At 35.3% G+C, this 230,686-nt stretch carries 210 protein-coding genes and 1 tRNA gene (2 of these 211 running past the window's edge); 89 read left to right on the forward strand and 122 right to left on the reverse strand.

Translation table 11 applies throughout. From position 1 onward, the window contains the following. The 17 genes from GQ45_RS00375 to xerA all read right to left on the reverse strand — a co-directional run. Window positions 1-73, reverse strand: partial view of a hypothetical protein gene (locus GQ45_RS00375; protein WP_047414200.1) — the start only. The gene continues 452 nt to the left of window position 1, outside the view; only the first 73 of its 525 coding nucleotides appear in the window; the start codon lies at window positions 71-73; its stop codon lies beyond the left edge, outside the window. 319 nt (window positions 74-392) lie between these two features. Further along, entirely contained in the window at window positions 393-857 is a 465-nt protein-coding gene (locus GQ45_RS00380; protein WP_047414174.1) for a hypothetical protein, read from the reverse strand. A 153-nt stretch (window positions 858-1,010) separates the two neighbouring features. Further along, on the reverse strand, window positions 1,011-1,532 hold the full coding sequence (locus GQ45_RS00385) for a hypothetical protein (RefSeq protein ID WP_047414202.1): 522 nt from the start codon (window positions 1,530-1,532) through the stop codon (window positions 1,011-1,013). Between the two features lie 1,391 nt (window positions 1,533-2,923). Continuing rightward, window positions 2,924-3,082, reverse strand: a complete 159-nt coding sequence (locus GQ45_RS17935) for a hypothetical protein (RefSeq protein WP_156125310.1) — start codon at window positions 3,080-3,082, stop codon at window positions 2,924-2,926. A 25-nt stretch (window positions 3,083-3,107) separates the two neighbouring features. Further along, window positions 3,108-4,418: an MvaI/BcnI family restriction endonuclease gene (locus GQ45_RS00390; RefSeq protein ID WP_047414204.1), complete on the reverse strand. Its 1,311-nt coding sequence runs from the start codon at window positions 4,416-4,418 to the stop codon at window positions 3,108-3,110. Beyond that, a complete protein-coding gene (dcm, locus tag GQ45_RS00395; protein ID WP_052188080.1) occupies window positions 4,381-5,616 on the reverse strand; it encodes a DNA (cytosine-5-)-methyltransferase in 1,236 nt (411 codons plus the stop codon). The genes GQ45_RS00390 and dcm overlap by 38 nt, the downstream gene beginning before the upstream one ends. Before the next feature lie 433 nt (window positions 5,617-6,049). Further along, window positions 6,050-6,403, reverse strand: a complete 354-nt coding sequence (locus tag GQ45_RS00400) for a hypothetical protein (RefSeq protein ID WP_047414206.1) — start codon at window positions 6,401-6,403, stop codon at window positions 6,050-6,052. After that, window positions 6,396-6,830, reverse strand: a complete 435-nt coding sequence (locus tag GQ45_RS00405; protein WP_047414208.1) for a hypothetical protein — start codon at window positions 6,828-6,830, stop codon at window positions 6,396-6,398. Before GQ45_RS00405 ends, GQ45_RS00400 begins: the two co-directional genes overlap by 8 nt. 188 nt (window positions 6,831-7,018) lie before the next feature. Beyond that, window positions 7,019-7,762, reverse strand: coding sequence for a hypothetical protein (locus GQ45_RS00410; protein ID WP_156125312.1), 744 nt, complete (start codon window positions 7,760-7,762; stop codon window positions 7,019-7,021). A 146-nt stretch (window positions 7,763-7,908) separates the two neighbouring features. After that, the gene (locus GQ45_RS00415; RefSeq protein ID WP_047414212.1) at window positions 7,909-8,421 is read right to left on the reverse strand and encodes an SMI1/KNR4 family protein; all 513 of its coding nucleotides are present in this window, start codon (window positions 8,419-8,421) and stop codon (window positions 7,909-7,911) included. A gap of 219 nt (window positions 8,422-8,640) precedes the next feature. Continuing rightward, window positions 8,641-10,173: a prolyl oligopeptidase family serine peptidase gene (locus tag GQ45_RS00420; protein WP_047414214.1), complete on the reverse strand. Its 1,533-nt coding sequence runs from the start codon at window positions 10,171-10,173 to the stop codon at window positions 8,641-8,643. A 269-nt stretch (window positions 10,174-10,442) separates the two neighbouring features. Continuing rightward, window positions 10,443-10,934, reverse strand: coding sequence for a hypothetical protein (locus GQ45_RS00425; protein WP_047414216.1), 492 nt, complete (start codon window positions 10,932-10,934; stop codon window positions 10,443-10,445). Window positions 10,935-11,139: 205 nt separating this feature from the next. Further along, window positions 11,140-11,742: a hypothetical protein gene (locus GQ45_RS00430; protein ID WP_156125298.1), complete on the reverse strand. Its 603-nt coding sequence runs from the start codon at window positions 11,740-11,742 to the stop codon at window positions 11,140-11,142. Between the two features lie 220 nt (window positions 11,743-11,962). Next, window positions 11,963-12,880, reverse strand: coding sequence for a DUF6624 domain-containing protein (locus tag GQ45_RS00435; RefSeq protein ID WP_047414115.1), 918 nt, complete (start codon window positions 12,878-12,880; stop codon window positions 11,963-11,965). Between the two features lie 54 nt (window positions 12,881-12,934). Beyond that, window positions 12,935-13,786, reverse strand: a complete 852-nt coding sequence (locus tag GQ45_RS00440; protein WP_052188076.1) for an IS3 family transposase — start codon at window positions 13,784-13,786, stop codon at window positions 12,935-12,937. Further along, window positions 13,786-14,157, reverse strand: a complete 372-nt coding sequence (locus GQ45_RS00445) for a transposase (RefSeq protein ID WP_047414120.1) — start codon at window positions 14,155-14,157, stop codon at window positions 13,786-13,788. The genes GQ45_RS00440 and GQ45_RS00445 overlap by 1 nt, the downstream gene beginning before the upstream one ends. Window positions 14,158-14,249: 92 nt before the next feature. Then, window positions 14,250-15,377, reverse strand: a complete 1,128-nt coding sequence (gene xerA / locus GQ45_RS00450) for a site-specific tyrosine recombinase/integron integrase (RefSeq protein WP_047414217.1) — start codon at window positions 15,375-15,377, stop codon at window positions 14,250-14,252. A 91-nt stretch (window positions 15,378-15,468) separates the two neighbouring features. Here xerA and GQ45_RS00455 point away from each other — a divergent pair, with 91 nt between their 5' ends. The 14 genes from GQ45_RS00455 (at window position 15,469) to GQ45_RS00520 (ending at window position 29,649) form a co-directional block, all read left to right on the forward strand. Then, on the forward strand, window positions 15,469-15,858 hold the full coding sequence (locus tag GQ45_RS00455; RefSeq protein ID WP_047414219.1) for a hypothetical protein: 390 nt from the start codon (window positions 15,469-15,471) through the stop codon (window positions 15,856-15,858). 477 nt (window positions 15,859-16,335) lie between these two features. Further along, window positions 16,336-16,935, forward strand: coding sequence for a Crp/Fnr family transcriptional regulator (locus tag GQ45_RS00460; protein WP_052188081.1), 600 nt, complete (start codon window positions 16,336-16,338; stop codon window positions 16,933-16,935). A gap of 163 nt (window positions 16,936-17,098) precedes the next feature. Further along, window positions 17,099-18,910 (forward strand): acyl-CoA dehydrogenase, encoded by a 1,812-nt coding sequence (locus GQ45_RS00465; protein ID WP_047414221.1) that lies wholly within the window; start codon window positions 17,099-17,101, stop codon window positions 18,908-18,910. A gap of 214 nt (window positions 18,911-19,124) precedes the next feature. Further along, complete coding sequence (locus GQ45_RS00470; RefSeq protein ID WP_047414223.1) at window positions 19,125-19,898, forward strand: glucose 1-dehydrogenase; 774 nt, start codon at window positions 19,125-19,127, stop codon at window positions 19,896-19,898. Between the two features lie 12 nt (window positions 19,899-19,910). Continuing rightward, window positions 19,911-21,137, forward strand: coding sequence for an acyl-CoA dehydrogenase family protein (locus GQ45_RS00475; protein ID WP_047414225.1), 1,227 nt, complete (start codon window positions 19,911-19,913; stop codon window positions 21,135-21,137). Next, window positions 21,130-22,209, forward strand: a complete 1,080-nt coding sequence (locus tag GQ45_RS00480; RefSeq protein ID WP_047419876.1) for a phosphotransferase family protein — start codon at window positions 21,130-21,132, stop codon at window positions 22,207-22,209. The genes GQ45_RS00475 and GQ45_RS00480 overlap by 8 nt, the downstream gene beginning before the upstream one ends. Before the next feature lie 2 nt (window positions 22,210-22,211). Continuing rightward, window positions 22,212-22,622, forward strand: coding sequence for a hypothetical protein (locus GQ45_RS00485; RefSeq protein WP_052188082.1), 411 nt, complete (start codon window positions 22,212-22,214; stop codon window positions 22,620-22,622). A 3-nt stretch (window positions 22,623-22,625) separates the two neighbouring features. Further along, complete coding sequence (locus GQ45_RS00490; protein WP_047414226.1) at window positions 22,626-23,381, forward strand: SDR family NAD(P)-dependent oxidoreductase; 756 nt, start codon at window positions 22,626-22,628, stop codon at window positions 23,379-23,381. Window positions 23,382-23,390: 9 nt separating this feature from the next. Beyond that, entirely contained in the window at window positions 23,391-24,164 is a 774-nt protein-coding gene (locus GQ45_RS00495) for an enoyl-CoA hydratase/isomerase family protein (protein WP_047414228.1), read from the forward strand. Window positions 24,165-24,178: 14 nt separating this feature from the next. Continuing rightward, window positions 24,179-25,183 (forward strand): NADP-dependent oxidoreductase, encoded by a 1,005-nt coding sequence (locus tag GQ45_RS00500; protein WP_047414230.1) that lies wholly within the window; start codon window positions 24,179-24,181, stop codon window positions 25,181-25,183. Between the two features lie 152 nt (window positions 25,184-25,335). Continuing rightward, window positions 25,336-26,310 carry an NADPH:quinone oxidoreductase family protein gene (locus GQ45_RS00505; protein ID WP_047414231.1) on the forward strand — a complete coding sequence of 325 codons (975 nt, stop codon included), beginning with the start codon at window positions 25,336-25,338 and terminating at the stop codon, window positions 26,308-26,310. 219 nt (window positions 26,311-26,529) lie between these two features. After that, the gene (locus tag GQ45_RS00510) at window positions 26,530-27,267 is read left to right on the forward strand and encodes an SDR family NAD(P)-dependent oxidoreductase (RefSeq protein WP_047414233.1); all 738 of its coding nucleotides are present in this window, start codon (window positions 26,530-26,532) and stop codon (window positions 27,265-27,267) included. Between the two features lie 11 nt (window positions 27,268-27,278). Continuing rightward, window positions 27,279-27,743: a MaoC family dehydratase gene (locus tag GQ45_RS00515; RefSeq protein WP_047414235.1), complete on the forward strand. Its 465-nt coding sequence runs from the start codon at window positions 27,279-27,281 to the stop codon at window positions 27,741-27,743. An 82-nt stretch (window positions 27,744-27,825) separates the two neighbouring features. Continuing rightward, a complete protein-coding gene (locus GQ45_RS00520; RefSeq protein ID WP_047414237.1) occupies window positions 27,826-29,649 on the forward strand; it encodes a long-chain fatty acid--CoA ligase in 1,824 nt (607 codons plus the stop codon). Between the two features lie 443 nt (window positions 29,650-30,092). Here the strand turns inward: GQ45_RS00520 and GQ45_RS00525 are convergent, their stop codons facing one another. The 14 genes from GQ45_RS00525 to GQ45_RS00590 form a co-directional block, all read right to left on the reverse strand. Further along, window positions 30,093-30,821 (reverse strand): hypothetical protein, encoded by a 729-nt coding sequence (locus GQ45_RS00525; RefSeq protein WP_047414239.1) that lies wholly within the window; start codon window positions 30,819-30,821, stop codon window positions 30,093-30,095. Between the two features lie 19 nt (window positions 30,822-30,840). Next, window positions 30,841-31,326: a DUF3592 domain-containing protein gene (locus GQ45_RS00530; protein ID WP_047414240.1), complete on the reverse strand. Its 486-nt coding sequence runs from the start codon at window positions 31,324-31,326 to the stop codon at window positions 30,841-30,843. A gap of 11 nt (window positions 31,327-31,337) precedes the next feature. Beyond that, window positions 31,338-31,958, reverse strand: coding sequence for a hypothetical protein (locus tag GQ45_RS00535; protein ID WP_047414241.1), 621 nt, complete (start codon window positions 31,956-31,958; stop codon window positions 31,338-31,340). Window positions 31,959-31,978: 20 nt separating this feature from the next. Next, window positions 31,979-32,731, reverse strand: a complete 753-nt coding sequence (locus tag GQ45_RS00540; RefSeq protein ID WP_047414243.1) for a hypothetical protein — start codon at window positions 32,729-32,731, stop codon at window positions 31,979-31,981. Between the two features lie 27 nt (window positions 32,732-32,758). Next, a complete protein-coding gene (locus GQ45_RS00545) occupies window positions 32,759-35,815 on the reverse strand; it encodes a hypothetical protein (RefSeq protein WP_047414244.1) in 3,057 nt (1,018 codons plus the stop codon). Between the two features lie 8 nt (window positions 35,816-35,823). Beyond that, a complete protein-coding gene (locus tag GQ45_RS00550; RefSeq protein WP_047414245.1) occupies window positions 35,824-36,402 on the reverse strand; it encodes a hypothetical protein in 579 nt (192 codons plus the stop codon). Next, a complete protein-coding gene (locus tag GQ45_RS00555) occupies window positions 36,399-37,010 on the reverse strand; it encodes a hypothetical protein (RefSeq protein ID WP_047414246.1) in 612 nt (203 codons plus the stop codon). The genes GQ45_RS00550 and GQ45_RS00555 overlap by 4 nt, the downstream gene beginning before the upstream one ends. Window positions 37,011-37,022: 12 nt before the next feature. After that, window positions 37,023-37,718 (reverse strand): YkgJ family cysteine cluster protein, encoded by a 696-nt coding sequence (locus GQ45_RS00560; protein WP_052188083.1) that lies wholly within the window; start codon window positions 37,716-37,718, stop codon window positions 37,023-37,025. Window positions 37,719-37,721: 3 nt separating this feature from the next. Then, window positions 37,722-38,081 carry a twin-arginine translocation signal domain-containing protein gene (locus GQ45_RS00565; protein WP_156125315.1) on the reverse strand — a complete coding sequence of 120 codons (360 nt, stop codon included), beginning with the start codon at window positions 38,079-38,081 and terminating at the stop codon, window positions 37,722-37,724. Window positions 38,082-38,091: 10 nt separating this feature from the next. After that, the gene (locus tag GQ45_RS17455; RefSeq protein WP_052188084.1) at window positions 38,092-38,631 is read right to left on the reverse strand and encodes a hypothetical protein; all 540 of its coding nucleotides are present in this window, start codon (window positions 38,629-38,631) and stop codon (window positions 38,092-38,094) included. A 106-nt stretch (window positions 38,632-38,737) separates the two neighbouring features. Next, a complete protein-coding gene (locus tag GQ45_RS00575) occupies window positions 38,738-40,609 on the reverse strand; it encodes a thiol-activated cytolysin family protein (protein WP_047414250.1) in 1,872 nt (623 codons plus the stop codon). 23 nt (window positions 40,610-40,632) lie between these two features. Continuing rightward, window positions 40,633-41,661, reverse strand: a complete 1,029-nt coding sequence (locus GQ45_RS00580; RefSeq protein ID WP_047414252.1) for a hypothetical protein — start codon at window positions 41,659-41,661, stop codon at window positions 40,633-40,635. A gap of 20 nt (window positions 41,662-41,681) precedes the next feature. Further along, entirely contained in the window at window positions 41,682-42,026 is a 345-nt protein-coding gene (locus tag GQ45_RS00585) for a DUF4870 domain-containing protein (RefSeq protein WP_047414254.1), read from the reverse strand. Window position 42,027: 1 nt separating this feature from the next. Further along, window positions 42,028-42,852 (reverse strand): DUF4412 domain-containing protein, encoded by an 825-nt coding sequence (locus tag GQ45_RS00590; RefSeq protein ID WP_047414255.1) that lies wholly within the window; start codon window positions 42,850-42,852, stop codon window positions 42,028-42,030. Window positions 42,853-42,963: 111 nt separating this feature from the next. On the opposite strand from GQ45_RS00590, the gene GQ45_RS00595 reads away from it, so the two are divergent. Both GQ45_RS00595 and GQ45_RS00600 read left to right on the forward strand, forming a co-directional pair. Next, window positions 42,964-43,509 (forward strand): RNA polymerase sigma factor, encoded by a 546-nt coding sequence (locus GQ45_RS00595; RefSeq protein WP_047414257.1) that lies wholly within the window; start codon window positions 42,964-42,966, stop codon window positions 43,507-43,509. 4 nt (window positions 43,510-43,513) lie between these two features. Further along, entirely contained in the window at window positions 43,514-44,242 is a 729-nt protein-coding gene (locus GQ45_RS00600) for a tol-pal system YbgF family protein (RefSeq protein WP_047414259.1), read from the forward strand. Here GQ45_RS00600 and GQ45_RS00605 read toward each other — a convergent pair. Beyond that, entirely contained in the window at window positions 44,225-47,077 is a 2,853-nt protein-coding gene (locus tag GQ45_RS00605) for a CHAT domain-containing protein (RefSeq protein WP_047414260.1), read from the reverse strand. The two genes, GQ45_RS00600 and GQ45_RS00605, sit on opposite strands and share 18 nt — an antisense overlap. Before the next feature lie 51 nt (window positions 47,078-47,128). After that, the gene (locus GQ45_RS00610) at window positions 47,129-47,758 is read right to left on the reverse strand and encodes a hypothetical protein (protein WP_047414262.1); all 630 of its coding nucleotides are present in this window, start codon (window positions 47,756-47,758) and stop codon (window positions 47,129-47,131) included. 338 nt (window positions 47,759-48,096) lie between these two features. Between GQ45_RS00610 and upp the strand changes: the two genes are divergently transcribed. The 4 genes from upp (at window position 48,097) to GQ45_RS00630 (ending at window position 50,465) form a co-directional block, all read left to right on the forward strand. After that, complete coding sequence (upp, locus tag GQ45_RS00615) at window positions 48,097-48,750, forward strand: uracil phosphoribosyltransferase (protein WP_047414263.1); 654 nt, start codon at window positions 48,097-48,099, stop codon at window positions 48,748-48,750. Between the two features lie 210 nt (window positions 48,751-48,960). Next, window positions 48,961-49,392, forward strand: coding sequence for a response regulator (locus GQ45_RS00620; RefSeq protein WP_047414264.1), 432 nt, complete (start codon window positions 48,961-48,963; stop codon window positions 49,390-49,392). 7 nt (window positions 49,393-49,399) lie between these two features. Continuing rightward, the gene (locus tag GQ45_RS17940; protein ID WP_047414266.1) at window positions 49,400-49,558 is read left to right on the forward strand and encodes a lmo0937 family membrane protein; all 159 of its coding nucleotides are present in this window, start codon (window positions 49,400-49,402) and stop codon (window positions 49,556-49,558) included. Window positions 49,559-49,592: 34 nt separating this feature from the next. Next, window positions 49,593-50,465, forward strand: a complete 873-nt coding sequence (locus GQ45_RS00630; RefSeq protein WP_047414268.1) for a DUF808 domain-containing protein — start codon at window positions 49,593-49,595, stop codon at window positions 50,463-50,465. 116 nt (window positions 50,466-50,581) lie between these two features. On the opposite strand, the gene GQ45_RS00635 is transcribed toward GQ45_RS00630, so the two are convergent. The 6 genes from GQ45_RS00635 to GQ45_RS00660 all read right to left on the reverse strand — a co-directional run bounded on the left by GQ45_RS00635 (window position 50,582) and on the right by GQ45_RS00660 (window position 56,886). Further along, window positions 50,582-51,913 (reverse strand): DUF58 domain-containing protein, encoded by a 1,332-nt coding sequence (locus GQ45_RS00635; protein WP_047414270.1) that lies wholly within the window; start codon window positions 51,911-51,913, stop codon window positions 50,582-50,584. Window positions 51,914-52,037: 124 nt separating this feature from the next. Next, window positions 52,038-53,051, reverse strand: a complete 1,014-nt coding sequence (locus GQ45_RS00640; RefSeq protein ID WP_047414271.1) for a MoxR family ATPase — start codon at window positions 53,049-53,051, stop codon at window positions 52,038-52,040. Beyond that, complete coding sequence (locus GQ45_RS00645) at window positions 53,041-54,255, reverse strand: DUF4350 domain-containing protein (RefSeq protein ID WP_047414274.1); 1,215 nt, start codon at window positions 54,253-54,255, stop codon at window positions 53,041-53,043. The genes GQ45_RS00640 and GQ45_RS00645 overlap by 11 nt, the downstream gene beginning before the upstream one ends. Further along, entirely contained in the window at window positions 54,248-54,985 is a 738-nt protein-coding gene (locus tag GQ45_RS00650) for a DUF4129 domain-containing protein (protein ID WP_047414276.1), read from the reverse strand. The genes GQ45_RS00645 and GQ45_RS00650 overlap by 8 nt, the downstream gene beginning before the upstream one ends. 3 nt (window positions 54,986-54,988) lie before the next feature. Then, entirely contained in the window at window positions 54,989-55,924 is a 936-nt protein-coding gene (locus tag GQ45_RS00655; protein ID WP_052188085.1) for a hypothetical protein, read from the reverse strand. Beyond that, complete coding sequence (locus GQ45_RS00660) at window positions 55,921-56,886, reverse strand: stage II sporulation protein M (RefSeq protein WP_047414278.1); 966 nt, start codon at window positions 56,884-56,886, stop codon at window positions 55,921-55,923. The genes GQ45_RS00655 and GQ45_RS00660 overlap by 4 nt, the downstream gene beginning before the upstream one ends. Window positions 56,887-56,920: 34 nt before the next feature. Between GQ45_RS00660 and GQ45_RS00665 the strand changes: the two genes are divergently transcribed. From GQ45_RS00665 to GQ45_RS00680, 4 genes are all read left to right on the forward strand, one after another. Then, entirely contained in the window at window positions 56,921-57,634 is a 714-nt protein-coding gene (locus tag GQ45_RS00665) for an RDD family protein (RefSeq protein WP_047414280.1), read from the forward strand. A gap of 7 nt (window positions 57,635-57,641) precedes the next feature. After that, window positions 57,642-58,244, forward strand: coding sequence for a trimeric intracellular cation channel family protein (locus tag GQ45_RS00670; RefSeq protein WP_047414283.1), 603 nt, complete (start codon window positions 57,642-57,644; stop codon window positions 58,242-58,244). Window positions 58,245-58,528: 284 nt separating this feature from the next. After that, window positions 58,529-59,920 carry a dihydrolipoyl dehydrogenase gene (gene lpdA / locus GQ45_RS00675; RefSeq protein ID WP_047414285.1) on the forward strand — a complete coding sequence of 464 codons (1,392 nt, stop codon included), beginning with the start codon at window positions 58,529-58,531 and terminating at the stop codon, window positions 59,918-59,920. A gap of 170 nt (window positions 59,921-60,090) precedes the next feature. After that, a complete protein-coding gene (locus tag GQ45_RS00680; RefSeq protein WP_047414287.1) occupies window positions 60,091-60,384 on the forward strand; it encodes a DUF3817 domain-containing protein in 294 nt (97 codons plus the stop codon). A 126-nt stretch (window positions 60,385-60,510) separates the two neighbouring features. On the opposite strand, the gene aroQ is transcribed toward GQ45_RS00680, so the two are convergent. Both aroQ and GQ45_RS00690 read right to left on the reverse strand, forming a co-directional pair. Beyond that, on the reverse strand, window positions 60,511-60,939 hold the full coding sequence (aroQ, locus tag GQ45_RS00685) for a type II 3-dehydroquinate dehydratase (protein WP_047414288.1): 429 nt from the start codon (window positions 60,937-60,939) through the stop codon (window positions 60,511-60,513). Window positions 60,940-60,994: 55 nt separating this feature from the next. After that, on the reverse strand, window positions 60,995-61,870 hold the full coding sequence (locus tag GQ45_RS00690) for a hypothetical protein (RefSeq protein ID WP_052188086.1): 876 nt from the start codon (window positions 61,868-61,870) through the stop codon (window positions 60,995-60,997). A 42-nt stretch (window positions 61,871-61,912) separates the two neighbouring features. Between GQ45_RS00690 and GQ45_RS00695 the strand changes: the two genes are divergently transcribed. Then, a complete protein-coding gene (locus GQ45_RS00695) occupies window positions 61,913-62,248 on the forward strand; it encodes a TM2 domain-containing protein (RefSeq protein ID WP_047414289.1) in 336 nt (111 codons plus the stop codon). 106 nt (window positions 62,249-62,354) lie between these two features. On the opposite strand, the gene GQ45_RS00700 is transcribed toward GQ45_RS00695, so the two are convergent. Both GQ45_RS00700 and GQ45_RS00705 read right to left on the reverse strand, forming a co-directional pair. Further along, entirely contained in the window at window positions 62,355-62,816 is a 462-nt protein-coding gene (locus tag GQ45_RS00700) for a hypothetical protein (RefSeq protein ID WP_047414291.1), read from the reverse strand. A 249-nt stretch (window positions 62,817-63,065) separates the two neighbouring features. Next, window positions 63,066-63,578, reverse strand: coding sequence for a hypothetical protein (locus GQ45_RS00705; protein ID WP_047414292.1), 513 nt, complete (start codon window positions 63,576-63,578; stop codon window positions 63,066-63,068). A gap of 179 nt (window positions 63,579-63,757) precedes the next feature. Here GQ45_RS00705 and xerD point away from each other — a divergent pair, with 179 nt between their 5' ends. Continuing rightward, entirely contained in the window at window positions 63,758-64,654 is an 897-nt protein-coding gene (gene xerD, locus GQ45_RS00710) for a site-specific tyrosine recombinase XerD (RefSeq protein ID WP_047414293.1), read from the forward strand. 104 nt (window positions 64,655-64,758) lie between these two features. Here the strand turns inward: xerD and GQ45_RS00715 are convergent, their stop codons facing one another. After that, window positions 64,759-66,048, reverse strand: coding sequence for an NAD(P)/FAD-dependent oxidoreductase (locus tag GQ45_RS00715; protein WP_047419882.1), 1,290 nt, complete (start codon window positions 66,046-66,048; stop codon window positions 64,759-64,761). Between the two features lie 152 nt (window positions 66,049-66,200). Between GQ45_RS00715 and GQ45_RS00720 the strand changes: the two genes are divergently transcribed. Then, entirely contained in the window at window positions 66,201-66,695 is a 495-nt protein-coding gene (locus tag GQ45_RS00720; RefSeq protein WP_047414294.1) for an RNA polymerase sigma factor, read from the forward strand. A gap of 5 nt (window positions 66,696-66,700) precedes the next feature. Beyond that, a complete protein-coding gene (locus GQ45_RS00725; protein ID WP_052188087.1) occupies window positions 66,701-67,366 on the forward strand; it encodes a hypothetical protein in 666 nt (221 codons plus the stop codon). A gap of 275 nt (window positions 67,367-67,641) precedes the next feature. On the opposite strand, the gene GQ45_RS00730 is transcribed toward GQ45_RS00725, so the two are convergent. Beyond that, window positions 67,642-68,445, reverse strand: a complete 804-nt coding sequence (locus GQ45_RS00730) for a 1-acyl-sn-glycerol-3-phosphate acyltransferase (RefSeq protein WP_047414296.1) — start codon at window positions 68,443-68,445, stop codon at window positions 67,642-67,644. Between the two features lie 40 nt (window positions 68,446-68,485). Further along, window positions 68,486-69,127, reverse strand: coding sequence for a CoA pyrophosphatase (locus tag GQ45_RS00735; protein WP_047414298.1), 642 nt, complete (start codon window positions 69,125-69,127; stop codon window positions 68,486-68,488). Here GQ45_RS00735 and GQ45_RS00740 point away from each other — a divergent pair. Further along, window positions 69,126-69,839, forward strand: a complete 714-nt coding sequence (locus GQ45_RS00740) for a peptidylprolyl isomerase (protein ID WP_047414300.1) — start codon at window positions 69,126-69,128, stop codon at window positions 69,837-69,839. The genes GQ45_RS00735 and GQ45_RS00740 overlap by 2 nt on opposite strands. Window positions 69,840-70,122: 283 nt before the next feature. On the opposite strand, the gene msrB is transcribed toward GQ45_RS00740, so the two are convergent. Both msrB and GQ45_RS00750 read right to left on the reverse strand, forming a co-directional pair. Beyond that, a complete protein-coding gene (msrB, locus tag GQ45_RS00745) occupies window positions 70,123-70,626 on the reverse strand; it encodes a peptide-methionine (R)-S-oxide reductase MsrB (protein ID WP_047414302.1) in 504 nt (167 codons plus the stop codon). 260 nt (window positions 70,627-70,886) lie between these two features. Next, window positions 70,887-71,411: a hypothetical protein gene (locus GQ45_RS00750; protein ID WP_156125317.1), complete on the reverse strand. Its 525-nt coding sequence runs from the start codon at window positions 71,409-71,411 to the stop codon at window positions 70,887-70,889. A gap of 176 nt (window positions 71,412-71,587) precedes the next feature. On the opposite strand from GQ45_RS00750, the gene glgB reads away from it, so the two are divergent. From glgB to GQ45_RS00770, 4 genes are all read left to right on the forward strand, one after another. Further along, window positions 71,588-73,483, forward strand: coding sequence for a 1,4-alpha-glucan branching protein GlgB (gene glgB, locus GQ45_RS00755; RefSeq protein WP_047414303.1), 1,896 nt, complete (start codon window positions 71,588-71,590; stop codon window positions 73,481-73,483). 103 nt (window positions 73,484-73,586) lie between these two features. Then, window positions 73,587-75,986 (forward strand): glycoside hydrolase family 31 protein, encoded by a 2,400-nt coding sequence (locus GQ45_RS00760; protein WP_047414305.1) that lies wholly within the window; start codon window positions 73,587-73,589, stop codon window positions 75,984-75,986. A 105-nt stretch (window positions 75,987-76,091) separates the two neighbouring features. Further along, window positions 76,092-76,901 (forward strand): M48 family metallopeptidase, encoded by an 810-nt coding sequence (locus tag GQ45_RS00765; protein WP_047414307.1) that lies wholly within the window; start codon window positions 76,092-76,094, stop codon window positions 76,899-76,901. 180 nt (window positions 76,902-77,081) lie between these two features. Further along, on the forward strand, window positions 77,082-78,422 hold the full coding sequence (locus tag GQ45_RS00770) for an MFS transporter (RefSeq protein WP_047414309.1): 1,341 nt from the start codon (window positions 77,082-77,084) through the stop codon (window positions 78,420-78,422). A gap of 199 nt (window positions 78,423-78,621) precedes the next feature. Here GQ45_RS00770 and GQ45_RS00775 read toward each other — a convergent pair whose 3' ends face one another. The 4 genes from GQ45_RS00775 to GQ45_RS00790 all read right to left on the reverse strand — a co-directional run bounded on the left by GQ45_RS00775 (window position 78,622) and on the right by GQ45_RS00790 (window position 81,609). Continuing rightward, window positions 78,622-79,344: a head GIN domain-containing protein gene (locus tag GQ45_RS00775; protein WP_047414310.1), complete on the reverse strand. Its 723-nt coding sequence runs from the start codon at window positions 79,342-79,344 to the stop codon at window positions 78,622-78,624. Window positions 79,345-79,366: 22 nt separating this feature from the next. Next, window positions 79,367-80,458, reverse strand: coding sequence for a hypothetical protein (locus tag GQ45_RS00780; RefSeq protein WP_047419884.1), 1,092 nt, complete (start codon window positions 80,456-80,458; stop codon window positions 79,367-79,369). Beyond that, window positions 80,439-80,984, reverse strand: a complete 546-nt coding sequence (locus GQ45_RS00785; RefSeq protein ID WP_047419885.1) for a hypothetical protein — start codon at window positions 80,982-80,984, stop codon at window positions 80,439-80,441. Before GQ45_RS00785 ends, GQ45_RS00780 begins: the two co-directional genes overlap by 20 nt. Before the next feature lie 64 nt (window positions 80,985-81,048). Continuing rightward, a complete protein-coding gene (locus GQ45_RS00790) occupies window positions 81,049-81,609 on the reverse strand; it encodes an RNA polymerase sigma factor (RefSeq protein ID WP_047414312.1) in 561 nt (186 codons plus the stop codon). Window positions 81,610-81,828: 219 nt separating this feature from the next. On the opposite strand from GQ45_RS00790, the gene lon reads away from it, so the two are divergent. After that, window positions 81,829-84,279 carry an endopeptidase La gene (lon, locus tag GQ45_RS00795; RefSeq protein ID WP_047414314.1) on the forward strand — a complete coding sequence of 817 codons (2,451 nt, stop codon included), beginning with the start codon at window positions 81,829-81,831 and terminating at the stop codon, window positions 84,277-84,279. Between the two features lie 56 nt (window positions 84,280-84,335). Then, the gene (gene cmk, locus GQ45_RS00800; protein ID WP_047414315.1) at window positions 84,336-85,025 is read left to right on the forward strand and encodes a (d)CMP kinase; all 690 of its coding nucleotides are present in this window, start codon (window positions 84,336-84,338) and stop codon (window positions 85,023-85,025) included. A 120-nt stretch (window positions 85,026-85,145) separates the two neighbouring features. On the opposite strand, the gene rfbD is transcribed toward cmk, so the two are convergent. The 9 genes from rfbD to GQ45_RS00845 form a co-directional block, all read right to left on the reverse strand. Beyond that, a complete protein-coding gene (gene rfbD / locus GQ45_RS00805) occupies window positions 85,146-86,003 on the reverse strand; it encodes a dTDP-4-dehydrorhamnose reductase (protein ID WP_047414316.1) in 858 nt (285 codons plus the stop codon). Between the two features lie 18 nt (window positions 86,004-86,021). Continuing rightward, entirely contained in the window at window positions 86,022-86,573 is a 552-nt protein-coding gene (gene rfbC, locus GQ45_RS00810) for a dTDP-4-dehydrorhamnose 3,5-epimerase (RefSeq protein ID WP_047414317.1), read from the reverse strand. A 57-nt stretch (window positions 86,574-86,630) separates the two neighbouring features. Then, the gene (locus GQ45_RS00815) at window positions 86,631-87,350 is read right to left on the reverse strand and encodes a LytTR family DNA-binding domain-containing protein (RefSeq protein WP_047414318.1); all 720 of its coding nucleotides are present in this window, start codon (window positions 87,348-87,350) and stop codon (window positions 86,631-86,633) included. A 9-nt stretch (window positions 87,351-87,359) separates the two neighbouring features. Next, on the reverse strand, window positions 87,360-87,677 hold the full coding sequence (locus GQ45_RS00820) for a hypothetical protein (RefSeq protein ID WP_047414319.1): 318 nt from the start codon (window positions 87,675-87,677) through the stop codon (window positions 87,360-87,362). Between the two features lie 4 nt (window positions 87,678-87,681). Further along, window positions 87,682-88,791: an ATP-binding protein gene (locus GQ45_RS00825; protein ID WP_231555131.1), complete on the reverse strand. Its 1,110-nt coding sequence runs from the start codon at window positions 88,789-88,791 to the stop codon at window positions 87,682-87,684. After that, the gene (locus GQ45_RS00830; RefSeq protein WP_047414321.1) at window positions 88,743-89,876 is read right to left on the reverse strand and encodes an FIST signal transduction protein; all 1,134 of its coding nucleotides are present in this window, start codon (window positions 89,874-89,876) and stop codon (window positions 88,743-88,745) included. The genes GQ45_RS00825 and GQ45_RS00830 overlap by 49 nt, the downstream gene beginning before the upstream one ends. Continuing rightward, on the reverse strand, window positions 89,873-92,269 hold the full coding sequence (locus tag GQ45_RS00835; RefSeq protein WP_231555132.1) for a PAS domain-containing sensor histidine kinase: 2,397 nt from the start codon (window positions 92,267-92,269) through the stop codon (window positions 89,873-89,875). Before GQ45_RS00835 ends, GQ45_RS00830 begins: the two co-directional genes overlap by 4 nt. Further along, complete coding sequence (locus GQ45_RS00840; protein ID WP_047414323.1) at window positions 92,256-92,801, reverse strand: heme NO-binding domain-containing protein; 546 nt, start codon at window positions 92,799-92,801, stop codon at window positions 92,256-92,258. The genes GQ45_RS00835 and GQ45_RS00840 overlap by 14 nt, the downstream gene beginning before the upstream one ends. Before the next feature lie 75 nt (window positions 92,802-92,876). Then, window positions 92,877-93,278, reverse strand: a complete 402-nt coding sequence (locus GQ45_RS00845; protein WP_047414324.1) for a response regulator — start codon at window positions 93,276-93,278, stop codon at window positions 92,877-92,879. Between the two features lie 240 nt (window positions 93,279-93,518). Here GQ45_RS00845 and GQ45_RS00850 point away from each other — a divergent pair, with 240 nt between their 5' ends. The 6 genes from GQ45_RS00850 (at window position 93,519) to GQ45_RS00875 (ending at window position 99,091) form a co-directional block, all read left to right on the forward strand. Beyond that, on the forward strand, window positions 93,519-94,988 hold the full coding sequence (locus GQ45_RS00850) for a sodium:solute symporter (RefSeq protein WP_047414325.1): 1,470 nt from the start codon (window positions 93,519-93,521) through the stop codon (window positions 94,986-94,988). Between the two features lie 158 nt (window positions 94,989-95,146). Then, window positions 95,147-95,220: transfer RNA gene (locus tag GQ45_RS00855), tRNA-Arg, on the forward strand. 407 nt (window positions 95,221-95,627) lie between these two features. Further along, on the forward strand, window positions 95,628-95,993 hold the full coding sequence (locus GQ45_RS00860; RefSeq protein WP_047414326.1) for a hypothetical protein: 366 nt from the start codon (window positions 95,628-95,630) through the stop codon (window positions 95,991-95,993). Between the two features lie 159 nt (window positions 95,994-96,152). Continuing rightward, complete coding sequence (locus GQ45_RS00865; RefSeq protein ID WP_047414327.1) at window positions 96,153-96,338, forward strand: CsbD family protein; 186 nt, start codon at window positions 96,153-96,155, stop codon at window positions 96,336-96,338. 105 nt (window positions 96,339-96,443) lie between these two features. After that, on the forward strand, window positions 96,444-97,157 hold the full coding sequence (locus tag GQ45_RS00870) for a PHB depolymerase family esterase (protein WP_231555133.1): 714 nt from the start codon (window positions 96,444-96,446) through the stop codon (window positions 97,155-97,157). Between the two features lie 59 nt (window positions 97,158-97,216). Beyond that, on the forward strand, window positions 97,217-99,091 hold the full coding sequence (locus GQ45_RS00875; protein ID WP_047414328.1) for a S41 family peptidase: 1,875 nt from the start codon (window positions 97,217-97,219) through the stop codon (window positions 99,089-99,091). A 22-nt stretch (window positions 99,092-99,113) separates the two neighbouring features. On the opposite strand, the gene GQ45_RS00880 is transcribed toward GQ45_RS00875, so the two are convergent. Then, window positions 99,114-100,214, reverse strand: a complete 1,101-nt coding sequence (locus tag GQ45_RS00880) for a glycoside hydrolase family 130 protein (RefSeq protein ID WP_052188089.1) — start codon at window positions 100,212-100,214, stop codon at window positions 99,114-99,116. A gap of 92 nt (window positions 100,215-100,306) precedes the next feature. Between GQ45_RS00880 and GQ45_RS00885 the strand changes: the two genes are divergently transcribed. Next, window positions 100,307-101,032, forward strand: coding sequence for a M15 family metallopeptidase (locus GQ45_RS00885; RefSeq protein WP_047414329.1), 726 nt, complete (start codon window positions 100,307-100,309; stop codon window positions 101,030-101,032). A gap of 5 nt (window positions 101,033-101,037) precedes the next feature. On the opposite strand, the gene GQ45_RS00890 is transcribed toward GQ45_RS00885, so the two are convergent. The 5 genes from GQ45_RS00890 to tsaD form a co-directional block, all read right to left on the reverse strand. Further along, complete coding sequence (locus GQ45_RS00890) at window positions 101,038-102,216, reverse strand: class I SAM-dependent methyltransferase (protein ID WP_047414330.1); 1,179 nt, start codon at window positions 102,214-102,216, stop codon at window positions 101,038-101,040. A gap of 7 nt (window positions 102,217-102,223) precedes the next feature. Further along, entirely contained in the window at window positions 102,224-103,324 is a 1,101-nt protein-coding gene (locus GQ45_RS00895) for an AI-2E family transporter (protein ID WP_047414331.1), read from the reverse strand. 4 nt (window positions 103,325-103,328) lie between these two features. Beyond that, the gene (locus tag GQ45_RS00900; RefSeq protein WP_047414332.1) at window positions 103,329-103,976 is read right to left on the reverse strand and encodes a DUF4159 domain-containing protein; all 648 of its coding nucleotides are present in this window, start codon (window positions 103,974-103,976) and stop codon (window positions 103,329-103,331) included. Window positions 103,977-104,053: 77 nt separating this feature from the next. Continuing rightward, window positions 104,054-104,758 (reverse strand): 16S rRNA (uracil(1498)-N(3))-methyltransferase, encoded by a 705-nt coding sequence (locus GQ45_RS00905; protein WP_047414333.1) that lies wholly within the window; start codon window positions 104,756-104,758, stop codon window positions 104,054-104,056. Window positions 104,759-105,029: 271 nt separating this feature from the next. After that, window positions 105,030-106,052 carry a tRNA (adenosine(37)-N6)-threonylcarbamoyltransferase complex transferase subunit TsaD gene (tsaD, locus tag GQ45_RS00910; protein ID WP_047414334.1) on the reverse strand — a complete coding sequence of 341 codons (1,023 nt, stop codon included), beginning with the start codon at window positions 106,050-106,052 and terminating at the stop codon, window positions 105,030-105,032. Window positions 106,053-106,124: 72 nt separating this feature from the next. On the opposite strand from tsaD, the gene GQ45_RS00915 reads away from it, so the two are divergent. The 4 genes from GQ45_RS00915 (at window position 106,125) to GQ45_RS00930 (ending at window position 113,855) form a co-directional block, all read left to right on the forward strand. After that, window positions 106,125-110,576: a translocation/assembly module TamB domain-containing protein gene (locus GQ45_RS00915; protein ID WP_231555134.1), complete on the forward strand. Its 4,452-nt coding sequence runs from the start codon at window positions 106,125-106,127 to the stop codon at window positions 110,574-110,576. A gap of 335 nt (window positions 110,577-110,911) precedes the next feature. Next, complete coding sequence (gene pfkA, locus GQ45_RS00920; protein ID WP_047414335.1) at window positions 110,912-111,898, forward strand: 6-phosphofructokinase; 987 nt, start codon at window positions 110,912-110,914, stop codon at window positions 111,896-111,898. Between the two features lie 25 nt (window positions 111,899-111,923). Next, window positions 111,924-112,925, forward strand: coding sequence for a type I glyceraldehyde-3-phosphate dehydrogenase (gene gap, locus GQ45_RS00925; RefSeq protein WP_047414336.1), 1,002 nt, complete (start codon window positions 111,924-111,926; stop codon window positions 112,923-112,925). A gap of 78 nt (window positions 112,926-113,003) precedes the next feature. Further along, the gene (locus GQ45_RS00930; protein ID WP_047414337.1) at window positions 113,004-113,855 is read left to right on the forward strand and encodes an N-acetylglucosamine kinase; all 852 of its coding nucleotides are present in this window, start codon (window positions 113,004-113,006) and stop codon (window positions 113,853-113,855) included. Window positions 113,856-114,211: 356 nt separating this feature from the next. Here GQ45_RS00930 and GQ45_RS00935 read toward each other — a convergent pair whose 3' ends face one another. Beyond that, window positions 114,212-114,592, reverse strand: coding sequence for a RidA family protein (locus GQ45_RS00935; protein ID WP_047414338.1), 381 nt, complete (start codon window positions 114,590-114,592; stop codon window positions 114,212-114,214). A 193-nt stretch (window positions 114,593-114,785) separates the two neighbouring features. Next, window positions 114,786-117,530 (reverse strand): putative LPS assembly protein LptD, encoded by a 2,745-nt coding sequence (locus GQ45_RS00940; RefSeq protein WP_047414340.1) that lies wholly within the window; start codon window positions 117,528-117,530, stop codon window positions 114,786-114,788. 135 nt (window positions 117,531-117,665) lie between these two features. Between GQ45_RS00940 and GQ45_RS00945 the strand changes: the two genes are divergently transcribed. The 12 genes from GQ45_RS00945 to GQ45_RS01000 all read left to right on the forward strand — a co-directional run bounded on the left by GQ45_RS00945 (window position 117,666) and on the right by GQ45_RS01000 (window position 133,465). Next, window positions 117,666-118,850, forward strand: coding sequence for an N-acetylmuramoyl-L-alanine amidase (locus tag GQ45_RS00945; protein WP_047414342.1), 1,185 nt, complete (start codon window positions 117,666-117,668; stop codon window positions 118,848-118,850). Between the two features lie 181 nt (window positions 118,851-119,031). Beyond that, the gene (locus tag GQ45_RS00950) at window positions 119,032-119,997 is read left to right on the forward strand and encodes an MlaD family protein (protein ID WP_047419889.1); all 966 of its coding nucleotides are present in this window, start codon (window positions 119,032-119,034) and stop codon (window positions 119,995-119,997) included. A 5-nt stretch (window positions 119,998-120,002) separates the two neighbouring features. Then, a complete protein-coding gene (locus GQ45_RS00955; RefSeq protein WP_047419890.1) occupies window positions 120,003-121,319 on the forward strand; it encodes a (Fe-S)-binding protein in 1,317 nt (438 codons plus the stop codon). A gap of 12 nt (window positions 121,320-121,331) precedes the next feature. Then, window positions 121,332-122,123 (forward strand): (Fe-S)-binding protein, encoded by a 792-nt coding sequence (locus GQ45_RS00960; protein WP_047414344.1) that lies wholly within the window; start codon window positions 121,332-121,334, stop codon window positions 122,121-122,123. Between the two features lie 206 nt (window positions 122,124-122,329). After that, window positions 122,330-122,647, forward strand: a complete 318-nt coding sequence (locus GQ45_RS18095) for a PH domain-containing protein (RefSeq protein ID WP_197056892.1) — start codon at window positions 122,330-122,332, stop codon at window positions 122,645-122,647. Continuing rightward, window positions 122,634-124,121, forward strand: coding sequence for a PH domain-containing protein (locus GQ45_RS00970; RefSeq protein ID WP_047414347.1), 1,488 nt, complete (start codon window positions 122,634-122,636; stop codon window positions 124,119-124,121). The genes GQ45_RS18095 and GQ45_RS00970 overlap by 14 nt, the downstream gene beginning before the upstream one ends. 12 nt (window positions 124,122-124,133) lie before the next feature. After that, window positions 124,134-124,616, forward strand: coding sequence for a hypothetical protein (locus GQ45_RS00975; RefSeq protein WP_047414349.1), 483 nt, complete (start codon window positions 124,134-124,136; stop codon window positions 124,614-124,616). A 363-nt stretch (window positions 124,617-124,979) separates the two neighbouring features. Next, window positions 124,980-127,892, forward strand: coding sequence for a glycoside hydrolase family 3 N-terminal domain-containing protein (locus GQ45_RS00980; RefSeq protein WP_047414351.1), 2,913 nt, complete (start codon window positions 124,980-124,982; stop codon window positions 127,890-127,892). Between the two features lie 143 nt (window positions 127,893-128,035). Then, window positions 128,036-129,178, forward strand: coding sequence for an N-acetyl-alpha-D-glucosaminyl L-malate synthase BshA (bshA, locus tag GQ45_RS00985; RefSeq protein ID WP_047414352.1), 1,143 nt, complete (start codon window positions 128,036-128,038; stop codon window positions 129,176-129,178). 526 nt (window positions 129,179-129,704) lie between these two features. Continuing rightward, window positions 129,705-130,895: an OmpA family protein gene (locus GQ45_RS00990; RefSeq protein WP_231555135.1), complete on the forward strand. Its 1,191-nt coding sequence runs from the start codon at window positions 129,705-129,707 to the stop codon at window positions 130,893-130,895. A gap of 101 nt (window positions 130,896-130,996) precedes the next feature. Then, on the forward strand, window positions 130,997-132,451 hold the full coding sequence (locus GQ45_RS00995; protein ID WP_047414354.1) for an MBOAT family protein: 1,455 nt from the start codon (window positions 130,997-130,999) through the stop codon (window positions 132,449-132,451). A 45-nt stretch (window positions 132,452-132,496) separates the two neighbouring features. After that, window positions 132,497-133,465: a hypothetical protein gene (locus tag GQ45_RS01000; protein ID WP_047414356.1), complete on the forward strand. Its 969-nt coding sequence runs from the start codon at window positions 132,497-132,499 to the stop codon at window positions 133,463-133,465. A gap of 109 nt (window positions 133,466-133,574) precedes the next feature. Here the strand turns inward: GQ45_RS01000 and GQ45_RS01005 are convergent, their stop codons facing one another. The 15 genes from GQ45_RS01005 to GQ45_RS01075 all read right to left on the reverse strand — a co-directional run bounded on the left by GQ45_RS01005 (window position 133,575) and on the right by GQ45_RS01075 (window position 151,669). Continuing rightward, complete coding sequence (locus GQ45_RS01005; protein WP_047414359.1) at window positions 133,575-134,729, reverse strand: GNAT family N-acetyltransferase; 1,155 nt, start codon at window positions 134,727-134,729, stop codon at window positions 133,575-133,577. A gap of 20 nt (window positions 134,730-134,749) precedes the next feature. Further along, window positions 134,750-135,952, reverse strand: coding sequence for a GNAT family N-acetyltransferase (locus GQ45_RS01010; protein ID WP_047414361.1), 1,203 nt, complete (start codon window positions 135,950-135,952; stop codon window positions 134,750-134,752). A gap of 38 nt (window positions 135,953-135,990) precedes the next feature. After that, window positions 135,991-137,163: a GNAT family N-acetyltransferase gene (locus tag GQ45_RS01015; RefSeq protein WP_047414364.1), complete on the reverse strand. Its 1,173-nt coding sequence runs from the start codon at window positions 137,161-137,163 to the stop codon at window positions 135,991-135,993. Between the two features lie 5 nt (window positions 137,164-137,168). Further along, window positions 137,169-138,356, reverse strand: a complete 1,188-nt coding sequence (locus GQ45_RS01020; protein WP_047414365.1) for a GNAT family N-acetyltransferase — start codon at window positions 138,354-138,356, stop codon at window positions 137,169-137,171. Window positions 138,357-138,391: 35 nt separating this feature from the next. Further along, complete coding sequence (locus tag GQ45_RS01025; RefSeq protein ID WP_081980842.1) at window positions 138,392-139,333, reverse strand: GNAT family N-acetyltransferase; 942 nt, start codon at window positions 139,331-139,333, stop codon at window positions 138,392-138,394. Beyond that, entirely contained in the window at window positions 139,330-140,583 is a 1,254-nt protein-coding gene (locus tag GQ45_RS01030; RefSeq protein WP_047414367.1) for a GNAT family N-acetyltransferase, read from the reverse strand. The genes GQ45_RS01025 and GQ45_RS01030 overlap by 4 nt, the downstream gene beginning before the upstream one ends. A 43-nt stretch (window positions 140,584-140,626) precedes the next feature. Beyond that, the gene (locus GQ45_RS01035; RefSeq protein ID WP_156125319.1) at window positions 140,627-141,580 is read right to left on the reverse strand and encodes a hypothetical protein; all 954 of its coding nucleotides are present in this window, start codon (window positions 141,578-141,580) and stop codon (window positions 140,627-140,629) included. Between the two features lie 5 nt (window positions 141,581-141,585). After that, window positions 141,586-143,031 carry an MBOAT family protein gene (locus tag GQ45_RS01040; protein WP_047414369.1) on the reverse strand — a complete coding sequence of 482 codons (1,446 nt, stop codon included), beginning with the start codon at window positions 143,029-143,031 and terminating at the stop codon, window positions 141,586-141,588. Window positions 143,032-143,383: 352 nt separating this feature from the next. Next, complete coding sequence (locus GQ45_RS01045; protein WP_047414371.1) at window positions 143,384-144,013, reverse strand: acetyltransferase; 630 nt, start codon at window positions 144,011-144,013, stop codon at window positions 143,384-143,386. A 281-nt stretch (window positions 144,014-144,294) separates the two neighbouring features. Beyond that, window positions 144,295-145,239, reverse strand: coding sequence for an SGNH/GDSL hydrolase family protein (locus GQ45_RS01050; protein ID WP_047414374.1), 945 nt, complete (start codon window positions 145,237-145,239; stop codon window positions 144,295-144,297). Between the two features lie 5 nt (window positions 145,240-145,244). Beyond that, window positions 145,245-146,657: an MBOAT family protein gene (locus tag GQ45_RS01055; protein ID WP_047414376.1), complete on the reverse strand. Its 1,413-nt coding sequence runs from the start codon at window positions 146,655-146,657 to the stop codon at window positions 145,245-145,247. A gap of 11 nt (window positions 146,658-146,668) precedes the next feature. Next, a complete protein-coding gene (locus GQ45_RS01060) occupies window positions 146,669-147,712 on the reverse strand; it encodes a hypothetical protein (RefSeq protein WP_047414378.1) in 1,044 nt (347 codons plus the stop codon). Between the two features lies 1 nt (window position 147,713). After that, on the reverse strand, window positions 147,714-150,311 hold the full coding sequence (locus GQ45_RS17715) for a GNAT family N-acetyltransferase (protein WP_081980844.1): 2,598 nt from the start codon (window positions 150,309-150,311) through the stop codon (window positions 147,714-147,716). Continuing rightward, entirely contained in the window at window positions 150,304-150,960 is a 657-nt protein-coding gene (locus GQ45_RS01070) for an acetyltransferase (protein ID WP_231555136.1), read from the reverse strand. Before GQ45_RS01070 ends, GQ45_RS17715 begins: the two co-directional genes overlap by 8 nt. A gap of 76 nt (window positions 150,961-151,036) precedes the next feature. Then, entirely contained in the window at window positions 151,037-151,669 is a 633-nt protein-coding gene (locus GQ45_RS01075; protein WP_047414379.1) for a sugar transferase, read from the reverse strand. A gap of 355 nt (window positions 151,670-152,024) precedes the next feature. Between GQ45_RS01075 and GQ45_RS01080 the strand changes: the two genes are divergently transcribed. Beyond that, window positions 152,025-153,242: a GNAT family N-acetyltransferase gene (locus GQ45_RS01080; RefSeq protein WP_047414381.1), complete on the forward strand. Its 1,218-nt coding sequence runs from the start codon at window positions 152,025-152,027 to the stop codon at window positions 153,240-153,242. Window positions 153,243-153,405: 163 nt separating this feature from the next. Here GQ45_RS01080 and GQ45_RS01085 read toward each other — a convergent pair whose 3' ends face one another. From GQ45_RS01085 to GQ45_RS01100, 4 genes are read right to left on the reverse strand one after another with little or no spacing between them, the layout of a single operon-like run. Further along, window positions 153,406-153,648 carry an acyl carrier protein gene (locus tag GQ45_RS01085; protein WP_047414383.1) on the reverse strand — a complete coding sequence of 81 codons (243 nt, stop codon included), beginning with the start codon at window positions 153,646-153,648 and terminating at the stop codon, window positions 153,406-153,408. A gap of 1 nt (window position 153,649) precedes the next feature. Then, window positions 153,650-155,140, reverse strand: a complete 1,491-nt coding sequence (locus GQ45_RS01090; protein WP_047414384.1) for an AMP-binding protein — start codon at window positions 155,138-155,140, stop codon at window positions 153,650-153,652. Window positions 155,141-155,159: 19 nt separating this feature from the next. Beyond that, window positions 155,160-156,248, reverse strand: a complete 1,089-nt coding sequence (locus GQ45_RS01095; RefSeq protein ID WP_047414386.1) for a GNAT family N-acetyltransferase — start codon at window positions 156,246-156,248, stop codon at window positions 155,160-155,162. A 57-nt stretch (window positions 156,249-156,305) separates the two neighbouring features. Beyond that, entirely contained in the window at window positions 156,306-157,454 is a 1,149-nt protein-coding gene (locus GQ45_RS01100) for a glycosyltransferase family 4 protein (protein ID WP_047414388.1), read from the reverse strand. 319 nt (window positions 157,455-157,773) lie between these two features. Between GQ45_RS01100 and GQ45_RS01105 the strand changes: the two genes are divergently transcribed. Then, window positions 157,774-159,792: a right-handed parallel beta-helix repeat-containing protein gene (locus tag GQ45_RS01105; protein WP_047414389.1), complete on the forward strand. Its 2,019-nt coding sequence runs from the start codon at window positions 157,774-157,776 to the stop codon at window positions 159,790-159,792. 81 nt (window positions 159,793-159,873) lie between these two features. On the opposite strand, the gene GQ45_RS01110 is transcribed toward GQ45_RS01105, so the two are convergent. From GQ45_RS01110 to GQ45_RS01205, 20 genes are all read right to left on the reverse strand, one after another. Next, window positions 159,874-160,842: a hypothetical protein gene (locus GQ45_RS01110; protein ID WP_047414391.1), complete on the reverse strand. Its 969-nt coding sequence runs from the start codon at window positions 160,840-160,842 to the stop codon at window positions 159,874-159,876. A 2-nt stretch (window positions 160,843-160,844) separates the two neighbouring features. After that, complete coding sequence (locus GQ45_RS01115; RefSeq protein ID WP_047414393.1) at window positions 160,845-162,257, reverse strand: MBOAT family protein; 1,413 nt, start codon at window positions 162,255-162,257, stop codon at window positions 160,845-160,847. A 3-nt stretch (window positions 162,258-162,260) separates the two neighbouring features. Further along, window positions 162,261-162,497 (reverse strand): acyl carrier protein, encoded by a 237-nt coding sequence (locus GQ45_RS01120; protein ID WP_047414395.1) that lies wholly within the window; start codon window positions 162,495-162,497, stop codon window positions 162,261-162,263. Further along, window positions 162,494-164,227 carry an HAD family hydrolase gene (locus tag GQ45_RS01125; RefSeq protein WP_052188091.1) on the reverse strand — a complete coding sequence of 578 codons (1,734 nt, stop codon included), beginning with the start codon at window positions 164,225-164,227 and terminating at the stop codon, window positions 162,494-162,496. The genes GQ45_RS01120 and GQ45_RS01125 overlap by 4 nt, the downstream gene beginning before the upstream one ends. Window positions 164,228-164,268: 41 nt before the next feature. Continuing rightward, entirely contained in the window at window positions 164,269-165,195 is a 927-nt protein-coding gene (locus tag GQ45_RS01130; protein WP_047414396.1) for a hypothetical protein, read from the reverse strand. Between the two features lie 6 nt (window positions 165,196-165,201). Then, window positions 165,202-166,653, reverse strand: coding sequence for an MBOAT family protein (locus tag GQ45_RS01135; protein WP_047414398.1), 1,452 nt, complete (start codon window positions 166,651-166,653; stop codon window positions 165,202-165,204). Between the two features lie 3 nt (window positions 166,654-166,656). Beyond that, entirely contained in the window at window positions 166,657-168,039 is a 1,383-nt protein-coding gene (locus GQ45_RS01140) for a phenylacetate--CoA ligase family protein (RefSeq protein WP_047414400.1), read from the reverse strand. A 2-nt stretch (window positions 168,040-168,041) separates the two neighbouring features. Continuing rightward, window positions 168,042-169,184 carry a glycosyltransferase family 1 protein gene (locus GQ45_RS01145; RefSeq protein ID WP_047414401.1) on the reverse strand — a complete coding sequence of 381 codons (1,143 nt, stop codon included), beginning with the start codon at window positions 169,182-169,184 and terminating at the stop codon, window positions 168,042-168,044. Window positions 169,185-169,186: 2 nt separating this feature from the next. Then, complete coding sequence (locus tag GQ45_RS01150; RefSeq protein WP_047414403.1) at window positions 169,187-170,077, reverse strand: glycosyltransferase family A protein; 891 nt, start codon at window positions 170,075-170,077, stop codon at window positions 169,187-169,189. A 6-nt stretch (window positions 170,078-170,083) separates the two neighbouring features. Then, window positions 170,084-171,181, reverse strand: coding sequence for an EpsG family protein (locus GQ45_RS01155; RefSeq protein ID WP_047414405.1), 1,098 nt, complete (start codon window positions 171,179-171,181; stop codon window positions 170,084-170,086). A 56-nt stretch (window positions 171,182-171,237) separates the two neighbouring features. Beyond that, complete coding sequence (locus tag GQ45_RS01160) at window positions 171,238-171,813, reverse strand: serine acetyltransferase (protein ID WP_047414407.1); 576 nt, start codon at window positions 171,811-171,813, stop codon at window positions 171,238-171,240. After that, window positions 171,810-172,943: a glycosyltransferase family 4 protein gene (locus tag GQ45_RS01165; protein ID WP_047414409.1), complete on the reverse strand. Its 1,134-nt coding sequence runs from the start codon at window positions 172,941-172,943 to the stop codon at window positions 171,810-171,812. Before GQ45_RS01165 ends, GQ45_RS01160 begins: the two co-directional genes overlap by 4 nt. 4 nt (window positions 172,944-172,947) lie before the next feature. Next, window positions 172,948-174,048: a glycosyltransferase family 4 protein gene (locus tag GQ45_RS01170; RefSeq protein ID WP_047414411.1), complete on the reverse strand. Its 1,101-nt coding sequence runs from the start codon at window positions 174,046-174,048 to the stop codon at window positions 172,948-172,950. Between the two features lie 6 nt (window positions 174,049-174,054). Continuing rightward, the gene (locus GQ45_RS01175; protein WP_047414413.1) at window positions 174,055-175,023 is read right to left on the reverse strand and encodes a polysaccharide pyruvyl transferase family protein; all 969 of its coding nucleotides are present in this window, start codon (window positions 175,021-175,023) and stop codon (window positions 174,055-174,057) included. Between the two features lie 28 nt (window positions 175,024-175,051). Beyond that, on the reverse strand, window positions 175,052-176,326 hold the full coding sequence (locus GQ45_RS01180; protein WP_047414415.1) for a hypothetical protein: 1,275 nt from the start codon (window positions 176,324-176,326) through the stop codon (window positions 175,052-175,054). Next, entirely contained in the window at window positions 176,323-177,858 is a 1,536-nt protein-coding gene (locus GQ45_RS01185) for a lipopolysaccharide biosynthesis protein (RefSeq protein ID WP_052188092.1), read from the reverse strand. Before GQ45_RS01185 ends, GQ45_RS01180 begins: the two co-directional genes overlap by 4 nt. A gap of 37 nt (window positions 177,859-177,895) precedes the next feature. Then, complete coding sequence (locus GQ45_RS01190; protein ID WP_047414417.1) at window positions 177,896-179,179, reverse strand: nucleotide sugar dehydrogenase; 1,284 nt, start codon at window positions 179,177-179,179, stop codon at window positions 177,896-177,898. Between the two features lie 329 nt (window positions 179,180-179,508). Further along, the gene (locus GQ45_RS01195; protein WP_047414419.1) at window positions 179,509-180,507 is read right to left on the reverse strand and encodes an SDR family oxidoreductase; all 999 of its coding nucleotides are present in this window, start codon (window positions 180,505-180,507) and stop codon (window positions 179,509-179,511) included. Between the two features lie 708 nt (window positions 180,508-181,215). Next, complete coding sequence (locus GQ45_RS01200) at window positions 181,216-182,253, reverse strand: NAD-dependent epimerase (RefSeq protein ID WP_047414420.1); 1,038 nt, start codon at window positions 182,251-182,253, stop codon at window positions 181,216-181,218. 419 nt (window positions 182,254-182,672) lie between these two features. Then, window positions 182,673-184,070 carry a nucleotide sugar dehydrogenase gene (locus GQ45_RS01205; RefSeq protein ID WP_047414422.1) on the reverse strand — a complete coding sequence of 466 codons (1,398 nt, stop codon included), beginning with the start codon at window positions 184,068-184,070 and terminating at the stop codon, window positions 182,673-182,675. Window positions 184,071-184,539: 469 nt separating this feature from the next. Between GQ45_RS01205 and GQ45_RS01210 the strand changes: the two genes are divergently transcribed. Genes GQ45_RS01210 through GQ45_RS01225 form a run of 4 tightly spaced genes read left to right on the forward strand, consistent with a single transcriptional unit; the run spans window position 184,540 to window position 190,823 of the window. Beyond that, window positions 184,540-185,631, forward strand: a complete 1,092-nt coding sequence (locus GQ45_RS01210; RefSeq protein ID WP_052188093.1) for a DegT/DnrJ/EryC1/StrS aminotransferase family protein — start codon at window positions 184,540-184,542, stop codon at window positions 185,629-185,631. Continuing rightward, on the forward strand, window positions 185,624-187,582 hold the full coding sequence (locus GQ45_RS01215; RefSeq protein ID WP_052188094.1) for a nucleoside-diphosphate sugar epimerase/dehydratase: 1,959 nt from the start codon (window positions 185,624-185,626) through the stop codon (window positions 187,580-187,582). Before GQ45_RS01210 ends, GQ45_RS01215 begins: the two co-directional genes overlap by 8 nt. Before the next feature lie 43 nt (window positions 187,583-187,625). After that, window positions 187,626-188,387 carry a polysaccharide biosynthesis/export family protein gene (locus GQ45_RS01220; protein ID WP_047414426.1) on the forward strand — a complete coding sequence of 254 codons (762 nt, stop codon included), beginning with the start codon at window positions 187,626-187,628 and terminating at the stop codon, window positions 188,385-188,387. A gap of 27 nt (window positions 188,388-188,414) precedes the next feature. Then, window positions 188,415-190,823 carry a tyrosine-protein kinase family protein gene (locus GQ45_RS01225; RefSeq protein ID WP_047414427.1) on the forward strand — a complete coding sequence of 803 codons (2,409 nt, stop codon included), beginning with the start codon at window positions 188,415-188,417 and terminating at the stop codon, window positions 190,821-190,823. Window positions 190,824-191,104: 281 nt separating this feature from the next. Here GQ45_RS01225 and GQ45_RS01230 read toward each other — a convergent pair whose 3' ends face one another. After that, window positions 191,105-191,839, reverse strand: coding sequence for a tyrosine-protein phosphatase (locus tag GQ45_RS01230; RefSeq protein ID WP_047414429.1), 735 nt, complete (start codon window positions 191,837-191,839; stop codon window positions 191,105-191,107). Window positions 191,840-191,995: 156 nt separating this feature from the next. On the opposite strand from GQ45_RS01230, the gene GQ45_RS01235 reads away from it, so the two are divergent. Beyond that, window positions 191,996-192,433: a COG2426 family protein gene (locus GQ45_RS01235; protein WP_369798317.1), complete on the forward strand. Its 438-nt coding sequence runs from the start codon at window positions 191,996-191,998 to the stop codon at window positions 192,431-192,433. A 78-nt stretch (window positions 192,434-192,511) separates the two neighbouring features. On the opposite strand, the gene GQ45_RS01240 is transcribed toward GQ45_RS01235, so the two are convergent. Next, window positions 192,512-192,943, reverse strand: coding sequence for an Rrf2 family transcriptional regulator (locus GQ45_RS01240; protein WP_047414433.1), 432 nt, complete (start codon window positions 192,941-192,943; stop codon window positions 192,512-192,514). A gap of 157 nt (window positions 192,944-193,100) precedes the next feature. Between GQ45_RS01240 and GQ45_RS01245 the strand changes: the two genes are divergently transcribed. The 10 genes from GQ45_RS01245 (at window position 193,101) to GQ45_RS01290 (ending at window position 201,298) form a co-directional block, all read left to right on the forward strand. Continuing rightward, window positions 193,101-193,604, forward strand: a complete 504-nt coding sequence (locus GQ45_RS01245; RefSeq protein WP_047414435.1) for a cytochrome c — start codon at window positions 193,101-193,103, stop codon at window positions 193,602-193,604. A 245-nt stretch (window positions 193,605-193,849) separates the two neighbouring features. After that, window positions 193,850-194,437 carry a fasciclin domain-containing protein gene (locus tag GQ45_RS01250; RefSeq protein ID WP_047414437.1) on the forward strand — a complete coding sequence of 196 codons (588 nt, stop codon included), beginning with the start codon at window positions 193,850-193,852 and terminating at the stop codon, window positions 194,435-194,437. Between the two features lie 37 nt (window positions 194,438-194,474). Then, on the forward strand, window positions 194,475-196,433 hold the full coding sequence (gene nosZ, locus GQ45_RS01255) for a Sec-dependent nitrous-oxide reductase (protein ID WP_047414439.1): 1,959 nt from the start codon (window positions 194,475-194,477) through the stop codon (window positions 196,431-196,433). Between the two features lie 126 nt (window positions 196,434-196,559). Beyond that, window positions 196,560-197,177: a hypothetical protein gene (locus GQ45_RS01260; RefSeq protein ID WP_047414441.1), complete on the forward strand. Its 618-nt coding sequence runs from the start codon at window positions 196,560-196,562 to the stop codon at window positions 197,175-197,177. A gap of 37 nt (window positions 197,178-197,214) precedes the next feature. Further along, the gene (locus tag GQ45_RS01265) at window positions 197,215-197,661 is read left to right on the forward strand and encodes a nitrous oxide reductase accessory protein NosL (RefSeq protein WP_047414442.1); all 447 of its coding nucleotides are present in this window, start codon (window positions 197,215-197,217) and stop codon (window positions 197,659-197,661) included. 12 nt (window positions 197,662-197,673) lie between these two features. After that, on the forward strand, window positions 197,674-198,138 hold the full coding sequence (locus tag GQ45_RS01270; RefSeq protein WP_047414444.1) for a pyridoxamine 5'-phosphate oxidase family protein: 465 nt from the start codon (window positions 197,674-197,676) through the stop codon (window positions 198,136-198,138). A 146-nt stretch (window positions 198,139-198,284) separates the two neighbouring features. Beyond that, window positions 198,285-198,578, forward strand: a complete 294-nt coding sequence (locus GQ45_RS01275) for a cupin domain-containing protein (protein WP_047414446.1) — start codon at window positions 198,285-198,287, stop codon at window positions 198,576-198,578. Further along, window positions 198,578-199,816 (forward strand): nitrous oxide reductase family maturation protein NosD, encoded by a 1,239-nt coding sequence (locus GQ45_RS01280; protein ID WP_047414448.1) that lies wholly within the window; start codon window positions 198,578-198,580, stop codon window positions 199,814-199,816. The genes GQ45_RS01275 and GQ45_RS01280 overlap by 1 nt, the downstream gene beginning before the upstream one ends. Then, a complete protein-coding gene (locus GQ45_RS01285) occupies window positions 199,813-200,523 on the forward strand; it encodes an ABC transporter ATP-binding protein (RefSeq protein ID WP_047414450.1) in 711 nt (236 codons plus the stop codon). Before GQ45_RS01280 ends, GQ45_RS01285 begins: the two co-directional genes overlap by 4 nt. After that, window positions 200,516-201,298: a nitrous oxide metabolic protein gene (locus GQ45_RS01290; protein ID WP_047414451.1), complete on the forward strand. Its 783-nt coding sequence runs from the start codon at window positions 200,516-200,518 to the stop codon at window positions 201,296-201,298. Before GQ45_RS01285 ends, GQ45_RS01290 begins: the two co-directional genes overlap by 8 nt. Window positions 201,299-201,659: 361 nt before the next feature. On the opposite strand, the gene GQ45_RS01295 is transcribed toward GQ45_RS01290, so the two are convergent. Continuing rightward, window positions 201,660-203,465: a hypothetical protein gene (locus GQ45_RS01295; protein WP_047414453.1), complete on the reverse strand. Its 1,806-nt coding sequence runs from the start codon at window positions 203,463-203,465 to the stop codon at window positions 201,660-201,662. 339 nt (window positions 203,466-203,804) lie between these two features. Between GQ45_RS01295 and GQ45_RS01300 the strand changes: the two genes are divergently transcribed. Next, a complete protein-coding gene (locus GQ45_RS01300; protein ID WP_047414455.1) occupies window positions 203,805-205,001 on the forward strand; it encodes a hypothetical protein in 1,197 nt (398 codons plus the stop codon). Between the two features lies 1 nt (window position 205,002). On the opposite strand, the gene GQ45_RS01305 is transcribed toward GQ45_RS01300, so the two are convergent. The 4 genes from GQ45_RS01305 to GQ45_RS01320 all read right to left on the reverse strand — a co-directional run bounded on the left by GQ45_RS01305 (window position 205,003) and on the right by GQ45_RS01320 (window position 207,215). Then, complete coding sequence (locus tag GQ45_RS01305) at window positions 205,003-205,287, reverse strand: hypothetical protein (RefSeq protein WP_047414457.1); 285 nt, start codon at window positions 205,285-205,287, stop codon at window positions 205,003-205,005. Window positions 205,288-205,418: 131 nt separating this feature from the next. After that, window positions 205,419-206,147, reverse strand: coding sequence for an iron-sulfur cluster repair di-iron protein (gene ric / locus GQ45_RS01310; RefSeq protein WP_047414459.1), 729 nt, complete (start codon window positions 206,145-206,147; stop codon window positions 205,419-205,421). 67 nt (window positions 206,148-206,214) lie between these two features. Continuing rightward, entirely contained in the window at window positions 206,215-206,649 is a 435-nt protein-coding gene (locus GQ45_RS01315) for an Rrf2 family transcriptional regulator (protein WP_047414461.1), read from the reverse strand. A gap of 200 nt (window positions 206,650-206,849) precedes the next feature. After that, window positions 206,850-207,215: a DUF2237 family protein gene (locus GQ45_RS01320; RefSeq protein WP_047419897.1), complete on the reverse strand. Its 366-nt coding sequence runs from the start codon at window positions 207,213-207,215 to the stop codon at window positions 206,850-206,852. Window positions 207,216-207,610: 395 nt separating this feature from the next. On the opposite strand from GQ45_RS01320, the gene GQ45_RS01325 reads away from it, so the two are divergent. The 8 genes from GQ45_RS01325 to GQ45_RS01360 all read left to right on the forward strand — a co-directional run bounded on the left by GQ45_RS01325 (window position 207,611) and on the right by GQ45_RS01360 (window position 218,505). Continuing rightward, complete coding sequence (locus tag GQ45_RS01325; protein WP_047414462.1) at window positions 207,611-209,251, forward strand: TldD/PmbA family protein; 1,641 nt, start codon at window positions 207,611-207,613, stop codon at window positions 209,249-209,251. 28 nt (window positions 209,252-209,279) lie between these two features. Continuing rightward, entirely contained in the window at window positions 209,280-210,593 is a 1,314-nt protein-coding gene (locus GQ45_RS01330; RefSeq protein ID WP_047414463.1) for a TldD/PmbA family protein, read from the forward strand. Between the two features lie 123 nt (window positions 210,594-210,716). Then, window positions 210,717-211,337 carry a DUF4159 domain-containing protein gene (locus tag GQ45_RS01335; protein ID WP_047419898.1) on the forward strand — a complete coding sequence of 207 codons (621 nt, stop codon included), beginning with the start codon at window positions 210,717-210,719 and terminating at the stop codon, window positions 211,335-211,337. 12 nt (window positions 211,338-211,349) lie between these two features. Next, window positions 211,350-212,357 carry a MoxR family ATPase gene (locus GQ45_RS01340; RefSeq protein WP_047419899.1) on the forward strand — a complete coding sequence of 336 codons (1,008 nt, stop codon included), beginning with the start codon at window positions 211,350-211,352 and terminating at the stop codon, window positions 212,355-212,357. A 6-nt stretch (window positions 212,358-212,363) separates the two neighbouring features. Next, the gene (locus GQ45_RS01345; protein WP_047414465.1) at window positions 212,364-213,260 is read left to right on the forward strand and encodes a DUF58 domain-containing protein; all 897 of its coding nucleotides are present in this window, start codon (window positions 212,364-212,366) and stop codon (window positions 213,258-213,260) included. Window position 213,261: 1 nt separating this feature from the next. Beyond that, window positions 213,262-214,545: a BatA domain-containing protein gene (locus GQ45_RS01350; RefSeq protein ID WP_047414467.1), complete on the forward strand. Its 1,284-nt coding sequence runs from the start codon at window positions 213,262-213,264 to the stop codon at window positions 214,543-214,545. Continuing rightward, on the forward strand, window positions 214,542-216,749 hold the full coding sequence (locus tag GQ45_RS01355; RefSeq protein WP_047414468.1) for a hypothetical protein: 2,208 nt from the start codon (window positions 214,542-214,544) through the stop codon (window positions 216,747-216,749). The genes GQ45_RS01350 and GQ45_RS01355 overlap by 4 nt, the downstream gene beginning before the upstream one ends. A 1-nt stretch (window position 216,750) precedes the next feature. Continuing rightward, a complete protein-coding gene (locus GQ45_RS01360; protein ID WP_047414470.1) occupies window positions 216,751-218,505 on the forward strand; it encodes a hypothetical protein in 1,755 nt (584 codons plus the stop codon). A 1-nt stretch (window position 218,506) separates the two neighbouring features. On the opposite strand, the gene mnmE is transcribed toward GQ45_RS01360, so the two are convergent. Next, window positions 218,507-219,919 carry a tRNA uridine-5-carboxymethylaminomethyl(34) synthesis GTPase MnmE gene (gene mnmE, locus GQ45_RS01365; protein ID WP_047414472.1) on the reverse strand — a complete coding sequence of 471 codons (1,413 nt, stop codon included), beginning with the start codon at window positions 219,917-219,919 and terminating at the stop codon, window positions 218,507-218,509. 333 nt (window positions 219,920-220,252) lie between these two features. Here mnmE and GQ45_RS01370 point away from each other — a divergent pair, with 333 nt between their 5' ends. After that, window positions 220,253-220,717, forward strand: coding sequence for a hypothetical protein (locus GQ45_RS01370; protein WP_047414474.1), 465 nt, complete (start codon window positions 220,253-220,255; stop codon window positions 220,715-220,717). Between the two features lie 81 nt (window positions 220,718-220,798). Continuing rightward, window positions 220,799-221,137 carry a DUF4870 domain-containing protein gene (locus GQ45_RS01375; protein WP_047414476.1) on the forward strand — a complete coding sequence of 113 codons (339 nt, stop codon included), beginning with the start codon at window positions 220,799-220,801 and terminating at the stop codon, window positions 221,135-221,137. Between the two features lie 84 nt (window positions 221,138-221,221). Here GQ45_RS01375 and dnaN read toward each other — a convergent pair whose 3' ends face one another. Together dnaN and GQ45_RS01385 are read right to left on the reverse strand one after the other, a co-directional pair. Then, entirely contained in the window at window positions 221,222-222,340 is a 1,119-nt protein-coding gene (dnaN, locus tag GQ45_RS01380; RefSeq protein ID WP_047414477.1) for a DNA polymerase III subunit beta, read from the reverse strand. Between the two features lie 548 nt (window positions 222,341-222,888). Beyond that, window positions 222,889-223,728 carry an S-adenosyl-l-methionine hydroxide adenosyltransferase family protein gene (locus tag GQ45_RS01385; RefSeq protein WP_047414480.1) on the reverse strand — a complete coding sequence of 280 codons (840 nt, stop codon included), beginning with the start codon at window positions 223,726-223,728 and terminating at the stop codon, window positions 222,889-222,891. Window positions 223,729-223,876: 148 nt separating this feature from the next. On the opposite strand from GQ45_RS01385, the gene GQ45_RS01390 reads away from it, so the two are divergent. Together GQ45_RS01390 and GQ45_RS01395 are read left to right on the forward strand one after the other, a co-directional pair. After that, window positions 223,877-224,830, forward strand: coding sequence for a PhoH family protein (locus GQ45_RS01390; RefSeq protein WP_047414481.1), 954 nt, complete (start codon window positions 223,877-223,879; stop codon window positions 224,828-224,830). Between the two features lie 256 nt (window positions 224,831-225,086). After that, window positions 225,087-226,046 carry a phosphoribosylaminoimidazolesuccinocarboxamide synthase gene (locus GQ45_RS01395; RefSeq protein WP_047414483.1) on the forward strand — a complete coding sequence of 320 codons (960 nt, stop codon included), beginning with the start codon at window positions 225,087-225,089 and terminating at the stop codon, window positions 226,044-226,046. A gap of 4 nt (window positions 226,047-226,050) precedes the next feature. Here GQ45_RS01395 and GQ45_RS01400 read toward each other — a convergent pair whose 3' ends face one another. The 3 genes from GQ45_RS01400 to GQ45_RS01410 all read right to left on the reverse strand — a co-directional run bounded on the left by GQ45_RS01400 (window position 226,051) and on the right by GQ45_RS01410 (window position 228,966). Beyond that, entirely contained in the window at window positions 226,051-226,233 is a 183-nt protein-coding gene (locus GQ45_RS01400) for a hypothetical protein (protein ID WP_156125321.1), read from the reverse strand. Window positions 226,234-226,387: 154 nt separating this feature from the next. Next, window positions 226,388-227,047: a PolC-type DNA polymerase III gene (locus GQ45_RS01405; RefSeq protein WP_047414487.1), complete on the reverse strand. Its 660-nt coding sequence runs from the start codon at window positions 227,045-227,047 to the stop codon at window positions 226,388-226,390. Then, window positions 227,047-228,966 (reverse strand): DUF294 nucleotidyltransferase-like domain-containing protein, encoded by a 1,920-nt coding sequence (locus GQ45_RS01410; RefSeq protein ID WP_047414489.1) that lies wholly within the window; start codon window positions 228,964-228,966, stop codon window positions 227,047-227,049. The genes GQ45_RS01405 and GQ45_RS01410 overlap by 1 nt, the downstream gene beginning before the upstream one ends. A 379-nt stretch (window positions 228,967-229,345) precedes the next feature. Between GQ45_RS01410 and GQ45_RS01415 the strand changes: the two genes are divergently transcribed. Continuing rightward, window positions 229,346-230,173, forward strand: coding sequence for a hypothetical protein (locus GQ45_RS01415; RefSeq protein WP_156125323.1), 828 nt, complete (start codon window positions 229,346-229,348; stop codon window positions 230,171-230,173). A 52-nt stretch (window positions 230,174-230,225) separates the two neighbouring features. Here the strand turns inward: GQ45_RS01415 and GQ45_RS01420 are convergent, their stop codons facing one another. Further along, window positions 230,226-230,686, reverse strand: partial view of an alpha/beta hydrolase gene (locus GQ45_RS01420; protein WP_047419901.1) — the 3' portion only. The gene runs 184 nt beyond the window's last position; 461 of the gene's 645 nt are visible here — the last part of the coding sequence; the start codon falls outside the window, past its right edge; it ends in the stop codon at window positions 230,226-230,228.

Here is a 230,686-nt window from a genome sequence, read left to right on the forward strand (position 1 = left end):
CGCCAATAAGCAATCCACTTAAAATATAGAACCAAGTATCCGAGTGATGTTTGTATTTATATGTTTCGGTCATTATTAATTACTGCCAACGGTTCGGCTAAGCGTAGTGCGGAGGCAAGGAAACCTTTCGTTTCCGTCTGAGCACGAAGCTAAAGCTTATTGTTTTGATTTATTTTTTCTTGTCTAAAGCTAAATCCATAAGATTTAGCGACACCATAAATATACACAGACCTTTTGATTTAGCCCTAAAGTCCGCATTACGTTTAGGCATTGTTGTAATCAGTAGCGACACGCATGAGTAAGAACGAACGATTGTGTTTCCTTATTTTTTCCGCCCGAGTGAAGTCCATCTGCGCAACAGTTGCGTCTGATTGAAGTCCGTTCGCAATTATTTATTTTTTAATCATTTGTGGAATAAATTCGTCTTCTTGCCCAAATCTATATTCAATATTTTTTTCTCGAAAGAAAGTTAATATTTCTATTAGTTCAGTTTTATTAACTTGACTTTCTAAAGTAACATAAATCCAGTCCATTTCGTCAGCTTTGTTTTCCTGATTTGGGAGACTTGCAATGATTTCGGTTTTACAAGATTCAGAGGAATGGAATTTTAAGTCTTTCATCATTAGTCCGTCTTCTGAAAATAGAATGAAGTTGTTTATCATTCTTTCAGGTTTATAAACTGTTTTAAGAGTATCATTCTTAATTGACTGAATCCAAACATTAAACTTTTTTTGAAAAACTTGAAGTTCCGTGTTAGACGCTGCATCAGCTTGAACTTCGAAATTATTGTCATTTTGTCCAGACATTAGAAGAGGAATTTGAAAAAGAATAATAATAAATAAGAGTTTTCTTTTCATTTGGAGCTATTGATTACAACGGCCCTGGCTATGGCAAGTGCGGGAATTTGAAACCGAATCTTTGTCCGCCAGACCGAATGTTATTAGTTGCAATATCTTTATTTTTAAGCAGTCAGCCCGCATTTGCTATAGCCGATGTTGTAGCCAGTGCTTTTATTTTTCTTTTTTTAATTTATAAAGCGTATTCCAATTCAGTCCGCCATTGTCGTGATTCTCCCAAAATGTTCTTAAATCTTCAACCGTCTTAAAATTCTCTTTTTCTGGTCCGAATTGATAGTCAGTTAGGAAGTAGATTTTATTGTCAGGAGAGTTGTCAATAGCAATCTCCAAAATTCGGTTTATGTCATTTTTGTACTCTTGTCTGAATTGGAATTTGAAGTCTTGATTTGCGTAACTATTGTCTTGGTTACTTTTTAGTCCTTTTCGTTTTTTGTCAAAGTCAGGATCTTCAAATTCCCAGTCAATTATTTGTCCAGCAAAGTATCCACTATCCTTATCGGTTTTAAATTCAGGGTTGCCGATATGAATGATTGTTCCTTTTTGCTTTAGAAGAAAGTCATAGAATAGTCCTCTGTGACTCTCAAGTTTCTTTTCCTCAATAATGGCAACATCAAAGTCATCTTGATTTAGGTCAAATCCAGTCGAGTTAATTGATGCTATTTCTATTGTCGGCATTTTCTTGGTTGTCTTTTTTGCATTGGCTACAACGTTTCAGCTATGCGTAGTGCGGAAGCAAACTTGCGCTTAACTTTCCGTTTAGTACAAAGCCAAAACAGTTTTTTTGGATTTTAATTTTTTTGTTTTAAAGCTAAATCAAACTGATTTGGCGACTTAGTAAATATACACAAAACTTAGAATTTAACACCAAACCACCGCATGACGTATAGGTATTGTTACCACACGTTTTTTTTGGTTTTTGTTGCCAATTGTTATTCCAGTATTACTTTTCCATAAAGTTTTTAAAATCCAACTGCAATACTAGCTTTAGAGTACGTTTAAATCCAACAATACAGGATTGAGTTTTTTGTCCGACTGCGTAAGAGTTGTATTTCGATTAGATGTGATTAAGGACGTCTTTTTTATGCGGCTAATTTTTTTTACAAGCCTTTCAAATTGGCGCTTAAAAATTCCCAAAAGCGCCGTTCAAATTAAGAGGTAAGAAGTAACTTGTTCAATTCGTGATCAAACGCTTCTCGCTTGCACGCCTCTTACAAGTTACTCCTTTCCAAGGTATTATGAAAATATATTTGTTGTAGGACATTGATTTTCAGCTAACTGACCGCTTGTTAATCATGTTTTGAGCATGTTCATTTTTTTCTTGATAAAAAAACGAACCAAAAAAATCAAGGCTTGTCCCTTCGGATATATTTCACATCCTCAACGCTAAATCAAATGAACTCGCTATCGCTCAAACAGCATTTGATTTTTAACGCTTTCTGCGGTGGAAATATTAATCCTGCCAGGGAACTAGGCCATAAAAAGCCAGAATTGAAGATAAGAACACTTAAGATGATTTAGTGCAGAGTAAACCGCTTAGACGCAATGTGTGGTAACGCTCGGGCTATGATTAGTGCGGTGCAGAAATCCGACGGATTTCCAACTAAGCACTAAGCAAAAGCAGTTTTTTTTGTTTTAAATTTTTTATCTCAAAGCAAAATCAAACTGATTTTGCGGTCATTATAAATATACACAAAGCACTGAATTAATCACCAAAGTCCGCATTAATTATAGCCGTTGTTAGCAAAAGTATATTTTTACTGCGCTCAGATTCCCTGCTCAGTTTTTCCGTTCAGTTTTTCAATTCCGACTGCGTAAAGTTTGCGTTTTGATTTTCAATTCAAATTACACAAAGTTTGTAAATTCTGTCTGCGTAATCTTTGCGTTTTGCTTTTTTAATTCCGTCTTTTTTCTCCTAAAAAAACTCTGTTTAGCCAGCTTGATTTAAGTTCAGTTTTTGCTGTCTTCGGATATTTTTGCTAACGTTTAAGTATATGAAAAGTTGCGTGCAAAAAAGCGCAAATTTTTCGGTTTAGTATTGACCATAAAAATACAATAAGACCAATGAATTAAGCACTTACCAGCAATTTTTTATATACATTGTTAGCCACTAGCTTTATTCCGTTCTGTATTTCAGTTCCAATATTTTCTTGTCGGTTCGGATTGAGCGTTGGCAAGACATACTCTTTTGCAATTTTGGGTGGTGTGTTGGCTTGAGCGAATTGCAAATGTGTATGGCTTTAAGCGTTGGCTTTATTTGTTCGTAATATCAATTATTTCGTTTGTCTTATACAAATTCGGCAGAAACTGTGATTTAATTCGGAATTGGCTACGTTTCTTGATTTTCGGTTTTGTAGAGATATTTTCCATTTTAATTCCTGGGTCATAATAAATATTCCCTTTTGCCATTTCTCCTAAAAACAGTTGAAAATCAGTTCCAGTTCCCAAAATTATGTTGTTTCCATATTTATATTTTCTGTCGCCAGTCGTTTCGGAAAGTGATGGAACATAACAAGCTTTATTATGCTTTCTGTTCCAATGTAGTAGCATTGAGGCAAAACTCCACGAAGCAGCTTCGTTGTCATTTTTATCAATTAAAGCAATTCTGCCATTTGTATTCCTAATTTTTCCGCTTTGTTGGTCAAATCCGACCAGTTGCATTTCCAAGTCAGTTAAATGATGTCTCACTCCAGTTTTATGAACTCCACCAAAATTCATTCGGTCTTTTCTGCCCATTTTGTCAGCATAACCATAATTTTTGATAAAATATTCGGTTCCTTGAGTTCTGTAGATTCCGTCTGTTGGTTCTGGTGTCATTAAAGTTATGACAGAAGATTTTATATTTTCAAATTTCTTAACGCCAAATTGTTTAACTTCCCAACCCATAAAATCAGGTTCAGAGTAGCCATTTGGTGTGATTCCCAATTCCGCTTCTAAAGTATAACCACCACAATTTGGTGACCTGCAAGGTAAAATGTTTCCGATAGAATCAAGTCGTTTGGATGTTATCCAACCAAGTTGATAGATACGAAGTAGCTCATTTAATAATACTTCTCGATTGTTTGCGGATTGTGGCAATTCAATAACTGCAAAAACTCCGTGTTCAGAAACGGTTGGCTCACTTTTAAATTCCTTGGCAATTTCCGAGTCTGGTCCGGCAACATATCCTAAAACTGTTCCAGTTTTTGTTACTGCAAAGAACAAAAGTCTGTCAGCAAGTCTTTGTGTCATTAATTCAGATGGTGGTTTTTGACAACCAGAAAGAAAACCTGAAAATCTAACTTCAGGATATTTTGGATAAAGAATTAATTGGGCTTTTGGTGCAGGAATAATATTGCCATCATCGTTTAGCCAACTGAAATTTATTTTTGCTTTAAATCGTTCCTTGTTCCAATCGCCAGCTTCCTCTGTTGTGATTTCGGAAAGCGGTAAAATGTTTAAGATTTCAAAGTTACCACCGAAATAAACTTGATTTTTGGAATTGTCGTTTGGCGCAAGTGTTTTTACGTAGATTTTTTTACAGCCATTATTGGTAAACAGCGACTTTAGATTTTTTAGATTCATTGATTTTCAAAAGTTCTTTTACAATGTTTTCGCTAACCGCTTGAAATAATGGGGTTACAACAGAATTGCCAAATTGTTTATATGCTTGATTATCAGAAACAGGAATTATGAAATTATCTGGAAATCCTTGAAGTCTTGCACATTCTCTCGGTGTTAATCTTCGTGGGTTTTTACCTTTTTGAGGTATTAAAATTTCTGCTCCATCTTTGTAATAACGAGCACTCATCGTTCTTGAAATTCCATTGAGGTCAGTTAAGCCAAATCCAAATCCGTTTCCTTTTGCTTTATGCTTTTTCTTGTATTCTTGAAGGTAGTTCCAAAGTTTATCTGAAAGCGTGTATTTTGGGTCAACTTTTGGTTCAAGAATGTCTTTGATTGCGTAAGTTTTGTTTGTTGGCTCTGGAAATTTAAAGGTTTCTTTGCCTTTGAAAACAGATTTTTTAAAGCCTACAATTACAATTCTTTCGCGATGTTGAGGAACGTAATTTTGACCATCTAAAATTTTATAATGAAGATTGTAACCTAAATCGGTTAGGGTTTCTGTTATGACTTTAAAAGTTTTTTTCTTATCGTGTGAAACAAGATTTTTGACGTTTTCCAACATAAAAACCGAAGGTTTTTTATAATCTAAAATTCTTGCAATGTCAAAAAATAATGTTCCTTGTGTTTTATCCAAAAAACCGTGAGCTCTACCTAAAGCATTTTTTTTGGAAACTCCTGCAATTGAAAAAGGTTGACAAGGAAAACCTCCAAGTAAAATATCGTGGTCAGGTATGTCTTTTTCTGAAATTTCGGTAATGTCGCCAAATGGCACTTCTCCAAAATTAGCTTCGTAAGTTTTTTTTGAATAGGTGTCCCATTCGCTTGTAAAAACACACTTTCCACCGTTATTTTGGTAAGCCATTCTTAATCCGCCAATTCCTGCGAAAAGGTCGATGAACTTAAATTTAGGTTCTGTTTGTGGTGGAAAAGGAATGTCCCATTTTATTGGTAAATAATATTGAAAATCAGGTTCTTCAACTATGTTTAATTTTTCGTGCAGTTCAGTCAAATATTCCTTTGCGGTTGGCTGAAAATATTGGGAAACACCATTTTTGTGATTTTGAAAATAGTGTGTTAAATGAGCTAAATCGTTGTCGGTTTTTTTGTCAACAACAATTTGAAGTTTGTCCTTTATTTTTGAATATCGTTTGTCCATAGTTATCTGTAAAGAACGTAAAAATTAGCCTAAAATTCACGGTTTTGCTTTCAAATTCTTAACAATCTTGTTAACGTGATTTCGAGCGCAAAGGCGAAAACAGCTCTTTTATTTTTTTGAGCGTTGGCTTTAAGCGTTGGGAAAAAAATGAATGTGCTGTTTCTGCGGCTGGCTTTTCCGATGGATTTTTAATTCAAGTCCGGATTTTTTTTTCAGCTTGTGGCTAACGTCTCGTATATGAAAAGTAGCGCTGAAAATAAGCGATAACTTTTTGGATGAACACAAGCCGAATTTTTAAATTTTACTATTTATTTTATTTTTGGAAATTTGTCAAATTTAAAAATTTGGCGACTTTCCAAAAATGCCCAAGCCTTCCTGTTAGCAACGACTTGCGCTATTTTTTATATACATTGTTACCACACGTTTTTCTGCGTTACAATATCAGATTTTCCAATTGATTGCGAATTGAAAATAAAAATAATACAATTAAAAGTGTAATCAGATTAGTTTTGAATTTCACATATTCTTGTTTTCGGTATTCCTTAATTATTAAATAGATTAAAATTCCGCCAACGATTAACATTGGAAGATAATTTATTATTAAATCAACATACCACAATTCCGCTATTCTACTTGAGCCTGCACCTGAACCATATAAAAGAAAAAAAGCAATAATCTCAATCAGAAACAAAAGGATAATCATTGTAAAAAATATTAATGACCTAATTCCAATACCGAAATAATTGGTTTTTACATTAAAAAAATCGGCGATTTTAAATTCAGTCATTTTTAATATTATAATCCAACCAATATTTTGCCATTGTCAACATTTCGTTCGTAAACATATTATTCAGCTCTAACTTTTCGAAATAAGTACAACCTGAACAAACAGAAACTAATTCAGATGATCGTTTAATTCCTGCAATCAAATTTAATTCCGTTTGGTTAAGATTATATTTCCCAATTTCAGTCAGTTTTTCCAGAATGATTACAGACATATATTTTTCCGCCGTATTTTCCGAACTCAACTTTTTCGAAATCCATTTATAGTTTTCGCTTTTAATTTTTTTCGCAAACTTTTCAACCGTTTTAGATTCGCTACCCTCAAAGTAGCAAGCAAACCCAACCATTTCATTTTTATCCACGTTGTCTTGAGCATTTAAAACGCTTAAAATTCCGATTAGAAATACTATAGTCAATATTTTAGTTCGCATTTTTCTCAAATGTGTGGTAACGGTCGAGTATATGAAAAGTAGCGCTGAAAAAGTGCGCTATCCATTCGGTTGTACTCGAGCCGAATTTTTAAATTTTTCTATTTATCTTTCTTTTCTCAAATAGCCAAATTTAAAAATTTGGCGACCTCGAAAAAGTGCCCGAACCTTTGTGTTTGCAACTGCTCGCGCTATTTTTTATATACATTGTTGCCCACAGGTTTTATCCGCGTCATTGTCCAATCTAAATCACGAAAATGAGGACTGCTTTCGTATTCTAATTCATAGAATTTTAACCTTTCGAATGGTACAGGTTTTAATAATTTAAAATTAATATGCTGTAAGCGTTCAAATTTTTCTCTTTTTGGCAATTTAGGAATTATTTCACGAAGATTATTTAATATCTCTGGTGCCATCTGTCCGTTTTCCATTTCGAGTTCATCATCCTTAACACCATTTATTTCGATTAAAATTGGTTTTTGTTCGTAATCCAAATATTGCTCAATTTTGAACAAGTTAAGTTCTTTTGGTAATTCAAAAAATTTATCCTTTTCCTTTATTAGTTTAAATATCCGAATGCAATATTCTAATATCTCACTACCATACTTGTTTTTACACGCATAAATTGCTCCCTTTTCTCTTGTTAATGCAACATAAATTCCATCGTGGCGATAATTGAAATAAAAAGTTTTCCCATTTGGCATAGGAACAGCTAAATCAGTTTGGTTTGCCATTGCCAAAGTTGCATCTCTAACATTCAGATAATTTTGATTTTCCATTAAATCTTTTTCCGCGCGAGAGCTCAAATACTTTAATAAATCTAAATTTTTAAAATCAAAGTTTGGATTTATTCCGCCCAAACCATTTTCAATTATTGAATTAAGAAAAATTGATGATGTTCCGTGATAATAATTAAAGGTCATTATTTTTTTCAAACTTGTGGGCAACGTTTTTGTGTATGGACCGTTGCGTGTTAATGCCCGCACCTTTCCAAGTACAAATCTACGTGAAAATTCCGCAGGAATTTTCCAGATGAGCACAGACCCAGCAATGGTTTATACACGGTGTTGTGGTTAGTTTTTTATTCAGTTTCAAGTTGTTCATTTATAAATTCCAGAGTACTGTTAAAATAACTTTCTAAATTTTCAAATTCGTGTTCTCCAGGATACCAATTTGCAAATTTCCAATATTTCCATTTTTCATTTGTTGAGTTTGGTGGAATTAAAAGAAAGTATTGTTCTTCATTAATTCCGCCAACAACTATGCTTTTTTCCAGTTGATTTCCAATATCAGCTATTGAGTCAAGACTATAAGCTTCTATAATGAAACTGTCAATATTTTTCAGAAAGTCAATTTTGTCAATCGGCTCAAAAGTTGGTTCGATATCGTTTGGTGCAGAAAATCCGTTTGTAATGGATAAAAACAGTTTAAAGTCGGCTGGTAATTCAATTCCGAGTCTTTTTTCGGTCAGTTTTATTTCAGTTTCCGACGCTGGTTTAGTTCCTAACCATTTATTTTCAGTCTGCATTTGAGTAAACTCGAAATCAGCTAATTCAATCGCTTTCTCTGATATTTGTTTTAGTAGACTGTTCATTTTTTAAATTAACCACAACGGTCTAGTATAAGAAAAGTAGGGCAATTTTAAGCGATACTTTTCGGATTAAGCTAAAGCCGAATTTTTAAATTTTATTAATTAACTTTTCTTCTTTTAATTATACCAAATTTAAAAATTTGGCGACTTTGCAAATACACACAGACCTTTCGATTAAGCACTTTTTGCCCTATTTTTTTTATACATTGTTACCTGCTGGCTTTATTTCCGAAGTTGCTTTAATCTATCAATTGCATTTTGATTTTCGGGATTTAATTCCAATGACTTTTTGTAATTGGAAATAGCATTTTCAAAATCATTATTGTAGTAAAAACCTTCGGCTAAACTATCATATAGATTTGCTGATTTTGGATAAATATGTAAAGCTAATAAAAAGACATTAACACCTTGTTCTAATTTTTCAGGATTAAATGACAATCGTAAACCTAGTGTGTTTAGCATACCTTCTTGAAGTTCAAGATTTGGATATTTGGTAAGCGTTCTTTTATACAGCGAGATTAAATCCTGATAACCTTGATTGAATGCTAAATCGTTAAAATCTTTATAATCGAACTCCTTTTTTACGGCTTGTTTCATTTTTTTTGAAATCAAAGATTCAGAAAAGCCATTTTTAACAGGACTATTTTCAATAAACTCCTTTGCATTTTCTTCATTTTTTAAAGTCGCATTTAAAAACTGTAAGGTATGTTCAGACATTAGTTTATAGGAAACCATAATTTTATCATCGCTTTTGTCTTGTCTCTTATCTCTGTTGGCAAATAAAACACCGAAAGAACTAAAATAGGAATGAGTTAGGTCGTGGAATCTATAACTGTAAGCATTACTATATTTCAATGAGTCATTTAATTGAAATTTGTAATTTAATTCGGCCGGAATTTTATCGCTCTTTAGGACTTCTTCTGGAATTTCTTTTTGAGCAAAATGAATATATGGAATAGCAAATTTGTCTAAATTAAAATAGGGTGATTTTTCCAATACAGCGTAATTATATCTTTCAGTTCCATCTAAACTTACAATTGCGTTTATGTTCTTATGTTTCATTACAGTTATAGCATTGGAAAGTCCACCAAAGCTAAATCCCATAAGTGCTATATTATTAAGGTCTGCATTTTTGTATTTACTAATTTCTTTCAAAAGAAATTCTACATCTCTGGATTGTGTTTCCATATCTTTTGTACTTCCGCCTTCTAACCACCTTGTTTCTGTTCCTCTTGAAGGACTTGATATAACTACAAAACCATTGCTGGCTAAATACTCGAATAATGCAAAATTTTCAATTGATGATGCTTGGTAACTGGGTGCATATACAATGACAGGAAATTTTCCATTTAAAGGAATTGAATTGGAAAAAGCAGTTACTTTCTCAGAAAGATGTGCTTTGTTTTGAGGTGTATTCCATAAATAGGGAAACCAATCAAGTAGAAAGTCATTCGGCAAGTTTTTCCATTCCTCTTCTTCTTTTAAGATTTCCAAATAATCTAAAACACTTAATTCTGTAGATATTCCCTCTTGAAATTCAGTAGGATACCATAAACTTATTGAAATAGGTCTGTTTATAAGTTGGTTGTTAAATTCATTATGGATACTATAGGTTCTTGTACTATCAACTGCTGTATAATGCTCAAATCCAACTTTGTATTTTCCGTTATTCAGGTTTATTTCTTCTAACGAAGTCTGTCCTTTTACAGTTGATATTTGAAATAGTACTATGGTAATTATAATTGTTAGTCGCATTATTTTAATTTTAGTGTCCACAGTATAGATGCGATATTTTGATAATTGTTACAGGTGTTTTTTTTGCTTGCAGGTAACGTTTGGGCTATGATTAGTGCGGTGCAGAAATCCGACGGATTTCCAACTACGCACTAAGCAAAAGCAGTTTTTTTTGTTTTTATTTTTTATTTCAAAGCAAAATCAAACTGATTTTGCGGTCTTTATAAATATACACGAACCTAACTCAAAAAACCAAAGTCCGCATTAATTATAGCCGTTGTTGTAAACAGTTATTTTTTTATTTGTTTTAATTCAGTCAATCTTTTTTTATACATCTCAAAAATCACATTAGCATTCCATTCCTCGTCTTCTGTTTTTCCGTGTCCGAGAGATATAAGGGCAATTAACTTTCCATTTTCTGTATAGAATTCGCAATTCCAACTCATTTGCGTGATATGATTTTTCGGAATATAGTTTTCCGTTTCTTTTGCGTAAATCAAGTCGCCATTTTTCTCAAAATAGATTTCTTGATAATATGTGTCGCTTTTATGGGAATCAATTGTAATAATTCGATTTCCGTTTTTCAGTTCACAAACATCCCAAAATTCCGTTTTTCCATTAAAGTCAGACACAGCATCAACACCAGTATAACATTCCGCCATATTTTTTTCAAACTCTGCATTGATTTCCGAGCGTATTTTTTCTTCCTTTTCAGGTTGACTTTGAGCATTACAACTCAAAATTCCAAAAGTCAATATTAAAGTCAGAAGTGCGTTTTTCATAATTGTTTACAACGTTTGGGCTATGATTAGTGCGGTGCAGAAATCCGACGGATTTCCAACTACGCACTAAGCAAAAGCAGTTTGTTATGTTTTATTTTTTTATCTCAAAGCAAAATCAAACTGATTTTGCGGTCTTTATAAATATACACAAACCACTGAATTAAAAACCAAAGTCCGCATTAATTATAGCCGTTGTTGTGTGTAGTTATTTATTAAACCCAACAGGACCTTTACCTTTTCCATTATTTATTAATTCTTTTTTTAAATTTTCGAATTCATCGGTCGTAATGATTTCTCTGTCTTTTAACCATGATAAATTCATTAATTGAGGTTCATATGGCATGTCAAAATCAAGAGTTCCATATTTTGATTTAAGGTATTTACTTATTCTACTTGTTAACTCACTTAAAAACTCATCAAACTGTTTTTGATTTGGTTTGGCTTTTAAAATTTCAATATACCCATTGTTCAGAGTCGGAATTAATACCAAGTTTTTGGATTTCACATAGGTAATCATTGCACTAAACAACGTAACCATAAAAAGGAAAAGTCCAACACCAAACCATCCATCTCCCTTATAGTTCTCTGGATTAAATAGATTTATGATGAAAAATCCGCCAAAAATTAGCGTGATAATCAACATTATATTATCAGTCTTTTTTTGAAAAATAAGCTTATTGGTGTCGATTTCTTCATAAGGAATATTCAATTCTTCTGAGCTGGTTAAGTCAGATGATTTAATATTTAAATCTTTTTTATTCATTGTAAACTCTCTACGCAGGAAGAGTTTTCTTTGTAATAGAGTCATATTCTTTTTTAATTACACACAACGTTTTAGCTATGAACAGTACGGGAGCAAACTAGCGTTTGCTTTCCGCCATGCACATAGCGAAATATTTGTGTTTTGTTTTTTCTTTTCCTGTCCAAAGCAAAATCTCAAAGATTTTGCGGTCTTCATAAAAATACGCAAACCTATCGATTAAGCCCTAAGCCCGTATTGTTTATAGGTTTTGTTGTACCACGTTTTTTTAAAATAAGTCAGGGTAACGTACTTTTAAAATACTGTCTTTTTTTTCTTTCAGTTCCAATGGAGGTAATCCAATCGAAATTCGGTTGCTATCCACCTTTTTAAGGTCATCTATCATACGGGCATATCCACCTCCTTGTGCATGATACGTTCCATAAATTTGAGGCTCGTCATTATACAAATAATATTGGTCAATTATAGTACCTAATGTATTTGGCGAACAACTTCCGCTTTTGATAAATTCAGTTAGTTTTGGGACGAAGTATTTCATTCTGATGGAGTCAGGTGTATGTAATAACATCGTCGAAATATGCACAGATGTTTGGTCTATAGAATAACTTCCGATTACCGTTTCGTTTGGATATCCAAATTCATTGAATATCTCTATAATTCTATTGGTATTATAAGCATCAATTTTTTCTTGTTTCTTTATGTTTTTTTGAAAGTTACCATTTCGATATTTTTGGTCTTCGATTTTCATTTGCTTAATTTCTTCTCGAAGATCTAAATTTATTTTCGACAAAGCCACATTTCGTAAGTAATCATATTCAGAAATCAATTTTTTTCCTTCTTCAGATGCGAATATTTTATCAAAATTTTCATTCTGCTGAAGCCATTTTATTTCATAACCTCGTTCGATTTGTTTTTTGATAAATTCAATTGCTAATACACTCTTTCCTAAAATCGCACAAGTCTCTGCAAAATTTGCGAGTTCATTATACCCTTCTGTGTTTATCGGTTCACAAGAATTAAAAGCTTCTTGATACATTTCAAATGCTTTCTTGTAATTTTCAGTTTCAAATGCGATATCTGCTTGATAAAGATTCTGATAGTAGTTTGTAATGTAATCACATTCAGTTTTTGATTCTTTTTTGCAAGAAACGAGTGTAATAAATAGAATGATTATAAAATATTTCATTAGTTTTTTCTCAAATGTCTTGTCCTGAAATATGGCTACAGGTTAAAATTGATTTTACGCTGTTTTTAAATATACCATATTTGGTGTTTTATAGTCTAAAGATAAATGTAATCTAATTTCATTGTATAAATTAATAGCATTTTTTGTTGCTCTTTTGGCGTGAGCCACGTCTGTAAAGGTTTGGTCTAGATAAAATTCATCTTTTAAGATTCCATTTACACGTTCTGCCATTGCATTTTCATAGCAATGGTTTTGTTCTGTCATACTGATTTGTATTTTGTTTCTTTTGAGTATTTGTGTGTATACATTACTGCAATACTGTATGCCTCTGTCTGAATGATGAGTAAGATCTTTAATACTCTTAGCTTGATAAATAGCCTTATGAAGCGCCCTGACACATCCATTGAGCTCTAGACTATCACTAAGGTCATATCCAACTATTTTACGAGAGTACATGTCTGTAATAAGAGCTAGATAACAAAAGCCTTTTATAGTTCTGATATAGGTAATGTCGGATACCCAAACTTGATTAGATCTAGTAACTTCAACATCTTTTATAATGTTGTTATACTTATAAAAGCGATGGTATGAGTTAGTGGTTCTGCTACTGTATTTCTTTCTAAGTGTTAGCATTTGATGTTTTCTAAGGACATTAAACAGTGTATCTCTGCCGACTTTAAGATTGGCTATAGTAAACTCGTCATCTAAGGATTTAACAAGTTTACGCACGCCTTCTCTAGGAAGGGATCTGCGTCTTTTGTGTACTATTTCAATAATCTGTTGTTCTAGTTTTAAACGTTTGTCAGCTCTATCTTTATACTTATAATAGGCATTACGCTTTAGACCAAAACAATGGGTTATAGCAGCTAAAGAAGCAAATCCCTTAGATTTTCTTTTGGCTTTAATTAAGGCTTTATACTTAGCTTTTTTTTTAGTTCAGCCACAGATTTATAGCCTAGATCTTCAGCAGCTACTTCTAGGTATGAATCTAATACCAAGGCATCCAGATCCTTTTTTAAGAGTAACTTTTTAAGCTGTTCTATCTCTTTTTGCAGTTCTTTAACTCGAGTTATCTCGTCTTTTGTTTCCACTTTTACTCTGGTGTTCATTAGGTCTTTACGGTTATACTTTCTAATCCATTCATTGATGGTGGTAGGCGCAATACCATAGAGTTTACCTAATTGGTTTTTGTTTAGTTTCCCGGTTGTAATTTCGTCTAAAATTTTCAGTTTAAAAGGTTCTGAATACCGTCTGATTACTTTGTCATTTTTGTACATAATGTTTAAAATTATGTAGCCTTTATTCAGGACGGGTCAAAATGTGGTACAACAATTGGATATGCACTATTGCGTATATCCAAACTATGTGCCTAAGATAATAAATCTTTTATTTCCATAAACGACCTGTTTGCAACATGGGTATAAATTTCAGTGGTTTTGGTGGAACTGTGACCTAATAAGAGTTGAATATGCCTTAGGTCAGTGCCGTTTTCTAAGAGGTGTGTTGCAAAACTATGCCGTAACATATGGGGCGAAACTTTTTTGAAAATACCCGCTTTCTTTGCAGCTGCTGAAATAATGTTTAGAACGCTGGTAACACTATATTTAGCTCCTGATTGCCCCTCAAAAAGGTATTTCTTAGGTCGGTATTCTTTATAATAGTGCTGTAGGTCTTTTAACAAACTTGGACTTAATACAGAAATGCGGTCCTTATTTCCTTTTGCATTTTTAATGATTACCACCATTCGTTTACTGTCAATATCAGTCACATGAAGATTCAATAACTCTCCTCTACGAAGTCCTGAAGAGTAAAGTAACCCAACAATACACTTGTGCTTCATATTATTGGTAGCATTAATAATTTTTACAATTTCTTCCTTAGATAATACTTCAGGCAATTGTTTTTCCTTTCTTGGTCTTTCAATAGAATATAACCTATTAGGCATTCCATGCACTATTTCATAAAAGAATTTTATAGCGTTAACGGCCATATTTACATAAGAGTTCGACTTCCCTTCTTGTATTAATTTTTGTAAATATTTTCGAATATCTATCTCATTGAGCATCATAGGATCTTCCGTATAATAATAATTAATGAAGGTCTCAAAGCACGATACATAGTTACGAACCGTGTTGTCAGAATATCTTTTAAGCTCAAGTTTTAGTAAGTATTCTTCGGGACATGGTTTAAAACCTAATTTTGGTTTCCGCTTTCTATACCGTTCCAGATTAAGTTCAGGATTGTCAGCATTTATAATTTTATCTGAAAAGAAAAAGTTACCATTCACCCAAGCAATACCCTGAAAAGTTTTGAAAATTAAATCTAAGTTGCTTTTATTGTTTGGAATATAAAACATACCAAATTCCTGGCTCCAAGCTACATTTGGCAAAGTGTCCACTAGCGCTTGAATAATTTTATTAGTGCTAAATTGAAGTCCAACACACTTTTGTTGATGGATCAATAAATGTTTTAAGGTTATACTTTTTTGTAGTTCCATCCTTTTTTTTGTGCAATCTAATGGATGTAAATGATTTAATCGTATCTTAAGCGAATAATGTTCGCATAGACATTTACTTAAGTTTAGATATATGAGATTACAGCATGAATGTTTGTATTGTCAAAAGCAAATTATTGGGAGAACCGATAAAAAATATTGTAACCTTCACTGTAAAAGTGCGTACCAATATCAAAAAGCTAAGGAGCAACCCGAACGCTTTTACAATAAGGTGGACAACCAACTCAAGTTGAATCGTAAAATATTAAAACAATACAACAAGGGAGGTAAAGTAACGGTAAGAGAAACTGTACTCTTAGAAAAAGGCTTTAACCCCAATTTTTTTACACATTACTGGAAAAACCAAAAAGGCGAAGTTTACCTGTTTGTATATGAATACGGATTCCTAAAACTCAAAGAGGGTCAAAACAACAAATATGTGCTTGTACTATGGCAAGAGTATATGAGTGTTGCCAAGCGATAATAGTACACAATAAACCACGCTATACTCCAAAGAAAATAGGCTTAACATGCGCGAACAACGTGATTTTTTGAGTTTGGCTTACAGCAGCATACCCTGTAGACCATAAAACCCCTCACATAGTTTATATGTCTTATTTTTTATTTGTCTAAGCAAGCCATAAGTGTCTAAATTAAAGTGTATAAATCAATACGGACCAGTAGAATTTTAGTATAAGGTAATGGGTCGTCCAACAGCATCAAAAATAAGGATGTCGAACTTTAAATTTGTCATTTTCAGTTAGTTCAAGTTTCTTTACTAAAATCTTTGCAGATTTTCTAGCTACCCTTCACTAGTTTCTATTTTTATTTGCTAAATTGAGACCTTAACCTATAGCCAAATTTCAAGAAAACAAAGCTGTACTATCCCCATCCAGTCCAAAGTAAGAATGGTCAAAAGGCTGGTATTGAGCTTGGCTTTCTTTTTAATTCATAAGAACTCTTGAAAACAATAGCACACACAAAACTTCTTGAAAACCTAAAGCAAAAGATTTTATCGTATACGCTTGTAGACGATGACCTGTTGCAGGAACAGATGCAATGCTACCACCAAATTGAGCTTAAAAAAGGGGATACTTTGGTAGTACCTGGGCAATTAGTGCATCACTTTTACTATGTGGCGACAGGCTGTATTTATTATTATAGGCTAGAGGAAGGCGAGCAAAAAGTTGTAGAGTTTTATACTGATGATATTTTTTTTACCGATGTACCGGCCTACGTTAAGGGTACGCCTTCTAATTATTACCTTAAAGCTACTGAGGCCACGGTTGTGTATGCCATAACAAAGTCCGATGCAGAGAACTCCTTTAAAAAGTCGCACCAGTTAGAGCGTTTTGGTAGGTTATCCATGCAGGAGGCCTTTATCAAAATTTTCACCAGAGTAGAGCGACTCAATAGTCGCACCAACGAGGAACGCTATCTGCGATTATTGGCAAAACGCCCAGATCTCATGCAGCGTGTACCGCAATATTTAATTGCCTCCTATTTGGGATTAACACCAGTAGGGCTTTCAAAACTACGCAAGCGCTTAGGCAAGGGCTAGCTTGTCGTGTTTTGAGCAGTTGGGGTAGTGTGTGCTAAAACAGTAATTGTTCCATAGTACAGCATGAGTATATCGCATACTTCAAATTTTATTATACTGGTTTAATGAGATTCCTAGGAATAAATCCTAACTTGAACTTTATTAATCTTTAAAAAATATCGTTATGGCCAATGCCTATATAGAAATGGAAACCCTGAAATTTTTGTTGTTCAACGTACACAACCTCAAAGAAGTGCTGCAGCAAGAACGTTTTTCCGAATACGATGAGGATTCTATTGCTATGATGCTCAACTCCGTAAAAGATTTTTCAGATAAGGAACTTTACCCCTATTTTAAAGAGATGGACGAAAATCCTGCTCATTTCAAGGATGGGGAAATTATAGTACATCCTCAAGTCAACAAGTACATGAAAGCAGGGGGTGAAATGGGCTTTTTAGCAGGTCCGTTTTCATATGAAGCTGGTGGTATGCAGATGCCTTCCATGGTTGTACATGCTTCTGCCTTTATTCAGGAAGCGGCCAATAACCACCTGCCGGGCTATATTGGGCTTACCGTGGGCGCAGCAGAATTAATTGTGCATTTTGGGAATCAATTCCTAAAGGATACCTATGTTCCCAAAATGATGGCCGGCCAATGGGGGGGTACCATGTGCCTTACCGAGCCACAGGCAGGAAGCTCGCTTTCAGATATTGTGACAACTGCTGTGCCTGATGGAGATACCTATAAAATAAATGGACAAAAAATATTTATCTCCGGAGGGGATTATAAGGGATCCGAAAATATGGTACATCTGGTATTAGCACGTATTAAAGGGGCTCCGGCAGGAACTAAGGGAATTTCACTCTTTGTGGTACCAAAAAAACGAATTGATAAAGACGGTAATTTAGAAAATAACGATGTCACTACAGTGGGTGATTTTCAAAAAATGGGGCAAAAAGGCTACTGTACCACCCATCTCTTTTTTGGAGATAAAGACAACTGTACCGGTTGGTTGGTGGGTGAAGCCCATAAAGGCCTAAAGTATATGTTCCTCATGATGAACGGTGCACGGATCGCCGTAGGTCGAGGTGCTGCCGCAATTGCTACAGGGGCTTACCATGCCTCGCTGAATTATGCAAAAGAAAGACCCCAAGGCAGAGAACTACAACGTACAGGAAAAAAAGACGCTTCGCAAGAACAAACTCTGATCATCAATCACCCCGATGTACGCAGAATGCTCCTCTTGCAAAAAGTAATTACTGAAGGATCCTTAAGTCTAGTGTTTTTGACCTCTCGTTATCAAGATCTTTCTGAATCACTTCCAGACGCAGAAAGTAGGGCAAAATATAAGTTGTTGTTAGAAATATTGACCCCAGTAGTTAAGACCTACCCTTCTGAAATGGGCATAACTTCGGTGAATAATGGCGTGCAAGTACTCGGGGGGTATGGTTTCTGTTCCGATTATATTTTACAGCAGTACTTACGAGATATCCGAATATCGGCTATATATGAAGGTACCACGGGTATTCAGTCCCAAGATCTTCTGGGAAGAAAGATCACCATGGAAAATGGAAAGGCCTTGCAATTGCTCTCTGAAGAAATTATGACTTCCATCAAAGAAAGTATGATGTATGAGTCGCTAAAACCCCTAGCGGAAAAATTAGGTGGTAAACTAGAACTCACACAAAAAGTGCTACAATCGCTCATGGGCTATGCTATGAAAGGCGATTATCAACGATTCTTGGCGGATGCCACGCCCTTTATGGAATTTTTCAGTACCATTATCATGGCATGGCAATGGTTAGATATTGGCCGTGAAGCACAAAAAGCAATGGTCTCCGGTGACACTAATTTTAGTGCTGAATTCTATGAAAACAAAATCCACGCCATGCAATTTTATTTTAAATACGAACTCCCCAAAACAACAGGGCTCTCCGAAATATTGATGGATAAGCAAGCATTGACACTGAACACAGAGAAGCAGGTGTTTGCTTAAATTAGAGTCAAGAGTTAAGAGTCAGGAGTCAAGATAAAAGTCGAATGTCCAAAGCAACGTAAAAGAAAGTAGTAAAATTTTATGAACTTTAGGCTAGCAAGTATAACATAATGATGAGTCTTGGACAATTGACAAACCTTTAATTTTAAATATTTTATACCAGAACCCAAAACCCAGAACCCAGAACCCAACACCCAAAAACCCAACAATTAAAATGAGCATAAAATCAAAATTCGACCTAGGGGGAAAAGTGGCCATCGTCACTGGTTCAAGTAAGGGGATAGGACTTTCTATAGCCAAAGGTCTTGCCGAGAACGGGGCAAAAGTAGTGATCAGTAGCCGAAAACAAGAGGCTGTAGATGCTGTGGCTAAAGAGTTCAATGAAGCTGGTTTAGAGGCCATAGGGATTGAATGTCATATTGGTGACGCTGCCCAAAGGGAACAACTGATAAGCAAAACAATGGAAGCCTATGGGCGCATAGACATCTTGGTGAATAATGCTGCCATAAATCCGTTTTACGGACCCTTGGAAGCTGCCGATGAGGAAGTGTTCGATAAAATCATGGGCGTGAACGTCAAGGCACCCTGGATACTTTCTAATTTAGCACAAGCCCATATGAAAGCCAACGGTGGCGGCAGCATAATCAATATTGCATCGGTCGAAGGCATGCACCCCGGATTTCGATTGGGGCTTTACAGTATGACGAAATCTGCCCTGATCATGCTTACGAAGAATCAGGCCAAAGAATGGGGCCGATACGGCATCCGTTCTAATGCGGTCTGCCCCGGATTGATTAAAACAAAATTTAGCGAAAGTCTGTGGTCTGATGAAAAACTGGCTGCACAATATACCAGTGTCATTCCCTTAAAAAGAGTGGCAGAACCTGATGAAATGGCCGGAATAGTCATGTTGTTGGCGTCTGATGCAGGTTCCTATATGACCGGGGGCGTCTATGCGGCAGATGGCGGTTATTTAATTTCAGGCTAATAAAACAGAACTATGAATTTTGACTACAGCGATACATCGATAGCACTTCAAGAAAAATTGAAGAATTTTATGGAAACCCATGTGCTCCCCATTGAAAAGGAGGTAGCAGAATTCCATCAAAATCCGAAAAATAATTGGAAACCTTGGCCTGGCATGGAAGCCTTAAAACAAAAGGCTAAAGATGCCGGACTTTGGAATGTTTTTCTACCCGCTTCCTACGGAGCACTGAGCCCGGGACTTACCAATTTAGAATATGCTCCCTTAGCAGAAATTATGGGACGCATGCTTTGGTCCTCGGAAATCTTTAATTGTAGCGCTCCTGATACAGGAAATATGGAGGTGCTCGCCAAATATGGCACGCCTGAGCAACAAGAAAAATGGTTGAAACCTTTAATGAATGGAGAGATACGCTCGGCTTTTTTAATGACAGAACCAGAGGTGGCTTCTTCCGATGCTACAAACATCGAAACGTCAATTATTGCCGATGGAAATGACTATATCATCAATGGCCGCAAATGGTGGTCTTCTGGCGCTATGAATCCCGATTGTAAAATTGCCATTGTGATGGGTAAGACTAATTTTGATGCACCACGGCATGTACAGCAGAGCATGATTTTAGTACCTATGGATACCCCAGGCTTAAAGATTGAAAGAGCACTAAGTGTTTTTGGGTATAGCGATTCTCCGGAAGGGCATGCTGAAATTATTTTGGACCATGTTCGTGTACCCAAATCTAATTTGCTCTTGGGTGAGGGTAGAGGCTTTGAAATAGCACAGGGCCGATTAGGTCCTGGCCGCATTCATCACTGCATGCGCTTGATTGGGATGGCACAACGCTCTTTAGAAATTATGTCCGAGCGCACAGTGCAGCGCAAGCCTTTTGGTAGAACCTTAGATACCTTTAGTAGTGTGCGACAAGATATTGCCCTTTCGGCTTGTGAGATACAACAAACACGTTTGTTGGTATTATCCGCAGCGGATAAAATGGATAAAGTAGGAAACAAGGAGGCGAAAGACCTCATTGCCATGATAAAAATAGTTACGCCCCAAATGGCCCTAAGGGTTATCGATAGAGCGATTCAAATTTTAGGTGGAAAAGGCGTTGGGAGTGATACCCCCCTGGCACACTTCTATGCAGCGGCACGGACGCTGCGCTTGGCCGATGGTCCTGATGAGGTTCATATGAGTCAACTAGGAAAAAACACGATAAAAAAGTATGTAAACGATGCAAATGGCTAGCGAAAAAAATTTAAAAGCGGTGCGAGAAGGAGAGGAGCTGCATGAAGGGAAGCTCAAAGCTTTTATGCTAGAACATGACCTAATAGCGCAAGAGAATGCCGATTTGATAGTGAAACAATTCACCAATGGCTATTCTAACCTCACCTACCTACTTCAAATGGAGAATAAGGAATATGTACTACGCAGGCCGCCATTTGCAGCACCGAAACGGGGGCATGATATGGGGCGTGAATTTAGGGTGCTACAGCAATTAAATCCTGTTTATGACAAGAGTCCTAAAGTATATGTCTTTAACGAGGACCCACAAATTATAGGAGCTCCGTTTTATATTATGGAGAAGGTTAATGGAGAGATCCTAACAGCTACATCAGCCCTTAGTAAAAAAGTTTCCCCAGAGGAATTTAAAAGCATTTCGGAAACTTGGGTAGATGCCTTTGTAGAATTTCACGATATCGATTATAAAGCCGCAGGACTTTCAGAACTAGGACGACCTGAAGGATATGTGGAGCGACAAATACTTAATTGGGGCAAGCAATACCTCGCCGCGGCTACCGATGAGGTGCCAGCAGCACAAAAGGTCATGACATGGATGCGTGAACATCAGCCTAAAAAATATGATCATAGCCTTATCCACAATGACTTTAAATATGACAATGTGGTTTTTGAAGATTATCGTTGGAAGAAGATTTCAGCTGTTTTAGACTGGGAAATGTGCACCCTTGGTGATCCTATGATGGATTTGGGAACCTCCCTGGGCTATTGGACAACGGCAGAGGATCCTGAGTTTATGAAACAAGGGCTGCCTTCTCCAACCCTGATGAAGGGCAATCCCACCCGGACCGAAATAGTACAGCATTATGCCTCAAAAAGTGGAAGAAATATAGATCATCTTACCTTCTACTTTGTCTATGGTCTTTTTAAGATTGCGGTCATTGCCCAACAAATTTTTTATAGATATAAACATGGCCATACCAGTGATCCCAAATTTGCAAATTTAAATAAGGCTTCCGCTTTATGTTGTAATACGGCATGGCAGGCCATTCAGAAAAATCAAATAGATAATTTATATTAAACATGGACAAGCAACACCATTTGAAAATAAACCCTGGGCAAGTATCAGATTTCGCAAATAGCGCATCTGAGAATCCAGTGTTTATGTTAAATATGGTAAAATACAAAGCGCTTGTACCGGAAACAGGAATGACAGGAAAGGAATCTTACACCGAATATATGCGACAAGCGACTCCTTTTTTTCTTAAGGCGAATGCGGAAATAGTATTTTATGGTTCGCCCCAGCATATGTTAATAGGTCCTGAAGATGATATCCTTTGGGATGACGTACTGATCATAAAATACAATTCTGTTTCCGATTTTATGACTATGATAATGGCCAAAGGATATCCATCACAATTACGGGAGCAAGCATTAGAAGATTCACGATTAATTCATTGTACGTCTCATCAAAAAATCAATCAAACAAACTAAAAAATGAACTTGAAAGATAAAGTAGTAGTAATAACAGGAGCTGGCAGTGGTATAGGGGCAGCTACGGCAAAACTTTTTGGTGTACATAAGGCTATTGTCGTGGTCTCTGACATCAATTTGGAACGTGCGGAAAAGGTAGCCAGTGAAATTCGCAATGCCGGTGGTAAGGGTTTGGCTTTGGCAACCGATGTCACCCAGTTTGATCAGGTGGAAGCATTAGTGCAAAATGTGGTTGAAAAACAGGGTCGTTTAGATGTCATGGTGAACAATGCAGGTATCGGAGGAAAAAAACAAGCAAAGACTGCCGATCACTCCTTTGAAGATTGGCACAACGTAATAGCGGTAAACCAAACCGGAGTATTCTATTGTATGAAACTAGCGATACAACAAATGCTCAAACAGGGTCATGGTAATATTGTGAATGTTGCTTCCTTGGCAGGATTAAAGGCGTCCGGAAACAATCTTTCTTATTCTGCAAGTAAATTTGCCGTGGTAGGAATGACCAAATCTGCTGCCTTGGAGTACGGGAGAAAGAAAATTAGAATCAATGCCGTGTGCCCAGGGTTTACACATTCGGCCTTGTTAGAACAATTGCTCACTACAAGTCCGGATATGGGCGATAAATTAAAACGAATGGTACCTATGGGTAGGTTCGGGGAAGCAGAAGAAATTGCGGAAGCTATTTGCTGGCTGGCTTCTGAAAATTCTAAATTCATAACAGGTCAAACCATAACCTTAGACGGGGGAACCTCATTATAAAAACAACCTATGAATACATTAGTAGTAACAGAAAAAGAGAACTATGTGATCGTTCAAATGAACCGAGGAAAGGTTAATGCCATCAACCGGGAGATGGTGAACGAGTTAACCGAGGTTTTTAAGAAGTTAGAAGCTGACCCTTCGGTGATGGGTGTAATTTTAACCGGACAGCCCCACTATTTTTCCGCAGGCTTAGATTTAATTGAACTGTATCAATACGATGAAAAGCAAGTGCAAGAATTTTTTACCGCTTTTGGAGGGCTGTACCTGCAATTGGTGCAGTTTACAAAACCATTTATTTCAGCCATCACTGGGCATGCGCCAGCTGGCGGATGTGTCTTGGCCGTTACCAGCGATAATCGGTATATGGCTGAAGGCGAGCCCTATGTTATTGGCCTCAACGAAGTGGCTGTAAATATTCAAATCAGTCAAAACCTCACAGAAATTTATGCCTTTTGGATGGGTGATGGGCTAGCACATCGCTATATTATGGAAGGGAAATTATTGAGTGGTCAGGAAGCGCTAAAAGCTGGTTTGGTAGATGAACTGCTACCCTTAGATGCTGTTTTGGAACGCTCCGAAAAACAAATGAAACACTATGCAAAGGCAGACCAAGAAATCTTGTTGAATACCAAGAAAAAATTGCGGAAGCACCTATGGGATAATCTCGATTTAAATGCGGAAAACTCCCTAAAAGAAGCAACAATACTCTGGTGGAAACCCGAAATCAGGGCTAAGATGAAAGCCTATGTAGAGAGTTTTACCAATAAAAACAAAAAATAGATAAATCAAATAAGATGAATAAACAACAGATATTTGTAAAGAGGCCCGTAGGCGCAGCAGATGCTTCTACTTGGTCTTTAGAAACGAATCCTATTCCCGAATTAGAGGAAGGTCAGGTCTTAATAAAAAATCACTATATCTCTCTAGATCCAGCCATGCGTGGATGGATGAATGAAGGCAAATCATATATAGCGCCAGTAGAAATTGGTGCGGTTATGCGTGCAGGCTCTGTGGGAGAGGTTATAAAAGCTAAAAATCATCCAAAGTTTAAGGTGGGCGACTTCATTTCAGGGCATGGTGGTGTGCAACAATATGTTGCGACCGATGGAAAAGGCTATTATAAAGTGGACCCAAAATTAGCGCCTTTGCCTACGTATATTGGTACCTTGGGCATGCCAGGAATGACGGCCTATTTCGGAATTTTAGAAGTGGGTAAAATTAAGGAAGGCGATGTAGTAGTGGTCTCTGGAGCAGCGGGTGCTGTAGGCAGCATTGTAGGACAAATAGCCAAGATAAAGGGCTGTACCGTAATTGGAATTGCTGGTGGTGCAGATAAATGTAAATACGTGGTTGATACTTTAGGCTTTGATGCCTGCATCGATTACAAAAATGAAGATGTAGCAGCGCGCTTAAAACAAGAATGTCCCAAGGGATTGGATGTTTATTTTGATAATGTTGGAGGGGAGATTTTAGACGCGGCATTAGCCAGGTTACGAATGCATGCCAGGGTGGTTATTTGCGGAGCAATTTCCCAGTATAACAACAAGCAACATATGAAAGGACCAGCCAATTACCTTTCTTTATTGGTCAATAGGGCCACCATGCAAGGGATGGTCGTTTTTGATTGGGCAGAAAGATATGGAGAAGCAGGTCAACAAATGGGTAAATGGATGGCAGAAGGGAAGTTAAAAACCCGTGAGGATGTTTATGATGGCATAGCGAATTTCCCAGAGACCTATAACCGACTTTTCTCTGGCGACAAATTAGGTAAATTGGTGTTAAAGGTGATAGAGGATTAATTTTTGAAGCGTCAGGACTAAGGATTCAGGAGGCAAGAAGCAAGATCAATAGTCACGCTCCCTACTAGTATTAACAGGGTACCAAGCCGAAGGCAAGTGGAGTCAGGAACTTTGGAAAACGGATAGTAGTAATGGTATAATTAATTGAAGCAATGAAAGCAATACGATGTACAACATACGGTCCACCCTCCAAGTTAACCTTGGAGGAAATAGATGCCTTACAGGCAGGGCCAAAGCAAGTAGTAGTGCAGGTAAAGGCCTGTGGTCTAAATTTTCCCGATACCTTGATCATTCAAGGCTTGTATCAATTTAAACCAGAGTTGCCATTTACCCCGGGAAGCGATATAGCAGGTATTGTAAAGGAAGTGGGGGAGGGCGTCACCCATGTAAAGGTAGGTGATGAAGTTTTTGGCTTTGTAGCCCATGGAGGCTTAGCAGAAGAAGTAATCGTTCCAGCAAATGCTTGTTTCCCCAAACCACCACAAATGGACTATCCCATAGCGGCATCTTTTATGATGGCCTATGGCACTTCGTATCATGCCTTAAAAGATAGGGCGATGTTAAAAGAAGGAGAGACCCTCTTGGTTTTGGGTGCCTCGGGAGGAGTTGGCCTAGCTGCTGTAGAATTGGGGAAATTAATGGGAGCCAAGGTCATTGCGGCAGCGTCTACCCAAGATAAGCTAGACCTTTGTAAAAAATACGGTGCGGATGAACTGATCAATTATACCCAACAAGATTTAAAATCTACGATCAAGGCAGTAACCGATGGACAAGGGGTCGATGTGATCTATGATCCAGTAGGAGGTGATTTTTCCGAACAGGCCTTCAGAGGGATTGCTTGGAACGGCCGCTATTTGGTGGTAGGGTTTGCAGCAGGCGATATCCCTAAGATGCCGTTAAACCTTCCCTTATTAAAAGGTGCCTCGATCGTTGGTGTTTTCTGGGGTGGATTCGCCATGAGCTATCCCAAGGAAAATATGGACAATACCATGACCCTTATGCAATGGTATGCCGAAGGAAAGCTAAAACCCCATATTCATAAAATTGTTCCTTTAGATGAAACAAAGGAGGCCTTAGAAGAAATGATGAACCGAAAAGTGAAAGGTAAAATGGTGGTTAAAATTTAATAAACGAAGCCCATGGGTGTCAATAATCAATGTACACGAAACTTAAAGTTTCGGAAAAAATAGAGCGTAAATGAGATCCTAAATGCTTGTCTGAGCTTGTCGAAGACCAATTAAAAATATAGCTTGAAATTTTAGAAACTTGTAACAGAATAGCTAAGATTAAGAATAAAACTAAGTACGCCCAAGAGGATAAATCAATAATAGTTAATACAAAATAACATGAGATTAAAGGATAAAATAGCCATTGTCACAGGAGGCTCACAAGGCATTGGAAAAGCCATTTCTGAACTGTTTGCAAAAGAAGGTGCTGTGGTCATTATCATGGATGTACTGCCCAAAGGCCAAGAAGTAGCAGAAGCTATCAAAGCATCAGGTGCTAAGGCAGAATTCCATGCGGTATCGGTCACCGATAAGTCAGCCGTTGAAGCGCTTTTTGAAAAAGTGCATGCCACCTACGGTAAAATAGATATTCTGATCAATAATGCCGGAATAACTAGGGACCGTACGCTAGAAAAAATGAGTGAAGACGAATTTGATGCTGTTATAGAGGTGAACTTAAAAGGCGTTTTTATTTGTACTCAGGCCGTTGCGCCGTACATGAAAGCCAACAATTATGGAAGAATTGTAAGTGCAGCATCTAATGTGGGCTTACGAGGTAATTTTGGACAAACCAATTATGCGGCTACCAAAGCTGGTGTTATTGCCATGGCAAAAACTTGGACTATGGAACTCGGTAAATATGGTATCACCGCCAATGCTATTGCTCCTGGCTTTACAATGACGGATATGGTCGATAAAATTCCGAAAGAACATGTGGAAGCAATTAAGGCAAGTATTCCCTTAAAAATAGCTGCGGAACCTATCGACATAGCCTATGGGTATTTATACTTAGCCTCTGATGAAGCACGTTTCGTTTCTGGGATTTGTTTGACTATAGATGGAGGTACTTCACGATAAATAATAGAAAAATGACCAAACTAATTTTTGAAAATTTAAAAGAGTTTAAAACATTCGAAGGTAAAACGCTTCCTGCAGGGGAATGGATTAAGGTCACCCAAGAAATGATCAACGATTTTGCCAAAGCTACCTTAGATTTTCAGTGGATACATGTAGATGTGGAAAAGGCTACCCAGCAGTCCCCCTTTAAAAAGCCAGTGGCACACGGCTTTATGTCGGTCTCCCTATTGTCAAAAATGCTGGGAGATCTTGTGCAGATTAATTCTGTAAAAATGGGGGTGAACTATGGCTTAAATAAAGTTCGTTTTCCAAATGCAGTCTTGGTAGATAGTAAATTGCGACTCAACGGAAAAGTAGCTGCTATTGAGGATTATCTCGAAAATGGAGTTAAAATTACGTGGCACTGTTCTGTGGACATCGAGGGCGAAGATAAACCAGCCTGCGTCGCTGAATTTATCAGTATCATGTTCGAATAATTTTGAAGTGATACCAGAGTTAGGCTGTTGAATTAAAACATTTTATGTTGTATATTCGGGAAAACCAAAATAAGCCAAACCAATGACTAGACTCTTCGATTTACTTGACCACCAATTAAAAAACACTCCTCTAGAAGCTTGTATTAGTGGAAGAAATAAAGAAGGACATTGGGAATCGTATAGCACTCAAAAATTAAAGCACACAGCAGAAAAAGCGGCAGCTGGTTTATTAAAACTGGGACTGGTGCCCGGGGATAAAGTGGCGATTGTGGCCTATAAAAATAGACCAGAATGGATCGTTATGGATTACGCAGTGCAAATGGCAGGTATGATCAGTATTCCTTTATATCCAACGATCAGTGTTTCGGAATACGAGTATATCTTAAATGAGGCTGAGGTAAAAGCGGCCTTCTGTGGCGGATTAGATTTATTTGATAAACTATCCAAAACACAAAAAGCAGTACCTTCCTTAAAACATATTTATACTTTTGATGGCTTGAACGGTAGCCCATTTTGGGAAACTATTTTTGATTCCGAAGGTATTACCAGTTTAGAACCTATTCAAGCCAAAATCACAGGCGATGACTTAGTGACCATTATTTATACCTCTGGCACTACAGGCAATCCTAAAGGCGTGATGCTTAGCCATGCCAATATTATGCATGTGGTTACAGCAACATCGCCCTTATTAGTGGTAAAAAATAATGAGAAGGTATTGAGTTTTCTTCCACTTTGTCATATTTATGAACGCGCCGTTTCCTTTTGTTATTGCTATAAAGGCGTGTCGGTATATTTCTGCGGTACAGACAATCTAAGTGGGCCGGATGGAGATTTGGCAGCGGTTGCTCCTGTCGCTTTTACGACCGTACCAAGACTATTAGAAAAAATTTACGAAGCTATTTACAACAAAGGTTTAGCCTTAGATGGCGTAAAGAGAAAGCTATTTTTTTGGGCCTTAAGCCTAACAGACAATTACAAACTAGACCAGCAGCTATCTTTTGTTGAAGGCTTAAAATGGAACCTCGCAGATAAATTAATTTTTAGTAAATGGAGAGCTGCCTTAGGGGGTAATGTAAAACAAATTGTTACAGGTGCCGCTCCTTGTCCTGATAAAATATTACGAGTGTTTTGTGCCGCAGGGATCCCTATTCGCGAAGCGTATGGCTTAACCGAGACCTCCCCTACCTTAACAGCAAACTCTTTAGAACCAAAGGGCACCATCATTGGAACCGTTGGGTCTGCTATTGCCGGGGTGGAATTGTATATTGATACGACGGCTGGAGACTATAAAGAGGGTGAAGGTGAAATTATGGCTCACGGTCCCAATGTGATGCAAGGATACTATAAAAAACCCGAAATAAATGCCCAAGTATTTAAAACCATTGACGGTAAAAAATGGTTTTGTACTGGGGATATCGGAAAACTAATCAAGGGACCCGATGGGAGAGAATTCCTTAAAATTACGGATAGGAAAAAAGAACTACTAAAAACTTCCGGAGGAAAGTACGTAGCGCCTGCACCTATAGAAAATAGGTTGAAAGAAGATTTTTTGATTGAGCAAATGATGGTCATTGGCGACAAGCAAAAGTTTGTCTCCGCTTTAATATTACCTTCGCCAGAGGCACTTAAAAATTGGTGTCTCCATAAAAAAATGCAGTGGACCACTTTGGAGGATATGATTCAACATGAAAAGGTCATCCGAAAATATCAAAAAGTAATCGACGCCTACAATCCTGAATTTGGTCATATAGAGCAAATCAAGAAATTTAAATTAATAGCAACTCCTTGGCTGCCAATTCATGAAGACGGCTCTTTGGCCGAACTCACCCCTACCTTAAAACTCAAAAGAAGAGTGATACGAGAAAAGTATAGTGAAGAAATAGCCGCTATTTATTCGGAGGACTAACACACCCAAAAGACTGCTCGATTTTCAAATAAATTGACCTTATGTTTTATAATAGCCCCACGGACCTAAAAAAATAGGTGGCATCGTTGGGGACAGAAGGGATTAAAGTATGTTCGTGCTTTTTATAGCGTCACTGGTATTCTTGGTGTCTATAGGGAAATTTATACCTACCGATGGCCTCAGTTTTTACGAAATTTCATCCTGCTATTTAAACATACAGGTAGGGTAGGTATACACCACGTCTATCATTTCTATAGGAAGTTCTATGGCGAATATACTTTTTACTTCTTCTATCCAAATAAGTTGGCAAAGAGAATCGATAGTAGCTGATTTCTCGTTTTTTGCATTTTATTGCCTCCTTTATTTTCTAAGTAGAAGTACAAGCGGCCAAAAGCATAGCACTCAAAATAATTAGGATACTTTTTTTAGTATTTCATACTGTTTTAGTTATAAAAAAACTTACCAATCCACTTGGTATTTTGCGGTGTCGTTTGTGATGAGGTCACCAAAATTGTACTAGGCTTGGCTATGGTATCGAAAGCACCTTCCTCATACATGCTGGGTACCTTATGTTCCCTTACGCTTTCAATAGCATATTCAATAAAATTGAAGCCAGCCTTTAAGTCTAAATCATAGGTATAGAGGGTTTCAATGGTATCATCCTCGGTATTGCTAAGATTTGAATTACAATCTCCCTGATACCTAAAATCCGATTCCAGATACACCAATTCAAAATACGAACCTACCCTAGCGTTGTTCGAATAAGAATCTTCTAGCCAGGGGATTAAATTTTCGTCAGAAACCATAAATAACAATCCCGAATACGGTTGCTCTTTTGTCGCTAATGAAATATACCCACCACTAACCGCTTTTCCATTTTCTTCGTCTGACAGTATATCATAACTGTTGGTACATTTTGAAAATAGGGTAAATGCCGTATCTGACCAGGAATTCTCTTTGGCCGCTTCAGAAATAAAGCTAATATCTTTTGGGAAGTCTAGGGTGAGTTCACCGGAGGCAGACATAGTTCCAATGGTAATGACATCCATCATACCAAAAGTAAACAGCACTACCTCCATTTTTTGTGAGGGGTGATTTTCTACTTTTGGATGATGTTGAGCAAGATTCACTTGCAAGAACAATAATGCTAACACTACTACTAATTTTTTCATAATACCTATGTTTTAAGAGTTAGAGAATGAGTTTTAAAAAATAATCTATGATTTCTGAAATTAAACCAGGGGCGCTAAGAGCCATTAAACCTGCAGAAAAAAGAAATAGCAATAAAAGTAATGCGCCATTGACACCGTCTTTTCTTCCTGGCTCTAAGGTTGATATTTTATGGTTTGACGGATTGTAGTACACCACAACTTGTTTTCCATCAGGATATAATTCTATTAAATGAGATACTTTTTTGACGGTTTTATAGGAATTATAAAAAAAAGGTTTGTCTCCTTTATAACTAACTCCATTGACATCGTAGGTGTATAAAAAATTCAAACTTCTGCTAAGTCGAAATTTAATGCCGTCAATCACTATTCCCTTAGTTTTAGGCCAATGCACCGATTGTTTTGCCCACCACCAACGTCGTATCGCAATGAACAAAAAAGGTGAGACTGCTAAGGGTAAAATAATACCCACTATTTGAGATTCGCTCAGTGATGTAAAGTATTCCATGGGTGAAATGTTTAGTTATTAAACTTTTTAAATTGTTTTAAATCATCAAGTTGTATCGCATCCCAAAGTTCATCTACATTCATCCCCTTGCCTTCAAGCGTTACATAAAACCGATGGTCGTAAAGAAATCGAATTTCAGATTCATAATCAGCTCCAACCGATGCATCACGATCAGTACCAAAGGTTAAGACACCGTTGCGCTCTTTTTTCGAGTATCTAATGGTATTATTATTTTCCGACATAACCTTGTTTAGCTCTAACATTTTTAAAGGAATTATGGCTGACATCACATTCTTAGCAGCAGCATCTAGAATTTCCATGCGTATAGCACCTGCTCCAAAACTTCCTATAACCGTTTCACTTGAGGTAATTCTAGCTTCATTGGTATCAAGACTAAGGCTGCCCATTGTTTTTGGGTACGCTTCTAGTAATTGGTCATCTGATAATAGGGTTTTTGTTTTTAATTCTTTCATTAGTTTGGTATACTTCTCGTCAATGGGTACATGGTTACCGTTGACCTCGTTTATTAAGCTTTCTATAATCTTAGCTTCTTTTGAATCTGTTGCGTTTGATGCATCTTTACAGGAAACCAAGAGCAATAGAATTAATGTTAATTTGAATATATTTTTCATTTTTTTAATATTTAAGAGGTTTAGTTTAATTGTTCTGCTATAATTAGTTTAGCTAAGGCTAAAGTTTTTTCTTTATCGCTAATCGCATCATCAGAAATAGCTACTTTAAGGGTAAATGATATGCCATGATAGTACACTTCTAAATGTTCCTTGGTAGGACTCCAAAAAGCGTTTTCTCCAACACCGTTTACTTTTGTTTTCTCAGGATATTTTTCTAAATCAATGAAATTCAAGAAAGACTCCATATCCGCTTCGCTATCTACCCATTTTATTTCGATAATATCAGTACGTGAAGACACAGTTCTTTTACGGTTGGTTGGCGATTTTTCTTTTATTTCTTCTCTGCCATTCTCCCAATTGTATCTCAAAATTTCACCGGTCATTCCTTGTAATATGTGTGTTTTACGCCCTAGGAAAGGCTCAAAACCTGAGATTCTAGAGGCCAGTTCTAAGGTCAGCAAATCGTTGTAATCTCCACTAAATACAAAATCGCTTTCAGGGATTGCTAATAGGGTTTTCAATTGTTTTTTGTTATTTATGCTGTCCTTAATTTTGACTTTTATGTTGTTGTTTTTAGCCTTTAAGGCTGCCTCAAGGCTCTTTTTCCTTGCATGGGCAAGTTCTAACGCTTCTTCGAGCGAAATACATTGACTAATGCTATCCATTGACTTTTGATTTTTAGTTAGCTTTTTTTGTTGTTCGGATGTTTGTGAAAACCCTTTTCCATACACAACCAACACTAGCATCAAAATAATTTTGATGTTATTTTTCATTTGATTATTGTTTTAAATACATTATTATTAACTAAAAGGATTGGTGGGAACACCCATCATTCCAATCAAGGCATCTAGACCCGACATTATATTTCCTCCACCACCTGAAACTCCAAAAGCGATAGTTTTATAAACATTAAATGCTAACTCAATTAATGCCCCTTTAATTTTGTCATCCATTCCAGAAGCATCCATGATTACAATGGTTTCACAAACAATGGCATATAGCTTTGTTAAAGTGACACCATAAGTGGCCACAATACTAAGAGCCATGCCACCTATAGGATTAAGTACTTTCATTTCAGCAAGTAGTGCAATATAAACAGACAACACTGCCATGATATCTGATAGCTGTTTGATGGTTTCTTCACTTCCTCCGCCAGTACCATCGGCTAACATGCCAAATAATTCTCCAGTTTGTTGATGTATTTGCCAATAGGCCATACTCAAAGCGGCTTCATCGAAAATTTTAAAATTTCCATCACCTCTATACATCTTTTCATTCCAGTAATAGGGCTGTGTAAGCGCCTCTTTGTTTTCTTGAAACCAATTTTTATCAATCGCTTTTTGTCTTTCTATAAGTCGACTATTTTTTAATTCAGAAACTGTACTTGTAGTAAAAAAATAACCTTCTCGAAGAGCTAATTGTGCTGTTTTCTCTAAGGTAATTTTAAATGCAGATGCTCCAAATGGCGCTAAGCTGGTATATTTTGAAGTTGGGAGGTAATCGAATGACTTGGTAGATGCTTTTTCCCCAACACCAATTCTATTTTTTATAATTGCAATTCTAATTCCAGAGGCAAAGGTCATGCTAGTCGAGGTAATCGCATCTTCTAACGGTGCCATTAGGGGTACTATCTCAGGATGATATATGTACCCGCCTTTGCTAAACGCTTCTTTTGCTTTGCTGGTGTCATTCTCCATAAGGGCTTCTCCCCATGGTCTTGTGGTTAATCTATATTTTAAAACATCTGACAAGGCTGCAGAAATTGTTGGGCCTTCACCCTCAAAATAAACCGTAGCACCTCCAAATATGGTATTCCTTACCGCTATAGCATCTGAATAATCTGGTTGTTTGTTTAGTTGTGTGATGGGATCCCATCCTGCTAAAACTCTTTTTGTAGTGGTATTTCCAGTTTTAATAGTACAATAGAGTCCAATTAAAGCTTGACCTATTTCTTTTGTATCGGTATGTATAAATTTAAAGGTATCAGTGGCTACTATTCTTTTGTTGTCAATCCCTACCAAAGTCTTATGCATTGCTGCGGCTCCAACAGCGTAATAGGTAAATGTATAGGGAGGAATTTCCATTTTTGAGATATAATCGGTTATGGCCGCCAGAGTTTTTGTCTGATCTTTAGCAGCTAACACCACGCCGTTCGTGATTTCTGCCATTTTATTGAACGTTGTGTTATGATAGTTAGAATCGTAATCATAGACATTTAATACAATGGCTGGTGGACCATTTTTATAAATCTTTTCATTCAATATATCATACGTGTCATTATTGTCACCATCAGTGGCATAGATAATAAGATCATAATCAGATTGAGATGCTTTTAATAGCCAAGTGAATATTTCTGATGGTGTCTTCCAATTATTTATGACAGCCGCAGGGTATTGTTTTAAAATAGATGTATTAAGATTTTCAATGAAGACCTCCATGTTCTCTTGGTAGTATTCTTTAGGCATACTTAAAGAGGTGTCATAAAGAATCAAAATTCGTGGTGTTGGACGGTTATTTTCCATCAAAGCTTCAACCTGAATGGTATTATCGCTGATTGCGAAATCAGATGAAGACAAATGTTCTACAAAGGCACCATTTTCGTCTGTTGGGGTAACATGTAGTTTTACCAATGGATAATTTGCTGGAAATGCCTTAATCTTTAATGCCGTAACTTTTTTCTGTAGGTCTTTATTTGGTTTTTTAAGTATGGTATTTCCATTTATTTTAGGTTCCTCACCAGAAACATCAATGATTTTTCCATCCAAGGTAAAAGGATTCCCTACAAAAGAATTTTCTTGCATAACTTCAGTTTGCTCATCAAAACTTTGAAATGCCAATGCTGGAGTAAAGGTGCGTAATGTTCCTATTTGCCTAACTGCTTGCTGCTCTAAACTCAATCCGTTTAAAAAGGCTACATTGATTTGATTGCCCACAACTTGAGTGGCTAACCATTCTCCTGCGACCAACTCTTTTTCCGAGTTGGGGTCAATAGCATCTCTATAACTAATAGAAACTTTAATTTTTTCGTCATTTAATTTGGTAGGTTCCGCGTCAGCGATATTGATGCCTTCTCTTTTTAACTGTCCAAAGGGGATAATGGAATCAAAAAGATGGGCATATTTTGTTTCGCCATTCAAGATAAATTCCACCGTTGGTGTTCTATAATTATCCCAACGAAAATCGAACGAATGTTTATCTAAGTTCTCTTTATTCGGTATATGTTGCCACAGTTTTTCAGCTAATGCTTTTGATTCTTTATGCTCATCATCAATAATCGCGATTTCATTCGTTGAATTTTCTTCGACTTGGAGTTCTTTTTTCCATTGCTTCCATTGACTATTAGCTATATCAAGACTAAAATTGCGTTGTATAGGTCTTAAAAAAAAGGCAGAAACTTCCTCTGGTTGAATACTTGTTACTTCAAAAACTACCTTTGAAGGTATCCCAGCTTTGGTATACATATAATTTAAAAGTTCAGCTTTTTCGCGTGGTGTGGCTATACCGTACCTTAAGGCTCCTTTTATGCCCCATTTTAGTTGCGTGCCTATGTATCCTACTGATTTTTCTGCCGCTGGCATCAAATAAATTTCGTCACGAACAAAATCAAACATAGCTTTAGCATCTTTTGAGGCTATTAAAAATTTCATTCTACCCTCTAAATGATCGGGACTTGTTTCTAAGGCCATAAGCATTTCTTCCCAGACCTTGTAGGGTGCTTTGCCAGTTCCCACAAAATTAGGTTTGTCATCTTTGCAGCTTGAAAAAACGAATGGAATTTGTGCAGCAGCATAGATTAGGCCTAATTGCTGAATAAATTCTCGCCTATTAGTTCCGACTTTTGTTGTAGCGTTTTTCATGAATGTACTTATTTATTCATTTCTTGGTAACCTTTAAGCAGATTTATATCAAAAGCTTCCCAGAGTTCATCTGGGTTCATTGCTTTTGCACTAAGAGAAATATGAAATCGATGGTCATAAATGAACTTCATTTCTGTTTCATTATACTTAATCTCGCTAATGGTTTTAATACCATCTCGTTCAACTTTTATTAATTTTTTTTTGTCCGTAGCAGGAGGTACATAAGAATAGAAGCCAAGAAATGTGGTAACTAAAGAATTATTTTTTCCAGCAGCATCTGCTATGGATAGTACAATTTTTCGGTTTCCAAACAGACCCACTACTTGCTGCATGTAGGGGATAGCATTTGCTTTCTCTACTGAAAAACCCATTAGTTCTTTAGGAAATGCACCTAACAATTCTTCATCTGTTAATGGTGTTTTCTGTAAAAGTTCATTTGTTATTTTATCAAAATCGGAAAGCTGATCAGTACTTTGTACTTCAGTTTGTTGAACTGCTTTAAGTACATCATTGGCTACCTTTTTAACTTCTGAATTACAGGAGATACATAGCACTAAAACTAGAATGGAGTGGAGTGTATTTTTCATTGGTATTGATTTAATTTTTTTAAATTTTCAAAGTCAATGTATGACCATAAAGTATCAGCAGCAGCTGACCCTAATAATGAAATTTTAAAGCGATTGTTATAGATAAATGATATTTGATTTTGCTTAATATTAGGCTGTAAAAAGGCAATAGTCTGGTAGCCATCATGTTCGGCAAACACATATTCTGTTCCTTCTGGACCTTGGTTTTTAAACTTTAGGGCATCATAAAAGTTGCGAACTATTGCTTTAGATCCTGAGCCGTCTTCTATCCAAAAAGTATAAGAACGCTGAGCAGATCCATACATTCCAGATGCCTCCTGAAACTGAGCCTGAAGGGCATATTCGCCTATAGGTTGGTTACCATGTATATGCTGAGGTAGTGCGGCTAATAACTGCTCGTTAGTTAAAGGCGTTTTCTTTTTTAAAGCTTTGAATAGCGCTTTTTGACTTTCGCCATCCTGATAGGGATTAGCTATAGTTGTTTCCTTATCCTTTTTAAGAGCTGAAGTAATTGCAGTCTTCTCTGTTGAAGTATCACCTACTTTCACTGGGTCTTTACAAGAAACCAAGACCGCCAATATTGAGTATAAAAAAATATAGTTTTTCATCGTTAATTTATTTTAATAGTTATCTATTACAGGATTCCATTCTCCATTAGCCCATGAATTCAGCGCTTCTAGGTGTATTTTCAGTTTTTGTGCTGTTTTTAAAGGGAATTCAATAGTTTTCCATTCACAATACTTTTCTATAACTGGGTCAGGATCTAAAACCCAATCGGCATACCTAATTGTTTTAACTTCACTTTTAAAAAACGCTGTTTCCGATTTTGATGTTGATTTATCATGCAATGCAGCTATGGCCATCTTCTGAATCAGTTTTAAATAGCTTTTTTCGGCTTTTAAATAGGAACCTACCTTTTGTGTTTTTAAATAATCTTTAACTTTTGCAGAGTCGCCATATACCCCTTTTGATTCTGGATGCGGAAAAAGTTCTGTAAACACCTCATCACCAGTATCCCTACGAAATCTACCTAGGGGGTACAACCTGCAAACCTGTGGGCGGTCTTTATGAACCGTGCACCCATTTTCACCTAAAAATATACATGCATTCGAATTTTTTTTATGTTTCAAAAATTGATCCTTCAGGTAGTGATGCCTGAATTGTGTTGTTGTTATTTTTAGATGGCTTGATAAACGCATGGTTTCATATGGGTTAACCTGAATTTCCTTGCCGTGACAGCACTTGTTACAGGAATGACACTGATAAGAAAAATCAGAATCACTGGTTCTCACGGTATCTTTTAAAATCATTGCCATTTGCTAAGATTTCCTTGCTATTTCTGTTAGTTGTTTCATGAAATTTTTATCAGTAATGCTTGATTCTATATAGGTCCATCGGCGTTGGTCTGCGCTAATTCCTATTTTTAGGGTTAGCGATTCCATTTTACCACTTTTTAGTTTTTCTAAATTGGCATCCGAAAATCGAAAAATGCCGTTTTTACCTTCGCTACTACTATTTGGAGATTCTAATTTCCAGAACAATTTACCATTACCTTGCTCAGTTTCAGCAGGAAACCCAAAGGCACTATTAAGCGTTAGTGCAGCAGCCGCTAGCGATACGTTGGCTATAAAGTCTCTTCTGTTAGACTTTACACTTTCTGTTTTATTATTTTTTTTCATGATTGTGGTTTTATTCAATCGTAAACCGCATCGTTGCTGGGGCGATGCTTCCCTTAACCTTTTGCCCTTCAGACGGTACAAATTGAAAAATGAATTCGTAATCACCAGGTATATTTACAGGAAGTCCTCTTGCGGCATATTTCTGCCATGCAGGGATGGCATCAAAAGCTTCTATAGGCACAAACGTATCGCCAGGTAGCCAAGGCCATCCACCACGAGAGCTTTCTGAAATAGTTTTGCTATTGTGTTTTACGGTAGTTTTCATATCAAAAAGAATAATATGATCAGGCTTCAATTCTTTTGATTTGAAGTTAAAGTTGATGGCATATTCACCATCTTTAAAAGCTTTAAATAAAGCTACTGGTGTTTTTTGCTTCATCTCGCCATTGGTAAATCCTTTAATTGAAAGTCTGCCTTCAATAGAAATTAAAGGTTTTGAAACCTGCGGAGGGTATTGGCTGCCCGCTGCAATTGCCTTTGTTTGCGAATAAGAGAAAACTGTAGTTAACATAAAGGCTACTAGTACTATTTTTATTTGAATTGTTTTCATGATGATTCAATTTTTAGTTATTGTAAATTCGAAATTGTAGTGTTTTGAAAATTGGGTGCAAGCTTTAGAAAATTTGCACCCAAATACTGTAGTGATTAATAATAGCTTAGTCTACTAATTCAAATTGAAGCCACACGGCAGCTTTTTCTCCTGGATTACCAATTCTGATAGGACCTTCGAGTACTAATTTGCTTAAGTTGGTTTGAATATTGGCTAATGGTAGGTTTCCAGTGCCGAAATTGTGAAATTTAACCGTTTTTGCAATGGTTGTATCAAAAAATGGCGTGCTTTCATTTAAAGTTTTTACACCTGAAAGTATTTCTAAAACCTCTTTAATATTAACCGAAATAGGAGTGTTATTGGCCAATACTTTATCTTTACCATTGGTATATTCTTTGAACCAAGTATATATTTTGAATTGGGCATTTTTATCCATAAACTCATCGTAAGTAATATCAAATACCAAGGAATTGTTTATAAATCGATTCCGGTTTTTAGGTTCATTGCCTTCTCTAACATGAATTTGATGATCGGCGTCCCCAGAAATAAGCACATTGGGCATACCAGCAACTTGAACAGGCCCATTGGCTCTCTCAGGAATTGTATTAATGTTTCTTGAACTGAATGTTTTAGTTTTTCCATTTGCTGAGTAGGTCACATACTGCTGAATTGCATAGTCATCCGGATTACTACCGCCACCATCTCTGCCATTAATATTTTGAATATCTGTAAGTGTAACTTTTAATTTAAAGTTCTGCTTTGGAATACAAGTTCTTACAATTTGTTTTAATGTATTATCCAAACCAACACGTTCATTTTTTAAATTTTTAAGCTCATAACCAATGGGTAGTGCTAATTTGTGATCGAAGGGTCGGTCTTTTAGGTACGAAATGATATCCGGAACACCATTTTTAATGGAGTTTTCTATAGATTGAATGGCACCGGCGCTACTTCCTCCATAATAAAAGGCTTGCATTTCTACTTCTGAACTGGATTTTAAAGAATTATAAGCAGCTTTAACTTCAGCAGAACCTATAACCCCATTAACTTTAGCACTTAAAGAAAGACCGAACTCTTCTATCGATTTATTGGTTTTAAATACGATAACTCCTTTTCTACCGTAGTTTACTTTAGATAAATAAATGTAATCTTCTGTAGAAACATTAGGATCTACAAAAACTTTCGTTGGATCCATTCCATCAACTTCAATACTAAACATGTTTTGAGCAAATTCGATCATGTAATAGTTTGCTTCTTTTTCTGTTCCATAGTTTAATCCGACAGATCCAGAAAACATTCCCATCCCAGAACTATACTTCCCGGTAAGTTTAAAACTCATTTCTTCTAAAGAATGTACCTCGTGATAGTAAAATGACATTTGAGCTGGAACTGGGCTACCATTTTGTGTAATCAAGTAATTTTCAGCAGTTGTAATTTGAGATTTTTTGCTAGGATTCATTACTTCAAATACAGGATTAGCTACCCTTAAATCGCTACTCAATGTAATGGGGTTCCTATCTTTTATTTCTTCGATAGTGTTCGATCCATCAATGAATGACATTGCCTTCATCATAATGCCCGGTTTTAACCAATCGGGCTTTGCATTCATAGAAAAAGCTTTAAAATCTAAGGCTTTAATTTCTACTGTGATGGCTTCTTTTGTGCATATGCTCTTAGAGTTATTGATAACACTCCCTTTTTTAACTGTAGTTTTGTTGGTTTCAATAAAACTATTATTCACCAATGTCAATTCTCTCGCTCCTTCCTTATCATTTTCGGTACCTACTTTTAATGTTTTAAAATATTCTTTTGCTTTTACTACGTTTAATTGAGGAATAGGTTTCTTGTTAATTTTTGTCATATCAACATTTTTTTCCTTCTGGACTGTGATTGTTTTTGGAGGTCTTAATTGAGCTGATACAGTTAGGGTAACAAGGCATAATGATAGGCCTAACGCGTTTTGGATTATTTTTTTCATGATTATTTATTTTTAAGTTATTATTAATTGATAGTGACAAAAACACTGGTAACAATGGCGTTGTTTGTACCATCGGATAAATTAGTTGGCACCCCGTTTTTCCAGATCATGGCTACATTCTTTGATCCATTGTATTCATAGCCACCCACATATACATCTGTGTCAGCAGCAAAAACGGACAGCCCTTTTGCTCTATTAACCCCATCCGTAAGGTCTGATCCTACACCGTTTTTCCATAACCGAGCTTTGGTTTTTTCTGTCCCGCGTATATATTCGCTTCCTGTAACATAAATGTCATCGCCTAAAACAAAGATTGATACAGCGGTGGGTAAATAGGTGCTATTTAAATTTGACGGTTCTCCATTTTTCCAAACCTTGACCGTATATTCGTCAGGGGTATTTTCATTCCCAGTGACATATACATCATTATTAGTAACAAAAACTGATGCACCTTCTACATATTTTGCACTATTTCCAAATGAAGTTGCAATGCCGTTTTTCCAAAGTGTTGCAATTGGCGAATCATCAATTTCTTCATAGCCAACGGCATACACATCGTTGTTATGAACGAAAATTGAGTTCACATCACTAACATTATTCGATAAAAAAGTTGCTACACCATTTTTCCAAATTATAGCACTACCATTTTGTTCTTTACCTCCTGCATACACATCATTACCTGACACGAATATTGTAGTAACAAAAGTAGAATTAGTACCATCTGTTAAGGAAGTGGAAACGCCATTTTTCCAAATTTTAGCAACGTGTTTGGTACCATTATATTCAGAGCCACCGACATAAACATCAGTTCCTGAAACATACATGGATGAGGAGCTAACAGAAGTCGTATTTGTTAGATTTAGCGGAGTGGGGATATCATTCTTCCAAACATTGATAGTGAAATTTGCTCCATCGTATTCACTAACCAAAGCATATACATTGGTTTCCAATTCTGTCTGTATTTCTTCTTCCGCGGCTTCATTTGTCTTGTTGCAAGAAAAATTTAATGCGAGTAGAAACAATAATGCAAGTATTTTTATTTGTGTTTTCATTTGTTGATAGTTATTTGTTTTTAAATATTTTTAAACCAGATTTTATATTTTTCTCCTAAAAAAGGTACTGGACTTTCTTTTCCATTAATGGCATTCATAAGTCCCATAACCCACATATAGAGCAGTACAAAAATCCCTAAGATGTTTATGATCCAGCCCAATATGGGAATCATCCCAATGATGCCTAATGCTAAGCCCGTAAGTGCTAAGCCCAAAGATTGTTTGATGTGATAAGCAGCAAAGGCATCTTTTTTATCATTGTTCATCACAAAGGCGATGATCAATCCTATGAAAGTCATATAGGCTATCGTGGCTATGTTTTTACCATCATGAGCAACGGTAATTTTGTTTTCTGTTGTGTCCATGTTAATTGGTTTTAGGGTTCATGGTGTTATAGTCTGATTTGTATATTGTTTTTTGTACTTCTTCAAGACCAATACATTCCATTGTTGCACTCATTTTATCCTTTTTTAAATCGGTCATTTGCATTTCGAGCATCAAGACGTAGTCGTCTGCACCAAAATAATTTTCTAATCCCGCGGGTATATTTTTATTCTTTTTCTTGTAGATATCATTGAAACTTACGGGAGCATCTGCAGTAAAATACATACTGATTTCATACCGGTCATTGGTAGCTTTTACTCCTGTACAAGCATATCCCATAATTTCTTTGTCCGGTAGAGATTCATATCCGAAGGCTGCAGACTCATCTTCTAATTCTTCTAAATCCAGATCGTCAGGCATGCTATTCGCCATCAATACTGAGTTTTTATCAGATGCCATATACATCACTGTAATTTTGCGACCGTTGTCCATTACGGTAAACATACTTTCCATCAATGGCGTAGTAAAGCCAAAATAGGGTTGTCCTGGTTGTAAAAAGTAGTCTAAAACCATATCTCCTTCTTTGGTTTTCATGTTTAAGGAGTATTTCCAGCTAAACTCATAGGAGTCTGGAACAAGGTTGGGATCAACTTTTCCTTTTCCCATGGCAAAAGGGTTAAGTTCAAAAGCCTTATCCAATGATGTAGATGCTTTTTCGGCAACCTTATCTGATGTCTTTTCCAAAACAACATGTTCTGTCTTTTCTTTAATGCGGTCTTTTAATTTTTTTAAAAATTGTGCTTCAATTTTTTGTACGTTTCCTACTAATGAAAGTAAGAAAACTAGTGCGATTGCTATTTTTTTCATGATTATTATGTTTTTCGTTTATCTTTAGTCATGCTAAAAATTGCATTGTTAACATTTTCTTTTGAAAAAAATAATTTGTTTTAAATCCAACCAAATTTTTAGAATTCTGAAATGGAAGAAAACCACATTAAAACCTTAATACATAGTCACCCTATTGAAATTGCTAAGCTTTATAACAGCCATAGAAATTCTTTTTTGAATTTTGGAAAAAAGTATGGTTTGTCTTATGATGATCTTTGTGATATTTATCAAGAAGCTTTTATTGCACTTCGTAAACATGCGCTCAATGGAAAACTTGACACCGTAAACAGTTCGCTAAAAACCTATCTTTTTGGGATTGGAAAATTTATGATTTTTGATGTTTTAAAAGAAAAGAAGAAAACTACCGAGTACGAACCCTACAAGCTGGGTATTCATGATACTATTGCTATAGTGGACACAGAGATTTTAACCGAAGAATTAAGCTACGAACAAGGTTTATTGCAAACCTATTTTAAAAAATTAGGAAAAAAGTGTCAAGAAATGTTAACCTTATTCTATTCCCGAGGACTAAGTATAGATGATATTGTTGCCCATACTGATTATACCGACGGTAGTGTGGTGAGAAGTCAAAAATCAAGGTGTTTAAAAACCCTCAAAGAAATGATCAAAGCATAACCTTATGACAATAAAAGAAAAGCTTATTGAAAACTATATTCTGGATACACTTACCCCCCAAGAAAAGTTAGCGGTTGATGAGTTGTTAAAAAATGATGTAGATTTTGAGCGCGAACTTAATTTTCATATTAATTTAAAAAAAGTAGCTCAAAAAAATGATGAAGCTGATTTTAGAAATTTAATCGCAGAAATTGAAACTAAGGCTAAAACTCAAAATACTTTTGCAAGACCTTCTTATGTAAAATGGCTAGCAGCAGCTAGTATTGTTTTACTATTAGGATTGAGCTACTTTTTAACAACAAACAAGCAAGCAAGCACCAACGAACTTTTTACCAGTTATTTTGAACCGTATAGAAATGTAGTACAACCTCTAGAGCGAAGCGGAGCCCAACAAGATCAAAAATCATTGGCCTTTTATGCTTATGAGATGGGTGAGTACCAAAAAGCTGAAGTATTGTTTTCAGATTTATACGGGAGTTCTAAAGAGCCTTATTATTTGTTTTATAAAGCAAATGCGCTCCTTAAATTAGAAAGGGCAAATGAGGCTGTTCCTCTCTTGTTAGAACATTTGAAAACTAAAGATACCTTAACAGAAAAAACAAACTGGTATTTGGCTTTGGCCTATTTAAAATTAGAAGATAAAAAGAATGCTAAAATAGTACTCGAAAAGGTTATTGAAGAGGGAAAGTATAAAACCTCAGAAGCGCAAAAACTACTATCGGCGTTTAAGTAACTTTTTTGAAACTAGCCAGATGAGTGTTAAACCAATGAATGCACAAATTGCCCATAAAAAATAATTAGTGGTGTGGAGTGGCAAGCTGTTTCCTGTAATCACAATTCCTGACCAATAATAAGGGTGTCTTAAAAAAGCATCATCATTGGCTTCAAGATAGCTCAATTTTGCTTGCCGTAAAGCCTCTTTTTTACTTAAACCTTTGCTAAGGTTTTTGTAGAAAAAGTCCATAATTTCGGAGGTACTTTGATCGTTGATTTTCCATAAGGTGGTTACAATAGCTGGTACACCCGCGTAATTAAACCCTCTGGCTAAACTTAACATGCCTTCTCCTTTTTGTAATTTTCCGAATCCCGTTTGGCATGCACTTAAGGTAACTAAATCGGCATCGATAGTGTAGTTGTACAAATCTTTTACATAAAGCAGATTAGAAATACTATCGGTATTTTCAAACGCTAAATACGAATAATCAGGGAATTCATCGTTCGCAGAGGCATGGGTGGCAAAATGAATTAAATTGTAGGTATCCACATATTTTTTAAAATTGGGTATACTCGCTTTATTCCCTTCATATATGGCAGTCTTAAAATAGTTTGAAATGTTTTGTGCTTCTTGCGCATTGTATAGTAAAGGTTCCATATCAAACCTTTCTTGACTGGCTTTATTTTTAAGAGATGCCCCACCAAAGTTAGGTGCAAAAACCAATAAATTATTTTTCTTTTTTAATAAGGTTTTATGCTGTTCCTGTAACAAGGTGGCAGAACTTGCATAACTAATGCTATAGGTGGCTAATACATACGATTTTTCGTTCTCTGCCTTAGTTTGCAAAACATCAAAAGGAATATAGTTGAGTACATCATCAGCAAGAATGGTAATGTCTGTCGCGGTATTATTTTTTAAGGCAGGAGCTACTATGGCCATATAAATTAAATGGCTGTTTTTTGTAAAGGCATTCCGATCCTCTAGGGTCGCTTTTGAAAGCTGCCGATAAAAATCGATGATGCTGTTTTTAAGGGATTCGGTAAAAGGAAGTTGATAAAATTCTGCTTTATTTTTAGTAATGCTAATCAAAAAAAGTGAATTTTCGGCCACTAAATAACTAAAAATAGCTTGATTTGAGTTTAATTCTTTTTGTACGTCAGCCATCGAAATCACACTCGCTTTATACTTTAAATCATAATATTTTGGGTAATCGTTTTCGAGTGTTGCAAGGTAGTCGTAGTACTTTTTTTTAGTCATAAATAAAGAATCTACTACTGCGGATTTAGCATTTTGCTTAGCGTTAAAAATTTCTTCATCAAACTGTGAAATCTTAGCTCTATAAAGTTGTTCTTTACGGATGGTCTTTTCCGGAATGTTTCCAAATTTACTAGCTTCGGCGTTTCTTTGCGCTTCAAGTAGTGCAATGCTTTTACTTTTTTCCATAAAATAAAACGCATCATTCACATATATTTTGTCCTGGGTTTTTTCATACAATTCGTACGCAATTTTGACCATTTTTTGAATGGTAGGGTAGGTTTCTTTAACGAGAAATTCTTTGTCTAACTTACTTTCAAATTCTGGCCGTAGCACATCTAAAGTATGTATGATGGCTTTAGAGGTTTTATGGGCTATTTTTAAATATTTAATATCCTTAGATTGGCCATAGGCTTCGTATAGGGCATTTAATTTTTCTTTTAAAATTTTCGTCAAGCTAAGTTTGGAGAGTACTTTTTCAGGATTTGGGTTTGCATTATAATCTAAAGCATCAAAGTCTTTTTCTAATTGGGCTAATGCCAATTGAATATTTTTTAAACCTCTAGAGGTGCTTTTTTGCAGCATATACACACTCCCTAATCGCGCATATACTTCGGCAATATCTTGATGTTTTTGATGCTCACGGTAGGCACTTGTGTTTTGTAATCCCTCGTTATAATAGTCAATTGCTTTAGCATATTCTTTTAAACCAACGTAGGCGTCGCCATAAATGAGATCAACCTCAATGGAAAAAGGATTGGCTTTATCATAGAAAGGTGAATTTTTTTGTAAGGTGGTTATGGCCATTTGAAATTTACCTTGTTTAATGAAATTCTTGGCTAAAAACAAGTTGGTAGATAGTAATCTGTTTTTAAAGCTAGGGTCTTTTGCCTTTGTTTCGTAGTAGGTTGAAGCTTCCGCCAATATTATATTTGCGGCTAAAAAATCTTTTTTATCTTCAAAAACTTGTGATAATAATTTTTGAGTACTATACATAGACGTTTCCCAATCAGCAATACTATCTTTGTTTTCGATAACTAAATCAGAGCCTTTTTTTAAATGATATTCGGCCAATTCATACTTTCCGGTGTGTTTATAAATCACTCCTAAAAAGCTATATAAACTACTGAGGGTTGCTAAATTATCGCTGGTACGTTCTTGTTCAGGAATTTTAGATAATTTAATAAATAGTTCTTGAAAATATTTTTTTGAGCTGTAGTAGTCTTTTATTTTATAATGATAATTGCCTTTATCGAAAAGTAAATAATCTTTATAGTAACTAAGATTTTCAAGACTTTCAAATCGCTTGTCGTGTTTTAGAAGACTATCTTCTGCATGTAGATTTTTTTGATAGTTCTTTAAATCGTAGTAGTGTCCATTGGCGTTCATTAAATAGAGATATCCACTAAGCATATACTCCAATTCATTTTGTTTATTTGCTAGCGCAATGGTTTTTTTGTAATAATGGTAGGCACTATCTTTATTCGTGTAATGATAATAAAAGGCATTGTTGTATGCCTGCTCTAATTCGGGAGTTTGTGAATAGGCATTTAGAATACAAAAAATACAAGATATAAGAAACCTAAATTTATTTGTCATAATAAAAGCTCTCCTTTTACGGAGAGCTTACTAGTATTGATTTTTGGTTATTTATTGACTTATCACTGGTGTTGGAATGGTTATTTCACCAAGCTCTTTGGTTTTAAAAGTAGTAAACATGACCCCTTCGCCTCTAAATTCAGATTTTATAACTATTGAGGCTTGCCCAAAAGAGTCTTCTATGGGCTGGTACTCCATCTTAATCAGTTCATTTTCCTGATTTTTTATAATTACATTGATTACGATTAAATCATTGCCTAATAAAACTACAGTTTTAGGACTTATTTTTTGTTCAGGATCACAATTATTTTCATCTGAAAAACAAGGTTGTGGTGGTGGCAAGGGTTTTAAACCTTTTGGTGGTTTCAATGACATTAAGTATTTATTGAATCTTGTAAGATTTTCAATTTGTTTCTGAATACTTTCAATCTGTTCTAAGACTTTAGAATTACCTTTTTCTTGTTCTGCGACAAGGTTGGTTTTCAGTGTTTCTAAGCGCCTAATTTCTGCTTCTGTACTAGAATAATACATTTGTAGGCCGTAAAGAGGTTCATCAACTTCTTCTTTTAGCGCTTGTGCATTTACTGAAGTTAGCTCTTCTTCTGAGGTTTGTTCTGCGTTGCTACACGACCATAGCGTGGCAAGGCTAAGGAATAGGGTTACTAGTGTCATTTTTTTCATTTTATTTCCGATTTATATAGTATTAGTCTTTTTAGTTTTTAAGATGTTAACATTTTTCTAAAAAAACAGCAAACGAGTACCACTAGAAATTTGTAAACTTTAAATTATCGGGGGGAGTAAAATGATGTAAGCTAAAATTAAAAACAATGCAATACTCTTAATGTATTTTAAATGTACAAATAAATACGATTCTTTAACATTTTTTAGGATTTTATTTTACCATGTCAGTCCGTCGTTTTTGATGCCTTCCTTAATAGAACTTATTTTATAGTTAAAAGAATTAATGGCCACTATTCTAAGCCATTTAAAAAAAGCTATATTTAAGCAAATTTATTTCAATGCACATACATAATTTTGAAAATAAGAATTCTATTTTAAATCAGTTTGTTGCTGAGTTACGTAATGTGTCTGTTCAAAAAGATCGGATGCGTTTTCGAAATAATGTAGAACGCATAGGGGAGGTTTTAGGCTATGAATTAAGTAAAACTTTATCGTATGCAACGCAAACCATTACCACACCATTAGGGACCAAGGATATGGCTTTGCCATCGGATAAATTGGTCATATGTTCTATTTTAAGAGCTGGTTTGGCATTTCATCATGGATTTTTAAACTATTTTGATGCTGCTGAAAACGGATTCATATCTGCCTACCGTCGGCATGAAAATGATGCAGATGAATTTGAAGTGTTAGTGAATTACTTTGCTGCGCCTAATTTAGAGGGTAAAATATTAATTTTAGCCGACCCTATGCTGGCTACGGGTCGTACGCTGGAAAATGTTTTGAAAGGTTTACAAAAGCACGGAAAACCAAAGCAAATACATATTGTAGCGGTTATAGGCTCTGAAGAAGGCATAGCCCATACGGCGACTATCTTTCCTGAAAATACCCATTTATGGATTGCTGCTGTTGATTCCTCATTAAACGCTAAAGGGTACATTGTACCTGGATTGGGAGATGCAGGGGATTTATCTTATGGAGAAAAATTATAGCTATGGCCTGTATTATTTTTTAGAAATAAGCCCTATACCTTGAGAAGTCTTTTAGCACTACGTTGGTTTGCACTTCATTATTTTTTATAGACTTCGGATTTTCAAGCCTTTTTCGTTTGAGTTAATGAATAGTTTTTTAAGAGTACAAAAAATAAGAAGACTCGCATACTTTTACTAGTAGTGCGTTTATGAATCAAACCAACCTTGACCATGAAAATTTATCTTGCAGATGATGATAGCGAAGATCGAGAGTTTTTCTCCGACGCCTTAACTGAATTACCTATAGAAATTACGCTAAAAACCTTTCAAAATGGCGTAGAATTAATGGCTGATTTATTTTCAGATGAACTTTTGCCAGAAGCAATTTTCTTAGATCTTAAAATGCCTATGATGGATGGCTTTGAATGTTTGTCAGATATAAAAGCAGAAAAAAAGTTTGCTGATATTGATGTGATTATTTATTCGACTTTAATGAACGAGTGGGAGATTGGAAAATTGCAAGAAATAGGTGCAAATGGCTTTTTACAAAAACCCACTTCTTTTAATCAATTAAAAACCATACTCTATAAGTGTTTAGAAACGATTAAAAAAAATAAAATAGTGGATAAAACAAACACCCTAAAATTTTCAATCCTTAAATAATTCTGCGATGAATAAAATACTTTGGATACTTGTTGGACTATTGCTTACCGCTTGGGTTCTTGGCTTCTTAGTTTTTAAAGTGGTCAGTGTACTTATTCATATCTTTTTGTTTTTGGCCCTTGTTTTAATTCTTTACAATTGGTTTAAAGGTTTTAAAGAAAAATAGTACTTTGCACCCCCAAACAAATTAAAACAACAGAATGGCCTCAGGTTTTTTTGCATTATTAGATGATATCGCCGCATTGATGGATGACGTAGCCGTCATGAGCAAAATTGCAACAAAAAAAACCGCAGGAATTTTAGGAGACGATTTAGCGGTGAATGCCGAGAAAGCTTCCGGGTTTATGTCGAACCGCGAATTACCAGTACTTTGGGCGATTACAAAGGGATCTTTTTTAAATAAATTGATCATTTTGCCAATAGCCTTTTTATTAAGCGCATTTGTGCCCATAGCCGTAACGGTAATCTTAATTCTTGGGGGTATTTATTTAGCCTATGAAGGTGCAGAAAAAATTTATGAGTTTATGGGTGGGCATAAACACAGTGCTAAAGAGGTTTTGAATTTGGATATGAGCGAAGAAGAGATTCTAGTTTTAGAAAAAGAACGTGTTAAATCCGCTATCCTTACCGACTTTATTCTTTCGGTTGAAATTGTAATCATTGCCTTGGGTACGGTTACGGAGAAAGAAATTTCTGTACAAATTATGGTGGTCACGTTTATTGCTATCTTAGCCACCGTAGGGGTGTATGGCATCGTAGCACTTATTGTTCGTATGGATGAATTTGGCTTAAAACTTATAAATCTTAACGAACGCGATGATAGTTTTTCCGATCTTGTAGGCAGAGCTTTAGTTGGTGCCCTACCTTGGGTGATAAAAAGTTTGGCAGTGGTAGGGACCATCGCATTACTTTTAGTGGCAGGCGGTATTTTTAACCATAATATTCACTGGATTCACGATCATTTTAATGTGATGCCTTCTCTTCTAAAGGAGTTTTTGGTAGGTTTACTTGTTGGCGCAATTACGGTTGTTTTTGTACTGGGGTTTAAGAAGGTTTTCGGTAAAAAAGCGTGAAAATTTTAAATTTGCGTCCATCAAAAAAGACTTGAAACCTTGAACTCGAATTCTTTTTTACCTAATCCCTAGTGTCCAAATTCTGACTTTCGACCTTAGGCTTTTGGCTTTACGACTTAAAGAATACCCCTTGCTTTAATTTCTAAGTATTTGTTGATGGTATTCACCGTTAAATGTTCGGGTTTAGTCAAAATGGTTTGTATTCCGTAGCGTTGTAGCTCTTTTTGCATCAGTCGCTTTTCTAGCGAAAATTTTTCAGCAATCGTTTTATGGTATATCGCTTGTAGGTCTTCAGCATCCGCAGTTATCAACTGTTCTAACTCTGTGTTTTCAAAAAAAATAACGACTAACATGTGTTTTTTAGCGATGGCTGTTAAAAAAGGCAGCTGCCGTCGTAGTGCCGATATATGCTCAAAATTGGTATAGAAAAGTAGAAGGCTTCTATGGTTTATTTTTCTTTTGATATGGGCATATAGTAGGCCAAAGTCAGCATCGGTATAAGCAGTATTGATATTGTACAGTTTTTCGAGAATAGTATTTAAATAGGTAATTTTTTGCACCGCGGGCAAAAAGGTTTCTATCTTTTTAGAAAAGGATAGCATGCCAGTTTTATCATTTCGTTTTAAAGCTACATTCGAAAAAGCTAAGGTAGAATTAATGGCATAGTCCAGTAGTTTAAGTCCGTTAAAAGGCATTTTCATGACACGACCCGTATCAATAATCGAATAAATGGGTTGTGATTTTTCATCTTGATATTGGTTCACCATCAATTGACTTTTCTTTGCTGTAGCTTTCCAATTAATTGTTCTAAAATCGTCACCAGGGATGTACTCTTTTATTTGTTCAAATTCTTGCGTATGCCCAATTCTGCGTATTTTTTTAAGTCCAAATTCGGTTAAATTATTACTCATCGCCAAAAAATCGTACTGCTGCATTTGAATAATACTGGGATACACCGGAACCATTTGATTTTTCTGAAAAACATATCGTCGTTTTGCAATCCCTAAGGTGCTCGAAACAAAAATATTCATATGGCCAAATACATATTCTCCGCGATCCACAGGGCGTACCGTATACTCAAATTCACGTTTTTCACCTTTCATGGCTGTGGTAGTGTACTCAAAATCTCTCTTTTGAAATTGTACAGGTAATTCGTCTATGATCTGTAATACTACTTTAAAAGGGTATAGACTTTTAAACCGAATGCAGATAGGGTTTAAGTCGCTATTCGATAATATTTGAGGCGCTTTTCGACTGGCTTCTATGCCATTTTTAGTGGCATACAAGAGAAATATATCTAATAAAAATAAAGCGGCTACTACATAGCTAGCGATCCAAGCTATAGGGTATAGGGCTTTGATCCAAAAAGAAAGTATAAAACCCGCTGCTAAGAGCGCGATATACCAGAAAAAAGTAGGGTGTAGGTATAAGGATTTTATAAATTTCATTTTATTTTTTTTCGAGTTTCAGTTTAAAAAAGTATACTGTATTTAGTACAAAGTATTAAGATGTATAAAATATTTAGTGCTTAGAACAATATTTAACACTTAGCACTTAACATTTAAAACTAATTTACCTTGGCACTTCCACCGATTCCATGATCATGTGAATAACGCTATCAGTACTCATACCTTCCATTTCGCGTTCCGGTGTTAAAATAATACGATGATTTAGTACAGGGACTAGGGCTCTTTTGATATCGCTAGGAGTCACAAAATCTCGACCGTCGATAGCAGCAAAAGCCTTTGCTGAATTTAGGGTAGCAATACTTGCTCTAGGAGAACCCCCTAAATATAAATGAGGATGGTTTCTAGTTTTGCCAATAATTTCAGCCACATAACGTATTATTTTTTCTTCAACACGTATTTCTTGAATTTTTTGTTTAAACTCCTGCAATTTTTTTGGTGTTAACACCGCTTCAATTAAACCTTGAGGTTTAATTCCTTTGCGTTCATGATGCGTTTGTAAAATACGCACTTCGTCCTCTAGGCTGGGGTAATCGACTTTAATTTTGAATAAAAACCGGTCTAACTGAGCCTCGGGTAGGGCATAGGTGCCTTCTTGTTCTATGGGGTTTTGTGTGGCCAATACCATAAAAGGAGCTTCCATTTTATAGGTAGTGCCGTCCATCGTCACTTGCAATTCTTCCATGATCTCGAACATGGCGGCTTGTGTTTTTGCAGGAGCCCGATTAATTTCGTCAATTAAAACGATATTCGAAAAAATAGGTCCTTTTTTAAATTCGAACTCTGAATTTTTTACATTAAAAATAGAGGTTCCTAAAATATCACTAGGCATCAAATCAGGCGTAAACTGAATTCTACTAAAGTCGGTTTTTAAGGTTTTAGCAAATAATTTGGCCGTAACCGTTTTTGCAATTCCGGGAACACCTTCTATTAAAACGTGCCCTTCCACTAAAAGTGAAACGATCAATAGATCTATAAACCGTTCTTGGCCAACAATAACCTTGGCTAACTCTGCTTTAATAGCGCTTACGGCATTTTTTAATTCTTCAAGCGGAATTCTATTGTCAAAATTTAAATCGTTTTCTTGTTGATGTTCCAGAGGAGTATCTTTATTTTCCATGTGCTTTAGCTTTAAATTTTTCTAAGGATGAATTGAGCGCTATTAGGGCATCATCCGTCAATATTGTTTTATTTTTTACGCTGTTAATTAGGTTGAAAAGGGCTTCAATTTCTTCGAAGCTATGGTGACTTCTTGCCGCTAAATTTTTATAAAATTCTTCATTTTGCGTTTCTGTATTCAAATAGAAATTGGTGCGTATTTCTTCAAGAAAATACGCTATTTTATGATTTGCAATAGCGCTACGCTCTCCTTTTTCAAAGTACATATCCGCTATGGTGCGGGTAAAGGCTAAACTTTGATTGACTAAGGGATTCACAACGGGTATGGCTCGTTGTTTGCGTTTTCCTTCAAAAATAACATATAATAGTACGCCAATTAGGATTAGGTAGTATGCCCATTTTAACTCTTTGGTGTTGAGAAAAATATACATAGGCGAAGTATAGAATTTTTTTCCACTCTTATAATAGGTATCTATATACAAAGGTTGTTCCCAGTCTAGGTAAGAGAGCAAACCAGCCGTATACGCACTATTTTCATCTTTTAAAATAAAATAGTTGGTAAAGGCAATGGGGAATGTAGAAAGAATTAGGGTACCAGCGCCAAAGTCCTGTTTTATAATGCTCGGATGAATCTCAAAGTCGTTATTTTCATCAGAGGCATTAGACACTTCGCCCACCACAATACTGTTTAAAGTATCTAAGGCACTAAAGTACATGGTACTGTAGCTTTTTTCGTAGCTGAAATTTCGTTTTAAAGCTAAGTTTGGGTTTACTAATTTATGTTGAAATTCATGGGCTAAGCCTTCATCTCCAAACAAACTCTCAGTAGCTAAACCTAAAGTATCTAAAAGCGAGTCTTCAAAATTACTAGACGCAATAAAAAGTGTATTGCCTTTAGCGGTCCATTCTAAAAGATCAGCTAACTCGTCATCGCCAAAACTTACCGAATTATTTACAAATAGGTAGGTACTCGTTGTGTCACTATTATTTTTTAAAAATTCGAAGGGGGGGCGTTCTACTTCCTGAATGGATTTAAATTTCGTTTGAATAATATCAGACAGTACTTTAGTGCCAAACGGAATTTTATGATGGGTTACATACGATGGAAACCAATTAATTTCTTCTTTTTTATTGTATTCTAAAAAAAGAATTAGCGCAAAAGTTAGCGTACCAATGATGATATAGACGAGATTTTTTTTAAGCATTTTTTTTCAGTCTATTTTTGAGTTCATCAAAAGTGATCGCTACTTTTTGATACTTAGTTTCATCAATTTCAAAATCGCCATACCATATATAATCATACCATCGTGTTACGGTGGCAAACGGTTTTTTTAAGTCGTGCTGGTTTATTTCATATAAATAATCACTATTGGTTTTTTGAAGTTCCCAAGCAATGATTTCTTTTTCGCTTAATAGTTTTAAGATTTGTAAATAATAATAGCGTACGGCCAGCCTGTAGGCTTTATTCGCAATAGCTTGTTGAATTAAATCATCAATATTTTCATTTTTAATGATATTTTCTTCCTCAGACAACCCAACCGTACTTTTATGTAGGGCTGCATTTTGCATACTGCGGAGATTGGCATGTATAAAAAAACGAATCAATAAAAATATCAAAAAGAAAAGGAGTAGATACGGAATCAGTTTTAGAAAAAATGCCATAGGGCCAACGGCAGCATCAACCCCGAAAATCCATTCCATAAATCTGCGATACCAGTTAAAAAACCAAGCTTTAACATCATTCCACCAAGTATTTTCAGCAACTTCAACTTCGTAGTTGTAATCAGGATTATTGCGATACGTACTTAAATCATCCTCACTAATTGTTTTTAGGACTAGTGGTGCTGCATCATATTGCACCACGAGCGAATCTTGCTGAGCATAGGTTGCCAGCGAAAAAAATAAAAAGCAAAAAGTAAGCAGTAATCTCAACATAAATTATTCATCTGTGTTACCACCTAGTCTTTTAATACGTTCAAGCGTATCGTCTTTCTCAGGGTCAGTACCTAATTTGCTGATACGCTCAAAAGTACCTTCGTTGTTTTTTATTTCGTTTAAATTAAAATAGATAAGGGCAACAGCTACTAGCGAGATGATATTTAATAAAAACTGAGCCAAAGTTGAAACTAGGTTTAAAACAACATATACTGGGTCTCCAAAAACATCGCCAAAACCTTCAGCGTCCATGTTGCCAGATAAGATACCCATTTTTGCATATTGATAAATAACAGCAGGAATTGAAAAAGCATAACCTGCAATGGTAACGATAATACCCACAACAAGGATAGTAGCGAAAGTCATCCACCAATGTTCTTTAACCAAATCAAAACTATAGCGAAACGAATCGGTGACACTTCGACCTGTAAAGACTAGAATAGCAAAACTCAAAGCTAAAGGCACATACAAGAAAATACCAGGAATACAACAAAATATAAAACCGATCACTACCGATAAGCCTACTAAAATACCTAGCCCAATAAAGCTCCAGAATTTGTTGTACACATTGTGTTTAATTTCTTCAAAATTTATAACACCATTATTTTTTGTGTAGGATTCTATATAATACAAGGTGGTGGCTTGTGATAATACATAACTAGCTAATCCTGAAAAAGCAAACACCACCATGGTTAAAAAGAAGTAGATGCCATTAAAAGCATCAAAATTTTGATTGTCTATGGCATTAATATTTAATAGAGAACTAAAACTCGAAAAATAAAAAGCATAACTAATTAAAAAAACCAATAAATAAGGCCCAACAATTTTTAAATAGGTGCTAAAAAAGGGCTTAAACTGGGTACGTAAAAATGCAAAAGTATCACTTAGTATATCCCCTAACTCTCGTTTTTTCTTTAATTCTATGTATTGATTATTCATGTATTTTTAAGATTTTTTTTATGGATTTGAATTGGATATATAACGTAATAAAATAAGATTAGTGCCAAGGAGCCTGTAATTATCAAAATAGCGAGCCAGTCGGGCATTTCGGTATGTCGGGTTACAAAACCTTCTAAAAAGCCAGCCATCACAAAAAAAGGAATGGTGCTCACGACAATTTTTAAGCCGCGAATAACCCCTCTTTTAAAAGATTCAAGCCGCGTATAGGTGCCTGGAAAAAGGAGTCCGTTGGCTAACACTAAACCAGCACAACCTGCAATAATAATAACCGATATTTCAATAGTACCATGAATCCAGATGGTTCGGACTGATTCCCAACCTAAACCTTTTTCAAAGAAAAAATATTGAAAACTGCCCAGCATTAATCCATTTTGCAGCAAAATATAAAGGGTACCAACGCCTAGAAGTAGTCCATAAATAAAGGCCATTAAAGCTACTTTTACGTTGTTTATGGTAATTCCTAAAAACATATTAAACTCCCCTTGTTCTTTATACACAGCCATTGGGTCGTTATTTTCAATATTATCCAAGGTCATATTTACATAGTTGTCGCCTAAAATAGAGCGTACAAAATCACCTTCGTTAGCCGCTGAAAACGCTCCCACAGCACAGAAAAAGCCAAACACCAAAAAAGCAATGAACAGCTCGCGATGGTGCTTATAAAACATGGTTGGAAATTCTGTTTTCCAAAATCGTACAATTCTGTTTTTAGATTCTCTTTTAGTCTTATATATTTGCCGATGCGCTTGAGAGGCTAACTCGTTTAAAAAAAGTTGGGTATTGCTATTGGGATAGAAGGTCTTTGCGTAACTTAAGTGATCTGTTATTTCGATGTATAAGTCAGAAAGTTCATCAGGTTTAATGTCTGTGTTATAAGCTAAGACACTTTCAAAAGTTGTCCATTTGTCTTTATTTTGTTTTACGAAAGCAGCCTCGCGCATTAATTTTGATGTTTTAATCAAAGAAACAACAACTATGGAACAATTTCAAATAGAAACTGCTCAAAATATTAGTATAAGTCAAAATACAGCACATTTAGGGGAGCGCATGCTGGCTTTTTTAATAGACAGCTTTATTTTAATGGCCTATTATATTGTTATGATCCTAATTTTAGTTTCGTTAGATATGGATTTGGGGGATACTTGGGCAATATGGATGTTATTTTCTTTACCCGCTTTTTTATACTATTTATTACTAGAGACTTTTAATAACGGAAAAACCTTTGGCAAGGCAGCCATGAAAATTAGAGTGGTAAAACTCGACGGATCGAATCCAAATTTTGGCAACTATTTTGTGCGTTGGATCATGAGAATTGTAGATATTTCGTTATCCTCAGGAGGCGTTGCGGTACTTACGTTTTTAATTCGTGGACAGGGCCAAAGAGTAGGGGATATTGCAGCAGGAACTACCGTAATTAGCGAAAAAAAGCGTATTTCTTTGCGCGATACTTTACTACAAGAACTCCCTGCGGATTATGTACCGAAATTCCCCCAAGTTACTGTTTTTAAAGATCACGAAATGCAAGCTATAAAAAACATGTATACCGATGCAAAGCGTAGCGGTGATCATAAGGTCATCGTAAACCTCAGTACTAAAATTAAGGAAGTAACTCAAATATCAACAGATATCATGGCTATTGAATTTGTAGCAATCGTCATTAAAGATTATAATTTTTACACCCAACAATAAACAGCGTATGTTTTATTTTACTATTGATATTTTAGGAACTATTGCTTTTGCTATTTCAGGCGTTATGGTGGCCATGGATAAACGATTAGATATGTTTGGTGTCTTTATCATTGCTTTCGTTACAGCCGTTGGTGGAGGTACTTTACGTGATGTGTTGGTAGGAAGTACACCCGTAATTTGGTTACAGGAAACCGTTTATTTGTTTACCATTATTGGCTCTGTGGTACTTGCTATTTTATTTAGAAATCAATTAAAGTACGTTCGTAGGTCCTTGTTTTTGTTTGACACCATCGGCATAGGATTATATACCATGGTGGGGATCCAAAAGGGAATTGCTTTTGGTTTGGCGCCTATAATGTGTATCGGTTTAGGAACTATAACAGCTAGTTTTGGAGGCGTTATCCGCGATATTTTGTGCAATGAAATTCCAGTTATTTTTAGAAAAGAAGTCTATGCAACGGCGTGTATTTTAGGCGGATTGGGGTATTTTGCCTTAAAACAAATTCCGATAGATGATGCCTTCCCATATATCGGAGGTATTATTATTGTTATCGGAATTCGTTTATTAGCCGTAAAATTTAAAATAACCTTACCGAGTATTTATAGGTAGTAGTCTAATGTCTAAAGTCAAATGTCGAAAGTAATAAAAGTTGCTAGTACTTAGAGGGTAGAGGGTAGTATTTGAGATATCTTTAAATTTCAAACTCGACTGCTGGATGGATAGTTTTTCAAATCAGAAAATCTTCAAATTGACTATATTGTTTGAATTTGCACTTGAACTTGAACTTTTTTTCATTAATTAATTTTCACATTGTTACATTAAACACATTGGTACATTAAACAAGGTTTTGTAACTTTGCAGCTTGAAATTAATACACCAATAAAAATACATATATGAGCAATTTTGATATCATTGTTTTAGGAAGTGGTCCTGGGGGCTATGTGACTGCCATTAGAGCATCTCAATTAGGATTTAAAACCGCTATAATAGAGAAAGAATCTCTTGGAGGAGTTTGTTTAAACTGGGGTTGTATTCCGACTAAAGCATTATTAAAATCAGCTCAAGTTTTTAATTATTTACAGCATGCTGCAGATTACGGATTAAAAGTAGATAATGTTGATAAGGATTTTGACGCTGTAGTCAAAAGAAGCCGTGGTGTAGCCGATGGCATGAGTAAGGGAGTTCAGTTTTTAATGAAAAAAAACAAAATTGAAGTCATCAAAGGTTTCGGTACCTTAAAAGCTGGAAAAAAAGTCCAGGTTACCGATGCGGAAGGTAAGGTAACAGAATATAGCGCCAGTAATATAATCATTGCTACTGGAGCTCGTAGTAGAGAGTTGCCTAGTTTGCCACAAGATGGAAAAAAAATTATAGGCTATAGAAAAGCAATGACCTTAGAAAGTCAGCCAAAGAAATTAATTGTTGTAGGAAGTGGTGCGATCGGAATTGAATTTGCATATTTCTATAATGCGATGGGAACTGATGTTACCGTTGTGGAGTATTTGCCAAATATTGTTCCAATTGAAGATGAAGATATTTCAAAACAATTAGAACGTAGCTTTAAAAAAGCAGGCGTTAAGATTATGACGTCTTCGGAAGTTACCAAAGTTGACACTTCTGGTGCTGGCGTAAAAGTCACAGTAAAAACGGCAAAAGGAGAAGAAATTTTAGAAGCCGATATGGTGCTTTCAGCTGTCGGTATCAAAACAAATATTGAAAACATAGGTTTAGAGGATATTGGGATCATCACCGATAGAGATAAAATTTTAGTCAATGATTTTTACCAGACCAACATTCCTGGCTATTATGCCATTGGTGATGTAACGCCTGGACCAGCATTAGCGCATGTAGCTTCAGCAGAGGGAATTTTATGTGTTGAAAAATTAGCTAAAATGCATGTAGAGCCTTTAGATTACGGTAATATTCCAGGTTGTACGTATTGCAGTCCAGAAATAGCCTCTGTAGGTTTAACAGAAAAGCAAGCCATAGAAAAAGGATTCGACATTAAGGTGGGTAAGTTTCCATTCTCAGCAAGTGGAAAAGCGCAAGCTAGCGGAACTCCTGATGGCTTTGTAAAAGTAATTTTCGACGCCAAGTATGGCGAATGGTTAGGTTGTCACATGATTGGCGCTGGTGTTACTGATATGATCGCTGAAGCGGTCGTAGCAAGAAAATTAGAAACCACGGGCCATGAAATATTAAAAGCAATTCATCCGCATCCAACCATGAGTGAGGCTGTTATGGAGGCTGTTGCTGCAGCGTATGATGAAGTGATTCACTTATAAAACATAAAGATGAAGAACAAAAAATGCTGTGTTTTTGACGCAGCATTTTTTTTACAAGAAAAATACCAAAGAACAAGCTGCTCCTTTTAATTTTTTTAAATAAAAGCTAGGTGATTCGAGTACATGGATTTAGAAAAGGCTAGGGACACAATTCAATATAATTTTAAATAATGCTTAAAATATTTAGACTGACCGCCATCTTAGAAGGAATATCGTATCTACTACTTTTTGGTATAGGAATGCCTTTAAAATACCTCGCTAAAATTCCAGAGCCGAATATTTATATTGGGTATGCGCATGGCTTTCTCTTTATGGCTTATGTGGTTTTAGCTGCGCTATTTTGTTTGGAACAAAAATGGGGCCTAAAGCGTTTTGTGATCCTGTTTATTGCTTCACTACTTCCCTTTGGTACTTTTTATATCGATAAAAAATATTTAAAGCCTTTAGCAGTAAGTGCTAATTAGTTATCGGTTCTTCATTTAGTTTTGCCGGGAAAAGGTCGGTTAAAATTGTACTCGATACCTTTGCACTGACGGAGTCGAAGTGTACCTAAACTTGAGTCTATTTTATTAAAGCCTATAGCCTAAAGCCTAGGACTTATAGCTATTTACAAAACTCTGTATCGCCAAGTCGTAACTCTGCAGTCCGAAGCCTAAAATAACGCCTTTTGCGACAGGAGAAATATAGGATCTATGTCTAAACTCTTCACGGCTGTAGGTATTTGAAATATGAACTTCAACCACTGGAGTACTTATAGCCTTTATGGCATCGGCAATGCCAATAGAGGTATGCGTATAGGCCGCGGCATTGATGACTATGCCATCATAAGAAAAGCCAACCTCTTGCAATTTCCCGATTAATTCACCCTCAATATTAGATTGAAAATAGTCTAACTGCGAATTTTTAAAACGAAATTGTAATTCTGAAAAATAATCTTCAAAAGTCGTCGTGCCGTAGACTTCAGGTTCTCGCTTCCCTAACAAGTTTAAATTAGGGCCGTTTAAAATAAGTATTTTCATATCAGAGTCGTTTGCTATTTTATATCATGCGCTAGCATAGGGCTAAAATAGTTTATTAATTAATTATTAAAATGGTCGTTAATTCTCCTTTTTTTAAATTACTCAGCAAATCTATATTTTTAAAACCATCGTAAACCTCAATTTTTGCTGTATTGGGTGCAATTGCTCCTAAATTTTCAGCTCTAATTTTTAAAATGTTTTCACCTTTCATCAAGTTAAGCGAAATACTTTTTTTCTCTTTTGATATCACATGACTATTTAATAGGCTTTCGTCATTAAAAAATATTGAAATTTTATCACCATCCAGCTTTCCTGCGTCCCAAATATGCAATTTTATAATGCTACTTTTGGTAAAAAGTGTCGTAGTTTCTGAGGCTTTTAAAACATTTAAGCCGCTCAAAGTCAGAGTTTTAGAAACACTTATGTTTTCTTTGATACTATCATTTATTTTTTTTGATTTTTGAATTTTCTTATCCGCTATTTCTGCTATTTTTTCAATCTGATCAAAATTCTTAAGCTTTATTTCACCATCAATACAGGAAACACCATCACTGTATTTTCCAAAAAATGGACCTTCAAGCCTATCTTGTCCTGTTATTTTTTTTAATGTACCCTTAAAATGTACATAACAGAAATCAAACATTTTGACATCAGATTTGGTGTACTCTACGCCTTCTTCCTTAAAAAAGATTGAATTATCTGTTGGGTCATACTTACCTACTAGGTACGATTTCGTTTCATGGGCTCCACCCATATTTGTTACCGAATAGCCCTTTAATGAATTATCCTTCATGATTTCAAAATTAAGGCGATAGGAGATAAACGAACTATCATTTAATTTTAAAACACCCAGATATTCTTGTTGATTTTGCGCATTGGCAGACAGTAAAAAAAGTAAAATAAAAATAAATGTTAAACTTATTCTTGGCATTTTTATTTTTATATTTGAGTGTAACCAAAAATATAATTTATTATGAACTTAAGACTTTTTTTACCTCTTTTATTCGTTATTTTTTCTTTCACATCCGTTAGCGCCTCTTTTCCTGTAAAGAGAGCTGCTGCTACGCATCAAAATACTACGATAAGTGAAGATTCAAAAGCAGACCTTTATACCCCTGCTGCGGCTGCTGCAGGTTATGATAAATGGGTAGCTGTTGCTTTTTGGTTTTTCTTAGGTGTTTTTGCTGCGCATAGATGGTACGCTAAAAAACCAACAGGTTGGAATATTTTATATATTTTAACTTTAGGAGGTCTTGGAGTTTGGGCTATTGTGGATCTCATAAATATCTTGACCGATAACTTTAACTAAGCAACGCTGTTTTACAGAAAAAAGCCGAGACGATCTCTCGGCTTTTTGGCTTAAACATAAGTGAGTTCTAAGCACTGCATTTTTTATGCTTAGTACAAGTAACGATTTAATTTATAACGTATCGAATACCAATACCAAACCGTGCGGCTTGAAAACCGCCATCCTCTGAAATTAAAAGATCAGGGCGCCAATCAAAGGAAAAGTTAAGTGGAATAGTTTCAATTTTATAATCTAAACCCACATTGGGTCTAGCACTAAACGTGGTACCCCCACCTATAAAATTAAATGAAGGGCCAGCACCGGCAAACCATCGTAAGCCATTCGTGGATGCAATTCTACCATGGTACTGGTACAATAAAGTGACTCCTGTAATGCCACTGCCAAAAACCACCTCGGCTAAGGCCGCTTGGTTTTGTTTAAAAAAATACTTGGCACTTGGGCCAACAAGGGTTTCTCCTGTCCCAAAATCTATTCCTAATCCAACCGACGTTCTGTAATTCGTTTGACCATGAACTTTAGTTAGGCCAAGAGCCAAAAGTGTCATTGTAATAAGTGCTATGTTTTTCATGTAAACTGTTTTAAATTTTTAAAATCATCAGAAGTAAACTAAAAACCAAAGCTACTTTTTTTATAGAAAACTACACCATAAATATACGTAGGTTTAAACAAAACAGCTTCATTATGGGGAGGTATTCCCTAAGCCTAAAACATATTTTTTAGGAGTGCTTGGGTCTGAGTATTGGCTTATAGGCTGTTCATACCAACAAAAAAGGGAAGCGCAATAGCTTCCCTTTTCAAAATAAATACATCATATACCTTAAAAATGTAGCGCAAAACCAATATTGAATTGCAAGCTACTTTCAGCGATTTGATCGTCTAAAGAAAAATTATAACGTAAGCCTGGCTCAATACTTACATTTTGACCTAAAAAGATAGCATAACCTCCTTGTAAACCAAGAAAACTAGGGTTGTCATCAATACCATCAATACTAGCTCCTGTAAAATCAACCTGAACAGGTATCATGCTTGAGATATAGTATTTAGCTCCAATTTTGTAGTTAAATATTTGAAAACCAGCATCCGCGTAACCTAAACCTACTTTTATAGCTAAATCATCCGCTACAAAGTAACCTCCTTCGGCTCCAATAGACCAAATTGTGTTGCCATCAACAGACTGTAATGCAAAGGAGGTGTTTCCACCACCAACAGGACCAAAGCCTGTATTGGCTTCAATTAACCAGCTACCCTTATCTGTTTGTCCGGCTTCATCCTGTGCTTGAACACCAAAACTAACGAATGCAAAAGCGGCAATCAATAAAACTTTTTTCATAATTTTTTAAATTTATTTATGTTTAAGGGGCAAATATAAATTTGACTTTATTTTTTTTAAACAAATAGTTGTATACCGATGGGAAAATGTGGTGAACTAAATATTATTTAAGGTATCGATTCTTAATTTCTATGGTTTAAGGATGGAGTTGTATGGCGCTGGTGTAGTATCTTTATGCTATGAACTGGACTCAAGCTATTAATGATTATCAAAACTATTTAAAGATAGAAAGGGGTTTGTCTAAAAACTCTATAGCGAATTACTCCTTGGATGTTGAAAAACTAAAGTTGTTTTTAGAAACTAATGCCATAAAGGTTGCGCCAATAAACATAGATAAAGACCTGCTGCAACAGTTTGTTTACACTATAGCTAAAGAAGTAAATCCCCGTTCACAAGCTCGAATTATTTCAGGTTTAAAAAGTTTTTTTAATTATTTGTTGTTTGAAGGATATCGAAATGATAATCCTTTAGAATTAATTGAAGCGCCTAAAATTGGCCGAAAACTACCAGATACCTTATCAGAACAAGAAATTAACGCGCTTATTGCAGCTATTGATCTGTCTAAACCAGAAGGAGAACGAAACAGAGCCATTTTAGAAACCTTATACGGCTGTGGATTACGCGTTTCGGAATTGGTCGAGTTAAAAATATCGGACTTATTTTTTGAAGAAGATTTTATTAAAGTAACTGGTAAGGGCAATAAGCAACGATTTGTACCAATCAGCGACCTCAATAAAAAATATATTACAAGGTATAAAAATCAACTTCGAGTATTGTTAAAGATACAAAAGGGTCATGAGGATGTTTTATTCTTAAATAGAAGAGGTAAAAAACTTACCCGAGCTATGATTTTTACCATTATAAAGCAGTTGGCTGAAAAAATTGAGCTCAACAAAACCATTAGCCCCCATACTTTTCGGCATTCCTTTGCGACACATTTACTTCAAAATGGCGCTGATTTAAGAGCTATTCAACAAATGTTAGGACACGAAAGTATTACCACCACCGAAGTGTATATGCATGTAGACCGAACACATTTGGCAGAGGTGTTAACAAAATACCATCCAAGAAGTTAGAGGGCTATAAGCTAAAAAAAAGATGCTTTTAGTAAGGTATTCCTGAATAAAAAAAAATAATTTTGATCATAAGGAAAAAAAGCGTTTGGCGTAATTCGTGTGCCCTATCTAAAACGGGAATAATCTCTTTTGTAAGGCCTAATAATTAAACGGGCCTCTCTGTCAAAACGAATATAGTTATATACCCAATTAATAAAAACTATCATCCTGTTTCTGAATCCGATTAAAAAGAAAAGGTGCACAAACGTCCAAACGTACCAAGCAAAAATACCTTGAAATTTATAGTGCTTTAAATCAACCACCGCTTTATTTCTACCTACGGTGGCCATACTTCCTTTATCTTTATAGTGAAAAGGTTTTAATGGTTTTTGCGCTAATAAACGCACTAAATTTTGACCTAAATTTCGACCCTGTTGCATGGCAGGTTGCGCCATCATAGGGTGTCCCGAGGGATACGCTTCTAAAGCCATTGCTGCAATATCACCAATGGCAAATATGTTTTTATGGCCTAAGACTTGGTTAAACTCGTTGACGCGGATTCGTTTACTTTTTGTACGTATCTCTTCAGCATCTAAGCCTTTTATTACCGTCCCCTGAACGCCAGCAGCCCAAATAAAGGTAGCCGCCTCAAAACGAAGTTCAGTTGCAGTACTGACGATCTTCCCGTCATACGATTTTACACGGGTGTTTTTCCATATTTGAACCCCTAAAGCTTCTAAAAAATCTTCTGCTTTTTGCGAGGCCTTTTCGCTCATTTCTTTCAAAATACGATCTCCCGATTGTATTAAATTTATTTGTACTCTTCGGGTATCTAAATCTGGATAATCTTTTGGGAGAATGCCTTTTTTTATTTCAGCTAATGCCCCTGCTAATTCTACTCCTGTCGGGCCACCGCCTACGATTACAAAATTCATTAGCGCATCGCGTTGATGTAAATCATCCGTGAGTAAGGCTTGTTCAAAATTCTCTAAAATGAGACTTCGAAGATTTAAAGATTCTGGAATAGACTTCATGACCATCCCGTATTTTTCAATTTCGCTATTGCCAAAAAAATTAGTTTCGGACCCGGTGGCCAATACCAAATAATCGTAATCAATAGTGCCGATAGAACTAATTAAAGTATTAGTTTCGGGTAGTATTTGTTCTACATTAGCCAAACGAAAATAAAAATTTGGATATTCTTTTAATATTTTCCGAATGGGGTAGGCAATAGAATCTGGTTCTAGACCACCCGTAGAAACTTGATATAGTAAAGGTTGAAAGGTATGGTAGTTATTTTTATCTATTAAAAGTACTTGCACCTCTTTTTTACTCAGTTCTTTGGCCAGAGAAATACCAGCAAAACCGCCGCCTATAATAATAATTCTAGGATAATTACTTTTGGGAATATTCAATGCGCTCATCGAGGTAAAAATAAGCAAATGCAGATAGCTTTCATACAAGAAAATAGTATTTTTAAGGATTTATACCTCTTTTAAAAAAAATATAAAGTAAGTTGTAACAAAATGACAAGCTATACTACTAATAACACGTAACCTACCAAAGTTTGAGTAAAGAATTAGAACATGCCTTTGTGACTGAACTGGAGAGCAATCAGAATATTGTTCACAAAGTTTGTACACTCTATACGAATGATCAGGATGCGCATAATGACTTATTTCAAGAGATTACTATTCAACTGTGGAAAGCATATCCAAAGTTTAGAGGAGACTCAAAATTTAGTACTTGGATGTATCGTGTAGCCTTAAATACGGCAATTACTTTATACCGAAAATCTAAAAAGAGAGTCAAAACTTTAAATGATGACACCATCTTTTTTAAAATAAAAGCAGATGAGTATGACCCTACTGAGGAGCAACAATTAGCTCTTATGTATAAAGCTGTAAAGCAATTGAACGATATTGATAAAGCACTTGTTTTTTTGTTTTTGGAAGATAAAAATTATAGTGAAATTTCTGAAACCTTAGGTATTTCGGAAGTAAATGCAAGAGTTAAAATGAACCGAATAAAGAATAAATTAAGAACCATATTAAATCCATAGGAGGTATGATGGATGAATTAGAACTATTAAAAAAAGACTGGCAAAAAAAGGATGTAGATCATCCTAAATTGTCTTACAATGAAATTCACGGGATGCTTTGGAAAAAATCTTTTTCTATTGTGAAGTGGATCTTTGTGATTAGCCTTATTGAACTTTTGGTGCCACATTTGGTATACCTCTTTCCATCGCTATGGCCAAGTGACGGGTATGAACTTTACGAAAATTTAGGATTAGCCAATCCCTTATTTATTTTATCTTTTCTCTATTATGCCGTAGTGGCCTACTTTATCTTTCAGTTTTATAAACGATATAAAGAAATTTCAGTGTTAGAAAATGCCAAAAGTTTAATGGCAAAAATTATCAGGACTAGAAAAACCGTTAAAAACTATATATTCTTTTCGCTTACGATGTTTTTGTTGATGTTTATGACCGTTGTTTTTTTTATTTATATCAATGATGACTTTATTCATAGTCTTGAATTATCAGGAAAAGATATTAGCGAAATATCTAAAGAAAAATTAGAAAATTTAAAATTCCTATCCATGATTATTGTGGCAGCAGCAGGAGTAGTCCTAACCCTCCTTATTGGTTTTATTTACTTTTTACTCTATGGACTTTTACTTAAGAAGTTAAATAGCAATTATAGTGAATTAAGAAAGTTAGAGGTGTAGTTACCTGGCTGCTGTTTGATGCTGAGCATTGTAATGAGTCCTCGGCTTGGAATTAGCTGAATCAAAGTAGCTAAACTGTAAAAAAGTAGCTATGCTTTTAGTACTTTATCTTGGTTTATGTATATGATGTGCAGGCGGAATGGATAATTAGTGGCTATAAACAGGCGCTCTAACATAAAACAACACCCTACCCTGAAAATGGTAAAGTCTACAAGCATGTGTTTCAACAAGAAGGCTAATTTTTTTAACCAAGAACATCTAGGTTAAACGACGCCCTAAGTACGCCATTTACGTTCCTTGTTTTCTTCCTCTAGTATCGCTAAATCTTTCGCAGAAATCACTTTTAAAAATGAAGGGTGCTGCTCTATAGCATACTCCAATTTTTCGATAATAGACTCAAAAGATTCGTTTTCGTAATCAATGGCTAAGGGTTCTTTAATGACAATGGATTGTAAAATTCCTTTCTTTTTAATGCGAAGGCCCTTTTTATCAAATGAGCGTCTAAATCCGTCAATGACTACAGGAACTACAACCGGCTTATATTTTTTAATAATGTGTGAAGTACCTTTTCGTAACGGTTTCCAGGGGGTAGTGGTTCCCTGTGGAAATGTAATTACCCAACCATCATCTAAGGCTTTTCCAATATTAGAAATATCACTCATTTTTACTTGTCGGTTGACATCTTTTCCTTCAGCTCTCCACGTACGTTCAACACTTATCGATCCGGCATAGGCTAATATTCTCGCCAGTAAACTTTTTTTCATGGTTTCGGCAGCGGCGACATAGTACATGTTTAATTTAGGCTGCCAGATGTACCCTAGGTTCTTAATGTTATTATCTCTGCCGCTTAAACTTGCATTAAACACATGGAACATAGCTACGACATCAGCAAAATAGGTTTGATGGTTGCTGACAAAAAGTACATTTCTTTCAGGTAGGCTTCTGATAATATCTGCTCCTTCAATTTCTAAAGTATTAAATCCTTTGTAGCGTTTGTGTGAAATGAGCGCTAAAACTCGAATTAACCATTTTTTTAGAAACAGGTAATGACCGAAAGGGTTCTTTTTAAATAAAGGCATGCTAGAATGTATTAGTATTTGCTAAATTACAAAATATGAGCTACAGAACCTGTTTTAAAAGCTCTTTTACTTCACTCAACATCATAGCAGTAGCTCCCCAAACGGTGTAACCATTTAATTTAAAGGCTGGTACCTCGACACTCTCGGCGTATGAAGTACTTAATTTTTTTGTAAAAACCAGTTTGTCATCCATAAAATCAGTTAAAGAAACTTCTATTAAAGCCTCTACTTCTGATTTTTGCAGAATAAAACCACTGGGACTTCGACAAATACCTATATAGGGATAAACTTCAAAATTGCTAGGTGGAATGTAAATTTGAGTTAAGCTTTTAATGACTTCCACGTCAGCGGGTGGTACTCCTACTTCTTCATGAGTTTCTCGCAAAGCGGTGTGCAGTAAATCTTTATCTTCTTTTTCTACTTTACCTCCAGGAAACCCAATTTGGTTAGAGTGCACTCCTTTATAAGTTTTTCTTAAAATGAGTAATAAATTTGTATTTTGTTGGTTATTAGGGTAAAATAAGGATAATACAGCCGCTTTTTTTGGGTTTTTAGTTAAATTTTCAATTTCTTGTAATTGTTTAACCCGAAATAAAGGTGTCATTTTATGATGTGAATCTACCCCAGGAAGCGGGAGATTTTTTATTTTTGAAATCCGTTTAGAAAAATCATCAAAATTCATGACTCGTACGCAATTAATAATTATACTTTTTTTTGTTTTCAATGTGTTTACTGCTTGTAAAGATAAACCAAGCAAGGTAAAAGCAGCGAAGCCAGAACCAGAAAGTTTAAAAGACAGCATCAAAATAGATTCGGTAGTTCCTAAAGCCAAAAGTGAAGAATTTGTCCTCACCGAAGAAAATGTAATTCCCTTCTTCTTTGAATATGAAAAAGAGTTGATTGAAGATAAGGTAAAAATAACCACTAATTTAGGAAGTTTTACCCTTCAATTATATGACAATGTACCTTATCACAGAGCCAACTTTATATACTTAACAAAAAAAGGGTATTTTGACAATACCATGTTTCATAGAGTGGTAAAAGATTTTATTATTCAGGGCGGCAATGCAGATAATTTAGAAACCGGACAAAAACGCCAAGCTATTGGCAGGTATTTATTACCTCCTGATACCAGAAAAGGATACAGGCATGATAGAGGTACTTTATCTATGCCTAGTAGTGAATTGGATAATCCGCATAAATTGGCGTCACCTTTCGAATTCTTTATCGTGGTGACAAAGCCGGGATCGTATCATTTAGATAAAAATTATACCCCATTTGGCAAGGTAATTCAGGGGATGGATGTTGTAGACCTGATTAGCGAACAACCCGTAGAGCAAGGCGACTGGCCTGTTCAAAATATTTATATTCTCAAGGCAGAGGCTTTTAAATAAAACCATCATGGCTGCCTAGTACCCCGCAGCAATTCGTGGATTTTATTTTTTTTAATACTTTTCTGTTGGCAATAAACAAAAAACCCCTTTAGATTTATGCCATCTAATAGGGGTTGTCATTTCTGGTCCTTAAAAGCGCATATACAAGTGGCTAAGCCTACTGTGTAAAAGATTCTAAGTATTTCATATGGGTTGTAACCAAACACTTTAAGGTATAGATTTGTCGTAGGCTTACCACCTTTAAAAACCTTGATGCACTAAAAATCTTGGTTTTTTTTGAGCTTTATTTCTTAGCAGGTACAAAATTTAAAGCTGCACCGTTGATACAGTGTCTCTTTCCTGTAGTTGCTCTTGGGCCGTCATTGAAAACATGACCTAAATGCCCACCGCAATTGGCACAATATTCTTCTGTACGCTCGTAGCCAATTTTATAATCCACGTCAAAGCCAACATTTCCCTCAATTTCTCGATCAAAACTAGGCCATCCGGTGCCCGAGTCGAATTTATATTCGCTTTTAAAAAGAGCGGTACCGCAAGCTGCGCATGTATAGGTGCCAACCACTTCGTTTTTTAGTAAGTCGCTCGAAAAAGCTCTTTCCGTGCCTTCTTCCCGGAGTACATAAAATTCGATATCGCTTAGTTGTTCACGCCATTCTTTTTCAGTTTTAACAATTTTAAAACTTTCTTGTTGTTTGTTAGCGTCATTCATGGCTACTTGCTTTTCTTGCGAAACGCCTTTGCAACCACTTACAATAATTGCAATTCCAAAAAATAACTTTTTAATCATAGCTTAATTTTTCACACAATTTACGGAGGTATTTAATTCTAAGGCGTTAAAGAATTTATAAAGTTTGTGAATCCAAGTTTAAAAGCACAAAACGCGCTATGAAACGAATTGGTTTCCTAAATTTCGCAGCATAGCAATGACATTGAACAAGTTTAGAATGATGAAAATTGAATTCCAATCTCAAAACTTGGTTATGGCTAAAGCAAAAAAAATCCCGTTGTATATCAACAACGGGATTGGTATAAATATTTAAACAACGATTACTCTATAGTACGGATGTCTAATGTTTTAAAGTTGTTTTTATCTAAACTTAATTGATCCATCAAGTTGTACATATTACTCGTGTCAAGGCCACTAATTAAATCAGAAGGCAGCACAATAATTCTAAATACCTGATTTAACATAAATTCATTATCAATCAGCGATAAATCATCACTTTCGATAATGATATCTACATCGCCAAGGGTGTAATTAAATCGGTATTGTAGAAAGCCTCCACCATCAAAAAATATGGTAGCTGTAGGTAGCGGTTCCCAAATATCTAAGCCATTATCAACAGCTTCTAAACGATATACTAGTACTGCATCGCCATCAATGATGTTTTCAGGAAATGTATAACGTACTGTATTGCTGCCAACGGCAAAGTTAACATTCGCAAGCTCGTAGGTTTTACCAATTTCTGCATCTAATCCATCTAATCCATCAAAACCAGGAGGTCCCATAGGTCCTTCGCATGAGATAAAAAATAGCGCTAAAAATATTCCGAATAGTGTAAATTTTTTCATAATTATTGTTTTTAGAATTTTACGATGTGTTTGAGTATTATGTTATTTGTTTTAGTACAAAACAAAAAGCGTTCCACTTTTTGTTATTTTTAAATTAGTTACTATTTTTAAAACAAACGAATGAAACCGCTAAGTATTATTCAAACTTGATTATATTGCAGTAAATAACAGTATATATGGCAAAAGTAGAACCACATAGTTTATTTTCAGTATTTGATATTGAATTGTTTAAAGCTGGAAAGCATTATAAACTATATGAAAAATTAGGATCTCACCCCATTACATTAAACGGAGTTTATGGTACTTATTTTGCCGTATGGGCGCCATCAGCTAATGCCGTAAGTGTTATAGGAGACTTTAACCATTGGAAAGTAGGCATGCATGAACTTCATGTACGTTGGGATGAAAGTGGTATTTGGGAAGGTTTTATTCCTGAAGTTTCCAAAGGCGCGCTTTACAAATACAATATTGGTTCTGCAAATTTTGGAATTCGAACAGAAAAAGCGGATCCTTTTGCCCGCTATTGTGAACATCCGCCAAAAACAGGCTCGGTGGTTTGGGACGGAGACTATGCATGGCAAGATAAAGATTGGATGGGCTATCGCAAAGACAAAAATGGTTTAGACAAACCTTATTCTGTTTACGAAGTGCATTTAGGGTCTTGGAAACGTAAGAAAAACAATGAATTTTTATCCTATTTAGATTTTGCTGAAGAGTTAGTGGCCTATGTAAAAGAAATGAATTTTACCCATGTAGAATTTATGCCTATTATGGAATATCCCTATGATCCTTCTTGGGGGTATCAACTGACAGGCTATTTTGCACCTACCTCCCGATTTGGTACTCCTGAAGAATTTAAGGTTTTAGTCGATAAATTTCATCAAAACGATATAGGGGTTATTCTAGATTGGGTGCCTTCGCACTTTCCTGAAGATGCTCACGGATTAGGCTTTTTTGATGGCTCACATCTGTATGAACATCCAGATCGCAAAAAGGGGTACCACCCTGATTGGAAGAGTTTAATTTTTAATTATGGTCGTAATGAAGTACGTTCCTTTTTAATTAGTAATGCCGTCTTTTGGTTAGATCAATTTCATGTAGATGCATTGCGCGTTGATGCGGTGGCTTCTATGATTTATTTAGATTATTCGAGAGAAGATGGCGAATGGGATGCTAACATATATGGAGGCAATGAAAACTTAGATGCGATCTCTTTATTAAAAGAAATGAATCATTATGTGTATGATACTTTTGATGGCGTACAGACCATTGCCGAAGAATCAACAGCATTTACGGGCGTTTCAAAATCTGTTGATGCAGGAGGTTTAGGGTTTGGAATGAAATGGATGATGGGTTGGATGCATGATACCTTAACCTATTTCAAAAAAGAACCCATCTATAGAAAACATCATCAAAATGATATTACCTTTAGCATGACCTATGCTTTTACAGAAAACTTTATGCTCCCCTTTTCACATGATGAAGTTGTGTATGGCAAACAGTCGCTACTCTATAGAATGCCTGGCGATGAATGGCAACAATTTGCCAACTTAAGGTTGCTTTTTGGTTATATGTTTACCCACCCCGGTACCAAACTTATCTTTATGGGTGGCGAATTTGGGCAGTCTTCAGAATGGAATTTTCAAGAAAGCCTAGATTGGCATTTAACACAATATGACTTTCATTCGGGAACTCAAAAATTAGTAAAAGATTTAAACCTCTTTTACAAAAATAATCCAGCACTTTACGAAAAGCAATTTAGCCCAGAAGGCTTTAAATGGATAGATTATGGGGATGCAGAAAACTCTGTTTTAGCCTATGTTCGCAAAGGTCATGACACAAAAAATGATCTTATAGTTATTTGTAATTTTACACCACTTACCAGGAGTTCGTATAGAATAGGAGTTGCTAAAAAAACAAAAATAAAAGAGTTATTCAACACGGATCAAAAAGAGTATGGCGGTTCAGGTGCTATCAATCAAGCCCTAAAAATAAGCAAAATACCATCGCACGGATATGAAAATTCTATTGAAATAACATTACCACCATTAGGAGTTGTTATTTTACAATAAACACATGGGAACTACAACGTAATAGTTCATAAGTCCTTAAAAATTCTTTTTAATTTTTAAACCGAATGTCTTTTTTTTGCCAATACACTTGAAGTACTAACTTATGATAACCAATACTGAGCTTGAATACAAGGGAAATCTTTATCCTAATGAAATTGTAAACTTTAAGCAAGAAACCGATAAATTATCTTTCACTTCTGCTAACGGAGTTTTATTGCAAATAACAGTGTTAAGAAATAGTATGGTAAGGTTCAGATATGCCACCGATTATGTTTTTGAACCTGATTTCTCCTATGCCATAAGTAAAAATGGCCTAAGAGGCTATGATGAACTTAACGTCACTGAAACCAAAACCGAATATTTGATAGAAACAATTCGGATGAAAGTTTTAGTGGATAAAAAAACCATGCGAATTCAAATCTCTGATCCAGAAGGAAATATCATCAATGAAGATGAATTGGGTTTTCACTGGGAAGAAAATCATGAATACGGAGGTAATATTGTTAAAATGAGTAAAATTACCAAAACAGGCGAAAGCTTTTATGGTATGGGCGATAAAGCCACACACTCAAATCTTAAAGGCAAAAGAGTAAGTAATTGGGTTACCGATCAATATGCTTATGGTAAAGATCAAGATCCGTTGTATAAAGCCATCCCCTTTTATGTGGGTTTAACAGAGAACAAAGCCTACGGTATTTTCTTTGATAATACGTTTAAGACCCATTTTGATTTTGCACATGAAAAAAGAAATGTCACCAGTTTTTGGGCCGATGGTGGTGAAATGAATTACTACTTTATTTACGGACCAGAAATGGAGAAAGTAGTAAGGTTATATACTAATTTAACGGGTACACCCGAGCTACCTCCACTTTGGGCTTTAGGCTTTCAACAGTCGAAATGGAGTTATTTTCCAGAAGCTCGTGTAAAAGAATTAGCTAAAAAATTCAGAGACTTAAAAATACCCTGTGATGGTCTGTATCTAGATATAGATTATATGGATGGGTTTCGTTGTTTTACTTGGGATAAAAAACTTTTCCCAAATCCTAAAAGAATGATATCTGAATTGGCCGAAGATGGTTTTAAAACGGTCGTCATGATAGATCCCGGAATTAAAATTGATCGTGATTATTGGGTGTATCAAGAAGCCATGGAAAATGATTATTTCTGTAAACGTGGAGATGGCCCCTTAATGCATGGTAAGGTTTGGCCTGGCGAATGTAATTTTCCTGACTTTACAAATCCAGAGGTTCGGAAATGGTGGGCTGAATTGTATAAAGAATTTATGGTTGATTTAGGGGTCCATGCGGTATGGAACGATATGAATGAACCAGCCGTGATGGAGGTACCTAGTAAAACAGCGCCTCTGGATACTCGTCATGATTATGACGGTAATCCTTGTACACATCGTAAAGCACATAATGTGTACGGCATGCAGATGGTTAGGGCAACGTATAGCGGCGTTAAAAAACATGTATATCCAAAAAGACCTTTCGTTATTACGCGTGCAGCTTATGCGGGTACGCAACGCTATGCGTGCACATGGACTGGGGATAACGTGGCTACCTGGGAACATTTGTGGATTGCCAACGTACAAATGCAACGAATGGCTATTAGTGGCTATTCCTTTGTAGGTTCAGATATTGGGGGTTTTGCAGAACAACCAGACGGTGAGTTATTTGCACGTTGGGTACAATTAGGAATTTTTCATCCCTTTTGTAGGGTTCATTCTAGTGGCGATCACGGGGATCAAGAACCTTGGTCTTTTGGAGAAGAAATAACCACCATTGTTCGAGAATTTATTGAATTACGGTATCAATTGTTACCGTATTTATATACCATGTTTTATAAGTATTCGAAAGAGGGTTTACCCATGCTACGTTCCCTAGTCGTTTATGATCAAGAAGATCCGCAAACACATTTTAGAACAGATGAATTTATTTTTGGGGAACAAATATTAGTGTGCCCCATACAAGAGCCTAATGCAAAAGGGCGGCGAATGTACATCCCAAAAGGGAAATGGTATAACTATTGGACCAAAGAACTTGTGGTTGGAGGCTTAGAAAAGTGGGTAGTAGCCGATATTGATTCTATTCCCTTATTTGTAAAAGAAGGTGCTATAATTCCTAAGTATCCTGTGCAACAATATGTTGGAGAATTACAAATCGAGGAGTTGTTTTTAAACGTGTATTATAAATTGGGTATTGAAAATTCAACAGTTTATGAAGACGCACAGGATGGTTTTGATTATAAAAAAGGAAGGTATAGTCTTCGTAATTTTAAATTAACCGGTAAGCCCAAAGAACTAATTATTCAACAATTTAAAGACGGCACATTCATAACGCCTTATGATAAATTTGAAATAAAAATTCATGGATTGCCCTTTGTGATTACTTCGATTATGGTCGACAATGAGTTGGTTACTCTAGACGAGGTAAAACTTGAGGAATATAACACGATAAAGATTAGCAAAGATTTTACCACCCTTCAATTATTAGGAAAGTAATTTTTTGTAATTTCGAACCATAATCATTAATGCTATCCAAAGATTAGCTTTTGGTATTACAGTAAAAAAGAAGCCATTTTTTTGATACTTATTTTAGAGCTCATTATGAAAAAAATTATTTTAATTCTCGTTATTTTTTTGGGAGTATCAGCATGTAAGGTGAATCCGTTTACGGGTAAAAAAATGTTGAATATGTACCCTAATAGTCAAATTTTTCCAACTGCCTTTGCACAATATGACCAGTTTTTAACAGAAAACAAAGCTGTTACTGGCACATCAGAGGCACGTATGATTACAACCGTTGGGCAACGCATTGCTACCGCTGCGGAACGTTGGTTAACAGCCAATGGGTATCCAGGGTATTTAAAGGATTATAAATGGGAATATAATTTGGTGCAAGATGAGGCTGTAAATGCCTGGTGTATGCCTGGTGGTAAAATTGTTTTTTATACAGGTATATTGCCTATTTGTCAAGGAGAAACTGGCGTGGCTGTTGTTATGGGTCATGAAGTGGCTCATGCCCTTGCTGATCATGGTGCGCAACGAATGAGTGCAGGTACTTTTCAACAATTAGGGGCCGTGGCAGGTAATGTATTAATCAAAGACCAACAAACCTTAAACACCTTTAATCAAGCCTATGGCATAGGGTCGCAAGTAGGAGTTATGTTACCTTTTAGTCGAGGGCATGAAACTGAAGCTGATCGTATTGGTTTGCAGATTATGGCTATCGCAGGGTATAATCCTGATGAAGCCGCCGAGCTTTGGAAACGAATGAAAGCCAATAGCGGAGGAAATGCACCACCTGAATTTATGAGTACCCACCCTTCAAACGACACCAGAATTGCAAACTTAACGGCTTGGGCTCCATTAGCAAAAGAAGAAGCTGCTAAATTCGGAGTTACCTCTTTTAAATAAAAACAAAACATTAACCAAAATTGTATTGAAAAGAGACATCTATACATAGGAAAGCCGCCTTTCGCATAAGGCGGCTTTCCTATTCTTAGGTAAAGGAAATTACCAGCCATGATTAGAACAACCATAGCCTAAAAAGTTTACTCACGAACTAAAGCTTTTAAAAAAACCAACAACCAAATTATGCCAAGAATACAAGCTGAAAAAGGAAGCAAAAAGCTATTAAATGCCTGGGCTTTTTACGATTGGGCGAATTCTGTTTACACGCTTACCATTGCATCCTCTATATTTCCTATATTTTATTCTGCCTTATTTACGACACAAAATCAATTAGTTTCCGCATTTGGCTACGAAATGAAACCAACTGTTTTAATTTCAATCATCACGGCATTTACCTTTTTAACCGTTGCGTTGCTTTCCCCGATACTTTCGGGAATTGCAGATTATGTGGGCAATAAAAAGGCTTTTATGAAATTCTTTTGCTATGTAGGGAGTTTAGGTTGTATTGGCTTGTATTGGTTTAGTTTAGAGCATATTCATATCAGCATGTTGTTCTATTTCATGGGTTTAATTGGATATTGGGGTAGTCTCGTATTTTACAATTCGTACTTACCTGATATCGCTTTTGAATACCAACAAGATGGGATAAGCGCGAAAGGTTTTTCATTAGGATATATAGGGAGCGTTTTACTTTTAGTTTTAAACTTAGCCATGGTGATGAATCCTCAATGGTTTGGTTTTGATATTGGAACAACGGAAGCGTCACTAAATCTAGCAAAGATTGAAGCTATGAAAATAGCTTTTATCACCGTCGGATTGTGGTGGGTGTTATTTAGTCAGTATACGTTTTATATCTTACCAAAAGGAGTGTCTACTGGCGCTAAAGTCACTAGAAATATCGTTTTTAACGGCCTAAAAGAATTGCGATCAGTTTGGCTTAGCTTAAAAACTAATGTTCGACTTAAACGCTATTTGGGGGCTTTTTTTGTGTTTAGTATGGCAGTGCAGACCATTATGTTAATGGCTGTTTATTTTGGTGAAAAAGAAATTAACTGGGCAACAGATGCCGAAAAAACAACAGGTTTGATTCTCAGTATTTTGGTCATTCAATTAGTCGCGATTGTTGGTGCTTTTGTTACTTCTAGAGCTTCCGCAAAATTTGGAAATATCAACACCCTAATAGCCGTTAATTTTGTATGGCTTTGCCTGTGTTTTTATGCTTTTTTTATGGTAAGCCCTATGCAGTTTTATATTGCAGCTGGTCTAGTTGGTTTGGTTATGGGTGGTGTGCAGTCTTTGGGACGCTCAACCTATTCAAAATTTTTACCAGAAACAGAAGACACAACCTCTTACTTTAGTTTTTATGATGTTGCAGAAAAAATTGGGATTGTTATCGGAATGGTCATTTTCGCTGTAGTGGATCAAATAAGTAGTATGCGTTATGCCATTTTGTTTTTATTTGTTTTCTTTTTAATCGGTATCATTTTATTATTTAGAGTTCCTAAGGATGAATCAATAGGTTAAAGTACTCATGTACTAATGTAACAATTGGCTCATTTTAAAACGTGTTGATTTAATTATGATTTTTAATTAAAAATAAAAAAGTTCAAGCACAAGTTTAAACTCAATAAAAATTTAATTGCCCCATCTTCTAATTACCCAATTTACTCTCAACGAACCACAAAGAATATAAGTTCCCCATTTGTGGGCTAGGGGGCTGTGTTTATCCTTTGCTAATACTTCCTGAGCCCGAACTTTTTGTATCTACTTTTGAAGGATTCCCGCGGTAATTTATATCTCCTGAGCCAGAAACTCGCGCCTTGAAATTTTCGGTGGCCGTAACATCTACATCACCAGAACCTGAAATTTGCACACTAACTTCTTTTGCTTTTAGGTTGAAGGCGTCAATATCTCCAGAGCCTGAAATAGAAACCTCGAAACGTTCTGCAGTACCGGATACATCAATATCTCCTGAGCCTGAAATAGTGGTTTTTAAGGCTAAGACTAAAAGATCTAGTGTAATATCTCCTGAGCCAGAAATGGTGGTACTAAACGAATCACTTTTTAGTGTTGTTCGAGAGCTAATATCACCAGAACCGGATAAATAAACAGCATTAATTTCTTCGACAGGGACTGTGATTTTTATGCCTGCTCTTTTTGAAGTTTGTAAATTATAGCCTTTTTTAGTTTTTAAGATTAATTTACCGTCTTTTACCTCTGTGACAATGTAGGCTAATAAATTTTCCTCTCCTGTAAGGCTTATAGCGCCCTCCTTGCCATCGATAAATTCAACATCGAAAAAACCGGTCATATCAAGGGCATCGTAGTTGCCAACCGACCGCTTTATAGTCGTAATGTTTCCGTTGCCTTTAATTTTATTTCCCCATTGCGCACTGCAAGAGGTAAAAAGTAAAAGAGTAAGTGTTGCTAGTGCTAAATTTTTCATGTGTTAGGTTTTTGTGTTGGTTCTATTGTTTTTTTGTAAAGGTGATGCCACCATACTCACTAGAAATAGTAATGGTATTCTTAGCATTTGCATTACCGTAAAATCCTTTATAGTATTTTTCGCTTGAGTTTTCGCGACTCAGGGTAAATTCAAAATTTTCTTTACCGTTTAGGCCCGCATATTCGGTGTTTATTTCAAAGGTAAATTGATAGTCTGGGTGGTATCCAATTTTAATACCCGTATAATCACTTTTAATGCTTACGTTGCCTGCATCTGCGGCCATTTGTCCTATTTGAATTCCGCCGTAATCTGAGTTTATCGCTACATTTCCATGAACGGTTGCAGCTATTACGTTAATGTAATCGCCGTTACCTTCTAGGTTATTTACAGACCCAATATCAATTTTACCATAGTCACAAGAGTAGGATAAATTTTCCATATTGAGAATCGTTGAATTGGTGTAATCAGCGTTTATTTCTAAATTACCAGCCTTATCGATCGTAAAACCAGAGTAGTCTGCTGATATTTTGCCACTATTGATGTATCCTATGGTAGATTTAGAGGTATAATCAAAATTCAACTCGTTGTTTCTGCCATGTAATTCTCCAATTTCTAAGCGTCCATAATCACATGAAATTTTAGCATGACCGTCAATACGGTCAAGAATTATACTGCCATAATCGTTATTCAAATGCACACTATTTTTTATGGGTACTTTTATATTGTAATCAATTTGCATGTTTACATTGTTATTAGAACCCCAATTCCAGTTCCAACTACTTTTGTTATTGTCAAAAATAGTTCTGGCCGATACCATACTATTATTGGCTTCAAACGCCACCGTAATTTCATCTAATTTTTGCTGTACTTTATCTTCGTTATTTCCATTTACTTTAATAGATACTTCGATGACTATTCGGTCTTGATTCCAAGAAGTAATATTTAGGTTTCCATAGCTGTTGCTTACTTTAAGAAGTGCATCAGCGTTTACAGCATATTCTTTCTTTATAGATTTTTCTTTGGTGTGTTTTCCTTTTACACCCGTATGAGCAAAAATGCTTAGGGGAACTATTAAAAGTAATAAAAGTGGATATTTATATAATTGCTTTTTCATGTTGTATTTTTTTAATTTCATCAATTTGTTGTAGCACATCTGCTAATAAATCTATTCTAGTTTGAAAATTTGTAATCATAGCACTTAAAATAAACTTACTGTTACCTCCATTGATGAGGTCCTTTTCAAGTTTACCATAATCTTTTTCCAAGGTGATAAGTTGCTCCATGGTGTCTTCAATTATTTTTTTTGTTGCTGGAGAATTCTCATTTTGTAATTTGTTTATTTCTTGCTGAATAACATTCGCAAAGTAAAATTCTGTTTTAGAAATTTCAGGCGATATACTTACCACTTGTTGGTCTACAGAAGGGTTCCAATTAAAATAAAGAACAGTCAAACCAATTAAGATCACTAGCGATGCTGCCATCGATACATAGGCGTAGCTTTTTTTTCTAACAAGGCTAACAGGCTCTTTTTGAGACTTCAATTTATCTAAAAATCGCAATTCATGGCCTTCATCAGGATGCTCAACATCAAAAGAGCCTTTAAGGTTTTTAAACAAGGTATCTATACTATCTTTTTTCATAAACATTTTAATTAACAATGAACAGAAATCCATAAGGAGCTATCCCTTCATTCAAAATTTTTTTTTAAGTACATTCAGCCCTTAATACTTTTTGCCGCAGGCTTTCTTTCGCCCTAGAAATAGTAGTTCTGCAATTGGCATAACTGATATTCATAATGTCACTTATTTCTTCATAATCGTAGCCTTCAATCAAAAATAAGGTCAAAGAAATTCTGTAATTGTCTTTCAATTGTTTCATGGTTTCCAGCACTTTTTGAGCCTTTAGTTCTGTAAACACATCATCGGAAGCAATTCCGTCATTGTCTTCAACCTTATACAATACATCCCCTAATGCAACTTCATTTTTTTTCTGCTGCTTCCGGTAGTGGTAAATACTATTGTTGATAACAATACGTTTTAACCAGGCTCCAAAAGTTACTTCAGCCTTAAAAGTGGCTAACTTTGTAAATGCGTTCAAAAATGACTCTTGCATAATATCCTCTGCAACGAAACTATCTTTCACGATGCGTATTGCGGTATTATACATCGCTTTATAATACCGGTTGTACACTTCAAGTTGGGCGCTCTGATTTCCTTGCAAACACAATTGCAATAATGCATCAATATGTTCTTTTTTGTGGCTCAAAAAGTGGTTGTTTTGTAGTAATGATGTTTCAATTTAGCGAATGTTACACTTTTTTTAGAATTTTTTTTATTTGTTGGCATAAGAATTGCCTTTTATAGGGTATAAAATATTTAGGTAGTGCACTACTGTTACTAATGACGGTAGCTTAGCCATATCAATTACAATTTAAGTACTAATACGAAATCTGCACCACGGTGACAGAATGACTGAAATATATCTATGGGAAATTCTAAATTTTCAAATTTTGACAATATGTCGTTACAGGGAATAGAAGAGGACGCTGAACTTATTCCATTATTAACAGCAGAAGATGAAGAGGAAATGAACAGCGAAAAATTGCCAGAAACATTACCCATTCTTCCCTTGCGGAATACGGTTTTGTTTCCAGGAGTTGTTATTCCTATTACTGCAGGGAGAGACTCGTCTATTGCCCTGATCAAGGATGCTAATAATGGAACAAAAGTTATTGGCGTAGTTTCACAAAAAGACGGTGATGTTGAAGAACCGGGCGTTGCTGATATTAACACCTTGGGTACGGTTGCGCGTATTTTACGGGTTTTACAAATGCCTGATGGGAACACAACGGTTATTATACAAGGTAAAAAACGATTTGAGGTAGCCGAAGTGCTTACTGAAAAACCGTACATGACGGCTACCATTCGCGAAGCCAGGGAAGAGCGTCCGGAGCCAATGAATCCAGAATTTGCTGCAATCATTGAATCTGTAAAAGAATTGGCGTTAACCATCATAAAGAATAATCCGAACATTCCTAGTGATGCCTCTTTTGCCATTAAAAATATTCAGAGCGATAGTTTTTTAATCAATTTTGTATCTTCAAACTTAAGTGTAGGGGTACAAGAAAAGCAAGAGCTTTTAGAGATCGTTAGCTTACAGGAACGTGCCTTAGCGATGCTAAAATATATGAATGTTGAGTTGCAAAAACTGGAGCTTAAAAACGATATTCAGTCTAAAGTACGCACCGATCTAGACCAGCAGCAACGAGAGTATTTTCTACATCAGCAAATGAAAACCATTCAAGAAGAATTAGGTGGTGCCTCTTATGAAGAAGAGGTTGATGAAATGCGGGAAAAGGCAAAAAAGAAAAAATGGGGTAAAAAAGTAAAAGAGCATTTTACGAAAGAACTTTCTAAAATGCAACGTATGAATCCGCAAGTGGCAGAATATAGCATTCAACGTAATTACTTAGAATTATTTTTAGAATTACCATGGAATGAATTTTCAAAAGATAAGTTCGATTTAAAACGCGCCCAAAAAATATTAGACAGAGATCATTATGGCTTAGAAGATGTGAAGCGTAGAATTATAGAATATCTAGCGGTTTTAAAGCTTCGAAATGATATGAAATCGCCTATTTTATGTTTTTATGGACCTCCTGGGGTGGGTAAAACCTCGTTAGGAAAGTCTATTGCTGAAGCTTTAGGAAGAGAATATGTTCGTATGTCATTAGGTGGTATGCGTGATGAGGCGGAAATTCGCGGCCACAGAAAAACATATATCGGTGCCATGCCAGGTCGTATTATTCAAAGTTTAAAAAAGGCTGGGACAAGCAATCCTGTTTTTATTTTAGATGAAATCGATAAACTATCGAATAGCAATCAAGGGGATCCATCGTCTGCTATGCTTGAGGTTTTAGATCCTGAACAAAATAGTGAATTTCATGATAATTTCTTAGAAATGGGCTATGACCTTTCTAAAGTGATGTTTGTAGCTACGGCCAACAATTTAAGCTCCATTCAACCAGCGTTGCGTGACCGTATGGAAATTATTAATGTAACAGGGTATACGATTGAAGAGAAAGTAGAAATTGCAAAAAGACATTTACTCCCTAAGCAACTTAAAGAACACGGATTAACCGATAAGCACTTGAAAATAGGGAAGGCACAGTTAGAGAAAATTGTTGAAGGCTATACCCGAGAATCTGGGGTACGTTCTTTAGAAAAGCAATTGGCAAAAATGGTACGATATGCCGCAAAATCTATTGCCATAGAGGAGGAGTATGCCATTAAGGTCTCAAACGAAATTATTGAAAAAGTATTAGGCGCTCCAAAAATGGAACGTGACAAATATGAAAATAATGATGTTGCAGGCGTTGTCACTGGTTTAGCTTGGACAAGCGTTGGTGGAGATATTTTATTTATAGAGTCGATCTTATCTAAAGGAAAAGGAACGCTAACGATTACCGGTAATTTAGGCAAGGTCATGAAAGAATCGGCTACCATTGCTATGGAATATATAAAATCGAACGCTGAACATTTCGGAATAGAACCGAGTGTTTTTGAGAAGTACAATGTACATATTCATGTTCCTGAAGGCGCAACGCCGAAAGACGGACCTAGTGCTGGGATTACCATGCTTACCTCTTTGGTATCTTTATTTACTCAGAAAAAAGTGAAGAAGAGTTTAGCGATGACTGGGGAGATTACCTTACGTGGAAAAGTTTTACCAGTTGGTGGTATAAAAGAAAAAATATTGGCAGCGAAACGTGCTCGTATTAAAGAGATTATTCTTTGTGTAGAAAACAAGAGAGATATTTTAGAAATTAAGGAAGATTATTTAAAAGGACTAACCTTTCATTACGTTTCTGAAATGCATGAAGTTATCCAAGTGGCCTTAACCAATCAGAGCGTTAAAAACGCAAAAGAGTTATAATGAAGTCATTTTAACTTCAGTTTTAATTGTTTATTTTTAAGTTAATTTAGTTTGAAATGAAGAAAATTACAATCGCTATAGATGGATACTCATCCACAGGAAAAAGTACCATTGCAAAGCAATTGGCAAAAGCCTTGGGATATATTTATATTGATACTGGCGCTATGTATAGAGCCGTAACCCTATTTGCCATTAGAAATGGATTTATCGGTGGGGCTCAAGACAATCCACAAGCCTTGGTGAAATTATTGCCCAAATTAAATTTAAAATTTGTGTATAATGAAGCCTTAGAATTTTCTGAAATGTACTTGAACAATGAGAACGTCGAGGATGAAATTAGAACCTTAGCAGTTTCTAGTAAGGTAAGCGAAATAGCAGCGATTGAACAAGTTCGGTATAAGCTTGTGGATATTCAAAAACAAATGGGTAAAGAAAAAGGCGTTGTCATGGACGGTAGAGATATCGGAACCGTGGTTTTACCCGATGCGGAGTTAAAGTTATTTATGACAGCTTCCTCCGAGAAAAGAGCTACCAGAAGATACAAAGAACTTATCGATAAAGGCGAAAAAGTAACATTTGCGGAAGTTCTAAAAAATGTAGAACACCGAGATTACTTAGATACGCATAGAGAATTTTCTCCCTTAAAAATGGCCGAAAATGCTATTGAATTTGATAATAGTGATATGGGCTTAAAAGAACAATTTGAACGCATTTACAACTACGCCATCCGGGTGATAGAAAAATAACAAAACTAGAGCGGTCCTAATAAGACCGCTTTTTTTATACTAACTAGCTATTGTTAAAGATAGAGTAGTTCCCAAAAAAATAGTAAAAGTGTATTTCTTGTCAATTAGAAGCGTCTTAAATTACGGTAAGGCATTAATAGCTTTTTTTAGACTATCGCGCCATGCTGGAATTTCGAGCTGTAAGGCAGTTTTTATTTTAGAGCTATTCAAAACACTGTATTTTGGGCGTTTTGCAGGTAGCGGATACGCTTCTGTCGCTATCGGATGAAGTTGAATTGTGCTCTTAGTGATTTCAAATATGGCCTTAGCAAAATCGAACCAGGTAGCAGTGCCTTCATTACTATAATGATAAATGCCATAAGGAATTGGCTTATTTTGGATGATTTTAATGAGAACTTCAGCCAAATCTTTGGCATAGGTCGGCGTTCCAGTTTGGTCATTGATTACCGATAGGCTATCCTTTTCACTCCCGAAGCGAATCATAGTTTTCATAAAATTATGTCCGTATTCCGAGTATAACCAAGAGGTTCTAATGATATATGATTTTGGAGCCTTTTTAATAATTTCTGTTTCCCCTACATTTTTTGTGTTCCCGTAAACACTAAGTGCTGCGGTTTTATCCGTTTCTATATAGGGAGAATTCTTTGTTCCATCAAATACAAAATCTGTTGAAATATGAAGTAAAGTAGTATTTGTTTGATTGCATGCGGTAGCTAAATTTTGCGCGCCTGTACTATTGACATTTACTGCATTTTGCGTGTCACTTTCAGCCTTATCTACATTGGTATACGCTGCGCAATTGATACAAAAATCGAAATTTTCTAAGGTAAAAGCCGCTAGTACCTGTTGATAATTGGTAATATCAAGATCTTTTGACGATTTAAATAGATAGGTATTATCAGGATCTAAGCTGACAGAAAGCTCTTTTATACACTGTCCTAATTGTCCGTTGGCACCAGTGACCAAAATTTTACTCATGTACTAAAATATAACCGATTAATGCGTGTCGTTAAGTTCTTTAAACAAAGGTAGCACTTTATCTTTATCAGAAATAATTAAATCGCTTTCGGGTAATTGCCAATCTATATTTAATGTCCTATCGTTATAAATAATACCAGCTTCCGAATCTTTATGGTAATAATTATCGCATTTGTAGAAGAATATAGCTGTTTTGCTTAAGGTCACAAAACCATGTGCGCATCCTTTTGGAATAAAAAGTTGTTTCCGATTTTTTTGAGATAACACAGTACTATGAATTTTACCATAGGTGGTAGAATCTTGTCGTATATCAACAACAACATCAAGAACGATGCCGTCTAAAACACGAACTAATTTGGCTTGGGCATGTGCTCCTTTTTGAAAATGTAGACCTCTCAGTACCCCTTTGTACGAATAGGATTGATTGTCTTGAACAAAATTTATTTTTTGCTGAATAGCTTCTTCTAATTTCTGATGGTTAAAACTCTCAAAAAAGTAACCTCTTTCATCTTTGAAAACCTGCGGAATAATTTCGTAGCAATCTTTTATTGTCGTAGGATTTATATCCATTTTTTTACTTTTTTCTAGTTTTTTTCGGGTAGCACTTCGTGCTAAGCGCTATTAAAATTACAATAAATTTAATCTTCTCATGAGCTCTGGCCTGTTTGACCTACTGATGGGTATAACACTTTTTTCTATGAGTACACTATTATCCTCAATATCAATAATTTTAGTAAAATTAATAATAAAAGAACGGTGAATCTGAAGATAGATGCTTTCTGGAAGTTTATCTTTTATATTTTTTAAGGTATTATGTACTCTATATTCTTTTTTATCTGTTTTTACTTCGATGTAATCTCCCTTCGCCTCAATAAAAAGTATTTCACTGAATTTTAATTTAATTAATCTTCGGTCAATATTGATGTATAACTCATCTCCTAAATTTGAGGAACTACTGGTCTCTTGTTGAGGCGAACTTGTTTTAAGCGTTACTTCTAAAGACTTTTTTACTTTTAAAATTGATTTTTCGAAACGCTCTTGAGTTATAGGTTTCACCAAATAATCTACAATAGTTTCATATTCATAAGCTTCAATCGCAAAATCGGTATCTGAGGTTGTCAGTACAATTCTAGGCGGATTTTTAAGGGTTTGTACAAAATCTATACCTGTGAAACCAGGCATATGTATGTCTAAAAAAATGACGTCTACTTGCTGTTGATTTAAAAATTTGATAGCATCCATTGCATTAGAAAATGATTCGACAACCTCTAAATTTGGAATTTTTGAACACAGTTGTTCTACAATCACTCTAGCCATAGCTTCATCATCTACAATAATACACTTCATCTTTTATTTTTATAAGGTTTTACAATAGGTGTCAATTTTGTCTAAGATAGCTGAAAAAGTTTCTTTTAAGGCATCATCTTTTTCATTTAAGGCCGCTTCAAAACTCACTGCTAATTTATAATCTTCGGTTAAACCAAGAATGCTTAGTTTATGCTTCACTTTATGCACCAGATCACCCGTTCTTTTAAAATTTTGTTCCCGTACACTTTTTAGGTATTCTTCTTTTTCTAAAGGAATTTCTTCTTTTAGAACATTGATAAATTTTTGTTCAAAGGCGAGGTCACCAGCCGAAAGTTCTTTTATATAAACTAAGTTAGGTTGTTGCATCCTGTTATTTTTTTAAGGTAAAAAAGAAAGTAGTACCTATATGCTCTTTTGACTCTAGCCAAACATCACCTTCATAAATATTTACTACTTTTTTAACCAAAGCAAGGCCTATTCCAGTGGCACTAGAATTGTTTTCTAATTTTTTAAACATATGGAAGATAGTCTCCTTATGCTTATCCGCAATACCTCTACCGTTATCTGTAATGGAAAATTTCCAAAAATTAGGATCTTCGATAATTGCGATTGTGATTAGCCCATGGTCTTTATGCTCCGTTGCTGCAATAGCATTGGTTATTAAATTTTTAAAAAGTTGTTCAATTTTATATTTTTCTGCAAGTATTGTCGGTAGGGAACTTACGATGTTGATTTGAGTTGTTTCCGGAAAATAAATCGTATTTTTTATTTCCTCAATAAGTTTATTTAAGTCTAAACTAATCATTTCTTCTTCTAATGAATCAATCACAGCATGCTTTAGAATACCATCAATAAGGGCATCAATTTTTTCAATATTTTGCGAGACTAGTTTGCAATTTTCTTTGCTTGATTCGGAAAATTTATCTTTTTCTTCATCCAAAATCCAGCACATTAGTGCATTAATATTACGAATTGGGGATTTAAGGTCATGAGATACTATGTGAGCATAATCTTTCAATGCGTCATTTTGCCGCTCTAAATTTTTCAACATGGTGTTCTTTTCTGCAGTCATTTTAACAATATCATGCGCTTGATTTTCTATTTTCGCAGCTAATTCTAAAGCATCGATTTCTAATATTTCCTTTGATTTCCATGAATTCTTCTCTTGATCGTTAGAACTATTTAATACCTCAATTGCCTTTTTTAATATATTTAAAATCTTACGTTCACTCTCTGCTTCTGCATGTAAGTCCTGATTTGCTTTAAAAAGCTCATCGGAACTTAAATTCATGGCTCTTTGTACCATATTAGCTTTATCATCGTAGTCCGAATACGATTTATCAATTGCCTCTAAAAAAACATTTATTTTCTCAGAATCTTTTAAATTCTCAGGTAAATATTTGCGTACTTGTCTTTTTAAAAGTGAGTGCATTATTCGCTGATAAGTGTTAAAGTCATGGTTTGGTTGTGCAATTTGCATCCTATTTGATTAGAAAAAGGAGATAATTCTCCATAAGAGTAAAAACCAGCAATTACCGCCTGACCACCAATTGCTTCAATCACCTCTTCTATTTCTTCTTCTGTTCGTTGGTTCATTACCAATTTGCGGCCGATACAACTTACGAGTAAAGCAAGTTCTGGTTTTTTTGTTCGATTGCGCATGGCATACATAGCAGCCTTAGATGCTCCTTCGGCAATATCATCAACCGTAGACATCATTAATTGTACTGTTGAACCTTCTGGCACATCACCTGCCAATATCATGGTATTTTCTTTTTCGTCTATATTTAAAATAGTGCGTACAACGGTCTCATTACTGCCTTTTACGCGCAAATTGAGGGGATATAATAAGGCTGCTTGTGGCAGTTCATTAGATTTATCACCTAAATACTTTTTATATAAGTCTAGGGCTGGTTTACCATCTAATTCGTATAATACATTCTCTCTAGATTTTGTAATGTTACGAATAGGACCAAAAGCACTCCAACCTCCATAATTAGCACAGGTTATTTCTAAATGGTCACCATATAATCCTACGGCTACAATTTCGCCAGATTTAGGGTTTGAATTATAGGAAGCTAAGGTTTTTTCAAACCGAGCATCATCGCCACATAAACCACCCGTAATGATAATATTATCTGGGCAATTTTTTTCTAAACCTTGAATAAGCGCACTACCATTTACCAAATTTCCATCAGAAACAATGAATAAATGTTTTAGGCCTTCTTTTGAAAATTTATCGGTTAGTGCTTCTCCTAATTTTTCAGAATTGTTTTCAAAATCATGAATATTTTTAGAATGAATATGATATTGACTTTTTTCGAATTCTATAGCGGTTAACGTAATACTTTCATCGTAAACATTTTCACCTAAAATTTCTCCAGATGTTGATCCAAAAACAATATTTCCTATTGGGAACATTGCTTTTAATTCATCATAAATTGTTAGAGACTCTAATGAAAACCTATTGCCAAATACGAGAACTAACGGATTTTTTAAATCGATTTTTTCTGAAGTGAAATACCATTCTTTCCCCTTTTCTTTGATCGCTTGAACTGTTTTCATTTTTGTTTTTTTAAGGTGAAGAAAAAGGTTGTGCCCACACCAATTTCACTTTCTAACCAAACTTTACCTTGGTAAAGATCTATTATTTTTTTCACGATAGATAAGCCTATGCCTGTAGACCTTTCTTTGTTTCCAACTGATTGAAATATTTTGAAAATTTTCTCGTGATATTCTATAGGAATACCTACACCGTTATCTTTAATACTAAATTCCCAATGTGTACTCGTTTCCTTACAACCTATCTCCACCAAGCCCTTATCCCTTTCAATATGAACTACAGCATTGCTCAGGATGTTCTGAAATAATTGGTGAATTTTTGTTTTATCGGCTAGGACAATAGGTAGTTCATTTGTGATTTTTATTTGAACGTGATCCGGTATAAAAATAATATCTGTAATTTCTGATATTACTTCGTTAACGTTGACATTCGTTGCGGCCATGGTATCACTGCTAATGGTAGAATATTTTAAAATACCATCAATTAAACTATCCATTGCTTCCACTTTTTCTTGCATCATCGCCAAATTGTTTTTCCCCGCTTCGTCTAAAACATTTTTATAATCTTCGTTTAACCAACTCGATAGGGCACTGATACTTCGCAGCGGTGATTTTAAATCGTGAGAAACAATATGTGCATACTCTTGTAAACCTTGGTTGCTTGTTTCTAGTTCTTGTACTAACTTTTCTTTTTGGAGTTCTAATAATTTCTGATTGGTGATATCTAAATGAATACCTAAAGAACCTATAACGTTTCCTCTTTCATCATATCGTGGAGCGCCACTGACCAACCAATATCGCAGTTCACCCGAAGGATGTACGACTTCTACTTGGTACGAATCAGATTCCCCATTAATTCTTCTATCTGTTTTTTCAATAACGACATTTTTATTTACTACGTTTAAAACCTCTAAAGCATTTTTATTTAAGAGCTGATCTTCACTATAGCCACTTAAGGTACAAAAGCTTTGATTGACCATTTGTATCACGTCATTCGTATCAACTTCAACTAGACCTAAATTCATATTGGCTATGATGCTGCTGTATTTTTCTTTTTGCTGCTCTAAATTGTTTTTGTAATTCCTTGCAATAGTAATATCGGTGTAGGCCCAAAGATGCCCGTTGTACACATCATTTTTAAAAACGGGAATATAATCGCGTTGCAAAATACGACCATCGACCATTTCAAGAATATCCCCAAGAACAAGTTTTTTTTCTTCAACAATGTTATTGACGCGATCAATTGTTTTTTCAGGATCTTTAAAAAGTACTTTTGAGTTTTCAATGGCTTTGGAACAATCAAAGCCTTTTAACCTTTCTGGTGGGATAAATATATTAAAGATATCACAGAAAATTTTATTCGTCAAGGCAATTTTTCGGTCTTGATCTTCAACTAAAATCCCTGTATTTAAATTCGCAATTAACGAGGATAAACGATCTTCAGATGCTTTTAACTGTTCTTCTGCTTTTAGTTCATTGGAAATGTCTTCAATTAAAGCAACTCGGTAGTCGATTACTCCATGAGCTGTTTTAACCGCACTAATGGTTGTTTTTCCTGAGAGTATAGTGCCATCTTTTTTAGTGTATTTTTTTATGATAGAAAAGTGGTCTATTTCCCCTTTATTCATTTTATCATTTAGTGAGTTTTCTAGGTCAATATCCCCACTGGCTGAAATAGTATCAAGTGTATATTTTTTTATTTCAGCTATAGGATACCCAACCAAATCCAGAAACGCATGGTTTGCTTTAATAATCTTTTCATTAGTATCGCTAAGTACAATACCTAAGGAGGAGTTTTCAAAAATAATATCAAGTTGTTTTTTTTGTTCTGCTAATAATTGTTTTATTTGAGTCTCTTCACTAATATCTCTAATAACTCCTTGAGCACCTATGGGCTGTCTGTTTTTGTCATAAATTAATGAACCGTTCACTTCCACAAATTTTTCGGTACCGCATCTTAAAGTGAGTTTTGGACGGTATTTTTTTATGGAGCCAACTTCCATCAATTTTTTAAAAGACTCATAGGTGTATTCTATATAGTCTTCATGAACTAGGGCGGTTAAATTTATGGGTTCTGTGTTGGTGTTAAAACCTAGGAAATTTTTTGCAGAATCATTCATTTTAATCACATTCCCTAATAGGTCCATCACCACATAGGGATCAATGATATTGATGAAAATACCATCTATTTCAGAAGATTTTTCGCTTAAATGGTTTTCAAGTCGGTTGTTCGCCTGCTTTAAATGGTGAATGGTATCATATAATTCTTTTGATTTAGCTTCAAGAATACTTTCAGCTTGCTTTCTTGCTCTTATTTGGCGGTCTAATGCTCTTTGTAATAATGAAACATCGTTAACATCAGCATTGTTTAGAGAATAGTTTTTAGTATGCATCATGAACAATATCAAATTTAACTTCCGTTCCGTCTTCTTTTAAGACCTCATACGATAGGCTACATTTTCCATTAAAATGTTCAAATGTTTTTTCAATAAGCCCTTGTTCCAATCGATACAAACCCCTCGAGGAGCTGTAAATCATCACTATAGAGGTATCCGATTTTTCAAGTATTTTAAATGAGGGGAGCTCTGCGCCTGGATATAATTTTTTTACATGAACGTGAATATGATCTTCGATCGCATATAGTAAATCAATGGGAGACGAATAACTTTCAATTACTTCTGGATGCGACTTTGAAAGTCCATCAAAAAGATACAAACCTAAAGCGTAGATTAAATCACTAGCGGGTGTATTGACCTCTGCACTTAAATTTGTGAGAAGGCTAAGCATTTCGTTAAAACTGTAGGTACCGACAGAGGTGTAAATACCTTCAGAGGGCAATTGAGAGTTCTCTATGATGGTATCCACAACCTGTAGGCCATACATGGATTCTACCATTTCTAAAAAATCAGTAAAGATAATTCCCTTCATACTCAAAATAATTTGAGCGAAAAGTAAGAAAATTAGTACCTATTCTAAAAAAAATGTTGTGAAACCTACAATTTCCTATGCCTTCACTAGCTCATTTGTTTGCCAGTACGCTAAAACTGCAGTTAACTTTTGTTCGTAATCTTCGTATTTTAGTGGTTTAATGACGTATCCAGCGATGCCAATTCGATAACATTCTAATAAATCAGCTCTATTCTCAGAAGTGGTAAGAATAATTGTAGGAATATATTTGTACTGTTCGTCAGCCTTTAAAATTTGTAAAAATTCGATACCACTCATTCGTGGCATGTTCAAATCTAAAAGAATAATATCAGGCAATGATTCACTATTTTTAAGGGCATCAATGGCTTGTTCCCCATTTTTAGCTTCGATAATCGTATGCCTGGATGCTATTTTTGAAAGTGTTCTTTGAAACTTCATACTTTCAATCATATCGTCTTCGATAAATAGTATATTCATTACCCTTTTATTTAGACTACAAAGATGTACTTTAAATGAATAGCAACTGAATTTGTATAGATGAAATGCAGTTTACTGTCGATGAATGGTATGTTTCTGTCGTTCTGCGTATTTCAAATTAACCCGAAAATTCTTACAAATTACTTATTGTTGGATTTTATTTCTATTTTTTGAAGCTCCTTTCCTTTAATCCATATCATAAAAAATGATTACTTTTCGCTACTTAAAAGCAAACGCAATTTGAATCCACTACTCGTATTAGGAATTATAGTTATTTATTTTGCCCTTTTAATGGGGATATCGTATTTCACCTCAAAAAGCAGAAGTGACGAATCGTACTTTACGGGAGATAGGCAATCGCCTTGGTTTCTAGTGGCCTTTGGCATGGTAGGAGCAGGGCTTTCAGGGGTTACTTTTGTATCACTACCTGGGATGGTCGGCAACAATTACTTTTATTTTTTTCAGTTTATATTAGGCAACGTTGTGGGTTATTTATTTATAACCTTTGTGCTTATTCCTCTTTATTTTAGACTTAGACTGGTATCTATTTACGGGTATCTTAAAGAGCGTTTTGGGGTAAAGTCGTATAAAACGGGTTCTTTGTTTTTTTTAGTTTCCCAATCTTTTGGTGCAGCCTTGCGACTGCTTTTGGCTACCAAAATTTTACAGTTTGCACTCTTTGATCAGTTAAACATTCCCTTTTTTTTAACGGTAATCATTATTTTGGTTTTGGTTTGGTTGTACACTAATAAATCGGGAATTAAAACCATTGTTTGGACAGATACCTTACAAACTACCTTTTTAATTCTAGGTGCTGTTATCTCTATCTATTCGATTACCACATCCTTGTCTATCTCCTTTTCAGAATCCGTCACGAAAGTTACAGAACATGCCTATTTTAATATTTTTAATTGGGATGAGGGTTCAGGAAATAATTTTTACAAACAGTTTATTGCAGGCATTTTAGTAGCTATTGCCATGATTGGCTTAGATCAGAATATGATGCAAAAAACACTTACCTGTAAAACACAATGGGATGCGCAAAAAAATACCTTAACCTATAGTCTAATTTTAGCCTTCACACAATTTTTGTTTTTAGGATTAGGAGTGTTACTCTATATATATGCCGAGCAAAACGGAATTGCTTTAGACCTTGACGCTACCGGAAAATTCGTCAATACGGACACCTTATTTCCTAATCTAGCCCTAAATTATTTAGGACCCGTTGCCGGAATTTTCTTTTTATTGGGTATTATAGCCGCATCATTTTCTAGTGTAGATTCTTCCTTAACGGCCTTAACCACATCGTTCACTTATGATTTTTTAGAGCTGTCTAAGAAATCGAGTCAAGAGCGTACCCAACTAAAAAATTGGGTTTTATTGGGTTTTTCAACGGTTATTTTCATTATTATTATGGCATTTTCAGGGAGTAAAGGCGATGTAATCTCGCTAATTTTTAAGGTTGCAGGGTATACCTATGGCCCACTATTAGGACTCTATATGTTTGGAATGTTCACAAAAATTAGGGTCATTGATCGGTATGTGCCGGTGATATGTGTCGCAGCCCCGGTATTAACCTTTATCTTAAGTGATTTTTTGCTGGCGAATTACGCCTTTGATCTAGGATTTGTGAATATTGCCGTTAATGCTACCATTACTATTTTCGGCTTGGTATTGGTTAAAACGCGGAGCAATACCCAGACCATTTAAAAATTTTAGTTATCGCATTTGAGTTCGTTTTTGGCAGATTTTAATAGGTAAAGCTTTCATAACGAAGCTTTTGTAATTAAGTTAAAATTTCCTTTAAATTTAATTGCAGATTATTTATTGAAAACAGTATATTTGCACCCTCAAAACACATTTGTTTTGGTGGCATAGCTCAGCTGGATAGAGCACCTGCCTTCTAAGCAGGCGGTCCTAGGTTCGAATCCTAGTGCCATCACTCCTAAAACCCCTTGTAAACACAAGGGGTTTTGTTGTTTTATAGAAATCGTGGAAATCATCCTAGTGTTAACCAATGCACAGCTTTATACCTTCAAATCAAAGTTGTATTTTTGTTATTTGAATTTTGCTATAGATGTCACAAGATATAAATGATGATAAGGTTATTACCGATGCTTCTCTGTGAGGACCTAAAAACCCGACCATTACGGCTAAAACTAAGCTTGAAGAATCCACATCAGAATCTATTTTAAAGAAGCAGGGTTTAAGAAAAAAATCATTTGTTGAGCGCTGGAAAACAAATAGGTTTTGGCTCATTAAAGGAACGTATTACCTTTTACATTATACTTGGGTAGTTGTCATGGCCATTGGTGCTTTTATCGCTTGGTTAATAGCCTTATTCTTTATATGATGCGGTCACTTCCCTTAAAACGAGCATATTTTTACGTACTCCTTTCGGTATTTGTGTTTCTTGGGGTTCAAGGTTTAAAATTCTTTGCTATCGATGGGCCGGATTGGGTGTTTTATCATCTCAACGATTTTTTACTCATTCCGATGGTGGCGTTATTGGGATTACATACGGTTTGGCTCCTCAATAAGGACAGGAGTATCCGATTAAATAGGTTTCCTATTTTTAGTTTAGTGCTGCTGTTTGCTCTTGTTTTTGAATATGAACTTCCCAAACAATCGTACCAATATACTTCTGATTTTTGGGATGTTATTGCTTATTTCCAAGGTGGTGTCGTTTTCTATATGTTGCAAAAAATGCCATAAATTTACTTTTCTTGTTTTTTTACTTAGGCTATGCTCCTACACAACAAGGCGTGTCTTGGCTGTTTTTAGCGGCAATAAAAGATTTAAATCCGTTAATGAAGTTGGTATACTTAAAGTATTTTGTTTTTGAACATAAGTATAACCATAAAATTTAGAAACATGAATAAGGAACAGTTAGAAGGAAAATGGAAGCAAATAAAAGGTGAATTTAAACAAAAATACGGGGAGTTAAGCGACGACGACATCACGTATACCGAAGGAAAATTCGATGAAATGGTAGGTCGTATTCAACAAAAAACAGGAAAGACCAAAGAAGCCATTAAAAACGAAATAGACTCGTGGTAAGCTCTTACCTAAGGTTACAAAAGCTCCTGTTAGGAGCTTTTTTTATAGCTAAAAACACCCGCTAAGACTCCAAAGTTATTTTAGTATCTTTCTAACCAATTTAAAATGATGCTAAGAAAAACTTGTTTTATATTCATTTTTGCGCTGCTTCTAATCCTTTTTGATGGCAATGCACAGGAACAGCTTATTAAAAGTGAATTAGAAACCGTTTCGGTAGAAGCTATCAAGTACTTTTTGTATTACCCAAAAGAGTACGAAAGCAGCACTAAAAAATATGGCTTATTGCTTTTTCTGCATGGAGCTGGCGACATTCCAACCAACGAAAGCCAAGAGATAAAACCGCCAAAAGCATTTATTGATGGCACACAATTTCCTTTTTTAGTGTTAGCACCACAATTGTTAGGGGTTAAAAAAATGTGGAATACTAAAGCAGTAATGCAATTGGTAGAGAGCATTGTTAAAAACAACAGAGTTGATCCCAATAAAATTTATCTATCTGGTTTAAGTAGAGGAGGGGCGGCAGCATGGAATTTAGCGATAGAATACCCTAATACTTTCGCGGCTTTAGCCGTTGTTTGCGCTATGGCACCAACACCATACGCCAGTTGGATTGATAATGACTTGCCCATTTGGGTTTTTCATGGAGAAGAAGATTTGGCTATCCCTTTTTCAGAATCCGAAGAAATGGTAACCAAACTTAAAGCTTTGGGCCATGCCGTTAAATTCACTAGGTATAAAGGTCTAGGACACGAAATTTGGGATGTCGTCTACGGCAATCCTGAGCTCTATACGTGGTTTGATAGGCAGGAAAAAAGATGAATTCACTATAGTTGCTTTAGTGTTATGAATAATTTTATTAGCTTAAAAAAAACTAAGGAATGAAAAAATATTTTGATAAATTCAGAGCTTATTTTATTTTTTTTGCAATTGCTTGTTGCGCTTCACTTAGTTTTTTTCTTTTAAGTGTAAGCCACAGTGATGTCGACGTGAACTCCCCAAAAATAGCTAATCTTGTAACTTTTGCCAAAGTCTATGGCTATGTAAAATATTTTCATCCCAGCTCAGAGGCAACCTCAATCGATTGGGATTATTTTGCCATTTATGGCGCAGAACAAATAGGCTTATGTACCACAAATAAAGAAGTGGTTACAACCTTAGAAAGGCTATTTGAGCCCATTGCACCAAGTATAGTATTTACAGACAAGAAAGCAATTTCTACATTAAATTTAAAAAAAATTACGCCTCATAATTTAGCGGACTATCAATTAGTGTTCTGGCAGCATATGGGAATTGAATTAGATACATTTTTAAATTCCAGAGATATTTATGCAAGTTCTAGGGTTCTAAAAAATATAGATCTTGAACAAAACGCTTCAGCAAATAATAATAATTCATTAACTAATAAAATATTCGATAATGAACTTGAATTTGGAGAATATATTCAAAAGGAAATAGCGGAGGATATACATTGCCAAATACCAATGGTTTTATATGAACATCACGAGAATGGTACGTTCCCCCAATCCAATACTAACGAACTAGTTACTTTAAATAAAAATATCCGCCAATCTAAGATGCAAGGTTTTGATGTAAATTTACGGCTTGGCAATACCATAAATACCTACAATGTGTTTCAGCATTTTTATCCCTATATGGATGTTGTTGATGTGGTGTGGGAAGAAGAGCTAAAAAAGGCTCTAGCAAGATCTTTTACTGATATTACCGAAAAAGATCACTTGATTACTTTGCAAAAATTCACAGCACCACTTAACGATGGTCACATTAACTTTGAGCATAAATCTAGAAGTATCACAAGTTTCGGGGAAGAGTACATTCTGCCAATTTCTTGGTCATGGATCGAAGGGCAACTGGTGGTAACAGGCGTTTTTAATGATGAATTAAACATTAAAATAGGTGATATTATAAAGGCCGTTAATCATAAAGAGCCAAAAGAATACTTTAAAGAGTTTTATTCGAGAATATCGGCAGGGAATATGGGTTGGTTAAATCATCGAACAGAACTTTTTAGTCTGTTGGGTAAAAAAAATTCAAAACTTCAAATAACAATTGATGCCACTGATTTTGATTTAATTCGACAAGAAAACCTTTACGATGGTGGCAGATTTAGCACTGGTTACCAACCAGATTACCAGATAATTAATGATAGTGTTGTTTATTTGAATTTTAAAACAATTACCGAAGAAACACTACGTGAAAGTTATTTAGCACCTAAGTTAAAAAAAGCTAAACATATAATTTGCGATGTAAGAGGTCGTGCCAATTATTTCCGACAATTGTTGCCCAGTCTATTGCCTGAAAACGATACGACAACATCATGGATGAATGTTCCAAAATTGGTCTATCCCGATCAAGAAAAATTAGTGGGTTACAGAGCATACAGCTGGTCTTTAAAAAAACAAGAATCTTACCTGAGTGGTAAAAATTTTATTTTTTTAATTGATGGAAGTGCTATTAGTTATGCAGAAAGTGGTATTGGTTATGTGCAAGGCTATAATTTGGGTATCGTTGTTGGCCAGCCAACTGGAGGAACAAATGGCAACATTAATGCCCTTAGTTTGCCGGGAGGTTTTAGAACACGATGGACGGGTATGAAGGTTTTGAAGTTAGATGGCTCTCAACAGCATGGGATTGGTTTTTTACCAGATGTTCATGTCTATAAAACTATAGAAGGTTTAAAAAATGGTACAGATGAAATATTAGAAAAAGCTATTTCGCTAACCCAAAAAAAATAAGATTATAGAAACGGTAGTACGTTTACTTTTCTTTAATCGCCAAGCCTACCATAGAATCTGCAGTGCCGTAATATAAAAACCATTTATCTTTAAAATACACAAGACCTTCAATAAAAGTAGTGCCTGCGGCGTATTGTCCTGATATTTCATGGGGCAGACTAGGGCAAATAAAAGGTTCTGCTAATCGCTCTAAAACTTTTGTAGGATCATTTTTATCAAACAGTACTTGACCACCACAGTAGGTGCCTTCTGGAACTTTATTTGTAGCGCCTTCGCCGCTTAGGTTTTTGCCATTGTAGAGCAATAAAATTCCATTTTCCGTAAATAAAGCTGGCGGCCCTGGTTCCGTTAAGTGACTATCAAAATCGTTTAGCGTGGGTTTAAAAGAGTGTAACAGTTCTCCTTGATCATCCAGTGTCGGTTCCCAATTTAATCCGTCTTCTGAGGTGGCTACATTCACAAAAAGTTCTCCCCAATACATCACATATTTTCCGTTTATTTTTTTTGCTTTTAAGCGGCCATCGACAAGTTCCGTTACCATGGAGCCCGATTTACTCCAAATGTCTAAGAACTTTCCACCATTAGCTTTTTGAAAAACAGGACCATTTTTAACCCATGTTTTTAAATCAGTAGAAGAGGCGCTAGAAAGGCGCGCTACGTCCTTGTTCCAACTCGTGTACAACATAATATAAGTGCCTTCTGGTGTTGCAACAACCCTAGGGTCTTCAATTCCACCTGGATAATCCCACTGCTTAAATTCATCATTCGTCGGAAATAAAACTGGTTCTGGGTATTTTGTAAAATGTACACCCTCTAGGCTATAGGCTAATCCTATTCGTGACGTACGTTCGCCGAGGATAGCTTTTGGGTTGTCTTCAGCTCTGAACAGCATAAATATCGTATCGTTTTTAACAATGGCAGCGGGATTAAAAACATCTGCTTTTTGCCATTGCACTAGGGTATCTAAAATTGGATCTTTAAAAACAAAACTCGTGTCTGATGTCATGATCGGGTTGATGGCCGTTTTTTCAAAGCCCAATAGCCATTTTTCCTTTGGAGTGGAATCACATCCTATAAGTGTACACAGTAAGCCTAAAATATAAATCGTATTTTTAGTCGTCATCAAGAGCTTTATTTTGGTCTTAAAAAATCATATTTTTAAAACTTTCGTGTAATTTACGTCAAAATATTTAGAACAGCTTAAAATTAGTCCCAATGAAAATCAGCATCCAATTTTTATTCCTCTGCCTCTTCCTCCTTGCAGTTAGCTGCAAAAATGAGTACAATAAAGTAGGAGAAACTCCAACGACTCCAAAGCTTAAGGTTCTTGATACCCTGCCTAAAACAGAAGCAGAAAAGCCTGAAAGCCTTAAATCTTTTATAGGATTAGCTGATACGACTTTTATACGTTTAGCAGATTTTAGTGACGATTTTGTATATGATTTACGCTATGCTACGACCAATAATTTTTTAAAAGCTAAGGTATATGACTGTGCGGAGTGTTATATGCGTGTAAAAACAGCAAAAGCCTTATTAAAAGCCAACAAAGCATTTATGGAAAAAGGGTATAAAATCAAGTTTTTCGATTGTTACCGACCTAATGAGGTTCAGTATAAAATGTGGGCCATAGTACCAAATCCACAATATGTAGCTAATCCAGTGAAAGGTTCTATCCACAATAAAGGTGCTGCTGTTGATATTAGCTTAGTTACTTTAGCGGGTAAAGAGCTAGCTATGGGCACCGATTTTGATTTCTTCGGTAAAAAAGCCTACCACGATACGACCGATTTGCCTCAGGAAATACTGAACAATAGAATCTTATTGAAAGAAACTATGGAGGCTTTTGGCTTTTGGTCAATCAGAACAGAATGGTGGCACTATAACCTGTCGTCTGGTAGTAACGACAAGGTGGCTAACTTTAAATGGGACTGTAACGATTAAATCCCTTATATTTTGGTACATACTAAAACAGTCAATTTATTTTCACAATTGGTTGTAAAAAATAAATAATGGGTACCGCCATCCTTGATATGGTACTTTTTTCGGATGCTTGCAACCGTATCAGGAAAATTACGAGTGGTTATATTCGCTTTTGAAATTGCTAATTTTTGAATCGCTTTTTTCTGATAAGGTACCGTTGCTACAATTTTAAATCTTCGACCTGGAAAATCAATACAGGTGTCTGAAGTATATAGATGGCTATGCTCATGTAATTTTTTTAATTTAAAATAAGTACCTACGGATTTAAAGGCGCCAGATTTTAAAATAGCACTATTAGGTTCATACAAATAGCGCAATGGATTTGAATATTCCGAGATGCTTTCTTTTTCTTCAAGGAAGTCAAATTTAAAAGTTTCTTTCTCGTTCTTTGAGAAGTTAATAGTTTTTATGCTGATGTTTTTTTCGTATTCATTTTCTAAAATCCATAACAATTCTTTGACCTCATTTTGAACGGCAACCACATGAATTTCTTTTACAAATTTCAACTCTTTTATTCCGATTGAAAAATCCAAAAGCGGAGAAGTCTTGATAAGAATATTTGAAGCTTTTGAAAAAAGCAGGTCTACATGATCAGGAACATTAGGCAAGCAATCTGCCAAAAAAAACACCTTCTCCTTACTGTCATTTCGCCGCGAAGGATCGATATAAATCCAATCAAAATGAAGGTCGTTTTTTGTTAAAAATTGGAGTCCATCTTCAGCAACATATTGTACATTTTTAACTCCTAAAAGAGGCAGGTTATAGGCGGCTATTTCAGACAAGTTTTCGTCTATTTCGCAATGGGTAATATGAGCTATTTGTCGACTAAAAAAATAGCTGTCAATTCCGAATCCTCCAGTGAGATCAATCAGCGAATTTCCATGCACTAATTGGGCTTTATAATCCGCGGTAATCTCAGAGGAAGTTTGCTCAATATTTAGTTTGTTGGCATAGTAAATTTGAGGTGTTGAAAACCACGTGGGGAGCTTGTCCTTGCATTTTTTTTTGGCTTCACATTGTGCAACCAGTTCTTTTTGAGAAACGCCCTCAAAAAGAGGCTTTTTAAGTAAAACTGACATCATGTCAGTGTTCCAATTATTATTTATAAAATGTTGAACACCAGTATCTAATATATTTTTATTCAAAGTAATACTATAAATTTTTAGTAAGTGATTTAACCAACTTATTATCCGACAAAAATTCTTTTAAAATTACTTTTATAGCCGTATATCCAGGTACGGCAACGATCATTCCAACGATGCCAAATAGCAATCCGGCAATGATGATAATCAGAAATATTTCTAAGGGATGTGACTTTACACTATTGGAAAAAATAAGGGGTTGAGAAAAGAAATTATCGACCAATTGCCCAACGATTAAACCTATTAAAACATAACCAGATTTTGCCAAAATTACCGTGCTAAAATCTGCACCTAAATTAGTGGTCATGGTGAGTATAATCATAAGCACTCCACCGATGATAGGACCTATGTATGGAATGATGTTAAACAGGGCGCATAGAAAGGCAATGACAATAGCATTTTCAATGCCTACAATAAACAAAGTAATGGAGTAAATGATGAACAAAATAAAGAGCTGTAAAAGTAGCCCTACAAAGTATCTAGAGAGTAAATTATTTATTTTATGTATCGAGTTTGTCATTTTATTTTCTTTGCCATCTGGAACAAAAAGTAACAAACCATTTTGAAAAAGAGTGCTGTCTTTAAGAAAGAAAAAAGAAATAAATAACACAGAAAATAAACCGATACTTACCGAACTCAAAACACTTAAAAAGGAGTTTAAAAAGTTAGGGATAAAACCCACATCAAAGCCATTTAAAATATTTTTTTCCAAGTGCGATTCTTTCAAAAGTTCATTTACCGCATCCGGCGTGGCACTAAAATATTGTGTAACTTCAAGATATAAAGAGTTTAAATTTTCCTGTAATTGATTAATGTCTAACAAGGATAAATTTTTGCCTTGTTCCGTAAGTAAGGGAACAAAAAGGGCTATAAGTCCAGATAGGAGTCCAACCATCAATAACATCGTAATAATGACTGCAATGGTATTCGGTATTTTTAAGCGTCGCTTTAGGAAAATAACAATGGGTCTCCCGATTAAAGCGATAACGGCAGCCATACATACATAGGCCAAAACCGACTGAATTTGATATAAAAAATAGAGGATTAAAAGAATGCCTGTTATGATGCCTACAGCTCGTAAAATTCCCTTTGAAATTTCTTTTGACTCCATTTAGTTAATTTTTGAAAACATAATGAATAATATTTGCGCCCATTTGCAATGCTTTTAATCTCATTTCTGGTGCATCATTATGCACTTCAGGGTCTTCCCAACCGTCGCCTAAATCACTTTCATAGGTAAAAAGTAATAGGAGTCTGTTTTCATGGTATATGCCAAATGCCTGGGGCCTTTTGCCATCGTGTTCATGTATTTTAGGCAATCCTTCTTTAAACCTAAAGATCTGATTAAAAATAGGATCATCGGCGCCCAATTCTATCAATTCTTTGTCCGGAAAAACCTTGACGAGCTCCTTTGTTAAATAAGGTTCCATGCCATAATTATCGTCAATATGTAAAAAGCCACCAGCCAATAAATAGGTTCTTAAATTTTCAGCATCCTCATTAGAAAAATAAACATTCCCATGGCCTGTCATGTGTAAAAAAGGGTATTGAAAAATTTCTTCACTTTGTATGGCCACGCTACTCACTTTTGGACTTAGTTGCGTGCCGATTTCAGCATTACAAAATTTGATAAGATTTGGCAGGGCTGTTGGGTTGGCATACCAATCCCCACCGCCGCCATATTTTAGGATGGCAATATCTTGCGCTTGAAGAAAATTAAAGCACAAGATCAAAAAACAAAATAGGCTTCCTTTTTTTCTCATAAATTATAGTTTGACTTATTGAGAATACTAAAATAGTGTTTTAGAGCACATACTTCAGGTATATTTTTTAATGAGTCTTAAACATTTAAGATAGAAAAGCAAGCTGTCGTATACATACCTGCCGTTTCAGTTCTTAGTCTGGTTGATCCTAGTGCGACTGGAATAAACTTATGTTCTAGGGCTTTTGCTATTTCTTTGGCAGAAAAATCACCTTCTGGGCCTATAAGGACCAAAGTATCTTCATTGGGTTTTAAACGCGCTTTAAGTTCTTTCTTTTCAGTCTCCTCACAATGGGCAATAAAACGTTGTTCAGGGTGCTTTCGTGATACAAATTCATTAAACGAAATAGCCTCGTTTAATTGGGGCATATGATAATGAAGCGACTGTTTCATGGCAGCCTGTAGCACTTTTTGCATCCGATCTAATTTTAGCACTTTTCGCTCGGAGTGCTTGCAAAATAGAGGTGTAATTTCTGATATCCCTATTTCCGTAGCTTTTTCTAAAAACCACTCGAACCGATCATTCATTTTAGTGGGTGCAATCGCTATATGCAGTGAAGGTTTTTTGGGGGCTTGAAATGTACTTTTTATGATTTCCGCATTGCATTTTCTAAGATTGGGATCAGTAATTTTTACCTCAAATAAAAACCCTTTTCCATTGGTTAGGTGTAAAATATCACCTTCTTTCTTGCGAAGTACTTTAACAATATGTTTGCTCTCTTCGGTGGGGAAGCTGAAGTTTTTGGAGCTTTCGTCTATAGCTGGATGGTAAAAGAGTTGCATTTTGTTTGATTTTGGTTTCTGGGTAATGGGTGTTAGGTTAATGGATCTTGTACATTTAGATTTTAAAAATCATCTTTAAATTAACAATTTTTGGCTTCGACTCCGCTCAGCCAACATGAATAAACTATTTACCAAAGTTTCATATTGATCAATGGTTACATTATAAATCATCTTCAAATTAACAATCTTTGAGTTCGACTCCGCTGAGCCAACATGAATAAACTATTTGCTAAAGTTTCATATTAATCAATGGTTACATTATAAATCATCTTCAAATTAAATACCGTGCTTTAGCAGTCACCGACTGTTCAGAAAATAGCTCTTCTTTGTATTTTAAATATCCCACAATTCCAATCATGGCAGCATTATCGGTACAATATTCAAACTTTGGAATATAGGTCGTCCAGCCTAAGTTTTTTTCGGCGTCTTCCAGAGCTTTTCTAATTCCAGAATTAGCAGCTACACCACCACCAATGGCTATGCGCTTAATGCCTGTTTGCTTTACCGCTTTTTTTAGTTTAGACATTAAAATATTCACAATAGTGAATTGAATCGAAGCGCAAATATCATCTCTATTTTCTGCTATAAAATTAGGATTTTCTTTTACCTGTTTTTGAATAAAGTATAAAATACTCGTTTTTAAGCCGCTAAAACTAAAATCTAAATCGCCCACTTTTGACTTCGGAAAAGGGAAGGCTTCTGGATTTCCGAATTGTGCATATTTGTCGATCAAGGGTCCACCAGGATAAGGAAAACCTAAAATCTTTGCACTTTTGTCGAAGGCTTCTCCTACGGCATCATCTAAGGTTTTGCCTAAGACCTGCATTTTAAAATAATCTTCGACCAAAACAATCTGGGTATGGCCACCACTTATGGTCATCGCCAAAAAAGGGAAGCTCGGTATTTTACTATTTTCTTCTTCAATAAAATGCGCTAAAATATGCGCTTGCATATGGTTTACCTCGATTAATGGGATGTTTAAACCCAGCGATAAAGACTTTGCAAACGATGTACCCACTAATAATGAACCCATAAGACCAGGTCCGCGCGTAAAAGCTATGGCAGATAACTGTTTTTTATCGATATTTGCCTGAGCTAAGGCTTGATGAACGACGGGAACAATATTTTGTTGGTGGGCTCTTGACGCAAGTTCAGGGACAACACCGCCATATTCCTCGTGAATTTTTTGTGTAGCCACCACGTTACTTAATCTTTTTTTGTCGCATAATACTGCAGCAGAGGTGTCATCACACGAAGATTCTATAGCGAGAATATAAATTGGTTTAGCGTCCATTCGTAAATTTGGAATAAAAATTGAAGTACAAAGATAAAACATAAAAATCCTATCAAAAAACTGCGTAAAATATTGTTAAGAATACTGCTGATACTCGTTATCATCTGTGTTTTATTGACCTTTATTTTTTCGATTCCAGCCGTTCAAACTAGTTTGGCGTCTTATGCGACTAGTGCTATCAATGAAAAATATAAAACCAATATATTTTTAGATAAGTTGCAGTTATCTTTTATCACCTGGGATACTAATTTGCGAGGAATTTATATTGAGGATTATCGGCAAGACACCCTTTTTTATGTAAAAACGTTAAATACATCTATCCTAAACATCAGAAACCTCATCAATGGAGATTTAGCCTTTGGAGCTATTAAAGTTGATGAACTTAATTTTAAACTAAAAACCTATAAGGGAGAGACAAACACCAATCTTAATGTTTTTGTAGATAAACTAGATGATAAAACACCTAAAGATCCTAATAGTCCCTCTTTTCATTTAAAATCATCAAAGGTGACGATTGTCAATAGTGAGTTTAAATTAATTGACGAAAATTTAGAAACGAGTGAAGCACTTAATTTTAAAAATTTACAGATTCAAGCCAATGATTTTGAAATTTTAGGACCAGTTGTATCCACTGAAATTAAAAGTTTAGCCTTTAAGAGCAAAAGAGGAATCTCGGTCGAAAATTTAGCTACTACTTTTACGTACACTAAAGAACAAATGCGGTTTGATTCTTTAACGATAAAAACACCAAAATCAAATCTTCAAGGAGCTGTTACGATGGATTATGGTCCGGGCGATTTTTTAGATTTTATAAACAAAGTGAAGTTTACAGCAGATTTCGTAGACTCTAAAGTGTCCTTTGATGAAATAAATTTATTGTATGACCAATTTGGAGAAGGCAGAGAAGCTTACTTTTCATCAAACATAACTGGTGTTTTAAATGATTTATCCACTAATAATTTATTTTTAGTTTCGGACAATACAGGTATTCGGGGTGATTTTAATTTTAAAAATCTGTTTACCCGAAGTGCTCCATTTGTCATGGAAGCCGATATTAAAAATATATCGACAAGTTATTTTGAATTACGCGGTTTAATGCCAAACTTGTTGGGAAAAACCTTACCCTCGATCTTTGAGAAGTTTGGAGAATTTACGATAAGAGGTCAAGCTACCGTTACAGAAAATACCATTAATTCAAAAGTAAATATTAATACCGCGATAGGGAGCAGTTATTCAGATTTGGAATTAAGCAATATTCAAAATATTGATAATGCGCGCTATAAAGGATTTTTCTCCTTGATAGATTTTGACTTAGGGTATTTTGTGGATAGTAAAGATTTGGGAAAGGCTACCTTAGATTTTAATGTAGAAGGTCAAGGCTTTATTAAGGAAACCCTAAACACCGAAATTATTGGTGATGTTTATTCGATTGCCTTTAATGATTATAACTATAACAATCTAAAGGTTTCAGGAATTTTAAAAGATCAGCTTTTTGATGGACTATTAGTGTCTAAGGATGAAAACCTAAATTTTAGTTTTAAAGGTCTTGCCGACTTTGCTGATGAAAAGAACAATTTTAATTTTATAGCTACTGTTGCGTACGCAGATTTACGCAAACTAAATTTTATAAAAGATAGCGTTTCTATATTTAAAGGAAATGTCAGTATGGATATTACGGGAAATACCCTTGATAATATCATAGGAGAAATTAAGTTTTCTCAGACCAGTTATCAAAATAAAAACGACACGTATTTTTTCGATGATTTTAAAATAGCGTCAAGATTCGAAGATGATAATGATCGTTTCATTGAAATTAATTCTCCAGACATCATTACTGGTTTTATGAAGGGTAATTTTGTCGTGGCAGAATTAGGCAAATTAGCAGCAAATTCTGTCGGAAGTATCTATACCAATTTTAAACCCTATAAAATAAGCTCAGGGCAGCGCTTGGCTTTTAACTTTAAGATCTATAATAAAATAGTAGAAGTGTTTTTGCCCGAAGTAAAATTTGGGGCAAATACCTTTATTAAAGGCGATATTATCGCAGATGAAGGCGATTTTAAACTTAATTTCAAGTCCCCAAACATAGAAGCTTACGGTAATGTTTTAGATAGTTTAGACCTGCAGATTGATAATAAGAATCCACTTTTCAATACCTTTTTATCTGTAGCAGATTTAGCCACTAATTATTATGACGTAAAAGATTTTAACTTGATTAATACCACCTTAAAAGATACCTTGTTTTTTAGAACAGAATTTAAGGGTGGTAAAAATTTTAAGGATGCCTTTAACCTAAATTTCTACCATACCTTCGATAAAAACAAAAAATCGGTCATAGGTTTAAAAACTTCTGACGTTAGCTTTAAGGGTAATACCTGGTTAATTAACAAAAATGGTGACTCTAAAAATAAGGTCATCATTAATAGCAAATTAGATAGCATTTCTATTGAAGAAATAGTCATGAACAATGAATTAAATGAGCAAATTAGACTTCGAGGGCAAATCGCAGATTCTACGTACAAAGACTTAGAGCTTGAATTTAAAATTGTTTCCTTAGATAAAATAACACCGGCTATAGATAGTTTAAAACTAGACGGACAAGTAGATGGTACGCTATACATACGGCAGAAAGATAAAATATACAGGCCTACCTCTAATTTGGATATCACCGACTTTGCGATCAACAAAATAAAGCTTGGAAATTTAATGATTGATGCCATTGGCAATCAAGATTTAACCAAAATTGCCTTGACAACGCGATTAAATGACAAGGGAGTTGATAAATTAGACCTTAGCGGTAATTTAGATATCAGTGGGGCTACAACAATGGCAGATGTACTCGCCACCTTCAACAATTTTAGTCTAGAGCCTTTTAGTCCATTAGGAGAAGGGGTCTTATCAAATATTAGGGGATTTATTTCTGGTAATGCAAGAATACAAGGCAGAATAGACAATCCAGAAATAACAGGCTTATTAAATCTTAATAGAGCTGGTTTGGGTATCCCTTATTTAAATGTAGATTATGATTTCGGATTTAATTCACAGGTGGTATTATCAAAGCAGACTTTCGATTTTCGAAACATACAACTCACTGACGTGACTCATAAAACGAACGCCACTCTAAACGGTGTTATTAATCATAGTTTTTTTAGAGATTGGGATTTAGACTTAAACGTCAATACAAATAATAACCGTTTTTTAATTTTAAATACGCCATTTCAGGAAGAGGTGCTCTACTATGGTACAGGTTATTTAAATGGTTCAGGCAGAATTTACGGACCTACAAAAGCCTTGAATATTGATGTGGTTGGAGAAACCGCTAAAGGAACTTCCTTAAAAATACCCTTAAGTGATGTGGCGAGTATCGGGGATTACTCGTTTATAAATTTTATCAATAAAAACGAAATTAAAGGCGAAGACGAGCAACGCGAATTAGAAAAATATGAAGGCTTAGAATTAGCCTTTGATTTAGACATTACTCCTGAAGCAGAAGTTGAAATTATTGTCGATCAAAAAACGGGTAGTAGTTTAAAAGGAACAGGAAGGGGTTTGGTGCTTATTGAATTAAATACCAATGATAAGTTTATCATGTACGGTGCCTTTGTGGTGGTCACTGGACAGTACCGCTATAGGCTAGGGGGTTTAATCGATAAAACATTTACAGTGGTACCAGGAGGTACAATCAATTGGGAAGGAGATGCTTTAGACGCGCAATTAAATATGCAAGCGGTTTATTCTTTAGATGCCAATCCAGCACCCTTGTTAGATAATCCGGGGTATTCCAGAAGAATACCTACCAATGTCATTATACGCTTAAAAGAATCCTTAGAACAGCCGAATATTGAGTTCGATATTGATTTCCCTGGTGCCAGTTCATTGGTGAAATCGGAGCTAGAGTACCGATTGCAAGACCCCACGGTCAGTGATAATAATGCCTTTTCGCTTTTGGCACAAGGCACATTTTTAAGTACTACCAATGGCGGGGCTATCGGCCAACAAGCCTTAACAGGGAATCTTTTACAGTCTGCCTCAGGGGTGCTTAATTCATTTATAGACAACAATGATAATAACTTTAACCTTGGGGTATCTTTAGAGCAAGGTAATAATTTACTCACCGATAGTCAGGCCGAGAACAGAGCTGTTGTTAATTTTGACACGAGTTTAAGCGACAAATGGTTATTGAGTGGTAGCTTAGGGATTCCTGTTGGTGGCGGTAGTAGAATTAACCCTACAGCCCTGGGCGGAGATTTTGAGTTGCAATATCTTTTTAATGAAGATGGTACCTTTAGAGCAAAAATTTTCAATAGAGAAAACGAGATCCAACAATTTTTAGGAGACGTTCAAGGCTATACGCAAGGTGTCGGGTTATCGTATCAGATCGATTTTAATTCATTTCGTCAATTAAGGCAGCGTTTATTTGCAAGGAAACCTAAAGGTCCACAGGGTGTGGTTAAAGACTCCCTTCAAACAGAACGTGCAAAAGATAGCTTAATGCGTTTTATCCCTAAAAAATCTATACGCTAGGTTTTTAATTTTTAGGCACTGCGTTTTGGATTTCTATAATTTTCAAGGTATATTTTAGTTTTTGTTGACTAGATTCATGTTCCTGCCTGCAACAAACGTCTAATTTTTATTATCCTACAGGGTAATATTTTGTTTTAAAAAAAAGGAGAAAATCATAATGTAGGACTTGAAATTTAAAACGCATTACTCTTTTTTCCCAAAAAAATTAGAAACGTACAACGATTCACGAATTAGCTTCCTTACGAAAACGTTATAGGTGTATACTATTGAAAATAAAGGGTTTCAACCCTTATTTTAATCCGAAAAGTTTGTTAATTTTGTTTTTTTAGAAATTGATGAAGGGAAAGATAAAAAAAATAGGGGTGTTTACATCTGGTGGAGATTCGCCAGGTATGAACGCGGCCATACGGTCAGTAGTGAGGTCATGCGCCTATATGAAAATAGAATGCATGGGCATATACAGGGGATACCAAGGTATGATTGAAGGTGACTTCAAACCTATGGACGCCCGTAGTGTAAATAACATCATTAATAAAGGAGGTACCATTTTAAAATCGGCCAGATGTACCGATTTTCATACCAAAGAAGGTAGACAAAAAGCCTACGATCAGTTGCAAGCCGCCGGAATTGACGGATTGGTAGTGATTGGTGGCGATGGTAGCTTTACAGGGGCTTTAATATTCCATAAGGAATTTAAAGTGCCGATCATTGGTATTCCGGGAACTATTGATAATGATATTTTTGGTACCACCTATACCTTAGGGTTTGATACCGCTTTAAATACGGTTGTTGAGGTTATTGATAAGATAAGAGATACAGCCAGTTCACATAACCGCTTGTTTTTTGTTGAAGTTATGGGCCGTGATGTGGGTCATATTGCTTTAAATGCAGGCGTTGGAGCAGGAGCAGAGGAAATTTTAATTCCAGAAGAAAATTTAGGATTAGAACGCCTTCTAGACTCGCTCAAACGCAGTAAGCTTTCAGGAAAGTCTTCGAGTATTGTGGTGGTGGCTGAAGGAGATAAAACGGGTAAAAATGTGTTTGAGCTAAAAGAATACGTAGAAAAGCATTTGCCCATTTACGATTGTCGCGTTTCTGTATTAGGCCACATGCAAAGAGGAGGTTCACCTTCTTGTTTTGATAGGGTTTTAGCCAGTAGAATGGGGGTAAAAGCGGTTGAAGCACTTATCGAAGGAAAAACTAGTTTAATGGTGGGTATTCAAGATAATAAAATTACGCTTACCCCAATAAGTAAGGCCATAAAAGGGCATACTAAAATAGATAAAGAACTCTTGCGAGTTTCAGATATAATGACTGTATAATTTTAATAATTAAATAAATAAAAAGATGTCAAATTTAAAGATAGGAATTAACGGATTCGGTAGAATAGGAAGATTAGTATTTAGAACAAGTGTAAAGAGAGGTGATGTAGATGTAGTTGCTATTAACGATTTATTAGACGTTGAGCATTTAGCTTACCTGTTAAAGTACGATTCTGTTCACGGAAAGTTTGACGGAACTGTTGAGGTAAAAGATGGTCACTTAGTGGTCAATGGTAAAACAGTGCGTATTACGGCTGAGCGAGATCCAAAAAATATTAAGTGGGATGCTGTTGGAGCTACTATTGTTGCTGAATGTACAGGTATCTTTACTACTTTAGAAAGTGCTCAATACCATATTGATGGTGGTGCTAAAAAAGTAGTAATTTCAGCACCTTCAAAAGATGCACCAATGTTTGTTATGGGTGTGAATCATAAAGATGTTAAAGCAACAGATACGATTGTTTCTAACGCCTCATGTACGACCAACTGCTTAGCGCCTTTAGCCAAAGTTTTAAATGATAATTTTGGAATTGACGAAGCCCTGATGACTACCGTACACGCCACCACAGCAACACAAATGACAGTTGATGGTCCTTCTAGAAAAGATTGGAGAGGTGGTAGAAGTGCTTTATTGAACATTATACCTGCTTCAACAGGAGCTGCCGTAGCAGTAACTAAGGTTATTCCTGCCTTGAAAGGGAAACTTACTGGGATGGCTTTTAGAGTGCCTACAGCCGATGTATCTGTAGTAGATTTAACGGTGCGTTTGCAAAAAGAAACTTCTTACGAAGAAATCAAAAAAGTTTTTAAAGCAGCATCAGAAGGAGAGTTAAAAGGAATCTTAGGCTATACAGAAGAAGATGTGGTTTCTCAAGATTTTATCGGTGATCCAAGAACAAGTATTTTTGATGCCGGTGCAGGAATTGAATTAAATTCAAAATTCTTTAAATTAGTGTCATGGTACGACAACGAAGCTGGTTTCTCTAATAAAATGTTAGATTTAACGCAACACGTTGCTAAATTATAGTGTATAACCTTTAAGAACCTTGACCTAAACCATTTTTTAAATGGTATAGCTCAGGGTTCTACTTTTATTCCTCTGAGTATGATATTAATTGTAGATAGTGGCGCAACAAAATCGGACTGGATTGCTTTAGATGACAATGGAAAGCATTTATTTTTGACGCAAACTTTAGGATTAAGTCCTGAAGTTTTAACCAGACCTGTAATTGAGGATCGTTTGGCGAATAATTTTGAACTTTCTAAAAATAAAGATAAAGTATCTAAATTGTACTTTTATGGTGCTGGCTGTGGAACGCAAAGAATGCAAAATCTTTTAAAAGATATTTTCACTTCTTTTTTTCCTAATGCTCAGGCCGAGGTTAAAGAAGATACTTATGCCGCCATATATGCTACAACCAATCTTGGAGACCAAAGTATTGTTTGCATTTTAGGAACAGGCTCAAATTGCAGCTATTTTGATGGTGAAAAACTACATCAAAAGGTTGCCTCTCTAGGGTATATTCCTATGGATGATGGGAGTGGTAATTTCTTTGGTAGAAAATTAATTAGGGATTATTATTTTAATAAAATGCCTAAAGATTTAGCGGATAAATTTGCAAGTGAATACAATTTGGAGGCTGATGTCATCAAAGAAAATTTATACAAACAGCCTAATCCGAATACCTATCTGGCTACTTTTGCACGTTTTATTGTTGAAAACAAAGAGCATCACTATTGTAAGGGCGTTATTGAAAAAGGATTTCAACAATTCATCAATAACTACATTATGCAGTTCGAATTAGCGACTAAAGTACCTATTTCATTTGTAGGAAGTATTGCTTTTTATTTACAAGATGAACTTAGAAAGGCATTACATCGCAATGATTTGGTGGTCGGTAAAATTCTTCAAAAACCAATTGAAGGTTTGGTAAAGTTTCACCAGGCTAGTATTTAAAATTAGATTCAAAATAAAATCACAAAAGCTCCTGCGCTATCTAGCGTAGGAGCTTTTGTGATTTAGGTACTCAGGCGATTACTGCAACAAGCGTATCAGGGTTTCATGTATAAACTTTCCTCGGGTTTTGTCCAGAGCATAGAGGTTAGTAAAATACAGAAAAGAAGCCTCATGACTAAAGGTCCTGTTTCTTGGTTCTTGAAGCACAACGGTCCTGATGATGATACACAAGGGCCCTGACTCGATATTATTTTATTTTGAAGATTTGGTAATTTAAAAAAATGGGTCTCGATTAAAGAGTACTCCCTGAAACTGTATAGGGTTCTAAAAATTCAACCATCCGAATAGCTCATCCATTATTTTACCGCAATCATAGAAATTTCTACATTGACAAATTTTGGTAAATTGGCAACCTCTACCGTTTCTCTTGCGGGAGCAGTTTCTGCATTAAAATACGTACCATAAACCTCATTGATCTGCGCAAACTGGTGCATATCTTTGATAAAAATTGAAGCTTTTATCACATGTTCAAAAGTCATTCCTGCTTCGGTTAAAATAGCTTTTAAATTCTCCATCGACTGCTTCGTTTCCTTTTGAATATCTCCTGCTACCAATTCTCCAGTAGCTGGGTTAATAGGAATTTGACCTGAAATATAAAGGGTGTTTCCTGATAGCACTGCTTGATTATAGGGCCCTATGGGTGCAGGAGCATTTGGGGTGTTAATTATTTTTTTCATAAAAAAAAGTTTAAGAATTAAGTAAACGTATCAAAACAAAAATACAACTTAATTAAAATAGTAGGCCTAATGAATAGTAAAGTACTTCAACGAAATACATACGAAACATGAAATGAAGAAATTAAGCAAGATTATAAGTATTGAGAGCTTCATAGAAAAACAAGATCAAGGCCAAAAACTTTATAGGTGTATATTAGCGTCTGCTTTGCTTATCCCATTTTAAATCTTGCAACATAGAACTAGAGATACCAATAAAGAAATCCCAACGTTCGTATAGCCCAAAGGGCGTCCAATTAAAGCGTAAGTTAAAACTCCCTAATTCGCGTTGAAAACGCAATTGAGTTACAGAAAAACCTTGGTTCGTAAAATCGTAACCAGATGATGCACCTACTTTCCATTTCGGCGTTAATTCAATATTCCCAGAAAACATTAAGCTATTACTACTTATGGTATTTTGGCGATTTGGATTGGAATAGCTAACGGTATAGGCCAATCGTAAGTCCCAAGGTATTTTGTTCGAGTAAAAAGTGGTTTCTCTTTCTTCTTCCTCTTCTTCCTCTCCAAAGCCTTGTCTGCCATTTTGCATAAAATCAGCATCTCCAAAAAGATCATCAGTTCTACCACCACTGGCAGCACTATAATCATATTTATTCTCTTCATCGTCTTCCTTATCGTCTTCTTTTTTCTTTTCAAAATCTTTATTGGAAAGAGAGTAACTAAGGTTGGCTCTAGCGTTTGTTAATCTAAATAAGCTGCCTCCGTTTTTAGCATTTAACGTATTTATCCGAGTTCCGTTATTATCTATGGCATACGGATCTAAACTTCCGCCGAAATTTATAGCCATTCTATTGTTTAAAATACTGGTACCCCCCGTAAAACTAACAGGGCTCAACTTTAAGGAATCTGCATTAATATTATAGCCCGTAGAAAAGTTTAAGTTTCTTAAGAGCTGTATTTTTTTAGGTTCGGTTTCGGTAGTATCTCTAGACCTTACTTTGGCTTCAATGGTATTGGCTAATGAAAAACTGAGGGAATTAGACATATTTAGACTAGGCACCCCGTTCAAGGTTCCTTCAAACCTAGTATAGCGTCGCAGTTGGCCGGATCTGTCATAAGTCAACTCTCCATTGCTATCTAAAAGATCTTCATAGAACTGATCAAAGGAGGGTGTGTACCCATAACTAAGCGAAGGGCGCGCTACATGCCTAATCACTTGTATTTTGCTATCTTCTTTAAAATTTACTCTCCCATACAATGTGGTCCCAATACTGGCATTAAAATTATAGCGATTAAAGCGATCAAAACCGTTAACGGTATCGTTAACAACTGTTCTATTGTTGACCTCGTCAAAACTTCTATCAAAAGTTTCAAGTACCCATAAATCCTCATAAGTACCTCCCATGGTAACGCTAAAATATTTCGCAATTTTAAAATTTGTGCTTATCGGAATTCGGTGTCTTGCACCAATTCTAGCATTATCGAACATTCTGCCTGTTAAAAAATCCTCATCATTGGTCGTTAAGGTATTTTGGGCATTCACATCATACTGAAAATTTATATTCTGTATAATACCTTTTTTAATGCCATCTCTCTTGGCAAATGGAAATATACGCTCCATACTTGCTTGTAAGGTAGGCAAAGTCATATCGATATTGTCTCCTGTAGCTGTTTCGCTTGTTAATTGTCTATGTGTAGCCGTTAAACTTAAGTTTACGGAGGGGTATTCTGGAAATGTTTTTGAATAACTAATAGACGACGATAAGGTATTGTTCTGCGTGTTCGATAAATCTTGTGTACGAAGTGAGTTTCTAAAATACTGGCTACTCCCTAAGTTTACAGAGGCTGAGAATCTTGAATTTGGACTCGATTTCTGGTCCTGAGAATGATTCCACTGAATGTTATAATTGGTACTTCGACTATAATCATCAAAACCTTTTTGACTGGTGACTAAGTTTTGGTATTGTAAATTAAAACCGCCTCTGAATTTGTATCGTTTCACATATAAAGAACGCGAGTTTAAACCGTAGCTTCCGTTCGTATATAAGTCTCCCGTAAGTTCTAGATCTGCATATTCACCTATTGGAAGGTAGTAACCTCCGTTTTGTAAAAAATAACCCCGGTCTGGGATATTTCCAAAAGTAGGGAATAAAATACCTCCAGTACGTCCTTGAGACATCGGGAAATAGGCAAAAGGCAGGGCTATGGGTGTTGGGACATCGGCAATGTACATGTTGCTAAAACCTGCGATTACCTTTTTTTTAGGTACAAACTTTGCCCTATTGACTAAAATATAATAATCAGGATTAACGGTGTCTTTTGAGGTTGTTAATCGTCCTTTACTTAAAAAATAAACCGAATCATTCTCTTTTTTAGTAATTTCAGCGTACACCTTCATGGCATCCCCCCCTAAAGCACCTAAACTAGCTTGCTGTTCCGTTCTAGAATTCCAAATTAATGCCTTTTGGGTATCAAAATTAAAACGAATAGAATCGGGCCTCACAATATTATCTCCTTGCTTAAAGTAAGGGAGCTGTGTGTAGTTTCCTAAAGAATCTTTTATCCTACCCGCATACACTTCGTTCTTAATGTAATCCATAATAATCACCCCAGCCCTAAGCTCTGTGTCTTGATATTGAATTACGGCATTGTTGTAAAGGTATATTTTTTGATCTTTCTGACTAAGTTTTACATAGTCTCGAGCATTGTATTTTATATTATCTAATAAGAGTGGTTTTTTCTTATTTGTAGAATCTATTTTAACGGTATCAGCTTCTGTTTTTGGCTTTGTTGCAATCTCAGAAAAATCTTTTGGAGCTACAATGCTGTCTTTAATAGCTTTTATAGGTAGTGTTACTACTTTATTTTCTTGACCAAACGTGCTTGTAATGCCACTAAACAGTAGTAAAAATAAAAGTAGATGGTGTTTGTTTGATTGCAAGGCTATAAATCCTATTTTTGTAATAGTTTGTCTTGTCTATGCGACGATTAGAATCGGAGTCAAACTTACATATATTTTTTGTTCTGTAGTCGTAACATTACAATAATTTTAACCTTAAATTACAATTTGTATCTAATGAATAACAAATGTTTTCAAGTGCTAAATCTTTTTGCTTTATTTTTTAGCATAGCATTTTATGGCCATGGGGAAGAAAAACCCAAGCTAAATGATCCTTTTATTGTGGTATTGGATGCAGGACACGGTGGCCATGATCCAGGTAATTTGGGTAATGGCTATTTAGAGAAAACGATTGCTTTAAACATTGTCTTGAGGGTTGGCGCTATCTTAGAAAAGAACCCGAACATAAAAGTGATTTACACTAGAAAAGACGATAGTTTTGTTGATTTATACAAAAGAGGTGAAATTGCGAATAAAGCCAATGCTAACTTATTTGTTTCTGTACATTGCGATTCGCATACCTCCGATGCCAACGGAGCTGGAACTTTTGTATTGGGACTTCATGCCAACAAACAAAACTTTGAAATTGCTAAGAAAGAAAACTCCGCTATTTATTTAGAGGACAATTACGAAGCACGTTATGCGGCCTATAATATTAATTCTCCTGAATCGGTGATAGGCATGACCATTATGCAAGAAGAGTTTTTAGATCAGAGTATTCTATTAGCGAAATTAATGCAAGATAATTTTACAGGAAAGTTAAGTAGAAAGGATAGAAAGGTAAAACAAGCTGGGTTTATAGTGTTGCATCAAACCTTTATGCCAAGTGTATTAGTAGAAACTGGTTTTTTGACCTATAAGCCAGAAGGAGCCTATTTAGATTCTGCTGCAGGTCAGCAACAGATGGGCGAAGCAATTGCGAGTGCTATATTAGCGTATAAAAGCCAAATTTCAAACACGGCTACAACAGCTTCGGTGACCCCGACAGAAAAAGAAGTTGTTCAAAAAGAGACTCCAGCAGTAGTAGTGGCAAAACCAGAAACCAAGAAAATTGACAAAACGACCAAACCAGCCGTGGTGAAAGAAACGACTGGTGATAAAGTTGTTTTTAAGGTTCAAATATTTGCGAGTGCAAAAGAGGTTCCTTTAATTGCAGAAAATTTTAAAGGTTTAAATAATATTTCAAAAGAATCCTTCAATACCTTGTATCGTTATTTTTATGGCGAAACCCAATTGTTCGACTATGCAAACCGATTAAAAAATGATGCGATTTCCAAGGGATTCAAAGATGCTTATTTGGTAGCCTATAAAAATGGTGTTCGTATTAACGTCAAGGAAGCTTTGAAATACATGAAAGAATAATTCATTTGCTTGTCATAAATAATTCTAATTTTGTTTAGAATTTAAATGTATTTGAGAGGAATATAAGAGATGATTTAGATCTCGAACCATAAAGAGTGACCTTTATATAGGCACTCGAAACCTACTGAAGGCTGGCGGGTTTTTAGTTCATTAAAAAACGTAATTAAAAATAGGTATGCGTGTGAAATTATCAAGAGAGATTAAAACCGGTGTTATTGTGGTTGGCGGAATTCTATTATTTATAATGGGTTTTAGCTATCTGAAGTCCACATCGCTATTTGATAGTAGCAAAACTTTTTATGCGGTTTACGACAATGTGGGAGGCTTACAACCAGGAACGTCAGTTTCTATAAACGGACTTAATGTTGGTAATGTAAACGATATCAGGTTCAAAGATGAATCTGGAAAATTAATAGTTACCTTTTCAGTGGGTAATGATTTTGAGTTTTCAAATACCAGTATGGCAGAACTCTACGATACAGGGATCATCGGTGGCAAAGGCATACAAATTATTCCTGTTTTTGATGGGAGTCCCATGGCAAAATCAGGAGATACCTTAACCACAGGGGTAAAACCTGGACTAACCGATTTAGTTCAAAAAAACTTAGCGCCTTTACAGCAGAAAATTGAAGGCGCTGTTTCTAATGCAGATTCTTTGTTGATTAATTTTAATCAGATTTTAGATTTGCAAACGAAAAGCAACTTAAGAGAGAGCATCAGTGGTCTTAATGCCTTGGTAAAGAGTTTTCAAAGCAGTGCAAATTCATTAAATTCATTGCTTTCTGAGAATAGAGCCCAACTCAATGGCTCTATTGAAAATATAAGCACCATTACTGGAAATTTCGCGAAATTGTCCGATTCTTTATCGAGCGCAGGATTAACCACAACCATTAAAAACTTAGAGACCACCTTAGCTAATTTTAATGAAATATTAGTAAAAATAGAACAAGGTGAGGGCACCATGGGTAAGTTAATGACCGATGAAGAATTGTATAAAAATTTAACAGCCTCTAGTAAAGAATTAGATTTATTATTGCAAGATTTTCGTTTAAACCCCAAGCGTTACGTGAATGTATCTGTTTTTGGAAAAAAACAAATCGAGTATGAACTGCCAGAAAATGATCCAGCCCGAAATATAGAAGAATAATTATGATAGCATATTTACCACAAGTACTTTTTATAGTAGTATTGCTTTTAGGCATTGGCTATTTTGTCACCAATGTTAAAAAATTGGCCCGTAATATTAAACTAGGAAAAAACATAGTTGTTGACGATCATAAATCACAGCGATTAACAAATATGTTTAAAATTGCATTTGGCCAAACCAAAATGGTCGTAAGGCCTGTTTCTGGTTTTTTGCATGCTATTGTATATGTAGGCTTTATCATCATCAATATCGAAGTCCTTGAAATTATTATCGATGGAATTTTCGGAACACACCGCATAGGGCTAAGCGTTTTACCTGAAAGTGTTTACGGGTTTTTGATCGGCACTTTTGAAGTTCTTGCCGTATTGGTATTGGTCGCTGTTTTCATCTTTTGGTTGCGACGAAATGTGATTAAATTAAAACGTTTTTTAAGTGCTGAAATGACAGGTTGGCCTAAAAATGACGCTAATATTATTCTCTATATTGAGGTGGTTTTAATGTGTTTATTTTTAACCATGAACGCAACAGATACGGCATTTCAAAATTTAAATTCGGGAAATATTGTAAGTCAATTTTTAGCCCCCCTATTTGAGGGTTTATCTGAAAATACCTTGCATGGTATTGAACGCGTAGCTTGGTGGTTACACATTGTGGGTATTTTAGCTTTTTTGAATTACTTATATTTTTCAAAACACTTACATATTCTATTGGCTTTTCCTAACACCTATTATGGTAAACTAAGGCCAAAAGGGCAACTGCCCAATAATGAGACGGTAACCAATGAAGTAAAGTTAATGATGGATCCTTCAGCTGATCCGTTTGCAGCGCCTACCGGTGAGGCAGATGCAGCCGTACCTGATAAATTTGGAGCATCGGATGTGATGGATTTAAATTGGGTACAATTATTAAATGCCTATACCTGTACCGAATGTGGTCGCTGCACCAGTGAATGCCCTGCCAACCAAACCGGTAAAAAATTGTCGCCGCGAAAAATCATGATGGATACGCGCGATCGATTAGAAGAAGTAGGTAAAAATATAGATGCCAATAAAGGAACTTTTGTTCCTGATGGAAAACAGCTTCTAGGCGATTACATTACCCATGAAGAATTATGGGCGTGTACCACGTGTAACGCTTGCGTTCAGGCGTGCCCTGTAAGCATAGATCCTTTGTCTATTATTATGGATATGCGCCAGTACTTGGTGATGGAGCAGTCTGCTGCGCCGTCTGATTTGAATACCATGATGGGGAATATAGAAAATAATGGTGCACCGTGGCCATTTAATCAACAAGACCGATTAAACTGGTCGAACGAATCATAACAAAATTTAGCTATGAATACTACAATACAAGTGCCTACGATGGCATCACTTTTTGCAGAAGGCAAACAACCAGAAGTATTATTTTGGGTGGGTTGTGCTGGAAGTTTTGACGATAGAGCAAAAAAAATAACCAAGGCCTTTGTTAAAATTTTAAATAAGGCTCAGGTAAGCTTTGCAGTCTTAGGCACCGAAGAAAGCTGTACGGGTGATCCTGCAAAACGCGCAGGGAATGAGTTTCTTTTTCAGATGCAGGCTGCCACCAATATCGAAGTTTTAAATGGCTACGAGGTTAAAAAAATAGTGACTACTTGTCCTCATTGTTTTAATACCTTAAAAAATGAGTATCCCAATTTAGGTGGCTCTTATGAAGTCATGCATCACACTCAGTTTTTAAAAGCCTTACTCGATGAAGGCAGAATTACCATGGAAGGCGGTCAGTTTAAAGGCAAGCGAATTACCTTTCACGATCCTTGTTATCTAGGGCGGGCTAATGATGTGTATGAAGCCCCTCGAGATTTAATTCGGAAACTCGATGCCGAATTGGTAGAAATGAAAAGCTGTAAATCAAGAGGTTTATGCTGTGGTGCTGGTGGTGCGCAAATGTTCAAAGAAGCCGAAAAAGGAGATAAAGAAGTAAATATTGAACGTACGGAACAAGCCATAGAAGTACAACCAGATATCATCGCAGCGGGTTGCCCATTTTGTAACACCATGATGACTGATGGGGTAAAAGGCAAAGAAAAAGAAAGTACCATTGCCGTGATGGATATTGCTGAGTTAATAGCCAACGCCGACGATTTTTAAAGGCCATCGCTATGTTTAAAAATGAAGCCCTAGAGCTTGCCTCTTTACACACAATACAAAACCTTGTATTTACACCCGTTAGTAGGTTATATCTCTATGTTTTGTTAGTAAATAACAGCGTACAGTACCTGGTGTTGTGCCTATTACTCTTTATAGCAAACTATTGGCGTTTTGAACCTTTTATGCTGTATCAAAGCCAAATCATTATGGTATTGGTACTCTATGTACTGCTGCACAGCACAGTTTCAATCCTAGCCTTTAAAAGGCGTAAATACGCGCTTCGCACCTATGATATTTCTTTTAAAAGTGGTGTTATCGTGAGCTCATTAACCACAGTTCCTCTCTCAAGAATTCAGCATTTAGATATTTCCCAAGGCATCGCGTCTCGCTTTTTTGGATTGGCCAATGTAAAGCTATATACGGCCGGTGATGACGGCAGCGATATGGTCATTAAGGGACTTTTATTGACAGAAGCCGAGCAACTAAAAGAGCATCTTAGCGTACAAATTAATGAGCGATTTTAATTTTGAAACCCCGTCAAAACAAGCGCTTAAGGGAATCCTATTTTTAGTTTTTCCCTCCGTCGCTAAATCGTTTAAAACGGCATACCTGCCCTTAGTATTTTATATTTTTCAGGTTTTTAGAAATCCAGACCAGTATAGACAGTACTTGAGCTACATTGTTTTTGGCCTTATTGCATTGGTTATTTTTTCTGTGGTCAGAGGGTTTTTGTCCTTTCAAAACTTTAGCTTTTATATTTCTAAGGGGTCTTTTATTTTAAGGCAAGGCATCCTAAAAAAACAACGCTTAGAAATTTCATTGTCTAAAATTCAAAACGTTCATATCGCACAAAATTTTCTACAGCGCCTGGTGGGGGTGGTAGAGGTGCAGATAGATACAGCAGGTGATAAAACAACAGAAGTACTGATTAAGTCATTAACGATCGAAAAAGCGCATGCTTTAAAAGAGGTGCTGGTAACGAGCACAAGCTTAGAGAAAGAGGAGGTACCCAACGAAACCATACTTCATATTTCTTTTTCTGAACTCCTCTTAGCCGGCCTCACACAAAATCATTTTAATAGTTTTTACATTCTTTCTGCCCTAATTTTTGGACTGCTCATAGATTTTAGAGATCTTATGGAAATGATTGGGTATGCTGGCTTTGTAACTGACATGACAGAGAAAGCAGCATCAGGCACCTATTTTACCCTGGTTATTTATGGGGTACTATTCCTAGTAGCTATTGGCAGTTCCGTTTTGTTTTCGCTTGGAAAGGTGCTGCTGCAAAACTATGGTTTACGCATTAAACATTCGACTACAGATCTTGAAATTGAAAAGGGATTGTTTAATCGGGTAAGTTATAGTCTAAAATCATCAAGAATACAATCTGTGGCCTACAGAACCAATGTTTTAAAACAAAGATTTGGCATGTATTCCTTGCGATTTTATCAGGCCATGTCTGCCGCTAACTCCAAAAAAAACATTGAAATCGAGGGGATCAATCAGCAAAATTTAAAAATATTTGAACACTTTGTTTTTGGGTATACCATAGCTAATCGGATCGAAAACCGAATAAAACCAGATCCTTATTTTAAAAGGCAATTGTTCATTAGAATGTTGTATTTATTGGTGCTAATCAATGTAATTGCTATACCTTTGTTAGGGTTTACATTTGGTTTTATAAACTTGATTTTAGTGCCCTGGCTTGTATTTTTAAATTATTTAAGATACAAGAAGAGTTATTATAGCAATCAAGAAAGCTATATAATTTTAGGAGCTGGTCGCATAGACACCGTGACCAACATCGTGGAGCATCATAAAATTCAATCTTTAAAGCTAAAACAAAACTTTTTTGAAAAAAAACGCGCGGTAGCTCGCATTACCTTGTATACCGCTTCTAATTTTATGACCATACCGGCAATGCCATATGCAGAAGCGATCGAATTATATGATACCCTATTGTATAAGGTAGAAAGTAAAGGTTTAGATTGGATTTAAAAAAATAAGACTATGTTAGTAGATTTTGCAAGCTTACCGGAAGAATCAAGAGTTTGGATATACCAATCGAGCAGAAGTTTTTCTGAGACCGAATTGGTTGAAGTGAACGAGGCAATCAAAGCTTTTTTACAGGATTGGACTGCACACGGTAGTGATTTAAATGCAGGGTATGAACTTCCCTATAATCGCTTTATCGTTATTGGCTTGGACCAACAGCGTCAAGGAGCCACAGGATGCTCTATTGATGCATCTGTAAGGTTTATTCAAGGTTTAGAAAAAAAGTATAATATTGATTTGCTCGATAAAATGAACGTGTCTTACAAGCAAGGAGAATTTGTGGCTTATAAAACGCTTCTTGATTTTAAGGCCATGGCAAAAAACAAATCCGTATCAAAAAACACCATCGTTTTTAACAATTTGGTCACCAATAAAGAAGAGTATTTAAACCATTGGGAAGTGCCTGCGGAAGAAAGCTGGCATAATAGGTTTATGTAATTTTTGGGCCTAGCTCAAAAAGCTTTCTTTTGCATGAGGATCTACGGGAGAAGTCTTACTATTAAAAGACCTTTTTCTTTGTTTAAACCGTAGTGAACCCCTTTACAGCTTTCGAAAACTAGTGGTGGAAAGAATTTACTGCAATAGAAAAGAAATGAGTTGTTTTTCCATGGACTCTTGAAAAGCAAGGCATCGCCCTAGCTGTAGTTTTTTTTAAAACTGAAATACAAAGGGAAAAGATTTATTGTTATACTAACCATGTCAACTTGTAAAGGGTATTCATCCCCAATTTTAAAGCCAAACATCGATAAAATGCAATAAAAGGTATTATTTTTGGTAACCTTTAGAATAGAACTAAATTATATGTTTAGAAAGTTTTTGATCATTTTTATATTTTTTAAGTGCTTTTTTCTTTTGGCACAAAAAAATCCTTTAGTCACAAAAGACAGTATGGCTCAAAAACAATGGGTCGATAGTACCTATAAGGCGATGTCACTTGATGAAAAGTTAGGGCAGCTTTTTATGCTTAGTGTGGCTTCTAACCAGAGTAAGGCGAGCACAGATAACATCAAAAAATTAATCAGTGAAGAACATATTGGCGGTGTAATTTTTTCAAACGGAGGACCAGTTCGTCAAGCCAAATTAACCAATAGCTATCAAGAAGCTTCCAAAATTCCCTTGATGATTGCGATGGATGCAGAATGGGGCTTGGCCATGAGGTTAGATTCTACCTATGCCTTCCCTTGGAATATGACCTTAGGGGCTATAAAAGACAGTAGTATTGTTGAAAAAGTAGGAAAGCAGATTGGCAAGCACGCCAAGCGCTTGGGTGTGCATATTAATTTTGCGCCCGATCTTGATATCAATACCAATCCAGAAAACCCCATCATCGGGAACCGCTCTTTCGGAGAAGATCGTGATAATGTGGTAAAAAATGCCATTGCATTTATGAAGGGTATGGAGAGCGAATCGGTCTTATCGAGTGGAAAACATTTTCCAGGTCATGGGGATACGTCGGTAGATTCTCATAAGGCCCTACCACAAATAACTTTTTCAAGGGCGCGGTTAGATAGTATTGAACTCTATCCTTTTAAAAAATTAATACAGGAAGGTATCAGCTCTATTATGGTTGCCCATTTAAGTGTGCCCAGTTTAGAAATGCAGAAAAAAGTGCCTTCTTCTTTGTCCGAACAAATTATATCAGGAATCCTAAAGGAGGAAATGGGGTTTAAGGGCTTGGTGTTTACCGATGCTTTAAACATGAGTGGTGTTGGGGATCCAAAAAAGCCGGGAGATATAGAACTTGCCGCCTTTATAGCAGGTAATGATATTTTATTAATGCCCAAAGATGTGGTCAGTGCAAAAGCGCGCCTATTGAAAGCGGTCCAAGAAGGTAGAATAACAGAAAACCGCTTGTCGACTTCCGTAAAGAAAATTTTACAAGGCAAATATAAAGCAGGTCTGCATCGCTACAGCCCTATTGTTTTACAAGATTTATATGCTGATTTAAATAGTTTAGAAAATGATGTAATCTATGAAGAGGCTATTGAAAATGCGATTACGGTAGTCAAAAATGAGGTTTCAATTTTACCGATTAAAAAACTAGAGACGAAGAAAATCGCCTATATAAAACTAGGTGATGATCCTCATGATGCTTTTTTAGAAGAATTAAATAAGTATACAGAAGTTACGCCGATTAACATGTCGAACATTACTTCTTTTACCAGTAGCATATCGGCCTATAATGTCGTCATTATTGGGCATCATAAAAATAATGACAGTCCATGGAAACCTTATGCCTATACCAAAGAAGAATTGGCCAGCCTAAAAGCAATTTCCGAACTTAGAAGCTCCAATACCATTCTCGTAGAATTTGCAAAACCCTATGCACTATTAGCCATCGATAGCCTAGAGGCTATTGATGGTATTGTGGTTGCCTATCAAAATAGCCGTATAGCGCAGCAGAAAGCAGCACAACTCCTATTTGGAGCTGTTGCAGCCAAAGGTAAACTTCCCGTAAGTGCGCATCCTAAATTGCCGGTACATACCAGTATATCTTTCGATGGTATTGCACGCTTAGGGTATAGTTTACCCGAGCGGGTAGGCATGAGTTCTACTAAATTAGCAATGGTGGACGGTTTGGTGCAGAACGGTTTAGATTCCCTAATGTTTCCTGGGGCTCAAGTATTGGTAGCGCGCAAGGGTAAAATCGTATACCACAAAGCCTTTGGAAAGGCTACGTATGATGCAAAAACAGCACTCACTACCGATGCGCTATTTGATTTAGCCTCCTTAACCAAAATACTAGGTACGCTACCCATTTTAATGCAAATGGAAGAAAAAGGCACACTATCCTTAAACCAAACCTTCAAAGAGTTAGTACCCGCGTATGCTGACACAGAAATAAACAATGTTACGGTGTTAAAAGCCCTATCGCATTATGGTCGTTTACCAGCATGGATTGCTTTTTACCTCAGTACTTTAGATGAAAATCGTAAGCCTTCGGGTGATTTTTACCGCGATAAACCTTTAAAAGGCTATTCTATAAAAGTTTCAGAAAAACTATACTTAATCGATGCCTATAAAGATTCTATTTACAACAGAATTGGGCGGCAAGACTTAAAATCGAACCGATACCGCTACAGTGATATTGGCTATTTTGTTTTTCATAAATACATCGAAGAGGTGTATGGTGAAAAACAAGATGCGATAGCTGATCGTTTGTTTTACGGTCCTTTAGGGGCAACCACCATGACTTATAATCCTTTAGAGAAGTTCCCTATAGAACAAATAATACCTTCGGAGGAAGACACTTATTTTAGGTATGAACGAGTGCAAGGCTATGTGCATGATATGGGAGCAGCGATGCAAGGCGGAGTAGGAGGGCATGCCGGGTTATTTAGCAATGCCAATGATGTTGCCAAAATGATGCAAATGTATTTGCAAGGAGGGGTGTATGGTGGCCATCGCTTTATGAATTCAAGAACCATAGCAAAATTTAATACCTGTTATTTTTGTAATGAAAATGTACGTAGAGGCGTAGGTTTTGATAAGCCCGATTCAAAAACGGGCGCACCGACCTGCGGTTGCGTTTCTCAAAAAAGTTTTGGACACAGCGGTTTTACCGGCACATTTACTTGGGCCGATCCTGAAGAGCAATTGGTGTATGTTTTTTTATCCAACAGAACCTACCCCACGGCAAGCAATACGCTTTTAATAAAATCGGGCTTAAGAACGCGAATTCAAAAAGCCATTTATGATGCTATTGAAAAATAATAGTTATTTTTGATTGTAATGTAGTTGGTGTTCCCTCGACTCACAAAAAAAATTGGATGGTTTTATGTTGAATTTCAACTTAAGACATGCCTGAAGCCTAAAGCATATAGCCTTTAACCTAAAGCTTTAAAAAATTTAAATGTATGAAGATTGCCATAGTTTGTTACCCAACTTTTGGAGGTAGTGGTGTAGTTGCTACCGAACTAGGAATAGCGCTTGCCGAAAGAGGGCACGAAATTCACTTTGTTACCTATAAGCAACCGGTGCGTTTGGAGTTATTGAATAACAACATTTTTTTTCATGAAGTTCATGTTCCTGAATACGCATTGTTTCACTACCAGCCTTACGAGCTTGCACTTTCTAGTAAATTAGTAGATACGGTAAAGTTGTATGGGATTGATGTTCTACATGTACATTATGCCATTCCACATGCTTACGCAGGGTATATGGCGAAGAAAATGCTACAAGAAGAAGGTATTTTTATTCCTATGATCACCACCTTGCACGGAACAGATATTACCTTGGTGGGCAAGCACCCTTTTTATAAACCAGCCGTTACCTTTAGCATTAATAAATCAGATGTGGTCACCTCTGTGTCTGAAAATTTAAAAGAAGCAACCCTAGACTTATTTACGATAGAAAATACTATTGAAGTCATCCCTAATTTTATAGAAACCTCAAAATTTAAGGTCGACTTTACCGATTGTCAGCGTGGTTTAATGGCTAAGGATGATGAAAAAATCATTACACACATCAGTAATTTTAGAAAGGTAAAACGCATTCCCGATGTGGTTAAAATCTTCAATAAAATTCAAAAGAAAATACCTTCAAAATTGGTGATGGTCGGGGAAGGTCCTGAAAAAGAAAAAGCTGAAATTTTATGCGAAGAATATGGCATCACAGATAAAGTAATCTTTGTAGGCAATAGCAATGAAATAGATAAAATTTTGTGTTTTTCGGACTTATTTTTACTGCCCTCAGAGACTGAAAGTTTTGGCTTGGCTGCTTTAGAGGCGATGATCAATAAAACTCCAGTGATCTCTAGTAATGCAGGGGGTATCCCAGAAGTAAATATTCAGGGTGTTACAGGGTATTTAAGTGATGTGGGCAACGTCAATGAAATGTCAGAAAATGCGATAAAGATATTGTCCGATGATGCGGTCTTAACAAGATTTAAAGAGAATGCCTTTGAAAACGCACAGCGCTTTGATATCAAAAATATTCTTCCCTTATACGAAGCCGTTTACGAAAAAGCACTACAATCCAGGTTTAAGAATATGCATTAGTGGGTAGTGATTAGTTTTTAGAGGGTAGAGGGTCGTAAAAAAAAGTCAACCCTTAATCCCTACAAGGGAAGTAGATTACTTATTTTCACTAATTACTTATTTGTCTAGTTTGTAAGTATAATCAGTTAAAACAACCCCCTTAGTCCTCCTTCCAAGGGGCAATTAAAAAAGCAGTTGGTTTTAGAATGTAGAAGTTTACGTTCTCTAATTTTCATGATTACACTTTTCACATAAACCAAATCCTCAAATCCAAACATCAACATATCTTCAAATCAATCATTGTTTCTTTAAAACAGTAGGTAGTTTTTAGAGGGTACAGGGTAGTAGTTTAATAAATTTGCCAATTGTTATATTATTACATTAACCCCATTACTACATTAACTCCATTGTTACATTTTCACACTATTTCTATTGTTACATTAAATGCAGTAAAAGCATTAAAACTTTATATCGATTTTTATAGCCTTTCAAGGAGCTTTGCTGAAGTCTCCTTATAGTTCGAGCTATCTTTGAAATCTCAAGTCTTATGATGTTTAGAATTATGTACTTTAAAAGAATTACAGTTATTCCGTTTGCTTTTTTAATGAGTTTAAATATTGCTTACGCACAGGAACAAGAAGAACTTGTCTTAAGCTCACAAGATTCTATAATATCAAGTTCTTGGATCCTCGGCATAGGTACTAACATCGTTGATGATTCGGGTGATGCCTTTGATGCCTTGTTTGATGTAAAAGAAACCTGGCATGCTGTTCCCTATCCCTCAAGATTGAGTATTGGTAGGTATTTTAAAAGTGGTCTAGGTGTGGAAGCGATTGCTAGCTACAATACCTATAAGGCTGGTAAAAGAGTGGATGGCCTTATTTTAAATGAAGATAAGACCTATTATGCGATGGATACTAGGCTCAGCTATGACTTAAATAAGTTAGTGGGTAAAACAGGTTTTTTTGACCCTTATGTAGGCGTAGGTCTTGGATATACCCAAGCCAACGATCAAGGCAGAGGCACCTATAACGCTGTCATTGGCTTTAGAACTTGGTTTTCAGATCGTTTTGGTTTAGACTTTAATTCGTCTGGGAAATGGAGCATGACTACGGATGCTACCAATCACTTGCAACATGCTGTTGGTGTGGTCTATCAGTTGGCTATAGAAAAAGAGTTAAGCCCTAAGGGGAAAGAGAAATTAGCGCTATTAGAAGCTTTAGAAACCGAACAAAATAGAAGAAACGATTCCATTGCCCAAGCCCAAAGTGATCAACAAGCAAAACTATTAGCAGCACAGATTGCCCAAGAGCGAGAGCAAAAACGACTAGCTGAGGCAGCTCAAGAAAAACTAAGAAATGAGCGTGATGCCTTCGAAAATGACATAAATGCCCTTGGAAATGTGTACTTTGACCTGAATTCTTCGTATTTGACCAGCGCTGCTAAACTTATTTTAACGAAATTAGTGCAATTATTAGAAGACAAGCCTCAAGTGAAATTACAAGTTTCGTCTTTTACGGATTCCAGAGGTGCTGAAAATTACAATAGATGGCTTTCAGAGCGGCGGGCGCAAAGAACCATAGACTATCTGGTTCAAAAAGGAATTGAAAGTGATCGACTTATACCCAACGCAGCGGGAGAGAACGGATTGTTGAATGAGTGTGACGACCATACCTATTGTACAGAAAGCAAGCATAAAATAAATAGGAGATCGGAATTTAAAGTCATTTTTGAATAAATTTTTCTTATAAAAAAAACAGTCTTGATTGACTAAAAAATTTGATAAACTCCTGTTGCAGGGAGCTGAACTAAAAAGTAGATAACCAAACCAGCTATTTAATGTTATTTAATTCCTTAGCTTTTGCCATTTTTTTACCGGTTGTATTCCTATTGTATTGGTATGTTTTTAAAAAGAGTTTAAAAGTACAGAATGGACTCGTTCTTATAGCGAGTTACTTTTTTTATGGACTTTGGGATTGGCGATTTCTGTTTTTAATTTTAGCAAGCACGCTTGTTGACTATTTTGTAGGCATCCAAATTGATAAAAATGCAGAAAAACCTCAGTTTAAAAAATATTGGCTTTGGGTAAGCGTTTTTTTTAATCTCTCTTTATTAGGTTTTTTTAAATATTTTAATTTTTTTACCGATTCATTTATAGATTTGTTTGAAATTTTAGGGTACTCGATTAAAAGTACCTGGACCCTTCAAATTATTTTACCCGTGGGTATTTCTTTTTATACTTTTCAGACGATGTCTTATTCGCTTGATATCTATTACAAAAGAATAAAACCAACAAAAGACTTTCTATCCTTTGCCACCTTTGTTGCTTTCTTTCCACAGTTGGTGGCAGGACCTATTGAAAGGGCTTCTAATCTATTAGGTCAAATAACTCAAAAACGAATATTACATATTCCTCAAATCACTGCGGGTCTAAAACTTATTCTTTGGGGCTTATTTAAAAAAATGGTTATAGCCGATTCTCTGGCGCCTATCGTAGACGATATATTTGCTAATCATATGCACTACCCAGCATCTACCTTAGTTTTGGGGGTAACCTTGTTTAGTTTTCAAGTGTATGGCGATTTTAGTGGCTATTCTGATATCGCCATTGGTACCGCTAAATTGTTTGGGATTGAGTTGATGTCTAATTTTAAATTTCCTAATTTCTCTAGAAACGTTGCGGAATATTGGCAACGTTGGCATGTATCACTATCAACTTGGTTTAGACATTATGTCTATATTCCATTGGGAGGCTCAAGAGTTAGTAAAATAAAATCTATTCGCAATATTTGTATTATATTTTTGGTCAGTGGTTTTTGGCATGGTGCCAATTGGACCTTTATATTTTGGGGAGGCTTTCATGCCTTAGCATTTATTCCCGTATTTTTAATGGGTAGAAATACAGTATACAAGAATAGTGTTGTTGGCCAAAATAGTCTGTTGCCCTCTTTAACAGAAATTTTTCAGGTACTCTTAACCTTCGGAATTGTTACTTTTTCAAGGATTTTCTTTAGGTCAGCTTCTATTACAGACGCCTTTAACTTTATTCACCGAATAGTAAGCGACTTTAGTTACGAAGCCTACCTGCATCCTATGGGATATAGAATGTTAGATTACTATATTCTGGTGCTTGTTTTTGTATTTTATGAATACCTTATACGGAAAAACGAACGTAGTCCCTTTGCTTTTAAAAATAAATATGTGCGATTTTTTGTATATTCTTTAGTGGTACTTTCGATGTTATTGTTTTACGATGATGGCGTTGATAGATCCTTTATTTATTTTCAATTTTAAAAGCAGAAAAGAAACTGTTTACTAGTAAGAAAAGAAGATAGCGTTATGAAAAAGTTAGTTTTTAAAATAAGCATATATACTATTCTTTTGCTCATAGCCCTAGAAATTTGGGTTCGGGTTTTTCATTTAGCAAAAGATACACCTAACAGATACCTTGATGAAAACAAGGTAGAAAAATGGATGCCAAATCAAAACGGCTATGCCGTTACCGGAAATAGAAGACAAAATTTTTCAGCCTATCATATTAATGCATCTGGGTATAATTCGTACCGAGAATTTAACCCTAGCCGAGAGGGTTTTGAGCTTGCTTTGGTAGGGGATTCTTTTATTGAAGGGTTTCATCAGAATTATTACCAGTCTATTGGAAAAAAAATTGAAAACAAAATACCCGGTATCGAAGTTTATGAATATGGCTACGCAGGCTACGACATGGCTGATCAGTTACATCTAATTCATCAATATCGCGATCAATTTAAGTTGATAGACCTTGTGGTATTAGGACTTAAATACAACAATGATTTAACTAGACCTATTTATGAGGTTGAGGGCTATCGCTTAGCGTTAGAATCACCATTAAACAATTTAATTAAAAAAAGTAAATTATTGGTGTATGGGAAAAGCATTGGTGTATTTTCTCCTATTCAAGATTTCATCAATACGACTCGAAATTTAATGGTAAATCCTGTGCCACCAATAAAATCTAGTACTCCTGATACTTCTAGTGTGCAGGCGAAGGACGAGGAATTACTTAAAAGAAACATTGAAAATCTAGAATCACTTATGAGTTTATATGGCTTTGATAAGGAGAAATTTTATTTTTTAATTGATGAAACAGTGACGCCTACTCGTTTTATCCAGTATTTAAATGATAACAGGCTAAAGTACATTACTATTGGTGAGGAATTAAAAAGTTCGGCAAAAAATACCACGCTTATTTATGACCATCATTGGAACAATAATGGTCGAGAAATCGTGGCTCAAAAAATAGCCAAACTCTTAAAGAATAGGCGATAGTAGTCAATTGGGGCTTTGCTTGCCATTCCCTATTTTATAGCACATGCAGTTTTTAGTTAGACACATGGTTTATATGGCACCTTCACTAAACAGACCACAGTGGGGTATATTAGGGTTTGGTGAGGCGCAGTCTTTGTTGTTTTTTGTTGCCTTGGATTAGAAACTCATTTAGGCTTAGCTGATAAATTTTTACCTCACTACTTTTTTCTAAAGCAGTGTATAAAAAATCATATGTATATCTTTTTAAATACTTAAAGGCTACATCGTGTATATTAATTTCAATGGATTTTTTGTGGACTGTGGTATGGTTTCTATTGTCTATAGTCCCTAGATCAATTGGGGATACGGTATCTTTTTCTCTGTGAAATTTGCGCCTTAGTTCGGGTAGTATTTCGTTCAATTTTTTGGCTTTTAAATACTCTTTAAGTTGTATTTTTTTTGCTTCCAACATACCTAAAAATCTTGTGGCAGCATGGCTTTTTGAAAACATAATATGATGTTGAAACCTATAGATGGCATTGCTCCAACGACGTTTGTAATCCATACCTCCAACGCCCATTTCAAATAAAAGGTACTTATTATTTGCACACCATTCTACTTGTTTGTAAATCTCAATATGGCCTAACCCAAATTTAGAGTAATCAATATCGTAGGAAGACATGGCACTAAATAAAATTTTATCAAAATGATAATTTAACGAAATTTCTATAGGCTCGTTTTCGTTATAGATGACGAATAAGGATGCTTGTTTGTTGTTTATTTTAGCAAAGCTTGTTTTTTTATAGCTCAGCCACTGGGCGATGTCTTTGTGTTTTTCATTGCGTTCTGCAAACCTATTCTGGATCATTCGCTCTAAAGCATCCATAAGAAAATGGTATTTTTCTTCAGAAATTTCTCCATAATACAGGGCATAATTGATGTTAAAACTAGCTTCTAAACGATTTACAAACCGTCGGATAATACTTCGGTACTTGTATTTAAATTGGTTCTCAAGATAGCTGTCAATTGTGCTTTCTGAATTTAAATGTATGGCATAACCCCAATTCTCTTGTGGTATGATTTGGTGCTCTATTTTCGCATCAGTGGTTTGCAGCTTAAAGTAAGAGGGGACTAATGACATGGAATAGACCAACTTAGGGTCTGCTGTGTACGAGTTTCTAAGGCTTACTTCTCTTCCATAATAGTCAATATCAGTAAAAAAATCAGGCAATGCTTCCCCTTTTATAAGATGCGTGTTAAACACTATATGTTGTTTTGATGCCATGAAGCTTGGGATTCTTATTTTTAATTAGATACTACTAGTTGCTGAATGTTTTTCTTTCCTTTTATAATAAACGTATTTTCGGAGGTCCTATTTTGATACACCTGACAATTTTTTTTTAGCTCAAAATTTTTATGAAGAAATGCATTTACATAAAAAATAAGGTGGGTATAAGGAGCTACATCATAAGGTATTTTTACTAGGTCTGAGGCATTGTTGATCACATGCCCTTCCAGTACCGTATAGGTAGGTTTTTCGCTTTCTTTAGGCTGTCTTATTCTATACAGCGCTTTACGCATTTGACCATATAAAATATGAAACTTTATTTTTTTTAGGGAAGCAATGAGTTGGTGCCTAAGTAGGGTTTGTGCTACTTCTGCTTGGGCTTTTAGCTTCGCCAAGGGATTCTTTACATGATAAATAATGTGTTTTTCATAGGTGTAGGTCGTATTAATCCATTGCCTCTTATGAAAAAAATCACCCCTTCCCATATCAAATAAGTGCAGCTTATTATCGTAACACCAACGCAAATGTTTTATGGTATTTAAGTGGCCCAAATTAAACATGCCATAGTCAATATCAAAACAGCTATTAAAATGGAGCAGCGTTTTTCCATTTAAAAAATTTAGGGTAATATTTATGGGTTTTAGCACATCGTAAATAACATAAATGGCAGCCCTTTTCTCTAACACCATGGTAAACATAATGTCTTGGTAATAGTCTAAATAGGGCAATTCAAAATTATTTTCATTTTTTTGACGAAACCTAAGGGCTGTCATTTGTTTTAAAATCGTGAACAAGCGGTCGTACTCGGTTTTGTCGATAGCCCCGTAATACATGGTATAGGTGGGCTCCAGACAAAGGTCTAAACGGTTTTGATGTCTTCTGAGCTTTGAGCTTCGGGCTTTACCCACTTGGTGTAAAATATAGTCGTCAGCAGAAGTATGTGTTCTTAAATCGGCCAAATAGCCCGGGTATAAAGGCGCTGTCAATTGTTTTAAAGCAAGCTGATCCTTTGGCAGGGATAGGCTTAAATAGTTTGGAAAGTCATAGATGGTTGTAAGGCTAAAGTCGGCCGTTTTTACCAAAGCTTCTTGCTGTTCGTATAGGACGGTATTCAGGTATTCATTTTTTACTTTTTGTATAAAAAACGGAAAAGACTGTTCCTTAAAAAAAAGATCAAGGAAAAAAGAAAAGCGTCGTGGTGTTCTTGTGGTCTTAGCCATATTGTAAAGTACCTGTATCTTAGTTTTTATAAAATTTACTATTTTCTCGTTTTTACTATGAAGGCATAGGATGTTTTTTTGCCTATCACCTGATAATGGTCTTGGGTTTCTTTTGCTTCAAATATGCTAATTTCATCTAAAGATTGCTGTGAGTTAAATAAAAAGTCGAATATTATTTTTTTTAAATGCTCATATTTTACTCCCTGCATAAGCTTAATTTCAATCCCTGTTGATGGCTCAAAAGGCAAGGCATCGATCACCAATAGCTCTTGTTCCTTTTTGTTTTGAGCACTTAGCGTATACCAGAATTGTTTTAAACTTTTATAATAAAGGTCTGCATTAATTTTCTTTAAGCCGTAATAGCCTAGGTATAGCATTTGGGTTTTAAGCTTCACATAGTTCGCATAAAGGCGAGCCATACTATTTTTATGGTTGTAAATAATATGATTGTAATAGTCAAAGCTTTGCGTCATCCAGTTTTTTTTGTAATAGTCGTAGCCCTTTAAAAGATCATAGCTCAGCATGTTATGTTCAATGCACCACCCTATATTCTTCATCATATCAATACTGCCCAAGTGAAATTTCGCGTAGTCAATATCGTAAGCACTCATCATATAAAAGCCAAGGTTTTCTTTGATCATATTAATGCGTATGCTTATGGGCTCATGATGATGGTAAATTACATAGAGTGCAGCTTCTTTGTTTCGTAGTTGCGCATAGATTTTCGCTTCAAAATCGGCTAAATGTTGTAATTCATAATTTACTTCTTTTTTTTGAGCAAACCTTTTTACTAATAATTTGTTTAAGGCCTTGAATAGGGTATGGTATTCTTCTTTAGGAATACTTCCCCAATAGCACTCGTACCGAATGTTAAAACAAGTTTCTAACCTCTTGGTGTACCGTCTTAAGTTAGACCTGCTTTTTGCACTAAAATTAGCCGCTAAGTACTTTTCTAGGGTTGAGTATTGTTCTACCTGAATGCTATGCCCTTTTAAGGTGTTTACTTTCAGCCATGTATAGTCTTTGTTTGTGGATGGCTCTAGGCTTAAATAGTCGGGTATATCTTTTATGATAATAACATCTGCAGCATTTATAAAGGGTTTAGCGCTAAAAATTACTTGCTTTTTATAGCGAATACGCTGATACCATGGAGAGAAATCAAAATTCTCGAATAGGGCTTTTAAAAATAGAATAGGCTGTAATTTCTCCATGGGGTTTAGGCCGTTATCGTGAAATTAATTTTTTGAATGCTGCTTTTTCCTTTGATGGCAAAGGCGTTTTTAGCCTCTGAAAGCTCAAATACTTCAAGATCATGACTACCATCTTTACTGGTATATAAAAAATCGTAAATAGGCCGCCTTAGAAAGTCAAAGTCTTCTGCTCTCCAATCAATTTTACGCGCAATTCTTAAGCTTTCAAAGGTTATGTTTTGTTCTGTTTCCCAGCTCAGCTTGGCTTTTTGTTGCTCCTGCTTTTTCTGTTCTTTATGGTGTAGGTATCGATGGTAGGCGGTATGTACATGAAGCCTCTTGAGTCCTTTCACCAAGGTATAAAAAGCTTGATTTTTAAAGCTATAGTATAAGGCCGTGAACCTTGCCACGAAAGAGCTAGCGTCATATATTAGGTATTTATTAAAAAAATAAATATGGTCTGTGATTTTGCTTTTGTAATCATAGGTTCCTTTTAAAAGATCATAAATTTCTATTTGGTTTTGGTAGCACCACTCTAATTGAAAAAAAAGATCAGTAAAACCCAAATAAAATTTGGCGTAATCCGCATCAAAGGTTCTCACATACCCATACATCACTTTGCCTAATACAGGGTTTAAAGCAATACTAATGGGTTTATCTTCATCATAAATAACAAAGAGGCATGCTTTTTTAGCATTAATAAGGGCAAAGCTATTTTGTTCATAGCGATCCCAAACGGACAAATCGTGATGATTTTTACCTATAAGGTCAAAACGTTTTTTTATAAGTTTTGGAAAAATAGCAAACAAGCGATTGTATTCTTCTTTGGTAATGGCTCCATAATATACTTTGTATGAAATATTAAAACATGTTTCTAACCTTTTTTTGTACGTTCTGAATTGTGCTCTTTTTTTAGGACTAAAATTGTTTTTTAAATAACTAGCTAGATTACCATACTTATTTAAAGTAATCATGGACCCCGTATAGGTGTTTAATTTTTTTATTTTAGTTTTTTTGTAGTTCGAGTGCCATTTTACATTAAGGTAATCAGGAATATCAAAAACTAGTTGAACCTTTTGTGTATCTGGTTTTACGGGTACTTCTAGGCTGCCATAAAGCTGAGTATCTGTACTTTTATTTTTTAATTCCTTAAAATATAAAGCAAACTCTTCCGGTTTTAAAATAAGATCTAAAAAGTCTATATAGTTTGGCATGTATGCTAAGTTCTTCGGGTTGTGACCATGGGTATTTAATGGAATTTAAATAGTAATTTGTCTAAGGAAAAACGACCACCGATGATATGCTTATCTCTAAGCTGCTGTAGCCATTTATATTTTATTATCTGAAATTGAGCCCATCCTTGTTCAAGCAAAGAAGCGGATTGGTAATAAATACGATGGTAGAACAGATACTCGTGATTACTCCATTTTACTTTGTTATAGGTTTCGCCCATCGATAAGTCAAAGATCGTGATTTTGTTTTGTATGCACCACTGTACATGGTGCCACATGCTGATGTCCCCCATATTGTAGTGTGAATAGGCAATATCATAGGTTTGGATATGACTAAAAACCACGTCGTTGATATGAAAATTTAGCGTAATGCTAATGGGTGTGTTTTTGTCATAAATAACAAATAGGGATGCTTTTTTGGTGAATATTTTAGCATAGGTTGTGGTTTCTAAGGCTGCCCAGTTTTTTAAATACCGGTTGTTCATTTTTTTTTCGTTAAACCTTTTTTTTAGTAAGCCATAAAAGGCATCAAAAATTTTGGTATAGCTATCTTCAGTCATAGCACCAAAATACCACTGCGTTTTAATGCTGTGTTCTCTCAACAATTGCTGGTGTTTTTGTTTTAAATTTTTTCGATTTCTTTTATTTAAATGTTTTAAAAGGTAGTCTTCTGGTGTTGTGATGTTTTGAAAATTTAATAAAAAACCTTTGTATTGAGGTACATCGGTATATGTTATAGCACCAAGATGTGTGTTATTATTGTCTAGATCCAGATAATCTGGAATATTTTTCACCACATACTTTTTATCTTCAGCGACAGCAAAAGTAGGGGTAGGGTTCAAATACTGTCCCGTTAGTTTATTTTTTAAACCTTTAGCAAAAAACGAAGCTACTGTTTGATTTACATACAGGCTAAAAATAAAATTAGATGACTTTTGTGTCGTGTAGGTATCCATCATTGGTGCTTCGGGATTGTAAAAATTGCCGTATTTTTTTTTCCTTTGATGGCATAGCTATTGGCTTCTGTTTTAGAGCGAAAAACTTGCAGATCTGATAATTTTTCAGAGTTTTGGTAGAGAAAATCAATCAGTGTTTTTTTCAAGTGCGACTCCTTTAAGCTAGAGATGCTGATTGCCGTATAATTATCCCCTAGTATGGTGCTAGATACCGCTTTAAATTGAGGTTTAGTTAAAGAGTTTTTTTTGCCGTTTGTATTTTTTAATCGATGCGTTAGCTTATGAAACCATATATGGAGATCCAGATCTCTTAAATATTGTTTGGCTGTGAAATAAAAGCTGATCCCGTTGGCAAGGAATGTAGCTTTAAGCGAAGTACTATCATAGAATAGGTGGTATTCAAAGCTATACCTTTTGGTAGCCCAACGATTTTTATATTCATAGTCTCCTTTTGAAAAATCAAAAAATTTAAATTGCTGTGCAAGGCACCATTCTAATTGTTTTATGATGCTCGTCATTCCCAATCTAAAGGAGGCATAATCAATATCAAACACACGCATAATATCAATGGCGACGCTATCCGAGAAAAAAAGTAAGCTGATGGCAATGGGCTTTTCTTGATCGTAGGTAACAAAAAAGGCTGCTCTTTTATCTAAAATCATAGGATAAATAAGCTCATGATAAAAGTTCCATAGGTCTGGATGTAAGTTATTATTGGTTTCCTGTTTGGCGTCAAAACGTTTTCTTAAAAGCAAGTAAAAGGTATCAAATAAAAAATCATAGGTCTCCTTGGTAATGGTTCCGAAATACACGGTATAACGAATCTCAAAACTGTGTTCTAGCTTTCTTTGGTATAAGTTAAATCGGTACTTGCTTTTTTTACTCAGGGTTTTTTGCATGTAGTCCTGCACGCTGTTATACCCTTCCAAATCAGATAAGAAACCAGGGTACTGTTCAATCCTCTTTAGTTTTAAAGGCTTTTCTAAAACCGGTAGGGATCCTTGAAAATAGCTATGAATGTCATAACATAAAAGTACGCTGCCACGTAGTGAATGTTTTTGACCTTTAGCGATTGTATAACTTATCCCTTTGGTGTTTTTTCCGCCTACATTTCTGTACAAAGGCAATTTTGGGAATTTTACAAATTGAAGCGTTGGTATACATGGAAACACAACTTCTTCTTTACCTTTCGAAAAATGGCGTAGCCATATCGCTGAAAAGATAGAAGATATAAAGAGATTGTGTTTTATCATCAGGTGTATTTTATCTATGCTTTAAATATTACAAAAACAAGGGTTAATTTGAGCTGCTTTTTAGATGGGTTCTTATAGCTTCACTTAATTCCTCAGTGAATTGTTGGGCACTTTCAGAAAGTAAATGTGAACCATCAAAAGTTTGGTAATCTGCTATTTTTTCAGAGTAATCAAAATATACAACTTTTTGATTTTCCGCAACGCTATCCATTTTTTTATTGAAATCGCTCCACGTTTCTTTTTCTAAGAGTAGCATTTCCTGATCTATTGGCATACGAATTAAAATAACTGTTCCTATTTCTTTTAAATACGAAATGGTTTTCACAAAATATTCGAATCTATTAGCATTGTAGACTTCCTCTTTCATTGATTTTTTATAGTAGTCTACCGCCTGCTGTTTCCATTCCTTTATATCTTGTTGGCTTATCGTATGCGTAGCACTTTTTAACGTTACTTCATTCCAACCATTGCTATGTGTTACCATATTATCCCATTTATTTGTAGGGTATATAGCGTTGTATAACGAATGAGGATAACAATTACTGATGTAATCAAAATTAGGGTGCTCCGTAAGCGTATTAATTTTTCCTAAAATTCTTTTTTGATCCAAACTTTTTATCCCAAACTCATCCAGATTTTTTGGAGCGGTAAAACTTCCAGGGCTTACCGATAGTATGTACAGACCCTTAGTACTATTATCCTTTAATTTACTTTTAATACTATTCAAATATAGTTCACCAAATTGGGACTGTCCGTGATCTATAGCAAAATTAATAAGAGGCTTTTCAAAGTTAAATTCTTCTAAATTCGTTTCTAAAATATAGGGAGACAAACCATTATTAGCTCTCGATAGGCCTATAATTAAGCCTCCAGCTTCTCGGGTGAATTTGTTGTAATTTTCATCTACATAGTTGTTTGACAACTTGTTCATGAAAAAAAGATACGTAGCTCCAAATAACAAAAAAAACAGACCTATTTTAACTATAAATAATTTCATACTCTTTAAAATTGAAAATAAATAAAAGTATTTTGTCGATGAACGCCAAATAAAATAATGAGTACTATGTAGCCTATATAAGCGAGGCTTTTGATAGCGCTAGTCTTGTTCAAAACTAATTCATAAATCTTATTATTCCCCTTGTAATAATGTACTGTTTGCACCAAACCAATAAACACAAAGCACAAGAAAAGTTCTAGGTAGTTTCCTAAAATATTGATATGCAAACTTTTTAGGTTAAACATATGTTCTATGTATACCAAAGCCTGACCAATAGAGGCCGATCTGAAAAAAATGAGGGAAACCATAAGGTAGCCAAGAATAATAACAGCGCCCGCACCATTAATTACTTTTTTTGGAATCTTGTATTTTTTAAAAAGAGTTGTTCTCATGTTAAGGCTCGCCACCTCCACGATCAATAATACAGCATTTAACATACTCCAGAGCACAAAGGTCCAATTGGCACCATGCCACAACCCAATGACAAAAAATACCATGAGTACGGCTTGTAGGCGTGTAAGTTTTAGGTTAACGACTAGAGGTCTATAGAGGTAATCACGCATCCAATACATTAAAGATATATGCCAACGTTTCCAAAATTCCATACTAGACGTCGAAAAGAACGGCCTATTAAAATTGTGCATTAGGTCAAAACCCAGTACTTTGGCGGCACCAATGGCAATTGCAGTATAGGCTGAAAAATCATAATAAATTTGAAAACTAAAAAACAAACTCCCTAAAAATAGGGCAATACCATGCGGCGACGTGGGGTCTGAAAAAGCCTGATCTACGTAAATTCCTAAGCGATCGGCCACTACTAGTTTTAAGAAAAAGCCCCAGGCCATCATGATCAGTCCTTTTTCAATCTGCTGTGTGTCTATGGTAATTTTTTTCTTTAATTGAGGGAGTAATCGCGAAGCACGTTCAATAGGACCAGCGACCAATTGTGGAAAAAATGCCACATATAAAGCAAATTTCCCTAAATGTTTTTCCGCCGGTATATTTCCTCGGTACACCTCTATACTATAGCTCATGGTTTGGAAGGTATAGAATGAGATCCCCACCGGTAATAATATTTGGTTGATATGGTAGGTCTGAGACACATCGGTGGTTGCTATTGCAATGCCAAAGAAGTCTAGAACGCCTAAAAATGAATGGGTAAAGAACAAGAGGTATTTGAACACCACCAAAAGCCCCACATTAATTAGGATACTCGCAGCTAAAAACCATTTTTTTATTTTTTGTGTTGCTGTCTGGGCCATTTGCAAACCGCAGAAGTAATCGACTAGGGTAGAGGCTACAAGTAACACGAGCAATACAGGTTCTGCAGATGCATAAAAATAATAACTCCCTAAAAGTAACCATAGCCAGCGATACCGATGGTTTAGGAGGTAAAACCCCAGTACCATTAAGGGAAAAAAATAAAGAAATTCAAAGGAATTGAAAAGCATGGTGTGTGGCTACAAATAGATCAACGAATGTAAGCTTTTCTAACTGATAGCTCTGTTTTTGTAGGATAATTTACGCCTAAATTAGACGAATTACCTTTTGTTGTCGACGACTAATCAACCTGTCTTTTAAATTTGTTTTTAAACCGAGATAGGGGAAAAATTAGCCACGGTATCGGCGGTGACAACGTCATTCCATAATGAAACTTTATAGACTTTATCAGGTGGTATGTTTTAATTGGGTTACACTTATTACACACCAGTTCTTAAACTTTAGAGCTGAATTTAGGAGTATGTTAAGTGCCTGTACTATACTGAAAAACATCATTATTTGATACCAAAAGATTTCAGGAAGCTAACGATTTATTTTTATTATTTTTCCAGGATTGCCTACCACTACAGCAAAGTCAGGAACATCATGAATGACAACAGATCCCGCCCCAATAACACACCATTCTCCTATTTTTATTTGGGGTATAATGACAGCACCTGCTCCTATATGTGAACCAGTACCTACTTCGACTAAACCACAGAGGGTTGCATTGGGAGAAATATGCACAAAATCATGAATAGTATTATCATGATCTACATTTGCAGCGGTATTGATTATGACATGTTTACCTATGCTAGTATTCGGTTGAATGATAGCCCCGGCATATATTACCGTTCCTTCCCCTACATGTACATTTTCGGAAATGATGGCAGATGTATGTACGGCATTACTAAATGAGCATTTCAAAAAGCCAGCTATTTCAGCTCTTATCCTATTATTTCCAATAGCTATTATAAAAGGAATGTCATCGTATACAAAGTTGCTTTGGTTTAAGCGAAAACCATTTCGAACTCCATGAAAATTTTTATGTGCTAATTTAGGATCATCATCATATACCCCTTCTAAAAAGGTATTATTTTCCTGTATAATAAATTTTATTATTTGAGCATGACCCCCAGCACCATAAAGCCGTACTTTATTTTTTATTTTCATCTTCACGGTGGCTTATTTAAGGGTGTTAAAAACTAGGTATCCTATGTTCTAAAAACATAGAATATAGGTAAAGGTAAAGATAAAATGAAGCTAAGAAACTGATATATATCAGCAAATACTATGGTTAATATTTTTTATTTTAAAAACCGAGAGTAATCTCAATCGGCTTCCGCCAAAAAATGAAATGGCTTTTTAAAACTAAAATTAAGCGGTTACTTATATAACAATAAAATAAATTTTATTTCCAGTTATAAATATTCTCTTATGGCTTTTTTTAAAACTTAATTCTTTATTGGGTGTGCTACTATTTTTTCTGCAAGTTTAGTTGAAAATAGCCTTGCTCCCTTATCGTTTAAATGGGTAGCATCATAAAAAAGTTCATGTTTTCCTGTAAATATAGAATCGTTTTGAAAGTCGTAAAGGGTAACTTTTCGCTTTTCTACTATTTCAAGAATTTGATTATAAGATTTATTTTCAGTGAGGTTTACCTTTGTAAATTTTGGAGATATCACAAACAATAACCGAACGTTTTTGTCTTTTGCACTAGAAATTAAGTTTTCTAAAATTAGCACAAAGTTTGGATCTACTTCTTCTGAAGTATATTCACCTCTTAAATGTACATCAGAACTCTTTATTGATTTATCCATAGTACTATATAGCGGCATATATCCCTTATAATCTTTTTGTGGGATTAAAAAGTACTTGATAATATGTACAATGGTCGAATTGTTACGATACGAATTTAGGAGAAGTTTATAATTATTAAATTTTGATTCTAGATCTAAAATCGGTTTAAGAATATCTTTATGCTCATCATAGAACGGATATAAAACAGAAAACCTTTTGTAAGCGATATCTGATGTATATAACCAGTCTTCATCTATATTTAAAATAATTAGCTCTGGTGCTCTTTTTTTTAATATTATTTTCTGAATGGCATAGGCATATATTAATTTTTGGCCATTTGCTCCAGCATTGTAAGTTTCATTTCCTAAAACACTATCGAATACTTCCGGAACGTAGTGTTTAATTGCATGTGAACTACCTGTTATTATCACTTTAGCAGTGGTGTCCTTGGCTATATAATTGATTCGGGCATATTGACCAGTTTTTTGAGATTGAAAAATGTGATTGGAAAATAAACCCAAAACAAAATCAACAACTATAATTATGAGGATAAATTTAGCTGCTTTTATAAAAAATAGTTTTGTTTCAGTTGGCAACATAAGTGCTAGAATTGAAAATATATAAATTGATTATTGTCGAAAACTCCCAAGTATAAAATAATAAAAATAAGAACTGAAAAAGTTAAAAGTCTAACTACTTCGTGTTTGTTATTGCTCAAAGAAAATAGCCTATTAAAAAACTCTTTTTTTATCTCAATAGTTATTAGCATAGAAATGGCTAGTATAGAATATATTAAAGCTGTAATGTCGTCTCCCTCTCCAATATATAAGTGTCCAGGAGAAAATAGTATTTTATGAATAATTTGAAGCGCATTTTCAATACTATTTGCACGAAAAAATATCCAAGAAATATTTATTAGAAAAAAGGTTAGTAGTATGTTAAGAATAGAATTCTTTTTTTCTTTTTTTATAAAAAACGCTTCTATAACAAGGTAAGCTCCATTTAGAGCTCCCCATATCACAAAAGTCCAGTTGGCACCATGCCAAATACCACTTAAAAGAAAAGTAATAAATATATTGATAAACCATCTGGTTTTCGAAACTCGATTTCCTCCTAAGGGGATATAGACATAGTCTCTAAACCAGGTAGATAAAGAAATGTGCCATCTTGACCAAAACTCACCTATGGATGATGAAAAATAAGGTCTTCTAAAATTAGTCATAAGATCAAAACCAAATAATTTTGCAGTGCCAATGGCGATTAACGAATACCCAGCAAAATCGCCATAAATTTGAAAGGCAAAAACTATTGTTGCGACAATAAAACTTAAGCCATCATGATTTTCAACATTATTATATACAGCATTAACATATATCGCCGCTCTATCTGCGACAACAAGTTTTAAAAAAAAACCAAATAGCATATATTTTATGCCTTTTGAGATCATTTGAGAATTAAAAACTTTGGATTCACTAAATTGTGGTAGCAGATTACTCGCCCTTTCTATTGGACCAGCCACTAATTGAGGGAAGAAGCTAACAAATGTAAAAAAAGACAAGTAATTATGGGTAGCCTTGATCTTTCCTCGATAAATATCTATCGTATAACTTAAGGTCTGAAACGTATAAAAACTTATACCTACAGGTAAAATAATATTTAATCTTTGACCTGAAAATGAGGTGCCAAAAAGGGTAAAAACTGAGGTGAAACTTTCAATAAAAAAATTAAAATATTTAAAGAAAAACAAAGCACCGAGATTCACGAAAACACTTAGCAGTAAAAATTGCTTTTTATTTTTTTTACTGGACGTATCCTCTATTTTTTTTCCTAGGGTAAAGTCCACGATGGAGCTAAAAATAATTAGGCCTAAAAATCGCCAATCCCACCAGGCATAAAACACATAACTAGCAATGAGTAAAACACCATTTCTATAGTTTAAATCTTTAGTAGAAACTATCCAATAAAGTATAAAAACGATAGGTAAAAATAGTGCAAAATCAATAGAATTAAACAGCATATTTTAAGATATTACTTATCATAAATTACGGTTGGAGACCGGTAAATTGGAAAAAAACCAGTCTCGTCAGATATTTGGTTGAAGCCCTTACTTAGGCATATTTCATCGTATTTTTTTTGATTTACAATGTACTTCCAAACCTTGAAATTTTTATAGGTATTAGAAAAAGTAGCTTTAAACTGAAATAAAGAATCTGCTTTACTGCCTATACCCCCTCCTAAGTTTAAACATTGAAAATTTTGTTCGGTGCCGTTAATTCTTGTTTGGTCAATGATAAGTCTTAAGGGTGATTTATCTAAATATTCTTCTCGGGTACCTGATAGGTGATACTGTATTATTTTCCCCTGTGTTTTAATCATCAAAGCAGCGGACACAATTTCCTGAGTATCATTTAAAATTGCAAAAATTATTTCAGTTTTAAAGTCGGTACTGCGCATCAGGTTTAAAAAATAGGCTTCATCAAAAAAGTATGACGATTCTGCGCTCACTCTGTTCATGGTTTCATAGTATAACGGTATAAACTTCAATACATCTTCTGGTGTATCGCTTTTTACTATGGTGCATGTTTTTTTCAGTTTGCTCAAATATCTTTTAGTTATTTTAGAGTAATTAGCCCTTTGATTTTCAAGTGTTTCATCTAGTTTTATAGCAACAACTTTTCCTAATTCCACAATTGTTCCAAGTCTAGATAACACTAGTTCTTGATTTTTTATTAATGGATTAAGCCGTGAAAAAACAGCAATAATTTTTTCATTTTCTAAAAAACTATTCAAAGCTCCAGAGAACTCTTGTAGGTCATTTTCTTCAAGGTTACTTACGATTGGTCCTGCATAGCCATAAACGGATGTTGCATCAAAATAAGCTGTATTTTCAATGGGTTGGATTAACAGGGGTAGCGCTATTTTGGTCGTATTTTTTTTATAAAAAAATAATACCGGAGTTTGACTCTCGAGTTTTGAAAGATTATGATAATCATACGTATGATAAAAATCATAATTGTCCATAGCTTCAAGGACTTTTTTCCAATCTTTTTTATCGGTAATGCGATGAATCATATTAATTTGGTTTACGGTATTCAGGAAAAAAATCACTGGCCGTGCTATTCGATGTTACAACGCTATTTTCTTGCACTAATTGTTGATAAGTAGTAAGGTTTATAATTTTTCTTCCTGTATAAAAAATTCTATCTGCACTTTTCGGAAAAAGGGCTTTCTTACTTTTGTAGAGGCCGTCTCCATTGCAAATACCACCACCAAGGATATAGGTTTTTTTACCCTTCTTAATAGCCCACTTAATTACTTCAACCCTAAGAAAATCATTAGGTCTTAAATTAAAATAAGCTGAATCTGTTCCTCCTAAAAAAGCATGCAGATAATCTTGATGGTTAATAATTAACTCAGCTGAAACAGGAATGCCTTTATAGGTGGTTAATGCAATCGTGTAATGAGCTGGGCTGTTTAAGATTAAATTTTTAAAATAATTCTCTGAAAAGAAAAGAAATTCTGGAGCTGAATTTCTTTTCATAGTACTTAAATATATGGTATAAAATGACAAAATTTCGTGTTCAGTAATCTCTTTATTTTCATAAATTTTGAAGTCTAGCGCATAGTTAAGTGCCTTTCTATAATTGTTTCTTACTTTTGATGAGAAATTATCCCACTGCCCTTCAAAATTAGGGGCTAGCGCACCATATACATTATCTAAGGTTTCACATATTTTACCTGAATATGCTTCATTATTTCCTTTTAAGTCAAATCTTATAAATTCAGATATGACATTATTTTCTAAGTACCAGCGGTCAACAAATTCCCAAAACACCTTCTTTGTTTTAGGGTTTATCGTTTCTATAAATAGGGGACCACTATAGCCATACGGAGAAATAACATCAAAGGATGAACTATTTTTAATGGATCGCAAAATAATAGGCATAATAGCCAAAGAATTAGCTGAATTTCTTAATTCAAATGCAATTAATTTATTCGTGCTATTTTGATGGTGACAAAAGTAGGAGTAGCAATAATAGGGGTTATTGTCGTAGAATTTAGAAAGCAGTGCATTGTATTTCTTTAGATCTTGAGGTTTATCAAGATATAAAACACGAAATGAATAATCAGATGATAAAAGTTTGTTGGCCAGTAGTTCAGAAAACTTAATAATTCTTCCGCAATGTTCTACATGCCAGACGGCCTCATCTTCAATAACATTACCCGCTAAAAGTGGACCGTTTACATGAAAATTTCGGGTTGATTCAAGATTGTCATTAACATCAATCCCAATTTTAGAGGCATTAGTGGTAATTATTTTTTTATTGATTAGGTTTTTTAAAAAATTAGGCAATTCTTGATCTGTAAAATTCATCCCACCAATGCAATTAATAACAATGTTGGAAGGGTGATCTACTATTTTATTTTTTTGAGTAGCGGTATCGAGATATTCTACGGTATAGTCACCACTACTAGTTTCGTGAATAGTGTTAAATTTGCCTGCTATAAGGTTAAATTTATTTTGACTCTTGAGTACTTCAATGGTATTTGAATACTGTATTCCAGCGCAACGTTGTCTTCTGCCTATTTCATTACCATAAAAACAGGCGAAGTTTTTAAGTTCTTCTGAACTTAGTTTACTTAGCAAAGAACCGAAAGCACTAGAAATAAGACCTACAGTAGAAGCAGCCCCTAGTTGTATCTTTTCAGCTTCATTTAAATCTTTAAAGGTTGCCTCAGCAATTTGTTCGGCGTCTAAAGTTGTTTCTTCTTTTAGTTGCCATAGAAATTTAGGACGGTAGGTTTGTAGTTTTTCTTTGTCTATTTCTGCATCAGGTAAAATACCTTTAGTGGAGAGTATGGTAAAAGAATCTATGGCTAAATTATAATCATGAATTTTATATAAAAGCTCTAGTCCACTAGCATTGGCACCAATAATAATTAAATTGGTGTTTTTAGCGGTTCTTTTTTCGGTAAATTCTTTAATGGTTTTTAAGGTTTGCGGTAAACTTTTTTGGTATGGTTTATTAATAAATAGAAGATTATCTTTTTCAATAAGGGCACTTTTTTTCCAAAGTGATTTTGTGGGCAGCGAACCAATGGCAAGAACTACTTTTTTCGTTTGGAGTACGCTATTATTTTTTAACAAAATTCTCCAATAATCAGAATGCTCTTCTGTGTCTACCACTTCAGAGGAAATGTAGCTTACTTTAATGAGGTTTTTACCTTCAAGCCTTTCAATTTCTTGAGTCACTTTTTGCTCCATATAACAGCCAAAAAATCGTCTAGGAATAAATAAATCTTCCCAATCATTATTTTTTAGTTCCATGGCATGCGTCTCAAGCCACACTTTGGAGCGTTCTCCGCCTTCTTTTTCAAATTCTTTTAAGAGCCAATTTTTATTATCATTTAGCCATAAAATGAAGTCGGCTAATTGAGGTTGTGGTAGAAAATTTCGTAATGATGTTATAAGAAGTGCTGAAAAACCGGATCTGGAGCCGTACGGTATTCCTGTGTGAAATTCGCCGTTTTTTTCTATAATTGAAATAAATAGTTTTTCAGGTATACTTTTTTTTTCAATTAGCTTCATTAGCTTAATAAGGCTAAAGGAGGTTGAAATTCCTGACCCAATGAATATAATATCCTGAATTGTTGGTTTTGAATCACTCATGAGTGCCGGTTATCGTTTTTATAATTCTACCAGGATTTCCGACCACAGTAGCGTAATCAGGAACATCTTTTAAAATAACGGAACCCGCGCCAATGACGCACCATTTTCCTATAGTTACTTTTGGAATAATGACCGCTCCGACCCCTACATGAGATCCTTCACCTACAGTTACATGTCCACAAAGTGCAGCTTTAGGCGAAATGTGTACATAGTTGCCTATGGTATTATCGTGATCTACACTTGCCCCTGTATTAATAATGACATGTTTTCCAATGCTCGTATTTGGTTGTATAATGGCACCTGCAAAAACTACGGTTCCGTCTCCAATACTAGCCGTTGGAGCTATAATAGCGGAGCTATGTATTGCTTTTCCGAAATTGCATTTAAGAAATTTTGATACTTCGGCGCGCTCAGTATTATTTCCGATGGCTATAATTAAAGGAGGTCCATCATGTTCAAAATTAGCCATATCGTTTCTAGCCCCTTCACTTACATTTTTTGAAGCATAATGCGTATCTAGCGGCTTATCGTCAAAAGTAGTAACTATGCTATAATCTTGTGCTTCTAATACTTCCCTAATCACTTGAGAATGTCCACCAGCCCCATATATTCTCATTTTTTTTGAATTCATCGTAGTATTAAGTGTCATGTTTATTAATTAGCTCGAAAGCACTTTAGGTCAGCTTCGAAATTAGCATGGATCTAAAGGTAAAATTGCGGTAGTATTATTTTAAACTCTGTTGTAATGCTTCTTTTCTTTCCACATCAAAAAATTCATTTACTTCATTGGTCGCTACCGCAACACCGCTTGAAGTTATAACCTTAGAAAAAGTTTTAAGTAAAATTTTTAAATCTAAAAAAAAGCTCATGTTTTTGACATAAAAAACATCTAGTTCAAATTTTTTTTCCCAACTGATATAATTTCTTCCAGAAATTTGCGCTAAACCTGTTATGCCAGGCCTCACCGTATGCCTTAGTTTTTCTTCCTCATTGTAATAGGGAAGATACCGAATTAGAAGGGGTCTAGGCCCAATAAAGCTCATATCGCCTTTTATGACATTTAGTAGTTGTGGTATTTCGTCAAGGGAAGACTTTCTTAAAAATGCACCGAATTTAGTTATTCGTAAATGGTCAGGTAACAAATTGCCTTCTATATCTGTTTTATCCGTCATGGACTTAAATTTTAATGCCGAAAAAATCTTTTCATTTTTGCCAGGCCTTTTTTGGCTAAAAAATGGATTTCCTTGAATAGCAATAAAAAGACAAATCGTAATAAAAATAAAAAGGGGTAGCAGCATTACAAATAGCACTACAGCACCTAGGCAATCTATTATTGGTTTTAGAAACGATTTATACATAGTTCAAATTTAATAATAGTTCTGTTAAATTCAGGTTATTTTTTTTTTAATGGTTGTAATGCTAATTTTTTAGATAAAAGAATACCCCTAAACTATTTTTTTAAGTATCCAAATTTTGGCTTCCTGTTTTTTTTGGACTGCACAGATCAGGTAATCATTGGGGAAAACGCCAATTCTTTTATTAAATTTTAAAGATATTAGATGCTCTAATTTTAAAAAATGTTTTCTTTTTAATTTACATTAGTAGATATTTACTAAATAAATACTAAAAACCAACGCTAACTTGTAGGTGATTCCTAAGGTTTTAAACACTTTGAAAAGCACCTATTTTATTAAAAACTAACTGTATTTAAAAATGGGTTTATTACAATCACAACGGCATAATTTTACGGAAGAATTTTTTGAAAAAAAAATATTTAGTCCTTTGTTTAGCAAGGCTGTGAATCAAACCAACCAAGAAGAAGATCTAAATCCGAATAAGATTCTAGATGACTCGTATTACCACCATGTTCATTTTACTGAATTTGTACCGTCATTTTTAGCCCTAAGCTTGAATTCAGAAAAACAAATCTTAGCATCTTTTAAATTTAATAATTTTAAGGGCTTTATGTGCGAACTCTCTGGTATGGCTACACCGAAAGAGTACATGGTGAAACAACTAGGTAAGAGTGGTGAAAAAATGGTAATGAAGCGCCTAAGGCGCTTAGAAACCTGTTTTGATATTCGATATAAAATGTACCATGGTGCTATAAATAAAGAGGAGTGCCTGCAATTAATGGATGAATTTCGATCTATGATTGAAAAGCGGTTTGCACAAAGGGGAGAAAAACATAGCAGTCTTAAAAATTGGGATTTTTATAAAAACTCAGCCTATGAAATGATACTAAACAAAAAAGCCTCTTTATTTATCATCTATAACCATGAAAAACCCATAGCTATAAGCTTGGATTACCTGTATCAAAATATTTTTGAAAGCGCCATTAGTTCTTACGAAATTGATTATGCCAAATTTGGTTTAGGGAATACCATCATCGTTAAAAAATTAGAATGGTGTTTTGAAAATGGATACGCTATTTTTAATATGCGCTGGGGCGATTACCCATATAAACGCTTTTGGTGCAATGGAGTTTTTGATTACAAAAATTATGTGGTATACAATAAAAAATCGATACCTAACACCCTTCGAGCATTGTTAATAACCAAAGTAAACCAGCTGATTGTTTATTTGATTTTGAATAAAGAACGTTTTGCTTGGATTAAAAAAATTAAAGGGATTTTAACGAATAGAAAAACGACGGTAACTGTTCAGGATACTGAAAATGAAAATGATCATCAGGATTATGAAGAAATACTGAATTATGAATACCTAAATGGTAATGGCGATACCATTATAGATCTTAATGATGAGGAATATGCTACTTTACGAAAATATGTTTATGATTTTCAATATGTCACGTCTAAACCATCCAACACTTTAGTGGTACATCAAATCAAAGAAAAAGAGGGTCTTGTTTATTTTATTGCAACCGACGAAAAATCAAAGCAATTAGCCTTAAGGCCCTTGGCTCCCTAAAGCTTATCACTAATTCACTAAAAAAAAGCAGCCTATGCCCATCAAAGGCGACAACAAGCCTCTAAAGAAAATATGATTTATTTTTAGACGCTAGTGACGAGTAAAGTTGAGCTTAAAATAAGTAAGTGCTCCTAAACTATTGTATTTAAAGGTTTTATTTGAGTTACGATATATTTTTATTTATTGATTTTATTAAATCTCCTACATTATGCATGGTCATTAAATCAAATAATTTAAATTTAATGTTGTATACTTTTTCTACTTCACCAATAATCATCATATGAGATAAGGAGTCCCATCCATCAATATCATTGGTCGTAGAGCTTTCGTTGAGTTCAAAATTATCGTGACCTAAAACCTCGATGAAAACTGGTTTAATTTTGTCTAATATTTCTTTATTTTCCATGTTATGGTATTTCTTGGTTAAAAAGCATTCGTAACTTATTTCGATCTATTTTTCCATTAGCATTATGCGGAAATTCTTTTATGAATTTTATGTGTGCAGGAATCATATAATCTGGGAGCTTGGTTTTCATGTAAGCTAAAATTGCCTCAGTATCAAAGGGTTCAGAGGCTATGGCTAATGCTAATTCTGTATTTTCTAATTTATTAAGGATATCAATGGCTATTAAATCTGTATTTTGAGCCATTTTTTTTGCATGAAATTCAACTTCGGATAGTTCAATTCTATAGCCCCTTATTTTTACTTGAAAATCTACGCGACCAATGTACATGTAATTTTCATCGGTATCTTTAAAGCATAGATCTCCAGATTTATAAAACCTTAGCATTTGCCCTTGGTATTCTTTTTGAAAGAAAGTAGCTTTGTTCTTTTCATCATTTTTCCAGTAGCCCGGTGTTAACTGCGGCCCTGCAATAGCTAATTCACCTATGGCACCTGTAGGGAGTTCTCTATTGTTTTCATCAATGATCATATACGTAACTTCAGGTAAGGGCTTCCCTATCGAAATAATGTCATTGTGTGTTTTGCAAGTCTCTTGTAGGGTATAACCACTACTGTAAATGGTGTTTTCTGTTGGTCCGCAATAATTGTACACGGTACTATTGGGGATACACTTAACCCACTCGTAGATAATATCGCTATATAATGCCCCGCCTCCAAAGCTACAATACCGTACTTCTGGTGCTTTAATTTCCTCAAAATAAGGTCTTAAATAGTGAATTATGGAGGGTACCAATGAAAGCACCGTTAGTTTATGGTTTTGTAAAAGTTTATAAACGTAAAAGTATTTTATAGCATTTCTGGGTACGGTGTAAATACAAGCCCCACTCAATAGTGGAAAAAGATAGGAAACAACAGAAAAGTCGAACGTAAGCTCAAACATTTGTAAACACCGATCGGTTGGGTTCAGTTTAAAATCTCCATTGAAATTTATGGCGGTAACAAAGGCATTTAAATTACCAAACGATATGGGTACACCTTTTGGTGTTCCTGTGGAACCAGAGGTAAATAAAATATAAGCCAAATCGTCTTTTTGAATTGGTTTTGGCTGCAAATCTATTGTAAAAGGCACTTGGTCGATGTGGTTTAAAAGTTGACAATTTTTATAACTACCCTTGTTCGAATCTAGTATATGTTTTATTGCTGTGGCCTCAATAATCTCTTCATTTCGCTCTATAGGATGACTGGGATTTATAGGCACATATGCTTTTCCTTCTAACCATAAGCCAATAATGGAAGCATAGGTGTATAGATCATCATTAGCGATTAAACCCACTATTTTCTCAGAATCATGAACATGAGAGGCTATCGCCTTTCTAATTTTAGATATTTCTACTGCAAAATCTGCATAGGTGTAAAATGTATCCTCAATATGAAAAGCATTGTTATCAAAATGCTTTTGTATAGACTCATGCATTGCGGCTATAAATTTCATAGTCGTACTAGCGTTTTAATTAATAAAAATGACCATCTCTGTTAAACATGCTTAAGCCCTCAAAATTAAAGGCTATGGCGTTATGGGCAAGCCCTTTTTTAAGTACTTTATGCGTAAATACTGTAAAATAACGTTGCTGAATAGCTTGTGCTAATGTAGTATCATCGGTAAAAATAAAGTTTCTTTTTGATTGAATTAAATGTTCAATCAAGGCATCAATACAGAGCTCATAATTTGCTTCGGAATCCACTATAAAATACTTTACATTAAACTCATTATAGTTTACCGTATAGGACAAAAGGCCTATAGTTTTATCGCCCAATAAAATTTTTACATTGTGTAAATAAATATTAGCACTCATACCGGTTTGTAAGGTTTTACGCGGTGATTTTTGAGCAATAGGCGTCTGTAGGTATTGGCTGTTGCTTATTTGCCAATTGATATAGTCTTTTGTTTTAAGAATTAAGTCGTTTTCAACGCTGGGTTTTAACATGCTCCATGTTTCCTCGTCTAGTTCGCTGATGTATTCATAGTGCAGGTTTTTAGTTTTCTGACCCAATTTAAAAGTGTTTATTTGGCGTACACAGGCCGCTACAAAAGCATCGATACCTTTTACAAAAAATTTAAATGGTTTTAGAAAACTAAATCTCGCCATTAAAATAGAAGCGTCTAAACTAAAAAATAGGGTATACCTTAGCCTCGAGGCGATTACTTTGAAGTCTTGCTTGTCGTAAAAAGCTTTTACATTTTCGGTATAGGCTTTTACTAAAATTTGATTTCCTGCAAACTGCACGGCTTGGTTGTATATATAGGTGCCTAATACGGTATTTTTATATTGGTCTTGAACCCACCAATCAATCATCCAATAGGCTTTAGCACTGGTTTTGTTTAATACATCAGGAATCATATAAATAAATGCACATACTTTTTCATTATCAAGAGCGATGACCCCGCAGTAATCTTCTTCTGCTATACGCTTATTAGCGACCAACCACGCAGCCTTACTTTTGGGCAAAGGAGCAACGATATCTTTCCAATAGGTATTTTGTTCAAGAGCTTCACGCAATATTTTTTTCGTAATCCCTATAACTTCAATATTTTCACCCATTTTACTTCCTAATTTTAAGTACTTTTTTTTCTAATACCCCACTACTTTTTATATAGCCTATTTTGTAATTTCTAAAGATTGGTATTCTTTTAAAATTTCATGCCAGACAAAATTTTGTTCATACCGATCTATAATTAATTGTCTATTGCGTTCGGGGTCTATTTTAATTTTATCTTCACAAATAAGCTTCATTTTTTCATAGAGGGCTTCTTCCTTTTTTGGGGCAATAATACTGCCATTTTCACCTTCTATAATAATTTCATTGCACCCATTAATATCCGAAACAATACTATATAAACCCATGGCTCCGGCTTGCATGACTACATTGGGAAAGCCTTCTCGATAGCTTGGAAAGGTTAATACATTGGCAATAGAAAAAAAGGGTCGAACATCTTGTTGCCAGCCGACCAGAACAATATTAGGACTGGTTGTAATGGCGTCTTCGGTTTCTGGTAATACTGGGTCGAGCTCTTTTTCATACCTACCTACCAGCAAAAGCTTCGCCTGATTATACCTTGCATTTAGTTTTGTAAAACTAGCAATAAGCTCGTTTATTCCTTTGTCTTTCACGAGTCTCCCTACAAAAATAAAAACAATATCATTTTCCTTAAGCCTTAAGGAATTTCTTAAGGTAGCTTTGCTTTCAGCGGTGTACTTACTTGGATCAAAATCAGCTACATCAATACCATTGCTACTTCCATTGCCAATAATTTTCATTTTACCAGCATGGGTAAATTTATTTTTTAAAATAATTTCCTGCAAACCGTGCGAGTTAGGGTATATTTTGGTGGCACAGGCGTAGGTTATTTTTTCAACAGTATTTAATAGTATTCTTTTAAACCCCCTTGCCTCCACTAATGGTAAACCCGCAATAGTGTGCAATCTGTTGGGTACCCCAGCTAGTTTGGCAGCAATCATGCTGACTGTACCTGCTTTAGGGGTGTGGCTGTGAATAATAAAAGGTTTTTCTTTTTTAAAAATTTTGTATAAGGTAAAAACAGCTCTTAAATCTTTTAGGGGGGTAATTTTACGTGTCATTTCCACAGGAATGACCCGTACCTTTTGTGTTTTGTGTACCTCGTTTAAAAGTACATCATCTGATGCAATCCCCACCATTTCAAAATAGCTATTCATAAACTGTAATTGCCCGCGCAATAAGGTATATAAAGAAGCAGGGATGGTGGTCACCCGTATTATTTTTTTCATTCTATGTTGTTCTGGCTTTAAAAGTAAATATTTTTCAGATGTATACTTTATTTAATGGTTAAAAATACATGATAATAAGCCAAAGTACGTTATAGTTTCGTAGGGCTTAGTTTATTAGTAGCGAATTGGAATATATCTTAAAGCGATGATTTTTAGTGTAATGCTGCATTTTATCGATTTTTTTGTTAAAAAAAGACTAATAGACATCTAAAAAAAGGTAAGCTGCGTACCTAAAGCGTGTTGTTCATCGAAAAAGTAACACAATTTATCGGTAATTATCAGAAAATAGTAACTTTAACTTTTTAAAAAAAATAGTACCATGAGAAAACCCCACTTTTTTTTAACCTACCTACTTTTTTTTAGCTTAATTGTAACTTTTACATTTAGCTCTTGCACCCAAGATGATTTAATATCCAATATTTTGGAAGATGCCACGGCTGAAGAGCCTGTACCAGATCCAGCAGATCCTTCGGATCCAGCGGATCCAATCACAACAAAACCAATTAATACTTTGGCCATTAATACTACGCCTTGTGAATATACCCTGGCGAGTTTAAACGCTAATGAAACTTTGAAAATAGCCTGCCAGTTAAATTTGGATGGGCAAACAATCACTTTACCTGCCAATGTTGTTTTAGAATATGATGGTGGTGAAATTATCAATGGAAGCCTAAGCTTTAATGGCGGCAAAATCGATGGCGCTTTATTGAATCAAAATCTAGAGGTTTCTGGGAACGTGACCTTAATTGACCCTAATTTTAGCTTTTATCCAGAACGTTGGGATATTGTACAAGGCAAAACCACTTCAGATAGAGCACAAAAAAATAATAACAATTTAGAAGATGTAATGTTTTTTACTCAAAGTATTGGTGCAACGGCATTCAATATTGACTCTTTTGATGCTTATTTTGAAATTTCAAAAGTAACCAGTACAACGACCAACCAAAATTTTTACCCCAGTTTGGAGGCCATCAATATTCCGTCTAATTTTAATTTAATAATGACCGATAATACACATTTTCGAATCTACCCGAATAATGGAGAAGCTGGTGTTTTAATTGCTTTTAGAGAAGTATCCAATTCAAGTATTCAAGGTGGAACTTTACATGGTGATCGCGATGAACATGACTATACTACATCAAGACCTGGAGAAGGAGGAAATCATCTAATGGAGGTTCAAGGAGCTAAGAATATAGTAATAGATGGGGTGAAATTTACAATGGGATCAAAAGGCGGATTATTCATAAATTCCGTTAATTTTACTTTTCAACCTAATTATATTCCTACACGCAATGTAAGAGTAAAAAATTGTCTATTCGAAAGTAACCGGAGAATGGCTACTGCAATTACCGATGGCTATGATATAGTAATTGAAAATAATACTTATTCCAATACCGCTGTAGACAGACCAAAATCTGATGGAGGTGTAGTTGGGTATGCCATTAATATTGAAGCAGTGCGCACCAGAGATGCAAATGGAGAATTTATTTTTTATGAAAAGGCACAAGATATTGTTATTAGAAATAATAAAGAAGTAGGTAGTAGAATAGGGGGTATAACAGTTTCTATTGGAGAAAATGTTACTATTGAGAATAACGATATGGAGAATAAAATTGTGTATTCTGCTACTTCTGGAACTAAAATTAGAAATAACACATTAACGGCCTCCGAAAAATCATCAAAAACTCCTGCGATTTTGGCGGCGGGAATAGGAGAAACTGTTTTTAATAATGAAATTTATGGCAACAAAATTAGTGGATATGGCGTTGGAATTGCAGTTTATGAGGGGAAACTTAAAATTTATGATAACCAAATAATTGATTGTAATAATGGAATTCAATTGAAAGATTTAACCGATACTGACATATTTAAAAATACGATTAATAGCTCATTATCTACAAGTCGTGGCATTAGTCTCCAATTAACTTATGGAAATAATGTAAATATATTTGAAAATAATGTTAAGGTAGAAGCTAATCACTTATATTTTGTGGCATTAAATGAAAAAGTTGAACAAGAGGCCAATATTATAAATATTAAGAGTAATAACTTCACTTCAAAGGGTGCTACTACTTTTTCAAGAACTCATGGTGTTGTATTTGAAAATAATACAACTTCTAGCTTGGTACAATTGGTAAATACTAAAAATATAGTAATTAATAAAAATACTATATCTAATTCCAATGGTCATGGTATTTTTTTAATGGCTGAAAATAAAAGTGTGAGAATTTCTAATAATAACATTGCTATTTCTGAAAGTGGTAATTATGAGTGTGTTAAGATAGCAAGTACAACCAATTTGGCGGAAGTAGTATTGAACAATAATGCATGTAGATAAAGTTTATTTTTAAGCCCTTGAATACATTTAAATTCAATTATAAATGAAATTCAAGGCTTATTTTTTATTCTTATGGCTTTTTTACTTAATATTAAAAATGGGAATTAGTAATCGAGATAGTTCTTCATTACCTTTATTGTTTAAATGACCATTTGATATAAAATAGTTGGAAAGGTCATCCGGATAGTCAACAATATGTATATTAATATGTTTGCTGGTATATTTGTAGTTATAGATATCTTTAATTTTTATTCGGCCTAAGTTATTTAAGATTATAATATCGGTTGGAGTATTACCGTTTTCTGCTTTAATGTTATTTAGCAACCAATCTAGTTCTTTAGTTTCAAATTTAACAACCTTTTGCGATACTTTTGCAGCTCCATAATATTTGAAGAAGGTATATATCTTAGAAACTAGTAGAAATTTTGAGAACCTTTTTACTTTTTCTTTAAAGGAAATGGAGTTTTGAAATGAATTATTTTTGGCTTTGAAAAATTTAATTTGATTACCTTGTTTGTAAGGATAACTTCTATTTGGGTCATTTTTGGGTGCCCTAACACCAATATTTATTACCTCACCAGGAGTAAGTACTATTACTGCTTTCTTAAAATTGTTTCTGTCTTCTTTTTGTAGTTGTTTTAAAAGTACAACGCTTTGGATAGCACTCCATCTACCCGAAGTACCCGCATTGTTAATGCTAATATTCAAATCTCTTTCAATAATTTCTGTAAATCTATTTTCTTTTGATACACCAAAGCCCTCAACAAATGAATTGCCAATTACTAAAACACCCTCATTTTTAAATTCGTCATCTCTGAAACCTTTTGAATTAGTTTTAAATTCAACATTTCCCCATGGATAACTCAATAAACTTAGTGTGTTTTTTTGTCTGGTAACACCATAAATAGTATCCATATCATAATACAGTGGCGGTGCATTAAATTGAGTGATTGGGAGCACTGCTTGCATACCATGGTAAAAAAAAGAAGCAAATAGATTTATCATTTCTAAAATGATGAAACCTAAAATTATTTTTTTAAAATTTCGCATATTTAAAATTGAAAATAAATAAATTCTGATTGTAATTCTCTATTCATAGCTCCAAAAATAATAAGGGAGAGTATTAGCCAAATGAATACTGAAATTTTATTTTTTTTGTATAGTATATAATCTAAACTAATTAATAAAAAAACTAATATCCAGTCTGCAAAAATGACGAAACTTTTAGGATCTGTTTTTACAGATGTTATATGTGCTAAGTAGTCAAATGCAATGTAAATAGATTTAGCTCTAAAAAATATCCAAGCTATAGTAACTACTGAAAATGTTAAAATTATTTGTCCAATATTCTTAATAAATGAAAATGAACTTGGGTTACTTTGATCCACAGTAACTAGATGCCTTCTATTAGTACCCAATATAAACGAAGGAATAAATAATAAAGCATGTATACCTCCCCACACAAGAAAAGTCCAATTTGCACCATGCCAAAAGCCGCTTACTAAAAAGATTGCAAATACATTACGGACACCTTTTAGTTTTCCAACTTTTGAACCCCCTAGGGGAATATAGAGATAATCTCTAAACCATGTTGATAATGAAATATGCCATTTACGCCAAAATTCACCAATACTTTTAGAAAAGTACGGAAAATTAAAATTTGTCATTAAATCAAACCCAAACAATCTAGCTGTTCCGATAGCAATATCCGAATACCCAGAAAAATCACCATAAATTTGGAAAGCAAAGAAAATTGCACCTGTTATTAACGTACCCCCTGAATATGTCGTATAGTTTTCGAAGATGTCATTTACCACAGGCGATAAAGAATCTGCAATCACAACTTTTTTAAATAAGCCCCAAATAATCAGAGTAACGCCACTTGCTAAATTTTTTTTGTTGAATTTTCTTTTAGAAAGAATTTGTGGCAGAAGATTTGATGCTCTCTCTATGGGTCCAGCAACCAGTTGAGGAAAAAATGAAACAAAGGCAGCAAAACCTATAAAATCTTTCGTAGGTTTTAATTGTCCCCTGTAAATATCTATAGAATAAGACATTGTCTGAAATGTGTAGAAAGATATCCCTACAGGTAAAATGACTTGCAAAGTCCACGTATTTTGTAATGTGTAACCAATGCTGTCTAATGCATTGATCCAAGAATTAACAAAAAAGTTATAGTACTTAAAAAAACCTAGTAGGCCTAAATTAAAGAGTATTGAAACCCATAACCATTTTTTTTTATTTATTTGATTTTGGTTTGAAGCAATTTTTAGCCCTACAGAGTAATCTACAAGTGTACTAATAAAAATAAGTAGTAAAAAACGATAATCCCACCAACCATAGAATACGTAACTAGACAAAAGCACTAATAAATTTTGTGCTTTTAAGCTCTTATAAATTACATACCAATAAAGTACAAATACAATGGGTAAGAATATAAAAAAGGCTAAAGAATTAAAAAGCATAAATTAGTTTTTTTTAATTCTAATTGCATCAAGGATTTCGCCAACATTTTTCCAAGACAAAATTTGTGCACTGGAAAATTTTATATTAAAGTGTTTTTCTATTTCTACCACCAGATAAATATGATTTATAGAATCCCATTCATCAATATCATTAGCGGTAGTTTCAGGGGTTAATTTAATTTCTTCATTTTCAAAAACTTCTTGAACTAAAAGAGTAAGTTCATTTAAATAATTATTCATGGTGCAATGTGTGTTTTAAAGTGTTGATAATTGGTTGTGTTTAAAGAAAATAAATTTTCAGATGCTGTACTTGAAAAACCTAATTTTGGTAAAAGCTCCGCAACGATTTTGTTTTTAGGTGTTTCCAAATATTCTCCTATAATAATATTGAAGCCTTCTTTTTCTATATCAGATACAATACAATTTAGGGCATAATATTCCACTCCTCTTTTAAGAACTCTACAACTCATAATCCATGTGTCGAGGAAGAAATAACTGTTTTCCTTTTTCTCAAGAATTATTACAGAGATTAAACCGTAATCACCAAATTTATCTAGCAGTTTTATACTGTATGTTAAATAATTAGTAGAATTCATAAACGCTATAATATCATTTTCAGTATAACGTTTTGTTCTTAAATTAAATTGATTAGAACGTTGTGTAAGCTGAGCTATTCTTGGAACATCTTCTTCTTTGAAATGCGATATAGTACATTTCATGGCTAAGGATTTTAAATAATCTTCCATGTTAGTTACCGAACTTATTAACTTTTTACGTTCAGCTTCTTGTTGATATTGAATAGTTCTATCTTTATCGAAATCTGAATAAGATGCTGTTTCAAATAAATTTAAACTAGTTAAATAGGGAACATACAACGCAGGGTCTTCTGGTAATTCAGGAATGGTGATTCCAGCAATACTTTGTCTTACGATGTCACGTTCAGCTGGATTATCATCAATAAATACCATAGAATCAAAACCAATATTTAAAACTTCCTGTATATATCTAATATTGTCTGCTTTATTCTTCCAATTAGCTACAAATACAGAAATATCACTAAGTTTAAGAACCATTTCACTATGCTTTTCAAATGGTTCTTTTGCAATGTCCTCAGAGTTTTTTGAACAAATCGCCAAAATAATTCCACGTTCTTTTAATTCCTTAGCCCATTTTTGAAAATTAGAAAATGCCTTGCCAATACCTAATGAACCTATTTGAATGTTTTCCAAACCATCATCACCTATAATTCCACCCCAGGTGGTATTATCCAAATCAAGAATTAAACACTTTTTAAAATTACCTTTTAGAGCATCTATAAATAGCGTTATATGATGGGTTAATAGCGCATAAATATCAATGGTATAATGAAGATCTGAATTTATATAGGATGCCCAGTCTCTATAATTATGTTGGCCTTGAATATATTTGTTAATTTCAAAAATATAAACATCAGCATTTTCCTCAGCAATTTGTAAAAGGTTTGTATTTATGTTCCAGATTTGTTTGTAAAAACTATGTGGAATTTTGGAGAAAAGATTACCGTAAATTTGGTCGTCTAATAATTCATAGGAAAAGTAAATTACTTTTGCTTTAGAATTATTGGCTCGCAACGCTAAAATTCTATTTTGTACTTGCACATTTATATCCTCATAAAATGTACTTCTTTGCTTATGTGAATCAATAGCATAAAATTTATCTTTTAACTTTAAACTAGATTCAAAAATAATAATAACATCAGGATTAAAATGGTAGAGATTGGATTCTGTATCCAAAATGGTTAAATCTATTTGATCATAGTCTGCCTCAAATAGTTCAGGATTAAACCCTTTAATTATCAATTGATCAATTAATGCTTTTGAAAAAAAAGTTGTAGTATGGTTTCCCATAATTGCCACCTTAACTTCTTTAGTTCCTAATTTGGCTGCTTTAACTTTTTTTTGTAATTCTCTAAAACTTACTATGGGTTCCATTTTAATGAATGTATTTTATTGCCTTAATGAAAAGTATTTTTTTAATTTTTATTATTATATAATATGATTGAATCACAGACAGCGGTAGTAAAAATTACACCTCCATACTTATCGATGTGATGACCGTCATATGTTTTATAAAAGAAATTATTTTGACCATCATTAAAATTAAAATATGGGCTGTTATTTTCTTTACACACTTTTTTGATGGTAGAATCAAAATTTTGAAAAAATGTATTTTCAATTTGTAAAAAATCTTTATCGATAGGAGTTCTTACTATTACCACTTGCCCATATTTATTTAATGTTTTAATTAATGCATCTAAGCTTTTTAACCTTCTTTGTGATACTTTATATTCCTTAGTAAAACGCAATAACATTTTCTTTTGTTTTTTTTTCCAATTTACAAATGCGGTTGTGTCTTTTGGAAGATTACTCTCTTCCAACCAACCATCTTTATGCGTTTGCGATTTTTGTCTAAAAATACCTTTAAAATGAAAATAGCTCAAATTCTTTGCTAAATATTCATAATTGGGGTTCATGGTAACATTCACCATATTATGAGGAAGATCATCAGCTTCCCGATATTTTCCATCTACATCTTTTTCAATATTATCTGAAAGCATCCATGGTGTTATAGAAATAATATATAGACCATTTGTGGTTGTTTGATCTAGTTTTTTAAGGATACTTGCAGTATACGGTGCTCCTATTGGTGCTTGAGCTATAGTAAAACTGTAGTTAAAAATAGGAAGATCATAATTCAATTCTTTCAATTTTTCATTAATTATTCTGGGTTGAATCCCTTGCATACTTCTAGAACCACCTATAATCATGGATTTAGCTTTAGGGGTAGTGAATTTTACATAAAAGTAGTCAGCGTAACCACCAAAACATATAAGGATTACACTTACTAGTGTAAAACAGATCAAAATATAAAGTAAAGATTTTAATAAGAATTTTTTCATTAGGTCTTAAAATTGAAAATATATAAATGGAGAAGAGGAAGCACCAAAAAATAGGATTGAAATAAATATGGACAAATAGATGCCTCCCCTAATTATGGGCTGTTTAATGTGCGTTAAATATAACCCATGCTCATGTTCTCTTTGTAGCCATTCAAACCATATTAATATTGGTATTAATAGTAAAACTATAATATTAGGTTTCGCAATATTGAATAAATTTCCATTTAAAATTCCGAAATAAATAGTCTTTAAAAAACGTATTGCATGATTTAAATTTTCTGCCCTAAAAAAGATATAAGTAAAACAGACCAAAATAAAAGTAATTACCATTTTATGTAGATCTTTCAAAGTACTCGTATTCTTTTTTATTCCTTTATTTGTCGAAATAGCTGTAAATCTTTTTTTTGAAAAAATTATTGGAATGTAAAATAAACCATGTAGTCCTCCCCATACAATATAGTTCCAACCAGCACCATGCCATAGCCCAGATAATAAAAATGTAACAAAAACTGCAGCAAAAACCCCTCTTTTTTTATAATCTCTAAAATTGATGGCTAAAGGAGTGAAAACATAATCATTTAACCAACTGGATAAAGAGATATGCCATCTTTTCCAAAAGTCTGAAATATTTGTTGCAAAATATGGGTAATTAAAATTACGCTTAAATTCAAAACCAAATAATTTAGCTGTCCCAATGGCAATATCGGTATAGCCACTAAAATCTGCGTAGATTTGGAATGCAAAAATAATAACACCTAGTATTAAAGTACCACTAGATTGAATACTGTAATTTTGAAAAACATCATTTACAAATGGAGCACAATTATCAGCAATAACAATTTTTTTAAAGAGGCCCCATAACATTTGACGAGAACCATCTACGGCCATGGCGTAATTAAATTTTCTTTTACTAAAAAATTGGGGCAGTAAATTTGATGCTCTCTCTATGGGTCCAGCAACCAGTTGAGGGAAAAATGAAACAAACGTGGCAAATGCAACAAAATCTTTTGTGGGCTCTAAATTACGTTTACTTATATCTAAAGAATAAGACATGGTTTGAAAGGTATAAAAAGAAATTCCTACAGGTAAAATTATTTGTAAAGAATAATAATCCATCTTATACCCGAAAGTATTAAATGCATCAACCCATGAATCTATAAAAAAATTGAAATATTTAAAGAAGCCTAACAAACCAAGATTAAAGCTCATAGAAAACCATAACCACCATTTTCTTTTTTTTATATGCTCCGTTTCGTGAATTTTAATTCCAATAAAAAAATCGACCAGTGTACTTAATGCAATCAAAGAAAGAAACCGATAATCCCACCATGCATAGAATACATAACTAGCAATTAAAAGCAGAAGATTTTGGATTTTTAAATTTTTATTTAAAACGAACCAATAAAGTAAAAAAACTATGGGTAGAAATATTAGAAAATCTATTGAGTTAAAAAGCATACACTAATTTATTTTTAAAGAATTTTTTACCAATCTAAACTTCCCACTCTTTTCAACAGGAATTTCTTTGACATATAACAATTCAATGTTAATTTTAGTACCTACACGATCTCTTAAATTATTTTTAAAAATAATTTCATTAGCACCATTATCATAAATTTGGTCGTCTTTAACGATGCGTACCACCAATTTGTCTAATTTATTTTGTTCAATTTGAAATTTCATGATACCATGGACCCCTTTTAAGCAATTGGATATATTGCCTAAATTAATTTTACCTACTTCTTCGGAATAAATGTAGTCCGAAATACGACCTAAAATTTGTTGCACTAGGGGGTTATTGTTGCCACAGGTGCAGCTTTCCTCACTTAATTCAATTTCATCGCCAATATCGTACCGAATTAATGGGGTACCATGTGTATTAAAGGCAGTTACTACCAAACGTCCGTTTTCAGTAGGTAAATTGTTTTCATCCAAAACTTCAAAAACACCACTTTGCAATTCTAGATGTAATTTTTTGTTTTTACATTCTAGAATAAATGGAGCCCCTTCTGAGGAAGCATATTGGTTGTAGAGGTTTGTTTTAAAGTAACTTTCAAGCACCTGCCGAATATCCTCTGTAATGGTTTCTGCGGTAGGGAAAATTGCTTTAATGGTATTGGTCGGGAAATCAATGCCGTTGGCTATCCCATACTTCGCAATTTCATACATGGTGGATGGAAACCCTACCATATATTTGGGTTGGTAGTGTATAAGATCTTTTAAGTAGTATGCAAGATACTTGTTATGCATATGAAACGTAGAGTAGTAACGTACCTTATTCCAGTAATCTGTTTTCCAAAAGCGATTTTTTTTAAGGTCGCTAGCGGTCAATAAATTTTTACCGCTAAACCATGCCGTTTTCTTACCTAATGTATAGCCAAAATTGTTTCTGAAATTATCAAGAATCGCAAAACGCTCTTGCACATCTTCTTTTGTATAGATTACCTCTAATGATTTACCGGTGGTTCCTCCTGTTTTTGAAATCATGCCATCTTCTTTTTTAATGGTATAGATTTCGTTTAAATTTTGTCGTAATATTTCTTTATTAATAATTGGTAATTTTGCTATGGTACTAAGTTGTTCAACATTTTTAATGGGTTTAAAAACCCTATGGTAATAGGGTGAATGTGCCATGGCATATTGGATAAATTCAGCATATTTTTGTTGTTGAATTTGCTGTAATTGCAACAGGGATAATTTGTTGTTTTTTTTGTATGCTTTGCGAAAAGCCCAATAGTTGTGCCCGTATCTTTTTTTGTACTCTATAAGGTTAAACAAGCTTACCAACGTGTTTTGAATCAGGTTTGGCGATTTGGCATATATTTTTTCTTGAAATTTCCCCATGACTATGAATTGATTTGATTCAGGTAAAATTTTTGAATTTCTTTGGTATTGGATATGATGTCATAATTTCCCGCTACGATGGCTTCAAAATTGTTTTTTTTAATATTTTTTCCTAGGGCTATTATTTTATTGGCCCATACCTCAGGAGCTTCAGCAATGGAGGCAAATTGAATATCTGGGGTCAGTTGTACCTCCTTAGTAATGGTATCTGAGGCTATAATTTGCAAGCCTGCTGCTTGGGCTTCGATAAGGGTTACCGGAAGCCCTTCATAGAAGGAAGGGAAAACAAAGACATCTAGCATTTGTACTATATTGGGTATATCGGTACGCAAGCCTAAAAAATGTACACGATCGCTAATACCTAATTTTTTGGCTTCTTCTTTAATTTTTGATTGTAAGGGCCCATCACCAATTAATGCGAGTACGTATGGTTCGTTTTTTTTATTAAGTTCTGCAAAAATTTTTAATAAATATTCATGGTTTTTTTGATGTGTAAAGCGTCCTATATGCCCCAAAACAATTTTGTTTTCTAATTGAAACTCTTTTCTTAGGCTTTGGGCTTTTTGTTCATCATAAATAAAGCTACGAGCATCAATGGCATTGTTCATGACATAGAAAGCTGTAGTATCACTAAAGAGCCATTGACCAGCCTTTTCACCACACGAAAAATAATGCGTGGCATACCTGTGTATTTTCTTTTTTACAAGCAGCTTAATTCCTTTTTTTATGGCTTCAAGGAGATTGCCAACACTTTTAAAGGTATTGCTAAGACTAACAGGATCCATGGCTATATGCGCATGCGCAATCCGGGTTGCAATTTTAAATTCTTCGGCTATTTTTAAGGGAAAACTACTAAAGGTGTTTAAATGGGAATGGATAATGCGATATTCAGCATGTTCTTTAAAAAAGGTACGCAGTTCAGCATAGTAGCTCTTAGGGAATAATGGGTTAATGGGGTGTAATCGGTAAATTTTACCGCCCAAGCGCTCAATTTCTTCTTCAAAGGCAGCCTTTTCGGCCCTATGTACTAAAAAATCGAACTGAACTTTTGTACGGTCTAGTTGTCGATAATAGTTCATAATCATAGATTCTGCCCCGCCCCGCCCCATCGTGGTAAATACTTGTAAAACTCTAACTACTGCCATCCTTAAAAATCGTTTTTAGTTTTGTACTTGATATAAAAATGCAAGAGCACTCCAAAAGGCAGGGCGAGTAGTGTGGTTAATTTTTTAGGCGACTCTTTTAAAAAATTTCCATTTTTTATAAATAGCGAGCTTGAAACATAATGAATGGCATTTTTAAATTTATCTGTAAAGCTTTCTGCCAATTCCATCCTGCTTTTTCTTGAAAACGCAAAGCCTTGCGGGTGCCTTCGGTATTGCTTGAGCATGTTTCTACTAGAACCATCGTTTAAATATTCTACGATACAAAATACCTCATTGACGGGAAAAAGTTGATACTCTTGGTCAATCAGTTGGTACAAATAGCCTAGTGGCACAAAACGTTCGCCTTCAAAAATAGGATAGGGGGGGTATTGTTGTACAACCGCTGTTTTGTAGACCAATTTTTTATCACCCAAAACACCATGTTTATTATACAGGTCATATAAAGTGGTCTCTGTGATCGTTTCGGGAATTTTAGTGCCTATTACATTTCCATTTTTAGTGGCATCTAAGCCTACCAAACCGGAAAATTTGGGATTATCTTTAATGCTAGGGTAGTGTCTAAGTATTTTTTCTATGGCATCATCGGGCATAAAATCATCACTATCAATACATACATTTAGGGGGGTTTTTATTAATCGGTAGGCAGCATTGTGCCCCCCGTGCATGCCTAAATTCTCTTGGTAATGGTATTGCAGGGCTATTTTATTTTCCGCTTCCCAGCCAGCCACTAGTTCTTTGGTGGTATCCGTAGAACCATCATCGATAATCAACCATAGAAAATTTTGGTTGCTTTGGCGAATGAGGCTTTGGTACACTTGATCTAAACAAAAGGCCCTATTGTAGGTCGGTGTAAATACGGTGATGGTTTTCATTTATTCTTATTTATAGAAATAGTACATAAAATAGGTAAAGCCAAAATAGGCGAGCATGACTTTCCCAATCATTAAATGTTGGTTTTTAAAAAACTGCTGTTTTAATAAAGGGTAAATTATGATGATGGCCATCATAAACCAGGATAAATAGGCAAAACGGTTCGAGTAATTGGCGCGTATGACCAAAACCCAAAACCCATTACAAATTAAATAGGTGTTGAGCAATTTAAAATACAGCGGATCGTTAAATTTCTTTTTAATCACAAAGTAATAACCGGCAAATACCGCGAAACTGCTATAAAATAAAAAATCCCAACGAAATCCAGTTCCAGAAAAAGTACCCTCTGCCGCTTCACTTGTTAAGTACCCCGCCAAGCGATCATCGCCCCCAAATCCGAGACTCGCAAACAAGGCAATCCACACACTACCCAATATCAAGGATAATGGTATACAAGCAAGCCAGCCTTTAAAGAAGACTTTCGGGTTGTTATAAAAATAAGTACTGAGAAAGGCTAGAACCGGTAAAAATAGTGTTTTATGAAAGCTTATGGCAAAAAAGAAAAACAAGGCCATTAGTACTTTTTTCCGATGGTAACTTACGCCCCATAAAAAAAGTGAACCTGCGGCACCATTACGAACCCCATTTACCCCGTAAGTCCAAAAAGAAAGAGAAACAATAAACATAATAAACGCATAATACCAATATTCCCTAAAAAATTCTTTTGAAATTTTATACAAAGGAAAAATATAAAAAAAAGCACAAAGCGTAAAAAAAACGTTAATGGGTACTAACTGTGCGGAGGCTTGCATTAACAAATGCCAACCATAATCGCCCACATTTTCGCTAATGGGTGCACCTTTTTCATAAGCCAAATACCCCCGATAATAATTAATAGTATCACCGAAAGTAGCCGATGGAGGTCTTTGCCCAATATATAAAATCGAAATAAATAATAGAAAGTAACCTGAGATATTTATAAACGCTAAATTTTTGGTGCTGTCCATTTGGAGAATACTGGTGTGTAATAAGGTAAACAATACCCAAAAACAACATAGATTTATATATAGCGGATAGTACCAGTCTAAAGGAACAAGTGTATTCATAGGCTATTTATGCTGAAGCTATTATAAAAATGATTTTTAAAATTACATCTAATCTATCAAGCATGCGTTTCTATAGTTTTTTTTAGTATTCTCCCCGGATTCCCAACCACCACACAATCATCGGGAACGTTTTTTACAACAACAGCCCCAGCCCCAATCTTTACATTATTGCCAATGTGTATGTCTCCTATAACGATAGCGCCCGTGTAGATAGAAACATTATGACCAATAGTAGGTCGTTTTCCGTTTACTTCGCCCACTGTAACTAAATGGTTTACATATAGGTTTTCACCAATACTATCAGCATTTAAGATAGTACCATACGGGTGCCCGGTAAGGACTCCTCCTCCTAACTTTGTTGTGACATCAATTGTAAAAAGAGCTTGTTTTCGGCAGTATATATTTAAGAAATGCGAAACAAGGCTTCGCGTTCTAAAATAAAATAAGGTTCTAAAATCTGGTGCACTGGCTAGAAAATGTAGCAATAAACTTGTTTTACTCTGCTGCAGCCCTTTTGAACTCGCCCAGCGTTCTAAATCTTTATCAATTATTTTTTTATGCGCACTGGTATGGTATACTACCAAGTGTGGTACTAAGAAAATTTTATAAAAAGTAAATAGCACGGTTTTCATAAGTGAGCAGTATTAGTAGGTAAGCTTTTAAAAAGGAGCTCCCATTGACGCATTACGGCATTAAGACGATACTTGGCTGCATTTTTACGTGCATTTTCACCCATTTTTATACGCATTTCTTGAGTAGTGATCAGCTGCACTAGAGCATCTGCAAATTGCTGTTCTTCATTTAGGGGTATTAAACAGCCATTTTCTGAACTCATAATATTTCTTGGACCATGCGGACAGTCGTAGGCAATTATAGGCAGGCCACAGGCTTGTGCTTCTAAAAGTACCAAAGGAAAACATTCATTATGCGAGGTCATTGCAAAAACAGAGGCTTCTAATAATTTGGCTTGTATTTGGTCTGTTGCTCCCATTAAAATCACTTGATGTTGTAAGTTTCTTTGGTTAATTTCATCTTGAAGCATTTGCACATACGCGGGGCTACCGGTACCATATATTTCTAAACGCCAATCTTTAATTTCTTTAACTACTAATTCCCAAATAGCGATTAAACGATCATAGCCTTTTACATGAGCAATTCTTCCTGCTGTAATTACCGTTTTTTCTTTTAATTTTGCAATAGCGTCAGGATAAAACGTGAGTGGGTTAGGTATAATGGTCACATTATCAGTTTTATAATACTTGGCTTCATCCGCATTTAAAACAATAAGACGGTCATATTTTGATTCTACAAAATCTGCAAATTTTAAAAAGTAGGTCTTTTTCCAATGACTTGGATTTTCTCGGTAAGGTAATTCAATGGCCTTAGAAAAATGAAATTCTTTGACCTTTGGTATTCTTTTTAAGATGAAAGGTACAAAATAAGTATCGGTACTATGACTGCAAACGATCATGACATCTGGCCTTATTTTTTTAATCTTTTTTCGTAAGGTATAAATATGTTTTGGAAGCTTTAATAAATTTTTGGGATGAAAATAACTTTTTTCACGATGGTAGTTTATTTGTAAGTCATAAAGCCTAATGTTAGGATCCAAGCGATAACACAAGGGTTCGTTTTTTTGCTCCGAAGTTATAATATGTACCTCTACGTTTTCTTGCGTAGCAAAGTAGTTGGCTTTTATTGAAAGAACCCTTTCAATACCACCATGTAGGGACATTTGATCAATAAGAAATACAATAGTCATTTTGTTAAATTAGGCTTTTAAATAAATTATCCCATTGTATGGCTATTTCTTCAATCAGGTATCGTTTTACATTGGCTCTAGCCGTTGCTCCCATTTTTGTTCTCCATTGGGCATCATTCATAAGGCTTAGCATAGCATTAGCTAAGGTTGAAGTATTATGGTTGGGTACTAAAATACCATCATGGTTTTGTTGAATGATATCTGAAGGCCCATACGGACAGTCAAACGACACGCAGGGTACACCGTAGGCCATTGCTTCTGTGAGTACCATACCAAAACCCTCGTACCTAGAAGACATGACATAAATAGAAGCCTCTTTGTATTTTGATGCTATATTTTTAACTGGGGCGTAAAAGTGAACCGAATTTTCAATGCCCAAGGCTTTAGCAAGTTCAGGTAAGGCTTCTTTTTCGCTGATGGTTCCATAAATATCTAATTCCCAATCAGGATGCGTATCCTGCACTATTTTCCAACTCTGTAAAAGGCGATCATAGCCTTTTTGAAAACTTTGTTTCCCAACAGCGAGTACTTTTTTATTGGTAACGGTACTTATTTCTTCTTCAGGAGGATAAAAAGACAAGGGATTAGGTATGACCGCTATATTGTTTAATTTCCATTCTTTTTTATTTCCATTGGTTAAAACCACGAAGCGATCATAAAAGTTGGCACCAAAGTCCATCAGTTTAAATAGAAGCCAAGAGGTACTTTTTTGGATCGCTGATAGCTGATCTTTTTGGATAGCTATGTTTTTAGACACATGACGCTCATAAATCATGGGGCAAGGCTTGTTGATCATAAGAGGTAAAAATAAGCCCTTTAGGCCATCATCACAGACGGTAATTACATCTGGCTGTATTTTTGCAATAATTTTTTTTATTTCATTTCTATACTTTAAAATATATTGAATAGGGTTACCCGTTGCTATAATATTATGAAAGGTAATGGCATCGCTAAAGGTATAAAATAGCTCATCAGAAAGCTTATTTAATGTTAAAAAGTGTATATCATAGTTCATGGCATCAGCCAGATAACTTGCTTTAATCGAAAGCACGCGCTCTAGTCCGCCAGGCCCTGAAACTCCATTTGTGATATATAGAATTTTCAATAGTTTTTAATTTATCCTTTTAGAAACATTATTTTTTAATTTAGTAGCAAGCTCATGATGTTTTTCTAAATTCTTTACTACAGTATTTTTAGAAATTTTGTCATCAAGGTTAAAATTTGTTGTAAATTCTCCTGTTTCACTATTAATGTCAATGCGATTAAACAATTCTAATATTCCATCAAACCTACAAGAGTCTACAAAACTATCAAAGCCATTCACAAAAATTACAGGAGTACCCATAGCTAAACAGGGTAAAGCACAATGTATTCTTGAGGTGATTACTAATTTTGCCTTTGCGTATTTGTGTAATAAGTCTTCGGCCATTGCAAATTTTTCAGCTTCGGTATAGGTGTTTGCTGGTGGCTCTTGGTTTATGAATATTGCCGATTCTAAGAGCTCTTTTGAAATAAATTTTTCAAGATGTTTTTTCTTTTTTGAGAGTTGAAATGCCGTACCGTTAATTATGTTTCGAATGGTAGCTTTCGCATTGTAAAATATTTTTTCAGGTCTTGGGTAGCTGTATAAGGGATCAACAATATAAATAGCATCACCACGTTCACTATCGTCTACCTTATAAGAATCTAAGGTAAGTGTTAAACAGCCTGAAAAATAAGCTTCAATACCTTTTGCGCTTAGGGTATCTGCTGTAAATTGGTCCCTACACCCTATAGGCTCGTGTTTTTTTAAATAGGCTATTCCTTTTTCACTAAGCATAAATGGAGCTGCCGTGTTGTTCATGTGAAATGAAACAAATATCGGGTCTATGTTATCAGAGGGTACCCAATTGTGAATATTGTGTGTAAACCAACCATTCATAATTAATTGCAACTCTTCGCCTTCGTATTCAGCAAGTCGCTCACGGTTAACGTACGCATCTACTTGTGGTAAAAATTGTTTGGCTGCTAAACTTTGAATATTATCGCCTACATTAAAAAAGCGTTTATTTTCGTCGTAAGAAAGTAATCCGTACTTCATAATTCATTACTGGTTTTCTAGGTTATATTTAATATCTGATACGTTTATATAAACTATATAAGGGTGCAAATTTATGCCTAAGCATATATTTTAGTTTTCTTTTTTTCTTTCCTTTTTTGCCTAAATTTTCAACATACGTGGTATCAATTTCTCTAAGTGCTATTTTTTTAATTTGTTCTTTTTCAAAGGTTTCATCTTCAAAAATAAAGGGCGAAATTGCTGTTTTTGCCTTTTGGGAGAGCTCCCACCAAAAATAGTTCATGCCTTTACTCGCACTCCCTTGGCCTATAGTCTGGAACATTTTGCCGTAAAATTGTTGGTCTACTTTAAATCCGAAATCATTTGGGTTTTGTCCGGCTAAAACGAGCCCTAAAATGGTTCTAAAACATTTTTCACAGTTACTACAATTAAATTCTTCTCGCAGTTCAGAATAACAGACTCTTAAACGCAGGGTTTTTTTGGTGCTTGCTACAAAATTAGCAATCAAATCTACTTTGTCTTGCCGTTTCAGTTCATAGCCATCGTGCTTTATGGTAAGGCCTGCCCAAGTTATTTTCTCATCGGTTTCTGGGGTTGATCCCCATTGAATATCAATATCTTTGGTGTACGACGAGGCAATCGCAATTTCACTGTATTTGTTTTTATAGGCTATGGGTGCCGTTACGCCCAAAAGCGCAATACCATGCTGTATTTTACCCCACCAACCCATATCATCCGTTAACAGCAGTACACGATACGAATAAAAATCACGAACGTTCGAGGTGATAAAATTTTTGGTATTGGCTGCTAATACAGGTTCTTCTTCAATATACCTTTTTAAATCATTCCATTGCTCCAGGTCATTAATTTCAATATCTGGCCCGTGAATGGTAATTAAATCTGGTTTTGCTTCATAATTTCTTAAATAGGTAGCAAAGGCATCAACACCACCACTAAAAAGCATGGCCTTTTTGCTGCCTTCGATGCTATTTTTTACTTGTTTCTTTGCTTTTAGCCCTCCTTTTAATGCTATATTCGGGTACCATTTTTTAAATACTTCTTTCAGGGCTAGTAATGCCTTAAAATAGTCTTCATCTACTTCATCTACTTCAATATCAAAACCAGCAAACCACGCAATAGTGATAGTATTCGATAAAAACGGTATCACACTAATACTTTTAGGAAACTGACTCACATCTGAATCATAGCTACAGTAATACGGATTATTTTTCGCAAAGTATTTCTGAGTGCCAGCACTAAAAGAATAATCGTAAGAAATTTTTCTTCCGTTATCAGAATAATTAATGGAATTAAGTTTTATCATGTTTTTTTAAATCTTTTTAAAACAGGTTTAAAAGCATCTTTAAAGAGTTGTTTCTCAAAAGCGTTGATGCCTACAAAGTAGGTTAAAATGCTGTAAATAAGGGTGTAAAGTGCCCCTTTTTGTATAAAATTAAGCCATCCTTCGCCAGGAACCCAAGTATTTATGAAATAGCCTAAACTAAAACAAATGAATACAACAATGATAATTTTATGTACTAGTTCTTTAAAAAAACGAATCATATTTAGTCCTATTGTGTTGTGATAGTAGAAGTTCATCACATTTTGAACAATCATCCAGCCAATAATAGAGCCAGACATCATCCCAATAGCCCCATAATCCCTTGCCAAGTAAGCACCTAAAATAGTTCCTAAAATCATAAAAGAAAGGTAGAGTATAGCTTTGAAGGCTAATTTACTTTTCGCTTCTAATATAGAGTTCCCAAAGCCTTGTACCAAGGGCAAGGTATAGGCGGCCATTATCATAAGGGCAATTACCCACGATTGATAGCTTCCTTCTTCTCCTAATTCAGTACCCACCCAAAGATTAACGAATTGTAAGCCAAACAATAAAAACCCCCCAAAAATAAACATGAGTACTATAAACGATAAACGCGCAATCTTAATCATCATAGTGGTTAGTTCTTCTCCTGTAGCGTTCGCAACCGACATTTGAGTAGCTCTCGGTAAAAAAACACCTGAAATAGCTGTAGAAAATGCACCATAGTAGGAGCCAAGGGTAATACCAATACCATAAATAGTTAAAACTTCTGGAACGCTAATTCTTCCTAAAACCCAATGCCCAGCTGACCATTGAAAAATACCTACCAAAGCAAAAATAAAAATCCAACCCGAGTAGCTGAATATTTGTTTGACAAACCTAAACGAAAACTCATGTAATTTAATCTTAACCTTGAGCTTTTTGAAAACAAAAACTAAAGTAGTTATAATGATGACAACATTAAAAATAGTATCAATAACGACCAAGGCAATGGCCTTGCCCCCTAAGGTTAAAATTGCCACTACTGTAAGTGATCGGGTAATGTAGCGAATGATATTTAGGGTTTTAGGAAACACAAAAGCCTCATAACCGTAGCAAATTCCTGTAAAAGCTGCCCCTGGTAGGCTTATAGAGAGGTTAAAAATAAGAATCACAAAAATGGTCTTGGCGATTTTCATTTCTTCTGTATTCATTTTGGTGAAATACGAATCGATAAAAAAAGTATAGAATAGCACACCCAAAATCACGATAATCGCAGAGATGACGAAAAAAATTCGCATGGTTACGGCCAAAAAATTTTCTTCTCCTTTGCTGTCCTTTTGGGCTCGGTACTTCGCTACAAAGCGTACAATAGTGTTGTTCAATCCAAAATCTAATAAAGAAATGGTACCTACTAAGGCTCCGATGGTAAGGTAAATGCCATATTCAGAAGCGCCTATATGACTCAATATAAAAGGAGTCAACAAGATGCCCACTACATTGGTTAAAAAAATTGTAGCGTAATTTAGGAAAGCTCCTTTTTTTAGTTGGCTCAAAATAGTATGGGGTTATAGCTATAATTAAAATTACTTTTTACAATCTACCGTTCACTTGATCCAGAGCTAAAATACCTTTAACATCGTATAAAATGCCATTGGGCGCTAACAAACTTTTTAGATCTAAGCTCAAAAACTCTTGATGAGCCACCGTCAGTACCACAGCGTCAAATTTCTCAGTAGGGAGGCTAGTACTTGTTTTAAGTCCGTACTCGTGATGCACTTCTTCAGGGCTGGCCCAAGGGTCATAAATGCTTACTTGGGTACCAAAACTAGTTAAATTCTTAATCACGTCTACCGCACGGGTATTGCGCACATCAGGGCAGTTTTCTTTAAAGGTGATGCCTAAGACCAAAATTTTGGCCTTTTTTATTTTAATGTCTTCTTGCACCATTAATTTAATGACTTCTGAGGCTACATAGCTTCCCATACTGTCATTTAAACGCCTTCCCGCTAGTATTATTTCAGGGTGGTAGCCAAATTCTTGGGCACGTTGTGCTAAATAATACGGATCTACCCCTATACAATGACCGCCTACCAAACCGGGTTTAAAGGGTAAAAAGTTCCATTTGGTCCCCGCTGCTTCTAATACCGCATGGGTATCAATATCCATTAAATTAAAAATCTTCGCCAGTTCATTCACAAAGGCAATGTTGATATCGCGTTGCGAGTTTTCAATAACCTTGGCCGCTTCAGCGACTTTTATGGTAGGGGCAAGGTGGGTACCCGCGATAATGACACTCTTATATAGGGCATCAACTTTTTGTCCAATTTCAGGCGTAGAGCCTGAAGTTACTTTTAGTATTTTTTCTACGGTATGCTCCTTATCTCCTGGATTAATACGTTCTGGGGAATAGCCTGCATAAAAGTCTATATTAAAACGTAAACCACTCACTTTTTCTAAAACGGGAATACATTCTTCTTCGGTAGCCCCTGGATATACCGTACTTTCATAAATAACAATATCGCCTTTCTTGAGTACTTTAGCGACAGTCTCACTCGCTTTATATAAAGGCGTTAAATCAGGTCGGTTATTTTTATCGACAGGAGTGGGTACCGTAATAATAAAATAGGTGCAGTCTTTTAAGGCCTCTAGTTGGTTGGTACAATACAAACCTTTTTCCATGTGGGCATTAGCCGCAAACACTTGTTTTAAATCGGCATCAGATACCTCTAGGGTTTTATCAACGCCCGATTGTAATTCTTTAATTCTAGTCTCGTTAATATCAAAGCCAATTACGGGGTATTTGGTGGCAAATAAGCGGGCTAGGGGTAAGCCTACGTAGCCTAAGCCTATCACTGCAATTTTTGATGTATTCATTTTTCTTTACTCTTTTTAATTTTATACTGGTATATAATAGCTATTTCTTCTTACTATAACTCTAAGCACTAATTTAAAGTGCTTTCTTTTTCTTTTACTTTTTTCTTTTTTGTTCTCGATACAATTTTTTATCAAAAATCACTCGAACTGACATTGAATTATCATCACAAACGGTTCTCGATACATTTTTTACTATAGGCTATTACGCAAAAAAAACTCGAACTGACATTTTTGACACTAATACCCAATGGGTTAAATTAGTATTTTATAACAACTAAACTTAAGGTACTAAAAGCAAGATGCTAGAACTAAGTCAAATTGCTTGTCTTTTATTTCAAATGCTCCCAATACCAGTCTACCGCTTCTTTTAATCCTTTTTTAATATCGTAACTTGGGTTATAGCCCAATAAATTTTTAGCTTTTTCAATAGACGCCAACGAATGCGGAACATCACCTTGGCGTTCAGGACCGTTAACGATAGCAATGTTAGCAATAGCAGCATCGTAGGCACTTAAATATTCTTTAAGCAGGGCTGTAAGTTCATTTAAATCAGTGCGTTCTCCATAAGCCACATTATACACCGTATTAAGCGCTTCTTTATTTTGGGTTAGTAAAGCCCGAACATTCATTTCAATGACATTATCGATATAGGTAAAATCTCTGGAGTAGCTGCCATCCCCATTAATCACTGGCGATTCGTGCTGCATCAACTGCATAACAAACTTAGGAATCACTGCAGCATAGGCGCCATTAGGGTCTTGCTTTCGTCCAAAAACATTAAAATAGCGTAAGCCTATGGTTTCTAAACCGTAAGTTTTACTAAAGACATCGGCGTATAATTCATTTACGTATTTGGTAATGGCGTATGGAGATAGCGGTTTACCTATAATATCTTCTACTTTAGGCATGCTTTTAGAATCGCCATAGGTAGATGAGCTTGCGGCATACACAAAGCGTTTTACCTTGGCATCGCGCGCAGCGACCAACATATTTAAAAAGCCAGATACGTTTACCGCATTACTGGTAATAGGATCGTTAATTGATCTTGGTACAGAACCCAATGCCGCTTGGTGCAATACATAATCGACCCCTTCGCAGGCTTTTTTACAATCTTCTAAATTCCGAATATCGCCTTCTATAAGCGTGTAATTCTCATTTTTTAAACATGCTTCAATATTTTCTCTTCTTCCGGTAGCAAAATTATCTAAACAACGTACCTTATTGCCGTTTTTTAAAAGGGCCTCTGAGAGGTTAGATCCTATGAATCCGCCACCACCAGTGACTAAAATATGTGCGTTTGGGCTAAAGTTTAAATTTTTGATGTCCATGTATACCTTGGTTTAAGAAAAAAAAATCAAGTTGCAAAAGTGAGGTTTTTCTGCTTATTTGTAGTCATTATTCGTTTAAATGTTTGTTTACTCTTTAAGATGCGGTATGGCGAGGATGAATTGAAAAAGTGTCGATGCTTGTACCTTGCTAGTGAAGAAGTAATAGTCTAATTATTAGTGTCGAATGTCGAATGTCAAATGTCGAAAGAGAAAAAATGGAAAATGAAAAGTAGAAAATGGAAATCAAGTGCAAGTTCACACTTCGACTTCGCTCAGTGCAAGAGTATCAAGTTCACAATTCGCCGTAGTTTATATTGAGCGTAGTCGAGATGCTCAGTGCAGGTGTTGATGGCGAAAAAATAAAATTCGAAAGAGAAAAAATGGAAAACAAGTTCAAGTGCAAGAGCAAGTTCGAGAGAAAGAATCAAGAAGCAAGAGCCAAGACCTAAGATTCAAGAGCCAAGAATCAAGACCTGCCTATTGTATCGCTTTTAAAATAATTAAAAAAACAAGGTCCTATTTTTTAAAGCCTTAAAGCCTTGAAATAAAAAAGGTTTAGGCAGGCACAAATCTCAAATTTTAACTGCTTTTATTAGAGAAAAATTTATTTTCACTTAAAACTTAAAACTTAAAACTTAAAACTTAAAACTTAAAACTTAACACTTAAAACTTAACACTTAACACTTAACACTTAAAACTGATCACTGATCACTGACCACCAACTCCATAATACCCTCTATACCAGTCAACAAACTTTTGAATCCCTTCTTTAATACTCGTTTTTGGTGCGTAGCCATAATCTTTGATTAAGTCGTCTACATTTGCCCAAGTTTTGGCGACGTCACCGGCTTGCATGGGTAGCATTTCTTTGATGGCTTTTTTACCTAGATTGGTCTCAATTTCTTCTATAAAATCGGTTAGTTTTACACTGTTGTTGTTGCCAATATTGTACATTTTATAGGCGTTTGAACTTTTAATTCTCTCTACAGTATCTTTTTCAATAATTCTGATAACACCTTCGACAATATCATCCACATAGGTAAAATCGCGCTCCATATCGCCATGATTAAACACTTTGATAGGTTTGTTTTGCACAATGGCTTCTGTGAATAAAAATAAGGCCATATCAGGTCTTCCCCAAGGGCCATAGACCGTAAAAAAACGCAATCCGGTAGTGGCAAAACCGTATAAATGACTATAGGTGTGCGCCATAAGTTCGTTGGCTTTTTTACTCGCAGCATATAGACTTATCGGCTGATCAACAGGATCGGAAGTTTCAAAAGGAATTTTACTGTTTAAACCATAAACACTAGAGCTACTAGCATAGACCAAATGTTTAATTTGGTGATGTCTACAACATTCTAAAATATTTAAAAAGCCAACTACATTACTATCAATATAGGTCTCAGGATTTTCTATACTATAGCGAACTCCAGCCTGTGCCCCTAAATTACAAACCACATCAAAAGTTTCATTTTGAAACAACACGGGAAGGTTTTCACGATCTTCTAAGCCTAGTTTTATAAACTTAAAGGCCGCACCATGTTTGGTGCTCGTGCTTATTGTGTTAAATATTGAAGCACTTTCTTGAGCAATGCCTAATTCGTTTAAACGCGCAAACTTTAGCCCTACCTCATAATAATCGTTGATATTATCTAAGCCAACCACTTCGTGACCATGAGCTAAAAGTCTTTGGCAGGTATGAAAGCCAATAAATCCGGCTGCTCCGGTAACTAGTATTTTCATTTTTTTTGTATTAAAAGTTAAATTTAAAGTCTAAAGTCTAAAGTCTAAAGTCAAATGTCGAAACATCTAACTTTTTAGTAGGGTCTTCGACAAGCTCAGACGGACATTTTTGTGGTCATTTTGCACTACAATGGTTTTAAGATTCTTTTCAAAAATTTAAAAACTAATAGGATTAAGAACTTTTAACATACAACTAGCTTTCGAAATTCTACTTTCTAGAACCTGAAACCTGAACCCACAAACTTGAAACATTTTTTTCAAACAATCCATCTTTCTTTTGACCTTCTACATTTGACTTTCGATAACTTAAAACCAGAAACTTTATTGTAAAACCATCCAAAATCAAGTTTTAACTTAGCTTGTTGACAAAAAAAATAATTTTCACTTAAAACTTAAAACTTAAAACTTAAAACTTAAAACTAAACTTGTCCTATAGTATAATACTGAAAACCAATCGTTTCCATTTTTTCTTTATCCAAAAGTCTGCGACCGTCGAAAATGAACGCTGGCTTGAGCATCTTGTCATAAATTTTTTCCCAATCGTAGGTTTTAAATTCATCCCACTCCGTTAAAATGGCAATCGCATGCGCATCCTTCACATCTTGTAAGGGTTCTTTGGCAACCGTAATTAAATGGCGATTTTCCTCTGGGGTACGTGTATTGAGGAAATCTAGATCTCTAAATACGGTCTGTTCTTTTACTTGTGGGTCGTAGATGCTTAGATGTGCACGTTCTTCTAATAAGGCGTCTGCCACATAAATGGCTGCCGATTCGCGCGTATCGTTGGTGTCTTTTTTAAAGGCCCAGCCGTAAAAAACTATTTTTTTATCGGTTACCGTATTGTATAAAGTACTGATGATATTTTCGGCAAATCGTCGTTTCTGATAATCATTCATCAAGATTACCTGTTCCCAATAATCGGCCACTTCAGGTAAGCCTAGGCTTTGCGAAATATAAACCAGGTTTAAAATATCTTTTTGAAAACATGAGCCCCCAAAACCCACGGAAGCATTTAAAAATTTAGAACCAATACGGCTATCAAAACCTACAGCTCGGGCTACTTCTTGAATATTGGCCTCTGTTTTTTCGCACAAAGCCGAGATAGCGTTGATTGATGATACCCGTTGTGCTAAAAACGCATTGGCAACAAGTTTGGAGAGCTCTGAAGACCATACATTGGTTTGTAAAATACGCTCTTTAGGGATCCAGTTTTCATAAATGGCACTTAACGCATCTTTGGCAGCTTGGCCCGACGGCGTATCATCCCCACCAATAAGTACCCGATCCGCATGCATCAAATCTTGAATAGCGGTGCCTTCCGCTAAAAACTCCGGATTGGAAAGAATCTCAAAACGAACTCCCTGACCGGTGTTGTCTAAAATGTTTTTAATAGCCCCAGCCGTACGTACAGGAAGGGTCGATTTTTCTACCACTATTTTATCGGTGCTTGCTACTTTGGCGATATTTCGAGCGCAGAGCTCTATATACTTTAAATCAGCGGCCTGTCCTTTGCCTTTTCCGAAGGTTTTTGTGGGGGTGTTCACCGAAATAAATATAAGTTCGGCTTCGTCAATGGCCGCATCTACATCAGTAGAAAAAAATAAGTTTTTATTTCTGGTGGCAGCTACGATCTCTTTGAGCCCTGGTTCATAAATAGGCAAATGCTCCAAATTTGAATCATTCCATAAGTCAATTCTAGCCTGATTAATATCGACAACAGTCACCTTAATATGAGGACACATTTTTGCAATGACCGACATGGTAGGTCCGCCAACATAGCCAGCGCCAATACAGCAAATTTTTGTAATTTTTTTCATTAAATACCTTCTTTACTATCCTGTAAATTTTTAATTTTTTTTAAATAAAATATACAGCTTATTATATTTTTATCACATTTTCAGTCCTTCCTGTACTGACCCCTGAACAGCTAAAAAACGCTTTCATCTTAGGGAAATTACCCAAGGTAGCTAGTCTTTTGATCATTTTTTGATGTTGGTCGGTGCTGTGTACTTTTATAAAATACAAATATTGTAAATAATTTTCGATGTTCAGACCTATTGCAAGGTTAAAGTGCCTTATAGCTAGATAAACAGTATGTCATAAGGTTTTTTTAAAAAGTGTTCCTTTCGATGAATGGTAGTTAATCGATAAAATTAAGGCTTAAACGAATTAACAAGAGGGAATGTTTTTTTCTATAAAACAATGATTAGTTTTGTTTGTTCATATTATACCCCTTAAACCTAACCTTTGAGTACACCAACTAAAATATGGCTTTCCTCTCCTCACATGGGAGAAAACGAACAAAAATATGTCAAAGAAGCGTTTGACACCAATTGGGTGGCTCCGCTAGGGCCCAATGTAGATGGGTTTGAGTTGGCGATTGAGTCTTATATAAATAATGGTACACAGGTGGCCGCATTGAGTTCTGGAACAGCAGCCATACACTTGGCGCTAGAAATTTTAGGCGTAGGGCAAGGCGATGAAGTGCTCTGCCAAAGTTTTACCTTTTCTGCTTCGGCAAACCCTATTGTCTATTTGGGAGCTAGCCCTATATTTGTGGATAGCGAAAGCGAAACCTGGAACATCAGTCCGACATTATTAGAAAAAGCTATTGTGCATCGTATAGCTGCGGGTAAAAAGCCCAAAGCCATTGTTGCGGTACATTTATACGGGATGCCGTATCAGGTAAAAGAGATCCAGGCTATTTCAGAAAAATACGATATTCCTGTGATTGAAGACAGTGCAGAGGCCTTAGGAAGTACCTTTAAGGGTCAAAAATGTAGTAGCTTTGGTACCATAGGTATCTTATCGTTTAATGGCAACAAAATAATTACCACCTCAGGAGGTGGCGCTTTAGTGACCAAACATAAAGCCTATAAAGAAAAGGCTATATTTTTAGCGACCCAAGCCAGAGACGATGCACCGCATTACCAACATTCGCACATAGGCTATAATTACCGGATGAGTAATATTTTAGCGGGAATTGGTCGCGGCCAAATGGAAGTGATTGATGATCGTGTAGCGGCAAGAAGGGCAAATCATCAGCTATATTTTGATGCCTTACATTCAATTGATAGTATCGAATTTTTGCCAGAACCTAAGGGCTATTTTTCCAATAGATGGTTGTCGTGCATTTTAACACCGTCTTTTGCACATCGTGAAAAAATTAGAACTGCTTTGTTAGCACATAATATAGAATCGAGACCTTTGTGGAAACCAATGCACCTGCAGCCGGTTTTTTCAAAATGCCTCTCCTTTATTGACGCTACCTCAGAAGCGCTGTTTGATCGTGGGCTATGTTTGCCCAGTGGATCAAACCTAAGCAAAGAGGATGTTTTAAGAGTTATCCGTGTCATCAAAACTATAGACCATGATTAAAAATTACTTTACAAATACGGCAACGAAATATGCATCAAAATGGTTGGTGTTGTTGATTGATATCTTGATGGTATCATTGTCTTTTATTATGTCCTATTTTATCCTATTCAACCTAACGCTGAATTTTGATGTAGACAAGTTATTCCTGCAACTACCGGTGATTGCTATGATCTCACTCATCGCATTTTTAATCATCGGTTCGTACAAAGGGGTGGTGCGGCATACCGGAGTTCGCGATGTATACAATATTTTTAACGCCATCTGTTTGTTCAGCATTATCACCATAGTATTGGTGGTAGCGAATAGAAAATTTATGGTAGTGGATGCGTTTACCATACCTTTAACCATCATCATTATTCACAGCTTGTTGAGTTTTATAGGCCTTACCGCGTCGCGCTATATTTTTAAAGCTTTTTACCATAGTTTAGTGTTAAGTGGTTCTTATACCACCAAAAATGTTTTAATCTATGGTGCTGGAGAATCTGGCATTGTGACTCAAAGTGCGCTCACCAACAATACAAAAAGTAGGGTTAAAGTGATTGGCTATGTCGATAAAGATGTGCAAAAAGTAGGAAAGCATATTAATGGAATAAGGGTGTATGGGCCTGAGGTGTTAACCGAAAAATTTATACTGCAAAAAGATGTTTCGGAAGTTATTTTCTCTATCCAGAATATAGATCACATCAACTTACGGGTTTTGGTAGAAAGTTTGGTGGATTTTCCAGTGCTTGTAAAAATTGTGCCCCCTGTTGAAGATTGGATTAATGGAGAGTTAAAGCTCTCCCAAATTAAGCAGGTACAAATTGAAGATTTATTAGATAGGGCGCCCATATCTATTAAGAACAGTAAAATTAGTGATGCCGTTGATGGGAAGGTCATTGTGGTTACTGGAGGAGCGGGTTCTATTGGTAGTGAGCTGGTGCGCCAAATTTGCACTTACAATTACAAATCATTGATTGTGGTAGATCAAGCAGAATCGGCTCTGTATGATTTGCAGCAAGAACTTAAACAAAACGGGTTTCATAATTTTATTCCGATTGTTGCCGATATCCGCGATAAAAACAGAATGAACACCCTGTTTCAAGACCATCAACCACATCTTGTTTTTCATGCTGCTGCGTATAAGCATGTGCCCTTAATGGAGTATAACGCCTATGAAGCCATAAAAATAAATGTGGCAGGGACTAAAGTCATGTGCGATTTATCGATGGCCTTTGGAGTAGAAAAATTTATTTTTGTGTCCACTGATAAAGCCGTCAACCCCACCAATGTTATGGGGGCTACCAAGCGGATCGCAGAAATGTATATTTCTTGTATGCAACAACAAGGAGTGACCAAGTTTATTACAACCCGTTTTGGGAATGTTTTAGGTTCTAATGGTTCTGTGATTCCTTTGTTTAAAAAACAAATAGATAAAGGAGGTCCCTTGACCGTGACTCACAAAGATGTAACCCGTTATTTTATGACCATCCCAGAAGCCTCGCAGTTGGTACTCGAGGCTGGAGCTATGGGTGAAGGAGGAGAGATTTTTATTTTTGATATGGGAGAATCGGTGAAAATATTCGATTTAGCCAAAAATATGATTAAGTTATCGGGTTTAAAATATCCGGAAGATATCGATATTAAAGTAACGGGTTTACGACCTGGAGAAAAGTTATACGAAGAGTTGTTGGCCAATGGCGAGAATACCATGCCGACCTATCATAAAAAAATAATGATCAGCAAGGCAAGAGATTTGGACTTCACCACAACACGGTCTAAAATTGATCAGCTCTGTGTAGCCAATATGTTTTTTGATATGGACACTGTTAAACTGATGAAAAAAATTGTTCCGGAATATATTTCAAATAACTCAGACTTGTGCCAGTTAGACCTAAAAAGCACGAAAGAAGAAGTATCGCAAGAGGTAGCTTCGAAGGCTACAAAAAGGGCTACACCTTTACATCAGTAATTAGTATTAGATTGCTTATATTTGATTTTTAACACGACACCTTATGAAGATTAGCAACAAAATTTTGCTCTTAGTTTTTAGTATTGCTTTCCTTAGTTCCTGTGGTTCTAGAAAAGACATTGTCTACTTCCAAGATACCTCGAACTTTGAAACCTTGGTAGATGACAATGCTTTTGAGCCAAAATTTAAAATAGATGATGAAGTAAGTATTTTAATATCAACCACCAATCCTGAAGCGAGTATTCCTTTTAACCTTTTTAGAGGCGTTGCCGAATCTGGAGGTACACCCGATCAAGTAAGTTATCTGGTCGATAAATACGGGGAAATTGATTTTCCTGTCTTAGGTAAAGTGAAAGTCGCAGGATTATCTCCTGATGAATTGCGAACACTGCTAAGAAGCAAATTAGAAGGCACCTATTTAAACGACCCCATCATCAACATTCGCTTAAAAAACTTTAGAGTTACCGTGCTAGGAGCCGTAAACAGACCCGGTACCTATTTAGTGTTAGGGGAACGTGTTACCATTTTAGAGGCCTTAGGTTTGGCTGGAGATTTAAACATTCAGGGGAAGCGTCAAAATATAATGGTCTTACGTGATTTTAATGGTACAAAAGTGACCCGGAGAATTGATATTACCTCAAAAGAGGCTTTTAAAAACCCTATGTTTTACCTGACCCAGAATGATGTGGTATACGTAGAGCCGAGTAAATCTGCGATAAAAACTTCCTCCCTGGACCAAAGGGTGACTATTGGTCTTTCCTTAGTCACTTTTGCTATTACCTCAGTACTTCTTTTGACTAGATAATTAAACATATAAAATTTTACGCCTCTTATGGAATTAAATTCCGATATAACATCTTCCAATACTTTTGATTTTAAAGGGTTTATTAAAACCTATACTAAAAATTGGAAGTGGTTTTTATTTAGTTTACTTAGTTTTTTGGCTTTGGCTTTTGTTTTTATTCGATACTCTCAACCCCAATATGCGGCAGAAGCGCGAGTTCAGATCTTAGGCGAACAAGGTTCTAGTCCGGAATTAAGTGCTTTTCAAGATTTAGGTATTTTATCAGAGAACAGCATGAGTGCCGGAATTGAAGATGAGATTTTGGCCTTTAAATCGCGCTCGAATTTAATAGAGGTGGTCAATGAATTAAATTTGAACATAAGAATTGAAGCTTTAGGAAAAATCTTGAGTAGTGAATTATACCAATCAGCACCATTTAAAATAAATTTTATAGCTTCAGATTCTATTATACGAAGTTCAAGCTTTCAATTTTATATCGATTTTTATTCCGAGACGAGCTTTAATTACGCCACTCAGGAAGATGGACCTACAAAAATATACTTTTTTGGTGCGAATATCCCGTCGCCTGTAGGGGATATTGTGATTACACCCGATGATTTAAAAAGCTTAAAATCAAGTATCGGTAGACGGTTTAAGGTTTCTATTGCTCCTGTAACTGCCGTGGCGCAGTCTTACCAAGATAGGATTGCTATTGCGCCCCTAGGTAAATCAACAACCATACTTAATCTCTATTTAACAGATCCGATTCCACAAAAAGCTAAAGATGTTATCAATACCTTAATAAGGGTCTACAATAAAAATGAGGTTCTCGATAAAAAAGCCATTGCCGATAAGACCTCAAATTTTATCGATGATCGAATTACGGAAATTTATTCCGAATTATCAGTTGTGGACCAATCCGCTCAAGATTTTAAAACGGGTCGCGGCATTACAGATATTGCCTCGGAAGCAAGTATGAATCTAAATTTAGGAGCTGCAAATCGACAAGAATTATCAGCGGTTACTACGGAATTGCAGATAGCCCAATCAATGCGCGACATTGTAGAAGATACAGAAGGCTACGAAACCTTACCATCGAATATAGGCTTGTCTGATGCGACCATAGGCTCTACAACAGGGCGCTATAATGAATTGGTGCTGGAGCGAAATAGATTGTTAAAGAGTGCTAATGAACAAAACCCGACCATTATTAATTTAAATCAGCAATTAGATGCTTTAAAGGGAAATTTAAAAAACAGTATCAATAGTGTTACAAATAACTTAAGCCTACAAGCAAATAGCTTGAGTGGTCAATTATCCCGAATCAACTCTAAAATATATTCCTCACCAAAAAATGAACGGGCTTTAACAGACATCAGTAGGGAACAGAATACCATTGAAGCTTTATACCTGTACTTATTAGAGAAACGCGAGGAGTCTCAGATCGCCTATGCCTCATCGGCACCCAAATTAAAAGTGGTGGATGAGGCTTTTGCTCAAAGTACAGCCCCGGTTTCACCTAACAAATTATCGATTTATTTTGCAGCGATGTTCTTTGGCTTTATCATTCCATTTGGAATCATCTATGTGAATGATTTATTAGATTCAAAAATTAGTAATAAATCACAATTAGAAAAATTAACAAAAGATATTCCCGTACTCGCCGAATTACCAAAGATCACTAGAAAAATGCAAAAGATTTTGGTGAATGATGACCGATCGGTACTGGCAGAATCACTGCGCATTCTTAGAACTAACTTAGATTATTTGATCAACACCAATAAAAACGCAAGTACCAAAAATAATGTGATCTATGTAACCTCTAGTGTGTCGGGCGAAGGTAAAACCTTTATCGCATCAAATTTGGCCATGGTTTTAGCGAATACTGGTAAAAAAGTGGTATTGCTTGGTGCGGATATTCGAAACCCGAAAATCTATTCTTTTTTTAATGAAAGTCAAAAAGACGTAGACGCTTTAGGAAAATCCAGTACCCAAAGAACTGATAATTTTGGATTAACCGATTTTCTATTTGATAAGACCTTAGAACCTAAAGATGTTGTAAAGAGCTTGTTGGTGCATACCAATGAAATAGATGTGATTTACTCTGGAAAAACACCACCGAATCCTGCTGAACTCTTAATGAGTCCAAGATTTAAAGACCTAATAGCCGATATCAGTGCTAGCTATGATTACGTCATTGTAGATACCGCTCCTTTAATGGTGGTGTCCGATACTTTGATCATCAGCAAATATTCGGATCATATTATTTATGTGACTAGGGCTGGGGTTACGGAAACCAATGTGGTTAACTTCCCTATAAAACTTCAGCAAGAAGGCAAATTAAACAACTTATCTTTTGTGGTCAATGATGTGAAAGAAAACAATTTAGGCTATGGGGGTCAATACGGATATGGCTACAGCGAATCCAAAAAAAAATGGTGGAAATTTGGCGCGTAGATTGATTTGAGGATTTATAGATTTGAGGATTTGAGGATTTGAGGATTTGAGGATTTGAGGATTTGATGATTTGTGGATTGGAAGATTAGAAGATTAGAAGATTAGAAGGTGAGTACTAATTACATTAGCTTGCGCATTAGGAGCAGGGGTGTCGAAATAAAACCCTATATTTTCTTTAGTATCACTACCCGCTACTCATTAAATTCCCCCTTTGAAGGTGGATTAAGGGGGATGTTCAAGGTTTTCTTACTATTCTGTTACGTATCTCCAACTAACAACCGCTAGCCAAAATTATAGTTAGTTTTTTCTAGTATCGGTACAATTTTCTTAACAAGCCCAGCACTCAACTTTATATTCTTCAAGGCCTCTAGTTGTTTTAGGTTGTGCACATCTGTCCCTACAAAATCAATTAAATTTGTATCTAATAATTGGTGAGCCACTTTGGTTACTTCGCTCCCATAATAGTTACCTAAAGACAATACATTTAATTGAAACAATAGTCCGTTATTTTTATAGGCCTCGTACTTGGCCGTGTGGTGTAAATACTGATACCGCTCAGGATGTGCAAAAATAGGAAAGTATTGAGCCGTACTTATTTTTTGTACGGCATCGCTAAAATTGAGAGAGGCTTGTAAATACGACATTTCAATTAATAAGTACCGCTTTTTAATAGGCATCACCTCTTGACGCTCTAAAAGATGCTCAAAATTAGCGTCGATCATGTGTTCTGCCGCAGCTTCTATGCTTATGGGTACCTGAAGTTTGTGTAATTCGTTTTGTAACCTAGTGAGCGATTGCTGTATGGTTTGTGCTGTGTTTGGATAGTAGTGATCCATGATATGGGGTGTGGCAATAAAATTGGTGATCCCTAGCTCTGAAAAAGAATGCAGTAATTGAAGGCTCTCTTCTACGGTCTTTGCACCGTCATCAATACCGGGTAAGATATGATTATGAATGTCAACAAATCCTCCTAAATAATCTACTAAAAACTTCTTCTTTCTAAATATGTGAAACATGAACTACTGTTTAAAAAACAAAAGTACTTTATATAAGTATAGGGATGGAAACAGCAGTACTAAGTTTTAATTTTTTTTTATGATTTTATTGCTATATTTTCTCTGTACTAGCGCTATTTTTGCTCAAAAAAAGTGATACTAGATTACATCATAGCTATGTTATGGAGCCTATCTCCTTTTGGTGAGGCTAAAGTGGGCATTCCCTTTGGAATGTTAAAGGGACTCAATATCTATTTGGTTTTTTTACTCTGCTTTGGAGCCAATGTATTGGTTTTTCCGATGATGTTATTTTTTCTAGATAAAATTAACCATTATTTTCTACGCTGGCGCTTCTACAAAAAATCTGCCATCTACGTAGCTCGAAAAGCAAAAGTAGGTTCAGGCGATAAGATTAAAAAATACGGATTTTGGGGACTTATGTTATTTGTGATGGTTCCATTACCGGGAACAGGCGTTTATGCAGGTAGTATTGCTACCTATCTGTTTAAAATAGAGAAAAAAAGTGCCTTTTTAGCCAATGTTATTGGTATTTTCTTTTCATCGCTTATTGTGTGGGTAACCACCTATCTCACCATGCAAGGTATAGCCAATTAATAAGGCATAGCGATCAAAACATGGGCTTCTTGTGCATAAGATAGCCTCTTTTTATAGTGTGGTCATCAATAAATACTGCTACAAGGGCAAAAACGATTTGCCTTCCTTGATGTCGGACACTAAATCGCCAATGGTCGTGGTATTCATTTTAATAAAAAATTGTGTTTTAGTGGTACCCACCATATCATGTAAAGGACATGGATGATTTGCATTGCAGTCTTTTAAACTTAGAACACAAGAGGTTAATCGATCCTCACCATCGATTAGGTCTACTATTTTTATCAGTTTAACATTTCTATTTTCTTCACTTAAATAAAAGCCCCCATTAGGCCCTTTTACGGAGGATACAATATGATGTTTTGACAATTCTTGTAATATTTTAGATAAATACGCTTTGGGAATTGCTGTGGGTTCACTAATGTCTTTCGATTGTATTTTATTTTCAAAAGAAGCATTAACTGCCAAATATAGTACTGCCGTAAGTGCATATTTTGAAGAATTAGATAGCATTTTTTGTTTTTTTGAGCAAATATAGACATTTATAAAATTGCTGATTTTTAGAATATAAAGATTAAAAGACTTTTTTATCTTTTATATGATTTTTATCATGTTTTTTACTGAAATGTACGCGTAGTTTTGTGGTATTAATTTTAATACATACCGAAAGATGAAAATAGTTTTTAAAAGTCTAGCATTAGTATTTTCCGTTGTTCTTATGAGTTGTGGCGGAAAAGAAGAAAAAAAAGAAGGTTTTACCGTGGGTAGAACTAAAGCCGCAGAAAAAACAGCAGAAGCTCCAGCCGCTACCAACGACGTACCTGCTTCAAAACGTATTACTTTAGAAGAGAAGGGTGTGGGTCAGATTAAAAACATCACTTTAGATGCCGAAATTAATATGGAGATGGCAGCAGCAGGAGAGGCTATTTTTAAATCGAACTGTACGGCTTGTCACAAAGTAGACAAACGTTTTATTGGTCCTTCACCAAAGGGAATTCTAGAACGTAGAAGTCCAGAATGGATTATGAACATGATTTTAGATCCTAAACTTATGACCGAAGAAGATCAGTGTGCTAAAGATTTGTTGATCGAATTTAACGGTGCAGCGATGGCTAACCAAAATTTAACAGTGGATCAAACACGTGCTATTTTAGAATATTATAGAACGCTTTAGTAGATAATAGTTGTTAGAGGGTAGAACAAAGAATAGAGAGAAAAGAGTTGCGAATAAAGAATAAAGAGATTAGCGATGAAGTAAAAGCACACCTGGAAACCTAAAGTTTTTTTATAACTAGACTTAGTTTTTAATCTTTTTATCCAAAACTCAAAACTCAAAACTCAAAACCCAACACTTAAAACTTAAAACCCAACACCCAACACCTAAAAAAGAATATTAACTGAACATAAATAATAGAGACAATGAAAACAATCAACCTTAAATTATTATTTACCGTATGCTGTACTTTAGTACTGATAAGTTCCTGTAAAGAGGGAAATAAAAGTGAAACGAGTACAGACAATACTTCAACGGAGGCTGCACCGAATAAAGACAAAAAAGGGCAGGCTTTTATTGAAGATGATGGTTCAACACCAAATGTGTTACAAATTGCCATAGGCTCTCCTGATCATACAACTTTGGTCGCTGCTGTACAGGCCGCTAGTTTAGAAAATGCACTAGTGAATGCAGGACCCTTAATGGTTTTTGCGCCTACCAATGAGGCATTTGCAGCGCTACCAGAAGGTACCGTTGAAAACTTGTTAAAACCAGAAAATAAAGCAGCATTAGCCAACATTTTAAAGCACCATGTTACGGCTGGTAATTATGATAAAGAGTTCTTGAAAAAGTTTAAAAAGCTTGGGCAAGCCAACGATCAAAATACCACAGTTGAAGTAAAAGGTGATGATGTTTATGTTGGTGGCGCCAAAATTTTAGCAAGTGTTAAAGCGGGAAATGGAATTGTACATATCGTGGATAAAGTAATCTTACCACCATCAGAAGAAGAATAATAAATCAAATTAAAAGTCAACAACAAAAATTAACAAAATGAAAAATTATAAACATTATTTAGTAGCACTAATAGGCTCAGCATTGCTGTTTAGCTGCGGTAATCAGAATGGAAAGAGCTCTTCAAATGGTGCTCTTAATTCTAGTAATGCCGAAAAGGTGTATGTAGCACCAGGCGAGCAAGATGAATTTTACGCCTTTATGTCGGGGGGTTATAGTGGTAACCTTACGGTCTACGGTTTACCATCAGGTCGTATGTTTAAAGAGATTCCTGTTTTTTCTCAATTTCCAACCTCTGGGTATGGTTATTCTGAAGAAACTAAGCCTATGTTAGAAACCTCTTTTGGTTTTGTGCCATGGGATGATTCGCACCACCCTGATATTTCTCAGACAGAAGGTGTATTGGATGGTCGTTGGATTTTTATCAATGGAAATAATACACCACGAATCGCGAGAATTAGCTTAACTACCTTTGAAACGGAAGAAATTATTGAAATACCTAATAGTGCCGGAAATCATAGTTCTTCTTTTATCACCGAAAATACGGAGTATGTAGTAGCAGGAACTCGTTTTTCAGTGCCCGTTCCTCAGCGTGATATGCCGATTAATGAATACAAAAGTAACTTTAAAGGAGCACTATCCTTTATTAGTGTAGATCCAGAACATGGCCATATGGATATCAAATTCCAGTTAATGATGCCAGGTTTTAACTATGATTTATCGCACCCTGGTCGTGATAAGTCTCATGGATGGTTCTTCTTTACCACTTATAATACCGAAGAAGCAAATTCTTTACTAGAGGTGAATGCGTCTCAAAACGATAAAGATTTTATTGCAGCGGTAAACTGGAAAAAAATTGAAGAATATGTGAATAATGGCGGAGGTACTATGATGCCTGCTAATTATGCGCATAACGTATATGATGAGGCTACACATACCGCTACTTCTACTATGAAAAAAGAAGTATTAACAGTAGATCCTTTAAAAGTTCCGGGTGCAGTTTACTTTTTACCAACACCAAAATCGCCTCACGGTTGTGATGTGGATCCTACAGGTCAATATATTATTGGGAATGGAAAACTTTCTGCTGATTTAACAGTACACTCTTTTGATAAGATGATTGCGGCTATTGAAGGTAAAAAGTTCGATGGTGAAGCTTATGGCATTCCAATTTTGAAGTTCGAAGATATCTTAGCTGGTGTTGTCAAAAGTGGTGGTTTAGGCCCCTTACATACCGAGTTTGATGGTAAAGGAAATGCGTATACTACTTTCTTTATTACTTCAGAAGTAGTAAAATGGAAATTAGGTACTTGGGAAGTTATCGATAGAAAGCCTACATTTTATTCTGTAGGTCACCTCATGATTCCTGGAGGAAACTCTAGAAAACCATTTGGTAAATATGTCGTAGCCATGAATAAAATTACAAAAGACAGGTATTTACCAACAGGTCCAGAATTAGAACACTCTGCCCAATTATATGATATTACGGGAGAGAAAATGGAACTTATTTACGATTTCCCAACGCATGGAGAACCACATTATGCCGCCGGAATACCAGCGTCAATTTTAGCACCTAAATCTCAAAAAATATATCGATTAGATGATAACAAACACCCTTATGCAGCGATAACTCCTGATCAAACAAGAGTGGAGCGTAAAGGTAATGAAGTCCACATCTATATGTCTATGATTCGTAGTCACTTTACACCAGATAATATTGAAGGAGTAAAAGTAGGGGATAAGGTATATTTCCATATTACCAACCACGAACAAGATTTTGATGTACCACACGGTTTTGCCATGATAGGTCAAAATACTTCAGAGCTTTTAATTATGCCAGGACAAACAAAAACATCGGTTTGGGAGCCTAAAAAAGTAGGGGTTTGGCCATTTTATTGTACCGATTTCTGTTCTGCCTTACACCAAGAAATGCAGGGGTATGTTCGCGTATCTCCAGCAGACGCTAATATAGAACTCACTTGGACATTAGGAGAATAATCTTCTTTTAGAATTTCTTTTTTAAACTTAAAAAGCGGGTACGTTATATAACCTGCCCGCTTTTTTTTATACCACCACAAAACAACCTCCACCATTAAATCAACATGTAATTTAAAGTATCAAGTTATGAAAAAAGCGAGTATAGTAATGATGGTTGGTTCTTTGCTACTTCTTGGATTGTATTTCTTTCCATTATGGAATATTATGCTGGGAGCGCCACAGTATCCTGAACCTTTAGGGATGAATATCTATATAGATGGTATCAAAGGTTTTAATGAATTTGATATTCAAAATATAGACGGACTAAACCATTATATAGGAATGAAAACCCTTCCTAAGCCTGAAGATATGTGGGAATTTAGTGCTTTCCCTAAAGTTATAGGAGGCATGGTTTTTTTAGGCGTATTGATTGGTTTTTTAGGTTTTATGGGAAAAGTTAATCATAAGTGGTTTTTAGGTTGGCTCATTTTAATGTCTGTTTTAGGTGTTTTAGGCATGTATGATTTTAATGCCTGGATGACCGATTATGGTACCAATTTAGACCCACATGCTATTATGAAATTGGCAAATCCTGATGGTTCTCCCATGAGTTACAAACCACCATTAATTGGCAAAGCAAAAATGTTAAATTTTGATGTTGATTCTTGGCCAAGAGCCGGGGCTTATATGATGTTTTTGGGTATGTTATTAACTTTTGTTGCCTATATCATGGGTAAAAAAAGTAGGAACACAAAAACTAGCTAAAGCTTTTATTTTTATCATTTTACTTTAAAAAAATACTATGAAAAATTTTACCTATTTCTTCTTCGTCTTTGCTTTAATATACACGTCGTGTAGCATAAGTCCTGAGCCAATTGCTTACGGTTCAGATGGTTGTCATTTTTGTAGCATGACCATTGTTGACAAACAGTATGCAGCACAATACGTAACAAAAAAAGGAAAGAGTTTTAAGTTCGATGCCGCAGAATGTATGCTCAATCAATTAAAGAGCATTGATGAAAATTCTGTCGCCCTTTTTTTGGTAAGCGATTATGAAAATCCTGGCGAACTCATTGATGCAACGAATGCCACTTATTTAATAAGTCAAAATTTACCCAGTCCCATGGGGGCCTATTTAAGTTCTTTTGAAAATAGAGGCCTAGCTGAAAATGTACAAAAAGTTAACCCAGGCGAGTTATTCACTTGGGAAGGTATACATATGAAATTTGATAAAAAAGATAAAAAATAACAAAGTGTGGACATGAAAAATCCAATACATGAATTAGAAAGAAGTGATTGTTTAAGCCTTTTGGAAAATAATTTTATGGGTCGTTTAGGTTTTATCGCTGATAACACTCCTTTTATTCTTCCTACCACCTATTATTATGATGCTGATGATGATTGTATTTTATGTTATTCCTCAGAAGGGAGTAAGCTAGATGCTATGCGAAAAAACAATAGGGTGTCTTTTCAGGTAGATGACATAAAAAGTATTAAAGAATGGCAATCTGTTTTGTTATTTGGAGAGTTTAACGAACTAATAGCTTTTGAGGCTAAAATAAACCTTCAGAAATTTGTTGAAGGCGTACAAGATACCATTAGCAAAATTCAAGCAAAAAGTCCCAAATTTATCAACGATTTTATGTTTCGAATGAGTCAAGAGCAAATGCCCATCGTTTACAAAATTCAATTAAAAAATGTTACTGGGAAGTTTAGAACTTCCTAAATAAAAAAAAGAAAAAAATAAAGTAAAAAGAGCAAGAAAACAAGGTTTTATGGTTCTTTCTAAATGAAAAGCATCTCGTTCTATTAGCTCTTTATCTTTTTAACTTAAATTTTCGGAGTAAAAAAAATCACTATAAAAAAAATGCTATGTACACTATAGATACCAGAATAAAAGATCAAAGTTTTAACGCCTTACAGGTGCAAAAACTGGTAAAAACAGATGCTCTCGAAATACTTAGTATTAGTTTAGCAAAAGGAGCTGTTTTTCCAGAACATACCTCACCCACCGATGCTCAATTAGTGGTATTGCAGGGCTCTATTGTATTTCATATCAATAAAAAAGATTTTGAGCTCAGCACACAAGAACATTTTAGTTTTCCTAAAGAAGTGACACATTGGGTAGAAGCTAAAGAAGATTCAAAATTTTTGATCATTAGATAATGGTATATATAAAACAACTACTTAGTTTTCTTTTTTTAGGTATAGGGCTGATCTCCTATGGTAAAACCATACCTATTTGTGAAACCTGCGAGGTTACATCTATTAAAACCGGTATTGCACTGGCGGCAGATTTTGATACACTTTTAATCAAAAAAGGCACTTATAAAGAGTTTAATATTCTCGTAGATAAGCCCCTAACTTTATTGGGTGAAAATTACCCCATAATTGATGGCGAAAAGCAAGGTGAAATTATAAGGATAGCTTCAGATCATGTTACTATAGACGGACTCTTTATCATCAATGTAGGCACTAGTTATACGTCTGATTATGCTGCAATTCGCGTGGTAAGAAGTGAGCATTTTGTGATTCAAAATATAGTTTTAGAAAAGCTTTTTTTTGGTATTTATTTAGAAAAATCAAACAACGGAAAAGTGTATCACAATAAAATTATTGGGGAGGCTAAAGATGAATACAATTCTGGTAACGGAATTCAATTATGGTACTCTAAAAATGTAGACGTAAGCCGAAATATTGTTCAAGGTACGCGAGATGGTATTTATTTAGAGTTTTCGGATAACATTACCATTCACAATAATAAAAGCACAAATAACCTGAGGTATGGTTTGCATTTTATGTTTTCGAATGATGATGTGTATACCCATAATACCTTTGAAAATAATGGTGCTGGTGTAGCAGTGATGTTTTCAAAACGTATTAGAATGGAAAATAATACTTTTAAGTACAACTGGGGAACAGCTTCCTTTGGTATGCTGTTAAAAGAAATAAATGACGCTGAGATTATTGGAAATACCTTTGAAGAAAATACGATTGGAATAAACATTGAAGGCTCTAATAGAATCACATATAAAAACAACACCTTCGTTAAAAATGGCTGGGCTGTAAAAGTATTGGGGGCCTGTTATGAAAATAAATTTATCAATAATAATTTTATGCATAACTCCTTTGATATATCTTACAATAGCAACTTAAATGATAATGTTTTTGATCAAAACTACTGGAGTGATTATACGGGTTACGATTTAGATAAAAACGGGATTGGTGATATTCCGTATCGACCCGTAAAACTATTCTCTTATATTGTGAATAGAACCCCTGAGACTATAGTGTTATTGCGTAGTTTATTTATGGATATAATTGATTTTTCAGAAAAAGTATCGCCTGTTTTTACCCCTGACAACCTTATGGATTCGAACCCATTAATGAAAAAAATAAAATGATTCAAGTACAAAATTTGTATAAAAAATTTGGCAAAAATCAAGTCTTAGAAGGCTTGGATTTGCATATCGATAGTGGTGGTATATTTGCTGTTTTAGGACCTAATGGATCCGGTAAAACAACACTTATAAAAGCCATTTTAGGCATGGTACTCCCGAATAAAGGAACAATTTCTGTTTTAGGAAAATCGATCAAAAATAATTGGAAATACCGTCAAGAAATAGAATATTTACCGCAGATAGCTGAATTTCCTGGAAATTTGAAGGTCAAAGAATTAATCACCATGATTAAAGATTTACGCCAAAAACCCAGTTCAGAAGCCATTTTGATCGAAACTTTTGGTTTAACACCTTTTTTAGACAAAAAACTGGCCAACCTTTCTGGGGGTACCAAGCAAAAAGTAAATATTGTATTGGCTTTTATGTTCGATAGTCCTATTATTATTTTAGATGAGCCTACAAACGGTTTAGATCCTCTGGCCGTAATTCGTTTAAAAGCTTTAATTCAGGTAGAAAAGAAACGAGGAAAAACTATTTTGTTAACCTCACACATTATGCAATTCGTAGCAGAAATTGCCGACGAGATTGTGTATTTATTAGAAGGAAAAATTTACTTTAAAGGCAGTGTTCCTGAATTGTTAGCGAAAACGAAACAAGCTGACTTTGAACACGCCATAGCCACCATAGCAAATACTCCAAGCCATGTTTAAAATATTAAAATATAGTTTTTACGATTTAATGCGCAGCCGTTGGAGCTACGTATACTTTCTGTTTTATTTACTTTTAGGTTTCGTCTTGTTATTTTTAAATAACGATGTGTCTAAAGCGGTCATCACCTTAATGAATATTATTATTGTACTCGTACCTTTAATTGGAACTATTTTTGGAGTGATGTATTACTATAACTCTAAAGAGTTTACAGAGCTGTTATTGGCACAACCCATAAAGCGATCTTCAATTTTTTTAGGACAGTATTTTGGGGTTGCGGGTTCTTTAAGTCTTAGTTTGGTCCTTGGCTTGGGTATTCCTTTTGTACTGTATGGCCTATTTAGAAGTGATGCCATTTTTGATTTCACATTATTACTCGTCACTGGTGCGTTTTTGACGCTTATTTTTACGGTGCTAGCCTTTATCATTGCCATATCAAACGAAAATAAAATTAAAGGATTTGGGTACGCCGTATTGCTTTGGTTGTTTTTAGCGGTAATTTATGACGGTATCTTTTTAATGTCTTTGATTGTTTTTGAAGAATACCCCTTAGATACCTTTTCGCTTGGCGCTATTTTATTTAATCCCATAGATTTATCCCGAACTCTTATTTTATTAAAACTAGATATTTCTGCGCTTTTAGGATATACTGGAGCGGTTTTTAAGCAATTTTTTGGAACCAATATCGGGGTGATCATATCCATATCTGTTTTGAGCTTATGGACACTTATTCCAATTTGGTTTTTATCATTTAAAGCGAAAAGGAAAGATTTTTAAAGGATATGTATTAGGCTTGCCTTGGCCGCTATGCATTTATAACCCATGGGAAAATAAAATACTAGTAGCTCCTCTTTATGGAAAAATAGAGGAGCTTTTTTTTGTGTCTAAACCTAGGGAGCCAAAGCGCTAAATTCATTATCTGTTTTATCGATATACGGATTATAGGTATGCTGAAGCCTTGTGGATCAACAGCGATAAAGAGCAGCTATTTATAGGTTGGTATAAAACGGTCAGGCCTAAAGAAAATCTTGTAATTTTTGAATTACATAGTAGTACTGTGGGCATTAGGTCTTTATCTCATCAAAAATGGCGAAGAAAAGCATTTTTTTCTTCGCCGTTTTACGAGAGGATATCTTACTTACGCCACTTCAACAGGCTCAATAGTGGCTAGTTCGCGATCAATGCTTACGATACCTTCTATTAATTGGTCTAAAATTATAGTTTTACCGCTTTGAAAGTACGCCGTTCCTTGCGCCATTAAATTTTGATAGTAGGCAATCCCTTCCTTTAAGTTCGCAGCAAATTTTTGAATATACTTTGATTCCTTGTCTGTAGGTGTCATATTGTGGGCTACGATTAATTCGCTGATATAATCTAGGTACATCTGTAACTCTTTGATAAACATGTTGGGTCGATCTGTTCTCTTCATAGCATTTGTCTTTCCGTAGATATGTGAAACCATTTCTGACAAACTAAGAATTTTGTTAAAATAGGCCATATTGGGTCCGGGACAAATAGATACGCCTTTACCTTCAGTTTTGGTGTCTAAACCATAGGCGAGTAGGGCAGAAGTGCCTAGGCCTACACAAGTACAGGATTTTTCAGTGATTTTATTCAATAAATAATCATGTTTTATGGTGGGGTAATTTTGGTCTTCTAATTCCTTAATTTTTAAGTGTTGGTATTGCCGGGATGCGGTACAAATACCACTTTCTAAAAACTCTTTATTGAGGGCCACAAACTTTTTAGGACAAGCACTCCCCGGTCTTCCTTTGGCAATATTTTTAGCCTTCTCTTCATCTTTTGTATTTCCTTTTAAGCTGTGAAATGGAATTCCTAAAGGAGAAATAGCACTCAAATACAAATCCTCTTCTTTCGCAGCTACTAAACTATTTAATGTTTTTTGATCAACGGTGGTCGCCTCAGGCACTAACAAAAAAGGCGTTCCCCAGCCTACAGCATCCATTCCATAATGATGCAAGAGAAATTCATGTTCCTCGCTGGTCCCAACCCCACCCTGTGCGGTTAGTTTTAAAGGCAATACAGTAGTAGGAATCTTTTTGTTTTTAGCGGTAAGTGCAGCAGTTACCAGCTGATATACGTCACGAATTAAATTTTCTTTTTGTTCTTTAAACTCTTCTAAAATAGGGCCCATTAAAAAGCCATCTGTAGCAAAGGCATGACCTCCACAGTTTAACCCAGATTCTATGCGGTATTCAGAAACCCAAAGTCCCTTTTTAGCCAAAAACTTCCCTTGAATTAATGCCGAACGATAATCACTAACTTTTAAAACGATTTTCTTTTTGATATATCCGTTTTCATCAGGATAAAAATCTTCAAACTGCTCCATATAACTGTACAACCTTGGGTTCATGCCCGCAGAAAGTATTACCGAGGAACTTAAATTGCTATGGGCATACCCCCGAAGAGCAGCGTGAGCATCGTTAAATTCAGTGGCTAATTTTTCTTTTTTAAAGTAATTGTCCTTGTCTACTTTAGTCATAATGTTCACATCAATACGACCCATTTTAAGGTTTTCATCGATCCAGAGTTTTAGATCATCTAGGGTAAACCCATCCTGAATAAATTTTTTAAATTCTTGTTTTAGATGTGAAGTTTCAGGAAGCATAGCAAAGTATTTTTTAACCTCGCTCGTAGATTGAAATGTAAAGTTTTTTAAATCTTCAAATTTTTTTTCAGCCAATTCTTGAATTAAATTTAGGTACGATGTGATTCTCTTAGCTCTAAAATCTTCTACCTTATCTGTAATTTCAGAATAGGGTTTTTCAAATTTATCGCAGTACATTTTCCGTAATTTTTCAACTAAAATATCATCAACTAATGAAATAACAGAATCTATACCGTATTGTGAGACTTTTAAAGGAGAATCAATGGTAAATCCTATTCCCATAACAGGAATATGAAAGGAATGTAATTTAGTCATAAGTGCTACTTTTTTAGGTACAAAATAATTTTAAGTTTTGTGCCACTTTTACTAGTGTAAAAGTTGAAAAAAAATGGCATTTAAAACATGATATTTATCAAGTTTTATGGGATAAAGGCCTAATTTAGACCTGAATTTTTAAAATAGATTTTATTATATAGTTTTCTTGGGCTTGACCGTTGATGCGACTAGCCATAGGATGATGTGCGATACCTAAGTGGCATCATAAATTTGCTATTTTTACCCTAAAACCGTTCAAAGTAATTTGGGTACTCAAATTATTTTTGAGATGTAAGGGACCATCAAAAAAAAACCTATTTTTAAGGCCTAAAGAGTAGTATGTTTCCTCTAAAAAAACAAATAGGTATTGCTTTCATTTATTTTACCATTGCTGCCTTTTTCGGCGTGGTATTGCGCTTGTTTGCCATTGCGGACATCCCTATAAATTATAAATTTTTTGTGCATACGCATTCGCATATTGCGCTTTTAGGTTGGGTGTATGTAGCGATAACTACACTTTTGTATTATGCCTACTTAGGAAAACAGCAAGTTTCTAGTACGTATAAATGGCTATTTGTCTTTACTCAAGTGACGCTGATAGGAATGTTACTAACATTTCCATTTCAAGGCTATGCGCTTTTTTCTATTATTTTTTCTACCTTATTTTTATTTGCCTCGTATTGGTTTACATGGTTTTTTATAAAAAAAACACCCATACACCATAAAACATTGGCCTCTTTTAAAATGATAAAAATGGCTTTGATTTATTTGGTCATTTCAAGTATTGGTCCTTGGGCTTTGGGAGTTATTATGACTGTTTTAGGACCTTTATCTATTTGGTACCGAATGGCTATTTATTTTTATTTACATTTTTTATACAACGGTTGGATGTTGCTAACGCTTGTAGGGCTTTTTATGTACCTTCTAGAGCAACACCAGATACTATTCAGTAAAAAACACTTTAAGTTTTTTATATGGATATTACAAACAGGAATTATTGCTACATTTTTCTTATCGACCTTATGGACAAATCCAGCCAAAGTGTTTTATGTTTTAGGCGGAATTGGAGCTTTGTGTCAAGCCATTGCCTTTGTTTTTTTAGGATATAGGCTCTATAACGAAAGGGAAAAATTGAAACCTATTTTTTCAAAATTTCAAAAAAGAATTTTAAGTAGTATAGCGGTTTTATTGGGGCTTAAAGTAGTACTGCAAATAGCATCAGCTTTTCCCTATATCGCAAATTTAGCCGCTACCTATTTGAGTTTTACGATAGGCTATTTGCACCTCACTTTTTTAGGGGTAGTGAGTTTAAGTCTGTTTTTTCTATTGGATTACTTCAAAATTTTCAGTATTGACAAAAAATCAATCTACCTGTACAGTATGGGATTTTTAGGTACAGAAATTTTAATTTTTTACAAAGGATTTGTGGCGTGGCAAAAGCTAACTTTATTTCCGTATTATTTTGAAGCACTCACAGCCGCTAGTTTTTTAATTGCTTTAAGCTTGCTGTTCATCACCGTTCAAAAATCTAAATAGTTTAGGTCATATGTGAAGCAATGATGGCGATACTGAAAGCCACACTCAACAGTAACAAGTTAAAGGTAATCTTAGGTTTTAATTGCGCCAATACCGCTGCATTAAACGACATACATACCATAGTCACTAAAAAAAGTTCTAGAAGTAGAGCAACTTTGGGAGCAGCACTTTTTAAGATTAACATGGCAGCAATTGAGCCTAAACAACTTTGACCAATAATAGCAATGGCAGAATAGCCTAATTGCTTTCCTTTAAACTCAGTGAATAGATGATGATATAGGTTCATGGCTTTATTTTAAATGGCTTATTGTTTTATAATCATCAATTTGAAATTGCAGCGTGTGACTGCAACTAATGGTGCCTATGTTGTATTGCTACAAGTTCAAAATTGAATAGGATTTAGATTTAGGTTACCCTTTAGGATCCCAAAAGTTCTTTTTCTAATAGTTCTGCTTTAGGAAATAGAATGTTATTCTCTAAATGTATATGTAAATGAAGGTCGTCTTTAAATTCTTTTAATAAGGAGAATGCAACTTGATAGGTAGCACAAGCATCTTTTGGAGTTTGATAGCCATTTGTGATGTCTTCAATTTTTCTAAAACGCTCACCTTCATTATCATGTTCTTGCATCATACTTTGAATGGGGTTTTGTACCGTTCCAAAAGCTGGAGTTTTTAATGCCTCACCATGTTTTTTCGAAGCCACCATTGTCTTAACATATGGAAATAAAATCAGCTCTTCTTTTTTCATGTGCATGGTAAGCTCGCCGGCACTAGCTCTAAATAAATCAAAAACTTTTTGCAATTCTGGATGGCGGGCACCATGAACGTTATTTATTTTTTCTAAATACTGTAACAATACAGGAATAGTTTCTTCCACATAGGCATGATGTGTTTTTTCAATATGGGTTGCTAATACATCTAAAGCCCATGTTTTATAATCGTCAAGATCTTCGGTATTCGAATTTTCGATAGCTTCTAAAGCCTCATAAACTAAACTAGCATTGAGTTGTTTTTCAGAGCAAGCCTGTTCAATGCTTCTTCGGCCATTGCAACAGAAATCGATTCCGAATTTTCCAAATACCGCTGCAGTTCTGTAGTCTTTAGCAACAATTTCGCCAATATTTCTTTCTAATGTTTGTTTCATGGTACGCTGTTTTTAAATTATTATTTTTTTAATCAGACAAAATTGTCCGATTTGTAGTTAATTTTTTTTACCGCTTTAAAAAGGTGAGCCCTACATCTAGACCAGTGGTCATTTCATAGAGGGTTGTTTCATCTAACATTTGTTTTAGATCATTTCTAATTTGTATAAATTTATGGTGAACAGGACAAGGTTTCTCCGCATTACATCGGCTTAACCCTAATCCACATCCTGTATAAATGCGATCCCCATCAAGAGCAAAAACAAGCTGACTTAATTTAATGCTGTGAATTTGATTTTTTTCAATTTGGAATCCGCCGTAGGCGCCTTTTACAGAGTCGACAATATTATTTTTTGCTAACTGATATAGTATTTTGGCCGTAAAAGCCGAAGGAGAATCTATTTCTTCTGCAATTTCTTTTAAACTAACACGGTTTCCTTCAAGCGAATGAAGCGCTATATATATAGTGGCTCTGATACCATATTCACAAGCTTTTGAAAACATAATTTCTTGTCTATTGAGCTACAAAGATACAATAGTTTTTAAATCAGACAAAATTATCCGAATTAAAATTTTTATCTTGAAATTAGGCGCAACTAATACATCTTAAAGTGATCATACTAAGCTTAAAAGTCTATTGTTTGCTGGCAACTGTTAAAGCTCTTGTTAGGCTATTTCATTGCAAAAAAGCCAGTGTATTTTTGCTATTCACCCGAATACTCGTATTGTTTTAAAAGTGAAAGTGTGGTGTAGCCTAAGGCTTTTTGAAGGGTAGCTTCCAGAATAATAGGGGGTGCGACGCCTGCTTTTTCCGCTTCAAGCCATCTTGAAATACATAAACACCATTTTGAACCCGCCACAAGCCCCGGGAAATTCCACTCTGGAATAGCGGTGCTTAAATCGTTGCCTCTTTTTTTAGTGTAGCTCAAAAATTCATCGGTCATCACCCCACAAAGAATGTGCGTACCGGTATCTTGAGAAATGGTTCTACAATAGCCATCTCTAAAATACCCCGTTGCTGGGTCGGTACAACAGGCTTGTAAGGCTGTACCTAATACATTTAATTCCATAGGCATTAATCTATTTTTTTGTTTTGAATATAGCTATAAATTTAGTCATCTGCCCTAACAAAACAAAAGACGCTAGTGTTCTTGCTAAAAGAATACTCTTTAAATGACTAATAGGGTACCGTTAGGTGCAGTCCAATACTACTTTTTGGATGACTAAATAATAAACTGTTGCACGTTCTTTGCTTTTTATATGCTGTGCACTGTAGGCTAATATCTGGTGCGCAATGTTAAAGTTGAACTATTTTTTTTTGGTTCCACTAATTCACATTTTTTAAAATTAATTCTTTTACTTACCTTGTACCCTAGGTATCATTTTGTAAATTCAGTTTTACGCAGTAGTTAAATCTGTTTGTACCTGTGGTAAGCACGACTTAAATAACCAAAAACAACACAACATGAAAAGAAGAGATTTTGTGCAGTTGTCCGGACTAGGGGCAGGAGCACTTTTAGTACCCAACCTAATGACGGGCAATACTATTTTTGCCGAGGCGCTCTTAGAGCCAGGTATGGATACCATAGTAAAGAAGAGAATGGCAGATGTGGCCTTGAATACGGCAAAGTCTTTAGGCGCTACCTATGCCGATGCTAGAATTGGAAGATACTTAAATCAATATGTTTTTACACGTGAAGATAAGGTTCAAAACGTGGTGAATACAGAATCATTCGGAATTGGTATTAGAGTTATCACCAATGGTACTTGGGGCTTTGCATCTACCAACGATGTTTCGGAAGATGGGATAAAAAAAGCTACGCAGCAAGCTGTAGCCATTGCCAAGGCAAATTCTAAATTTCAGAAGGAACCTGTGATATTAGCACCCGTTGCTAATTACGGAGAAGTTTCTTGGAAAACGCCTATTCAAAAAGACTTTAAAGAAGTGCCTGTTTCGGAAAAGGTAGAGCTGTTACTGTCAGCTAATGCTGCTGCCCTGAACAACGGAGCCAATTTCGTAAATTCAGCATTGTTTATGGTCAATGAACAAAAATATTTTGCCTCCACAGAAGGCTCTTATATTGATCAAGATGTGCACCGAATTTGGCCAAATTTTGGCGTTACCGCAGTAGATCAAGCCAAAGGAAAATTTAAGACCAGAGATGCCATGAGCAGCCCAATGGGTCTTGGTTATGAATATATGGATGGCTTGGCATCAGAAAAATTAGTAGGGGCAGCAGGACTAACATTATATCGCAATAGCTATGATATCATAGAAGATGCTACTGCAGCGGCAAAGCAAGCAAAAGAAATGCTTTCTGCAAAATCTGTTGATCCGGGTAAATACGATTTAGTCTTAGAACCAAATCATTTAGGCCTTACGATTCATGAATCTGTAGGACACCCTACCGAGCTTGATCGTGTATTGGGTTATGAAGCGAATTACGCAGGGACCAGTTTTGCGACTATAGACAAATGGAAATCAGGTGATTTTAAATATGGAAGTGATCTTGTAAATATTGTAGCAGATAAAACCCAAGTGGGATCCCTAGGTGCAGTAGGTTTTGACGATGAAGGCGTACAGTGTAAAAAATGGGATATCATTAGAAACGGTGTATTGGTAAATTACCAAGCCATTCGTGATCAAGTAAAAATGATTGATCAGGATGAATCTCACGGTTGTTGTTATGCGCAAAGTTGGAACGACGTTCAGTTTCAAAGAATGCCAAATATTTCATTAGAACCTGGAAAAGATCCTTATTCGGTTAGTGAAATGATTAAAGATGTTGAGAAGGGAATTTATATCGCAGGGCGTGGTTCGTACTCTATTGATCAACAACGGTATAATTTCCAGTTTGGAGGCACAGTCTTTTACGAAATAAAAGATGGAAAAATTGTAGGCATGTTGAATGATGTCGCTTATCAATCGAATACCCAAGAATTTTGGAATTCTTGTGCTAAAATTTGTGATGAGGATGATTACCGCATGTTCGGTTCGTTCTTTGACGGTAAAGGTCAGCCTTCACAAGTGAGTGCTGTTTCTCATGGTAGTTCAACCACAAGGTTCAACAACATCAACGTCATTAATACCGGTAGAACCGTCTAATCTTAGTTTCACTATAATATTCATTACAATGGCAATATATACAGAAGAAGAAGCAAAAAAAATCATGGAAAAAGCCTTGAGCTTTTCCACAGCTGATGCTTGCGAAATAAATTTACAAGGCAGTGAAAGTGGCAATATACGGTATGCAAGAAATTCCGTTTCCACCTCAGGGCATCGCTCCAATCAAAACTTAGTGGTTCAGGCTAATTTTGGTAAAAAATCAGGGACGGCAAGCATCGATGAATTTGATGATGCATCGTTGCAAAGAGTGGTAGCTAGAGCCGAGGAATTGGCTAAACTCTCACCAGAAAATCCTGAATTTATGGCTCCCTTGGGACCTCAGGTTTATGACAAGGCGATTAATTATGTGGAAGCTACCGCGAACATTACACCTGAATACAGAGCCAATGTGGCTAATAGCAGTATTGAACCCGCTATAGCAAGTGATGTTACCGCAGCGGGTTTTTTAGACGATTCTGCAGGCTTTCAAGCTATGTTAAATTCAAAGGGACTTTTTGCCTATAACAAGTCAACAAATGTAGACTTCACAGTAACCATGAGAACAAATGATGGTACGGGATCTGGATGGGTCACCAGAGATTTTAATGATGTGAGCAAATTTGATGCGAATGAAGCTTCAAGTGTAGCGATATCAAAATCAGTGATGTCACGGGAAGCAAGAGCTATCGAGCCTGGAAAATATACGGTTATTTTAGAGCCATCAGCAGGCTTAGGCTTATTAAGTGGCTTAGGACGATCTGTTGATGCCCGACAAGCCGATGAAGGGCGTAGTTTTATGTCTAAAGATGGAGGTACCAAACTGGGTGTTAAAATAGTAGATGAACGGGTAAATCTTTGGTCAGACCCCTTGCATCCAGAAGTTCCAGTTTCTACTTGGAACGGAGAAGGTCAGCCTTTAAAGAAAACAGAGTGGATCAAAAATGGCGTGGTACAGAATCTCGCTTACAGCCGTTTTTGGGCAGAAAAAAAAGGTGTTGAGCCAGTTCCTTATCCTAGTAATTTCATTATGGGCGGAGGAGATGCTTCTTTGGAAGAACTCATCAAAAGTACCAAAAAGGGAATTTTAGTAACCCGCTTATGGTACATTCGATCCGTGGATCCTCAAACACTTCTCTATACAGGACTAACGCGTGACGGAACTTTTTATATTGAGAATGGAGCCATTAAATATCCTGTCAAGAATTTTAGGTTTAATGAAAGTCCTATCATCATGCTAAACAATTTAGAAACGCTCGGAAAACAAGTGCGTGTTGAAGGTAATCTGATTCCCTATATGAAAATTAGAGATTTCACTTTTACCAGTTTGTCTGATGCCGTTTAGTACCTTATAATTTTGTACGATGAGGTTGTTTTGAGACATTCAAAACAACCTTTTCTTATGCTATTCTACAGCGAAGCAATAAATGTGCTAGCTTGGAATTCGGATTTAAATTTTGATTATGTAGTGGGAAACGCTTTTTTTTTTACAAGATTACAGTATGAATCTGGAGATTGGGATGTAGATCAACGTATGCCTTCTAATTTACTGAATTCTCTCGTAGAGTATACAACCCTTGCCGTGGATACCAAAGAAAACATCATTTCATTGGCTAGTGATGATATTTTCAAATGCCCCTTTTGTTACCTTTCTGGTCATAAACTAGTACAGTTTACCAAAAAAGAAAAAGAGAATTTTAAAAAGTATATCACCAATGGTGGGTTTGTATTTGTCGATGATTGTAACCATGACATCGACGGACTTTTCGCAAAATCGTTTGAACGCCAAATGCACGATATTTTTGGTGAGGATTCACTAAAAAAAATTTCAAATGATCACGAAATCTATAATATATTTTTTGAATTTGAGGATGGTCCTCCCACGACTTCGCAAGAATTAAATGGTTGGGGAGATGATTTGGTGCACGAATATTTAAAAGCTATTGAAATAAATGGTAGAATAGGGGTGCTTTACAGCAATAAAGATTATGGCTGCGAGTGGGATTATGATTTTAGAAATAAGCGTTGGTATAAAATAGATAATACCCGTTTTGGGGTCAATATAGTGATGTATGCACTTACATCGTAAATGAGAAATTTAATGGAGAAACATGTAGTAACAATGAAACATGAGCTAGAAACGCTGACTTTGAAGCTTGCCGATGTAAAAAAAGAAATTGGTAAAATTATCATAGGTCAGGAAGAAACCATAGAGCAGCTATTGATTACCTTTTTAGCGGGTGGTCATGCCTTGTTAGAAGGGGTTCCGGGTCTCGCTAAAACTTTGATGATTAAAACCTTATCACAGGCCATTGATCTAAAGTTTAAACGCATTCAATTCACTCCAGATCTTATGCCCTCTGATATCATTGGTACCGAAATTTTGGAAGAAGACCACAGCACTGGGAAAAAATTCTTTCAATTTAACAAAGGACCAATTTTCGCTAATATTATTCTGGCGGATGAAATTAATAGAACACCACCTAAAACACAGGCCGCATTATTAGAAGCCATGCAAGAGTTTGAAGTTACCTATTCTGGAAAAACCTATGCCTTAGAAAAGCCTTTCTTTATGCTGGCTACTCAAAACCCAATTGAACAGTCAGGTACATTTCCTTTACCTGAAGCGCAGCAAGACCGTTTTTTGTTTTACATAAAAATAGGATATCCAACGGCATCCGAAGAAAAAGGTATTTTAAAAAGCACTACGGGAGTGAAAAAAGAGAATGTCAAGAAAGTGATAAGCGGGGCAGAAATACTACGATTACAGGAGTTGGTTCGTGAAGTTTATATTAGTGATGATCTTATAGACTTCGTTAGTACTATAGTACGAGCTACCAGACCCGAAACCACGACCAATGCGTATGTAAAGGAATGGGTAAGTTGGGGTGCAGGACCACGTGCTGGACAAGCTATGATCCTCACCGCGAAAGCAAGAGCTCTACAGTATGGTCGCCTGTCGGTAAGTTTAGAGGATTTAAAAAAAGTGGCACTTCCCGTATTAAGACATCGCATCATTATTAATTTCAGAGCGGAGGCAGAAGGGATTACTTCAGACGAAATAACACATCATTTATTGACCAATACTGAAGTTCCTTCAAAAGTATAAAATTTCGTGAAAAAAGACTATAGACAATTATTTCAACCCCATATTATCAATAGTATCTCTGGGCTTTCTTTGATTGCACGGGTACTAGTTGATGGATATCTAGCAGGTCTAAATAAAAGTCGTAGGGTAGGTATGGGTCAAGAATTCAGTCAATATAGAGGCTACGAATTAGGAGATGATTTACGCCTGTTAGATTGGAAAATGTTTGCGCGTTCGGGTAGGTATTATATCAAACAATCTGAAATCGACACCCATATTTCAGTAAAGTTTATTGTAGACGCGAGTAAATCTATGGAACACGCTGAGGATGGCGTATCAAAAATAGATTATGTTAAAGTTTTGGTAGCGTCTTTGGCACACCTTGCCCAAGAACAGGGAGATGCCATTGGGCTTTATGCCTTAAACAATACTAGTATTACAAGTCTTCAGCCCATGGTTCAAAAACAACAGTATAAGCGGTTTTTACACGAGCTTATACATATCAAGGGAGATGGGGTATGGCCTTCAAATACCTTGAATCTTGATAAATTTCATGATAAAAGTCGAAAAGAATTGGTGTTTTTTGTGACCGATATGTATGAATATGATACAGAACTGACGGCCTTAATAAAAAGTTTAAAAACCAAAAGAAACGAAGTAGTTGTTTTGCAAATTATGGGAAAAAAAGAACTTCAATTTAACTATAAAGGCTATGTGGTTTTTGAGGATTTAGAAACGGGTGCTAAGGTAAAAGTAGATGCTAAGGAGGCAAAAAGTAACTATTTGAGCAAACTTGATACCATGATGAGCACTACTAAAGATATGTTGTTGTCAAATGACATAGGATATCAACTGTTTATGCTAGATGAGCCTTTGGGAGAGGCTTTACAGCTCTTTTTGAAGCAACGAAGTCACTTAATATAATATGAGTTTTCTTAATCCTACATATTTATGGGCCTTATTGGGAATTCTTATTCCTATAGCCATTCATTTGTGGAATAGAAAAAAAATAGTGACCATTAAAGTTGGAAGCATAGCCATGCTTACCGCATCAGAGCCTAAGCGCACAAGCAGCATTATACCCAATGAGTGGTGGTTACTTTTGTTAAGAATCTTGATGATTGCCTTAGTCGCTTTTATTCTTGCAGGGCCTAATTTTAAACGTACAAAATATAAAGAATCACTTACCTATGTTATAGATCCTGAATTACTCCATGTAAAGGGGATGGAGCCACTTTTGGATAGCCTTCCTTCACAGGCGCTACGTATCATGGTAAACGGTTTTCCTTTGCTTGAAGACTACGATTTTGAAACAACCAAGTCGTATGCGCCTAAGTATTGGCAAATGGCACAAGAGATGGAACATCTGGAAACCGATAGTATCATTGTGCTTACAAAAGGCCTTGTTACTGGTATCCGCGGCATGAGACCTACAAGCTCTAAAGGCATCAACTGGCTTGTAGTGGATACGGATGAAAAAACAACAGCGCTAATAGAAGCAACCGTACTTAAAGATAGTATTGCATTACTATCTATAACCAGTGATCTTAAAAGTTTGGCCTATACCAAATCGAACATAGCAAAAAATAGTGAGGATATTAAATTTAATACCCCCAAAGATAGTATTCAAATACATGGCGATTGGGTTGAAGTAAAGCCCGCCCAACCATTAAAGGTACTTATTGTGGCAGAGGATAGTCTTTCTCATGACTTGAACTATATAAAGGCTGCCTATCGGGCAGTAGAAAAATACCTAAATAGACCTATAGCACTAACAAGAGTACCAAAAATTGACACTTTAGCTTTGGAAGCCTATGCCACATTGATTTGGCTCAGTAAAAATAAGTTTGAAAATTACCCTGTACCTACCTTGGTATATCGTCCAGATTCTTTGGCCAACCAATTAATTGTTAACGGGAATACCAAAAAGACATTCTTCTTGACACATCGGCTAAATAGCGAGAATATCCTTACCGAGCATCTCCCTGAAAAATTGCTGGAATTACTTTCTTTACATGAAGGGGTGCCAGAAAAGGCAAGTACCTATGATCAAAGAACTATAGATGCAAAGGAATTGCAAAGCATAAAAGTAAATCAGAAGAGTGATCGTAAATATGCTGCTATGTATGATCTTTCTTTATGGGTATGGCTCGTATTGGGAATTCTTATGGGCCTTGAACGAATTGTATCGAAATACAGAAGACAATGATAGATTCGGGAAAACAAAGCCTCATACAGTTTAGAAAACGCTGGCAGCTGCTAGAGTTTCTTTCCATTGTGCTATACGCTCTAGGTCCTGCATTATTAAGCTACCTATTAAAATCAGACCTTGGCCTTAGTTTGTTTCTTTTTCTATCACTTGCTGCTGCCCTTATCCTATTTAAAAAACCTTGGCGCCTGACACTAGAAAAAGTGAGTAGTTACATAGATCAAAAGTTCAATGGGGTAGAATATAGTACAGGATTGTTGTTAAGACCTATAGAGGAGCTTTCATCCATGGGCATGCTTCAACGGTACAAAATTAGCGAGGTTTTAAATGAAAATATAAAAAAAATAAAACCTTTAGTGAATGTAAAAATGGCGTTTATGGTATTGTTGATGTTTGGATTTCTTTCCTTTTTGTCCTACCAATTTTCCTTACATAAATTATTTGAACCTGCAACAAATAACATTGAAAACCAACAGAGCCTTAGGTTTCAGCCTTTGGATAGTGCCCATGTTAAAACTACACCGCCAGCATTGCTATTTCAAAAATTAAGCATTTATCACCCGTCCTATACAAAACTAGCCAAAACAGTCACTTCAGATATGAATATTAGGGCCTTAGAAGGATCAAAACTTATTTGGGAGCTTCAATTTGATACGCTAATACAAGAGGCTTCTATAGAAATCTTGGAGAACGATTACCCATTAACCAAGCAGGGTACTACATATTCAAAACAACTAAGCTTTAGCGAAACAGGCTTTTATAATTTTAAATTTAAGGCTATGGATGGGGCAAGCTACATATCGGATCTCTATGCGATGGAAGTACTGCAAGATGAAAGTCCATCAATAGAAATTCAGGGATTGCAACAGTTTAGCTCATTTGGTTTTTCACAAGCCAAAGTACTTAATTTTATGGTAGCACTCTCCGATGATTATGGGGTAGAAGATAGTTTTATCATTGCTACGGTAACCAAGGGTGAAGGAGAATCTGTGAAATTTAGAGAAGAACGTTTAACTTTTGACGATATAGTAACATCGGGTACTAAAAAACAAGTGCTATCCAAAAAAATAGATTTGGACCAAATGGGCATGGAGGCAGGTGATGAGTTGTACTTTTATGTGGTGGCTATAGATAACAAAAGACCAAAAGCGAATATATCAAGAAGTGAAACCTACTTTGCGGTGATAAAGGACACCGTGACCAACCAATTTGCCGTAGAGGGGACCATGGGAGCCGATTTGATGCCTGCTTATTTTCGAAGCCAACGACAGTTAATCATAGATACAGAAAAGCTGATAGCCGATCAAAATAAGCTAAGCAAAGAGAAGTTCAATTTTACCAGCAACGAACTAGGGTATGACCAAAAAGCCCTGAGAATAAAATATGGGGAGTTTATGGGCGATGAGGTTGTTGCTGCTGGTGAAGCCCCAGAAGAAACTAGAGATGCTGGTGACGCTACAAATTCTGATCTATTAAAAGACTATACACATGATCATGATGGTGATAATGAACATAATCTTGTAGAACACGATCATAAAGAAGCAGAAGGGGAAAAAGAAGAAGACCCCTTGGAAAGTTACCTTCATAATCATGACGATCCTGAAGAATCAACATTATTTACCGCATCCTTAAAAAGTAAGCTTCGTCAGGCAATGGACGAAATGTGGAATGCCGAACTTTATTTGCGCTTGTATACGCCTAAAAAATCATTGCCGTATCAATATCGGGCCTTAACGCTTATTCAGGAGATCAAGAACAGCGCACGCATTTATGTACACCGAATTGGTTTTGACCCTCCACCCATCAAAGAAGACAAACGCTTATCTGGAACTTTAGATGAGGTTGTTAGCTATAGTAAATTGGAAGATATCGCTCAACCTCAGGCCTTACCTTTTATAAAAAAAGCTGTAGAGCGCCTCGAAAGGGTAATCACCAAGGCTTCTATCCTTACGGCAGAAGATAGGGAGTTGTTGCTAAAAGCAGGAAACGAACTCGCTGTATTGGCGATACAAGAACCAGGAAAATATCTGAACACCCTACAACTGTTAAAAAATAGTTCAGAGCGCAGTGAAACATCGAAATTAGCGTTAGAAAAACTACAACGAGGCTTATTAGCAGCTATTCCTAAAACGAAACCAAGGCCAAGAAAAACAAACGCATCCCTGAGTAAACTGAACGAATTGCTGTTGCAAGAATTAGAATGAAATGATTGATCAAATTAATTTTTTAAATCAAGCGTATTTTTGGCCGGTAGTTATTGGTGGAATTCTACTATGGTTGGTATTCGTTTGGAAAGAATGGTCGCCTATTCTCAAATCACGATTTTATCTCCATTCTTTTGTGGGCTTGCTCGCAGTAATCTCTTTAGTAATGCTGGCTTTAAAGCCGAATATTCAAAAAAGTGCTACTTCAACCATTGGGGTATTACTTACTCCAGGTTTTAATCGATCTCAGTTAGATAGTCTCAAAAAAATTCATAAAAATTTAAAAATCATTCCCTATACTATAAATGAGCCTATGGGCAGTGCTATAGACTCGGTTGGTTACTACTATATTTTGGGCAGAGGATTAGCAACGTTTGATTTTTGGCAATTAGAAAAGCGACCCGCTAAAATTATTAAGGGGTATCACCCTAGGGGTATCACAAAAATAAATTACCCTAGTACTGCATTTGTTGGTGACAACGTAGGTATTCAAGGAAGCTATTCTGAAGGAAAAAAAGGAAATCGCCTAGTACTTTCTAATCCTAGAGGAGCGGGTATTGATTCTATCGTCTTCAGTGGACAAGCTTATGAAAATTTTAAACTAAGGATGAATCCTACTGTTGTTGGAAAATTCAACTATTCTTTGGTAGAGAAAGATTCACTAGCAACGATACTCTCAAGTGAGCAATTGCCAATGCACATACAAGAGCGGCAGTCCTTAAAAATTTTGATGATCAACAACTTTCCCACTTTTGAAACAAAATACTTAAAAAACTATTTAGCAGAAGTGGGGCATCAAGTAACTATCCGCAGTCAATTGACTAAAAACAAGTACAAATACGAATATTTTAATACCGAACAACAACCGTTTTATAATTTTACAGAAAAACAATTAGAAGGGTACGACTTACTTTTCATAGATTTTGACTCGTACATAAGCTTATCTAGAGCGAATCTTTCAGCGCTTCATAATAGCCAAAAAAATAATGGACTTGGTTTGTTTATTCAACCTTCGACATCTTTTTTTAATGCTGCACCGGAAAGATCTGGTTTTTCCTTTGAGACTACTGAAAACTTAAAAACTAGTTTAGGTTTTTCTTCTGAAGTACTGGTAGACCAATTTCCGTATAATTTTAAACCTGAGTTTGGTTTGGAAGAAATACATCAATATAAGGATCAAACTTTAACAGCTTACCATAGAAGGGTTCATGGTCGGGTAGGCACGACTATATTGCAAAACACTTATGAGTTGCTGCTCAAGGGTCATAAAGAGGTTTATGAACAGTTTTGGGCTGAGGTAGTTACTAGTTTAGCCAAACGAAATTTTAAGCCAACAGAATGGTTCCATAATTCAAGATTTGCCTACCAGCATGAACCCTTTGATTTTAAAATAAGAACTTCTATTAATAATCCGGAAATCTTGAATGCAAATCAGACACAAATTCCACTGCGACAAGACTTGGATATGGCCAATAATTGGTATGGCACTACCTTTCCAAGAACCCTTGGTTGGCAACAGCTGTATTTAAAAAATGATTCGTTGTCAAGCTATAACTATTATGTTATGGATACCTTGAATTGGAAATCATTAAGAGCCGTCCAAACTTTAGAAGCCAACCAACGACAATTCGACGGTACCGCTCAAAACCAAAAAATGGTACAATTTTGGGCACCTATTCACCAATTATGGTTCTTTTTTATCTTTATCGCAGCAATGGGCTACCTATGGTTAGCACCGAAATTATTTTCGAAATAGCTTACTTCCCAATACAGAAATTAGCAAATATATTCCCTAGTAAATCGTCGCTTGTAATTTCTCCCGTAATCTCACCAAAGTGGAATAGTGCTTGGCGAATGTCGATAGCTAATAAGTCTCCAGAAAAACCAGCATCCATTCCTGATTGTACTTTCTGAATTTCTTCTAAGGCCTTTAAAAGTGAATTGTAATGTCTAGAATTCGTGACAATTGTTTCGTTATTACGTAAGGCACCAGTATTGATTAAACTGAGTAATTCATCTTTTAAGGTTTCGACACCAAGGCCAGTTTTTGCAGATATAAAAATAAACTTTAACGATGTTGATACTGCGCTGAGTTCCTTGCTGATAAACGCTGTGGAGGTTTGGCTAATTTTATCGGCCTTGTTGATCAGCACTAAAATAGACTTTAAGGGAAACTGATTTTTGATTTTTTCTACTTCAACTTTTAATGCATTTAGATTTTTGTCATCAGTAATTAGCGACCCATCTACAAGGTATAGCACCACTTGCGCCTGCTTTATTTTTTCAAAAGTTTTTTTAATGCCGATCCCTTCAACAACATCGGTAGTTTCACGAATCCCAGCCGTGTCAATAAACCTAAAACCTATTCCGTTTATGGCTATTTCATCTTCTATAGTATCACGGGTGGTACCTGCAATTTCAGAAACGATAGCGCGATCTTCGTTTAAAAGGGAATTCAACAAGGTAGATTTTCCCACATTAGGTTCTCCTACGATGGCTACAGGAATGCCGTTTTTAATAACATTGCCAACAGCAAAGGAATCAATCAATCTTTTTAAAACCTGACGAATTCTATTTAATAATTGTGTAAATTGTTCTCTGTTGGCAAACTCTACATCTTCCTCAGCAAAATCTAACTCCAGCTCAATTAAAGAGGCAAAATTCATTAATTCAGCCCTTAATTCTTTAATTTCATTGCTAAAACCGCCTCGCATTTGCTGAATAGCAATTTGGTGGCTCGCTGCATTGTCCGATGCGATAACATCGGCAACAGCTTCTGCCTGACTTAAATCGATCTTGCCGTTTAAAAATGCACGTAGTGTAAATTCTCCAGCATCAGCAGTTCGGCAACCATTTCTTAAAAATAGCTGTATAATTTCTTGTTGAATATAAGAAGACCCATGGCAGGAAATTTCGACAATATTTTCGCCTGTATAGGAATGAGGTCCTTTAAAAACAGAGACCAATACTTCATCTAAGACTCGCTTGTCGTCTACAACATGACCCAATAAAATGGTATGACTTTTTTGCTTTGCTAAATCTTTACCTTTTTTAGAAACGAAATGATTTGATGCAATGCTAATGGCATCTTTTCCAGAAATTCGGATGACTGCAATAGCGCCAGCTCCTGAAGGAGTTGCTAAAGCGATAATCGATTCGTTTGAAAACATAACTAAAAATATTTAGGTTGCAAAAATAGCAAATTGCGCGGAGGAGAGCCTCGAATACGCTTTAAACTTTAAGCCACTTTCACTAGGTATTTATTTGTGCCAATTTCGTATCTTTGTAGTACTAAAATACCTGATCATTTTTGAAAAAATAACACTATTTTCTTCACCCGAAAACAGATACGGAAAGAGCACTAATTTTACGAGTGACTTTTAGTTCCAAGTAAGAGACACTTTATATTAAAAATTCCGAAGGAGATCAACTTTTGAGCGAATTAGGACCTTGAATCGACTTCGTAGAAAACACTAAATTTTTTAAACACTAAACTTTGAATCATGAAACAACTAGTTTTTACCATCATGCTTATTTTTTTAACGGTAAGCACAAATTACGCACAAGAGAAAACAGAAATCCCTAAAGATTCTGTTGCAATGGCTAAAGCGGCTGAAGATGCTGCAATTTTATTGCGAATTAAAACAGCGGAGAAAGAGGCTAAAGAAGCAGAAAAAGAACTCAAAAAGGCAGAGAAAGAAGCTAAAAAAGCTGAGAAAAAAGCAAAAAAGCTTGAGAAAGAGGCTGAAAAAGCTGAAAAACTGCAAAAAAGTATTGTTAAGTCAGAAAAGAGTATTGAAAAAAGCGAGTCGAAAATAATTAGTTATGAGGATAAAATTATTAGAGGAAAAGCAAAAGGAAAACTTTCTCCTGTTGATATTTCAAAACTAAATGATAAAATTTCTAAAGAACGATCCAAAATGAACAAAACGATCGAGAAACTTGAGAAATTAAAGCGGAAGCAATAAAGAATTGGGCCGAAGTGTAACAATTTGCTAAGAACTTCGTCTTATAGGTAGTGTTTCATCATCAATCTAAAAGATAACATCATGCAAAGAGAAAACAAACAGTTATTAGTACTCACCCATTTAAGTCAATTATTAGATTTTGTTACTGGTATTGGCGGTTTTATAGTTCCCTTAATTCTATGGCTTACCCAAAGGGATACCGTTTTAAATATGGATAAAAATGGAAAAGCTATTTTGAATTTTAGAATAAGCATGTTCATCTACTTTATCCTGTGTATTCCCTTGATATTGTTATTTGGTTTAGGCTTACTTGGATTTGTAGTTTTAGGGTTTTTAACCTTTATATTTCCAATAGTAAATGCTGTTCGAGTGAGCAATGATGAGCAGCCCTACTATCCCATGAGTATAAAATTCTTGTAAGATTATTGTTTACAAGCTAACATTGAAAAGCCCCAATTTCGAATTCGGAATTGGGGCTTTTAAATGTTTATTAGGTGGGTTGTTTTAATTATTAAGCATAACAGGCATCACTAACATAGTGACTAGTTCGCCTTCGTCTAAACCATCCACAGGGGTTAAAATACCTGCTCTGTTAGGCAAACTCATTTCTAAAGAAACATCGTCACAGTTTAGGTTGGCCAACATTTCTGTTAAGAACCTTGAGTTAAATCCTATTTGCATATCATCACCCTGGTACGAACAGGTTAAGCGCTCTTCTGCCTTATTGCTGTAATCTAAATCTTCAGCGGATATATTTAATTCAGCTCCAGCTATTTTTAAACGTATTTGATGTGTTGTTTTATTCGAAAAGATAGAAACTCGGCGAACAGAACTCAAAAACTGATTTCTAGAAATAGAAAGTACATTCGGATTCTCTTTAGGAATAACCGCCTCATAATTGGGATATTTTCCATCAATTAAACGACAAATTAGTTCTGTATTTTCAAAACTAAATTTTGCATTACTTTCATTATATTCTATCGTTACGTCAGATTCACTCCCAGCTAAGATGCCTTTTAGTAAGTTTAAAGGCTTTTTAGGCATTATAAATTCTGCCACTTCAGACGCTGTAATATCAGTTCTTTGGTATTTTACCAATTTATGCGCATCGGTTGCAACGAAAGTTAGGTTTTCTGGAGAAAACTGAAAAAAGATACCACTCATCACGGGTCTTAAATCATCATTACCCGCAGCAAAAATTGTTTTATTGATAGCCGTTGCTAGAATATCTCCAATTATCGTTGTAGCACTAGGATTAGAAAGCTCTACTGTTTTTGGAAATTCTGCACCATCAGCATAAGCCAAGGCGTACTTCCCGTGGTTAGAGCTAATTTCGATGGTATTATTGTCTTCCATCACAAACGTTAAGGGCTGCTCTGGAAATGTTTTAAGGATTTCTAACAATAGCTTTGCAGGTACGGCTATTAAGCCTTCGCTATCAGAATCAACTGTCAAAACGCTACTCATCGTTGTTTCTAAATCTGATGCTGATACTATAAGTTGATTTTCTTTTAAATCAAACAGAAAATTATCTAGGATAGGTAAGGTGTTACTATTATTAATAACACCACCTAAAACTTGTAGTTGTTTTAGTAAATAGGTACTAGATACTATAAATTTCATTCTTTATATGTTTTATTTTCTCTTAAATTATGCTGCTCAAAAATACAATAAAATTAAGGTAATATTATGTAAAAATAACCCTAAACACTCACTGTAAACCCTGAGCACAAAGATATTTTAAATGTTGTTTTTAATGAAACAAACTTATTAACAGTGAAAAACGCAGAAGAGTTCAGGAAAAAGTACTAAAATACAGCCATTAATCTCTGGGAACACCATTAAAAACAATCTCTTACGCCATAAAAGCTGTAATATGATTTTCATTTTTTAAGCAGTCATTTTTTGAGTTGTTTATAAATAAACGCTAGCCTCACTTTTGAAAAAATGAGTCTATCTGGAAATAGAGAGCAAGCACAATGGCAAGTGTCCTGATTAGATGTAGTTTTTAATTTTAAGTAAAAAGTGCATAAGAGTTAGCGTAAAAAGAAATAAATGTCATATTCGGAAGACAAATTATCAAAACACATTCAAAACCTCCTAAGAGAAGGGTAAAAATGAAAAGCCAGGTGCATAAAACCTAAAGAATTTTAAATTCCAACTTCATTTTTTTAATTTTTAATTCCAAAATCGACGGTAATGGTATCCCGATAGTCCAAACCAATTAAGGTGGCGGCTCCTCCAACGGTATTTAAATCACTCTTATAAATAGCCAATTCGATATAATCCGACGAATTAAATAAAGCTAACAAATCTCCTGGGCCGTTTCGTTTATCTTTATCAATGTCAAAATTTATAATGTCACTATACCTGTGATGAATTTTTGTAATTTTTTTATTCCGCACATGCAATACAAAATCGCGTCCTTTTCTATAAGCCTCAAAAATATGACGTGGAATATTTGTAATTACATTTCCAAAATTGTCGATGTAAATGACACTTCCGACAATTCCGTTGCCTTCTTCAACAATACGTGGTGCAAATTCTCGAATATCTTTTAGCGCATCAAAAGGTTTACCAACAACATCTAGTGTACCACCCCGAGCTAAATGACAAGCCGCCTTAACAAACACGTCTAGAACAGGAAAAGAGCATTCTATAGGCATAGGAATGTTAATTTTATACACCTTGTCAGCCTTCATTTCAGAGGTGATCAATGAGGTTGCACCGTTATTTGCAGTAATAAAATAATGATCGTCTAAAAACAAAATTAGATGCTCATTTTCAGGGGTAGGTTCTGCATCAACGCCGATGATATGGATACTCCCTTTGGGAAAGTTTTTGTACGAGTTTTTAATAATATAGGCACATTCAGGAATATTAAACGGACTTATTTCATTGGAGATGTCGACAATTTTAGCATCGGGCAATTCTGAGTAAATAGCACCCTTTATAGCGCCTACAAAATGATCTTTATACCCAAAATCTGTAGTTAATGTAATAATTGCCATGAAAGAGGAATGCTAGTGGTTTATCTATAAAAAAACAAAAACAGCAGCTAGATAAAGCTATTTTTAGTTAAATTTGTTGAACAAAATTACATAAAAAATAAAGCAACTAAAATTATATTTATACGATACTAATTAAACTTGATATTCTTTGAACGAACTTGTAATAGAACTAACGGAAATTAGTCCAAGAGATTTTTTTGGACAGCAGAATGAGCATATAGATTTGATTAAAAAATACTTTCCTAAACTTAAAATTGTTGCTCGTGGAAGTAAAATTAGAGTTTATGGGGATGACGGCCTTTTGGATGAGTTCGACAAAAAGTTTAAAATGCTCACCACACACTACCAAAAATACAATAAACTCGACGAAAATAGTATTGAGCGCTTGCTTTTGAGTAGTGAAAAAGACGATTTATCATCTTCTGAGAGTAGTGGAGAGGTATTAGTGCATGGCATGGGAGGTCGATTAATCAAGGCACAAACAGTAAATCAGCGTAAATTAGTAGACTCTGTTCGAAAGAACGATATGGTTTTTGCTATTGGTCCTGCGGGTACCGGAAAAACCTATACCGGCGTAGCTTTAGCCGTGCAGGCCTTAAAAGAAAAAAGGGTAAAACGTATTATTTTGACACGACCAGCCGTAGAAGCTGGAGAAAATCTAGGTTTTTTACCGGGCGACTTAAAAGAAAAGTTAGATCCTTATATGCAGCCCCTTTACGATGCCCTACGAGACATGATTTCACCTGAGAAATTAGCACTTTATATAGAAAATGGTACCATCCAAATTGCTCCCTTAGCTTTTATGAGAGGAAGAACTTTGGATCATGCCTTTGTGATTTTAGATGAAGGTCAAAATACCACCCACGCCCAAATGAAAATGTTCTTAACCAGAATGGGAAAAAATGCTCAGTTTTTAATCACAGGTGATCCCGGGCAAATAGATTTACCCCGGAGAACAGTTTCTGGTTTAAAAGAGGCGCTGTTGGTATTACAAAGTATTGAGGGTATCGGTATTATTTATTTAGATGATAAAGATGTCATCCGGCACAAGTTAGTAAAAAAGGTAATTGAGGCTTATAAAGGAATAGAGCATCAAGGCTAGTTTTAATTAAAAATGTAACAAGGCAATAATGTACCCATGTTTTTAATTTGAAAATTTGAAGATGTGTTGATTTGAAGATTATTTTTAATGTAAAAATGTATTCATCTAAGAATGTAATACTTTTATTTTCAACTTAAAACCAAAAACAACTTTTTACCCAAAACCCAAAACCCAAAACCCAAAACCCAGAACCCAAAACCCAAAACCCAAAACCCAACACCCAGAACCCAAAACCCAGAACCCAACACCCATTAAAATGAAAAATACCATTATAGCAACAAATTTTAATTTTCCAGGACAAGTAGATGTGTATAAAGGTAAAGTTCGTGAAGTATATCGGCTAGAGAATGATTTAATGGTGATGATTGCCACTGACAGGCTTTCTGCGTTTGATGTGGTCATGCCCAAAGGAATCCCTTATAAAGGACAAATTTTAAATCAGATTGCAACAAAAATGATGGCAGATACATCCGATATTGTTCCGAACTGGTTATTGGCAAGTCCTGATCCAAATGTAGCTATTGGTCATGCCTGCGAACCTTTTAAAGTAGAAATGGTGATTCGAGGCTATATGTCAGGTCATGCAGCACGTGAATATACCTTGGGAAAAAGAGTGTTGTGTGGCGTTGCTATGCCCAACGGGATGAAAGAAAATGATAAATTTCCAGCACCAATTATTACTCCTGCTACCAAGGCCGAAATGGGGGATCATGATGAAGATATTTCAAGAGAAGATATTCTTAAAAGAAATATTGTTGCTGAAAAAGACTACTTAATTCTAGAAAAATATACAAGAGCTTTATTTAAAAGAGGTATTGAAATTGCTGCTAAAAGAGGTTTAATTTTGGTAGATACCAAGTACGAGTTTGGAAAAACAAAAGACGGCAGAATTGTATTGATTGATGAAATTCATACGCCAGATTCTTCGCGCTATTTTTATGCTGATGGGTATGAAGAGCGTCAAAAAAATGGAGCCCCACAAAAACAATTGTCTAAGGAGTTTGTTCGGCAGTGGCTCATAGCGAATGATTTTCAGGGCTTAAAAGGACAAAAAGTACCAGAAATGACCGATGAATATATTGAAACCGTTTCTGAAAGGTATATTGAGCTGTATGAAAAAATTGTAGGAGAAAATTTTAAAAAAGCCGAGCTAACCAATATTCAAAATAGGATTGAAACTAATGTTTTAGCTTATTTAAAAAATAATGTTAGATGATTATTTAGTAGGCTGTGCTCGTGGTATTCGACAAGCCTCCTTGTTGGATATTGCTTTCTGAGGATATCGTGTTTTTTTCTATGGAATTCTCGTTTTCATTCGTCGTTGTGGCCATATAAATTAATACCGACACGACAAGACAAATAAAATATAATAAGCTTTTGATTTTTTGTGGTTTGGTCATCATTAATTTCAAATTATCGGGGATGAAAATAATAAAATTAAATGATATATGTGTATTTAAACCGATTTTTTATACACTTCATCGATAAAATAGGTTTATTTGCTCCTAAGGACGGGCTTAAGCTAGTTGCTTTTGGCTAGCACAAAGTGTGTAAAGATTAGTCTAAAAGATCTTTTATCCTAAGATTTTTTTTCTCTTTTAATTTAGAGAGTATTTTTAAAAATAAAATGGCTGTTATGTAGGCGTCACCCATAGCCGTATGCCTATCTTTTTTTGAAATATTGAATTTATCCGCCAGTTCATCTAAAGAGTAATGTTCTTTTTTCGTAATTAAATTAGACTTCAACAAGGTTTTCTTATAGAGTTGTGAAGTGTCTATATGCTTATTTTTTAGCGCTGGCAAATGATGTCTGGCCAAAGCTTTATTAATCATTTGGATATCAAAAATGGCGTGGTGTGCAATTATCGTTTTGTTGCCGATGTAGCTCAACAACATTTTTAAAGCGTCTAATTCAGAAACTTTTGGAATGGTGCCATGCTTTAAAATACCATGAATTTTCGCCGCTTCTTTTCCATAAACTTCTTGCTTAATGTAAATTTCAAAACCCTTGTTAACAGCAATAGTTTGTTGGTATACTGCTACAGCACCAATGCTAAGCATCCGATCATCGGTATAATCAAAACCTGTTGTTTCAGTATCTAAAACAATAAAAGTTGTGCTTTCTAGATCCTCAGGCATCGTTGTTTTGAAGGTGTTGGCATACAAGGTCCAAAAATCAGGTAAAATAGGCGTGTTTTTTTTAAAAAATTTAAACATTACATGGATTTTAACTGAAACCTATGGCTTACCAATTCTTGAATATCTTTTATGGTTTTAAACGTGCGCTTTAACTTCATTTTTTCTTCTTTAGATAACGAATTCAAATCGATAAAACGTCCAGAACTATTATTTTGAATGCCCTGTTTTGTTCTAAATTTTAATAAGGCTTTAGCGGCATATGAACAGGCCAAGTAAATTTCTTTATTATTAGGTTCTAACTCCGCTAGTTTTTCGAATCGCTCTGAAGTATTATTAATGGCTTTGATATGATGCGATAATAGGAGTACTCTTGCTGCGTCAGTTAATGGTCTTAGTGCTCTACTTTTAACATCAAACTCATCCTTATGATCGCCGTCTTGCTCTACCAAAAACTGTCTAAAAAAGCCTGTAGGGGATGGATTCTGTAAGGCTCCTTTGGCTAAATGAAGGAAAAAAATAGGATACTTTTTTACGCTATAAAAAATATGTTCTGATAACTCATTGGCCAATTTAGGCTCCCCATACACTACATTATAATCAAAGAAAATAGAGGATAGCAATACTTCATCGATACCAGGATTGATAATCCAATGTGAAGTCATTTCTTTCCATTCTTTTAAACTTAAACACCATTTTGGGTTCGATGCCATCATATCCGCAGGGCAATATTCGTAGCCCATATCATGTAGACCTTTGGTGACTAATTTGGATAATTTTAAAAAATAAGTGGTTGTTTTTGGTAATGCTTCCTCTTCTACATCTCCGAATATCAGTGCATTATCTTGATCGGTATGTAACATTTGTTCGCTTCTGCCTTGACTTCCTAAGGCTAGCCAAGCAAATTTTACAGGAGGTGGAGTACTCATTTTTTCTAAAGATAGTTCAACCACCTGCTTCATACATGCATCATTCAATTCCGCTATTATTTTAGAGATAATAGTCATGGGTATATTCCCTTCTAAATATCCACTGAGCAAACCCATAATACTATGTCGTATAGGCTTTAAATGTTTTATCTTTTTTACTCTTTTTATAGCTTTAATCAATACCGCAGGGTTATTGCCTAAAGATACCATAACATCGTGTTTCGATACAATGCCAACTACTTTTGAATTTACTGTGCCGTCTTTGGTTAGGCATAAATGACTAATACCACTTTTCATCATGGCCATTTGGGCTTGAGTGATGGTCATTGATTTTGGATAGGTAATGACAGGGGAAGTCATTATTTTAGCTGCTGTTGCCGTTATGGGGAACATACCTGTTCCAATTTTATTCCTTAAATCCTTATCTGTAATTATGCCAATGGGTAGTTTGTCTTCAAGAACGAGGATGGCACCAATATTTTTTGAGGTCATTATTTCTGCTACCTGTTTAATGGTCGTAGCAGGCGAACAGCTCACAATATTTTTTGAGAACTGCACAGACTGTAAGTCAGTTAAGGGTATTTCGCTTGCTTCTTTTGATGGGTCAATAGGAGCTTCGCTATATAATTTTCCTCGATGACTTTTAGAATACGGATTTCTAGTGTTAGAAGCGAAACTTTCTATTAAAAAATTACCGATAACTTTATTTTCTAAAGCCAGAGGTTTAAACAGGGCGATGGGGATGGCATAAATAATACTTTCTTCATGTGCTTTTGCTTCTAATTCGTAATTTTCATTGGCCATAAGCGGTCTTAATCCAAAAATATCACCCTCATCACAAATGTCTACAATATCATTGGTTGTTTTTTTATAAAGGGAAACTGCGCCTTTGTGTACCAAATAAAAAAAAGAATGTCCTTCTTCTTTTTCTGTAAAAATAACACTCCCTTTTTCTTTATAGATAATGCTGACTTGCTCAGATAGCCGTTCCAAGTCGCTCGTGTTTAAACCATTAAAAGGGGGGTAGTTTTTTAAAAAATCGGCAACTCTTTGCGAAATGGTATTTTTCATAGGTATTCTCTAAAATAGTAAAATTACGAGATTTTCAGTGATTTACACGATCAACCTTCTTATTGCTTTATATTCGAAATCAAGGATGTTGGCTTACAGCGTCTCTCCCTATAATTTTTGTAGTGATAGCAAAAGTTACACAGCTCTTAAATTCTAAAATTAGAGCATAAAATATTAGCATTGTAATTAAAAAAAAGTAGAGATCAATGAGTTTTAAAAAAAAATACAATCCCTTTAAAAAATTGTAGGGCTAGTAAATAACGACTAAATTTGCGACATATTAATGTTTTTATCATATAAGATGCCAAGGTATTTGTTCTGGTTCGTAGTATTACATATAAGCTATTTTTCATACGGTCAAAAAGCTAAGATTTTTACATTGGCAGATTTTGACTTATCTGGACCTGTAAAAACCTGCTTCGTAATTAAAGACTATGGTAAAGAGGAATTTAGTTTTAATCAAAATGGCGTCTTGACAAAATTAGTAACACGTTATAATGAAAACGATTATGACATTACCTATTATAAATACGAAAATGAGGCCATACGCGAAAAACGCGTTGAAGTTTACCGTGATGGTGCTTTTGACAAGCAGACTTCGATAGCCAATATTTATAGTGTGGATAGTATCCCTAACGGAAAAAAAATCACGGAGAAAATAATATCCTACGCCAAAGAGTTTTTGGATCAATATGAATATTCTTATGATGTCAATGATAAGCTTATTCAGATCTATAGAAATGATGGTAAAGGTATCGAGAATACAAAAGTAAGTTATGAAGAAGTTTTAGGAGAAACCACCATTAGCTATACTGTAGATGGAGAACTTCAAAAAACAATACGAACTTCGAAACGAAAAATCAATCCAAAACAAAAGGTAGTGCTCACAAGGCAGTATTTTGAAGGGAAATTAAATACCGCTACCGAACAAGTTTTCAATGAAAAAGGGAATTTAATTTCTGAACAAAAATTTGTTTATGACAATAAGCTCGGCACTTTTGTTCCTAAAGAAGTGAGTAGGTATACCTATAATGATTTAGGCATGCTAAGCGAATTAAAAACAAAAAAAGGTAGCGTAGAGGTCGTAAAAAAATATATTTATCAGTACGATAATGGTGGTAAGGGCAACTGGGTAAAGCAAATTGTAACACCTGATAACACCTATATTACTCGAAAAATCACTTATTATGAAACAGCTACAGAATAGTTTTGTAGTCTAAAATGCTCCAGTAGGGGGACCTAAACCTTATGTTTACATTCTAAACCAACGAATTAATAATTTCTTTTTTCACTTCATGTTTGCCGTCAAACATCATGATTTCAGCCCTATCCTTAAACAAGAGTTTTATTTTTTGCATTTCCACCTTCATGCGCTCTTCATTTATATATTCATCATGATGACCAATAATAACTTTAACATTGCTTTTATTCGTTTCTAAAAAAGCAAAATCGCTAGCTTTTAATTCAGTTGGAATGCCGCCAGCGTATAAAATAAGTTGCCTACACGCTAATTTTTTGTGAGCCAACCATCGGGTAACAATAGATACTCCTTGTGAAAAACCGAATAAAATAAGATTACAATGCTCAGGTAGGTTTTCAGCCTCATAAACGGCGTCTAAATAGTTGTTTACATTTTCAAGTTCTAAAGAGGTGTTTTCTTTGGTCAACCAACTAGCGCCAACATGAACGTATTTGCCGTTAAGGTAATATTTTGAGGGTG

The organism is Cellulophaga sp. Hel_I_12, assembly GCF_000799565.1.
Classification (GTDB): Bacteria; Bacteroidota; Bacteroidia; order Flavobacteriales; family Flavobacteriaceae; genus Cellulophaga.

Coding starts and splice junctions, on each gene's coding strand:
- GQ45_RS00380 (WP_047414174.1), bottom strand. CDS start 857: ATGAAAAGAAAACTCTTATTTATTATTATTCTTTTTCAAATTCCTCTT.
- GQ45_RS00385 (WP_047414202.1), bottom strand. CDS start 1,532: ATGCCGACAATAGAAATAGCATCAATTAACTCGACTGGATTTGACCTA.
- GQ45_RS00390 (WP_047414204.1), bottom strand. CDS start 4,418: ATGAATCTAAAAAATCTAAAGTCGCTGTTTACCAATAATGGCTGTAAA.
- dcm (WP_052188080.1), bottom strand. CDS start 5,616: ATGGACAAACGATATTCAAAAATAAAGGACAAACTTCAAATTGTTGTT.
- GQ45_RS00400 (WP_047414206.1), bottom strand. CDS start 6,403: ATGACTGAATTTAAAATCGCCGATTTTTTTAATGTAAAAACCAATTAT.
- GQ45_RS00405 (WP_047414208.1), bottom strand. CDS start 6,830: ATGCGAACTAAAATATTGACTATAGTATTTCTAATCGGAATTTTAAGC.
- GQ45_RS00415 (WP_047414212.1), bottom strand. CDS start 8,421: ATGAACAGTCTACTAAAACAAATATCAGAGAAAGCGATTGAATTAGCT.
- GQ45_RS00420 (WP_047414214.1), bottom strand. CDS start 10,173: ATGCGACTAACAATTATAATTACCATAGTACTATTTCAAATATCAACT.
- GQ45_RS00425 (WP_047414216.1), bottom strand. CDS start 10,934: ATGAAAAACGCACTTCTGACTTTAATATTGACTTTTGGAATTTTGAGT.
- GQ45_RS00430 (WP_156125298.1), bottom strand. CDS start 11,742: ATGACTCTATTACAAAGAAAACTCTTCCTGCGTAGAGAGTTTACAATG.
- GQ45_RS00435 (WP_047414115.1), bottom strand. CDS start 12,880: ATGAAATATTTTATAATCATTCTATTTATTACACTCGTTTCTTGCAAA.
- GQ45_RS00445 (WP_047414120.1), bottom strand. CDS start 14,157: ATGTACAAAAATGACAAAGTAATCAGACGGTATTCAGAACCTTTTAAA.
- xerA (WP_047414217.1), bottom strand. CDS start 15,377: ATGGAACTACAAAAAAGTATAACCTTAAAACATTTATTGATCCATCAA.
- GQ45_RS00455 (WP_047414219.1), top strand. CDS start 15,469: ATGAGATTACAGCATGAATGTTTGTATTGTCAAAAGCAAATTATTGGG.
- GQ45_RS00465 (WP_047414221.1), top strand. CDS start 17,099: ATGGCCAATGCCTATATAGAAATGGAAACCCTGAAATTTTTGTTGTTC.
- GQ45_RS00470 (WP_047414223.1), top strand. CDS start 19,125: ATGAGCATAAAATCAAAATTCGACCTAGGGGGAAAAGTGGCCATCGTC.
- GQ45_RS00475 (WP_047414225.1), top strand. CDS start 19,911: ATGAATTTTGACTACAGCGATACATCGATAGCACTTCAAGAAAAATTG.
- GQ45_RS00480 (WP_047419876.1), top strand. CDS start 21,130: ATGGCTAGCGAAAAAAATTTAAAAGCGGTGCGAGAAGGAGAGGAGCTG.
- GQ45_RS00485 (WP_052188082.1), top strand. CDS start 22,212: ATGGACAAGCAACACCATTTGAAAATAAACCCTGGGCAAGTATCAGAT.
- GQ45_RS00490 (WP_047414226.1), top strand. CDS start 22,626: ATGAACTTGAAAGATAAAGTAGTAGTAATAACAGGAGCTGGCAGTGGT.
- GQ45_RS00495 (WP_047414228.1), top strand. CDS start 23,391: ATGAATACATTAGTAGTAACAGAAAAAGAGAACTATGTGATCGTTCAA.
- GQ45_RS00500 (WP_047414230.1), top strand. CDS start 24,179: ATGAATAAACAACAGATATTTGTAAAGAGGCCCGTAGGCGCAGCAGAT.
- GQ45_RS00505 (WP_047414231.1), top strand. CDS start 25,336: ATGAAAGCAATACGATGTACAACATACGGTCCACCCTCCAAGTTAACC.
- GQ45_RS00510 (WP_047414233.1), top strand. CDS start 26,530: ATGAGATTAAAGGATAAAATAGCCATTGTCACAGGAGGCTCACAAGGC.
- GQ45_RS00515 (WP_047414235.1), top strand. CDS start 27,279: ATGACCAAACTAATTTTTGAAAATTTAAAAGAGTTTAAAACATTCGAA.
- GQ45_RS00520 (WP_047414237.1), top strand. CDS start 27,826: ATGACTAGACTCTTCGATTTACTTGACCACCAATTAAAAAACACTCCT.
- GQ45_RS00525 (WP_047414239.1), bottom strand. CDS start 30,821: ATGAAAAAATTAGTAGTAGTGTTAGCATTATTGTTCTTGCAAGTGAAT.
- GQ45_RS00530 (WP_047414240.1), bottom strand. CDS start 31,326: ATGGAATACTTTACATCACTGAGCGAATCTCAAATAGTGGGTATTATT.
- GQ45_RS00535 (WP_047414241.1), bottom strand. CDS start 31,958: ATGAAAAATATATTCAAATTAACATTAATTCTATTGCTCTTGGTTTCC.
- GQ45_RS00540 (WP_047414243.1), bottom strand. CDS start 32,731: ATGAAAAATAACATCAAAATTATTTTGATGCTAGTGTTGGTTGTGTAT.
- GQ45_RS00545 (WP_047414244.1), bottom strand. CDS start 35,815: ATGAAAAACGCTACAACAAAAGTCGGAACTAATAGGCGAGAATTTATT.
- GQ45_RS00550 (WP_047414245.1), bottom strand. CDS start 36,402: ATGAAAAATACACTCCACTCCATTCTAGTTTTAGTGCTATGTATCTCC.
- GQ45_RS00555 (WP_047414246.1), bottom strand. CDS start 37,010: ATGAAAAACTATATTTTTTTATACTCAATATTGGCGGTCTTGGTTTCT.
- GQ45_RS00560 (WP_052188083.1), bottom strand. CDS start 37,718: ATGGCAATGATTTTAAAAGATACCGTGAGAACCAGTGATTCTGATTTT.
- GQ45_RS00565 (WP_156125315.1), bottom strand. CDS start 38,081: ATGAAAAAAAATAATAAAACAGAAAGTGTAAAGTCTAACAGAAGAGAC.
- GQ45_RS17455 (WP_052188084.1), bottom strand. CDS start 38,631: ATGAAAACAATTCAAATAAAAATAGTACTAGTAGCCTTTATGTTAACT.
- GQ45_RS00575 (WP_047414250.1), bottom strand. CDS start 40,609: ATGAAAAAAATAATCCAAAACGCGTTAGGCCTATCATTATGCCTTGTT.
- GQ45_RS00580 (WP_047414252.1), bottom strand. CDS start 41,661: ATGAAAACACAAATAAAAATACTTGCATTATTGTTTCTACTCGCATTA.
- GQ45_RS00585 (WP_047414254.1), bottom strand. CDS start 42,026: ATGGACACAACAGAAAACAAAATTACCGTTGCTCATGATGGTAAAAAC.
- GQ45_RS00590 (WP_047414255.1), bottom strand. CDS start 42,852: ATGAAAAAAATAGCAATCGCACTAGTTTTCTTACTTTCATTAGTAGGA.
- GQ45_RS00595 (WP_047414257.1), top strand. CDS start 42,964: ATGGAAGAAAACCACATTAAAACCTTAATACATAGTCACCCTATTGAA.
- GQ45_RS00600 (WP_047414259.1), top strand. CDS start 43,514: ATGACAATAAAAGAAAAGCTTATTGAAAACTATATTCTGGATACACTT.
- GQ45_RS00605 (WP_047414260.1), bottom strand. CDS start 47,077: ATGACAAATAAATTTAGGTTTCTTATATCTTGTATTTTTTGTATTCTA.
- GQ45_RS00610 (WP_047414262.1), bottom strand. CDS start 47,758: ATGAAAAAAATGACACTAGTAACCCTATTCCTTAGCCTTGCCACGCTA.
- upp (WP_047414263.1), top strand. CDS start 48,097: ATGCACATACATAATTTTGAAAATAAGAATTCTATTTTAAATCAGTTT.
- GQ45_RS00620 (WP_047414264.1), top strand. CDS start 48,961: ATGAAAATTTATCTTGCAGATGATGATAGCGAAGATCGAGAGTTTTTC.
- GQ45_RS17940 (WP_047414266.1), top strand. CDS start 49,400: ATGAATAAAATACTTTGGATACTTGTTGGACTATTGCTTACCGCTTGG.
- GQ45_RS00630 (WP_047414268.1), top strand. CDS start 49,593: ATGGCCTCAGGTTTTTTTGCATTATTAGATGATATCGCCGCATTGATG.
- GQ45_RS00635 (WP_047414270.1), bottom strand. CDS start 51,913: ATGAAATTTATAAAATCCTTATACCTACACCCTACTTTTTTCTGGTAT.
- GQ45_RS00640 (WP_047414271.1), bottom strand. CDS start 53,051: ATGGAAAATAAAGATACTCCTCTGGAACATCAACAAGAAAACGATTTA.
- GQ45_RS00645 (WP_047414274.1), bottom strand. CDS start 54,255: ATGCTTAAAAAAAATCTCGTCTATATCATCATTGGTACGCTAACTTTT.
- GQ45_RS00650 (WP_047414276.1), bottom strand. CDS start 54,985: ATGTTGAGATTACTGCTTACTTTTTGCTTTTTATTTTTTTCGCTGGCA.
- GQ45_RS00655 (WP_052188085.1), bottom strand. CDS start 55,924: ATGAATAATCAATACATAGAATTAAAGAAAAAACGAGAGTTAGGGGAT.
- GQ45_RS00660 (WP_047414278.1), bottom strand. CDS start 56,886: ATGCGCGAGGCTGCTTTCGTAAAACAAAATAAAGACAAATGGACAACT.
- GQ45_RS00665 (WP_047414280.1), top strand. CDS start 56,921: ATGGAACAATTTCAAATAGAAACTGCTCAAAATATTAGTATAAGTCAA.
- GQ45_RS00670 (WP_047414283.1), top strand. CDS start 57,642: ATGTTTTATTTTACTATTGATATTTTAGGAACTATTGCTTTTGCTATT.
- lpdA (WP_047414285.1), top strand. CDS start 58,529: ATGAGCAATTTTGATATCATTGTTTTAGGAAGTGGTCCTGGGGGCTAT.
- GQ45_RS00680 (WP_047414287.1), top strand. CDS start 60,091: ATGCTTAAAATATTTAGACTGACCGCCATCTTAGAAGGAATATCGTAT.
- aroQ (WP_047414288.1), bottom strand. CDS start 60,939: ATGAAAATACTTATTTTAAACGGCCCTAATTTAAACTTGTTAGGGAAG.
- GQ45_RS00690 (WP_052188086.1), bottom strand. CDS start 61,870: ATGCCAAGAATAAGTTTAACATTTATTTTTATTTTACTTTTTTTACTG.
- GQ45_RS00695 (WP_047414289.1), top strand. CDS start 61,913: ATGAACTTAAGACTTTTTTTACCTCTTTTATTCGTTATTTTTTCTTTC.
- GQ45_RS00700 (WP_047414291.1), bottom strand. CDS start 62,816: ATGAAAAACATAGCACTTATTACAATGACACTTTTGGCTCTTGGCCTA.
- GQ45_RS00705 (WP_047414292.1), bottom strand. CDS start 63,578: ATGAAAAAAGTTTTATTGATTGCCGCTTTTGCATTCGTTAGTTTTGGT.
- xerD (WP_047414293.1), top strand. CDS start 63,758: ATGAACTGGACTCAAGCTATTAATGATTATCAAAACTATTTAAAGATA.
- GQ45_RS00725 (WP_052188087.1), top strand. CDS start 66,701: ATGATGGATGAATTAGAACTATTAAAAAAAGACTGGCAAAAAAAGGAT.
- GQ45_RS00730 (WP_047414296.1), bottom strand. CDS start 68,445: ATGCCTTTATTTAAAAAGAACCCTTTCGGTCATTACCTGTTTCTAAAA.
- GQ45_RS00740 (WP_047414300.1), top strand. CDS start 69,126: ATGACTCGTACGCAATTAATAATTATACTTTTTTTTGTTTTCAATGTG.
- GQ45_RS00735 (WP_047414298.1), bottom strand. CDS start 69,127: ATGAATTTTGATGATTTTTCTAAACGGATTTCAAAAATAAAAAATCTC.
- msrB (WP_047414302.1), bottom strand. CDS start 70,626: ATGATTAAAAAGTTATTTTTTGGAATTGCAATTATTGTAAGTGGTTGC.
- GQ45_RS00750 (WP_156125317.1), bottom strand. CDS start 71,411: ATGAAAAAATTTACACTATTCGGAATATTTTTAGCGCTATTTTTTATC.
- glgB (WP_047414303.1), top strand. CDS start 71,588: ATGGCAAAAGTAGAACCACATAGTTTATTTTCAGTATTTGATATTGAA.
- GQ45_RS00760 (WP_047414305.1), top strand. CDS start 73,587: ATGATAACCAATACTGAGCTTGAATACAAGGGAAATCTTTATCCTAAT.
- GQ45_RS00765 (WP_047414307.1), top strand. CDS start 76,092: ATGAAAAAAATTATTTTAATTCTCGTTATTTTTTTGGGAGTATCAGCA.
- GQ45_RS00770 (WP_047414309.1), top strand. CDS start 77,082: ATGCCAAGAATACAAGCTGAAAAAGGAAGCAAAAAGCTATTAAATGCC.
- GQ45_RS00775 (WP_047414310.1), bottom strand. CDS start 79,344: ATGAAAAATTTAGCACTAGCAACACTTACTCTTTTACTTTTTACCTCT.
- GQ45_RS00780 (WP_047419884.1), bottom strand. CDS start 80,458: ATGAAAAAGCAATTATATAAATATCCACTTTTATTACTTTTAATAGTT.
- GQ45_RS00785 (WP_047419885.1), bottom strand. CDS start 80,984: ATGAAAAAAGATAGTATAGATACCTTGTTTAAAAACCTTAAAGGCTCT.
- lon (WP_047414314.1), top strand. CDS start 81,829: ATGGGAAATTCTAAATTTTCAAATTTTGACAATATGTCGTTACAGGGA.
- cmk (WP_047414315.1), top strand. CDS start 84,336: ATGAAGAAAATTACAATCGCTATAGATGGATACTCATCCACAGGAAAA.
- rfbD (WP_047414316.1), bottom strand. CDS start 86,003: ATGAGTAAAATTTTGGTCACTGGTGCCAACGGACAATTAGGACAGTGT.
- rfbC (WP_047414317.1), bottom strand. CDS start 86,573: ATGGATATAAATCCTACGACAATAAAAGATTGCTACGAAATTATTCCG.
- GQ45_RS00815 (WP_047414318.1), bottom strand. CDS start 87,350: ATGAAGTGTATTATTGTAGATGATGAAGCTATGGCTAGAGTGATTGTA.
- GQ45_RS00820 (WP_047414319.1), bottom strand. CDS start 87,677: ATGCAACAACCTAACTTAGTTTATATAAAAGAACTTTCGGCTGGTGAC.
- GQ45_RS00825 (WP_231555131.1), bottom strand. CDS start 88,791: ATGCAAATTGCACAACCAAACCATGACTTTAACACTTATCAGCGAATA.
- GQ45_RS00830 (WP_047414321.1), bottom strand. CDS start 89,876: ATGAAAACAGTTCAAGCGATCAAAGAAAAGGGGAAAGAATGGTATTTC.
- GQ45_RS00835 (WP_231555132.1), bottom strand. CDS start 92,269: ATGATGCATACTAAAAACTATTCTCTAAACAATGCTGATGTTAACGAT.
- GQ45_RS00840 (WP_047414323.1), bottom strand. CDS start 92,801: ATGAAGGGAATTATCTTTACTGATTTTTTAGAAATGGTAGAATCCATG.
- GQ45_RS00845 (WP_047414324.1), bottom strand. CDS start 93,278: ATGAATATACTATTTATCGAAGACGATATGATTGAAAGTATGAAGTTT.
- GQ45_RS00860 (WP_047414326.1), top strand. CDS start 95,628: ATGATGCGGTCACTTCCCTTAAAACGAGCATATTTTTACGTACTCCTT.
- GQ45_RS00865 (WP_047414327.1), top strand. CDS start 96,153: ATGAATAAGGAACAGTTAGAAGGAAAATGGAAGCAAATAAAAGGTGAA.
- GQ45_RS00870 (WP_231555133.1), top strand. CDS start 96,444: ATGATGCTAAGAAAAACTTGTTTTATATTCATTTTTGCGCTGCTTCTA.
- GQ45_RS00875 (WP_047414328.1), top strand. CDS start 97,217: ATGAAAAAATATTTTGATAAATTCAGAGCTTATTTTATTTTTTTTGCA.
- GQ45_RS00880 (WP_052188089.1), bottom strand. CDS start 100,214: ATGACGACTAAAAATACGATTTATATTTTAGGCTTACTGTGTACACTT.
- GQ45_RS00885 (WP_047414329.1), top strand. CDS start 100,307: ATGAAAATCAGCATCCAATTTTTATTCCTCTGCCTCTTCCTCCTTGCA.
- GQ45_RS00895 (WP_047414331.1), bottom strand. CDS start 103,324: ATGGAGTCAAAAGAAATTTCAAAGGGAATTTTACGAGCTGTAGGCATC.
- GQ45_RS00900 (WP_047414332.1), bottom strand. CDS start 103,976: ATGAGAAAAAAAGGAAGCCTATTTTGTTTTTTGATCTTGTGCTTTAAT.
- GQ45_RS00905 (WP_047414333.1), bottom strand. CDS start 104,758: ATGCAACTCTTTTACCATCCAGCTATAGACGAAAGCTCCAAAAACTTC.
- tsaD (WP_047414334.1), bottom strand. CDS start 106,052: ATGGACGCTAAACCAATTTATATTCTCGCTATAGAATCTTCGTGTGAT.
- pfkA (WP_047414335.1), top strand. CDS start 110,912: ATGAAGGGAAAGATAAAAAAAATAGGGGTGTTTACATCTGGTGGAGAT.
- gap (WP_047414336.1), top strand. CDS start 111,924: ATGTCAAATTTAAAGATAGGAATTAACGGATTCGGTAGAATAGGAAGA.
- GQ45_RS00930 (WP_047414337.1), top strand. CDS start 113,004: ATGATATTAATTGTAGATAGTGGCGCAACAAAATCGGACTGGATTGCT.
- GQ45_RS00935 (WP_047414338.1), bottom strand. CDS start 114,592: ATGAAAAAAATAATTAACACCCCAAATGCTCCTGCACCCATAGGGCCC.
- GQ45_RS00945 (WP_047414342.1), top strand. CDS start 117,666: ATGAATAACAAATGTTTTCAAGTGCTAAATCTTTTTGCTTTATTTTTT.
- GQ45_RS00960 (WP_047414344.1), top strand. CDS start 121,332: ATGAATACTACAATACAAGTGCCTACGATGGCATCACTTTTTGCAGAA.
- GQ45_RS18095 (WP_197056892.1), top strand. CDS start 122,330: ATGGTATTGGTACTCTATGTACTGCTGCACAGCACAGTTTCAATCCTA.
- GQ45_RS00970 (WP_047414347.1), top strand. CDS start 122,634: ATGAGCGATTTTAATTTTGAAACCCCGTCAAAACAAGCGCTTAAGGGA.
- GQ45_RS00975 (WP_047414349.1), top strand. CDS start 124,134: ATGTTAGTAGATTTTGCAAGCTTACCGGAAGAATCAAGAGTTTGGATA.
- GQ45_RS00980 (WP_047414351.1), top strand. CDS start 124,980: ATGTTTAGAAAGTTTTTGATCATTTTTATATTTTTTAAGTGCTTTTTT.
- bshA (WP_047414352.1), top strand. CDS start 128,036: ATGAAGATTGCCATAGTTTGTTACCCAACTTTTGGAGGTAGTGGTGTA.
- GQ45_RS00990 (WP_231555135.1), top strand. CDS start 129,705: ATGATGTTTAGAATTATGTACTTTAAAAGAATTACAGTTATTCCGTTT.
- GQ45_RS00995 (WP_047414354.1), top strand. CDS start 130,997: ATGTTATTTAATTCCTTAGCTTTTGCCATTTTTTTACCGGTTGTATTC.
- GQ45_RS01000 (WP_047414356.1), top strand. CDS start 132,497: ATGAAAAAGTTAGTTTTTAAAATAAGCATATATACTATTCTTTTGCTC.
- GQ45_RS01005 (WP_047414359.1), bottom strand. CDS start 134,729: ATGGCATCAAAACAACATATAGTGTTTAACACGCATCTTATAAAAGGG.
- GQ45_RS01010 (WP_047414361.1), bottom strand. CDS start 135,952: ATGGCTAAGACCACAAGAACACCACGACGCTTTTCTTTTTTCCTTGAT.
- GQ45_RS01015 (WP_047414364.1), bottom strand. CDS start 137,163: ATGGAGAAATTACAGCCTATTCTATTTTTAAAAGCCCTATTCGAGAAT.
- GQ45_RS01020 (WP_047414365.1), bottom strand. CDS start 138,356: ATGCCAAACTATATAGACTTTTTAGATCTTATTTTAAAACCGGAAGAG.
- GQ45_RS01025 (WP_081980842.1), bottom strand. CDS start 139,333: ATGATGGATACCTACACGACACAAAAGTCATCTAATTTTATTTTTAGC.
- GQ45_RS01030 (WP_047414367.1), bottom strand. CDS start 140,583: ATGATAAAACACAATCTCTTTATATCTTCTATCTTTTCAGCGATATGG.
- GQ45_RS01035 (WP_156125319.1), bottom strand. CDS start 141,580: ATGAAATTATTTATAGTTAAAATAGGTCTGTTTTTTTTGTTATTTGGA.
- GQ45_RS01040 (WP_047414369.1), bottom strand. CDS start 143,031: ATGCTTTTCAATTCCTTTGAATTTCTTTATTTTTTTCCCTTAATGGTA.
- GQ45_RS01045 (WP_047414371.1), bottom strand. CDS start 144,013: ATGAAAATAAAAAATAAAGTACGGCTTTATGGTGCTGGGGGTCATGCT.
- GQ45_RS01050 (WP_047414374.1), bottom strand. CDS start 145,239: ATGTTGCCAACTGAAACAAAACTATTTTTTATAAAAGCAGCTAAATTT.
- GQ45_RS01055 (WP_047414376.1), bottom strand. CDS start 146,657: ATGCTGTTTAATTCTATTGATTTTGCACTATTTTTACCTATCGTTTTT.
- GQ45_RS01060 (WP_047414378.1), bottom strand. CDS start 147,712: ATGATTCATCGCATTACCGATAAAAAAGATTGGAAAAAAGTCCTTGAA.
- GQ45_RS17715 (WP_081980844.1), bottom strand. CDS start 150,311: ATGAGTGATTCAAAACCAACAATTCAGGATATTATATTCATTGGGTCA.
- GQ45_RS01070 (WP_231555136.1), bottom strand. CDS start 150,960: ATGACACTTAATACTACGATGAATTCAAAAAAAATGAGAATATATGGG.
- GQ45_RS01075 (WP_047414379.1), bottom strand. CDS start 151,669: ATGTATAAATCGTTTCTAAAACCAATAATAGATTGCCTAGGTGCTGTA.
- GQ45_RS01080 (WP_047414381.1), top strand. CDS start 152,025: ATGGGTTTATTACAATCACAACGGCATAATTTTACGGAAGAATTTTTT.
- GQ45_RS01085 (WP_047414383.1), bottom strand. CDS start 153,648: ATGGAAAATAAAGAAATATTAGACAAAATTAAACCAGTTTTCATCGAG.
- GQ45_RS01090 (WP_047414384.1), bottom strand. CDS start 155,140: ATGAAATTTATAGCCGCAATGCATGAGTCTATACAAAAGCATTTTGAT.
- GQ45_RS01095 (WP_047414386.1), bottom strand. CDS start 156,248: ATGGGTGAAAATATTGAAGTTATAGGGATTACGAAAAAAATATTGCGT.
- GQ45_RS01100 (WP_047414388.1), bottom strand. CDS start 157,454: ATGAAAAAAATAATACGGGTGACCACCATCCCTGCTTCTTTATATACC.
- GQ45_RS01105 (WP_047414389.1), top strand. CDS start 157,774: ATGAGAAAACCCCACTTTTTTTTAACCTACCTACTTTTTTTTAGCTTA.
- GQ45_RS01110 (WP_047414391.1), bottom strand. CDS start 160,842: ATGCGAAATTTTAAAAAAATAATTTTAGGTTTCATCATTTTAGAAATG.
- GQ45_RS01115 (WP_047414393.1), bottom strand. CDS start 162,257: ATGCTTTTTAATTCTTTAGCCTTTTTTATATTCTTACCCATTGTATTT.
- GQ45_RS01120 (WP_047414395.1), bottom strand. CDS start 162,497: ATGAATAATTATTTAAATGAACTTACTCTTTTAGTTCAAGAAGTTTTT.
- GQ45_RS01125 (WP_052188091.1), bottom strand. CDS start 164,227: ATGGAACCCATAGTAAGTTTTAGAGAATTACAAAAAAAAGTTAAAGCA.
- GQ45_RS01130 (WP_047414396.1), bottom strand. CDS start 165,195: ATGAAAAAATTCTTATTAAAATCTTTACTTTATATTTTGATCTGTTTT.
- GQ45_RS01135 (WP_047414398.1), bottom strand. CDS start 166,653: ATGCTTTTTAACTCAATAGATTTTCTAATATTTCTACCCATAGTTTTT.
- GQ45_RS01140 (WP_047414400.1), bottom strand. CDS start 168,039: ATGGGGAAATTTCAAGAAAAAATATATGCCAAATCGCCAAACCTGATT.
- GQ45_RS01145 (WP_047414401.1), bottom strand. CDS start 169,184: ATGGCAGTAGTTAGAGTTTTACAAGTATTTACCACGATGGGGCGGGGC.
- GQ45_RS01150 (WP_047414403.1), bottom strand. CDS start 170,077: ATGAAAACCATCACCGTATTTACACCGACCTACAATAGGGCCTTTTGT.
- GQ45_RS01155 (WP_047414405.1), bottom strand. CDS start 171,181: ATGAATACACTTGTTCCTTTAGACTGGTACTATCCGCTATATATAAAT.
- GQ45_RS01160 (WP_047414407.1), bottom strand. CDS start 171,813: ATGAAAACCGTGCTATTTACTTTTTATAAAATTTTCTTAGTACCACAC.
- GQ45_RS01165 (WP_047414409.1), bottom strand. CDS start 172,943: ATGACTATTGTATTTCTTATTGATCAAATGTCCCTACATGGTGGTATT.
- GQ45_RS01175 (WP_047414413.1), bottom strand. CDS start 175,023: ATGAAGTACGGATTACTTTCTTACGACGAAAATAAACGCTTTTTTAAT.
- GQ45_RS01180 (WP_047414415.1), bottom strand. CDS start 176,326: ATGATAAAACTTAATTCCATTAATTATTCTGATAACGGAAGAAAAATT.
- GQ45_RS01190 (WP_047414417.1), bottom strand. CDS start 179,179: ATGAATACATCAAAAATTGCAGTGATAGGCTTAGGCTACGTAGGCTTA.
- GQ45_RS01195 (WP_047414419.1), bottom strand. CDS start 180,507: ATGGACATCAAAAATTTAAACTTTAGCCCAAACGCACATATTTTAGTC.
- GQ45_RS01200 (WP_047414420.1), bottom strand. CDS start 182,253: ATGAAAATACTAGTTACCGGAGCAGCCGGATTTATTGGCTTTCATACC.
- GQ45_RS01205 (WP_047414422.1), bottom strand. CDS start 184,070: ATGAAAAAAATTACAAAAATTTGCTGTATTGGCGCTGGCTATGTTGGC.
- GQ45_RS01210 (WP_052188093.1), top strand. CDS start 184,540: ATGGGAGAAAACGAACAAAAATATGTCAAAGAAGCGTTTGACACCAAT.
- GQ45_RS01215 (WP_052188094.1), top strand. CDS start 185,624: ATGATTAAAAATTACTTTACAAATACGGCAACGAAATATGCATCAAAA.
- GQ45_RS01220 (WP_047414426.1), top strand. CDS start 187,626: ATGAAGATTAGCAACAAAATTTTGCTCTTAGTTTTTAGTATTGCTTTC.
- GQ45_RS01225 (WP_047414427.1), top strand. CDS start 188,415: ATGGAATTAAATTCCGATATAACATCTTCCAATACTTTTGATTTTAAA.
- GQ45_RS01230 (WP_047414429.1), bottom strand. CDS start 191,839: ATGTTTCACATATTTAGAAAGAAGAAGTTTTTAGTAGATTATTTAGGA.
- GQ45_RS01235 (WP_369798317.1), top strand. CDS start 191,996: ATGTTATGGAGCCTATCTCCTTTTGGTGAGGCTAAAGTGGGCATTCCC.
- GQ45_RS01240 (WP_047414433.1), bottom strand. CDS start 192,943: ATGCTATCTAATTCTTCAAAATATGCACTTACGGCAGTACTATATTTG.
- GQ45_RS01245 (WP_047414435.1), top strand. CDS start 193,101: ATGAAAATAGTTTTTAAAAGTCTAGCATTAGTATTTTCCGTTGTTCTT.
- GQ45_RS01250 (WP_047414437.1), top strand. CDS start 193,850: ATGAAAACAATCAACCTTAAATTATTATTTACCGTATGCTGTACTTTA.
- nosZ (WP_047414439.1), top strand. CDS start 194,475: ATGAAAAATTATAAACATTATTTAGTAGCACTAATAGGCTCAGCATTG.
- GQ45_RS01260 (WP_047414441.1), top strand. CDS start 196,560: ATGAAAAAAGCGAGTATAGTAATGATGGTTGGTTCTTTGCTACTTCTT.
- GQ45_RS01265 (WP_047414442.1), top strand. CDS start 197,215: ATGAAAAATTTTACCTATTTCTTCTTCGTCTTTGCTTTAATATACACG.
- GQ45_RS01270 (WP_047414444.1), top strand. CDS start 197,674: ATGAAAAATCCAATACATGAATTAGAAAGAAGTGATTGTTTAAGCCTT.
- GQ45_RS01275 (WP_047414446.1), top strand. CDS start 198,285: ATGTACACTATAGATACCAGAATAAAAGATCAAAGTTTTAACGCCTTA.
- GQ45_RS01280 (WP_047414448.1), top strand. CDS start 198,578: ATGGTATATATAAAACAACTACTTAGTTTTCTTTTTTTAGGTATAGGG.
- GQ45_RS01285 (WP_047414450.1), top strand. CDS start 199,813: ATGATTCAAGTACAAAATTTGTATAAAAAATTTGGCAAAAATCAAGTC.
- GQ45_RS01290 (WP_047414451.1), top strand. CDS start 200,516: ATGTTTAAAATATTAAAATATAGTTTTTACGATTTAATGCGCAGCCGT.
- GQ45_RS01295 (WP_047414453.1), bottom strand. CDS start 203,465: ATGACTAAATTACATTCCTTTCATATTCCTGTTATGGGAATAGGATTT.
- GQ45_RS01300 (WP_047414455.1), top strand. CDS start 203,805: ATGTTTCCTCTAAAAAAACAAATAGGTATTGCTTTCATTTATTTTACC.
- GQ45_RS01305 (WP_047414457.1), bottom strand. CDS start 205,287: ATGAACCTATATCATCATCTATTCACTGAGTTTAAAGGAAAGCAATTA.
- ric (WP_047414459.1), bottom strand. CDS start 206,147: ATGAAACAAACATTAGAAAGAAATATTGGCGAAATTGTTGCTAAAGAC.
- GQ45_RS01315 (WP_047414461.1), bottom strand. CDS start 206,649: ATGTTTTCAAAAGCTTGTGAATATGGTATCAGAGCCACTATATATATA.
- GQ45_RS01320 (WP_047419897.1), bottom strand. CDS start 207,215: ATGGAATTAAATGTATTAGGTACAGCCTTACAAGCCTGTTGTACCGAC.
- GQ45_RS01325 (WP_047414462.1), top strand. CDS start 207,611: ATGAAAAGAAGAGATTTTGTGCAGTTGTCCGGACTAGGGGCAGGAGCA.
- GQ45_RS01330 (WP_047414463.1), top strand. CDS start 209,280: ATGGCAATATATACAGAAGAAGAAGCAAAAAAAATCATGGAAAAAGCC.
- GQ45_RS01340 (WP_047419899.1), top strand. CDS start 211,350: ATGGAGAAACATGTAGTAACAATGAAACATGAGCTAGAAACGCTGACT.
- GQ45_RS01350 (WP_047414467.1), top strand. CDS start 213,262: ATGAGTTTTCTTAATCCTACATATTTATGGGCCTTATTGGGAATTCTT.
- GQ45_RS01355 (WP_047414468.1), top strand. CDS start 214,542: ATGATAGATTCGGGAAAACAAAGCCTCATACAGTTTAGAAAACGCTGG.
- GQ45_RS01360 (WP_047414470.1), top strand. CDS start 216,751: ATGATTGATCAAATTAATTTTTTAAATCAAGCGTATTTTTGGCCGGTA.
- mnmE (WP_047414472.1), bottom strand. CDS start 219,919: ATGTTTTCAAACGAATCGATTATCGCTTTAGCAACTCCTTCAGGAGCT.
- GQ45_RS01370 (WP_047414474.1), top strand. CDS start 220,253: ATGAAACAACTAGTTTTTACCATCATGCTTATTTTTTTAACGGTAAGC.
- GQ45_RS01375 (WP_047414476.1), top strand. CDS start 220,799: ATGCAAAGAGAAAACAAACAGTTATTAGTACTCACCCATTTAAGTCAA.
- dnaN (WP_047414477.1), bottom strand. CDS start 222,340: ATGAAATTTATAGTATCTAGTACCTATTTACTAAAACAACTACAAGTT.
- GQ45_RS01385 (WP_047414480.1), bottom strand. CDS start 223,728: ATGGCAATTATTACATTAACTACAGATTTTGGGTATAAAGATCATTTT.
- GQ45_RS01395 (WP_047414483.1), top strand. CDS start 225,087: ATGAAAAATACCATTATAGCAACAAATTTTAATTTTCCAGGACAAGTA.
- GQ45_RS01400 (WP_156125321.1), bottom strand. CDS start 226,233: ATGATGACCAAACCACAAAAAATCAAAAGCTTATTATATTTTATTTGT.
- GQ45_RS01405 (WP_047414487.1), bottom strand. CDS start 227,047: ATGTTTAAATTTTTTAAAAAAAACACGCCTATTTTACCTGATTTTTGG.
- GQ45_RS01410 (WP_047414489.1), bottom strand. CDS start 228,966: ATGAAAAATACCATTTCGCAAAGAGTTGCCGATTTTTTAAAAAACTAC.